222 protein-coding genes and 1 pseudogene (2 of these 223 cut by a window edge) are annotated in these 223,916 nt (G+C 60.7%); 109 read left to right on the forward strand and 114 right to left on the reverse strand.

The window, feature by feature from the left end:
- From barA to galE, 7 genes are all read left to right on the forward strand, one after another.
- Nucleotides 1–1,328, forward strand: partial view of a two-component sensor histidine kinase BarA gene (gene barA / locus LA321_RS02695; protein WP_042071253.1) — the end only. Its footprint begins 1,381 nt before the window's first position; 1,328 of the gene's 2,709 nt are visible here — the last part of the coding sequence; the start codon falls outside the window, past its left edge; its stop codon occupies nucleotides 1,326–1,328.
- Nucleotides 1,329–1,415: 87 nt separating this feature from the next.
- Nucleotides 1,416–1,895, forward strand: a complete 480-nt coding sequence (locus LA321_RS02700; protein WP_042071251.1) for a YehS family protein — start codon at nucleotides 1,416–1,418, stop codon at nucleotides 1,893–1,895.
- A 16-nt stretch (nucleotides 1,896–1,911) separates the two neighbouring features.
- Nucleotides 1,912–2,778, forward strand: a complete 867-nt coding sequence (locus LA321_RS02705) for an N-acetylmuramoyl-L-alanine amidase (protein ID WP_082043399.1) — start codon at nucleotides 1,912–1,914, stop codon at nucleotides 2,776–2,778.
- Between the two features lie 123 nt (nucleotides 2,779–2,901).
- Complete coding sequence (locus LA321_RS02710; protein ID WP_042071248.1) at nucleotides 2,902–3,369, forward strand: Dps family protein; 468 nt, start codon at nucleotides 2,902–2,904, stop codon at nucleotides 3,367–3,369.
- 207 nt (nucleotides 3,370–3,576) lie between these two features.
- Nucleotides 3,577–5,226, forward strand: coding sequence for a hydroxylamine reductase (gene hcp / locus LA321_RS02715; protein ID WP_042071246.1), 1,650 nt, complete (start codon nucleotides 3,577–3,579; stop codon nucleotides 5,224–5,226).
- 88 nt (nucleotides 5,227–5,314) lie between these two features.
- Nucleotides 5,315–6,310, forward strand: coding sequence for a hybrid-cluster NAD(P)-dependent oxidoreductase (locus LA321_RS02720; protein ID WP_042071244.1), 996 nt, complete (start codon nucleotides 5,315–5,317; stop codon nucleotides 6,308–6,310).
- An 83-nt stretch (nucleotides 6,311–6,393) separates the two neighbouring features.
- Nucleotides 6,394–7,407, forward strand: a complete 1,014-nt coding sequence (gene galE / locus LA321_RS02725; RefSeq protein WP_042071241.1) for a UDP-glucose 4-epimerase GalE — start codon at nucleotides 6,394–6,396, stop codon at nucleotides 7,405–7,407.
- 67 nt (nucleotides 7,408–7,474) lie between these two features.
- On the opposite strand, the gene LA321_RS02730 is transcribed toward galE, so the two are convergent.
- Nucleotides 7,475–8,176 carry a phosphatase PAP2 family protein gene (locus tag LA321_RS02730; RefSeq protein WP_042071239.1) on the reverse strand — a complete coding sequence of 234 codons (702 nt, stop codon included), beginning with the start codon at nucleotides 8,174–8,176 and terminating at the stop codon, nucleotides 7,475–7,477.
- A gap of 200 nt (nucleotides 8,177–8,376) precedes the next feature.
- On the opposite strand from LA321_RS02730, the gene mpl reads away from it, so the two are divergent.
- Together mpl and LA321_RS02740 are read left to right on the forward strand one after the other, a co-directional pair.
- On the forward strand, nucleotides 8,377–9,759 hold the full coding sequence (mpl, locus tag LA321_RS02735; RefSeq protein ID WP_042071237.1) for a UDP-N-acetylmuramate:L-alanyl-gamma-D-glutamyl-meso-diaminopimelate ligase: 1,383 nt from the start codon (nucleotides 8,377–8,379) through the stop codon (nucleotides 9,757–9,759).
- Nucleotides 9,756–10,367, forward strand: coding sequence for a flavin prenyltransferase UbiX (locus LA321_RS02740; protein ID WP_042071235.1), 612 nt, complete (start codon nucleotides 9,756–9,758; stop codon nucleotides 10,365–10,367). The genes mpl and LA321_RS02740 overlap by 4 nt, the downstream gene beginning before the upstream one ends.
- Before the next feature lie 73 nt (nucleotides 10,368–10,440).
- On the opposite strand, the gene LA321_RS02745 is transcribed toward LA321_RS02740, so the two are convergent.
- Nucleotides 10,441–11,055 (reverse strand): TetR/AcrR family transcriptional regulator, encoded by a 615-nt coding sequence (locus LA321_RS02745; protein WP_026456182.1) that lies wholly within the window; start codon nucleotides 11,053–11,055, stop codon nucleotides 10,441–10,443.
- A gap of 201 nt (nucleotides 11,056–11,256) precedes the next feature.
- On the opposite strand from LA321_RS02745, the gene hpt reads away from it, so the two are divergent.
- From hpt to LA321_RS02770, 5 genes are all read left to right on the forward strand, one after another.
- On the forward strand, nucleotides 11,257–11,787 hold the full coding sequence (gene hpt / locus LA321_RS02750) for a hypoxanthine phosphoribosyltransferase (RefSeq protein ID WP_026456183.1): 531 nt from the start codon (nucleotides 11,257–11,259) through the stop codon (nucleotides 11,785–11,787).
- 113 nt (nucleotides 11,788–11,900) lie between these two features.
- Nucleotides 11,901–12,818, forward strand: coding sequence for an ABC transporter ATP-binding protein (locus tag LA321_RS02755; protein ID WP_042071356.1), 918 nt, complete (start codon nucleotides 11,901–11,903; stop codon nucleotides 12,816–12,818).
- Nucleotides 12,815–13,588, forward strand: a complete 774-nt coding sequence (locus tag LA321_RS02760) for an ABC transporter permease (RefSeq protein ID WP_026457884.1) — start codon at nucleotides 12,815–12,817, stop codon at nucleotides 13,586–13,588. The genes LA321_RS02755 and LA321_RS02760 overlap by 4 nt, the downstream gene beginning before the upstream one ends.
- 178 nt (nucleotides 13,589–13,766) lie before the next feature.
- Nucleotides 13,767–14,186, forward strand: a complete 420-nt coding sequence (locus tag LA321_RS02765; RefSeq protein WP_042071233.1) for a MauE/DoxX family redox-associated membrane protein — start codon at nucleotides 13,767–13,769, stop codon at nucleotides 14,184–14,186.
- Between the two features lie 4 nt (nucleotides 14,187–14,190).
- A complete protein-coding gene (locus LA321_RS02770; RefSeq protein WP_042071231.1) occupies nucleotides 14,191–14,718 on the forward strand; it encodes a rhodanese-like domain-containing protein in 528 nt (175 codons plus the stop codon).
- Nucleotides 14,719–14,792: 74 nt separating this feature from the next.
- On the opposite strand, the gene panC is transcribed toward LA321_RS02770, so the two are convergent.
- From panC to thpR, 8 genes are all read right to left on the reverse strand, one after another.
- Nucleotides 14,793–15,647: a pantoate--beta-alanine ligase gene (panC, locus tag LA321_RS02775; protein ID WP_042071353.1), complete on the reverse strand. Its 855-nt coding sequence runs from the start codon at nucleotides 15,645–15,647 to the stop codon at nucleotides 14,793–14,795.
- Between the two features lie 103 nt (nucleotides 15,648–15,750).
- Nucleotides 15,751–16,545: a 3-methyl-2-oxobutanoate hydroxymethyltransferase gene (gene panB, locus LA321_RS02780; RefSeq protein ID WP_042071229.1), complete on the reverse strand. Its 795-nt coding sequence runs from the start codon at nucleotides 16,543–16,545 to the stop codon at nucleotides 15,751–15,753.
- Nucleotides 16,542–17,051, reverse strand: coding sequence for a 2-amino-4-hydroxy-6-hydroxymethyldihydropteridine diphosphokinase (gene folK, locus LA321_RS02785; protein WP_042071351.1), 510 nt, complete (start codon nucleotides 17,049–17,051; stop codon nucleotides 16,542–16,544). Before folK ends, panB begins: the two co-directional genes overlap by 4 nt.
- An 11-nt stretch (nucleotides 17,052–17,062) precedes the next feature.
- Nucleotides 17,063–18,541, reverse strand: coding sequence for a polynucleotide adenylyltransferase PcnB (pcnB, locus tag LA321_RS02790; RefSeq protein ID WP_042071226.1), 1,479 nt, complete (start codon nucleotides 18,539–18,541; stop codon nucleotides 17,063–17,065).
- An 81-nt stretch (nucleotides 18,542–18,622) separates the two neighbouring features.
- Nucleotides 18,623–19,543 carry a tRNA glutamyl-Q(34) synthetase GluQRS gene (gene gluQRS, locus LA321_RS02795; protein WP_042071224.1) on the reverse strand — a complete coding sequence of 307 codons (921 nt, stop codon included), beginning with the start codon at nucleotides 19,541–19,543 and terminating at the stop codon, nucleotides 18,623–18,625.
- Nucleotides 19,544–19,652: 109 nt separating this feature from the next.
- A complete protein-coding gene (gene dksA, locus LA321_RS02800; RefSeq protein WP_005335644.1) occupies nucleotides 19,653–20,102 on the reverse strand; it encodes an RNA polymerase-binding protein DksA in 450 nt (149 codons plus the stop codon).
- Between the two features lie 119 nt (nucleotides 20,103–20,221).
- The gene (gene sfsA, locus LA321_RS02805; protein WP_042071223.1) at nucleotides 20,222–20,965 is read right to left on the reverse strand and encodes a DNA/RNA nuclease SfsA; all 744 of its coding nucleotides are present in this window, start codon (nucleotides 20,963–20,965) and stop codon (nucleotides 20,222–20,224) included.
- Between the two features lie 4 nt (nucleotides 20,966–20,969).
- Nucleotides 20,970–21,503, reverse strand: a complete 534-nt coding sequence (gene thpR / locus LA321_RS02810) for an RNA 2',3'-cyclic phosphodiesterase (protein WP_042071220.1) — start codon at nucleotides 21,501–21,503, stop codon at nucleotides 20,970–20,972.
- Between the two features lie 178 nt (nucleotides 21,504–21,681).
- Here thpR and hrpB point away from each other — a divergent pair, with 178 nt between their 5' ends.
- The 4 genes from hrpB (at nucleotide 21,682) to ppa (ending at nucleotide 27,813) form a co-directional block, all read left to right on the forward strand.
- Nucleotides 21,682–24,135 carry an ATP-dependent helicase HrpB gene (gene hrpB, locus LA321_RS02815; protein ID WP_042071218.1) on the forward strand — a complete coding sequence of 818 codons (2,454 nt, stop codon included), beginning with the start codon at nucleotides 21,682–21,684 and terminating at the stop codon, nucleotides 24,133–24,135.
- A gap of 156 nt (nucleotides 24,136–24,291) precedes the next feature.
- A complete protein-coding gene (mrcB, locus tag LA321_RS02820) occupies nucleotides 24,292–26,613 on the forward strand; it encodes a penicillin-binding protein 1B (protein ID WP_042071216.1) in 2,322 nt (773 codons plus the stop codon).
- A gap of 63 nt (nucleotides 26,614–26,676) precedes the next feature.
- The gene (gene gloA2 / locus LA321_RS02825; protein WP_042071213.1) at nucleotides 26,677–27,078 is read left to right on the forward strand and encodes an SMU1112c/YaeR family gloxylase I-like metalloprotein; all 402 of its coding nucleotides are present in this window, start codon (nucleotides 26,677–26,679) and stop codon (nucleotides 27,076–27,078) included.
- A 204-nt stretch (nucleotides 27,079–27,282) separates the two neighbouring features.
- Nucleotides 27,283–27,813 (forward strand): inorganic diphosphatase, encoded by a 531-nt coding sequence (gene ppa / locus LA321_RS02830; RefSeq protein WP_042071210.1) that lies wholly within the window; start codon nucleotides 27,283–27,285, stop codon nucleotides 27,811–27,813.
- Nucleotides 27,814–27,838: 25 nt separating this feature from the next.
- On the opposite strand, the gene LA321_RS02835 is transcribed toward ppa, so the two are convergent.
- On the reverse strand, nucleotides 27,839–28,186 hold the full coding sequence (locus LA321_RS02835; RefSeq protein WP_042071208.1) for a hypothetical protein: 348 nt from the start codon (nucleotides 28,184–28,186) through the stop codon (nucleotides 27,839–27,841).
- 139 nt (nucleotides 28,187–28,325) lie between these two features.
- Between LA321_RS02835 and LA321_RS02840 the strand changes: the two genes are divergently transcribed.
- From LA321_RS02840 to LA321_RS02885, 10 genes are all read left to right on the forward strand, one after another.
- On the forward strand, nucleotides 28,326–29,207 hold the full coding sequence (locus LA321_RS02840) for a hypothetical protein (protein WP_042071206.1): 882 nt from the start codon (nucleotides 28,326–28,328) through the stop codon (nucleotides 29,205–29,207).
- A gap of 220 nt (nucleotides 29,208–29,427) precedes the next feature.
- Nucleotides 29,428–29,970: a YtfJ family protein gene (locus LA321_RS02845; protein ID WP_042071204.1), complete on the forward strand. Its 543-nt coding sequence runs from the start codon at nucleotides 29,428–29,430 to the stop codon at nucleotides 29,968–29,970.
- A gap of 44 nt (nucleotides 29,971–30,014) precedes the next feature.
- Nucleotides 30,015–30,311, forward strand: a complete 297-nt coding sequence (locus tag LA321_RS02850) for a DUF2607 family protein (protein ID WP_082043398.1) — start codon at nucleotides 30,015–30,017, stop codon at nucleotides 30,309–30,311.
- 27 nt (nucleotides 30,312–30,338) lie between these two features.
- The gene (locus LA321_RS02855) at nucleotides 30,339–30,923 is read left to right on the forward strand and encodes a DUF2796 domain-containing protein (protein ID WP_042071199.1); all 585 of its coding nucleotides are present in this window, start codon (nucleotides 30,339–30,341) and stop codon (nucleotides 30,921–30,923) included.
- Nucleotides 30,924–30,927: 4 nt separating this feature from the next.
- Nucleotides 30,928–31,617, forward strand: a complete 690-nt coding sequence (locus LA321_RS02860; RefSeq protein WP_042071196.1) for an ABC transporter ATP-binding protein — start codon at nucleotides 30,928–30,930, stop codon at nucleotides 31,615–31,617.
- A complete protein-coding gene (locus tag LA321_RS02865; protein ID WP_042071192.1) occupies nucleotides 31,611–32,858 on the forward strand; it encodes an ABC transporter permease in 1,248 nt (415 codons plus the stop codon). The genes LA321_RS02860 and LA321_RS02865 overlap by 7 nt, the downstream gene beginning before the upstream one ends.
- 35 nt (nucleotides 32,859–32,893) lie before the next feature.
- Complete coding sequence (locus LA321_RS02870; protein WP_042071190.1) at nucleotides 32,894–33,364, forward strand: DUF3299 domain-containing protein; 471 nt, start codon at nucleotides 32,894–32,896, stop codon at nucleotides 33,362–33,364.
- A 103-nt stretch (nucleotides 33,365–33,467) separates the two neighbouring features.
- Nucleotides 33,468–34,328, forward strand: a complete 861-nt coding sequence (locus tag LA321_RS02875; RefSeq protein ID WP_042071188.1) for a TIGR03899 family protein — start codon at nucleotides 33,468–33,470, stop codon at nucleotides 34,326–34,328.
- Nucleotides 34,329–34,571: 243 nt separating this feature from the next.
- Entirely contained in the window at nucleotides 34,572–36,209 is a 1,638-nt protein-coding gene (locus LA321_RS02880) for a methyl-accepting chemotaxis protein (protein ID WP_042071187.1), read from the forward strand.
- A 561-nt stretch (nucleotides 36,210–36,770) separates the two neighbouring features.
- Nucleotides 36,771–37,616 carry a hypothetical protein gene (locus tag LA321_RS02885; RefSeq protein WP_156141019.1) on the forward strand — a complete coding sequence of 282 codons (846 nt, stop codon included), beginning with the start codon at nucleotides 36,771–36,773 and terminating at the stop codon, nucleotides 37,614–37,616.
- A gap of 444 nt (nucleotides 37,617–38,060) precedes the next feature.
- On the opposite strand, the gene cysC is transcribed toward LA321_RS02885, so the two are convergent.
- The 5 genes from cysC to cysG all read right to left on the reverse strand — a co-directional run bounded on the left by cysC (nucleotide 38,061) and on the right by cysG (nucleotide 44,428).
- The gene (cysC, locus tag LA321_RS02890) at nucleotides 38,061–38,651 is read right to left on the reverse strand and encodes an adenylyl-sulfate kinase (protein ID WP_042071183.1); all 591 of its coding nucleotides are present in this window, start codon (nucleotides 38,649–38,651) and stop codon (nucleotides 38,061–38,063) included.
- 148 nt (nucleotides 38,652–38,799) lie between these two features.
- A complete protein-coding gene (locus tag LA321_RS02895) occupies nucleotides 38,800–40,524 on the reverse strand; it encodes an SLC13 family permease (RefSeq protein ID WP_042071181.1) in 1,725 nt (574 codons plus the stop codon).
- Nucleotides 40,525–40,528: 4 nt separating this feature from the next.
- Nucleotides 40,529–41,956: a sulfate adenylyltransferase subunit CysN gene (cysN, locus tag LA321_RS02900; protein ID WP_042071179.1), complete on the reverse strand. Its 1,428-nt coding sequence runs from the start codon at nucleotides 41,954–41,956 to the stop codon at nucleotides 40,529–40,531.
- 24 nt (nucleotides 41,957–41,980) lie between these two features.
- On the reverse strand, nucleotides 41,981–42,889 hold the full coding sequence (cysD, locus tag LA321_RS02905; protein ID WP_017781532.1) for a sulfate adenylyltransferase subunit CysD: 909 nt from the start codon (nucleotides 42,887–42,889) through the stop codon (nucleotides 41,981–41,983).
- Nucleotides 42,890–42,994: 105 nt separating this feature from the next.
- A complete protein-coding gene (gene cysG, locus LA321_RS02910; protein ID WP_042071178.1) occupies nucleotides 42,995–44,428 on the reverse strand; it encodes a siroheme synthase CysG in 1,434 nt (477 codons plus the stop codon).
- A gap of 256 nt (nucleotides 44,429–44,684) precedes the next feature.
- On the opposite strand from cysG, the gene LA321_RS02915 reads away from it, so the two are divergent.
- From LA321_RS02915 to nadA, 3 genes are all read left to right on the forward strand, one after another.
- Entirely contained in the window at nucleotides 44,685–45,608 is a 924-nt protein-coding gene (locus LA321_RS02915; RefSeq protein ID WP_042071176.1) for an SPFH domain-containing protein, read from the forward strand.
- Complete coding sequence (locus LA321_RS02920; protein WP_042071174.1) at nucleotides 45,605–46,060, forward strand: NfeD family protein; 456 nt, start codon at nucleotides 45,605–45,607, stop codon at nucleotides 46,058–46,060. Before LA321_RS02915 ends, LA321_RS02920 begins: the two co-directional genes overlap by 4 nt.
- A 214-nt stretch (nucleotides 46,061–46,274) precedes the next feature.
- Nucleotides 46,275–47,348, forward strand: coding sequence for a quinolinate synthase NadA (gene nadA / locus LA321_RS02925; RefSeq protein WP_042026966.1), 1,074 nt, complete (start codon nucleotides 46,275–46,277; stop codon nucleotides 47,346–47,348).
- A 69-nt stretch (nucleotides 47,349–47,417) separates the two neighbouring features.
- Here nadA and LA321_RS02930 read toward each other — a convergent pair whose 3' ends face one another.
- Both LA321_RS02930 and gap read right to left on the reverse strand, forming a co-directional pair.
- Nucleotides 47,418–48,284, reverse strand: a complete 867-nt coding sequence (locus LA321_RS02930; RefSeq protein WP_042071171.1) for a D-hexose-6-phosphate mutarotase — start codon at nucleotides 48,282–48,284, stop codon at nucleotides 47,418–47,420.
- 85 nt (nucleotides 48,285–48,369) lie between these two features.
- Nucleotides 48,370–49,365, reverse strand: coding sequence for a type I glyceraldehyde-3-phosphate dehydrogenase (gene gap / locus LA321_RS02935; protein ID WP_026457038.1), 996 nt, complete (start codon nucleotides 49,363–49,365; stop codon nucleotides 48,370–48,372).
- Between the two features lie 345 nt (nucleotides 49,366–49,710).
- On the opposite strand from gap, the gene malQ reads away from it, so the two are divergent.
- The 4 genes from malQ to msrB all read left to right on the forward strand — a co-directional run bounded on the left by malQ (nucleotide 49,711) and on the right by msrB (nucleotide 56,771).
- Nucleotides 49,711–51,900, forward strand: coding sequence for a 4-alpha-glucanotransferase (gene malQ, locus LA321_RS02940; protein WP_042071169.1), 2,190 nt, complete (start codon nucleotides 49,711–49,713; stop codon nucleotides 51,898–51,900).
- Nucleotides 51,901–51,982: 82 nt separating this feature from the next.
- Entirely contained in the window at nucleotides 51,983–54,160 is a 2,178-nt protein-coding gene (glgB, locus tag LA321_RS02945; protein ID WP_042071167.1) for a 1,4-alpha-glucan branching protein GlgB, read from the forward strand.
- Nucleotides 54,160–56,316, forward strand: a complete 2,157-nt coding sequence (gene glgX / locus LA321_RS02950; RefSeq protein ID WP_042071165.1) for a glycogen debranching protein GlgX — start codon at nucleotides 54,160–54,162, stop codon at nucleotides 56,314–56,316. The genes glgB and glgX overlap by 1 nt, the downstream gene beginning before the upstream one ends.
- Before the next feature lie 68 nt (nucleotides 56,317–56,384).
- A complete protein-coding gene (msrB, locus tag LA321_RS02955; protein ID WP_042026974.1) occupies nucleotides 56,385–56,771 on the forward strand; it encodes a peptide-methionine (R)-S-oxide reductase MsrB in 387 nt (128 codons plus the stop codon).
- A gap of 80 nt (nucleotides 56,772–56,851) precedes the next feature.
- On the opposite strand, the gene chrA is transcribed toward msrB, so the two are convergent.
- Both chrA and LA321_RS02965 read right to left on the reverse strand, forming a co-directional pair.
- Complete coding sequence (gene chrA / locus LA321_RS02960) at nucleotides 56,852–57,994, reverse strand: chromate efflux transporter (RefSeq protein ID WP_042071163.1); 1,143 nt, start codon at nucleotides 57,992–57,994, stop codon at nucleotides 56,852–56,854.
- A 125-nt stretch (nucleotides 57,995–58,119) separates the two neighbouring features.
- A complete protein-coding gene (locus LA321_RS02965) occupies nucleotides 58,120–58,563 on the reverse strand; it encodes a nucleotide triphosphate diphosphatase NUDT15 (protein WP_042071162.1) in 444 nt (147 codons plus the stop codon).
- Between the two features lie 311 nt (nucleotides 58,564–58,874).
- Between LA321_RS02965 and LA321_RS02970 the strand changes: the two genes are divergently transcribed.
- Nucleotides 58,875–59,192, forward strand: a complete 318-nt coding sequence (locus tag LA321_RS02970) for a hypothetical protein (protein WP_042026978.1) — start codon at nucleotides 58,875–58,877, stop codon at nucleotides 59,190–59,192.
- A gap of 119 nt (nucleotides 59,193–59,311) precedes the next feature.
- Here LA321_RS02970 and purD read toward each other — a convergent pair whose 3' ends face one another.
- Together purD and purH are read right to left on the reverse strand one after the other, a co-directional pair.
- Nucleotides 59,312–60,601, reverse strand: coding sequence for a phosphoribosylamine--glycine ligase (gene purD, locus LA321_RS02975; RefSeq protein ID WP_042071160.1), 1,290 nt, complete (start codon nucleotides 60,599–60,601; stop codon nucleotides 59,312–59,314).
- A 110-nt stretch (nucleotides 60,602–60,711) separates the two neighbouring features.
- Nucleotides 60,712–62,304, reverse strand: a complete 1,593-nt coding sequence (gene purH / locus LA321_RS02980; RefSeq protein ID WP_042071157.1) for a bifunctional phosphoribosylaminoimidazolecarboxamide formyltransferase/IMP cyclohydrolase — start codon at nucleotides 62,302–62,304, stop codon at nucleotides 60,712–60,714.
- A 421-nt stretch (nucleotides 62,305–62,725) separates the two neighbouring features.
- Between purH and zntR the strand changes: the two genes are divergently transcribed.
- On the forward strand, nucleotides 62,726–63,157 hold the full coding sequence (zntR, locus tag LA321_RS02985) for a Zn(2+)-responsive transcriptional regulator (protein ID WP_042071155.1): 432 nt from the start codon (nucleotides 62,726–62,728) through the stop codon (nucleotides 63,155–63,157).
- A 148-nt stretch (nucleotides 63,158–63,305) separates the two neighbouring features.
- Nucleotides 63,306–63,566 carry an alternative ribosome-rescue factor A gene (locus LA321_RS20215; RefSeq protein ID WP_042071153.1) on the forward strand — a complete coding sequence of 87 codons (261 nt, stop codon included), beginning with the start codon at nucleotides 63,306–63,308 and terminating at the stop codon, nucleotides 63,564–63,566.
- Between the two features lie 114 nt (nucleotides 63,567–63,680).
- Here LA321_RS20215 and hemW read toward each other — a convergent pair whose 3' ends face one another.
- Nucleotides 63,681–64,826, reverse strand: coding sequence for a radical SAM family heme chaperone HemW (gene hemW / locus LA321_RS02995; RefSeq protein WP_042071151.1), 1,146 nt, complete (start codon nucleotides 64,824–64,826; stop codon nucleotides 63,681–63,683).
- Between the two features lie 92 nt (nucleotides 64,827–64,918).
- Nucleotides 64,919–65,515, reverse strand: a complete 597-nt coding sequence (rdgB, locus tag LA321_RS03000) for an RdgB/HAM1 family non-canonical purine NTP pyrophosphatase (RefSeq protein WP_042071149.1) — start codon at nucleotides 65,513–65,515, stop codon at nucleotides 64,919–64,921.
- Nucleotides 65,516–65,751: 236 nt separating this feature from the next.
- On the opposite strand from rdgB, the gene LA321_RS03005 reads away from it, so the two are divergent.
- The 3 genes from LA321_RS03005 to LA321_RS03015 all read left to right on the forward strand — a co-directional run bounded on the left by LA321_RS03005 (nucleotide 65,752) and on the right by LA321_RS03015 (nucleotide 68,636).
- Nucleotides 65,752–66,915 carry a multidrug effflux MFS transporter gene (locus tag LA321_RS03005; RefSeq protein ID WP_042071147.1) on the forward strand — a complete coding sequence of 388 codons (1,164 nt, stop codon included), beginning with the start codon at nucleotides 65,752–65,754 and terminating at the stop codon, nucleotides 66,913–66,915.
- A gap of 113 nt (nucleotides 66,916–67,028) precedes the next feature.
- On the forward strand, nucleotides 67,029–68,078 hold the full coding sequence (locus LA321_RS03010; protein ID WP_042071145.1) for an oxidoreductase: 1,050 nt from the start codon (nucleotides 67,029–67,031) through the stop codon (nucleotides 68,076–68,078).
- A gap of 309 nt (nucleotides 68,079–68,387) precedes the next feature.
- A complete protein-coding gene (locus LA321_RS03015; RefSeq protein WP_042071349.1) occupies nucleotides 68,388–68,636 on the forward strand; it encodes a hypothetical protein in 249 nt (82 codons plus the stop codon).
- Between the two features lie 61 nt (nucleotides 68,637–68,697).
- Here LA321_RS03015 and rimJ read toward each other — a convergent pair whose 3' ends face one another.
- The 3 genes from rimJ to LA321_RS03030 all read right to left on the reverse strand — a co-directional run bounded on the left by rimJ (nucleotide 68,698) and on the right by LA321_RS03030 (nucleotide 70,793).
- Nucleotides 68,698–69,249 (reverse strand): ribosomal protein S5-alanine N-acetyltransferase, encoded by a 552-nt coding sequence (rimJ, locus tag LA321_RS03020; protein ID WP_042071142.1) that lies wholly within the window; start codon nucleotides 69,247–69,249, stop codon nucleotides 68,698–68,700.
- Nucleotides 69,249–69,803 (reverse strand): GNAT family N-acetyltransferase, encoded by a 555-nt coding sequence (locus tag LA321_RS03025; protein ID WP_042026991.1) that lies wholly within the window; start codon nucleotides 69,801–69,803, stop codon nucleotides 69,249–69,251. The genes rimJ and LA321_RS03025 overlap by 1 nt, the downstream gene beginning before the upstream one ends.
- Nucleotides 69,804–69,896: 93 nt before the next feature.
- Nucleotides 69,897–70,793, reverse strand: a complete 897-nt coding sequence (locus LA321_RS03030; RefSeq protein WP_042026993.1) for a LysR family transcriptional regulator — start codon at nucleotides 70,791–70,793, stop codon at nucleotides 69,897–69,899.
- A 93-nt stretch (nucleotides 70,794–70,886) separates the two neighbouring features.
- Between LA321_RS03030 and mdtH the strand changes: the two genes are divergently transcribed.
- Together mdtH and LA321_RS03040 are read left to right on the forward strand one after the other, a co-directional pair.
- Nucleotides 70,887–72,083: a multidrug efflux MFS transporter MdtH gene (gene mdtH / locus LA321_RS03035; RefSeq protein WP_042026994.1), complete on the forward strand. Its 1,197-nt coding sequence runs from the start codon at nucleotides 70,887–70,889 to the stop codon at nucleotides 72,081–72,083.
- An 89-nt stretch (nucleotides 72,084–72,172) separates the two neighbouring features.
- Nucleotides 72,173–73,081: a bifunctional helix-turn-helix transcriptional regulator/GNAT family N-acetyltransferase gene (locus LA321_RS03040; protein ID WP_042071140.1), complete on the forward strand. Its 909-nt coding sequence runs from the start codon at nucleotides 72,173–72,175 to the stop codon at nucleotides 73,079–73,081.
- 61 nt (nucleotides 73,082–73,142) lie between these two features.
- On the opposite strand, the gene LA321_RS03045 is transcribed toward LA321_RS03040, so the two are convergent.
- From LA321_RS03045 to LA321_RS03060, 4 genes are all read right to left on the reverse strand, one after another.
- Complete coding sequence (locus LA321_RS03045) at nucleotides 73,143–74,093, reverse strand: bile acid:sodium symporter family protein (RefSeq protein ID WP_042071138.1); 951 nt, start codon at nucleotides 74,091–74,093, stop codon at nucleotides 73,143–73,145.
- Nucleotides 74,094–74,190: 97 nt separating this feature from the next.
- Entirely contained in the window at nucleotides 74,191–74,529 is a 339-nt protein-coding gene (locus LA321_RS03050) for a nuclear transport factor 2 family protein (protein WP_042071137.1), read from the reverse strand.
- A 166-nt stretch (nucleotides 74,530–74,695) separates the two neighbouring features.
- Entirely contained in the window at nucleotides 74,696–76,285 is a 1,590-nt protein-coding gene (gene prfC, locus LA321_RS03055; RefSeq protein WP_156141015.1) for a peptide chain release factor 3, read from the reverse strand.
- Nucleotides 76,286–76,539: 254 nt separating this feature from the next.
- Nucleotides 76,540–78,408, reverse strand: a complete 1,869-nt coding sequence (locus LA321_RS03060; protein WP_042071133.1) for a GGDEF domain-containing protein — start codon at nucleotides 78,406–78,408, stop codon at nucleotides 76,540–76,542.
- A gap of 199 nt (nucleotides 78,409–78,607) precedes the next feature.
- Between LA321_RS03060 and LA321_RS03065 the strand changes: the two genes are divergently transcribed.
- Nucleotides 78,608–79,612: a sensor domain-containing diguanylate cyclase gene (locus tag LA321_RS03065; protein ID WP_042071131.1), complete on the forward strand. Its 1,005-nt coding sequence runs from the start codon at nucleotides 78,608–78,610 to the stop codon at nucleotides 79,610–79,612.
- A 12-nt stretch (nucleotides 79,613–79,624) separates the two neighbouring features.
- Here the strand turns inward: LA321_RS03065 and viaA are convergent, their stop codons facing one another.
- On the reverse strand, nucleotides 79,625–81,079 hold the full coding sequence (gene viaA, locus LA321_RS03070) for an ATPase RavA stimulator ViaA (RefSeq protein ID WP_042071130.1): 1,455 nt from the start codon (nucleotides 81,077–81,079) through the stop codon (nucleotides 79,625–79,627).
- Nucleotides 81,080–81,088: 9 nt separating this feature from the next.
- Nucleotides 81,089–82,708: an ATPase RavA domain-containing protein gene (locus tag LA321_RS03075; protein WP_042071128.1), complete on the reverse strand. Its 1,620-nt coding sequence runs from the start codon at nucleotides 82,706–82,708 to the stop codon at nucleotides 81,089–81,091.
- Between the two features lie 78 nt (nucleotides 82,709–82,786).
- On the opposite strand from LA321_RS03075, the gene LA321_RS03080 reads away from it, so the two are divergent.
- From LA321_RS03080 to rimI, 3 genes are all read left to right on the forward strand, one after another.
- Nucleotides 82,787–82,939, forward strand: coding sequence for a hypothetical protein (locus LA321_RS03080; protein WP_156141013.1), 153 nt, complete (start codon nucleotides 82,787–82,789; stop codon nucleotides 82,937–82,939).
- 8 nt (nucleotides 82,940–82,947) lie between these two features.
- On the forward strand, nucleotides 82,948–83,352 hold the full coding sequence (locus LA321_RS03085; protein ID WP_042071124.1) for a DNA polymerase III subunit psi: 405 nt from the start codon (nucleotides 82,948–82,950) through the stop codon (nucleotides 83,350–83,352).
- Between the two features lie 130 nt (nucleotides 83,353–83,482).
- Nucleotides 83,483–83,932, forward strand: coding sequence for a ribosomal protein S18-alanine N-acetyltransferase (rimI, locus tag LA321_RS03090; RefSeq protein ID WP_042071122.1), 450 nt, complete (start codon nucleotides 83,483–83,485; stop codon nucleotides 83,930–83,932).
- Nucleotides 83,933–83,961: 29 nt separating this feature from the next.
- Here the strand turns inward: rimI and LA321_RS03095 are convergent, their stop codons facing one another.
- Nucleotides 83,962–84,504 (reverse strand): thioredoxin family protein, encoded by a 543-nt coding sequence (locus LA321_RS03095; protein WP_042071119.1) that lies wholly within the window; start codon nucleotides 84,502–84,504, stop codon nucleotides 83,962–83,964.
- Nucleotides 84,505–84,690: 186 nt separating this feature from the next.
- Here LA321_RS03095 and LA321_RS03100 point away from each other — a divergent pair, with 186 nt between their 5' ends.
- On the forward strand, nucleotides 84,691–86,481 hold the full coding sequence (locus tag LA321_RS03100) for an AMP-dependent synthetase/ligase (RefSeq protein ID WP_026456905.1): 1,791 nt from the start codon (nucleotides 84,691–84,693) through the stop codon (nucleotides 86,479–86,481).
- Nucleotides 86,482–86,635: 154 nt separating this feature from the next.
- Nucleotides 86,636–87,358 (forward strand): lipopolysaccharide kinase InaA family protein, encoded by a 723-nt coding sequence (locus LA321_RS03105; RefSeq protein WP_042071117.1) that lies wholly within the window; start codon nucleotides 86,636–86,638, stop codon nucleotides 87,356–87,358.
- A 46-nt stretch (nucleotides 87,359–87,404) separates the two neighbouring features.
- Here the strand turns inward: LA321_RS03105 and gshA are convergent, their stop codons facing one another.
- Genes gshA through LA321_RS03125 form a run of 4 tightly spaced genes read right to left on the reverse strand, consistent with a single transcriptional unit; the run spans nucleotide 87,405 to nucleotide 93,313 of the window.
- Nucleotides 87,405–89,003 (reverse strand): glutamate--cysteine ligase, encoded by a 1,599-nt coding sequence (gene gshA, locus LA321_RS03110; RefSeq protein WP_042071115.1) that lies wholly within the window; start codon nucleotides 89,001–89,003, stop codon nucleotides 87,405–87,407.
- Between the two features lie 59 nt (nucleotides 89,004–89,062).
- Nucleotides 89,063–91,876 (reverse strand): M16 family metallopeptidase, encoded by a 2,814-nt coding sequence (locus LA321_RS03115; protein ID WP_042071114.1) that lies wholly within the window; start codon nucleotides 91,874–91,876, stop codon nucleotides 89,063–89,065.
- A 25-nt stretch (nucleotides 91,877–91,901) separates the two neighbouring features.
- Nucleotides 91,902–92,339 carry a YqaA family protein gene (locus LA321_RS03120; RefSeq protein ID WP_042025822.1) on the reverse strand — a complete coding sequence of 146 codons (438 nt, stop codon included), beginning with the start codon at nucleotides 92,337–92,339 and terminating at the stop codon, nucleotides 91,902–91,904.
- Nucleotides 92,336–93,313 carry an NADP-dependent oxidoreductase gene (locus LA321_RS03125; RefSeq protein WP_042071112.1) on the reverse strand — a complete coding sequence of 326 codons (978 nt, stop codon included), beginning with the start codon at nucleotides 93,311–93,313 and terminating at the stop codon, nucleotides 92,336–92,338. Before LA321_RS03125 ends, LA321_RS03120 begins: the two co-directional genes overlap by 4 nt.
- A 56-nt stretch (nucleotides 93,314–93,369) precedes the next feature.
- Here LA321_RS03125 and LA321_RS03130 point away from each other — a divergent pair, with 56 nt between their 5' ends.
- Entirely contained in the window at nucleotides 93,370–93,537 is a 168-nt protein-coding gene (locus tag LA321_RS03130; RefSeq protein WP_167335326.1) for a hypothetical protein, read from the forward strand.
- Between the two features lie 32 nt (nucleotides 93,538–93,569).
- Complete coding sequence (gene fos, locus LA321_RS03135) at nucleotides 93,570–93,971, forward strand: fosfomycin resistance glutathione transferase (protein ID WP_042025825.1); 402 nt, start codon at nucleotides 93,570–93,572, stop codon at nucleotides 93,969–93,971.
- Nucleotides 93,972–93,978: 7 nt separating this feature from the next.
- On the opposite strand, the gene LA321_RS03140 is transcribed toward fos, so the two are convergent.
- The gene (locus LA321_RS03140; RefSeq protein WP_042025826.1) at nucleotides 93,979–94,983 is read right to left on the reverse strand and encodes a hypothetical protein; all 1,005 of its coding nucleotides are present in this window, start codon (nucleotides 94,981–94,983) and stop codon (nucleotides 93,979–93,981) included.
- 257 nt (nucleotides 94,984–95,240) lie between these two features.
- Here LA321_RS03140 and LA321_RS03145 point away from each other — a divergent pair, with 257 nt between their 5' ends.
- Both LA321_RS03145 and LA321_RS03150 read left to right on the forward strand, forming a co-directional pair.
- On the forward strand, nucleotides 95,241–95,537 hold the full coding sequence (locus LA321_RS03145; protein ID WP_082037476.1) for a hypothetical protein: 297 nt from the start codon (nucleotides 95,241–95,243) through the stop codon (nucleotides 95,535–95,537).
- Nucleotides 95,538–95,570: 33 nt separating this feature from the next.
- Nucleotides 95,571–95,891 (forward strand): hypothetical protein, encoded by a 321-nt coding sequence (locus LA321_RS03150; RefSeq protein WP_082037480.1) that lies wholly within the window; start codon nucleotides 95,571–95,573, stop codon nucleotides 95,889–95,891.
- A 53-nt stretch (nucleotides 95,892–95,944) separates the two neighbouring features.
- On the opposite strand, the gene LA321_RS03155 is transcribed toward LA321_RS03150, so the two are convergent.
- The 4 genes from LA321_RS03155 to rpsF all read right to left on the reverse strand — a co-directional run bounded on the left by LA321_RS03155 (nucleotide 95,945) and on the right by rpsF (nucleotide 97,935).
- Nucleotides 95,945–96,688 (reverse strand): ferredoxin--NADP reductase, encoded by a 744-nt coding sequence (locus LA321_RS03155; protein WP_042025827.1) that lies wholly within the window; start codon nucleotides 96,686–96,688, stop codon nucleotides 95,945–95,947.
- Nucleotides 96,689–96,788: 100 nt separating this feature from the next.
- A complete protein-coding gene (rplI, locus tag LA321_RS03160; protein ID WP_026456575.1) occupies nucleotides 96,789–97,235 on the reverse strand; it encodes a 50S ribosomal protein L9 in 447 nt (148 codons plus the stop codon).
- Nucleotides 97,236–97,287: 52 nt separating this feature from the next.
- On the reverse strand, nucleotides 97,288–97,518 hold the full coding sequence (gene rpsR / locus LA321_RS03165; RefSeq protein WP_005308890.1) for a 30S ribosomal protein S18: 231 nt from the start codon (nucleotides 97,516–97,518) through the stop codon (nucleotides 97,288–97,290).
- Nucleotides 97,519–97,548: 30 nt separating this feature from the next.
- On the reverse strand, nucleotides 97,549–97,935 hold the full coding sequence (rpsF, locus tag LA321_RS03170) for a 30S ribosomal protein S6 (RefSeq protein WP_042071110.1): 387 nt from the start codon (nucleotides 97,933–97,935) through the stop codon (nucleotides 97,549–97,551).
- Nucleotides 97,936–98,172: 237 nt separating this feature from the next.
- Here rpsF and LA321_RS03175 point away from each other — a divergent pair, with 237 nt between their 5' ends.
- A complete protein-coding gene (locus LA321_RS03175) occupies nucleotides 98,173–99,396 on the forward strand; it encodes an Nramp family divalent metal transporter (RefSeq protein ID WP_042025828.1) in 1,224 nt (407 codons plus the stop codon).
- A gap of 112 nt (nucleotides 99,397–99,508) precedes the next feature.
- Nucleotides 99,509–100,360, forward strand: a complete 852-nt coding sequence (locus LA321_RS03180; protein WP_042071108.1) for an alanyl-tRNA editing protein — start codon at nucleotides 99,509–99,511, stop codon at nucleotides 100,358–100,360.
- Nucleotides 100,361–100,459: 99 nt separating this feature from the next.
- Here LA321_RS03180 and hupA read toward each other — a convergent pair whose 3' ends face one another.
- The gene (gene hupA, locus LA321_RS03185) at nucleotides 100,460–100,732 is read right to left on the reverse strand and encodes a nucleoid-associated protein HU-alpha (RefSeq protein ID WP_005340484.1); all 273 of its coding nucleotides are present in this window, start codon (nucleotides 100,730–100,732) and stop codon (nucleotides 100,460–100,462) included.
- 328 nt (nucleotides 100,733–101,060) lie between these two features.
- Between hupA and LA321_RS03190 the strand changes: the two genes are divergently transcribed.
- Both LA321_RS03190 and LA321_RS03195 read left to right on the forward strand, forming a co-directional pair.
- A complete protein-coding gene (locus LA321_RS03190) occupies nucleotides 101,061–101,543 on the forward strand; it encodes an Rsd/AlgQ family anti-sigma factor (RefSeq protein WP_042071106.1) in 483 nt (160 codons plus the stop codon).
- Nucleotides 101,544–101,641: 98 nt separating this feature from the next.
- On the forward strand, nucleotides 101,642–102,022 hold the full coding sequence (locus LA321_RS03195) for a PilZ domain-containing protein (protein WP_026458689.1): 381 nt from the start codon (nucleotides 101,642–101,644) through the stop codon (nucleotides 102,020–102,022).
- 65 nt (nucleotides 102,023–102,087) lie between these two features.
- Here the strand turns inward: LA321_RS03195 and radA are convergent, their stop codons facing one another.
- Nucleotides 102,088–103,455 (reverse strand): DNA repair protein RadA, encoded by a 1,368-nt coding sequence (gene radA / locus LA321_RS03200; RefSeq protein ID WP_042025830.1) that lies wholly within the window; start codon nucleotides 103,453–103,455, stop codon nucleotides 102,088–102,090.
- Nucleotides 103,456–103,555: 100 nt separating this feature from the next.
- Here radA and LA321_RS03205 point away from each other — a divergent pair, with 100 nt between their 5' ends.
- A complete protein-coding gene (locus LA321_RS03205; RefSeq protein ID WP_042071104.1) occupies nucleotides 103,556–105,934 on the forward strand; it encodes a PilZ domain-containing protein in 2,379 nt (792 codons plus the stop codon).
- Between the two features lie 103 nt (nucleotides 105,935–106,037).
- Here LA321_RS03205 and LA321_RS03210 read toward each other — a convergent pair whose 3' ends face one another.
- Nucleotides 106,038–106,943, reverse strand: a complete 906-nt coding sequence (locus LA321_RS03210; RefSeq protein ID WP_042071102.1) for an alpha/beta fold hydrolase — start codon at nucleotides 106,941–106,943, stop codon at nucleotides 106,038–106,040.
- Between the two features lie 61 nt (nucleotides 106,944–107,004).
- Nucleotides 107,005–108,012 carry a phosphoserine phosphatase SerB gene (gene serB, locus LA321_RS03215; RefSeq protein WP_042071100.1) on the reverse strand — a complete coding sequence of 336 codons (1,008 nt, stop codon included), beginning with the start codon at nucleotides 108,010–108,012 and terminating at the stop codon, nucleotides 107,005–107,007.
- A gap of 118 nt (nucleotides 108,013–108,130) precedes the next feature.
- Between serB and LA321_RS03220 the strand changes: the two genes are divergently transcribed.
- Together LA321_RS03220 and LA321_RS03225 are read left to right on the forward strand one after the other, a co-directional pair.
- Nucleotides 108,131–108,751, forward strand: coding sequence for an AhpA/YtjB family protein (locus LA321_RS03220; protein ID WP_042071098.1), 621 nt, complete (start codon nucleotides 108,131–108,133; stop codon nucleotides 108,749–108,751).
- Nucleotides 108,752–108,806: 55 nt separating this feature from the next.
- Entirely contained in the window at nucleotides 108,807–111,053 is a 2,247-nt protein-coding gene (locus tag LA321_RS03225; protein WP_042071095.1) for a sensor domain-containing diguanylate cyclase, read from the forward strand.
- A 60-nt stretch (nucleotides 111,054–111,113) separates the two neighbouring features.
- Here the strand turns inward: LA321_RS03225 and deoD are convergent, their stop codons facing one another.
- The 7 genes from deoD to LA321_RS03260 all read right to left on the reverse strand — a co-directional run bounded on the left by deoD (nucleotide 111,114) and on the right by LA321_RS03260 (nucleotide 118,299).
- Nucleotides 111,114–111,830, reverse strand: coding sequence for a purine-nucleoside phosphorylase (deoD, locus tag LA321_RS03230; protein ID WP_005340471.1), 717 nt, complete (start codon nucleotides 111,828–111,830; stop codon nucleotides 111,114–111,116).
- Between the two features lie 78 nt (nucleotides 111,831–111,908).
- On the reverse strand, nucleotides 111,909–113,117 hold the full coding sequence (locus LA321_RS03235; RefSeq protein WP_042071093.1) for a phosphopentomutase: 1,209 nt from the start codon (nucleotides 113,115–113,117) through the stop codon (nucleotides 111,909–111,911).
- Between the two features lie 14 nt (nucleotides 113,118–113,131).
- Nucleotides 113,132–114,463 (reverse strand): thymidine phosphorylase, encoded by a 1,332-nt coding sequence (gene deoA / locus LA321_RS03240; RefSeq protein WP_026458151.1) that lies wholly within the window; start codon nucleotides 114,461–114,463, stop codon nucleotides 113,132–113,134.
- A 106-nt stretch (nucleotides 114,464–114,569) separates the two neighbouring features.
- Nucleotides 114,570–115,343, reverse strand: a complete 774-nt coding sequence (deoC, locus tag LA321_RS03245; RefSeq protein ID WP_042071091.1) for a deoxyribose-phosphate aldolase — start codon at nucleotides 115,341–115,343, stop codon at nucleotides 114,570–114,572.
- Between the two features lie 390 nt (nucleotides 115,344–115,733).
- Complete coding sequence (locus tag LA321_RS03250; protein ID WP_005340467.1) at nucleotides 115,734–115,904, reverse strand: XapX domain-containing protein; 171 nt, start codon at nucleotides 115,902–115,904, stop codon at nucleotides 115,734–115,736.
- Nucleotides 115,905–116,028: 124 nt separating this feature from the next.
- Nucleotides 116,029–117,303 carry a NupC/NupG family nucleoside CNT transporter gene (locus tag LA321_RS03255; protein ID WP_042025839.1) on the reverse strand — a complete coding sequence of 425 codons (1,275 nt, stop codon included), beginning with the start codon at nucleotides 117,301–117,303 and terminating at the stop codon, nucleotides 116,029–116,031.
- Between the two features lie 216 nt (nucleotides 117,304–117,519).
- On the reverse strand, nucleotides 117,520–118,299 hold the full coding sequence (locus LA321_RS03260) for a TatD family hydrolase (protein WP_042071089.1): 780 nt from the start codon (nucleotides 118,297–118,299) through the stop codon (nucleotides 117,520–117,522).
- Between the two features lie 43 nt (nucleotides 118,300–118,342).
- Between LA321_RS03260 and LA321_RS03265 the strand changes: the two genes are divergently transcribed.
- Nucleotides 118,343–118,975, forward strand: a complete 633-nt coding sequence (locus tag LA321_RS03265) for a prepilin-type N-terminal cleavage/methylation domain-containing protein (protein ID WP_026455769.1) — start codon at nucleotides 118,343–118,345, stop codon at nucleotides 118,973–118,975.
- A gap of 307 nt (nucleotides 118,976–119,282) precedes the next feature.
- Here LA321_RS03265 and luxS read toward each other — a convergent pair whose 3' ends face one another.
- From luxS to LA321_RS03305, 8 genes are all read right to left on the reverse strand, one after another.
- Nucleotides 119,283–119,792 carry an S-ribosylhomocysteine lyase gene (gene luxS / locus LA321_RS03270; protein WP_042071087.1) on the reverse strand — a complete coding sequence of 170 codons (510 nt, stop codon included), beginning with the start codon at nucleotides 119,790–119,792 and terminating at the stop codon, nucleotides 119,283–119,285.
- Between the two features lie 18 nt (nucleotides 119,793–119,810).
- On the reverse strand, nucleotides 119,811–120,404 hold the full coding sequence (locus LA321_RS03275; RefSeq protein WP_042071346.1) for a transglycosylase SLT domain-containing protein: 594 nt from the start codon (nucleotides 120,402–120,404) through the stop codon (nucleotides 119,811–119,813).
- A gap of 5 nt (nucleotides 120,405–120,409) precedes the next feature.
- Nucleotides 120,410–120,748 carry a nitrogen regulatory protein P-II gene (gene glnB, locus LA321_RS03280; RefSeq protein ID WP_026455772.1) on the reverse strand — a complete coding sequence of 113 codons (339 nt, stop codon included), beginning with the start codon at nucleotides 120,746–120,748 and terminating at the stop codon, nucleotides 120,410–120,412.
- Nucleotides 120,749–120,757: 9 nt separating this feature from the next.
- Nucleotides 120,758–122,380 (reverse strand): NAD+ synthase, encoded by a 1,623-nt coding sequence (locus LA321_RS03285; RefSeq protein WP_042071086.1) that lies wholly within the window; start codon nucleotides 122,378–122,380, stop codon nucleotides 120,758–120,760.
- A gap of 73 nt (nucleotides 122,381–122,453) precedes the next feature.
- Complete coding sequence (locus tag LA321_RS03290) at nucleotides 122,454–124,562, reverse strand: type IV pilus modification PilV family protein (RefSeq protein WP_042071084.1); 2,109 nt, start codon at nucleotides 124,560–124,562, stop codon at nucleotides 122,454–122,456.
- 8 nt (nucleotides 124,563–124,570) lie between these two features.
- Nucleotides 124,571–125,677, reverse strand: a complete 1,107-nt coding sequence (locus tag LA321_RS03295) for a PilX N-terminal domain-containing pilus assembly protein (protein WP_042071082.1) — start codon at nucleotides 125,675–125,677, stop codon at nucleotides 124,571–124,573.
- Nucleotides 125,678–125,681: 4 nt separating this feature from the next.
- The gene (locus tag LA321_RS03300) at nucleotides 125,682–126,269 is read right to left on the reverse strand and encodes a PilW family protein (RefSeq protein ID WP_026455775.1); all 588 of its coding nucleotides are present in this window, start codon (nucleotides 126,267–126,269) and stop codon (nucleotides 125,682–125,684) included.
- 20 nt (nucleotides 126,270–126,289) lie between these two features.
- On the reverse strand, nucleotides 126,290–126,823 hold the full coding sequence (locus LA321_RS03305) for a GspH/FimT family pseudopilin (RefSeq protein ID WP_026455776.1): 534 nt from the start codon (nucleotides 126,821–126,823) through the stop codon (nucleotides 126,290–126,292).
- A 95-nt stretch (nucleotides 126,824–126,918) separates the two neighbouring features.
- Between LA321_RS03305 and LA321_RS03310 the strand changes: the two genes are divergently transcribed.
- A complete protein-coding gene (locus LA321_RS03310; protein ID WP_026455777.1) occupies nucleotides 126,919–127,308 on the forward strand; it encodes a type IV pilin protein in 390 nt (129 codons plus the stop codon).
- A gap of 3 nt (nucleotides 127,309–127,311) precedes the next feature.
- Here the strand turns inward: LA321_RS03310 and tppA are convergent, their stop codons facing one another.
- The 12 genes from tppA to murJ all read right to left on the reverse strand — a co-directional run bounded on the left by tppA (nucleotide 127,312) and on the right by murJ (nucleotide 141,184).
- Nucleotides 127,312–127,713 (reverse strand): type IVa pilus pseudopilin TppA, encoded by a 402-nt coding sequence (gene tppA, locus LA321_RS03315; protein WP_042071079.1) that lies wholly within the window; start codon nucleotides 127,711–127,713, stop codon nucleotides 127,312–127,314.
- A gap of 8 nt (nucleotides 127,714–127,721) precedes the next feature.
- Entirely contained in the window at nucleotides 127,722–131,048 is a 3,327-nt protein-coding gene (locus tag LA321_RS03320; RefSeq protein ID WP_042071077.1) for a pilus assembly protein, read from the reverse strand.
- Nucleotides 131,049–131,058: 10 nt separating this feature from the next.
- Nucleotides 131,059–131,535, reverse strand: coding sequence for a pilus assembly PilX family protein (locus LA321_RS03325; protein ID WP_156141007.1), 477 nt, complete (start codon nucleotides 131,533–131,535; stop codon nucleotides 131,059–131,061).
- Between the two features lie 11 nt (nucleotides 131,536–131,546).
- The gene (locus LA321_RS03330) at nucleotides 131,547–132,656 is read right to left on the reverse strand and encodes a PilW family protein (RefSeq protein WP_042071075.1); all 1,110 of its coding nucleotides are present in this window, start codon (nucleotides 132,654–132,656) and stop codon (nucleotides 131,547–131,549) included.
- A complete protein-coding gene (gene pilV / locus LA321_RS03335; RefSeq protein WP_042071073.1) occupies nucleotides 132,653–133,066 on the reverse strand; it encodes a type IV pilus modification protein PilV in 414 nt (137 codons plus the stop codon). The genes LA321_RS03330 and pilV overlap by 4 nt, the downstream gene beginning before the upstream one ends.
- Complete coding sequence (gene tppE, locus LA321_RS03340) at nucleotides 133,063–133,566, reverse strand: type IVa pilus pseudopilin TppE (RefSeq protein WP_042071071.1); 504 nt, start codon at nucleotides 133,564–133,566, stop codon at nucleotides 133,063–133,065. Before tppE ends, pilV begins: the two co-directional genes overlap by 4 nt.
- A gap of 256 nt (nucleotides 133,567–133,822) precedes the next feature.
- A complete protein-coding gene (ispH, locus tag LA321_RS03345) occupies nucleotides 133,823–134,758 on the reverse strand; it encodes a 4-hydroxy-3-methylbut-2-enyl diphosphate reductase (RefSeq protein ID WP_042025852.1) in 936 nt (311 codons plus the stop codon).
- Complete coding sequence (gene fkpB / locus LA321_RS03350; RefSeq protein ID WP_042071069.1) at nucleotides 134,758–135,210, reverse strand: FKBP-type peptidyl-prolyl cis-trans isomerase; 453 nt, start codon at nucleotides 135,208–135,210, stop codon at nucleotides 134,758–134,760. Before fkpB ends, ispH begins: the two co-directional genes overlap by 1 nt.
- Nucleotides 135,207–135,722: a signal peptidase II gene (lspA, locus tag LA321_RS03355; protein WP_042071067.1), complete on the reverse strand. Its 516-nt coding sequence runs from the start codon at nucleotides 135,720–135,722 to the stop codon at nucleotides 135,207–135,209. Before lspA ends, fkpB begins: the two co-directional genes overlap by 4 nt.
- Entirely contained in the window at nucleotides 135,722–138,583 is a 2,862-nt protein-coding gene (gene ileS, locus LA321_RS03360) for an isoleucine--tRNA ligase (RefSeq protein ID WP_042071065.1), read from the reverse strand. Before ileS ends, lspA begins: the two co-directional genes overlap by 1 nt.
- Nucleotides 138,583–139,557 (reverse strand): bifunctional riboflavin kinase/FAD synthetase, encoded by a 975-nt coding sequence (gene ribF, locus LA321_RS03365; protein ID WP_042071064.1) that lies wholly within the window; start codon nucleotides 139,555–139,557, stop codon nucleotides 138,583–138,585. Before ribF ends, ileS begins: the two co-directional genes overlap by 1 nt.
- Before the next feature lie 61 nt (nucleotides 139,558–139,618).
- Nucleotides 139,619–141,184, reverse strand: a complete 1,566-nt coding sequence (murJ, locus tag LA321_RS03370) for a murein biosynthesis integral membrane protein MurJ (RefSeq protein ID WP_042071062.1) — start codon at nucleotides 141,182–141,184, stop codon at nucleotides 139,619–139,621.
- Nucleotides 141,185–141,375: 191 nt separating this feature from the next.
- Here murJ and rpsT point away from each other — a divergent pair, with 191 nt between their 5' ends.
- Nucleotides 141,376–141,639: a 30S ribosomal protein S20 gene (gene rpsT / locus LA321_RS03375; RefSeq protein WP_042025858.1), complete on the forward strand. Its 264-nt coding sequence runs from the start codon at nucleotides 141,376–141,378 to the stop codon at nucleotides 141,637–141,639.
- A 49-nt stretch (nucleotides 141,640–141,688) separates the two neighbouring features.
- Here rpsT and LA321_RS03380 read toward each other — a convergent pair whose 3' ends face one another.
- The 5 genes from LA321_RS03380 to LA321_RS03400 all read right to left on the reverse strand — a co-directional run bounded on the left by LA321_RS03380 (nucleotide 141,689) and on the right by LA321_RS03400 (nucleotide 145,599).
- The gene (locus LA321_RS03380) at nucleotides 141,689–141,991 is read right to left on the reverse strand and encodes an ArsR/SmtB family transcription factor (protein ID WP_026457879.1); all 303 of its coding nucleotides are present in this window, start codon (nucleotides 141,989–141,991) and stop codon (nucleotides 141,689–141,691) included.
- Between the two features lie 48 nt (nucleotides 141,992–142,039).
- Nucleotides 142,040–142,972: a transcriptional activator NhaR gene (gene nhaR, locus LA321_RS03385; RefSeq protein WP_042025859.1), complete on the reverse strand. Its 933-nt coding sequence runs from the start codon at nucleotides 142,970–142,972 to the stop codon at nucleotides 142,040–142,042.
- Entirely contained in the window at nucleotides 142,959–143,363 is a 405-nt protein-coding gene (locus LA321_RS03390; RefSeq protein ID WP_042025860.1) for a hypothetical protein, read from the reverse strand. Before LA321_RS03390 ends, nhaR begins: the two co-directional genes overlap by 14 nt.
- Nucleotides 143,360–144,550, reverse strand: a complete 1,191-nt coding sequence (nhaA, locus tag LA321_RS03395; RefSeq protein ID WP_026456084.1) for a Na+/H+ antiporter NhaA — start codon at nucleotides 144,548–144,550, stop codon at nucleotides 143,360–143,362. The genes LA321_RS03390 and nhaA overlap by 4 nt, the downstream gene beginning before the upstream one ends.
- A gap of 467 nt (nucleotides 144,551–145,017) precedes the next feature.
- Nucleotides 145,018–145,599, reverse strand: a complete 582-nt coding sequence (locus LA321_RS03400; RefSeq protein ID WP_042071060.1) for a YjaG family protein — start codon at nucleotides 145,597–145,599, stop codon at nucleotides 145,018–145,020.
- Between the two features lie 163 nt (nucleotides 145,600–145,762).
- Here LA321_RS03400 and LA321_RS03405 point away from each other — a divergent pair, with 163 nt between their 5' ends.
- Nucleotides 145,763–146,707 (forward strand): D-2-hydroxyacid dehydrogenase, encoded by a 945-nt coding sequence (locus LA321_RS03405; protein WP_042071058.1) that lies wholly within the window; start codon nucleotides 145,763–145,765, stop codon nucleotides 146,705–146,707.
- A gap of 75 nt (nucleotides 146,708–146,782) precedes the next feature.
- Here LA321_RS03405 and mepM read toward each other — a convergent pair whose 3' ends face one another.
- On the reverse strand, nucleotides 146,783–148,120 hold the full coding sequence (mepM, locus tag LA321_RS03410; RefSeq protein ID WP_026456082.1) for a murein DD-endopeptidase MepM: 1,338 nt from the start codon (nucleotides 148,118–148,120) through the stop codon (nucleotides 146,783–146,785).
- Between the two features lie 260 nt (nucleotides 148,121–148,380).
- On the opposite strand from mepM, the gene LA321_RS03415 reads away from it, so the two are divergent.
- Nucleotides 148,381–149,679, forward strand: a complete 1,299-nt coding sequence (locus LA321_RS03415) for a LapD/MoxY N-terminal periplasmic domain-containing protein (RefSeq protein WP_042071056.1) — start codon at nucleotides 148,381–148,383, stop codon at nucleotides 149,677–149,679.
- Nucleotides 149,676–150,605 carry a TAXI family TRAP transporter solute-binding subunit gene (locus LA321_RS03420; RefSeq protein WP_042071054.1) on the forward strand — a complete coding sequence of 310 codons (930 nt, stop codon included), beginning with the start codon at nucleotides 149,676–149,678 and terminating at the stop codon, nucleotides 150,603–150,605. Before LA321_RS03415 ends, LA321_RS03420 begins: the two co-directional genes overlap by 4 nt.
- Here the strand turns inward: LA321_RS03420 and LA321_RS03425 are convergent.
- Nucleotides 150,600–151,274 carry a transglutaminase-like cysteine peptidase gene (locus LA321_RS03425; protein ID WP_042071052.1) on the reverse strand — a complete coding sequence of 225 codons (675 nt, stop codon included), beginning with the start codon at nucleotides 151,272–151,274 and terminating at the stop codon, nucleotides 150,600–150,602. The genes LA321_RS03420 and LA321_RS03425 overlap by 6 nt on opposite strands.
- A 73-nt stretch (nucleotides 151,275–151,347) precedes the next feature.
- On the reverse strand, nucleotides 151,348–152,262 hold the full coding sequence (gene znuA / locus LA321_RS03430; protein ID WP_042071050.1) for a zinc ABC transporter substrate-binding protein ZnuA: 915 nt from the start codon (nucleotides 152,260–152,262) through the stop codon (nucleotides 151,348–151,350).
- Between the two features lie 95 nt (nucleotides 152,263–152,357).
- Here znuA and znuC point away from each other — a divergent pair, with 95 nt between their 5' ends.
- Nucleotides 152,358–153,122, forward strand: a complete 765-nt coding sequence (gene znuC / locus LA321_RS03435; protein ID WP_026456078.1) for a zinc ABC transporter ATP-binding protein ZnuC — start codon at nucleotides 152,358–152,360, stop codon at nucleotides 153,120–153,122.
- Between the two features lie 21 nt (nucleotides 153,123–153,143).
- Nucleotides 153,144–153,923, forward strand: coding sequence for a zinc ABC transporter permease subunit ZnuB (gene znuB / locus LA321_RS03440; protein ID WP_042071048.1), 780 nt, complete (start codon nucleotides 153,144–153,146; stop codon nucleotides 153,921–153,923).
- Here the strand turns inward: znuB and LA321_RS03445 are convergent.
- Entirely contained in the window at nucleotides 153,910–154,827 is a 918-nt protein-coding gene (locus LA321_RS03445; protein WP_042071046.1) for a LysR substrate-binding domain-containing protein, read from the reverse strand. The two genes, znuB and LA321_RS03445, sit on opposite strands and share 14 nt — an antisense overlap.
- Nucleotides 154,828–154,918: 91 nt before the next feature.
- On the opposite strand from LA321_RS03445, the gene LA321_RS03450 reads away from it, so the two are divergent.
- Nucleotides 154,919–155,776, forward strand: a complete 858-nt coding sequence (locus tag LA321_RS03450; protein WP_042071044.1) for a DMT family transporter — start codon at nucleotides 154,919–154,921, stop codon at nucleotides 155,774–155,776.
- A gap of 13 nt (nucleotides 155,777–155,789) precedes the next feature.
- Here LA321_RS03450 and LA321_RS03455 read toward each other — a convergent pair whose 3' ends face one another.
- On the reverse strand, nucleotides 155,790–156,371 hold the full coding sequence (locus LA321_RS03455; RefSeq protein ID WP_042071042.1) for a uracil-DNA glycosylase family protein: 582 nt from the start codon (nucleotides 156,369–156,371) through the stop codon (nucleotides 155,790–155,792).
- Between the two features lie 98 nt (nucleotides 156,372–156,469).
- Here LA321_RS03455 and rarD point away from each other — a divergent pair, with 98 nt between their 5' ends.
- Nucleotides 156,470–157,357 carry an EamA family transporter RarD gene (rarD, locus tag LA321_RS03460; RefSeq protein ID WP_042025872.1) on the forward strand — a complete coding sequence of 296 codons (888 nt, stop codon included), beginning with the start codon at nucleotides 156,470–156,472 and terminating at the stop codon, nucleotides 157,355–157,357.
- On the opposite strand, the gene LA321_RS03465 is transcribed toward rarD, so the two are convergent.
- Entirely contained in the window at nucleotides 157,339–158,073 is a 735-nt protein-coding gene (locus LA321_RS03465) for a substrate-binding periplasmic protein (RefSeq protein ID WP_042071040.1), read from the reverse strand. The two genes, rarD and LA321_RS03465, sit on opposite strands and share 19 nt — an antisense overlap.
- Nucleotides 158,074–158,117: 44 nt before the next feature.
- On the opposite strand from LA321_RS03465, the gene LA321_RS03470 reads away from it, so the two are divergent.
- Complete coding sequence (locus tag LA321_RS03470) at nucleotides 158,118–158,453, forward strand: GIY-YIG nuclease family protein (protein ID WP_042071038.1); 336 nt, start codon at nucleotides 158,118–158,120, stop codon at nucleotides 158,451–158,453.
- Nucleotides 158,454–158,528: 75 nt separating this feature from the next.
- On the opposite strand, the gene pspG is transcribed toward LA321_RS03470, so the two are convergent.
- The 4 genes from pspG to LA321_RS03490 all read right to left on the reverse strand — a co-directional run bounded on the left by pspG (nucleotide 158,529) and on the right by LA321_RS03490 (nucleotide 160,601).
- Nucleotides 158,529–158,747 (reverse strand): envelope stress response protein PspG, encoded by a 219-nt coding sequence (gene pspG, locus LA321_RS03475; protein ID WP_042025875.1) that lies wholly within the window; start codon nucleotides 158,745–158,747, stop codon nucleotides 158,529–158,531.
- 45 nt (nucleotides 158,748–158,792) lie between these two features.
- Nucleotides 158,793–158,999, reverse strand: coding sequence for a PspC domain-containing protein (locus tag LA321_RS03480; protein ID WP_026457503.1), 207 nt, complete (start codon nucleotides 158,997–158,999; stop codon nucleotides 158,793–158,795).
- A 2-nt stretch (nucleotides 159,000–159,001) separates the two neighbouring features.
- The gene (gene pspA, locus LA321_RS03485) at nucleotides 159,002–159,664 is read right to left on the reverse strand and encodes a phage shock protein PspA (protein WP_042025876.1); all 663 of its coding nucleotides are present in this window, start codon (nucleotides 159,662–159,664) and stop codon (nucleotides 159,002–159,004) included.
- A 208-nt stretch (nucleotides 159,665–159,872) separates the two neighbouring features.
- Nucleotides 159,873–160,601 carry a 1-acylglycerol-3-phosphate O-acyltransferase gene (locus LA321_RS03490; protein ID WP_042025877.1) on the reverse strand — a complete coding sequence of 243 codons (729 nt, stop codon included), beginning with the start codon at nucleotides 160,599–160,601 and terminating at the stop codon, nucleotides 159,873–159,875.
- 164 nt (nucleotides 160,602–160,765) lie between these two features.
- Here LA321_RS03490 and LA321_RS03495 point away from each other — a divergent pair, with 164 nt between their 5' ends.
- The 9 genes from LA321_RS03495 to LA321_RS03535 all read left to right on the forward strand — a co-directional run bounded on the left by LA321_RS03495 (nucleotide 160,766) and on the right by LA321_RS03535 (nucleotide 168,125).
- Entirely contained in the window at nucleotides 160,766–161,140 is a 375-nt protein-coding gene (locus LA321_RS03495; RefSeq protein WP_042025943.1) for a hypothetical protein, read from the forward strand.
- A 51-nt stretch (nucleotides 161,141–161,191) separates the two neighbouring features.
- On the forward strand, nucleotides 161,192–163,246 hold the full coding sequence (locus LA321_RS03500) for a protein-disulfide reductase DsbD family protein (protein WP_042071036.1): 2,055 nt from the start codon (nucleotides 161,192–161,194) through the stop codon (nucleotides 163,244–163,246).
- A gap of 10 nt (nucleotides 163,247–163,256) precedes the next feature.
- A complete protein-coding gene (locus LA321_RS03505) occupies nucleotides 163,257–164,003 on the forward strand; it encodes a DsbA family protein (protein WP_042071034.1) in 747 nt (248 codons plus the stop codon).
- A gap of 3 nt (nucleotides 164,004–164,006) precedes the next feature.
- Nucleotides 164,007–164,528, forward strand: coding sequence for a protein disulfide oxidoreductase (locus LA321_RS03510; protein WP_042071032.1), 522 nt, complete (start codon nucleotides 164,007–164,009; stop codon nucleotides 164,526–164,528).
- A gap of 299 nt (nucleotides 164,529–164,827) precedes the next feature.
- The gene (gene atcJ, locus LA321_RS03515; protein ID WP_026458058.1) at nucleotides 164,828–165,112 is read left to right on the forward strand and encodes a cold adaptation protein ActJcold adaptation protein ActJ; all 285 of its coding nucleotides are present in this window, start codon (nucleotides 164,828–164,830) and stop codon (nucleotides 165,110–165,112) included.
- Nucleotides 165,113–165,118: 6 nt separating this feature from the next.
- Nucleotides 165,119–165,649, forward strand: a complete 531-nt coding sequence (gene atcA, locus LA321_RS03520; protein WP_042071030.1) for a cold adaptation protein AtcA — start codon at nucleotides 165,119–165,121, stop codon at nucleotides 165,647–165,649.
- A 12-nt stretch (nucleotides 165,650–165,661) separates the two neighbouring features.
- The gene (gene atcB / locus LA321_RS03525) at nucleotides 165,662–166,429 is read left to right on the forward strand and encodes a cold adaptation protein AtcB (protein ID WP_042025944.1); all 768 of its coding nucleotides are present in this window, start codon (nucleotides 165,662–165,664) and stop codon (nucleotides 166,427–166,429) included.
- 11 nt (nucleotides 166,430–166,440) lie between these two features.
- Nucleotides 166,441–167,343: a cold adaptation protein AtcC gene (gene atcC / locus LA321_RS03530; RefSeq protein WP_201941698.1), complete on the forward strand. Its 903-nt coding sequence runs from the start codon at nucleotides 166,441–166,443 to the stop codon at nucleotides 167,341–167,343.
- 341 nt (nucleotides 167,344–167,684) lie between these two features.
- On the forward strand, nucleotides 167,685–168,125 hold the full coding sequence (locus tag LA321_RS03535) for a hypothetical protein (protein ID WP_209418319.1): 441 nt from the start codon (nucleotides 167,685–167,687) through the stop codon (nucleotides 168,123–168,125).
- Between the two features lie 199 nt (nucleotides 168,126–168,324).
- On the opposite strand, the gene LA321_RS03540 is transcribed toward LA321_RS03535, so the two are convergent.
- The 3 genes from LA321_RS03540 to tnaC form a co-directional block, all read right to left on the reverse strand.
- A complete protein-coding gene (locus LA321_RS03540) occupies nucleotides 168,325–169,539 on the reverse strand; it encodes an aromatic amino acid transporter (RefSeq protein WP_042072636.1) in 1,215 nt (404 codons plus the stop codon).
- An 82-nt stretch (nucleotides 169,540–169,621) separates the two neighbouring features.
- The gene (tnaA, locus tag LA321_RS03545) at nucleotides 169,622–171,079 is read right to left on the reverse strand and encodes a tryptophanase (protein ID WP_042072637.1); all 1,458 of its coding nucleotides are present in this window, start codon (nucleotides 171,077–171,079) and stop codon (nucleotides 169,622–169,624) included.
- Between the two features lie 179 nt (nucleotides 171,080–171,258).
- A complete protein-coding gene (gene tnaC, locus LA321_RS20280) occupies nucleotides 171,259–171,378 on the reverse strand; it encodes a tryptophanase leader peptide (RefSeq protein ID WP_082037478.1) in 120 nt (39 codons plus the stop codon).
- A gap of 701 nt (nucleotides 171,379–172,079) precedes the next feature.
- Between tnaC and LA321_RS03555 the strand changes: the two genes are divergently transcribed.
- Complete coding sequence (locus tag LA321_RS03555; RefSeq protein ID WP_042025886.1) at nucleotides 172,080–172,331, forward strand: hypothetical protein; 252 nt, start codon at nucleotides 172,080–172,082, stop codon at nucleotides 172,329–172,331.
- 140 nt (nucleotides 172,332–172,471) lie between these two features.
- Here LA321_RS03555 and LA321_RS03560 read toward each other — a convergent pair whose 3' ends face one another.
- A complete protein-coding gene (locus tag LA321_RS03560) occupies nucleotides 172,472–172,684 on the reverse strand; it encodes a hypothetical protein (protein WP_026457462.1) in 213 nt (70 codons plus the stop codon).
- Between the two features lie 64 nt (nucleotides 172,685–172,748).
- Nucleotides 172,749–173,072, reverse strand: a complete 324-nt coding sequence (locus LA321_RS03565; protein WP_042072638.1) for a hypothetical protein — start codon at nucleotides 173,070–173,072, stop codon at nucleotides 172,749–172,751.
- 395 nt (nucleotides 173,073–173,467) lie between these two features.
- Here LA321_RS03565 and LA321_RS03570 point away from each other — a divergent pair, with 395 nt between their 5' ends.
- Nucleotides 173,468–174,586 (forward strand): HNH endonuclease, encoded by a 1,119-nt coding sequence (locus tag LA321_RS03570; protein ID WP_082043444.1) that lies wholly within the window; start codon nucleotides 173,468–173,470, stop codon nucleotides 174,584–174,586.
- 97 nt (nucleotides 174,587–174,683) lie between these two features.
- Here LA321_RS03570 and parC read toward each other — a convergent pair whose 3' ends face one another.
- The 7 genes and pseudogenes from parC to nudF form a co-directional block, all read right to left on the reverse strand.
- Nucleotides 174,684–176,975 (reverse strand): DNA topoisomerase IV subunit A, encoded by a 2,292-nt coding sequence (gene parC / locus LA321_RS03575; protein WP_042072640.1) that lies wholly within the window; start codon nucleotides 176,973–176,975, stop codon nucleotides 174,684–174,686.
- Between the two features lie 63 nt (nucleotides 176,976–177,038).
- A complete protein-coding gene (locus tag LA321_RS03580; RefSeq protein WP_042072641.1) occupies nucleotides 177,039–177,350 on the reverse strand; it encodes an antibiotic biosynthesis monooxygenase family protein in 312 nt (103 codons plus the stop codon).
- 20 nt (nucleotides 177,351–177,370) lie between these two features.
- Nucleotides 177,371–179,257, reverse strand: coding sequence for a DNA topoisomerase IV subunit B (gene parE, locus LA321_RS03585; protein WP_042072642.1), 1,887 nt, complete (start codon nucleotides 179,255–179,257; stop codon nucleotides 177,371–177,373).
- 114 nt (nucleotides 179,258–179,371) lie between these two features.
- A pseudogene (locus LA321_RS03590) lies at nucleotides 179,372–179,485 on the reverse strand (GFA family protein); the annotation flags it as partial.
- Nucleotides 179,486–179,521: 36 nt separating this feature from the next.
- Nucleotides 179,522–180,145 carry an NUDIX hydrolase gene (locus LA321_RS03595; protein ID WP_042072643.1) on the reverse strand — a complete coding sequence of 208 codons (624 nt, stop codon included), beginning with the start codon at nucleotides 180,143–180,145 and terminating at the stop codon, nucleotides 179,522–179,524.
- A gap of 2 nt (nucleotides 180,146–180,147) precedes the next feature.
- A complete protein-coding gene (locus LA321_RS03600; RefSeq protein WP_042072644.1) occupies nucleotides 180,148–180,735 on the reverse strand; it encodes a YqiA/YcfP family alpha/beta fold hydrolase in 588 nt (195 codons plus the stop codon).
- Nucleotides 180,736–180,745: 10 nt separating this feature from the next.
- Entirely contained in the window at nucleotides 180,746–181,669 is a 924-nt protein-coding gene (nudF, locus tag LA321_RS20255; protein WP_167335338.1) for an ADP-ribose diphosphatase, read from the reverse strand.
- Nucleotides 181,670–181,978: 309 nt separating this feature from the next.
- On the opposite strand from nudF, the gene tolC reads away from it, so the two are divergent.
- A complete protein-coding gene (tolC, locus tag LA321_RS03615) occupies nucleotides 181,979–183,301 on the forward strand; it encodes an outer membrane channel protein TolC (RefSeq protein WP_026456748.1) in 1,323 nt (440 codons plus the stop codon).
- Nucleotides 183,302–183,401: 100 nt separating this feature from the next.
- Here tolC and hldE read toward each other — a convergent pair whose 3' ends face one another.
- The gene (gene hldE / locus LA321_RS03620) at nucleotides 183,402–184,829 is read right to left on the reverse strand and encodes a bifunctional D-glycero-beta-D-manno-heptose-7-phosphate kinase/D-glycero-beta-D-manno-heptose 1-phosphate adenylyltransferase HldE (RefSeq protein ID WP_042072646.1); all 1,428 of its coding nucleotides are present in this window, start codon (nucleotides 184,827–184,829) and stop codon (nucleotides 183,402–183,404) included.
- A 204-nt stretch (nucleotides 184,830–185,033) separates the two neighbouring features.
- Between hldE and lpxL the strand changes: the two genes are divergently transcribed.
- From lpxL to LA321_RS03655, 7 genes are all read left to right on the forward strand, one after another.
- Complete coding sequence (gene lpxL, locus LA321_RS03625) at nucleotides 185,034–185,957, forward strand: LpxL/LpxP family Kdo(2)-lipid IV(A) lauroyl/palmitoleoyl acyltransferase (protein ID WP_042072647.1); 924 nt, start codon at nucleotides 185,034–185,036, stop codon at nucleotides 185,955–185,957.
- A gap of 642 nt (nucleotides 185,958–186,599) precedes the next feature.
- Nucleotides 186,600–188,528 carry a PTS mannitol transporter subunit IICBA gene (locus LA321_RS03630; protein ID WP_042072648.1) on the forward strand — a complete coding sequence of 643 codons (1,929 nt, stop codon included), beginning with the start codon at nucleotides 186,600–186,602 and terminating at the stop codon, nucleotides 188,526–188,528.
- Between the two features lie 37 nt (nucleotides 188,529–188,565).
- The gene (locus LA321_RS03635; RefSeq protein ID WP_042025898.1) at nucleotides 188,566–189,714 is read left to right on the forward strand and encodes a mannitol-1-phosphate 5-dehydrogenase; all 1,149 of its coding nucleotides are present in this window, start codon (nucleotides 188,566–188,568) and stop codon (nucleotides 189,712–189,714) included.
- A gap of 116 nt (nucleotides 189,715–189,830) precedes the next feature.
- A complete protein-coding gene (locus tag LA321_RS03640) occupies nucleotides 189,831–190,352 on the forward strand; it encodes an MltR family transcriptional regulator (protein WP_042072650.1) in 522 nt (173 codons plus the stop codon).
- Between the two features lie 171 nt (nucleotides 190,353–190,523).
- Nucleotides 190,524–192,311 (forward strand): cation:proton antiporter, encoded by a 1,788-nt coding sequence (locus LA321_RS03645; RefSeq protein WP_042072651.1) that lies wholly within the window; start codon nucleotides 190,524–190,526, stop codon nucleotides 192,309–192,311.
- Entirely contained in the window at nucleotides 192,308–192,886 is a 579-nt protein-coding gene (locus LA321_RS03650) for a DNA-J related domain-containing protein (RefSeq protein WP_042072653.1), read from the forward strand. The genes LA321_RS03645 and LA321_RS03650 overlap by 4 nt, the downstream gene beginning before the upstream one ends.
- Before the next feature lie 65 nt (nucleotides 192,887–192,951).
- Complete coding sequence (locus LA321_RS03655; protein ID WP_042025902.1) at nucleotides 192,952–193,200, forward strand: hypothetical protein; 249 nt, start codon at nucleotides 192,952–192,954, stop codon at nucleotides 193,198–193,200.
- Nucleotides 193,201–193,240: 40 nt separating this feature from the next.
- Here LA321_RS03655 and LA321_RS03660 read toward each other — a convergent pair whose 3' ends face one another.
- Nucleotides 193,241–193,759: a mechanosensitive ion channel domain-containing protein gene (locus LA321_RS03660; protein WP_026457682.1), complete on the reverse strand. Its 519-nt coding sequence runs from the start codon at nucleotides 193,757–193,759 to the stop codon at nucleotides 193,241–193,243.
- A gap of 9 nt (nucleotides 193,760–193,768) precedes the next feature.
- Nucleotides 193,769–194,734: a zinc transporter ZntB gene (gene zntB / locus LA321_RS03665; RefSeq protein WP_042072654.1), complete on the reverse strand. Its 966-nt coding sequence runs from the start codon at nucleotides 194,732–194,734 to the stop codon at nucleotides 193,769–193,771.
- Nucleotides 194,735–194,852: 118 nt separating this feature from the next.
- Between zntB and LA321_RS03670 the strand changes: the two genes are divergently transcribed.
- From LA321_RS03670 to LA321_RS03685, 4 genes are all read left to right on the forward strand, one after another.
- Entirely contained in the window at nucleotides 194,853–195,305 is a 453-nt protein-coding gene (locus LA321_RS03670) for a YaiI/YqxD family protein (RefSeq protein ID WP_026458268.1), read from the forward strand.
- Between the two features lie 120 nt (nucleotides 195,306–195,425).
- Nucleotides 195,426–195,695 (forward strand): PepSY domain-containing protein, encoded by a 270-nt coding sequence (locus LA321_RS03675; protein WP_042072658.1) that lies wholly within the window; start codon nucleotides 195,426–195,428, stop codon nucleotides 195,693–195,695.
- A gap of 46 nt (nucleotides 195,696–195,741) precedes the next feature.
- Nucleotides 195,742–196,302, forward strand: coding sequence for a cytochrome b/b6 domain-containing protein (locus tag LA321_RS03680; RefSeq protein WP_042072661.1), 561 nt, complete (start codon nucleotides 195,742–195,744; stop codon nucleotides 196,300–196,302).
- 88 nt (nucleotides 196,303–196,390) lie between these two features.
- Nucleotides 196,391–196,891, forward strand: a complete 501-nt coding sequence (locus LA321_RS03685) for a metal-dependent hydrolase (RefSeq protein ID WP_042072662.1) — start codon at nucleotides 196,391–196,393, stop codon at nucleotides 196,889–196,891.
- Nucleotides 196,892–196,944: 53 nt separating this feature from the next.
- Here the strand turns inward: LA321_RS03685 and LA321_RS03690 are convergent, their stop codons facing one another.
- Complete coding sequence (locus tag LA321_RS03690) at nucleotides 196,945–198,150, reverse strand: NupC/NupG family nucleoside CNT transporter (protein WP_042072663.1); 1,206 nt, start codon at nucleotides 198,148–198,150, stop codon at nucleotides 196,945–196,947.
- A 507-nt stretch (nucleotides 198,151–198,657) separates the two neighbouring features.
- Here LA321_RS03690 and dbpA point away from each other — a divergent pair.
- Together dbpA and LA321_RS03700 are read left to right on the forward strand one after the other, a co-directional pair.
- On the forward strand, nucleotides 198,658–200,037 hold the full coding sequence (gene dbpA / locus LA321_RS03695; protein WP_042072664.1) for an ATP-dependent RNA helicase DbpA: 1,380 nt from the start codon (nucleotides 198,658–198,660) through the stop codon (nucleotides 200,035–200,037).
- Nucleotides 200,038–200,111: 74 nt separating this feature from the next.
- Complete coding sequence (locus tag LA321_RS03700) at nucleotides 200,112–200,402, forward strand: YkgJ family cysteine cluster protein (protein ID WP_042072665.1); 291 nt, start codon at nucleotides 200,112–200,114, stop codon at nucleotides 200,400–200,402.
- On the opposite strand, the gene LA321_RS03705 is transcribed toward LA321_RS03700, so the two are convergent.
- Entirely contained in the window at nucleotides 200,399–200,791 is a 393-nt protein-coding gene (locus LA321_RS03705; RefSeq protein WP_042072667.1) for a hypothetical protein, read from the reverse strand. The genes LA321_RS03700 and LA321_RS03705 overlap by 4 nt on opposite strands.
- 288 nt (nucleotides 200,792–201,079) lie before the next feature.
- Here LA321_RS03705 and LA321_RS03710 point away from each other — a divergent pair, with 288 nt between their 5' ends.
- Nucleotides 201,080–202,477, forward strand: coding sequence for a PepSY-associated TM helix domain-containing protein (locus LA321_RS03710; protein WP_042072668.1), 1,398 nt, complete (start codon nucleotides 201,080–201,082; stop codon nucleotides 202,475–202,477).
- 80 nt (nucleotides 202,478–202,557) lie between these two features.
- On the opposite strand, the gene LA321_RS03715 is transcribed toward LA321_RS03710, so the two are convergent.
- Complete coding sequence (locus LA321_RS03715; protein ID WP_042072669.1) at nucleotides 202,558–202,776, reverse strand: DUF6500 family protein; 219 nt, start codon at nucleotides 202,774–202,776, stop codon at nucleotides 202,558–202,560.
- Nucleotides 202,777–202,881: 105 nt separating this feature from the next.
- The gene (locus tag LA321_RS03720) at nucleotides 202,882–203,787 is read right to left on the reverse strand and encodes a 1,4-dihydroxy-2-naphthoate polyprenyltransferase (RefSeq protein WP_042072708.1); all 906 of its coding nucleotides are present in this window, start codon (nucleotides 203,785–203,787) and stop codon (nucleotides 202,882–202,884) included.
- Nucleotides 203,788–203,995: 208 nt separating this feature from the next.
- Here LA321_RS03720 and LA321_RS03725 point away from each other — a divergent pair, with 208 nt between their 5' ends.
- From LA321_RS03725 to LA321_RS03760, 8 genes are all read left to right on the forward strand, one after another.
- The gene (locus tag LA321_RS03725; RefSeq protein ID WP_042072670.1) at nucleotides 203,996–205,315 is read left to right on the forward strand and encodes an isochorismate synthase; all 1,320 of its coding nucleotides are present in this window, start codon (nucleotides 203,996–203,998) and stop codon (nucleotides 205,313–205,315) included.
- Nucleotides 205,316–205,349: 34 nt separating this feature from the next.
- Complete coding sequence (menD, locus tag LA321_RS03730; protein ID WP_042025913.1) at nucleotides 205,350–207,095, forward strand: 2-succinyl-5-enolpyruvyl-6-hydroxy-3-cyclohexene-1-carboxylic-acid synthase; 1,746 nt, start codon at nucleotides 205,350–205,352, stop codon at nucleotides 207,093–207,095.
- Complete coding sequence (gene menH / locus LA321_RS03735) at nucleotides 207,055–207,858, forward strand: 2-succinyl-6-hydroxy-2,4-cyclohexadiene-1-carboxylate synthase (RefSeq protein ID WP_042072672.1); 804 nt, start codon at nucleotides 207,055–207,057, stop codon at nucleotides 207,856–207,858. The genes menD and menH overlap by 41 nt, the downstream gene beginning before the upstream one ends.
- A gap of 87 nt (nucleotides 207,859–207,945) precedes the next feature.
- Complete coding sequence (menB, locus tag LA321_RS03740) at nucleotides 207,946–208,806, forward strand: 1,4-dihydroxy-2-naphthoyl-CoA synthase (RefSeq protein WP_042072673.1); 861 nt, start codon at nucleotides 207,946–207,948, stop codon at nucleotides 208,804–208,806.
- Nucleotides 208,806–209,735, forward strand: a complete 930-nt coding sequence (menC, locus tag LA321_RS03745; protein ID WP_042072674.1) for an o-succinylbenzoate synthase — start codon at nucleotides 208,806–208,808, stop codon at nucleotides 209,733–209,735. The genes menB and menC overlap by 1 nt, the downstream gene beginning before the upstream one ends.
- A 13-nt stretch (nucleotides 209,736–209,748) precedes the next feature.
- Nucleotides 209,749–211,143 (forward strand): AMP-binding protein, encoded by a 1,395-nt coding sequence (locus tag LA321_RS03750; RefSeq protein ID WP_042072676.1) that lies wholly within the window; start codon nucleotides 209,749–209,751, stop codon nucleotides 211,141–211,143.
- 216 nt (nucleotides 211,144–211,359) lie between these two features.
- Nucleotides 211,360–214,110, forward strand: coding sequence for a collagenase (locus LA321_RS03755; protein ID WP_042072677.1), 2,751 nt, complete (start codon nucleotides 211,360–211,362; stop codon nucleotides 214,108–214,110).
- A 171-nt stretch (nucleotides 214,111–214,281) separates the two neighbouring features.
- On the forward strand, nucleotides 214,282–215,136 hold the full coding sequence (locus tag LA321_RS03760) for a SanA/YdcF family protein (protein ID WP_082043445.1): 855 nt from the start codon (nucleotides 214,282–214,284) through the stop codon (nucleotides 215,134–215,136).
- 59 nt (nucleotides 215,137–215,195) lie between these two features.
- Here the strand turns inward: LA321_RS03760 and LA321_RS03765 are convergent, their stop codons facing one another.
- Nucleotides 215,196–217,244, reverse strand: a complete 2,049-nt coding sequence (locus LA321_RS03765; protein ID WP_042072680.1) for a tRNA(Met) cytidine acetyltransferase TmcA — start codon at nucleotides 217,242–217,244, stop codon at nucleotides 215,196–215,198.
- Complete coding sequence (locus tag LA321_RS03770; RefSeq protein WP_042072681.1) at nucleotides 217,241–217,555, reverse strand: HlyU family transcriptional regulator; 315 nt, start codon at nucleotides 217,553–217,555, stop codon at nucleotides 217,241–217,243. The genes LA321_RS03765 and LA321_RS03770 overlap by 4 nt, the downstream gene beginning before the upstream one ends.
- A gap of 137 nt (nucleotides 217,556–217,692) precedes the next feature.
- Here LA321_RS03770 and LA321_RS03775 point away from each other — a divergent pair, with 137 nt between their 5' ends.
- From LA321_RS03775 to LA321_RS03785, 3 genes are all read left to right on the forward strand, one after another.
- Nucleotides 217,693–217,899 (forward strand): bacterioferritin-associated ferredoxin, encoded by a 207-nt coding sequence (locus LA321_RS03775; RefSeq protein ID WP_026456376.1) that lies wholly within the window; start codon nucleotides 217,693–217,695, stop codon nucleotides 217,897–217,899.
- 132 nt (nucleotides 217,900–218,031) lie between these two features.
- A complete protein-coding gene (bfr, locus tag LA321_RS03780) occupies nucleotides 218,032–218,508 on the forward strand; it encodes a bacterioferritin (RefSeq protein WP_042025922.1) in 477 nt (158 codons plus the stop codon).
- Between the two features lie 166 nt (nucleotides 218,509–218,674).
- A complete protein-coding gene (locus LA321_RS03785) occupies nucleotides 218,675–219,133 on the forward strand; it encodes a methylglyoxal synthase (RefSeq protein WP_026456374.1) in 459 nt (152 codons plus the stop codon).
- Nucleotides 219,134–219,201: 68 nt separating this feature from the next.
- On the opposite strand, the gene LA321_RS03790 is transcribed toward LA321_RS03785, so the two are convergent.
- Nucleotides 219,202–220,353 carry an iron-containing alcohol dehydrogenase gene (locus LA321_RS03790; protein WP_042072684.1) on the reverse strand — a complete coding sequence of 384 codons (1,152 nt, stop codon included), beginning with the start codon at nucleotides 220,351–220,353 and terminating at the stop codon, nucleotides 219,202–219,204.
- Between the two features lie 141 nt (nucleotides 220,354–220,494).
- Nucleotides 220,495–220,947, reverse strand: a complete 453-nt coding sequence (locus LA321_RS03795; protein WP_042072685.1) for a hypothetical protein — start codon at nucleotides 220,945–220,947, stop codon at nucleotides 220,495–220,497.
- A gap of 451 nt (nucleotides 220,948–221,398) precedes the next feature.
- Here LA321_RS03795 and LA321_RS03800 point away from each other — a divergent pair, with 451 nt between their 5' ends.
- Nucleotides 221,399–222,871, forward strand: a complete 1,473-nt coding sequence (locus LA321_RS03800) for a C69 family dipeptidase (protein WP_042072712.1) — start codon at nucleotides 221,399–221,401, stop codon at nucleotides 222,869–222,871.
- A gap of 65 nt (nucleotides 222,872–222,936) precedes the next feature.
- Here the strand turns inward: LA321_RS03800 and LA321_RS03805 are convergent, their stop codons facing one another.
- Together LA321_RS03805 and LA321_RS03810 are read right to left on the reverse strand one after the other, a co-directional pair.
- A complete protein-coding gene (locus tag LA321_RS03805; protein WP_042072687.1) occupies nucleotides 222,937–223,683 on the reverse strand; it encodes an SDR family oxidoreductase in 747 nt (248 codons plus the stop codon).
- A gap of 42 nt (nucleotides 223,684–223,725) precedes the next feature.
- Nucleotides 223,726–223,916, reverse strand: partial view of a DUF3624 domain-containing protein gene (locus tag LA321_RS03810; RefSeq protein ID WP_042072689.1) — the 3' portion only. 55 nt of this gene lie beyond the right edge of the window; 191 of the gene's 246 nt are visible here — the last part of the coding sequence; its start codon lies off the right edge, out of view; the stop codon is at nucleotides 223,726–223,728.

Here is a 223,916-nt window from a genome sequence, read left to right on the forward strand (position 1 = left end):
AGCTGTTCCAGGCCTTCAACCAGGCCGACTCCTCCATCTCCCGCCGTTATGGCGGCACCGGCCTCGGTCTCGTCATCACCCAGAAGCTGGTGCAGCAGATGGGCGGCCAGATCCGGTTCGAATCGGAACTCGGCAAAGGCTCGGTCTTCTCGTTCAGCCTGGATGTGGAGGTCTCCCCCCTGCCCCAGGCCGACTCTCTGCCGCTGGATCGCATCCGCGGCAAACGACTCTGGCTGCTGGAGCCGGATCCCTTTGCCCAGGCCTCCCTGCGCGCCCTGCTGGCCGAATGGCAGCTGGATGTCCAGCTGCTGGCACATGACGCCCCCTGGCCCGAGATGAGCAGCCAGGAGATGGTGATCATCGGCAGCAGCACCCTGCACACGCCGCAGCAGGTGCTTACTCGCCTCGATGCCCTCGATGGGCGCCAGAACACCATAGTGCTGCTCAGCAGCCACGATCCGGCACTCTATGAGGCGATGCAAGCCCACGGAGCCCAGCACTGTCTCTCCAAACCGGTCAACCATCGCAAGCTGCTGCACGCCCTGCTCACCCCGGAGGCGAACCACCAGCTATTGCCGGCCCAGCCCAGTCCGCGTCAGTTGCAGCCGATCAAGGTGCTGGCGGTGGATGACAATGCCGCCAACCTCAAACTGATCGCCGCCATGCTCAAGGAGATGGTGAGCCAGGTGGTGGTGTGCAAGAACGGCAAGGAGGCGGTCAAACAGGCCCAGAGCCAGCCGTTTGACATCATCTTCATGGATATCCAGATGCCGATCATGGACGGCATCAGCGCAACCCAGGCGATCCGCAGCCAGTCCCTCAATACCACCACGCCGATCGTCGCGGTCACCGCCCATGCCATTCCAGGCGAGCGGGAGCGCCTGATCCGCCAGGGGATGGATGACTATCTGGCCAAGCCCATCGACGAGAGCATGCTGGCCCAGCTCATCGCCGACTTTGCCCATCGCCGCCACCAGAACTACGGTGATCAGCAGATAGACTGGTCGCTGGCGGTGCGTCAGGCCGCCGGCAAGGAGGCGCTGGCCAGGGAGATGCTGACCATGCTGCTGGCCAGCTTCGACGAGGTTGAACCTGTGCTGGAATCTGCCCTGAACGGTGCCACCGAAGATAGCGAGGTGCTGGCCCAGATCCACCGCCTCAACGGTGGTTGTGCCTACTCCGGAGTGCCCGGTCTGCAGCGATTGCTCTCACAACTCGAACAACAGCTGCGCGACGGCGTGCCGGTCAGCGAACTGGAACCCGAGCTGCTGGAGTTGCAGGATGCGCTGGCGTTGGTGCGCCAGGAGGCCCCCCGCTATCTGGCGTGAGCCCCAGGGTTTTGGCTGTAGAGCCCCGCTTTTTCTGACGCGGGGCACGCCAGATGGTACAGTTGCGCCGTTTTCACAGGAGTCAGCATGACCAATAACGATATTCTGCGCCGCCTGCGCTACGCCCTCAGCATCAGCAACGATCAGATGGTCGACATGTTTGCCAAGGGCAACCTGACCGTCACCCACGCCCAGTTGCACGGCTGGCTGTTGAAAGAAGCCGAAGAGGGAGAAGTGCAGGATCCGGCCTTTGCCGCCTGCCCCGATTCGGCCCTGAGCCAGTTCCTCGACGGTTTCATCACCACTCGCCGCGGCGTGCGGGAAGATGCGCCGCCCCAGGAGATCCCGAACCGGATCAACAACAACCTGATCCTGCGCAAGCTGCGCATCGGCCTCAACTTCAAAGAGGAAGACATGCTTGGCACCCTCAAGCTGGCCAACTTCAACCTCTCCAAGTCCGAGCTGAGCGCCCTGTTCCGTGCCAAGGATCACAAGCACTACCAGGATTGCGGGGATCAGATCCTGCGCAACTTCCTCATCGGTCTGACCGCCAAGTATCGCGGCTAGGACCAGGATCTTTCCCATGCCGGTGCGCCTCTCCTCCCTCCCGTCCTGCTTGTGGACACCCGGGAGATGGCGCCCGCTTCTGCTACTCCCGCTTCTCCTGCTGGGCAGCTGCACTCCAACCGACTACCAGCTATCCACCCGTTACCAGAGCGCCAGCCAGAACGAGCGCATTGCTTTTCTGATCCTGCACTACACGGACGAGGACGATGACAACTCTCTGCGCCTGCTGACCGAACCCGAGCACAAGGTGAGCGCCCACTATCTGGTCCCCCGCGACAGCGATGAGACACCGCTGCCCGTTTACCAGCTGGTGCCGGACAGCCAGCGCGCCTGGCATGCGGGGCTCAGCCGCTGGCGGCAATATGCCGGGCTCAATGCCAGCTCCCTCGGCATCGAGATCGTCAACCTGGGCTATCCCCGGGAAGAGGAGTCCCTGCCCCCCCATGAGCGGCGCTGGCAACTTTTCACCCAAACCCAGATCGCCGCCGTCGGCGCCCTGACCCGGGATCTTGTTGAACGCTACCAGATCCCGCCGACCCAGGTACTGGCTCACAGCGACGTAGCCCCGGAGCGCAAGCAGGATCCCGGTCCCCGCTTTCCCTGGCGCCAGCTCTATCTGGAATACGGGGTGGGAGCCTGGCCCGATGAAGAGCGGGTCACCGAGCTGCTTGCCGCCCCCTTGCCGCACTGGAACATCGCCACCTGGCAGCAACAACTGGCCCGTTACGGTTATGGCCTCCCAATCACCGGAGAGTGGGAGGCCCAGAGCCGGGCCGTCATGCGCGCCTTTCAACTCCACTTTCGCCCGGCCCGAGTCGATAGCGAACCCGATCCCGAGAGCCAGGCCATCCTGATGGCCCTGCTGGAAAAGTACGGCAACTAACCCCGCCTGCCATTCGATAGCCATTCGCTATCAATCAGTTAGACACTAGCGATTATCCCTCCACTTTGTATGGCGGTACTCTGACCCCGTTCCGAAATACGTTTCCAAATCTGGAGGTGAAAGATGAAAAGCCCGATTGGTCTTGATAGCGTTCAATCACAAGCCCTGGCTGCAGAACTGAACAAGTTGCTGGCCAGCTACCAGATCCTTTACATGAATGTCCGTGGTTTCCACTGGAATATCCGCGGCAACCAGTTCTTCGAACTGCACCTGAAGTTCGAAGAGATCTACAACGACCTGCTGCTGAAGGTCGATGCTCTGGCCGAACGCATCCTCACCCTGGATGGCGTGCCCATGCACAGCTTCAGCGACTATCTGAAGGTGTCGGCCATTGCCGAGCAAAAAGACATGCACGACGGCCGCGCCTGTGTCGAATCCCTGCTGGAGAGCTTCCGCGAATTGCTGATCGCCCAGCGCCGCATTCTGGGACAGGCCGCTGACGCCGGTGACGAGGGTACAGCCACCATCCTCTCTGACTATGTGCAGCAGCAGGAAAAACTGGTCTGGATGTTGCGCGCCTACCTGGCCTGATCCGTTTTGTAACCCGTTGAGTTGTGAATCCTGAATAGTCTCTCCTATTTATCCCCCCGCTTGCCGCCCCCCGATGGGCGGCTTTTTTGTTTTTGATCTGCATCAATGAAAACTGAATTGGCAAATTGAATGCCTATTAAGTTTTTTCCGAGAGGCATAGAATCGGCACAAAACAGACAACTGAAATGTCCAATTAGGAGAGACATGATGTTTTGTGTGCAATGTGAACAGACAATTCGTACCCCCGCCGGCAACGGTTGCGCCTATGCCCAGGGCATGTGCGGCAAGACTGCCGAGACCTCGGATCTGCAGGATGTACTGATCTATGCGCTGCAGGGGCTGAGCGCCTGGGCGCTGGCCGCCCGCGAGCACGGCATCATCGACAGCGAGATCGATGCCTTCGTACCCAAGGCCTTCTTCGCCACCCTCACCAACGTCAACTTCGACTCCGCCCGTATCGTTGGCTACGTCAACCAGACCCTGGACTATCGCCACCAGCTGGCCAACCGTCTGGCCGAACGCGCGGTGCAGGTTGCCGGACTGCCTGCCGCAGCCAGCTTCGAGCCGGGTGCCGAGCTGCTGGAACAGCTGGCCCATGCGCCGCAAACCGCGGTCAACCGTGGCAAGAGCGAAGTGAACGAAGACATCATGGGGCTGCGCCTGCTCTGCCTCTACGGCCTCAAGGGTGCAGCGGCCTACATGGAGCACGCCCGGGTGCTGGATCAGCAAGACAGCGAGGTGGCAGCCGAATTCCACCGCATCATGAGCTGGCTCAGCACGGATCCCAGCGATCTGGATCCCCTGTTCAAGTGCGCCATGGATATCGGCCTGCTCAACTTCAAAATCATGGAGATGCTGGACCGCGGCGAAACGACGGCATTTGGTCATCCGGAGCCGACCCGGGTGCGCGTCACTCCGGTGCCGGGCAAGTGCATTCTGGTCTCCGGCCATGACATGGTGGATCTCAAGCTCATTCTGGAGCAGACCAAGGACACCGGCATCAATGTCTACACCCATGGCGAGATGCTGCCAGCGTTGGCTTACCCCTTCTTCAAGCAGTACCCGCACCTGGTGGGCAACTACGGCTCCGCCTGGCAGAACCAGCAAAAAGAGTTCGCCAACTTCCCGGGCGCCGTGGTGATGACCTCCAACTGCATCATTGACCCGAATGTGGGCAACTATGCGGATCGCATCTTCACCCGCTCCATCGTCGGCTGGCCGGGGGTGACCCATCTGGAAGGGGAGGATTTCTCCGCCGTTATCGCGAAGGCGCAGGCGCTGGATGGCTTCAAGCATGAAGAGCTTGAGCACTTCATCACCATCGGTTTTGCCCGCAACGCCCTGATGCAGGCGGCCCCGGCCGTCATCGACAAGGTCAAGGCAGGGGAAATCAGCCACTTCTTCCTGGTGGGCGGTTGCGATGGCGATCGCGCCGAGCGCGCCTACTACACCGAGTTTGCCAAGGCGGTGCCGCAAGACAGCCTGTTGCTCACCCTGGGCTGCGGCAAGTACAAGTTCAACAAGCTCGACTTCGGCGACATCGGCGGCATTCCGCGTCTGCTGGACGTGGGTCAGTGCAACGATGCCTACTCCGCCATCCAGCTCGCCCTGGCGCTGGCCGATGCCTTCGAGTGTGGCGTCAACGATCTGCCGCTGACCCTGGTACTCTCCTGGTTCGAGCAGAAAGCCATCGTCATCCTGCTCACTCTGCTGGCACTCGGCGTGAAGGACATCCGCACCGGCCCGACAGCTCCGGCCTTCCTCACCCCGGCCCTGCTCAAGGTGCTGGAGGAGCAGTTCGGTCTCAAGGGCACCACCAGTGCCGAAGCGGATCTGGCCGAGATCCTGGCGGCCTGACAACCCGTCATGTTGTAAGCGTTTGGCGAGCCGCCCGGCTCGCCTTTTTTGCTCATGCCTTTTACCAATAGCACCGAGGAGCCTTGCGATGACCTCCACCTCTCTCATCCTCACCTGTACCGCCCGCCACGCGGATACCCATGATGTGGTCAGCTGGCAGTTCGTGCCCCTCGAAGGCACTCTGCCCCCCGTGCTGGCCGGCCAGTGCGTGACCCTGCACACCCTCATCGACGGCCAGCCCCACTGCCGTGCCTACACCCTATCATCCAGCCCGCAGGATCCTATCTGGCAAGTCACCATCAAGGACGTTGGACTGGTCTCCCACCATCTGCACCAGACGCTGCAAGTGGGGGACGAGATCCGGGTCGACGGCCCGTTCGGCGATTTCAACCTGAGCGCGCTGCCTTGCGAGCGGCCGCTGCTTTTGAGCGCCGGCTCTGGCATCACCCCCATGTGGGCCATGTTGCGGGATGAACTCGCAAAACGGGCGGACGCCGATATCCGCTTTATTCACAGTGCCCGTTCACCGGAAGATGTCATCTTCGGTCGTGAACTGAACGCCCTGGCCGAGGCTCACGAAGGCCTGCGTCATGCGCTGGTGCTGGAACAGGCCCCGGCCGATCACCCCTGGGCAGGGCGCCTCACCCCCACCATGCTCAAAGAGCTGGCGCCGGACTTGCTCGGCCGCCACGTCTACCTGTGCGGGCCAACCCCCTATATGGAGGCGGTCAGCACCATGCTGGCGGAGCTCGGGCTGCCCGCCGAGCAACTGCATCAGGAGTCTTTCGGATTGCCGCCCGCCGAGCCTGCCCCCGCCACCAGCGACCACTTCTGGCTGACCCTGAAAAAGAGTGGCAAGAAGGTGAAGATACTGCCGGGTCAGACCCTGCTCGCCGCGCTGGAAGGGGCGGGTGAAACCATGATGGCCGCCTGCCGCGCCGGCGTGTGCGGGGCTTGTCGCTGCACCACCACGGGGGAGATAGAACGCCAGAGCATCATGACCCTGAGCCCCCAGGATCTCGAAAGCGGGGTCGCCCTGGCCTGCTCCTGTACCGCCAGAGGGGATGTCAGCGTCGATTATTGATGGAGTCATTGGTACCTCATGCTTTTCCCGCTGAGGCTGGGCGGGTAAACTCCCCCCAGTTTCATCAGAACACGGGATAGACAATGACAATTCTGGTCACAGGGGGCGCCGGCTATATCGGCTCCCACACCCTAGTCGAGCTGCTTAGCGCTGGGCAGCAGGTCGTGGTGCTCGACAACCTCTCCAACTCTTCCCCCGAGTCCCTCAAGCGGGTCGAACGGATCACCGGCAAGACGGTCACTTTCGTCGAGGGGGATATCCTCGACCGAACCTGCCTGCAGCGCCTGTTCGCCGACTACGAGATCGAGTCAGTGATCCACTTCGCCGGCCTCAAGGCGGTGGGGGAATCGAGCCAGATCCCCCTCATCTACTATCAAAACAACGTGACCGGCACCCTGGTGCTGTGCGAGGAGATGGCCAGGGCGGGAGTATTCCGCCTGGTGTTCAGCTCGTCGGCTACCGTCTATGGCGACCCGGCGTCTGTGCCGCTGCGGGAAGATTTCCCCACCAGCGCCACCAACCCCTATGGCCGCTCCAAGCTGATGGTGGAGGAGATACTGCGCGATCTCGCCAAGTCCGATCCCCGCTGGGCCATCGTGCTGCTGCGCTACTTCAACCCGGTCGGCGCTCACGAGAGCGGCCTCATCGGTGAAGATCCCAACGGCATCCCCAACAACCTGCTGCCCTATATCAGCCAGGTGGGTGTCGGCAAGCTCAAGGAGCTGGGGGTGTTTGGCAACGACTATCCCACCCCGGATGGCACAGGGGTGCGCGACTACATCCATGTGGTGGATCTTGCCATCGGCCACCTCAAGGCACTGGCACGCATCGCCAGCGACACCGGCGTCTTCACCTATAACCTGGGCACCGGCCAGGGGTATTCGGTGCTGGAGATGGTCAAGGCGTTCGAGGCAGCCAGCGGCCGCACTATTCCCTACCAGATCAAACCGCGCCGCCCGGGCGACATCGCCGAATGCTGGGCCGAGCCGCACAAGGCGCGCGAGGAGCTGGGCTGGCAGGCCGAGCGGGGGCTGGAGCAGATGATGATCGATACCTGGCGCTGGCAAAGCAACAACCCGAACGGCTACCAGGCCTGATGGCATTCAAGCCCGGATAAAAAAACGCCCCGACATCTGTGTCGGGGCATTTTTTTGCCTGGTGCCATCAGCAGGCTTGGCTGCGCAGCAGCGGCAGGCGCGCCATATAAGGAACCATTCGCGCAATCAGGCGATCCGAAAGCGGCGTCAGCAGCAGCCAGGGCAGACAGAGGGTAGCCAGCCCCAGAGCGCCGACATAGACATCGGTAAACCAGTGGGCCCCGGAGAAGATCCGTGGCGCAGAGAAGAGCGGCACCATCAACACGGCGCAGACCCCCGCCCAGCGGGGCAGGTAGCGCAAGGCAAAGCCAGCGAAGATCATCAGGAAGAGGGCGTGATCCCCCGGGAAGCTGTCACCGGAAGAGTCCTTGGTTGGAATGGCACTGATGTGGGTGACGCGCAGCGCATCGCTGACCGTCAGGGTCGGACTGGGGCGCGCTACCGGCAACTGGTGGCCGATCTGGTTGACGACCAGCGCGGTGAGCAGCATCAGGATCCCCATCGCCACCAGCTGGCGACGCCCTTCCAGATCGCGAGAGACAAAACAACGCGTCAGGATCAGTCCCATGCAGGCCAGCACCACCAGATCGAACAGCCGGTTGTTGATGATCGCCACCAGATCGGCCCAGCGTGCCGATTCCCCCAGCCAGCCATTCACCCCATGGAAAATCGCGAGATCCCAGCCGTCCCAGGGACCGTGTGCGGGCAAGGTGGCCCAACTGATGGCCACCAGACCACCGACCAGATAACAAAGCAGGAACTTGCCCATGAAGAGTCTCCTTCGGAAAAGGGCGATATCCTAGATCTGTTATCGCCATCACAAAACCCGGGAATTGTAAGAAAGTACGTCATGAAAGCAAGTCTCAAATAAAGCCACATGACTTATTCCGGTCCGGCCACCCCTTGGGTCTGCCAAATTGCTGCCATCTTGCTAGAATGCGCACTCCCTTTAATGGAAAAGGAAGCGGTATGCACATTCACATCCTCGGGATCTGCGGCACCTTCATGGGTGGTCTGGCGGTGTTGGCAAAACAGCTGGGTTACCGGGTGACCGGCTCCGATGCCAACGTCTATCCCCCCATGAGCACCCAGCTCGAGCAGCAGGGCATCGAGCTGACCGAAGGTTATGATCCCTCCCAGCTCGATCCGGCACCGGATCTGGTGGTGATCGGCAACGCCATGAGCCGTGGCAACCCCTGCGTGGAGTATGTGCTGGATCGCAATCTGCCCTATATCTCCGGCCCCCAGTGGCTGCTGGAGCATGTGCTGAAAGATCGCTGGGTACTGGCGGTAGCGGGTACCCATGGCAAGACCACCACCGCCAGCATGCTGGCCTGGGTATTGGAGTACGCCAAGCTCGAACCCGGTTTTCTCATCGGCGGCGTACCGGGCAACTTCCCGGTGTCGGCCCGCCTGGGTTCTGCGCCCTTCTTCGTTATCGAAGCGGACGAGTACGACTGCGCCTTCTTCGACAAACGCTCCAAGTTCGTTCACTACCATCCACGCACCCTGGTGATGAACAACCTGGAGTTCGATCATGCGGACATCTTCCCGGATCTCGCCGCCATCCAGCGCCAGTTCCACCACCTGATGCGTACCGTGCCTAGCAACGGCCGGGTACTGTTCCCGCAGGCAGATGACAACCTCACCGCCGTGCGCAAGATGGGCTGCTGGAGCGAAGTGGAGCTGATGGGTCAGGACGATGCCAAGTGGAAGGCGGTCAAGCTGGCCGACGACGGCTCCGCCTTCGAGGTGTGGCTGGATGGCGAGAAGCAGGGCGAGGTGCACTGGGAATGCATCGGCGAGCACAACGTCAACAACGGCCTGATGGCCATCGCCGCCGCCCGCCATGCCGGTGTCATGGTGGAGCACGGCATCGCGGCCCTGTGCCAGTTCAAATCCCCCAAGCGGCGGATGGAGCTCAAGGGTGAAGTGGCGGGCATCAGCGTCTACGACGACTTCGCCCATCACCCCACCGCTATCGAGACCACCCTCGGCGGCCTTCGCGCCAGGGTTGATCACATCGGAGGCCAGGCCCGCATCCTGGCCGTGCTGGAGCCGCGCTCCAACACCATGAAGCTGGGAGTGCACAAGGAGGAGCTGGCTGGCTGCTTCGACGGTGCCGACGAGGTGTTCTTCTTCCAGCCTCCCAACATCGGCTGGGATCTGGGTGAGGTGACCGCCCACATGACCCGCCCGGCCAAGGTATTCAACGATCTGGAGACCCTGGTCAATCGGCTGGTGGCCGAGTGCCGCGACGGCGACCATATTCTGATCATGAGCAACGGCGGCTTCGGCGGCATCCATGACAAGCTGCTTGCCCGCCTCAAGGACTACCACGGTCAACTATGAACAAAGCGATCACCCTGGCGCTGACCGGCGCCTCCGGTGCCCCCTACGCCCTGCGCCTGCTCCAGAGTCTGGTGCAGGCGGACTATCGGGTCTACCTGCTCGCCTCCTCGGCAGCCCGGGTGGTGCTCAAGACCGAGCAGCAACAGGATTGGCCAGGCTCGCCCAGAGAGCTCTCCGCCTACCTCTGCCGCCAGTATGGTGCCAAGGAGGGGCAGATCGTCGCCTACGGCAAGGAGGAGTGGTTCTCGCCGGTGGCCTCCGGCTCGGCGGCGCCCAAGCAGATGGTGGTTTGCCCCTGCTCCATGGGCACAGTCTCCGCCATTGCCAACGGCGCCTCCGACAACCTGCTGGAGCGGGCGGCGGATGTGGTGATCAAGGAGCGCGGCCAGCTCATCCTGGTGCCTCGCGAGAGCCCCTTCTCCGCCATCCATCTAGAGAACATGCTCAAGCTCGCCCGTCTTGGCGTGACCATCATGCCGGCGGCGCCCGGCTTCTATCACGAGCCGAAAAGCATCGAGGATCTGGTGGACTTCATGGTGGCGCGGATCCTTGACCATCTGGGCATAGAGCACGAGCTGACCCGTCGCTGGGGTTATGGCCAAGCCTGATCCATCAGGAGAAAAGTACGGCATAAAAAAACGGCGCCACTCATCGAGTGGCGCCGTTTTTGTCAAAACCGTATCAGCTGGCCTGGATAGGGGCAGTCACGTACTTGAACAGGAAGTCCGTCACCTCTTCACGGGCGGGGCGCTGGGGCTGGTTGATCATCTGCATCATCACGTAGCCACAACCACTCAGGGAGCGGGCCAGATCCTGCGCCGACAGCACGCTGGTGATCTCCCCTGCATCCATGGCGGACTGCAGCTCGCTGGCGATCAGGTCGAGACACTGATCGAGCAGACGGGTATAGCGGGGCCATACCTCTTCCCGTACCGATGAACTCCACTCCAGCCAGATGCTGGCGTAATCCGGCTTATCAAAGGCGGCATCGACACACAGGGTCACATGGCGTTTGATCTTGTCCAGGATTGCGTCATTGCCCGAGTATGCCTGTGACAGCATCTGGGTCATGAAGCGTTCGATCTCGGCCAGCACCTCATCAACCAACTCCTCGCGGGTGTTGAAATAGTTGAATACGGTAGCAACCGATACCTTGGCTTCTTCGGCAATTTCGGCGTGGCCAGCACGACCGATGCCTCGGCGGGAGAATACTTCAATGGCACATTCCATCAATTGAGTTCGACGGGCTTCCGGCGACAGCCGGGTACGACGTCTTATTTCTGCGCGTGGTTCCATAGTTTTTATCATCTAATAGTTATTGATTATGGTGTTTATAGTATTTTAACTGATCATGCCTGAGTGCCTGCTAACTCTATCAATTAAAATAAGCTGATAAAAGCACCATCTATCGCTAGCGCCTCCCGAAACGAGTGGTAGAATCATCGGTTTTGACGTTAATGAACGGCCAAATTCCCCTTGGCCATATTGGAGTAAGTGATGAAACACACTGTCGAGGTGATGATCTCCGAGGCCGAAGTCGCCGCCCGGATCGCCAAATTGGGTGAAGAGATCACCGCCCGTTATCAGGGCTCTGATGAAGTGGTGATGATCGGCCTGCTGCGCGGCTCCTGCGTATTCCTGGCAGACCTCAGCCGTCAGTGCCAACTGCCCATCACCCTGGATTTTATGACCGCCTCCAGCTATGGCTCCGGTATGCACAGCACCCGTGACGTGCGCATCCTCAAAGATCTGGATGACGACATCAAGGGCAAGGATGTGGTGATTGTGGAAGACATCATCGACACCGGTTACACCCTCAACAAGGTGCGGGAGATCCTCTCCCTGCGCGAGCCAAAATCCCTGGCCATCTGCACCCTGCTGGACAAGCCGTCCCGCCGCGAAGTGCAGGTACCGGTTGACTGGATTGGCTTCGCCATCCCGGATGAATTCGTGGTGGGCTGTGGCATCGACTACGCCCAGAAGTACCGCAATCTGCCTTTCATCGGCAAAGTGGTACCCCAGGAGTAAGCCAGGCTCAGTCATATCTGGATGAAGTGGCCCCGCGCCGCTTCATCATCTGCACAGGCGGCCTCGGCCGCCTTTTCTGTATCGAGATGGCATCTGTCATCACAGAGGTTGCAATGAACGCACTGGAAATAAGCGGCCTGAAAAAGACCTATCAGGGGGGCGTCGAAGCCCTGAAAGGCATTGATCTCACTGTCCAGCAGGGAGATTTCTTTGCCCTGCTCGGGCCCAACGGCGCGGGTAAGTCCACCACCATAGGGGTCATCAGCTCGCTGGTGAACAAGACCCAGGGCAAGGTGAAGGTGTTCGGCTACGACATCGACACCGAACTGGAGCAGGCCAAGGCCCAGCTCGGCCTGGTTCCCCAGGAGTTCAACTTCAGCCAGTTCGAGAAGGTGATCCAGATTGTCACCCATCAGGCCGGCTTCTATGGCGTGCCCAAAGCCGAGGCCAAGATCCGCGCCGAGAAGTATCTGCGCCAGCTCGATCTGTGGGACAAGCGCGACATGCCGGCCCGTACCCTCTCCGGTGGCATGAAGCGCCGGCTGATGATCGCTCGCGCCCTGATGCACGAGCCCAAGCTGCTGATCCTGGACGAACCGACCGCCGGGGTGGATATCGAGATCCGCCGCTCCATGTGGACCTTCCTCAAGGAGCTCAACGCGCAGGGCGTCACCATCATACTCACCACCCACTACCTGGAAGAGGCGGAGATGCTGTGCCGCAACATCGGCATCATCGACAAGGGTCGCCTCATCGAGCACACCAGCATGAAGAAGCTGCTGGCCAAACTGGGCCGCGAGACCTTCATGCTGGATCTGGCGCCGGGCTCCGCCGTGCCGAACCTGCCCGAGTTCAATGGCCGGATGCAGGACGAGCGCACCCTGGAAGTGGATCTGGACAAGAGCCAGTCTCTCAACAGCCTGTTCGAGCAGCTGTCGAGCCAGCAAGTGCAGGTGCTGAGCATGCGCAACAAGGCCAACCGGCTGGAAGAGCTGTTCGTCAGCCTGGTCGAAGAGGGGAGAAAAGCATGAATCTGACCACCTATTACATCGCCTTCAAGAGCATTCTGGCCAAGGAGATCAGCCGCTTCACCCGGATCTGGATCCAGACCCTGGTGCCGCCCGCCATCACCATGAGCCTCTACTTCGTCATCTTCGGCAACCTCATCGGTTCACGCATCGGTGACATGGGGGGCTTTAGCTACATGGAGTTCATCGTGCCCGGCCTCATCATGATGTCGGTCATCACCAACTCCTACTCCAACGTCGCCTCCTCCTTCTTCAGCGCCAAGTTCCAGCGCAACGTGGAGGAGCTGCTGGTGGCCCCTGTGCCCAACTACGTCATCATCGCCGGCTATGTAGGCGGTGGCGTGGCGCGCGGCCTCTGTGTCGGCCTCATCGTCACCCTGGTGTCGCTGTTCTTCGTGCCGCTGCAGATCCATCACCTGTTCAGCGTCTGCATCACGGTACTGCTGACCTCGATCCTGTTTTCCCTCGGCGGGCTCATCAACGCCGTGTTTGCCAAGACTTTCGACGACATCAGCATCATCCCCACCTTCGTGCTGACGCCGCTCACCTATCTGGGCGGAGTCTTCTACTCCATCACCCTGCTGCCGCCCTTCTGGCAGGGCGTCTCCCAGGTGAACCCCATCATCTACATGGTGAACGCGTTCCGTTACGGCTTCCTCGGTATCTCCGACGTGCCCCTCGGCACCGCCTATCTCATCATCATCGGCTTTATCGTGGCGCTCTACGGTCTGGCCTGGTGGCTCATCTCCCGCGGTACCGGGCTGCGCCACTGAGTGGCAGGTTCGCACCGTTCAAGGGGCGCCCGTATGGGCGCCCTTTTTATTGCGCTCACTCAGGGTAATTGCGGCACCGTCCGGCAAAAACGGAAATTGATCGCCCGGATATCGTCAAACTCATTGCGGCTCAATCGGGAATTGTTACAATTCCAGCCTCTCTATAAAGAGGTACCCTATGCCTGCCTATGTGCGCATGCTGGCCAACCTGGCCCTGGGGGGATTCTTCATCGCCTCGGCGGGTTTCAAGCTTGCGTCCCCTGCCTTGTTCGTCGAACAGATCGCGGCCTTCGGGTTGATCTGGTCGCCGCTCATTCTGCCCGCCGCCTGGGGCCTGATCGCCCTGGAGCTGTGCGCCGGGCTCGCGGTGGTAGCCAATCGCCGCTGGGGACTCTGGCTGGTGATCGCCCTGCTTGCCCTGTTTATCCCCGTGCTGGGTTACGGCATCGCCATCGGGCTCGATATCTCTTGCGGCTGTCTTGGCAAGGCGGATCTCAGTTCGCTGCCGGAAGCCATCCTGCGGGATCTGCTGCTGCTGACGCTTGCGGGCGCCCTGTTGCGTACCTCCCGCCCCGTTTTTCCTGCTATCAAGGAGTAGTCACATGATGACATTGCGATCCCGTACCCTGCTGGCTTCCGTCATTGCCGCCAGCTTCGCCCTCGCCGGCTGCGGCGACAACCAGTTCGAGCAGGAGGTCAAGCTGGAGCAAACCGCGGTACAGCTCTCCCAGGAGGCCCAGCAAGGAGGCTACCAGCTGCTGACCGTGGCCGAGCTGAAGACCCGGATGGATAAGGGTGAAGAGCTGGTGATCATCGATACCATGCCCTATGAAGACTCCTTCAAGAAGGAGCACATCCCGGGTGCCAAGAACTTCGTCTTCGTGAAGGAAGCCAAGTCCGGCGACGACTGGAGCGAAATCGTGGAAGGCAACGGCACTCCCGAACAGTTCCAGGCCCTGCTGGGTGAAGACAAATCCCGCCCCGTGGTGATCTACTGCGGCTTTGTCAAATGTGGCCGCAGCCACAACGCGGCAGCCTGGGCGGTGACCCAGGGCTATCAGCAAGTCTACCGGGTACCCGGCGGTATCTTCGCCTGGAAAGGGGCCGGCTACCCCGTCTCCGCCGAATAAGCTCCTCGCCCCCGAATGAAAGAAGCCCGCTGTTGCGGGCTTCTTTATATATCCGGTTTGCTCAAGTCAGGGGATCAGGATTTGACGGTGACGACGCGGTTGTCGATGAGGCGGGCCTTGCCGAGATAGGCCGCCATCAGGATCACCAGCTGGCGGCTCTGATCGGTGGCGGACTCCAGAGTGTCGGCATCGACGATATCGATGGCATCGGTGCGAAAACCGGCGTTGTCGAGTCGCTGGCTGGCCTGGGCCACCAGGGAGGGCAGATAGCTATCTCCCGCCTCGATCTGCTCGGCAATCCAGTTCATGGTGCGCGCCAGCTCGGGGGCGATGGCGCGCTCGGCGGCGGTCAGATAACCGTTGCGCGAAGAGAGCGCCAGCCCGTCTTCGGCCCGCACCGTGGGCACGCCGACAATCTCGATGGGCATCGCCATGTCGGCCACCATCTTGCGAATGAGCGCCAGCTGCTGGTAATCCTTCTGGCCGAAGCAGGCCACGTCCGGCTGTACCAGGTTGAACAGCTTGGTGACCACAGTGCTGACGCCGCGGAAGTGGCCCGGGCGCAGCGCCCCTTCCAGCAGGCTGGAGAGACCCGGCACCTCGACGAAGGTCTGGCTCGCCAGCCCCTGCGGGTACATGATCTCCGGGGTCGGCGTGAATACCATGTCGACACCGGCGGCCTCCAGGGCGGCGCAGTCCTGCTCCAGGGTGCGCGGGTAGTTGGCAAGATCCTCGGCCTTGTCGAACTGCATCGGGTTGACGAAGATGCTGACCACCACCTTCTCGGCGTGGCCGTGCGCCTCCTTCACCAGGGTCAGATGGCCCTGGTGCAGGTTGCCCATGGTGGGCACGAATGCAATGGCACGCCCTTCACGACGCCATTGGCTAATCTGTTCACGCAAAACGACGGGATTGTTTACGACCAACATCAGCAGTTCACCTTCCAAATCAAAAGAGAGACGGGTTACATCAGCCAAAGAGAGATGGCGAAGCGGGGGCACAGGCCCCCGCTCATGGCAATACGACATCCGGTCAGTTGAAGCAGTGCTCCGGACCGGGAAAGCTCCCCTCGCTCACCTGCTGCACATAGAGGCGGACGGCGGCACGCACATCCCCGGTTTCGGCCAGGAAGTTCTTGGTGAACTTGGGCACATAGCCGGAGGTGATGCCAAAGGCGTCGTGCATCACCAGGATCTGGCCGTCGGTAGCCGGACCTGCACCGATGCCGATCACCGGGATGCGCAGCGCCTTGGTGATGCGCTCGGCAAGCGCAGTGGGCACACACTCGAGCACCAGCAGCTGGATGCCGGCCGCCTGCAACTCGAGGGCCTGACGGTAGATCTCCTGGGCCTGGAACTCGTCACGCCCCTGTACCTTGAAGCCACCAAATACATGGACGGATTGCGGGGTAAGGCCCAGGTGGCCGCACACCGGCACCCCGTTACGGGTCAGGTGGCGAATGGTGTCACACAACCAGTCACCCCCTTCCATCTTCACCATGCGGGCACCGGCTGCCATCAGACGGGCGGCGTTCTGGTAGGTCTGCTCCGGGGTGGCATAGCTCATGAACGGCATGTCGGCCACCACCAGTGCCTGGCTGGCACCACGGGCGACACAGCGGGTGTGATAGACCATCTCGTCCATGTTGACCGCCAGGGTATCCTGCCCCCCTTGCAGCACCATGCCCAGTGAATCACCGATGAGCAGGACATGTGCCCCCTCATCATCAAACAGCTTGGCGAAGGTGGCATCATAGGCGGTAATGGCGGTGAACTTCTGACCATCCTGCTTCATCTTCAGCAGGCTGGCGGTGGTGATCTTGCTCATAAAGGCTCCTGTTCGTCTGCGCCGGAGGCAATGATGGCGAGACCATTGCGCGGGCAGCGGGCAACCAGTTGGGCGAGCGGGGTGCCGCAGGGCAGCACCAGAGCGGGCGCGATCTCGGCCAGGGGCAAGAGCACGAACTCTCGCTCCTGCATGCCGTAATGGGGAACGATGAGGCGCTCGTGATTGATCACCCGATCGCCGTAGAGCAGCAGATCGAGATCCAGGGTTCTTGGCCCCCAGCGCTCATCTTTGCGCACACGTCCTTGTTCCAGCTCGATTTTTTGTAGTTGGTCCAGCAGTGCCAGCGGCGCCAGCCGGGTAGTGAGCCGGGCCACGGCATTGACATAGTCCGGCTGATCAGCCGGCCCCATGGGGCGGCTGCTGTAAAACGACGAGGCCTGCTGCAACTCAGTCTCCGGCAATGCCGCCATAGCCGAGATGGCGCGGCGAGCCTGGCCGAGCGGGTCAGCCAGGTTGGAGCCGATGGCGATGAAGACCTCGCTCATCATGGCCGTGGTCACTCGGCGGCGGCTTTCGGCTTGCGACGGCGGGGACGACGGCGGTTGCGGCTGTTGCTGCTGCGTTTCTCACCATCACCGCCACGGGCTGCACCGCTCTGACCGCGCTCACCGCTTGCCGGGCGGCGGGTCGCTTCCCGCTGCAATTGCGGGCGCACGTCCGGATTGGAGGCCACATAGCGCTCCCACCAGCTGGAGAGCTCGCCGAGGCCGCGCTCGACCCGGTTGCGCAGCAACAGGAAGTCAAACGCCGCACGGAACTTGGGGTGCTCCATGGTGCGCTCGGGGTGACGGCCCTGACGGCGGGTCAGCCTCTGCTGCAGCGCCCAGATGTCGCGCACGTCCGTGGTGAAACGACGGGGCACGGCGATGATCCGCACCTGGGTGTCCAGCACCTCGTTGACCGCCAGCATGAAGGCGTCATACCAGGGCAGGCCGCTCTCGTTCTCCAGCACCCGACCACGGGCCTCGACACAGCCCCACAGCAGGGTGGCATACAGGAAGGCGGGTGTAACCCGCTTCTCTTCACGCACACGGGTATCGGTATCGATCAGCGCCTGCTCGATGAACTGCTCGTAAGGGGAGTTGCCGTGCGGGGTAAAGAGCGCGGCCACCTGAGGGAACAGTTGCTGGAACAGGCCGTACTCGCGCAGCAGCTTGTAGGTCGCCAACGCATCGCCGGCCAGGAACAGCTTGAGGGTCTCCTCGAACAGACGCGCGGCCGGAATATCCTGCAGCAGCGGCGCCAGCTCCCTGATGGGGGCAGCGGTGCGCGGGCTGATGGTCATGTCCAGCTTGGCGGCAAAGCGCACGGCGCGCAGCATCCGCACCGGATCTTCGCGGTAGCGGGTCTCGGGATCGCCGATCAGTTCCAGCTTGCGCTCCGCCAGATCTTCCAGCCCACCCTCGAAATCGTGCAAGGTGAAATCCTTGACGCTGTAGTAGAGAGCGTTGACGGTGAAGTCGCGGCGCTCGGCATCCTCTTCGATGGTGCCGTAGACGTTGTCGCGCAGCAGCATGCCTTCATCAGATTGGGCCGACACATGTTTGCTGGTATTGACCTGATGGTGGTGACCCCGGAAGGTGGCCACTTCGATCACGTCACGACCAAAGACGATGTGGGCCAGGCGGAAGCGACGGCCAATCAGGCGGCAGTTGCTGAACAGTGCCTTGATCTGCTCCGGCGTCGCATTGGTGGCGATGTCGAAATCCTTTGGCGTCTTCCCGAGCAGCAGATCCCGGACTCCGCCGCCGACCAGGTAGGCGTCATAGCCTCCCTTGTTCAGGCGATAGAGCACCTTGAGTGCATTTTCGCTGATCTCTTTGCGCGAAATCGGGTGCTGATCACGGCTCAAGGTACGACGTTGACCGGCGACACGGGCCGGAATGGGGGACTCCACCGACTGCTCGCCGTCTTCCTTGCCGAGCACCTTGCGGCAAAAGTTTGCGATCTGGGAAAAAATGGTACACCTCTTCATGACTTCTAAATTGACGGGAGGCCAAAAAATAGCGGCCTATCATAGCTCAGCACTTATCAAATGAAAAACCGAATGGCCCGCTCAGCCAGCCTCCAGCGGGATCTTCTGGCAGGAGGGGACGCGTGCGAGCCGCCAGTTGGCCACGGCCCAGCGGATCATCTCCGCCACCGGACTCGCCATCAGCTCGGGCGGCGGGCACTGGCCGAGAAAGTGCAGGGCCCGCCACAGGGCCGGACGCACCTCATCTTGAGCCAGTGCCGGGGCATGGTTCTGCTTGGAGAGCTTGTTGCCATCCGCCAGCACCGCCAGCGGCAGATGCACCCAGTCGGGCACGGTGGCCCCCAGGGTCTGGTAGAGGGCAATCTGGCGCACCGTGGGCTCCAGCAGATCGGCGCCGCGCACTATCTCGGTGATGCCGCAGTCCATGTCATCCACCACCACCGCCAGGTTGTAGGCATAAAGCCCATCCCGGCGCCGGACGATGAAATCCTCCTCCGCCAGAGCTGCAGGCACCTCTATGTGTCCCTGCAACCCATCCTCGAAGCGATAGACGGGGTGACGCTGGCGCAGGCGGGCAGCGACGCCCTGCGCGCCCCCTGTCACCGAGAGGCCCAGCTCGCGGCAGTGGCCGTTGTAAAAACCGCCGCTGGCCATGATCTCGCGCCGGGTACAGCGGCACCAGTAGAGATCGCCGGCCCGATAGAGCTGGTCGATGATCTCGTCATAGCGGGCATGGCGCCGGCTCTGGTACATCACTTCCCCATCCCACTCGAGGCCATACGCTTCAAGGGTCTGAAGGATAAGGTCGGCAGCCCCCGCCATCTCTCTCGGCGGATCTATGTCTTCGATGCGCACCAGCCAGCGCCCGCCCCGGGCCCTGGCCTGCAAAAAGCTGCCGAGGGCCGCAATCAGGGAGCCAAAATGGAGCGGCCCCGACGGAGAGGGGGCGAAGCGGCCGACATAGGGGCGCGTTTGGGATGACAAAGGGGTATTCACTGGCATGGCGATTCGGGTAAACAACTCATTGAGGCTGCATTCTGGATGGCGCCACCCAAAAGCTCAATAAAAAAGGGAGCCTGCAAGCTCCCTTTCATCGTTCAGACAGACACCATCAACCGGCCATCTGCTTTTCCTTGATCTCGGCCAGCGTCTTGCAGTCGACACAGAGGTCGGCGGTCGGACGGGCTTCCAGACGACGGATGCCGATCTCGATGCCGCAGTGCTCGCAGTAACCGAAATCATCGTCTTCAAGCAGCTGCAAGGTCTTCTCGATCTTCTTGATCAGCTTGCGTTCACGATCGCGAGTACGCAATTCGAGAGCGAACTCTTCCTCTTGCGCGGCACGATCCACGGGATCCGGGAAGTTGGCAGCCTCGTCCTTCATATGATCAACGGTGCGGTCAACTTCCTGCATCAGTTGGTTGCGCCAGGCACCCAGGATCTTGCGAAAATGCGCCTTCTGTTGGTCATTCATGTACTCCTCACCCGGTTTTTCCTGGTAAGGGGCGACACCCGCAATGGCCAGGGGGCCCAGAGATTTCCTGTTTTCGCCTGTTGGCATGCCCTGTCTCCTAATTCAGCACGCTACCCGTGCCATCCATAAATTGAGGGCGACATCTATAGCAGAAGGGTAACGGGTAAGCAAACGAGCCGTACCAATTATGTTACCCACTCCAATATTTATGAACTCCCCTCGGGTAGCAGGTGGCTGGCTTCAAACGGGATAAATCCTTGAGCCACCATGCCTTGCACCCCAACATGGGGCCGATAGCATAAAATTTCAACCCCTGCCGCAATTGACTGCTCAATTAGCAGACTATAGTGCGGATCTATATGGGTTGCAGGCCTCATTCTGGTTATTCCCGAGTGCAAAACCATAAAGAGCAGCACGGCCCTGTGCCCCGCCGCCTTCATGGCCATCAATTCACGCAAGTGCTTGGCGCCGCGGGCGGTCACCGCATCGGGGAAGAACCCCATGCCAGCCTCTTCCCGCTCGTCCAGCAGGGTCACCGACTTCACTTCAATGTAACAACTGGGCCTTTCATCATCTTCCAGCAACAGATCGATGCGGCTGTTCTCCTCGCCATATTTCACCTCGGTGCGCAGGCGGGCATAGCCGGCCAGCGGCGCGATGGCGCCCTGTTCGATGAGCTCGCGGGCGATCTGGTTGGCACGGGCCGTGTTGACGCAGATGAAGTGTCCCGCCGGGCTCTCGGCAATTTCCCAGCTGTGGGGCAACTTGCGCTTGGGGTTGTCGGAAGTGGAGTACCAGACCCGGGTGCCCGGCTCGGCGCAGCCGGTCATGGCGCCGGTGTTGGCACAGTGGATGGTGATCTGCTCGCCGTTATCCAGCACCACATCGGTGAGGAAACGCTTGTAGCGGGCGACCAGCTGGCCCGATTGCAGAGGCGGTTCAAATATCATGGGGTCATCCTCTCTCTTCTTCTTTAACCCGGGCGCGCAGCGGCCAGCAAGCGAGCGGCTCGTAACGCACGCCATCCGGGGTGGAAACCGACTGGTAGAGGCAGAAGCGATCGGCCTGCAGCACGAAATCCGGTGCCGGCAGGGTGGACGGCGCCTCGCTCGCCTTGCGCGACAGGGTGACATGGGGCCGATAACCCTGCTCGCCATTGCCAAGGCGCAGCTTCTCGCCGTGACGGCGCAGTGCCCGGGCCAGCACGTTGAGATCGTTGGGCCACTCTTTAGGGCCGATCCAGGCCGCCCTGGCCCGGCCAAACCAACCGGTCTCGTTCAGGTGAATGGCAAGCGGCGGACAGTGCTGGCGATCCACGGCGGCGATGAGGCGACGGGTGGTCACCTCGTCCGCCTCCCCCAGAAACGCCAGAGTCAGGTGAAGGTTCTCCCCGGGAACCGGTTGGCCTGGCCAGGGCAGCCGGTCACGCCAGGCGATGAGTTCGGAAGCCAGTCCCTCGACGGGCAGGGCAAAGAAGAGTTTGGCCATTGCGCGGATAGATGCCTTTTTCTCGTTCATGGAGGGGCCATTCTATGGCAGCGGGGCGGCGCCTGTCTCGGCGTCCGGCCGAGCTATGTCCGCCCCGGCCACAGGCGCTCACGGTAGTGGACGGGGTTGTGGCAGAATAGGCGCCGTTTTGAAGGTGCCACAGAAGGTTTTCATCGCTTTGTCCCAGCTTCCCATCGAGTCGGTGCTGCCCGCACTGTTTGCCGCCATCGACCAGCATGCCTCCGTGATCCTGCAGGCGCCCCCGGGCGCGGGCAAATCGACCCTGCTGCCGCTGGAGCTGGTACGCCAGCACCGGCTGCCAGGTCGCATCATCATGCTGGAGCCCAGACGCCTTGCGGCGCGCAACATCGCCAGCTTTCTCGCCCGCCAGCTCGGCGAGAAGGTGGGTGAGCGCATCGGCCTGCGGGTGCGTGGCGAGAGCCGCACCAGTGCCGCCACCCGGCTCGAAATCGTGACCGAGGGGGTACTGACCCGGATGCTGCAGCAAGATCCCGAGCTCAGTGGCGTCTCCCTGGTCATCTTCGACGAGTTTCACGAGCGCAGCCTCCATGCCGATACCGCCCTGGCGTTTGCCATCGAGAGCCAGCAGGGGCTGCGGGATGATCTCAAACTGCTGGTGATGTCCGCCACCCTGGATGGCATGGCCCTTGAGGCCCTGCTGCCGGATGCCCCCGTCATTCGCTCCGAGGGGCGCGGCTTTCCCATCGACTACCACTACCGCCCCGCCAATCGCCAGCAGTGGCTGGAACCCCAGGTGGGCGCCGTGGTGCTGGAGGCGCTGGCGGCTCACGATGGTAGCCTGCTGGTGTTCCTGCCCGGACAGGGTGAAATCGAGCGACTGGCGCAATGGCTGGCAGAACGCCTGCCGGAAGCGGTGCTGCTCGCCCCCCTCTACGGTCGCCTCGACATGGCGGCGCAGCAGGCGGCCATCGCACCGGCACCGGCGGGTCGCCGCAAGCTGGTGCTCACCACCAATGTGGCTGAGACCTCCCTCACCATCGAGGGGATCTCGGTGGTCATCGACAGCGGGCTGGAGCGACGGGCCTCGTTCGATCTGAAAAGCGGCATCACCCGGCTGGAGACCCGGCCGATCGCCAGGGCCTCCGCCACCCAGCGGGCCGGCCGGGCCGGGCGTCTTGGCCCGGGCGTCTGCTACCGGCTCTGGAGCAGCGAGGTGCAGGAGCGGCTCGCCGAGCAGAGTCCGCCCGACATCCTCACCCAGGAGCTGACCGGTCTGTTGCTGGATGCCGCCCAGTGGGGCGCCAAGGTTGACGATCTGCCGCTGCTGGACAAGCCCCCGGCGGCCGCCGTGGCCAGCGCCCAACGGCTGCTGGTATCACTCGGCGCCATGAAGGCGGAAGGCGAGCAGCAACTCACCCCGGCCGGCCGCGCCATGGCCGCCTTCGGTACGCACCCGCGCCTCGCCCGCATGTTGCTGCGGGCCCGCGAGCTGGAGCGCGAGGGTCTGACAGGGATTGTCGCCGATGCCGCTTTCCTGGTGGCGCTGCTGGAAGAGGATCTGCGAGGATCGGAGCGCCTCTCCGTGCTGTTCCATCGCCGTCAGGGGGCCCTGCGACAAGGCGCTGCTCGCTGGTTCGAGCGGCTTGGCGCGAGGCCCTCACAGGCGCAAGGCCAGTGGTTGGGGCTGCTCTGCGCCCTCGCCTGGCCGGATCGCATCGGCAAGCTGCGCAGCGCCAGTCGTTATCAACTCAGTGGTGGGGTGAGCTGCGATCTGGTAGAAGGTCATCCATGCCAGGGGCAAGGGGCACTCATCGCCATCGAGATGGGGCAGAACGAGCGCGGCAGCCGCATTTTCATCGCCGAACCCGTCGAGCTGGAGGAGTTGGTGCGCCAGTTGCCGGAACTGGTGAGCGAGCGCCAGTGGTTTGACTGGGACGAGCGGGAAGAGCGGGTGCGGGCCGAACGCCAGCAGGTGATCGGCGAACTGGTGCTTAGCCAGCGGCCGCTCACCGAGCTCTCCGATGAGCAGAAGGGGCGCTGCCTGCTGCAGGGGATCCGGCGCAAGGGGCTGCACGTGCTGCCCTGGGACGAGGGGAGCGAAGGGCTGCTGGCTCGTCTGCGCTGCGCCCGCGACTGGCTGCAGGATGAAGCCTGGCCCGCCATGGACGAGGAGAGTCTGCTGGCGACCCTTGAGCAGTGGCTGCTGCCGGCGGTAAGCGGCATGACCCGGCTGGAGCAGCTCAAAAAGCTCAACCTGACCGAGATCCTGCGCCAGTCCCTGCCCTGGCCGCTGCCCAGACGGCTGGACGAGGCGCTGCCAAGCCACTTCAGGGCGCCGACCGGCAGCCGGGTGCGGATCCGCTATCAACCGGGTCAGGCCCCAGTGATCCCGGTGCGCATTCAGGAGATGTTCGGTCAAGCGGCCACCCCCTGCGTGGCCGATGGCCGGGTGCCCCTGGTGGTGGAGCTGCTCTCCCCCGCCCAGCGACCGCTGCAGATCACCGCCGATCTCGCCGCCTTCTGGGCCGGCTCCTACGAGCAGGTGAAAAAAGAGATGAAGGGACGCTACCCCCGCCACTACTGGCCGGACAATCCGCTGGAAGCGATGCCGACCAGGGTCACCAAGAAAAAGATGGGGCTGCAGGAGTAGCCCGCGAATGTCGGCCTGATGACAGGCCACGCGCCGGGGCAGTCAGTGTTACCCCGGCGAGCAGGATCAGTTCATGGCAGGGAGCATGCCCGCTTGGCCACAGAGGCCGGCGAGGCATGACCCCGCAATGGCGACATAACAAGTAAAAGAGGATTCATGGCAACCCAACGACGCAAACGCACGCCCAAGAAGGCGGCGGCTCCCAAGCGCACCATCTGGCGCAAGCTGTTCTGGCTTGGCTTCAAGCTCTCCCTGGTGGGGGCCGCCTTTATGGTGGTCTTCGGTATCTATCTCGATACCAAGGTGCGCGAGCGGTTTGACGGCGAGAAGTGGCAGCTGCCGGTAATGGTCTACAGCCGACCGCTGGAGCTCTACCCGGGGCAGCGCCTGTCGCGGGATCAGATGGTGCGCGAGCTCAACATGCTGAGCTACAAGCGGGTGCGTCAGCCCCATACCCCGGGCGAGTACACCATCAACGGCAATCGCATCGAGCTGGTGCGTCGCCCGTTCGAGTTTTATGACGGCGCCGACGGCGCCCGCGGCCTGCGCCTCTCCTTCAACGGCCCCCGTCTGGAGCAGATCCAGTCGCTGGAGAACCAGCGCCAGCTCGGCTACGCCCAGATGGACCCGGTGCTGCTCGATCGCCTCAACACCGAGGATCGGGAGGATCGCCTGCTGGTACGCCTCTCCGAGGTGCCTGACAGTCTGCTGGTGACCCTGCTCACCACGGAAGATCGAGAGTTCTACCAGCATGGCGGCGTCTCGCCGGTGGCCATCATGCGCGCCATGTTTGCCAACCTGGTCGCGGGTCGCACCGTGCAGGGGGGCAGTACCCTGACCCAGCAGCTGGCCAAGAACTTCTTCCTGACCCGCGAGCGCAGCCTGTGGCGCAAGCTGCAGGAAGCCTACATGGCAGTGCTGATCGACTATCGCTACAGCAAGGACGAGATCCTGGAGTCCTACCTCAACGAGGTCTATCTGGGGCAGAACTTCTCGCAAGGGGTCTACGGCTTCGGGCTCGCCTCCTACTTCTACTTCGGCATTCCGGTCAACGAGCTGGATATCGATCAGGTCGCCCTGCTGGTGGGCCTGGTGAAGGGCCCCTCCTATTACGATCCCTGGCGTTTCCCGGAGCGGGCCAAGGCGCGCCGCGACCTGGTGCTGAAGCTGCTGATGGATCACGGCAGCCTGACCCAGGCCGAGTATGAACTGGCCAGCAAGCAGCCCCTTGGTATCATCGCCCGGGGCCAGATGAGCTATGGCCGCACCCCGGCCTTCATGGGCCTGCTCAAGCGGGAGATCCAGAGCCGCTTCGGCTCAGATCTGCTCAAGCAGTCCGGCCTCAAGATCTTCACCAGTCTGGATCCCATCGCCCAGCACGCCGCCGAGCGGGCGGTCGAATCGGGCCTGGCCCAGATCGAGAAACAGCGGGGCAAGAAGAAGCTGGAGGCGGCCATGGTGGTCTCCGACTGGCATAAAGGCGAGGTAGTCGCACTGGTGGGTGGCCGGGATCCCCGCTACGCCGGCTTCAACCGGGCGCTGGATGCCCGCCGTCAGATAGGCTCTCTGGTCAAGCCGGCGGTCTACCTGACCGGTCTCTCCAACGGACTGACCCTGGCGACCCCGCTCAAGGATCAGCCGATCCGCATTCGCGGCCAGGATGGCCAGCTGTGGACACCGCAGAACTACGATCGCAAGTTCCGCCAAAGCGTGCCGCTGATGGATGCGCTGGCCAGCTCCCTCAACGTGCCGACCGTCAATCTCGGTCTGCAGGTGGGACTGGAGAAAGTGGTGGATACCCTGCACAAGATGGGAGTCGAGCAGGAGATCCAGCCCTATCCGTCCCTGGTGCTGGGGGCAGTCGCCCTGTCACCGCTGGAGGTGAACCAGATGTACCTGCCCATCGCCAACCGCGGGCTGACCCAGCCGCTGTCGGCCATCCGCGCCGTGGTGAAGGGGGATGGCACCCTGATTTATCGCCATGACGAGGGGGCCAAGCAGGTGACGGATCCCCAGGCAAGCTGGCTGACCCTGTTTGCCATGACCAAGACGGTGAGCCAGGGTACGGCACGGGCCCTCAGCGCCCGGTTCCCCGGTGCCACCATGGCGGGCAAGACAGGTACCACCAACGAGCTGCGCGACTCCTGGTTTGCCGGGCTGGACAACAACGAGCTGGTGAGCGTCTGGGTCGGTCGCGACGACAACACTCCGGCGGGACTGACCGGCTCCAGCGGTGCCCTGCAGCTGTTCAGTGGCTATATGAGCCAGCGCGGCGTCAACAGCCTGGGGCTGAAGACGCCGGAAGGGGTAAGCTGGGCCAACTTCTCCCGCGCCAACGGCGCCCATGTTGCCAGTAACTGCCCGGGCAGCCTGCAGGTGCCGGCCAAGACCGCCACTCTGGGCACCCCGATCAGCTGTGCCAGCAGCCCCTCACCGCGCAGCACGCTGGACGAGTGGTTCGGTGGTTTCTTCAACTAACAGGACGAGACGGGCAGCCCAGGCTGCCCGTTGACTATTTATTACTGCAGACAGGGAGTCATCATGACCTTGCCACTGTTTGAGGCCATCCACCATGTGGCCATCATCGCCAGCGATTACGAGCGTTCGCGCCACTTCTATCACCAGGTGCTGGGGTTGCCCATCATCTGCGAAACCCTGCGCGAAGCCCGCCAATCCTGGAAGCTGGATCTGGCCCTGCCGGATGGCAGCCAGCTGGAGCTGTTCAGTTTCCCTAATCCCCCCGCTCGCCCTTCTCAACCTGAAGCGTGCGGCCTGCGCCATCTCGCTTTTCGGGTCGGCGATATCGATCGGGTCATTGCCCATCTGCAGCGCCACGGCATCGAGGTGGAGGCAGTGCGGGTAGACGAGCTGACCGGCAAGCACTTTACCTTCTTCGCCGATCCCGATGGGTTGCCACTGGAGCTTTACGAGTCAGGTCGCTGAATGCCAGAGGTGGTCGCAACCTCTGCAAACCCACGGCAGGCGAGGGAAAACTCGCCACTTTGTTGTATCAAGGGGGTATCAAAGCCGCATGGCGAACGAGTCCATCAATGGCATGCGGCCAATGACCGTTGAAAGATGGTCATTTAACATCACATCGCTATAATATCCGCCTGCAAACCTGATACTAACAATCAAGGAATTATCATGAGCCTGAACCTGGTACCGGCTGGCAAGAGCCTGCCCGACGATATCTACGTCATCATCGAAATCCCGCAGAATGCCGACCCGATCAAATACGAAGTCGACAAGGACAGCGGCGCAATTTTCGTGGATCGCTTCATGTCTACCCCCATGTTCTATCCGTGCAACTACGGCTATGTGAACGCGACCCTCTCCCTGGATGGTGACCCCGTCGACGTACTGGTTCCGACCCCCTACCCGCTGCTGGCCGGCTCCGTCATCCGCTGCCGCCCAGTTGGTGTACTGAAGATGACCGACGAATCTGGCGAAGATGCCAAGATCGTTGCCGTGCCGCACTCCAAGCTGACCAAGCAGTACGACCACATCCAGGATGTGAACGATCTGCCGGAGCTGCTGCGCGCCCAGATCCAGCACTTCTTCGAGCGCTACAAAGAGCTGGAAGCAGGCAAGTGGGTCAAGGTAGAAGGCTGGGGCGACAAGGCCGAAGCCGAAGCCGAGATCAAAACCTCTGCCGAACGTTACGCTGCCAAGTAAGCGTACCGGTCGATAAAAAGGCGCCTTATGGCGCCTTTTTTATGGATGGTGACGATGGCTGGCCGGACATTTCTCCGCCAGGATTCCCCTGAATATATATTTCCCGCCCATCTTGCTGGTAGGGGCGATAGTAGTTTCCCCCGCAGCGATACCCTCCTCCCTGCTGACTCATCAGCTCACAATTGACCGGCAATACTTCCAGCCACTTGATGGCCTGCTGGAAGCGCAGCCACTCCTGCCACTCATGCTCGCGCGCCAGCTGATCCCGCAGGGCAAAGGCATCTATTTTCTCTCCACCCTTGCTGACGATCACCGGCCCGGCCAGCGCCGGCAGGCTCAGCAAGCCAAATAGCCATACCATCAAAAGCTTCATATCCCCTCCAGAGCGACTTAATTTCACAATTAAATTTAAAGGCGCATCAATCTGTTATCCCGATCACAAAACGAAACATCCTCAAACCGCCGCCGGCTCACCTAGTTGTTAATTATCGTTCCCGGCAGGAAGCATCACCATGAAGCCGCTACTCGGTCTGCTGTTAAGCCTGAGCCTCTGCACCTGCGCCATCGAGGCCAGCGAGATCAACCTGAGCTGGCAGTGGCAATCGAGCGATGGCCAGTTCAAACACTTCCAGCTGACCACGGACGATCGGGTGATGGCCGCCAGTCGCCACGATATGAACCTGCTCGACGCCTCCCTCACCAACCCGCTGGAGACCCTCTATGCCTATATAAGCCCACGCCTCTACAACAGCATCAACCTTATCAACCAGAACAGCCCGGAGACCGCCACCAAGTTTCGCAATCTGGAACAGGCCTTCACGGTCCACGACGACAGCGTGGAGTCGCTGCTGTTCTGGCAAGCCTACCAGCAGTATCAGGACGATGCGTTTTACCAGATGCGGGTGATCCCTTGCGTACATCCGGCCAACCGCAAGCTCCCTTGCGTGCGCCCCGATTACTCCCAGCTCTTTTATCACTACAAGAGCGATCTCAAGCCGCTGGCACGGCAGTTCGCCGCCAAGGATCTGGCCACCAGCATCAATCTGCTGCAGGAGTGGCTTAACGCCATCCCGACCCGCCCGGAACAGATGGATCACTTCTCACCGCCGCTGCAGGCCCTGCAGGAGAACAAGGCGGACAGCGACGAGAAGGCGCTGCTGATGGCGAGCCTCTTGGCCGAACTGGCACCGCAATACGTGCTCAGCATCATCTACCCGAATATCAGCATCGGCAGCGTCTCCCCCGCCTGGCTGGCCATCACCGCAGACAGCGGCGTGCCCGGCGATATTGTGGTGATCAACAATCAACGCCACGTCTTGCTGACCGGCTCCCCCCTGCTGGCCCAGCAGATGACCATGGCCAGGATCCCCCTCATCAGCGAGTCCCTCTACTGACCCTGACACCTCAGACCAGCCGCCAATTCATTGATTTTTATTGCTGCCATGCCATTCTTGCCGCCCTTGCCAGCCAGTCTCCTGACTGGCGGGGCGTCTGGCTATCCATGTCACGATCTGATTTAACACTTTTTAAACAGATCCGATCAGTTTAGGATGAAACTCGCCCATTCCCTCAACCAGCAACTCGTTATAACATAACAAATGGAGTGTCATCCGGATGAAACATCTCGTACTTACTCTGGCGCTGCTGCCCTGCCTGGCCTTTGCCCACAACATCAAGGAAGCGAGCCAGGTGCCGCTGGTCAATATCAGTGACAAGGGCGAGCTGGTACTCAATGGCAAGGAGATTGGCTACCAGCCGTGGCAGAGCAAGACGCTCAGCGGCAAGGTCTTCATGATCCAGCATATCGCTGGCCGCTCCAGCGCCAAGGAGCTCAACGCCCCCATGATCGAGGCGATCAAGGCTGCCAAGCTGCCTCACGACAAGTACCAGACCGTCACCATCATCAACAGCAATGATGCCATCTGGGGCACTTCGGGCTTTGTGAAGAGCAGTGCCGAAGACAGCAAGAAAGAGTTCCCCTGGTCCGCCATCGTGCTGGATGCCAAGGGCATGGCACGCAACGCATGGGATCTGGCGCCGGAAAGTTCAGCCATCATCCTGGTAAATAAAGATGGCAAGGTGCTGTTTGCCAAAGATGGCCAGCTCGATGCCAACAACATCTCAACCGTGATGGGGCTCATCCAGTCCCATCTCTGATATCAGAGAGAAGGGCGCTGATAGCGCCCTTCCCATAAGGGTCTATGGGTCGTTTCAAGCGAATAATCTGGGTCTTGCTGCTGGGCTGGTTGTGGTTGCAACCCGCCCTGGCCCAGCACCCCCTTGACGCCTCCCTGCCCGGACACGATCACCACTGCCTGATCTGCGCCCTCCATCTGGATGGCAATCAGGCTATCCCTCCTTCGATTCAACTCCTTCCCCCCACCGCCACCTGGTGGCAGCCTGTCGACATCATACCGACGGTACCCCCTCGCCAGGTCGCCCACGCCTATACCATCCGTGCTCCGCCCCGCACTGCTTTCCTGTTCCCATCCATCTGAATTATTTGTTTTTTAAAAGGATTCACAATGAAAGCAGTTACCCTGTTGCTGGCCGCAGCGGCCTTTGGTGCACACGCACATCACGACGAACACGACGGCCATGGCCACGGTGCCCACGAGCACGGTCACGGCCACCTCAATCTGGTGCTCGACGGCAACCAGCTGATGCTGGAATTTCAGGCCCCGGCCGCCGATCTGGTGGGCTTCGAGCACGCGGCAAAGAACGATGAAGAGAAGGCGCAATACGCCAGGGCGGTGGATCGCCTCAAACAGCCGGACACCCTGTTTCGCTTCGCACCGGCGGCGGGCTGCAAACTGACCCAGCAGGAGCTCAATGCTGCCAATAAAGCACACGACCATGACCATGACCATGACCATGACCATCAAGAGTCTGACGGCGGCCACGATGATCACCAGCACGATGAGGCTGGCCACGCCGATATAGGCGCCATGTATACCTATACCTGCGCGCTGCCGGACAAGCTCGTCGAGCTGGAGGCCACTCTGTTCAGCGTCTATCCAAGCCTGGAGAAGCTGAGCGTGCAGGGTATTTTGCCCACAGGCCAGACCGCTGCCGAGCTGACCCCCTCCGCCAACCAACTGAGCTGGTAACGTCATGAAAAACGCCGTGGTTGAGATCCGCGATCTGGCCTTTGCCTGGCCGGGTCATGAGGCTGTACTCGATCTGCCCGCCCTCACCATCACAGAGGGTGAGCGGGTGTTTATCAAGGGCCCCTCGGGCTCCGGCAAGTCGACCCTGCTCGGGTTGCTTGCCGGGATCCAGACCGCCAACCACGGCACCCTGGAGGTGCTGGGCCAACCGCTGGCCCGGCTCTCCGGCCGTGCCCGTGACCGGTTCCGGGCGACCAATCTGGGTTACATCTTCCAGCAGTTCAACCTGCTGCCGTTTTTATCAGTTCTCGACAACGTCACCGCCGCCCTCACTTTCTCCCCCGAGAAGCGGGCGCGCCTGCGTGGCAGTGCCGGCGCTGAGGCCCGGCGACTGTTGACGGAACTGCAGCTGCCCCAAGAGGCGTTGCACAGGCCCGTCCATGCCCTCAGCATCGGCCAGCAGCAGCGGGTGGCCGCCGCCCGTGCGCTGATCGGCTCACCACCGCTGGTGATCGCCGATGAGCCCACCTCGGCCCTCGACACCGACAACCGGGCCGCCTTTATCAGGCTCTTGTTCGAGGAGTGCGACAAGCAGGGCTCGACCCTCATCTTCGTCAGTCATGACCCCAATCTGGAGCCCCTCTTCCCCCGGGTGGAAAACCTGCAACAGCTGAACAGGAGGGCCACATGCTGAAACTCGCCCTGCAAAGTCTCTGGGCCCGTCGCCTCACTGCCGGCCTCACCCTGCTGGCGGTGGCCATCAGCGTCACCCTGCTGCTCGGGGTGGAACGGGTGCGCAGCCAGGCGCGCGAGAGCTTCGCCAACACGGTATCGGGAACCGATCTCATCGTCGGCGCCCGCTCCGGCCAGGTGAATCTGCTGCTCTATTCTGTGTTTCGCATCGGCAATCCCACCAACAACGTGGGCTGGGATGCCTATCAGGCCATCAAAACCAGACCCGGCATCGCCTGGACCATTCCCCTCTCCCTCGGTGACTCCCACAAGGGTTTTCGGGTGCTCGGCACCAATGGCGACTACTTCACCCACCTCAAATACGGCCGACAACAGTCGCTGCAGATGAAGGAGGGGCGCCCGTTCGGCACGCCATTCGAAGCGGTGCTCGGCGCCCAGGTCGCCGAGAAACTAGGCTACCGGCTTGGACAATCCATCGTCATCGCCCACGGTGCCGGCAATACCTCGTTCAGCCAACACGACAACCTGCCGTTCAAGGTGGTGGGCATTCTGGCACCGACCGGCACGCCCATCGACCGCACCATCCACGTGCCGCTGGCCGGCATCGAGGCGATCCATCTGGGCTGGGACACTGGCCGTCACAGCAAAAATGTGACCGCCGAGCAGGCGCTGGCCCAGGATCTGACCCCCAAGACCATCACTGCCTTCATGGTGGGCCTCAGCAACCGGATACTGGCGTTCCAGCTGCAGCGCAGCGTCAACACCTACCGGGGCGAGCCGCTGATGGCGATCCTGCCGGGCGCCGCCCTGCAGGAGCTGTGGAGCCTGATGAGCGTGGCCGAAACGGCACTCTCGGTGATCGCCGGTTTCGTGGTGGTGGCGGGCCTTATCGGCATGCTGACCACCTTGCTGGCCGGACTCAACGAGCGGCGCCGCGAGCTCGCCATTCTAAGATCCCTCGGCGCCGGACCGGCCCACCTGTTCCTGCTGCTGACGCTGGAGGCAATGGCCCTCACCACAGCGGGCATCGCCCTCGGGGTCGCCACCCTCTATGCCGGACAGGCCCTTGCCACCCCCTGGCTGCTCGGTCACTATGGCCTGCAATTGAGCCTGGGACTGCCGAGCGCCTACGAGTGGCAACTGCTGGGGCTGGTGTGGCTGGCCGGCATGGTGATAGGCCTCTTGCCTGCTGCCCGCGCTTACCGCTACAGCCTGAGCGATGGCATGAGCATCCGCGTCTAGCAATGACGCCGTGAACAACAAGAGAAGGACACACGATGAAGTGGAAAATCGCGGCGCTGCTGGCCAGCCTGCTGGTGCTGCCGGCCCTGGCCGCCGACTACAAGACCATCGACTGGGATGTGCTGATCCCGGAAGGGGAGAAACTGCTGCCACCGCCCCAGGTCAATCACGAAGACCCCATGTCGGTGCCACAGCCGGTCGGGGGCGTGAACAAGAAACTGGACAGCCAAGATGTGCGCATTCCGGGCTTCGTGGTGCCGCTGGAAGGGGATGCCAAAACCATCACCGCCTTCCTGCTGGTGCCCTATTTCGGCGCCTGCATCCATGTGCCGCCGCCCCCTACCAACCAGGTGATCTATGTGAACTACCCCAAGGGGGCACCGGTGGATGACCTGTGGGACGCCATCTGGGTGAAGGGCAAGATGCACACCGTCAGCTCCAGCCACGAGATGGCCACCGCCTCCTACTCGATGGATGCGGTCGAGGTGAGCGTTTACGAAGAGTAAGAGTCAGATCTCAAAAAAAGCGGCCTCTGTGGAGGCCGCTTTGTTATCTTGCTCCCCGGCTTGGAGTAACATTCCCCCCTGAACCTGTGCTAATGGAGTCAGCATGGCCGATCTGCCCCCACCCAAGAAAGAGAGTTCCATCCTGAGCAGCCAGGAGCAGACCCTGCGCCTGGCCCGCAGCCGTGGCATCGACGGTATGCTCACCCGCAACACCGACAGCACCTTCGAGCAGCGTGCCACCTTTCGCCAGCTGGCGGATCAGGCCGCCCGCCAGCGCAACCTGGAAGCCATCATGGTGATGGCCTCCCGCCACTGCGCAGAGACCGCCGCCGGCGGCGAGATGGACAGTGACTGGCTGACCCGCTTCCTGCAACTGGCGGAAGACATCAGCATGGTGCCCATGCAGCAGCTGTGGGGCCGCATCTTCGCCATCGAGGTCGCCACACCGGGGCGCTTCTCCATCCGCGCCCTGACCACCCTGAAAGAGATGACCCAGCGCGAGGCCCAGCTGTTCCAGCGACTCTGCTCCCTCTCATGCCACTATCTGGGCAGCGACGAGCAGCGCCTGCTGCTGGGGCTGCACAAGGGGGGCAGCCTGCTCAGTCGTGCCAAGGTGACCCGCCTCGGCCTTGGCAAATACCGGCTACCCTACAACGCCCTGCTGCAGCTGTTCGAACTCGGCCTGCTGCACCGCGGCGAACTGGAATCCGGCCCCCTGCCCGCTGACGGGGTGGAGCTGGAGTTTGGCAACCAGCGCTGGCACCTGCACCACAAACAGGCCAACCTCACCCTGCTCTACTACCGCCTGACCCCGGTCGGCAACGAGCTGGCCCAATTGCTGCAAGAGCCGCCGCTGGAAGAGTATCTGCAGGACCTCAAAACTGTGCTGGCGCAGGGGATGCAGATCGAAGTTCAGCCACTCGTCAATGACTCCCCCTCTGCCGAACCCGATACTCACCCCTGATCCTCTGGCGGGGCGGCACACGCCCTGCCACTTGCGGCTCCCGACCGGGCCGACATGGCTCACATGCGCAATAGACCCCGGGCTACATTTTCCGGCGCCCTTGCGGATGATAAATACGAGAGCCTCGTATGGAATTAGTCCGTTAATAAGATACAAATCAATTGCATTTTTTTGGTGGCACCTGCATGGCAATGAGTCTTGATGTAGATCAAAATTCAACCACTACTGCTCGGGAGCCAAGCCATGCGAGTCAATCAACCGATTACCCAACGCGAACGCCTCTACCCGGATCACCAGAACCTCATCTCCACCACGGATCTGGAAAGCCGCATCACCTACGCCAATGAGGAGTTCTGCGATATTGCGGGCTTCACGCCGGACGAGCTGATTGGGCAACATCACAATATGGTTCGCCACCCCGATATGCCCAAACAGGCCTTCGCCGATCTTTGGCGCCACATCAAAGAGGGTAAATGCTGGATGGGGCCGGTAAAAAACCGCTGCAAGAATGGCGATCATTACTGGGTCAGCGCCTTCGTCACCCCCATCAAGGATGCCAGTGGTCGGGTGGTCGAATATCAGTCGGTACGCACCGCGCCAAGCGAAGATCTCAAGCAGCGAGCCGAACGTATCTATGCCGATCTGCGCAATGACAAGCTGCCGCTGGCACTCAAGCTGCCGACCTTCTCCCACACTCTGACCATCAACCTCTGCCTGCTGGTGAGCCTGATTGCCATGCTGAGTCTGGAATACAACCGCGAGATGAGTTGGCATCTGGCACTGGCAGCTCTCCCGCTGGCACTGGCCGCCATCGTTATCAATTGTCTCTCCCGTCGCCTGGGCAAGCTCAACAAAATGGCCCGCAGCCGCTTCGACAATCCTCTGATGCAGCTGCTCTACACCAACAAGGTGGACAACGTCGCCGCCATCGAACTTTCCATGATAATGAATCAGGCCGAGTTCAATGCCGTACTGGCGCGTACCGAACAGACCTGCAGCATCATTCTGCAGGCTGCCGAGGGCGATCTGCGCAACGCCGAGTCCATCACCAACAACCTGCAGCAACAGCAGGGTGAAACCAATCTGGTGGCCACCGCCGTCAACGAGATGTCGGAGTCAATCCGCGAGGTCTCTCACAGCTCCAGCGAATCCTCCTGTCTGCTGGACGAGACTGCCGACCTGTTCAAGGACGGCAATCGCAGCGTGACCGAAACGGTGACTGCCGTGGCCGGTATGAACAGCGAACTGATGACCTCCAAGAGCGTGATCAATGCCCTGGTCGGCCACTGCCGGGATATCGACGGCATCCTCGACGTGATCAACAACATCGCCAACCAGACCAACCTGCTGGCTCTCAATGCCGCCATCGAGGCCGCCCGGGCCGGCGAGGCAGGCCGCGGGTTCTCGGTCGTCGCCGACGAGATCCGCGCACTGGCCATCAAGACCCAATCCTCCACCAGTGAAATCCAGAAGATGATCACCGAGCTGCAAACCAGTGCCGCCAATGCCGAGCATGCGATGGAGAAAGGCTGCCAACTGTCGGAGAGCTGCCAGCAGAAAGCGTCGGCCACCGGCACCATACTGCAGCAGATCAACAGCATGCTGCAGCAGGTCTCCTCCGGCAGCGGCCAGATTGCCCAGGCGGTGCAGGAGCAATTTCACGTCACGGAAGAGATCAACCGCAATGTGCTCAGCATCAAGACCCTGGCCGATGACTCCAGCGTCGGCAGCCAGCATGCCGTGCACGGCATCACCCGGCTGGTGAGCCAGTTAAACGATCTCGACCGGCTGGTGCGCCAGTTCCAGAAAGCCCCCCCGGCCACCCAGCGTCGCCACGAAATGCCGCTTGCAGACGCCGTGCCGGTACGCCAAGCCAGATAGCCCCCACGAGCAATCGCCGCAGAAAAACCATATGGGCCCGCAGGCCCATATGGTTTTTTAACGCCAGCAAGCAACCGACAAACTGATTGGCGACGCTCCCGATTTCACCTCCCGACTTCGCCCCTCTCTCTGATGCGAACTCGGTGTTGAGATGCCCCAGCCCCACCCGCTATTGATTAATTTATTGATCTTGCTCAGAAAGCGAGTGTTTCCCACTTTCCCCCATAGCCCCGTTCGGTAACATAGCCACTTGGCAACCTCTTGTTAGAGTCAGCCATGAGCCAAGCCAGAGCCATATCGCAGGTAAAAATCAGCTGGCTGAAATACTGGCCGGTAGCCTTATCGATGCTTTCCATGGCACTTTTAGATAGTGGTAATGGTTGCTCCAAGAGATGAAGTACAGCGAACATATTCAGCTCCAAAGATGGCTAGCCACACATTAATTTAAAATTTGCATTTCCATATCTGTGATCAGGTTGAATGAAGTTATACGGAAAGCAGAACTAACGGGTGAGTACCACCTTCTATCTACTGTCAAAATAAAAATGAGGAATACATACTGTGGAAGATGACTTGCTCAATAAAATAGCGGATGACTTACACAAATCTGGATTTAGTTCCGAAATGCGTGTCTTGAAAACTTTTTCGGATAAAGGCTGGGAAACCTCTGGCATAGCGAGTTATTTTGATAAAGATGATGAAAAAACAAGAGAGTCAGATTTACTTGCTTACCACTATATTGGGCAAGATGTTGGTGAATCAATTGATGCTAGCTCATACTTTCAAATTGTTGGAGAGGTGAAAAAATCCAACAAGCCTTGGGTAATATTCAAAGAAACGCCAGAAGACTCATGGGAATTAGAAGAGGGATTTTCAGGCCTAGTGTTTCATGATGGGATTCACCGTGGTAAAAAACGAGTGTCTTCATATTCAAAATTCCTCAGGAAAAGTGGCATTGGCTATCAATCTGGCTGGGTTGGGAGAGGAATACACGAGTCGTTTAAGAACCCAGACCAACCTTCTAGATGGTATCCAGCCCTGATTGGGGTAGCAAAGGCTGGGGAGCATGAATTAGAAGCTAACTCGTGGGATAAAAATAAAGAGAGAGATAAACCACACCCTCCATATATGTTTTTTGTAAAACCTATAGTGGTAATTGATGGGCCATTGGTCGCGGCATGCCTAGACGACAATGCAAATATTTCAGTTGAACATATACCATATGCCACAGTGAAATTTGAATTCAAAACAAAATCATATAACAGAAAACACTACATGATTGATGTCATACAAATAAACCACCTAGAACAATATATAGATTTCTGTAAATCAAGGCATGAAATTTTGTTTGAGAAAATGCTTGAATCTGCAGGGTTTATCCTAGCCAATAGACCAGATCATTTGTAATGAGTGCGGAGACAGATCGTAGCCCGTAGGTTCGAATAGCGCAGCGTATTCTGGCAATCGCGAATAATCCCACCGCGATATAAGCGAGGATCGGAATATCCTCTTGTGGGGTTACTATCGACCGCTTTGGAATGGCTCAAGGCTCGCAGGTGCCACTATAAGCTGGATTTATGGGTTTTCCGATAATGACCCAACTTTTGCTTATAGTGGCTGCCGCCAGCCCATCAGCGCCTGTGGTGGCCAGCTTAAGGGCCGCCGGGCGCTTGTTATAGGTTCTTCCGATCCAGTGACTTTCAGGCAAGGCGAGCAAAGATGGCTCTTTGCCCTTGCGACCCGTGCCTGCACTCTATTTGCTGCTGGCGGCTTGCGACTTGCTGCCCGGGTGATGACCCGGTTGCCGGAATAACGATCCGGCTTCCTGTGTAAGACGGCGCCACTCACCAGCTACAGGTAGTTTCCCTGCCGCAGGGCGGTCAGCAGTTCATCCACCAGGGCATCCACCGGCTTGCCGGCGTTTAACAGATGAATTTCCGGCTGCTCGGGGGCCTCGTAGGTGGAGTCGATACCGGTAAAATTGCGGATCTCCCCCGCTCGCGCCTTTTTGTAAAGCCCCTTGGGGTCGCGCTCTTCACAGACGGCCAGCGGTGCATCGACAAATACCTCGACGAACTCCCCTTCACCCATGAGATTGCGCACCAGCTCCCGCTCGGCACGGAACGGCGAGATAAAGGCGGTGAGCACGATAAGGCCCGCATCCACCATCAGTTTTGCCACTTCGCCGACCCGGCGGATATTCTCCTGCCGGGCGGCGTCATCGAAGCCGAGATCGCCACAGAGGCCGTGACGCACATTGTCCCCATCCAGCAGATAGGTATGCTTGCCCTCTGCGGCCAGCGCCTGCTCCAGTGCCCCCGCCAAGGTGGATTTGCCCGCCCCCGACAGTCCGGTAAACCAGATCACCAGGGGCTTCTGCCCTTTCAATTCGGCCCTACGCTCTTTGCCCACGGCATGGTCGTGCCACACGATATTGCTCATTCACACTCCTTGCTTGGCGCTCGCGCCTCAATGCTGAAACGGTCTGGCTCCCTGGAGCTCAGCCTCTGGCCACTCGCCACTGACGGGGGCCATGGTCGTCGTGTATCTATATTCCCTGCAAGGCGCCCATGCCCCCAGTTGCGCCGCCTTAAAACGGAAACAACAGGGGCACCATGACGATCACCCCGATGCTGTAGGCCAGCGAGACCGGCAGGGCCAGCTTGAGGTAGTCCGGCATCTTGTAGTTGCCCGCCGCATAGACCATCAGATTGGTCTGGTAGCCATAGGGCAGGATAAAGCTGGAACTCGCCCCGAACAGCACCGCCAAAATAAACGGCATGGTGGAGACATCCATGCTGAGCGCCAGCTGATAACCCATGGGGAAGGCCAGGGCGGCGGCGGCGTTGTTGCTCATCAGCTCGGTCAGCACCAGGGTAAACACATAGATGCCGATAAAGGCGATGATGGGGCTGGCGCCGTTGAACTCCCCCATCAGCCAGTTGGCAATCAGCTTGGCCAGACCGCTCTTCTCCAACTGATCGGCGATGGCCAGCGCCCCGCCCACCACCAGCCAGATATCGAGCGGGAAACGGCGGCGGATCTCGTCCAGGGTCAGGATGCGTGAAAACAGCAGCACTACCAGCATCATCAGCAACCCCTTGAACAGCGGCACCAGATCGAACACCGACAACGCCAGCACCCCGAGAAACCCCAGCACCACGGCGGCGCTGCGCGTGGCATCGAGCCGGGTGGAGGCCTCCAGCCCGCTCACCACCACGAACTCGCGGGAGAGGGACTTGTTGCCCGCAAACTTGGGGCCGGGGGCCAGCAGCAGGGTGTCCCCTGCGTGCAGTTCAATCTGGCCGAGGCCGCCGGTGAGCTGGGTTTCACCCCGGCGCACCGCCAGTACCACCGCATCGAAGTGGGTGCGAAACTCGGCGTCCTTGATGGTCTGGCCCACCAGCCGCGAGCTGTGGCTGACGATCACCTCCACCAGGTGCTGGCCGTTGAGGCAGTGCTGGCCGTAGAGATCCAGCCCCTTGAGCTCCTGCAACACGCCGACGCTCTCCACGTCGCCGCAAAACAGCAGCATGTCTCCCTCGTGCAGCTCGTGTTCCGGCTGCACCGGGCAGATCACCTGGTTGCCACGAATGATCTCGGCAAGATAGAGGCTTTTGAGGCTGCGCAGGCCGTTCTCCTTGACGCTGCGCCCGGCCATGGGGGAGCCGGGGCCCACCTTGGCCTCGAGAAAATAGCCGGACTCGCGGCTCATCTCGGTGTCCTGCTCCGGCAGATGGCGGGCAAACAGCAGCACGGCGATAAGGCCGGTCAGCAGAGTCCCCGCCCCCACCATAAAGAAGTCGAACATGCCAAGCGGGGGAACCCCCATCTTGACCAGAAAGCTGTTGACGATCAGGTTGGTGGAGGTACCGATAAGGGTCAGCACACCGCCAAAGGTCGCCGCGAAGCACATGGGCAGCAACAGCCGTGAAGGGGCATGATTGGGGTTACGCTTGACCGCCCCCAGCATGGAGGCCACCACGGCGGTGTTGTTGACGAAGGCCGACAGGAAGGCGGTGGAGAACCACACTTTCACCAACACCTTGTTGAACGAGCCGGTGCCCACCAGGTTGGCGAACCAGCTCATGATCCGGGTCTTCTCCACCGCCAGCGATACCAGTAGCAGCAGTACCAGGGTCAACAGGGCGCTGTTGGTGTAGCCCGCCACCACGGCGTTGATGTCCGCCAGCCCGCTCAGATAGGTGATGAGCACGGCGCCCGAGAAGAGCAGCGCCGGCCGGAGTTTGCCCTGGATCAGCAGGGCGACGAGGGCAGCCAGCAGACCCAGCACCAGGGATTGTTGCCAGGTCATGGGCTTACTCCTTGCCGGAATCGTTGCTGATGGTCAGCGCCTGCCAGTGGGGGAAGTGCTTGCGCACCAGAGCGTTGAGCTCGACTTCGAACTCGCTGTATTGCCCTGCCACCGCCTTGGCCGCCAGCCCTTCCACTATCATGCCGGCGCCGACGGTGACGTTGGTCAGCCGGTCGATCAGGATAAAGCTGCCGGTGTCGCGGATCTCCTGGTAGGGATCGAATGTCACCGGGTCGGTCAGGCTGAATTCACACAGGCCGATCTCGTTGAGCTTGAGCTCGGAGGCCGGCAGCTCGTCGAGCTTGTTGATCTCGATACGGTGGCGGATGGCCTCCACCTGGCCACGGCTCTTCTTGGTCGCCAGCTTGACGTCATAGACCCGGCCCGGCTGCAGGGACTCTTCCCCCATCCAGACGATGTGGGCCAGCACGTTCTGGGTCACCTGGGGCTTTTTCGCCGCATCTACCAGCAGGTCGCCCCGGCTGATGTCGATCTCGTCCGCGAAGGTGACCGTGATGGCCTGACCCGGCAGGGCGTACTCCAGATCCCCGTCGAAGGTGACGATACGAGTCACAGTGCTCTCTTTGCCGGACGGCAGCACGGCCAGCTTGTCGCCCACCCGCAGGATGCCGGAGGCCAGGGTGCCTGCGAAGCCGCGAAAATCGAGGTTGGGGCGGTTCACGTACTGCACCGGCAGACGCACCGGGTGACGCTCCAGCTCGCGCTCCACTTCCGCGCTCTCCAGCAAGGAGAGCAGGGTCTCGCCCTGATACCAGGCCAGCTTGTCGCTTGGGTTCACCACGTTGTCACCATCCAGCGCCGAGACCGGCACGATATGGATGGTGTCGACGCTGAGCTTCTTGGCGAATTCGCGATATTCGGCGCTGATGCGCTCGAACACCTCCTGGCTGAACTCCACCAGATCCATCTTGTTGACCGCCACCACGAACTGCTTGATGCCAAGGAGGCTCGCGATAAAGCTGTGACGGCGGGTCTGATCCAGCACCCCCTTGCGGGCATCGATCAATATGATGGCGAGATCGCAGGTGGAGGCGCCGGTGGCCATGTTGCGGGTGTACTGCTCGTGGCCTGGGGTATCCGAGATGATAAATTTGCGCTTGGCGGTGGAGAAATAGCGGTAGGCTACGTCGATGGTGATGCCCTGTTCGCGCTCCGCCTGCAGGCCGTCCACCAACAGCGCCAGGTCCAGCTTCTCGCCGGTGGTGCCTAGCTTCTGGCTGTCGGACTCCAGCGCTTTGAGCTGATCTTCATAGATCTGCTGGGAGTCGTGCAGCAGGCGGCCGATAAGGGTGCTCTTGCCGTCGTCCACGCTGCCGCAGGTGAGAAAGCGCAGCAGGCTCTTGTGTTGCTGGGCGTGCAGGTAGGCTTCAATGCCCTGTTCGCTGATGGCGGTCTGAATATGGTTGTTCATGTTGCGATTCCTTAGAACATTTTTTTAGAAATAGCCCTGACGCTTCTTCTGCTCCATGGAGCCGGCCTGATCGTGGTCGATGAGCCGCCCTTGCCGCTCGCTCGAGGTGGTGATCAACATCTCTTCGATGATCTCCGGCAGGGTGGTGGCATTGGATTCGATGGCCCCGGTCAGTGGGTAGCAGCCGAGGGTACGAAAGCGCACCAGCTCCTGTTTCACTTCATCTTCCGGACCGATGGGCATGCGCTCGTCATCCACCATGATCTTGATGCCATTGCGCTCCACCACAGGGCGATGAGCGGCGAAGTAGAGCGGCACTATGTCGATGTTCTCGAGGTAGATGTATTGCCAGATATCCAGCTCGGTCCAGTTGGAGAGCGGGAAGACCCGGATGCTCTCACCCTTGTTGACCTGGCTGTTGTAGACGCGCCACAGCTCCGGGCGCTGGTTCTTGGGATCCCAGCGGTGGGACTTGTCGCGGAAGGAGTAGACCCGCTCCTTGGCACGGGACTTCTCCTCGTCGCGGCGGGCCCCACCGAAGGCGGCATCGAAGCCGTATTTGTTGAGCGCCTGCTTGAGCCCCTCGGTCTTCATGATGTCGGTGTGCTTGCCGCTGCCGTGCACGAAGGGGTTGATGCCCATGGCGAGGCCGTCCGGGTTCTTGTGAACGATCAGATCCAGCCCGTACTTCCTGGCGGTCTCGTCGCGAAACTTGATCATCTCCTTGAACTTCCAGTCGGTGTCGACATGCAGCAAGGGGAACGGGATCTTGCCCGGATAGAAGGCCTTGCGGGCCAGGTGCAGCATGACGGAGGAGTCCTTGCCGATGGAGTACATCATCACCGGGTTTTCAAATTCGGCAGCCACCTCGCGGATGATGTGGATGCTCTCGGCTTCCAGCTGCTGCAAGTGGGTCAGTCTTTCACGGTCCATGTCTGGGTCCTCGGTTCATTGCTAACGCGCCTGGTCAGGGCGCGGTGTTGGTTCAATTCGCGGCCGCAGTGGCGGCAGCGTCAATTCGCTTCTCTATGCCGGCGTTCAGGCCAGCTTTACCAGCTTGAGATCGCAGCCATCGAGATCGCTGCGCCCCGTGTTCTGTTCATATCCCTCGCCAAACCAGGCCAGCCGTTCACGCAGGGCGACCACCTCGCCGATGACGATGAGCGACGGGCTCACCGCCTGAGCGGCCAGCTCGGCCAGATCCGCCAAGGTGCCGGTCAGCACGCGCTGCCGCGCCGTGGTGCCGCGCTCGATGATGGCGATGGGGGTGGCGCTGCTGCGGCCATGGCTCACCAGCTGCTGCTGGATATGCTCGGAGCGCATCAGCCCCATGTAGATGACCAGGGTCTGGCTGGTGGCGGCGAGCTGCTGCCAGTCGGGCTCCTTGCCCTCCTTCTGGCAGTGGCCCGTGATAAAGACGGCGCTCTGGGCATGGTCGCGGTGAGTGAGCGGAATGCCCGCATAGGCGGTGGCACCGGCGGCGGCCGTGATGCCGGGCACCACGGAGAAGGGAATGCCTTCCTCTGCCAGCACTTCCAGCTCCTCGCCGCCACGGCCGAACATGAAGGGATCCCCCCCCTTGAGCCGCACCACCCGGTTGCCCGCCTTGGCATATTCCACCAGCAGGCGATTGGTCTCTTCCTGGGGCACGCTGTGAGCGCCCGCCTTCTTGCCGACCGATACCAGGGTGGCATCGCGGCGCACCAGATCGAGGATCTCGGCGGAGACCAGCTGGTCGTAGAGCACCACTTCAGCCTGCTGAATTTGTTGCAGCGCCTTGAGGGTCAGCAGGCCCGGATCGCCGGGGCCCGCCCCCACCAGCACCACTTCCCCCACCTCGGTCTGGGCCTTGTCCAGACCCTCGTTCAGCCAGCTCTCGGCCCCTTGCCAATCTTCCTTCTCAATCAGACCGGCCAGGGTGTTGGAGGCAAAGGCGCGCTCCCAGAAGCGGCGACGGTCGGAAATGGAAGAGAGCACCCGCTTGGCCCGGTCGCGTACCCGGCCGGAGAGCTCGGCCAGGCCGCCGAGGTGGCGGGGTAGCAGACTCTCAAGCCGCTCGCGCAGCAGACGCACCAGCACAGGCGCCTTGCCGCCGCTGGAGACGGCCACCATGATGGGGCTGCGATCGATGATGGAGGGGAAGATAAAACTGGATCGCTTGGGGTCGTCCACCACGTTGACGAACAGACCGAGCTGGTTGGCGCTCTGATAGACCAGGGCATTGACCTCGAGATCGTCGGTCGCCGCCACGGCCAGCAGTTGGCCCGCCAGATGATCCGGGCGGAAACGCTCGGTCAGATGGGTGAAGCGACTGGCAAATTCGTCGAATGCGGGTTCAAGTTCAGGAGAGACCAGGGTCAGCCTAGCACCGGCCGCCAGCAGCAGGCGCGCCTTGCGCAGGGCAACCTCGCCCCCGCCCACCAGCAATACCGGGCGACCGTCCAATTTGGCAAACATCGGCAAATAATCCATCTTGCATCTCTCCATACCTGATGAGCGCACTCTATCGGGATGGGTAAGCGCGATAAAATAATAAAGAACGTTCATTTATATCTTTTGGGAATATGCTTTGCCGCAGGATGGCAAATCAGGGGGAGTGCGATGCCCTTGAATAGAGGGTGCAGAAAAGAAGATTGCGGGTAGCGAAATGCCCGGCATGCAGCGGGTGACTGGTGCTTTCACCGTGCGGGGTATAGTCTATCGAGACACATTGAAACGGAGTCAAATGATGAATGAATCATTGATTGTGCTGGGAATTTTCATATTCCTGGTGATCGCCACCCTGAGCGCCGGGATCAAGATAGTGCCGCAGGGTTACAACTGGACCGTGGAGCGCTTCGGCCGCTATACCCGTACCCTCACCCCCGGTCTCAACCTGCTGATCCCCTACATAGATCGCATCGGCCACAAGATCATCATGATGGAGCAGGTACTGGACATCCCGGCACAGGAGGTGATCTCCCGCGACAACGCCAACGTCACCATAGACGCCATAAGCTTCGTGCAGGTGGTGGATGCCCGCAAGGCAGGCTATGAAGTGAACGATCTGACCAGCGCCATCCGCAACCTCACCATGACCAATATGCGTACCGTGCTGGGCGCCATGGAGCTGGACGAGATGCTCTCCCAGCGCGACACCATCAACGAGAAGTTGCTGCGCACCATGGATGCCGCCACAGCCCCCTGGGGGATCAAGGTGACCCGCATCGAGATCAAGGATGTGCGTCCGCCGCTGGCGCTGGTAGAAGCGATGAACGCCCAGATGAAGGCCGAGCGCCAGAAACGGGCCGAAGTACTGGAAGCCGAAGGGGTTCGTCAGTCCAAAATACTCAAGGCCGAAGGGGAGAAGCAATCCCAGATCCTCAAGGCCGAGGGTGAACGCCAGGCCGCCTTCCTCGCCGCCGAGGCGCGGGAACGGGCAGCAGAAGCAGAAGCCAAGGCAACCCATATGGTGTCAAAAGCCATCGCCGAAGGGGATCTGCAGGCCATCAACTACTTCGTGGCCCAGAAGTACACCGAGGCGCTGGCCCGCATCGGTGAAGGCCCCAACAGCAAGGTGGTAATGATGCCGCTGGAGGCGGGCAGCCTGATAGGCTCGGTGGCCGGCATGGCCGAGCTGTTCAACAAAGATGGCAAGGGCGGCAAACCATGACAGCCCTGTTTGAGGGGCTGACTTACTGGCACTGGATGGGGCTCGGCTTCGTGCTGCTGGCCATCGAGGTGCTGGGATCGGTGGGCTTTCTGCTCTGGACCGGCATCGCCGCGCTGGAAGTGGGCCTGTTGCTGCTGGTGTGGCCCTTCGGCTGGCAGGCTCAGCTGCTGCTGTTTGCGGTGCAATCCCTGCTCACCACCTGGGCCTGGTGGCGCTGGCAGCACCAGCGGGATCGCTCCGGCCAAGATGCCGCCGCCCCTATCAACGAGCGGATGCAGAGCTATCTGGGACGCGAGCTGACCCTGCTGGACGACGTCACCCAGGGCATGAGCCGGGTCCATCTGGACGACACCGTCTGGACAGTGCGCTGCAACCAGTCACTCCCGGCGGGCAGCAGGGTCAGAGTGACGGGGCATGACTCCCATATCCTGCTGGTTGAGCCCCTCCCCTGAGGGCCTTCGATGACTGACACCAAGCCCGCCATCGCGCGGGCTTTTTGTTGGTCAATATCCATGGCGGCCCTTCATCAGTAACAGACGGCTCCCCCACCCGATGAAATAACAGAGGGATATGTCGAGCTCCGCACAAGGACCGATTTGTTGATGGGTTTGTGCCCAGCTTCTGGTTATAATTTTTGCCTTTCCAAGCGTTGATGGAACAGTCGCAATGAGCAATGCACTGAGCAGTATCCCGCCGGTAGTCGAGATGGACTACCCGTTTCCGGCCAAACCGGTTCCCCTGAGCGCCGAGCAGAAGACGACCCTGATCGCAGACATCAAGGCACTGCTCAAGGAGCGTCAGGCCGTGCTGGTCGCCCACTACTACACGGATCCCGAGATTCAGGCGCTGGCCGAAGCCACCGGTGGTTTCGTCGGGGATTCCCTCGAGATGGCCCGCTTTGGCCGGGATCACGCCGCCCAGACCCTGATCGTGGCAGGCGTGCGCTTCATGGGGGAGACCTCCAAGATCCTGAGCCCCCACAAGCGAGTGCTGATGCCGACTCTGGAGGCCGAGTGCTCCCTCGATCTGGGCTGCCCCATCGAGCAATTCTCCGCCTTCTGCGATGCCCATCCCGACCATACCGTGGTGGTCTACGCCAACACCTCGGCGGCGGTCAAGGCGCGGGCTGACTGGGTGGTGACCTCCAGCATAGCGCTGGAGATCGTCGAACACCTCGACAGCCAGGGCAAGAAGATCATCTGGGGCCCGGATCGCCACCTGGGCGCCTACATCGAAAAGAAGACCGGCGCCGAGATGCTGCGCTGGCAGGGGCACTGCATCGTCCACGACGAGTTCAAGGCCCGCGCCCTGCGCGATCTGAAAGCGCAGAATCCGGATGCCGCCGTGCTGGTGCACCCCGAATCCCCCGCCTCTGTCATCGAACTGGCCGATGCGGTGGGCTCCACCAGCCAGCTGATCAAGGCAGCCAGGGAGCTGCCCCAGCAGAAGCTCATCGTGGCGACCGATCGGGGCATCTTTTACAAGATGCAGCAGGCCTGTCCGGAGAAAGAGATGGTGGAAGCGCCCACCGGTGGTGATGGCGCCACCTGCCGCAGCTGCGCCCACTGCCCCTGGATGGCGATGAACGGCCTGGTGGCCATCAAGTCCACCCTCACCGATGGTGCCGAGCGCCACGAGATCCATGTGGACGAAGCCTTGCGACTCAAGGCCCTGATCCCCCTCGATCGCATGCTGGACTTTGCCGCCGAACTCAAGCTCAAGACGCAGGGCAATGCCTGATTGCTCCTGATGACGAGATACAAAGAGGGCTCCCGCGGGAGCCCTCTTGTTATATGACTTGCCAGGCGATCAGATGATCACGGTGGAGAGGCTGTGCTCCTCGTCGGGGGCGACGGTGACGCCCGCCTCGCCTGCGATGGCCGCCTCGACGCACAGCATGGTGCGATAACCGTCGTCACTCATGTCGGCCATGGCGGTGGCCCCTTCCTGCCAGGGGGTCCAGATCACCACACTGTCATGGTTGCCACTCACCACACGGATCTCGCGCTCACCATCCTGGATGCTGACCAGCGCCTCGGGCTGCCAATAGACGCGATCCAGCGGACCGCTCAGGGTCAAGGCCCCCTGCTGCTTGCCATCCTGACCGGTCAGCTTGTCGGCATAGGGTTCGCCCAGACCGCTAACGCTGACGGCTTCCGGCTGGCTGATCGCCAAGTAGGTGTGCAGGGCACCACTGTAGACGAGAGGCTCACTGCCAGTGTTGCGGGTGGTCAGCACCAGGGAGAGCTCCTTGCCTACCAGCACGTCCAGCTCCAGCTCGAAGGCGTGATCCCACTGGGTGCGGGTCGCCTCGCTGTCGCGCAGGGAGAGATGCACCAGGGTACCGTCGGCGTGATCGGAGACGCCATCCAGCGTCCAGAGGCTGGTGCGGGCAAAGCCGTGGGAGGGTTTGCCGCTGCCGACGCGGGCCGGCGCCGGGCCGAACCAGGGCCAGCAGAGGGGAATGCCGCCACGGATTGGCTTGCTGCCATCCAGCACGGCTTTGTCACTCAACCAGATGGAGGCGGGTTCGCCATGGCGCTGATAACTCAGCACATGGGCGCCGAACAGGCTGATCTCGGCCCTGGCGCTGTCATTGCTGATGGTGAGAACCGGCAGACCGGCCGCATTGTTGGCGAGCTGGCAATTGGCGGTCAGGGGGCGAATGGATTGCATGTGGACTCCTGTCATCATGGGAACCGAAAAACAAAAAGGCGGCCAGTGGCCGCCTTTTTCAAGCTACGCGATTGCGCATCCCAAATTACTTGGAGATGTGAGCGATCAGGTCCAGAACCTTGCTGGAGTAGCCCATTTCGTTGTCGTACCAGGATACAACTTTAACGAATTTGTCGGTCAGCTGGATACCAGCCTTGGCGTCGAATACGGAGGTCTGACGCTCACCCAGGAAGTCGGTAGAAACCACTTCGTCTTCGGTGTAGCCCAGAACGCCCTTCATGGCGCCTTCGGAAGCAGCTTTCATCGCTTCGCAGATTTCTGCGTAGGTGGCAGCTTTCTTCAGGTTAACGGTCAGGTCAACAACGGATACGTCCGGAGTCGGAACACGGAAAGCCATACCGGTCAGCAGGCCTTTCAGTTCCGGGATAACTACGCCAACAGCCTTGGCAGCACCGGTAGAGGACGGGATGATGTTCTGAGCCGCGCCGCGGCCACCGCGCCAGTCTTTGGCAGACGGACCATCAACGGTCTTCTGGGTAGCAGTGGTAGCGTGAACAGTGGTCATCAGGCCAGACTCGATACCGAAGGTATCGTTCAGTACTTTGGCGATCGGAGCCAGGCAGTTGGTGGTGCAGGAAGCGTTGGAAACGATGTCCTGGCCAGCGTAGGTAGCGTGGTTAACGCCCATGACGAACATCGGGGTAGCGTCTTTGGACGGACCAGTCAGAACAACTTTCTTGGCACCGGCAGCGATGTGCTTGCGAGCGGTCTCGTCGGTCAGGAACAGACCGGTAGCTTCGGCAACAACGTCAACACCGATTTCGTTCCAACGCAGGTTGGCCGGGTCACGCTCAGCGGTAACACGTACGGTTTTGCCGTTAACAACCAGGTTGCCGTCTTTAACTTCAACGGTACCGTTGAAACGACCGTGGGTGGAGTCGTACTTCAGCATGTAAGCCATGTAGTCAACGTCGATCAGGTCGTTGATACCAACAACTTCGATGTCGTTGCGCTCGCAAGCCAGACGGAATACGAAACGACCGATACGGCCAAAACCGTTAATACCTACTTTGATAGTCATATTTAGTTACCTAACTGTTCAGTAGTCAAAGAAAATTCCGCTTGTAAATTTACTAGAACTCTACGGTGAGTCAACCAACATTCGGTCCGAAATTGCGCTATATCATGAAAAACTGTGAAATTTATTTTCTGTTTATGTAACTGATTACCGTACTTTGACAAAAAAACATCCTGTTTGCCCCCTTCGCAATTATCAACAATAGTGCCTACTCGGTCACACAACCATAACGACAGATATGTAAAAATGAACGCGGTTTAGCATGGCCAAAGAGCCACTGTTCAAGTACCACCCATAAAAATTAATCAAAATAGTATAGATAGAATCCACAGCGGGAATTCTCAAACTATGACCACCCTGATCGAACAGCTGGCTGCCGCAAAAGGCATCGCCAGCGAGTATGTCGATGCCTGGGGCCAACCGGCCCAGGTGTCTGAAGAGAGCAAGGCCGCCATGCTGGGCGCCATGGGCTATCGCGTCGATGACGAAGCCGCCCTGACCGAGCAGCTGGAGCAGGAGCACCGCCAGCACTGGCTGCGCGCGCTGGATCCCGTGATGGTGGTTCGCACCGGCGAGCCGGTTACCCTCGACGTCCGCCTCCCCATCGAATTCGTCAATGACGCCCTCACCTGGCAGCTCCAACAGGAGCAGGGTGCCGTGCTGTCCGGTCAGTTCACCCCCATAGAGGGCGAGCTGGTCGGCGTCGCTGAATTCGAGGAGATGGAGTGCCAGGCCTATCGCGTCACCCTGGCGATAACCCCGGAGCAGGGTTACCACCAGCTGGTACTGCTGGAAGAGGGCAATGACGAACCGCTCGCCACCATGCGTCTCATCGTCGCGCCCAAGGCTTGCTACAAGCAGCCCCCCATTGCCAATGGCCGCAAGGTATGGGGCCCGAGCGTTCAGCTCTACTGCCTGCGCAGCCGCCATAACTGGGGTATCGGTGATTTCAGCGATCTGGGCCAGCTGGTCGAGAAAGCGGCCGCCTGGGGGGCCCACTTCGTCGGCCTCAACCCCATCCATGCCCTCTATCCGGCCAATCCGGAGAGCGCCAGCCCCTATAGCCCTTCATCCCGTCGCTGGCTCAACGTCGCCTATATCGACGTGGCAGCCGTCCCCGAATTCCAGGGGAACACAGGCCTCAAAGCGGAAGTGGCAAGCCCCGCCTTCCAGCAGCGCCTGACCGAGCTGCGCGCCAAAGAGAACGTCGACTACACAGGCGTCATCGAAACCAAGATCGCCATGCTGCGCCAAGTGTTTGACCAGGCCAAACTCAGCGCCGAACGTCAGGCTGCATTCGACAGCTTTGTCGCCGCCGGTGGCGACAGCCTGCAACAACAGGCCACCTTCGATGCCCTGCAGGCTCACTTCTACGCCAAGGGCGAAAACGCCTGGGGCTGGCCGGTGTGGCCCGAGGCCTTCCGTGACTACCACAACCCGGCGGTCGCCGCCTGGGCCTCGGAACACCAGCAGGATGTGGCCTTCTACCTGTATCTGCAATTCCTCGCCGACGAGCAACTGGCCCAGGCCGATGCCCGCGCCAAGGCCGCCGGCATGGTGATGGGGATCTACCGGGATTTGGCGGTGGGTGTCTCCGAAGGCTCTACCGAGATCTGGGCCAACCAGGATCTCTACTGCCCGAAAGCTTCGGTCGGTGCGCCGCCCGATATTCTGGGTCCCCTCGGTCAAAACTGGGGCTTGCCCCCCATGAATCCGAACCAGCTGTTCGAAGCCGCCTATCAGCCGATGGTGGATCTGTTTCGTGCCAACATGCGCTCCTGCGGCGCCCTGCGCATCGACCATGTGATGACCTTGCTGCGCCTGTGGTGGGTACCGCCAGGAGAGTCCGCCGCCAAGGGCGCCTACATCTACTACCCGGTCAACGACCTGCTCGGCATCCTGGCCCTCGAATCCCACCGCAATCAATGCCTGCTGATCGGCGAGGATCTCGGCACTGTGCCGGAGGGGATCGACGTGACCCTGAAGGAGAACGGCGTCCACTCCTACAAGGTGTTCTTCTTCGAGCGCTCCAAGGAGGACGGTGGCTTCATCTCCCCGGCCCACTACGCCGAGCAGGCGATGTCGGCCCTGACCACCCACGACATGCCGACCCTCAAGGGCTTCTGGCATTGCGACGATCTGGCGCTGGGACGCGAGCTCGGATTGTATCCGGATGAAGACGTTCTCAAGACCCTGTATGCTGATCGCCACCAGGCCAAACAGCGGATCCTCGACAGCCTGCACGCCCACAACGTCATCTCTGACAACATCAGTCGTGACGTCAACTGGGTTGGCATGAATACCGAGCTCAACCATGGCCTGCAGATCCACATGTCCCGCGGCAGCTGCGCCCTGTTCAGCACCCAGCTGGAAGACTGGCTGGAGATGGACAAGCCGGTCAACGTGCCGGGCACCAGTTACGAATACCCCAACTGGCGCCGCAAGCTCTCCGCCGACCTGGAGGATATTTTTGCCAATGAGGCGCTCAAGGCGCTGGCCGGCCAGATGAGCCGTGCCCGTGATGAGGCCAGTCGTTGAGCCGCTGTCGCGCACAGCTGACTCACCTCAATCCGCTCCGGCGCTGGCCGGAGCGGATGATCTGTCATGAAAGGAAATCTCGATGCTCGTTGAACGTTTGGTTGCTGCCCGCTGTTCCGATCCCTTCTCTCATTTAGGCCTGCAGGCCAATCCGGATGGGCCCGGCCTCAAACTGACCGCCTGGTTGCCTGATGCCACCGAAGTTCGCGTCAGGGACCTCAAATCGGGCAAAGTTGTTGCCACCCTGGCGTCCTCCGATGACACAGGTCTTTTTGAAACTGTTTTCACCCGCCGCAAGAATCCCTTCCCCTACCAGCTGATCGTCAGCTACCCGAATGCCACCACCGACGTCATAGACCCCTACCAGTTCCAGGACGCAGCCTGGGAAGGGCTCGCCGAACTGACCTATCAGCCGGAAAACCTCTACCACACCCTGGGCGCCCAGTTGCGCACCGTGGAGCATCTCGGCCAACGGGTGGAAGGGGTTCGTTTTGCGGTCTATGCGCCGAGCGCCACCTCGGTGAGCCTCATCGGCGACTTCAACTTCTGGGATGGCCGCCGCCATCCGATGCAGCGCAGTCTGTGCGGCCACTGGGTGCTGTTCGTGCCGGGTCTCAAGGCCGGGGAGCGCTACAAGTTCGAACTCAAAGACCCCATGGGCAACCGCCAGCCCCACAAGAGCGATCCGGTGGGCTTCTATTGCGAGCAGTACCCGTCGTTCGCCTCCGTGGTCTATGACCACGATCAGTACCAGTGGCAGGATGCGGACTGGGTGGCGAGCCAGCGCAACGACAAGCGCGAGCAGCCCATCTCCATCTACGAACTGCACATCGGCTCCTGGAAGCGCCACTCCAACGGCGATAGCCTGAGCTGGCGCGAACTGGCGGTGGAGCTGGTCGACTATGTGCGGGAGATGGAGTACACCCACATCGAGTTGCTGCCGGTCTCCGAACACCCGTTCAGCGGCTCCTGGGGCTATCAGCCGGTAGGTATGTTCTCCCCCACCAGCCGCTACGGCAGCGCAGACGACTTCAAGTTCTTCGTCGACAGTTGCCACCAGGCCGGGATCGGCGTCATCCTCGACTGGGTGCCGGCCCACTTCCCCTCCGATGCCCATGGCCTGGCCCGCTTCGACGGCACGCCGCTGTACGAGTACGAGGATCCGCGCCGTGGCTGGCATCCGGACTGGAACTCCTACATCTACGACTTCGGCCGCGATACGGTGCGCCAGTTCCTGGTGGCCAGCGCTCTTTACTGGCTCGACAAGTTCCACGTCGACGGCCTGCGGGTGGACGCGGTCGCCTCCATGCTCTATCTGGACTACTCCCGCAACGCCGGCGAGTGGGTGCCGAACGTCGATGGCGGCAACTACAACTACGAGGCGATCAGCCTCTTGAAGTGGACCAACGAGGAGGTGTACGGCAAGTATCCTCACGCCATGACCATCGCCGAGGAGTCCACCGCCTTTGCCGGGGTTTCACGCCCCACCTTCCTGGGCGGCCTGGGCTTTGGCTTCAAGTGGAATATGGGCTGGATGCACGACACCCTCACCTACATGCAAAAAGAGCCTATTCACCGCCGTTATCACCACAACGACATGACTTTCTCCATGGTGTACCACTATGACGAGAACTTCATTCTGTCGCTCTCTCACGACGAGGTAGTGCACGGCAAACACTCATTGCTCTACAAGATGCCGGGGGATGAGTGGCAACAGGCGGCAAACCTGCGCGCCTACATGGGTTTCATGTATGCCCACCCGGGCAAGAAGCTCAACTTCATGGGCACCGAGATCGCCCAGAGCAACGAGTGGAACCACGATGCCCAGTTGCCCTGGCACCTGCTGCAATACCCCAAGCATGCCGGCCAGCAGCGGCTGATCCACGACCTCAACCACCTCTATCGCCACGAACCGGCCCTCTATCAGGCCGATTACGAGCAGACAGGCTTTCGCTGGCTCGATCACAACGATGCCGACAACAGCATCTTTGCCTGGCTGCGAGCGGACAAGGAGGGCGAGCAGGCCATCATGGTCGCGGCCAACTTCACCCCGGTTCCCCGCACCGACTATCGCCTCGGCGTACCGGCGGCGGGCCACTACCGGGTGGTGCTCAACACCGACAGCGAGTATTACTGGGGCAGCAACTATGATGTGGGTCTGGTGTTCGCCGCCGAGCCAACCCCCTGGCAGGGAATGGCGCACAGCATAGTGCTGGATCTGCCGCCTTTGGCGACCTTGTTTATCAAACAGGAGTCCTGATGCTTGTGATGGAAAAAGGGTCGGGCCACCCCCTGGGGGCCCGTCTTGATGAAACAGGTTGCCACTTCTGCGTCTGGGCCCCCCAGTCGGACAGGGTGGAACTCTGCCTGTTCGACGACAACGAGCAGGAACAGGCACGGCTCGAACTGCCTGGCCGACGCGGCCAGTACCGATTCGGCTATGTGCGCGGCGTAAAAGCCGGCCAGCGTTATGGTTATCGGGCGCATGGCACGCCCCAAGAGGGGATGCTGTTCGATCCGGACAAGCTGCTGATCGACCCCTATGCCCGGGCCCTCAGCCGCCCCCTCTACTGGGATGATGCCCTTTATCAGGGAGACAGTGCGGCCATGATGGCCAAGTCGGTGGTGGTGGATGACGCCTTCGACTGGCAGGAGATCGGCAAGCCTGCCATCGAACCGGCCCGTACCATCCTCTACGAGGCCCACGTCAAGGGCTTTACCCGCCAGCATCCGGGGATCCCCAAAACACTGCAGGGTACCTATCTTGGCATCAGCCACCCGCTGATGATCGAACACATGAAGTCCCTCGGCATCACCTCGGTGCAGCTGATGCCGGTGGCGGCCTTCATGTCCGAACCCAGGCTCGAGCAACTGGGGCTCAGCAACTACTGGGGCTACAACCCCGTCGCCTTCTTCGCCCCCGAACCGCGCTACAGCGCGCATACGGGCGAGGCGGTGACCGAGTTCAAGACCATGGTGCGCGAGCTGCACAAGGCCGGGCTCGAGGTGATCCTGGACGTGGTCTACAACCACACCGCCGAATCGGGCTTCGATGGTCCCATGTTGTCGTTCAAGGGATTCGACAATGCGGGCTACTACGCCTTCGAGGCGGGTCCGCACGGCCCCGACTACAGCCGTCACGCCAACGTGACCGGCTGTGGCAACAGCGTCAATCTGGATCATCCCAACACCCTGCGTCTGGTGCTCGACGCCCTGCGCTACTGGGTTACCGAGATGCAGGTAGATGGCTTTCGTTTCGATCTGGCGGTGACACTGGCGCGAGAGGCGGGCGAGTTCGATCCCATGGGCGCCTTCTTCAAGGCATTGATGGCAGACCCTGTGCTGTCACAGGTCAAGCTTGTCGCCGAACCCTGGGACATAGGCCCGTTCGGTTATCGCCTCGGCCAATTCCCGAGCCAATGGCTGGAGATCAACGACCGCTACCGCGACACGGTGCGCGCCTTCTGGCGTGGCGACGCTGGCAAGATGGGGGACTTTGCCACCCGGCTGGTGGGCTCGCGGGATCTCTTCCCGAAGAACTGGCGCGCGCCCCACTCCAGCGTCAACTACCTCTGCTACCACGACGGCTTCACCCTGGAGGATCTGGTCTCCTACAACCAGCGCCACAACCAGGCCAACGGCGAGGACAACCGGGATGGCCACGGCAACAACCTCTCCAACAACTACGGTGTGGAGGGGCCAACCCTGGATCCGCGGGTCAACAACCTGCGCCAACAGCAGAAGCGCAACATGATCGCCACCCTGCTGCTCTCCCAGGGCACGCCGCACTTCCTGGCCGGTGACGAGATGGGGCGCAGCCAGCTTGGCAACAACAACGCCTATTGCCAGGACAACCAGATAAGCTGGGTCAACTGGCAGTGGCGACCGGAGGACGAACGGCTGTTTGCCTTCACTCAGCAGATGATGGCATTGCGGGCAGAGTCCGAGGTCTTCTCCAATCTGCAGTTGAGCGACGACAGCTGGAACGGTGCCCCCGCCAGCTGCCACCAGGTCAACTGGTATCACCCGGATGGTCATCAGCTCACCGATCAGGACTGGCACGCCCCCATGGGCCAGGCCTTTGCCATGGACATCGGCATGATCACCTGCCCCGGGGAGCGCTGGTACGTGCTGTTCAACGCCAGCGATTACGATATCCAGTTCCGCCTCCCCCCGCCCGGCGAGGGGATGGAGTGGATCCAGACCATAGACACGGCCACCAACGACGGTCTGCCGTTCCTGCCTGACGACATCAAACGCCAGGTGGCGGTCAGCCGGGCCCACTCCCTCAAGCTGCTGGAGCGGATCGTGCGGGATGAGCAGGCAGAAGAAGCCTTGCCCCATGAGGAGGCGCATCTTCCCGCCACCGTGGTGGCGCCGCCTGCCAACCCGATCACAGATGCGGGCAAACCATAACAGGCATGCTGGAGTCAGCTTTACGGAGCCGCTATGCTGGGCACCGTTATCAGTGGCGAGGAGTCGGAATGAGCAGTAACAACCCCGAACAGTGGCGCGACAAGCTGAGCGCCGAGCAGTTTCACGTCTGCTGGGAGAAAGGCACTGAGCGCCCCTACAGCGGCGCCCTGCTGCACAACCGCAAGAGTGGTGACTACCTGTGCGTTTGCTGCAAAAGCGTGCTGTTTCACTCGGATGCCAAGTTCGACTCCGGCTGCGGCTGGCCTTCGTTCGACCGGGCCATCGAAGGGACTGTGACCTACACCGAAGACAACAGCCACGGCATGAAGCGGGTGGAGATCACCTGCAGCCAGTGCGGCTCCCATCTGGGCCACGTCTTCCCGGACGGCCCGACCGAGACCGGCCAGCGCTACTGCGTCAACAGCCTGAGCCTGGACTTCGATCCCGAAGCCTGAGCAAGTTATCCCGAGCAATAGAAAACGGCGCCCCTGACATCAGGGGCGCCGTTTTTACTGGGCTCTAGTCATGCCTGCCATCAGACCAGCAGCAGGGCTGCCCCCACCAGCAGGCCGGCCATGGCCAGAATGGGCAGCTTCACGACCCTCAACAGATAGAAAGCAATGGCGGCCAGCGCCAGATCCGTTGGCGCCAAAACGGCACTCTGCCACACCGGTTGATAGAGGGCGGCCAGCAGCAACCCCACCACGGCGGCATTGATCCCCGTCACCGCCCCCGCCAGCCTGGGGTTGGCCAGCCAACTCTGCCAGCAGGGCCCCATGGCCCACAGCAGCAGAAATCCCGGCAGGAAGATGGTCAGGGTCGCCAGCAGGGCTCCCGCAAACGGCGCTGCAGGCAACAGCTGGGCCCCCAGGTAGGTGGCGAGGGTAAACATGGGGCCCGGTACCAGCTGGGCCAGGCTGTAGCCGGTCAGAAACTGCTGCTGGTTGAGGGTATGCCCCACGCTCTCCTGCAGCAGGGGCAACACCACGTGACCGCCACCAAACACCAGGCTGCCTGCCTGATAGAAATCGGCGGCCAGACGGCTGGCGGGATCCGTTGCCAGCAGTGGCAGACCGAGGAACAGCAGGGCAAACAGCAACAAGGTCGGCCAGTGCGGCTGGCGCCGCTCGCCAGCCTGCGGCGCCGCCACCATTGCTCCCTCCCCCTGACGTGCGCAGAGCAGGGCCGCGCCCGCCAGCATGACCAGCTGGGTCAAGAGGCCGGGTTGCCACCAGAGGGCGGCGGCGGTCACCACCATGATCCCCTGTTGCAGTACCGTCTTGCAGAACTGGCGACTCATGGTGAGCACGGCATCGGCCACCACCACCAACGCCAACAGCTTGAGTCCGTGCAGGGCGGCCTCCAGCCAGAGGTTGTCAGTGAGCAGGCCCACGCCGATGGCGGCGGCCAGCAGCAACGCAAAGGAGGGGAGCGTAAAGCCGATGAAGGCGGCCAGGGCGCCCGCCAGACCCGCACGGTGGCGACCGATGGCAAAGCCAAGCTGGCTGGAGGCGGGTCCCGGCAGCAGCTGGCACAGGGCCAGTAACTGGGCGAACTCGGCCTGGGTCAGCCAGCGCAGCCGCTCGACGAAGGTGCGCTGAAAATAGCCGATATGGGCGGCCGGCCCACCGAAACTGACGCAACCCAGCCACAGAAACTGAATAAACACCTGCCCCACGCCACCACTCCTGTCTTGTTATAAAAGGCACTGGCGGGATGATATGACAAAGGGATGAACCTGTTATGACTATTCGGGTGATCCCGCTGGCAAATCGCAGTGAACGGTCAGCCGGCTGGCGATGGTTATGATGTCTCCTGGCCTGGCTGTGGCAGATAGCAACGACCGGCCAGCCAGCAAGCGATGGATTGGCGACTGGCATCGAAATGAGGCTCGGTCAGCGTGCGAGGATCGCACCAGACCCAACCCTCGCACTTTTCCGGCTCCAGCAACTGCGGCTCGCCTGCCACCTCGGCCAGCAAGGTGACCGATATGTAATGCAGCCCGCTCTCGCGCCAGGTCTCCAGATTGTTAGTGACAGCGATAACTCTGGGGTCGCTGATGACAAAGCCTGTCTCTTCGGCCACCTCGCGGATGGCCGCCGACTCGAAGCTCTCTCCCAGCTCCAGATGGCCGCCCGCAATGGACCAGTAAGGGGCGTGGCTCCCCTTGCGTTTGCCGAGCAGCACCTGGCCCTGGCTGTTGGTCAGGATGACGCCGACACCGACGCGGGGATAGGGAGTGGCCATACGAGAAGCTCCTTGCGATACGACAACTAGAACGGAGGCCCACCTTAGGCCCTATGATACCGGGGAGCAAGTGCCAAGCGACCCTAGCGATGCCGCTTGGCGCGCCATTGCCACGGGGTTGAATAACCCGACAATGGTGCGAATGGTAGCGAAAGCCGCCAGCGAGTGTGAACCATTCATCATAAAATGACAAAATCTGCCCACAGAATGGTTTTTTTCGCGATCTCGCCTGCACTTTGCCAACCTGTTCATGGTGCGCTCAGTTTTCTCTTCCCATACTGGCCCTGCAGTTCCAAAAGAGGAGAGACAAGATGCAGTCATCATTGGTCGGGCTCTCCATTCTGTGGGGGCTAGCCAGCTTTGGTGTTCAGGGGGATTTCATCGAGAGCCGTGATTCCGTTGCGCCATCCTGGCAAACCGAGTCCAGAGTGGAGATGGAAGGTTATCTGATCGAATCGCTGGGGGATGATCGCTGGCTGTTCGACAACGGCAGCGAGAGCCTGCTGGTCTCCCTGCCCGAAGGGCAGTGGGTGCAAAGTGGTGAGCGGCTGCGCCTGAGTGGCGAACCGCAACAGGAGCCGTCAGGCTGGCTGCTGCAGGTAGAGGACATCAGCCAGGTCAGCGTCTGACCGCCGGCGAGCGCAACCGCTATTGCTTGCTCGCACTCACCATCACCAGAGTCTCAATAAAATCAAGGCGCCAATGGCGCCTTGATCTCTTTATGCCGTAACTCTGGCCACGGGCGGGATTACTCCTCTTGCTCCCGTGCGATGGCACGCCAGCCGATATCCTTGCGGTAGAAAACCCCATCCCACTTGATGCGGGCCGCCAGCTGGTAGGCACGTTTCTGCGCCTCGGCGACCGTGTGGCCGAGGGCGGTTGCACACAGCACGCGGCCACCCTGGGTCAGGCTGGTATCCCCTTCCAGCCGGGTCCCGGCGTGGAACACCTTCTCGCCCGCAACCTCATCCACCGGCAAACCGCTGATGGGGTGGTTGCTGCTGTAGTTGCCGGGATAACCGCCCGCCGCCAGTACCACACCGATGGCGGCGCGGGGATCGTAGAGCGCCTCTTTCTGATCCAGCTTGCCCTCGCAGGCCGCCAGGCAGAGCTCCACCAGGTCGGACTGCATCCGCAGCATGATGGGCTGGGTCTCGGGATCGCCGAAGCGGCAGTTGAACTCGATCACCTTGGGATTGCCCTGGCCATCGATCATCAGGCCAGCATAGAGGAACCCTGTGTAGACGTTGCCTTCGGCCGCCATGCCGCGCACGGTCGGCATGATCACCTGTTCCATCACGCGCCGGTGCACCTCGGGGGTGACCACGGGGGCCGGGGAGTAAGCCCCCATGCCGCCAGTGTTGGGGCCGGTATCGCCATCACCGACCCGCTTGTGATCCTGGCTGGTGGCCATGGGCAGCACGTGCTCGCCATCGACCATGACGATGAAACTCGCTTCCTCTCCGTCCAGGAACTCCTCGATCACCACCCGGGCGCCGGCATCGCCAAACGCGTTGCCGGAGAGCATGTCCCGCACCGCCTCTTCGGCTTCGCTCAGTGTCATGGCGACGATCACCCCCTTGCCAGCCGCCAGGCCGTCGGCCTTGATGACGATGGGCGCGCCCTTCTCGCGCAGGTAGGCCAGCGCCGGCTCCACCTCGGTGAAGTTCTGGTAATCTGCGGTCGGGATGGCGTGACGGGCCAGGAAATCCTTGGTGAAGGCCTTGGAGCCTTCCAGCTGGGCGGCGGCGGCGGTCGGGCCGAAGATGGGCTGACCGGCGGCACGGAAGGCATCGACCACCCCTTTCACCAGCGGAGCCTCGGGGCCGACTATGGTCAGGCCGATCTGCTTCGCCTTGGCAAACGCCAGCAGTCCTTCGATGTCGGTCGCCTCGATGGCCACGTTCTCGATCCCCGGCTCCAGCTGGGTGCCCGCATTGCCCGGGGCCACGAAGACGTGGCTCACCAGGGGAGAGTGTTTTGCCTTCCAGGCCAGCGCATGTTCACGGCCACCGTTACCAATGATCAGTACTTTCATCGTTTCGCTCGCTTCTATTTGTGGTCACCGCCCCGGCTTGCGCCGCGACCGGTGAAAATAGTCAGTTGAAAAGAGACAACAAAAGGGCCGCCTGCGGCGGCCCTGACCCATCAATGACGGAAATGACGCATGTTGGTGAACACCATGCACATGCCGTGTTCATCGGCGGCGTCGATCACCTCCTGGTCACGCATCGAGCCACCCGGCTGGATGACGCAGGAGATACCGGCCTGGGCCGCCGCATCGATACCGTCGCGGAACGGAAAGAAGGCATCGGAGGCCATGACGGAGCCCGCCACGGTCAACCCTTCATCCGCCGCCTTGATGCCGGCGATCTTGGCCGAGTAGACGCGGCTCATCTGGCCGGCGCCGACGCCGATGGTCTGGCCATCTTTGGCGTAGACGATGGCGTTGGATTTGACGAACTTGGCCACCTTCCAGCAGAACAGCAGATCCTTGAGTTCCGCCTCGGTCGGCTGGCGCTTGCTGACCACGGTCAGATCACCCAGGGTCACCATGCCGAGATCGCGCTCCTGCACCAGCAGGCCGCCGTTGACCCGCTTCATGTCGAAACCGGCCGCCGGTGCGGTCCACTGGCCACACTCGAGCAGACGCACGTTCTGCTTGGCGGCGACGGCATCGCGCGCCTCCTGGCTCACGGTCGGGGCGATGATCACCTCGACAAACTGACGCTCGACGATGGCTTTGGCGGTGGCGCCATCAAGTGGCCGGTTGAAGGCGATGATGCCGCCAAACGCCGAAGTGGGATCGGTCTGCCAGGCGCGCTCATAGGCGGCCAGCAGGTCGTCGCCGATGGCCACACCGCACGGGTTGGCGTGCTTGACGATGACGCAGGCCGGCTCGCTGAACTCTTTCACGCACTCGAGCGCTGCGTCGGTGTCGGCGATGTTGTTGTAGGAGAGGGCCTTGCCCTGCAGCTGGACTGCGCTGGAGACAGAGCCCGGCGCCGCGTGCTCTTCGGCATAGAAGGCGGCGGCCTGGTGGCCGTTCTCGCCGTAGCGCATGTCCTGCTTCTTGATGAACTGGCTGTTGAAGGTGCGTGGGAAGCGGGACTCCTCGTCACCCTCCTTGTTATCGCCGTAAGAGGGCACCATGCTGCCGAAGTAGTTGGCGATCATGCCGTCGTAGGCGGCGGTGTGCTCGAAGGCGGCAATGGCCAGATCAAAGCGGGTGGCAAGGGTCAGGCTGTTGCCGTTGCCATCCATCTCGCGAATGACGCGGTCGTAGTCGGCAGCCTTGACCACGATGGCGACATCCTTGTGGTTCTTGGCGGCGGAGCGGACCATGGTCGGGCCGCCGATGTCGATGTTCTCGACGGCATCTTCCAGGGTGCAACCAGGCTTGGCGACGGTCGCCGCGAAGGGGTAGAGGTTGACGACGACCATGTCGATGGGGGAGATAGCATGCTGGGCCATGATGGCGTCATCCTGATCCCGACGGCCGAGAATGCCGCCATGAACCTTGGGATGCAGGGTCTTGACCCGGCCATCCATCATCTCGGGGAAACCCGTATAGTCAGAGACCTCGGTCACCGGCAGACCCGCGTCGCTCAGCAGTTTGGCGGTACCGCCAGTGGAGAGCAGGGCAACACCACGCTCGTTGAGTGCCTTGGCAAATTCCACGATGCCAGTCTTGTCAGACACACTCAGCAATGCACGGCGAATGGGTCGAGCTTGTTCCATCACACTATCGTCCTCAACATAACGGGGACCGTTCCATGGGAGGCGAGGCTCAACACAGAGAGTCCCCTAATAAATGGAAGTGGGGGATTTCGCAAACCACTCTTATCCAGGGACCCGTCCCTGGCCAAAGTGTTTTAAGAAATGCCCGCTTGGCGCGACGCTCTCTTATGGGCGCGTATTCTACACAAAAAATGTGACGCGTGGGGGATTTTTTAAAACAACAAAGCCTTGTGTGGCGCGGCATTAAACGTTTTCCTGTTGATTTTTGCAAAACGTTTTCACTTTCAGGGTTTTACCGAAAAAATGCCCTTCATCTGACTTTTATCTGTCCCTTTCACGCCCTTGGCTGGCAATCGACGGGCAAAGGGGCGATAGTGGAGGCGATTTTTTACTGAGCGGCATATCCAACGGGGAACAAGCCATGTATCGGATTGGGGAACTGGCCAAGGCGTGCGGGGTAAAGGCAGATACCCTGCGCTTTTACGAGAAGAACGGACTCATCTCGCCGGGCATTCGCAACGAGTCCGGCTATCGCCTCTACGGCGAGCAGGACAAGCGGCGACTGGAGTTCATCATCCGCGCCAAGTCGGTGGGCTTCTCCCTGGCCGACATCGGCGAACTGCTGGCCCTCGACACCAACAAGGCCAAGGTCACCTGCCAGGAGGTAAAGGCGGTGGCCGATACCAAGCTCGAACAGGTGGAGCAGAAGATCGTCGAGCTGACCCGTTTTCGCGACAACCTGCGGGAGCTCTCCAACATCTGCTGCGGTGGCCCGCGCTCGGCGGAACACTGCGCCATCCTGGAGACTCTGGAGTCGGGCGCTCCGACCCATCATGAGCACCACCACGAGTAAACCTGCCTGCCGACTGATTGCGACGGCGGCGATTTGGTGACAGAATCGCCGCGTTTTTGAGCAGTGTGCCCCAAGGGGTTGCCAGGCGGCTCGCCGCCACAACGATACACCGCCCAGCACATCACCCATCCAGAGACGAGGAGCCACCATGGCCAAGAGAAGGATTGCACAATTCCCCCACACCTCACGGGAGAATCCCCTCCCCGAGGAAACAGCAGTTCAGGGAACCGGCTACGCCCATCGGCGTGGCGAGATAAAGGAGAACCACCTGCAGGCCCTGCTCACGGATCCGCTGTTTCGCAGCCGGGTCGAGCAAAACAGGAAGGGCAAGGGCAGCTATCAGCGCAAGGCCAAGCACGCCAGGCGGTGGGAGCCCGGCCAACAGCAGATGGTGCACGTCTGCTGCTGAGCGGGTTTCTATCGACCATAAACAATCAGGGCGCCAATGGCGCCCTGATTGCTTTGCTGAAAAAAGCCGAGCCGCAGGCGCTTATTGCCTCATGGCCAGCTCGCCATCCTGGGCTTACTCATCCATAAAGAGTTCCAGCAGCACATTCAGATAGCGATGGCCGAGGGCGGTGAGCTGCCAGCTGTCGCCGAGATCCTCGATAAGCTCCTTGCTTCGGGCGATGTCCAGTACCGTCTCCACCCGCTCCAGCGGCAGACCGGTATAGGCTTCGAACTCCGCCTTGGGAGCCGGTTCAAACAAACGAAACCGGTTCATGAAGTACTCGAGCGGCAGATCGTCCTCGGTGACCTGCCACTGCTCGTCCAGATAGGGACGGGCAAGATCCAGATAGCCTTTCGGGTGCTTCACCTTGGCGGTGCGCAGGATCTGGCCACTGGCGAGATCCGTTACCTTGCCGTGGGCGCCGCAGCCAATCCCCAGATAGTCACCAAAGCGCCAGTAGTTGAGGTTGTGGCGACACTGATAACCCTCCTTGGCGTAGGCCGAGATCTCGTACTGGCGATAACCCCTGGCGGTGAGCATGGCGTGGCCCTGCTCGTAGATGTCCCACAAGGTGTCATCTTCCGGCAGCCGGGGTGGCTTGGAGGCGAACGCCGTGTTCGGCTCTATGGTGAGCTGGTACCAGGAGAGGTGCGGCGGCGCACAATCGATGGCCTGCTGCAGATCGTAGAGGGCGTCCTCCAGGCTCTGATCCGGCAGGCCGTGCATCAGATCCAGATTAAAGGTGGGAAGCTTGATGGCGTGGGCCAATGCGGCAGCCTTGCGCGCCTCTTCCGGGCCGTGAATGCGCCCGAGCCGGGTCAGTTTCTCCTGCTGGAAGCTCTGCACCCCGATGGAGATACGGTTGATGCCCGCCAGCTGGAAGCCGGCGAACTTGTCCGCCTCTACCGTGCCCGGGTTGGCCTCCATGGTGATCTCGCAGTCCGCCGTCAACGGGATGCGGGCACGCACCCCGTCCAGCAGCGCCTGCATCGCCGCCACCGTCAGCAGGCTGGGAGTCCCGCCACCGATAAAAATGGAGGAGAGGGGGCGCCCCTGGGCCCACTTCAGATCCTGCTCCAGATCCTCCAGCAGGGCGGCCACGTACTCGAGGTGAGGCAGTTCTCCCTTCTGGGCGTGGGAGTTGAAGTCGCAATAGGGGCACTTCTGGACGCACCAGGGCACATGGATATAGAGGGAGAGAGGCGGCAGTTGCAGCATGGGGATTCCACTAATCAAAAATAAAAACGGGGGCTGACGGCCCCCATTGTAGATGAAATGCTTGCCGGAGTATCCCGGCGCCGTGCCCGGGCTCAGTGCGCCGCGGCCAGGGCCTCTTTCAGCTTGGCCAGCGCCTGGCCACGATGGCTGAGCTGGTTCTTCAGATCACCTGGCATCTGGGCGGCGGTGCAGTCGTGATCCGGTACGAAGAAGACGGGGTCATAACCAAAGCCGTGCTGACCACGCGGCTCGTCGATGATCATCCCCTCCCAGCTCGCCTGGCAGATGATGGGAGTGGGATCGTCAGCGTGGCGCATATAGACCAGCACACACCAGAAGCGGGCGCTCTTGAGATATTCAGGCGCCCCCTTGAGCTCACCCAGCAGCTTGTCGATATTCTCCTTGTCGCTGGCGTTGTCGCCGGCGAAACGGGCGGAGTAGACACCTGGGCGGCCGTGCAGCAGATCCACTTCCAGGCCGGAGTCATCGGCCACGGCGGGCAGTCCGGTGATGCGGGCGGCGTGGCGGGCCTTGATGATGGCGTTTTCGACGAAGGTGGTGCCGGTCTCATCGGCATCGGACACTGCAAACTCGCTCTGCGGGATCACCTGGATCTTCATATCGGCCAGCATGGCGGCCAATTCCTTCACCTTTTTCTGATTCCCTGTTGCCAGGACAAGCTTGTTCATCGCACACCTCCGCAAAAATAATCTGCGCATTCTATGCGTCGCAGCCGTTTAGTAAAAGCGCCAATTGTCACTAATCCCGCCCCATCCAAGGCCCGTCACAAGGCCCTGTTTGCTACCGGAAAAATACATGTTTCCATACAGGAATAACCGAAGTGATTAAATACCATTTCTATTCATTACTGTGACTCAGTAGACTCGCGCACCAACCGATTTCTCCTGTCTTCATGAGGTGGCTGATGCCCTTGATCCTTCTGCTCGTACTTCTGGTACTGTTCGGCCCGCTGGCCATCGACATCTACCTGCCCGCCATTCCGCAGATGGCGGAAAAGCTGGGCGCAGAAGTGACCCTGATGCAGGGCACCATCACCTGGTTCCTGTTCAGCATGGGTCTGGGCCAGCTGCTGGTGGGACCGCTGGCCGACCGTTACGGCCGCAAGCCCATCGCCCTGGGCGGGGTACTGCTCTACGGCCTGAGCGCACTGGGCGCAGGCTTCGCCGCCAGCCTCGGGGAGCTGATGCTGGCTCGGGTGCTGCAAGGCTTTGGCGCCTGTGCCACCTCGGTCGCGGCCTTCTCGGTGGTACGTGACAGCTATGGCCCGAAAAAGAGCGGCCAGATGATCTCCTACCTCAATGGCGCCATCTGCTTCATTCCGGCGCTGGCCCCCCTGTTTGGGGGCTGGCTCACCGCCAAGGCGGGCTGGTCTGCCAACTTCTGGTTCATGGCCGGATATGCATTGATGGTCGGCGGCTGGTTGCTGTGGCGCATGCCGGAGACCCGCCCGGAGGATACCCGCAGCGAGGGAGCTCTCATCAGCTGGGATCGCTACAGCCCTGTGCTGCGCTCCCCCACCTTCCTGTTCAACGCGGCGCAATGCATGCTGGCGATGGCGGTGATCCTCGCCTATGTCACCGCCGCACCGGTGCAGCTGATGGTGAAACTGGGACTGGACATGAACGGCTTCAGCTACTGGTTTACCGCCAACGCGGCGGTGAACATCCTGGCCTGTTTCTTGGCCCCCCGCTGCGTTGCCAAGATGGGACCGAGACGCACCCTGCGCATCGGCCTGCTGGTCCTGCTGGTGGCGGCCATCACCCTGACCCTGACCATGCACATTGACCATCCGCTGGGCATGATGGGCCCCGTGTTCCTCTCCAGCATCGCCTTTGCCATGATCCTGGGCTCGGCCGCCGGCATGGCGCTGGCCCCCTTCGGTCAGTGCGCCGGTACCGCCGCCGCCCTGCTCGGCCTGTTCCAGATGAGCGGAGCTGGCGCCCTGGTCGGCCTCACCGGCGCCCTGATGCAGGATCCCCTGGATCAGCTGGCACTGCACATGTGGCTGCTGTTGCCACCACTGGTGGTGTTGATGACCCGCCAGGGACGGCGCTTGTGTTTGCAATAAATCCTGTGCTCTGATGAGCACATCCGGGGGCCGCTGGCCCCCTCCTCTTTTTGTGACCCGTCGCCCGCCGGCACAGGCGCCCGACCCCGACTCATGTCAGCGGAGAAACACCCATGAGCCAGACTCTCAACGCCGCCCTGGTGGGCTATGGCTTTGCAGGCAAGACCTTTCACGCCCCCTTTCTCGGCACCACTCCGGGCCTTCGCCTCAGTTGGGTGGTAAGCCGCGATGCTGCCAAGGTACGGGCCGATCTGCCCGATTGCCGGGTCGGTTCGCTGGAGGAGGTGCTGAGCGACAACACGGTTGATCTGGTGGTGATCGCCACCCCCAACGATACCCATGCTCCCCTCGCCCGCCAGGCACTGCTGGCCGGCAAGCACGTGGTGATCGACAAGCCGTTCGCCCTGGATCTGGCCGAGGCCAAGGCGCTGGTCGAACTGGCGGAAAAGCAGCAGCGGCTGCTCAGCATCTTCCACAACCGGCGCTGGGACGGGGATTTCCTCACGGTGCGCCGCCTGCTGGCAGAGGGGACCCTGGGGCAGATCGCCCAGTTTGAATCGCACTTCGATCGCTATCGCCCCGAGGTGCGCCAGCGCTGGCGCGAGGCGGGCGGTCCGGGTTCCGGGCTCTGGTTCGATCTCGGCCCCCATGTGCTGGATCAGGCGCTGCAGCTGTTCGGTCTGCCCGACTGGCTGCAGGCCGATCTGGCCGGGCAACGCCCGGGGTCCCTGAGCGATGACTACTTCCACGTGGTGCTGGGTTACGGCGAGATGCGGGTGGTGCTGCACGGCAGCTGCCTGGTGTCGGCCACCATGCCCCGCTTCATCATTCACGGCAGTGCGGGCTCGTTTATCAAGTTCGGCATGGATGTGCAGGAAGAGCAACTCAAGCTCGGCAAGCGCCCTCCGGCGGCCGACTGGGGCGTGGACAGCGAGCCAGGCCAGCTCAGCCGGATCCTGGATGGCCAACTGCAACAGGAGCTGGTCGCTGGTGAGGCCGGCGACTACGGTGCCTACTACCGCGGAGTCTGCGCCGCCATCCTGGGCGAAGGGGCAAATCCGGTGCCCGCCGGAGAGGCCCTGACGGTCATGGCGCTGCTGGATCTGGTACGCGAGAGCCATAGCTCGGGAAAACGCCTTGCTTGTCAGAAGCTGTCTGACTGACCACGCCGACAGCAAAGATTCAAACAAAACCTCAAAACCGTTTAGATACCAGGCAGACAAGATAAAATGGTGATTAGTTGTGCTACATCACCATTTTTTGGACATTTTTAGTTGAATTTAGCTAAATGAGCAGTTCTTTTTATCTATGGTACGAAAAAATGTCATTGTGATATCCGTTTTCATCTGCAACCGTTGGGGCTATATTGCGTCCGCCTCTTGGCTCCCGGCCAATGATTGGAAAACCGGGTGAAAGGACGCACTTTGATGGTTGTCACAACCATCTCTCCATCTTTTGTTGAGGGTATACACATGAATAAAGTACTGGTAGCCGGTATCCTGGGTCTGATGTTGACCGCTTGCGGTCAGAAAGAAGAGAAGGCTGCCGCACCTGCTGCCACTCCGGCCGCCGAAGTCGCTGAAACCGTAGAACAAGCGGCCAGCGAAGCCACTTCTACCGTCGAAAAAGCCGCCTCCGAAGCGACTGCAACCGTTGAGAAAGCTGCTGACGACGTAGCCACCAAGGTTGAAGCTGCCGTGAGCGATGCCAAGGCCAACTAAGCCAGCACCTCATTCGAAGACGGGCCCTAAGGAAACTTCGGGCCCGTTTTTTATGGGCCGTTTACGGCGCCGGATTGATCAAAGAGGTGAGGATATGATCCTCCCAGCGGCCATTGATCATCAGATACTCCCTGGCATACCCCTCCCGCTCGAAGCCGAGCCGCTCCAGCAGGGCGCCGCTGCGATGATTGGCCGGCATGTAGCAGGCCATGATGCGGTGCAGACCATGTTCGCGAAACAGGTAATCGATGGCGACGGGCAGCACCTCCTGCATCAGCCCCTGCCCCTGGTGCTGCTGATCGACGGCATAACCCAGGTGGCACGCCTTGAAGATCCCCATCAATATGTTGCTGAAGTTGCAGGTGGCGATCACCCGCTCCCCCGCCGGATCCAGGGCCGCCAGATTGACTCCGGTGCCGTTGAAGAACTGGCCATAGCTCTCTTGCAACCTGGCGTGCCAGTAAGGGAGGGTATAAAAGCGCTCATCCCGCAGTGGCTCCCAGGGAGTGAGGTGGGCGCGATTGCGCCGATAGAAGTCGAGAATCATGGGGGCCTGATCCGGTGACAGCACCGTCAGGTGGGCTCGGGCCGTCTTGAGATGTGGCAGCACCATCAGGATTCCCTCAACCTCAACCACTCATCACGTAGCAAACTGTAGTGGACGTGATCCACCACCCGGCCGGCCAGCCGTTCGGCGCGCCGGGTGATCCCCTCCTGCTGCATCCCTAGCCGCTCGCAGACGGCCCGGCTTGGCTCGTTGTCAGTAGCGGCGCTGATCTCCACCTTCTCCATGCCCATCTCCTCGAAAGCATGATGGATAAGGGCCTGACAGGCCCGGGTGATGATGCCGTTGCCCTGCCAGCGCTCCGCCAGCCAGTAGCCGATGGCCACCTTGCCAAGATCCGCGTCTATCTGGTTGTAGCCGATCACCCCGACCACCTCCCCCTGATACTCGATGGCGGTAGTCAGCCCCTCGCCGCGGGCAAACTTCTCGATGGCGTGGCGAATGAAGGTGGCACTGTCGGCGGGGCGCAGGATCAGGGGCGGCCAGGGCAGCCACTGGGAGAGGTATTCCCGGTTGTCGCGGCAGAGGGCAAACAGCTCGCTCGCCATGTCGGGCTGCAAAAAGAGCAGCGCAAGCTCATCGTCCAACTGCCATGAGAACATGGGATTCTCCTTTGAAATCAGTCATCAAATGACAAAACAGCACCAATGTAGCCAATTGCTTCCAGAGGAGCCAACCCTTTTGCAGGGAGTCGCTCACCTTTCACCGCGCCACCGTTTGGCCAGGGCACGAGCTGTCGCCAGCACCGCCTCCTTGGCCGGATTGGGCCGTTTGCCACCGCGCCAGGCCATCATCACGTCCCAGTGCTCCTGAGGCAGATTGCAGACATCCAGTTTGACCAGTCGCCCGACCTCCAGATCCCGCGCGATGGCCAGCTCCGGCATCAGGGTGATAAAGCCGTGTTCCAGCGCAAGATCCCGGGCCGCACTCGCGGGCTGTACCCCGTGCAAGGGACTGGCGGCACGGCGCAGCCGCCGCAATTGCTGAATAAAAACGTCACAACCTGGCCCCCACACCTGGGGGGCAAGCCGCTGATCGGCGATGTCTTGCAAAGTCAAACCGTGGCACCCCGCCAGCGGGTGCATAGGCGAGGCGATGGCGATGATGGGGGAACAGCAGAGCAGCTCCATCTGCAGTCCCGCCACGGGCGGGCACTTGAGCACGAAGCCGATGTCGGTCACCCCGGTCAGCAGCTCCTGCATGATGACGCCGGAGTGATCCGTGGTGCAGCGGATCTCGAACGCCTCGTCCACCAGCTCCATCAGGAGCGAGCCAAACACCACCGAAGTCAGGGAAGGCAGGCTGGAGAGACGGATGCAGGGCAGCGCCGGTGCCCCCTGCAGCGCCAGCCGCCCTTCGCTCAGGGTTGTCAGGGCCGAACGGGCCGCTGGCAGGAACTCCTCGCAGGCGCGAGTCGGGGTCACACCGCGGCGATGACGCTGGAACAGCGGCGCCCCCAGAGTCAGTTCCAGATGGGCAATACGCTGGCTCACCAGAGGTTGCGACCAACCGCGGATAGCCGCCGCCTGACTGAAACTGCCGAGCTCCGCCACATCCAGCAGCAGCTGCAAATCGTCCAGATCCATAGACATAAAAAATCCTGATATGAAATATAGGTAGTTGTCGTCTACCACTATATCTGATGCCCCTCCAGAATGGAGTCATCAATCAATAGAGAGGGCATTATGGTCGAGCGGGCAAGGCATTGGGGGCGCTGGTTTCTGGCGCTGGATACGACACTGGTTATCCTGGGTTTCTTTGTGGTGATGCCGATGATCAGCCTGCGCTTCGTGGATCAACTCGGCTGGGCGGCGGGGTTGGTGGGGCTGGCCCTGGGGCTGCGTCAGCTGACCCAGCAGGGGCTGGGAATTTTCGGCGGCTCCCTGGCCGATCGCTTCGGTGCCCGTCCCCTCATCGTCACCGGCATGTTGCTGCGCGCCGTCGGCTTCGCCACCCTGGCCTGGGCCGAGAGCGGCGCCATGCTGATCTTTTCCTGCTTCCTCTCCGGTCTCGGTGGCTGCCTGTTTGATCCGCCGCGGGCCGCCCTGGTGATCAAGTTCACCCGCCCCGGCGAGCGGGGCCGCTTCATCTCCCTGTTGATGATGCTGGAGAGCGCCGGCGCCGTGACCGGGGCCCTGCTCGGCAGCTGGTTGCTGCGCTTTGACTTCACCTATGTCTGCCTGCTGGGCGCAGGCCTGTTCACCCTGGCGGCCCTGTGCAACTGGCTGCTGTTGCCCCCTTACCGCCTCTCCCTCAAGCCAACTCCGATGCGGCAAGGACTGGGGCAGGTGCTGGCGGATCGCGCCTTCTGCCGGCTGGTGCTGATCCTGAGCGGCTACTACATGCTGTGGGTGCAGGTGATGCTGATCTTCCCCATCCTGGTCAAGCAGCTCTCCGGCAGCACCACGGCGGTCGGCTGGATGTACAGCCTGGAGACCGCCCTGTCGCTGGCGCTGCTCTACCCCATCGCCCGTTTCAGCGAGCGGCGCTACAAGCTGGAAAATCGCCTGATGGCCGGCATCCTGCTGATGACAATAGGGATAGGGCTGGTCGCCTTCGTCAACACCCTGTCGGGGCTCTTCGTGCTGCTGGCCTGCTTCTATCTGGGGATAATCATCTGCGAGCCGGCGCGGGAGACCCTGATGACCCGGCTGGCCAACCCCAACGCACGCGGCAGCTACATGGGTTTCAGCAGACTCGGACTCGCCCTGGGGGGCATGACAGGCTACGTGGGGGGAGGCTCCCTCTATGACTATGCCCTGCAGCAGGGGCAACCCGCCCTCCCCTGGCTGGTACTGGGCACGATCGGTGTGGTCACCATGCTGCTGCTGGCTCACTGCTTCGCCCGCCGCCCGGAGCTGAGAAGCCGGGCGGCAGCCTGAACCATTTTCAGGGAAATGAAAAATAAAGTTGCGCACAACAACCAAATCGCTAAATTGGTTGTTGTGCACAACAAAAAGGAAACCCTGATATGGATCCCCGCCCCCTGCGCGCCCTCTCTCGCGAGCTGGTCCGCGAACTCGGCATGCTCTCCCAGCAATGCGGCGAGCTGGCCCTCACCCCCATCGAAGCCCACCTGCTGATCGAACTGGAGAGCGGCCCCGCCACCAACCAGCAGCTGGCGGAGAAACTGCGCATCGACAAGTCCAACGCCAGCCGTCCGCTGGCGCGCCTCGCCGAACGGGAGCTCATCAGCTGGCATCCCCATCCCTCCGATGGCCGCAGCAAGGAGGCTCGCCTCACCATCACCGGTCAAAACCAGCTGCTGGCGCTGCATCGGGAGATGGACTGCGCCATGGAAGAGACCTTGGCCCAGTTGACTCAGGAAGAACGCGAGCTGCTGTGGGAAGGCCTGCGCCTCTATCGCAGCGCCCTCTCCCGTGCCCGCCGCCAGCAGGGCTACCACATTCGTCCCATCCGGGCGTTCGACAATCCCCATATCGCTGCGGTGATCCGCGCCGTCTCCGCCGAATACGGCCTCACCGCCGACAAGGGCTATGGAGTCGCCGACCCGAACCTGGATCAGCTCCATGAGACTTATCAGGACAGGGGTAGCCGCTACTGGGTGATTGAAGGGCCTGATGGCACCATTCTGGGTGGCGGCGGCATAGCTAGGCTGACGGGAGAAGAGGAGACCTGCGAGCTGCAGAAGATGTACTTCATGCCCGCCCTGCGCGGGCTGGGACTGGGGCGACGGCTGGTGCTGCAGGCGCTGGAGGAGGCACGAACCCTCGGCTACCGGCGCTGTTACCTTGAGACCACAGAGGTACTGCGGGAAGCCACCAGCCTCTACGAGTCACTGGGTTTTGAACACCTGCCCGGCCCGCTCGGTTGCACCGGCCACGATGCCTGCGAGATCTGCATGGTGCTCACCCTGTAACCACGCCGGAAAGCCGGCAGGACCCCGCGAGCAGGGTCCTGCCATCGAAAACCTGTTTTGATTAACCCTCTCTTGCCGCCTCTCCCGTTATCGTGCTGGTCTGGTTCAGTGGCCGTCTGGCCCAGAAACCGGCGAGCAGAGAACCGGAGAGGTTGTGCCAAACCGAAAACAGGGTTCCCGCCATGGCTGAAGCCGGCGTGAAGAACTTCATGGCGAGCGCAGTGGCCAGCCCCGAGTTCTGCAGCCCCACCTCGAAGGCGACGGTACGGCAGATACGCTCATCAAAGCCGAGCAGCCGGCTGACCCAGTAGCCCGCCGTGATGCCGATACCGTTATGCAGGATCACCGCCAGCGCCACTATGGGGCCTATGCTGGCGAACTGACCCGCATTGAGCGCCACGACGGTTGCGATGATCAACACGATGGCCGCCATGGAGACCAGGGGGAGTACTGGCTCGATGCGCGCGGTCAGGGAGTGCAGGAAGACATTGACGACCACCCCGAGCACCACGGGGATCAGCACTATCTTGACCAGGCTCAGCAGCATGTCCAGCACCGGCACGTCGACGCTCTTCCCAGCCAGCAACTGCACCAGCAGAGGCGTGATGATGACGCCCAGCAGCGTGGAGAGCGCCGTCATGGTGATCGAGAGTGCCACATCGCCCTTGGCGAGATAACACATCACATTGGAAGAGGTGCCGCCGGCCACGCTGCCCACCAGCACCATGCCCACCGTCAGCTCGGCATCGAAACCCAGCAGCAGACTGATCAGCAGGGCAGCCAGTGGCATTACGCTGAATTGCAGCACCAGTCCCAGTCCGATGGCCTTCTTGTTGCGCACCACGTCGAGGAAGTTCCGGGGTTTGAGGGTCAACCCCATGGCCAGCATGATGATGGTCAGCAGCGGCACTATCTGCGCCTTGAGATCGGTGAACAGACCCGGCTGCCAGTAGGCCAGCAAGGAGAAGAGCAAGGCCCAGAGCGGGAAGAAGTTGGTGATGCGTCCAAGCATGTCGATATCCTTATTCTGAAGCTAACGCAGGCAAACAAGCCCGCAGGGTTTTCTTTTATATCAGCTTTGTCATCGGGTGGAGCCTCGATTGTGCTCGTCAGCCGGGGAAATAGAACCAGGCGGTGCTGATAAGGCCTTCCTCTACCTCGAAGACCGCCACACTCTCCAGCGGTTCGGGAGAGAGACCGTGGATCCGCTCATGATCAAACACCTTGTTGCCGAGCACCGTCCTCGACAACAGTTCGGCCTTCAGCAGCGGGTTGTTGAAGCGATGCTCTGCATAGAAGGTTCTCAGCGCCTCCTTGCCAACGGTGGAAGGCGATTCTGCCGGCATGCGATAGGCTTTGAACTGCTCGGAAAAGCAAGCCTGGAAGGCCTCGATATCATGGGCATTGTAGGCTTCCAGCTGTGCCTGGACGGGCAGCGAGGCGGACATAGCACTCTCCAATAAATTTAATTTATTCATTTATATTGGTTTTTTACTCAATCGTCGATAACAGACAAATTCCCTTCCCCACGGTTCCCCGTAAAAGCCGATAAAAAAAGACCCCGCCGAAGCGGGGTCTCTTGTCTCGTCAGCCATGCAGGCTTGCGAAGCGGTATCAGTGCTCGCGAGTCTGGCGGAACAGGACGTCCGGGTGACGCTCCTGAGCCAGGCGCAGGTTGACCATGGTCGGCGCGATATAGGTGAGGTTGTCACCGCCATCGAGGGCCAGGTTGATCTCGTTCTTGCGCTTGAACTCCTCGAACTTCTTGGCATCTGTCCCTTCCACCCAGCGGGCGGTGGAGACGTTGACCGCCTCGTACAGGGCCTCGACGTTGTACTCGCTCTTGAGGCGCGACACCACCACGTCGAACTGCAGCACACCGACCGCACCGACGATGAGATCGTTGCTCTGTAGCGGACGGAACACCTGCACCGCCCCCTCTTCGGAGAGCTGTACCAGCCCCTTGAGCAGCTGCTTCTGCTTGAGGGGGTCGCGCAGGCGGATGCGGCGGAACAGTTCCGGCGCGAAGTTCGGGATGCCGGTGAACTTGAGATCCTCACCCTGGGTGAAGGTGTCACCGATCTGGATGGTGCCGTGGTTGTGCAGGCCGATGATGTCACCCGCGAAGGCGTCTTCCGCTTGCTCGCGATCGCCAGCCATGAAGGTCACGGCGTCGGAGATGTTCACATCCTTGCCCAGACGTACGTGGCGCATCTTCATGCCCTTGGAGTAGGTGCCGGAGACGATGCGCATAAAGGCGATACGGTCGCGGTGTTTCGGGTCCATGTTCGCCTGGATCTTGAACACGAAGCCGGAGAACTTCTCCTCGGTGGCAGCCACTTCGCGGCTCTCGGCCTTGCGCGGCATGGGAGCCGGCGCCCAGTCGGTCAGGCCGTCCAGCATATGGTCAACACCAAAGTTGCCGAGTGCGGTACCGAAGAAGACCGGTGTCATCTCGCCGGCGATGAAGGCGTCGTGATCGAACTCGGGAGAGGCACCCTGCACCAGCTCCAGCTCATCACGCAACTGCTGAGCCAGATCTTCACCGATGGCGGCGTCCAGATCCGGGTTGTTCAGCCCCTTGATCACTCGCTTCTCCTGGATGGTGTGGCCCTGACCGCTTTGATAGAGGTAGGTCTCATCCTTGTAGAGGTGATAGACACCCTTGAAGGATTTGCCGCAGCTAATGGGCCAGGTGATGGGGGCGCACATGATGTTGAGCTCGCGCTCCACTTCGTCCATCACTTCCATGGGATCGCGCACTTCGCGGTCCAGCTTGTTCATGAAGGTGAGGATGGGGGTATCGCGCAGTCGGGTCACTTCCATCAACTTGCGGGTCCGGTCTTCAACACCCTTGGCGGCGTCGATGACCATCAGGCAGCAGTCGACCGCCGTCAGAGTACGGTAGGTATCTTCGGAGAAGTCCTCGTGACCCGGGGTATCGAGCAGGTTGACCAGGCAGTCGGCATAGGGGAACTGCATCACAGAGGTGGTGATGGAGATACCGCGCTGCTTCTCCATCTCCATCCAGTCGGATTTGGCGTGCTGGCCCGAGCCACGGCCCTTGACGGTACCGGCGCGCTGAATGGCCTGTCCGAACAGCAGGACTTTTTCGGTGATGGTGGTTTTACCCGCATCCGGGTGCGAGATAATCGCAAAAGTGCGTCTCTTGGAGACTTCACTCAGAAATTCAGCTGACATAATTCAACGTTCTTCTATTGGGCGGCGGCCTTGGCCACCGTGGGAATAAATCCGGGATGCCGCATTCGACTCACGGCACATCTGTATGCAGCGCATGCCACGCCGGCAGGCATCAGGCCAGCCAGGTGGAAAAAGGGGGGAAAGCGTTGCATTACATGGGTCGTCTCGCCTGAGTCAAAGCAAAATTGCGCGGCATTATACCCGCGCGAGCGAAAAATACCCAGCCTGGCATGGTGGAGAAATCCGCAAGTTACACGTCAAGCCTCTTGAGCCAGCACCACCCGGTTGCGCCCGGTCTGCTTGGCCTGGTACATGGCCTCGTCGGCCCGCCGGATCAGGGCACTCAGGGTGTCATCGAAGGAGCCATACTGGGCGCAACCTATGCTGACATGGACAAAACGCCCCTCCGGCATCCCGTCTATACACAGCCGGGAGACCCGCTGGCGGATCCGCTCTGCCACCTCGGCGGCCTCCTCGAGTCTGGTGTCGGGCAGCAGCACCAGAAACTCCTCGCCGCCGTTGCGTCCCACCTCGTCCTGCACCCGCAGATGCTCACCGAGGCAACGAGCCACCGCCTTGAGTACCATGTCCCCCATGTGGTGACCCAGCTGATCATTGACCTGCTTGAAGTGATCGATATCCAGCAACAAGACGCTCAGGGAAGGACCACCACTTTTTGCCTGATCGAAACAGGCCTGACCCCGCGCCATGATCTGGCGACGATTGTGGAGACCGGTCAGCTCGTCCGTCATGGCCAGCCGCCTCATCTTGCGGCTGCGGTTGAAGAGGTAGAGCACCAGCATGCCCATCACCACCAGCAGCAGAGCCACCACGGCGAATTGCCACTGGCGGCGCTCCTGCAGTTGCTTGAGCTTGGCTTCCTGCAACAGCTGTTTGGTCTTGAGGGTCTGGTTTTCCAGCTCCTTGCGAGCCAGATCGAACTCGAAGCGCATCTGCAAGGAGCGCTGCTCCCTGAGCACCAGCTCGGTGGCATGCCTGGTCTGCACATACTCCTTGAGGCTGGCCAGCGCATCACCGACCCGGCCCTGGCGCTCGAAGATGCGCGAGCGCAGACCATAGACACGGATCAGAAAACGCTGGTTATTCTCCCTGGCGAAAACGGTCTCCGCCCGCGCCAGATAGTCGAGGGCCCTGGTTTGCTCTCCCGAGGTATCCAGCACCATGGCCATCACCAGTTGCCAGTGCGCCAGGGTCACGCTGTCGCTCCCCTCGCGATCGTGCAGCAGCACTTCGGCCTGTTTCAGCTTGGCTTTGGCCTCGCTCACCTTGTTCTGGTTGAGCAGCATGGTGGCCACCTCGATCTGGCTCCAGGCCAGCAGTCCCTCCTGACGCTGGGACTGATAGTAGCGCTCGGCCTCCTGCATCAGGGGCAGGGCCCGGTCGAACTCGTCCATTTCGGCGTAAAGCAGCGCCTGCTGGGCATGGATATCCACCAGCTGTTCCCGGGCCCCCAGCTGGCGATAGTCCTGCTCCAGTTCCTTGAAATAGTCGTCGGCTCGCTCATAGAGCCCCATGCGCCGATAGGAGTTGGCAATCAGGGTCAATACTTCCCGCCCCTTGTCCTCCATGCCCAGATCTTCATAGCGCTGGTATGCTTCGATAAGCTCCTTCAGCCCCTCGGCCAGCTTGCCCTGATAGGAGTAGAGTTCGCCACGATAGCTGAGGACATCGGCCTCTTGCATCCGATCCCCAAGCTCCCGCGCCAACCCCTGTGCCAGCCCAAAATCGGCCAGCGCCAGCTTCATGTTGCCCAGCATCTGCTGGTGAAAGCCGCGACAGACAAGCAGTCCGGTTTCGGTGAGCCGATCCTTGCGCGCCCTGGCGATGGCCAGCTCCTTGTCGGCAAAAGCCACCACGGCGCGATACTCGCTGTCCCGCTCGGCCGGCATTGCCCGACACTGCAGCCGGGCAATCCGTCCCTGCACGTCGGGGGAATAGGCATCGCGATTGGCCGCCAGGGCGGCGACCCGCAATCGGTAGATGCGATCGGGTAGGCCCCCCTCTTCCAGCGCTTGCAACTCTTTAGATAATTGCGGCTCGCCAAGGGGGCCTCGTGCCGCCCATGCAGGAGAGCAAGCCAGACACACCCACAGGATCAAGGTCATGCAACGCTTCATGCCGGATCAGGTTCCCCATTCGATAGCACTGATACTCTGATAACTCATCATATCGTTCCTTGTCCGACCTGGCAGCAAACCTTATGCCAAATCCGGTTTTTAGCCCTCCTCACAATGACGAAATCCGGCGCTTTACAGGAGCAGACCCAGCATCGACTATATGTTCTTTTTGCAGGGATGTGGCGGGATGACATACGAGGAGTTGCAGGCTGCCTATGCCAGGCTGCAGCTGGAAAACGAGCGGCTAAAGCGCATCGCCGACGATGCCCGCGAAAAACTGGACGCCGCCATGGATGGTACCGGCCTGTGCATCTGGCAAAACCACATCCCCACCGGCAAGCTCATCATCTTCAACCGCCGCTGGGGCGCCATGCTGGGATTTCAGCCCAAGGAGCTGTCTGCCCATTTCGACGTCTGGCGCGAGCATCTGCACCCGGAAGACAGGGAGCGGGTGCTGCAGGCCTTCTTCGACCATCTGAGCGGCAAGAGCCCCTTTTATCAGGTGATGCACCGGATGATCGCCAAGGATGGCAAGACCACCTGGGTGCTGGATCGGGGCCGCGTGGTGGAACGGGATGAACAGGGCAACCCCATCCGGGTGATGGGCACCCACATCGACATCACCCATGAGAAGGAGTACGAGCAGCAGCTGGCCCGGCTCGCCCATCGGGATCCCCTCACCGGCCTTGCCAACCGCACCGCCTTGCAGCGCAAGTTCAACCAGGGTTTCAAATCCATCTGCTTCATCGATCTCGATGACTTCAAACAGGTCAATGACAACCTGGGCCACCGGGCCGGCGACGAGCTGCTGGTCGCTCTGACCCAGCGCCTCAGGCAGTGCTGTCCGGAAGAGAGCGAACTGGGGCGCATCGGCGGCGACGAGTTTGTGCTGCTGCTCCCCTGGGAGAGCGAGGATCCCCGCACCCACGAGCTGGCCCAACTCTGCATCGAACTCATCTCGACCCCCTTCCCCCTCGCCAACGGCGACGGGAATGTGGGTCTGAGCATGGGAATTGCGGCCATCCGGCCCCAGGATGACTTCGGCGCCGCCCTGGCCCGGGCCGATCAGGCCATGTACCGGGTCAAGCGCAGCGGCAAACGGGGCTTTCACATCTCCCGTCCGAGCGGTCAGCCACTGCTGGATCAGGAACAGGTCAACGAACGTGCCTTGAGCCACACTCCGGCTCACTGACAGCGGGATCCCTCAGTGCTGCTGCCAGCGGCGCAGCAGGCGGCCACGCAGGCCGCAATCCAGCAACCAGCTGTTGTCGAATACCCGCAGCAGCGCCTGCTTGGCGTGGCGGGACATGGCGACGGCGTGAAAGCGGGTCTCGCGATGGCGATAGCGATTCATCTGATCGAGCAGGGGATGGGGCAGACTCTGGGCGATGAAGTCGGAGATCACCAGCACATCCGCCTTGGCAAAGGCGGGCTCGTCGAGTTTGAGCAACGCCTTCTCGAGACAGGGCACCAGATCGGTACCGCCGTGAAAACTCATGGAGAGGAAGCGCTCCGCCTTGTCCAGCCCAGTGTCAGCGGTGATCTCCAGGGTCGCCACCTCGGTAGAGAAGAGCATCAGATAGCAGCCGCGCTTCTCATCCATCGCCACCTTGAGCAGCGCCAGAAACAGCGCCTTGGCACACTCCTCCGGATAACCGCCCATGGAGCCCGACGTATCGACGCAGACGATGAAGGGCCCCCGCTGCTGCAACTGGTGTCCACCCTGTTCCGAGGTGCGCAGCATGATGCGCTGGCGTGGCAGGGTACCCCGTGACTGGTAGCTGAGCAGGCGCCGCTCCAGATAGCGGCGATAGAACTCCAGCTCCAGCTCCGGCAGCCCCAGCATCACCGCCTCGCTCGGCAGCAGTCGCATCAGGTCGCTGGCCTGATGGATCCCCACCAAATCGTCGGGCACATCGTCGCTAGGGGCAGGTTCGAGCTCCAGCATCTGCACCGGCGGCACCGGCTGCTCCTGCGCCTGCCGATCCCGTTCGCTGCGGCCAAGCTGGGCGGCTATCTCAGCCAGCAGGGGTTCCCGCTGCAACATGCGGGCATACTGCTTGACCAGCACCAGGCTGCGCTTGTGCCAGCTGCCCTGGGCCAGATCCCACAGACCACCGGCCGAGATCTGGTGGGGATCGAGGGCATCGGCCAGGGTGCGGCTCGCCAGCAGCTGATCCTCGATCTCCTGGCGCTGCTTCTCCCGCTCCGCCTCGGCGATCTGCTGCTGCAGTTGCAGCAAACTGCCCACCAGGCTGGCACGCCACTTCTCGACAAACAGCTGGCGCAGGCTCTCGGTCGGATGAGCCACCAGCTGGCGCACCAGGCTGCGGGCTTCGCCGGCGAACGGGCTGTACTGCTCGAGCGCCTCCAGCAGCGTCGGCAAGCGGCCGATAAGCTCAGTCATCGGTAGCTGGCGATGCGCCTGATAGAGCAGGTACTCCTGCTCCAGCGCCACCGGCACCGGCTTGTGGCGGATCTCCTCGCCAAGCTGTTCGCCCCAGCTCTGCAGGCGCTTTTTCAACAGCTTGCCCTGTAGCGGCGAGCGCTTGATGAACTCGGAGATCTTGGGTGAGGCCGCCAGCAGCAGCGCCACCTCCCCCGCCAGCTCCCCTTCCCCCATCAGGAGCCCCAGATCCAGCATGCCAATTTCCAGCATGGGAACTCCTTAGTCGTCCAGCCTGGGCAACCGCTCGCGCCAGTGCGCCAGCTCGCCGGAGAGTTGCTCGAGATCCCGGTTCAGCACGAAGAAGCTGTCCTCCACCTGCTGCAGCCAGCGCTGGCCGATGAAGAGGTGCTGCTGATGGCGCTCAAACAGGCTGCGCTGCTGCTTGAGCGACTGCACCACCTTGGCCACCTCGGCCTGCAACTCGTCCAGCTCCTGCAACCAGGGTTCCAGCACCACCTCGGGGATGGCATTGCGCTCCATCAGTACCAGCGGGATCTGCTGACGCTGGATATCCAGCACGTGAAGCCGCAGCTCGTCATCCAGCACCAGCTCAAAATGGCCCTCTTTCGGGTTGCCATACTGATAGCCCGCCAGAGCTTCACCGGTCGGGTGCCAGTGGGAAAGCAGGGTGCGATCGAACACCAGAGTCTCGGTCAGACGCTCGGGATCGCCACCATCCAGCGGCGCCGGGGTGAGCAGGTGGAAGTGCACCGCCTTGCCGAAGGGTCTGGCGTTGGCCAGGGGGATCTCGATCCCGCGCGCGCGGCGGCCAAACCACTGCTTGCGCTGGCGCGCCTTGCAGCAGAGACGCTGGGCGACCCGCTGCTTCAGCAGCTTGAACCTGTCCCGCAGGGCCAGCAACTGACGGGTCATGGCCAGCTGCTGATAGCCGTAGAGGCGGGAAAACTCGGTCATCATTTCCAGCAGGGCGGTGCGGGACTCCTCGTCGTGCCACAGGCAATCCTTGAACAGCAGCAGATCGAGGGGTGCCACCTCGTCGCGGCCGTTGAAGAAGGCGCTCGCCTTGATGAGCCTGACGGCCTTCTTCCAGCGCCGATCCGACACGTAGCAGCGATGGGCCAGCTGGCTGTCGAGCTGCTGGCGCAGCTGATAGATGAGCTCGAAACAGGCTTCCGGAAGGCGCACCTGCTCGATCTGGCTCTGCCACTGATGGTACTCCTCCCCCTGGATCTGCAAGGCGGTCGGCAGGTTCTGATGGGCGTGGGCGTGGCCGTCGCTGGCCAGCATCGCCTGAAAGTTGGCCTTCTCCTGCACCCTGTCCATCCAGATCCGCACCAGCATACGGTCGTAGAGGGCCTCCAGCCCGCTGTCGGGTGCCGGCAGCTCGTTGGAGGCGGTCACCAGCAGCCGCATCGGGATGGGGTACTGGCCATCGCCGTTGCGAAACTGCCGCTCGTTGATGGCGGTGAGCAGGGTGTTGAGGATGGCGGGGCCCGCCTTCCAGATCTCGTCGAGGAACACCACCTCGGCCTCCGGCAGGTAGCCGCTGGTCAGGCGCAGGTACTTGCCATCCTCCTTCAGGGCCTGGATGGAGAGAGGGCCGAACACCTCTTCCGGCGTGCTGAAGCGGGTCATCAGGTATTCAAAGTGGCGGGCCTCGTGAAAGGCCAGCTTGAGCCGGCGGGCGATCAGGCTCTTGGCGATGCCGGGGGGCCCCAGCAGAAACACGCTCTCGCCGCTGAGAGCAGCCAGCAGACCTAGCCGCAGGGCATCCTGGCGTTCATAGAGCCCCTCGCCGAGCGCGGTCAGCAGACGGGGCAGGCGTTCATGGATGGGCATGGACCGCACGGCGGCGTGGGCTTGAGCTGAAAGCGACATAGAGACAATTCCGAAGCTGAGATAATGATGGCGCCAAGGGGTGATATCCGTTTGTTCGCCCTTGGATTTTGTCTTGTTATGATGTTTATTCTGGCCCTGGTTGCTGCAAAATACCCCGTTCTGGCAGGAAAAAACCGCGCGGGCCAAGGCTGGACGCTGCAAAGGGTGCAGCAAAACCCGTTCGAGTGTACCCTGCCCGGCACGATTTTCCCCAACGCAGATCAAGAGTGAGTCGCCCCATGCAAGATCCCGTACGTCAGAGCATGTTGGCCCGCATGGGCATTCAAGGCTGGCAGTTGCGCCGCCCGACCTTGCTGGGTGGCGCCCCTGAACCAACCAAGCCGCAGCCTGCCAGCGGCGAACAGACCCAAGGGGCTGTCATGCCAGACGGCAAGCTCTGGCTGCTGGCCCCGCAGCTGCCCGCTCAGACTCTGCTGGCCGATATCTGCCAGCTGCTCGGCATTACGCCGGAGGAGGTGTCACTGCTTGGGGAGATGCCCGCCGGCGAGCCGCCCCTGCTCTGGTTGACCGAGGGCGATCCCCGCTGGCCCGACGCCCTGATCTGCCCGCTCGCGCCCAACGGGACGCAGAAGCGGGCGCTGTGGCAACAGCTGCGTCAACGACTGGCCGCGACGGCGGCATAAGAGGGCATCTTGTCGCAAGCCGGCCCGGTGATGCCGCTCTTTTTACCTGATTTTACAAAGGCGGCACGCCACCTGGTTCGGCGGATGCCAGTGCGGCTTGTCGCCATTTTTCCCTAGTTTCGGAGTTTCCATGGCTGAGTTTCGTCCCCTGCTCGAGAGCGATTTCGAGCTTGTCTATCCCATTGAGCAGGCCGCCCACAAGGAGCCCTGGAGTCAGGCCAACCTGCTCTCCTGCTTTGGCCCCCGTTATCTCAACGGCCTGATGCTGGTGGATGGCCGTCCGGTCGGTTTCTACATCTCGGATCTGGTGGCCGGCGACAGCTCGCTGATGAACATCTGCGTGCACCCTGATTTTCAGGGCAAGGGGCTGGGCCGGGCGCTGCTGAAGGAGTATCTGGCTCGCAGCAAGGCGAAGGGGGCCGAGGCCTGGTTTCTTGAGGTGCGCGCCAGCAATCTGGCCGCCATCGGCCTCTACGAGAGCGCCGGCTTTGCGGAATATTGCCGCCGGGCCGACTACTACGGCACCGGCAGCGAGCGGGAAGATGCGATCCTGATGTCGCGCCTGTTCGACTTCGGCTGACATCAGGGCTTTTGTGCCCTGCCCCGACATCACTCCAGCGGGGCATTGTCCAGGGCGGGATCCTGCAGCGCCAGGGTGGTCTCGAGCACGGCTTCGAAGGCTGCCGCCGAGAGCGGCATATAGAAGCCCCGCTGCCAGGTCTTGCCCGGCATCCAGATCTGGTTGATATCCACCACCAGCTTGATGGGCTTCAAGGGTTCACCCGGTCGCTGTACGTAGATGCCGGGCGGCGTCGCCACCCTGGGGAAGCGGCGCAGGATCTGCTCGCTGCCATCCCCGCTCCCCGGATTGAGCCTCACCTTCACCAGTCGCGAAAGGGGGCCCACCATCTCGTCGCTCTGCCAGAAGCGCTGATCCAGCGCCTTGCAGCGGCGACACTTCGGGGTTTCCAGTACATAGAGCAGCGGCTGGCCGGATGACAGCGCCTGACGCTGCGCGCTCTGATAGCCCTCATCCCCCTGATACCAGGCGCTGGCAGCTTGATCCGCCTCACTGCCCGAGAAGAACCAGGCGACGCCCCCCGCCACCATGAGCACCCCGGCGGCCAATCCCCCTTTAAGCCATAAATTCATATTGTTACCTCCCCTGTACACACTTTTTTTATATCGGCTGCCCTGTGCAGAGATAGAGCTATTTGCACTCTTTGTGATCCAGAACAAACAGCGAACACTTGTAAGCCGTAATGGTCGAGTTTAAACTCTAGCCCGATTTTTAGTGCCCTCGCGGGCGTACAACTGTAATTAAAGGATGTTTGATTGATGCCGAAGCTTCATCTGGTTCGACTGATGCGTGAGCGCATTGCCCAGCTTGGCAACAAGGCCGCCCTGCGGGTTCAGCAGGATGGTCAATGGCGTGCCATCGGCTGGCGCACCCTGGGCCAGGCCATGGACTACTGCGCCCAGGCGCTGATCCGCGCCGGCCACCAGCCCACCGAAATGGTCGGCATCTATGCCCGCAACATGCCGGAGTGGACCCAGGCCGATCTCGGCATCCTCGCCGCCCGCGGCGTCAGCGTGCCCATCTATCCCACCAGTACGCTCGATCAGCTGCGCTACATAGTACGCGATGCCAACATCGGCCTGCTGTTCGTCGGTGAGCAGCCCCAGTTTGATCAGGCGCTGACCCTGCTGCAAGCCGGCGAGATCCGCCAGATCGTCGCCCTCGATGGCACAGTCGATCTGCGTGGCTGCCCGCAGGCCAGCCACTTCCAGACTTTCCTGGTTTCCGGCAACCATCAGGCCAGCGAACAGGCGCTGCGGGAGCGCGAAAGCCAGTACCGGATGGACGACCTGCTGACCCTGATCTACACCTCGGGCACCACGGGCGAGCCCAAGGGGGTCATGCTCGATTTTGCCAACATCGCCGCCTGCTTCGAGATGCACAACAGCCGCCTCGATCTGAACGAGCAGGATGTATCCCTGTGCATGCTGCCGCTCAGCCACGTGTTCGAGCGAGCCTGGACCTATTACGTGCTCTATTGCGGTGCCGAAAACGTCTACATCCGCGACCCGCAGAAGGTGATGGATGTCATCGGCGAGGTGAAGCCGACCGTGATGTGCGCCGTGCCGCGCCTCTACGAGAAGGCTTACGCCATGATCCAGGCCAAAGTCGCCCAGGCGCCGCGCCTGCGCCGCGCCCTGTTTGGCTGGGCCACCCGGGTCGGCAAGCAGATGGTTGCCACCCGTCAGCAGGGCAAGTCCGCTTCTCCCTGGCTCTACGCCCAGCTGGCCCTGGCCGAACGCCTGGTATTTCGCAAGCTGCGCGCCCGCTTCGGCGGTCGTACCCGCTTCCTGCCGGTAGCCGGCGCCCGCCTGGCCGATGACGTGAACCTCTTCTTCCAAGCTATGGGGCTCAACCTCAAGTACGGCTACGGCATGACCGAAACCACCGCCACTGTCTGCTGCTACGAGGATAGCCAATTCAAGCTGGGATCCATCGGCACCGCCCTGAACGGCATCGAAGTGAAACTCGGCGAGAACAACGAGCTGCTGGTGCGCTCCCCGACCGTGATGCGCGGCTACTACAACAAACCCGAGGCCACTGCCGAGGTGATGACCGAGGATGGCTTCCTGCGCACCGGCGATGCCGGCGAGCTCGACGGCGAGGGCAACATCTACTTCACCGAACGGCTGAAGGAGCTGATGAAGACCTCCAACGGCAAGTACGTGGCCCCCCAGCTGGTAGAAGGGACCCTCGGCAAGGATCGCTTCATCGAGCAGATCGCCATCGTCGCCGATGCCCGCCACTTCGTCTCGGCGCTGATCGTGCCCTGCTTCGAGTCACTGGAGGAGTACGCCCGCTCCATCAACCTGCAGTACCAGTGCAAAACCGAGCTGCTGCGCCACTCCAAGGTGGTGACCTTCTTCGAGGAGCGGATCCACGAGCTGCAAAAAGAGCTGGCCAAGTTCGAGCAGGTGAAGAAGTTCACCCTGCTACCGAGCGCCTTCTCCATGGAGCTGGGGGAGCTGACCCCGACCATGAAACTGCGCCGCAAGATCATCGAGGCCAAGTATCAGGACGAGATCGAGGCAATGTACAACCACGTCTGATCCCGCCGCTTCGCACCAACAAAGAGCCGCCCCTCCCCGGGGCGGCTTTTTTGTTGTTCATTCAGCTCCGGTCAGCAACAGGGTCGCACACTGGTACAGATAATCATCATCCCCTCGGGGATGGTACCTATCGTCCCGATCAACGCCCAATCCCATGACGCTGACCACACTCGACTTGCACGGCAAGAAACACTATTACCTGCTGCTCCATGACCAGCTCGAACTGGATCACTGGTCACTGCTGCAGACCGAGCAGACCCGCCGTCTGGAGCGCATCGCCAGCAGCCAGTTCTGGCTCCATCCCGCCAGCAACAGCCTGTGCAAGATAGTGCCAGACAAGTACCCGCGCTGGACCCTCGGCTGGTGGTGCCGGGATCAGCTCAGCAAGCGGTTGATCGGTCATATCGACGCCCTGCGCGAGTGGCAGAGCAATCGCCGCCTGCGCAAGGCCGGGCTCCAGGTTGTCCCCTGCAAGGCCGCCGGTATCGCCCTCAACCCGCTCAACCCCCACGCCTCCTTCCTGGCGGTGCACTACCTGGCGGAACACAGCTCCGGCGAACACTACTTCAAACAGGCAGACGAGAGCGATCGCCTGGCCCTGCTGCACCGGCTCGCCCAGGATATCTATCACCTGGCAAAGCACGGCTACTATCACCGGGATCTTCATCTGGGCAACCTGATGCTCTCCCCTTCCGGCAACATCGTCTGGATCGATACCCATGTGCGCCGCCTGCCCAGCAATCTGGAGCGGCTGCGCCAGACGGTGATCGCCTCCCTCGAGCCCGGCAAGCTGTTCGGGCAGTTCTACCGGGATTATCTGCTGACCCAGCTGCGCCGTCTGGCTGGCCTGCCTCAACCAGAATCCATGAAGCCTTAACCCATAAAAAAAGCCGCTCATCGAGCGGCTTCTGGTGTGCCTGATATCAGGCGGCAGTCGTGCTGGCTCCGAAGTAGTCGGCCAGGAAGTCGTCAAACGACTGGCTGTCGCTGCGCTCCCGTTCCCGCTGCTTGATCAGGGAGTCCTTCGCCTCGCCGACGAAATAGGCCTCATCCCAGTATTGCAGCTCGGCCGCCAGCAGCTGCTCCCGGTAACGGGTCGCCAGCTTGTCGCCAAAACAGCCGTTGTCCTCGCCGCTTGCCAGCAGATCTTTGAGGATGCGGGCCGAGTAGGTCAGCTCGGGGTCGAGCAGCTTTTCGCGGTGCTCGGCCAGCGTCTTGCGGTAATGGTGACGGCCGCAGCAGCGATCCAGCAGCTCGGCCACCTGGGCAAGCTCGTCAAACAGCTTGAGACCGAACTCCTTGAGACCGATGGGGTTGCCCTGCTCGTCCTCCAGCATCAAGCCGGGGCGACGCCCCTCCAGCACCACCTTGTTCTGGTTGCGGCGATTGCGGGCGATCTCCTCCTCGACGAGCACGGGAGACGGACGCAACAGGCACCAGACCAGGAACAGATCGAAGAAGCGGATCTGATCGGCCTCGATCCCCAGCGGGGTGAAGGGGTTGACGTCCACGGTGCGCAGCTCGATGTACTCGATGCCGCGCTGCTCCAGCGCGTCGGACGGTTTCTCGCCGCTACGCGGGGTGCGCTTGGGACGGATCGGGGCATACAGCTCGTTCTCCAGCTGCAGCACGTTGTCGTTGAGCTGGCGGTACTCGCCGTCCACCTTGACCCCGATCTTGGCAAAGTCCGGATCATGGGTGTTGATGGCTCGGCGCAGGCTGCTCACATAGGCGGGCAGGCTGTCGTGGCTGATCTTGAGCCCGGCCTGGGCACTGTTGGTATAGCCGAGATCGGAGAGGCGCAGGGCGGTGGCGTAGGGCAGGTAGAGGGTGCCCTTGCCGGTCTTCTGGAACGGCAGCGCGCTCTTGCGCCCCTTGAGGAAGGATTCGCAGATGGCCGGAGATGCCCCAAACAGATAGGGTACCAGCCAGCCGAAACGGTAGACGTTGCGAATAAGCCCCATGTACTTGTCGGAGATGAAGCGCTGGCTGCAACAACCGGCGCACTCCAGCTCCTGCCACTCACACCAGAAGCTGTCCGGCATGGAGAAGTTGAAGTGGACCCCGGCGATCACCTGCATCAGGCTGCCGTAACGGTTCTTGAGCCCCTGACGGTAGAGGGTCTTCATCCGCCCGATATTGGAGCTGCCGTACTGGGCCAGCCGGATGCTCTCCTCGCCACCCACGAAGCAGGGCATGGAGAGAGGCCAAATCCGCTCGTCACCCAGGTGCTGCATCACATGGTGATGAATATCGCCGAGCTGCTCCATCAGGCTGTCGATGGAGTCGGTGGCCGGGGTGATGAACTCCAGCAGGCTCTCGGAGTAGTCGGTGGTGATATTGGGGTGAGTCAGGGCCGACCCCAGCGCCCGCGGATGATCACTCTGGGCAAGCCGGCCTTCCGGCGTGATGCGCAAACATTCACGCTCGAGCCCGCGCCGGATCCCCTTGAGGGCAGTCAGGCGTTCCGGCGCTCCCAGCGCCCCCAGCAACTCGGTGAGCGACAAGCTTGTTGTAGTCATATTCTCGGCTCATGTGAGGCCGCCCCGTCCGGGGCGGCTCTATTGATATGAAGTGCCAGTTACGGCAATTGCAGCGGATAGATGGGAAGATGAAGCTCCTTCAGGGGTTTTTCAAGCTTTTGCTTGTCTCCCACCACCACGATCACCATGTCGGCCGGGTCGAGCCAGCGGGCCGCACTGGCCTTGAGCGTCTCGGGCGACACCGTCTTGATCAGCTTGCTCTGGGCCTGCACATAGTCCGGCTTCAGGTCATACATGATCATCTGCAACAGGAAACCTGCCTTCTGGCCGAGGGTCTCGTAGGAGAGGGCATCCTGCTGGGAGACGGCGCTGCGCATGTAGGCGAGTTCGACCGGTGTCGGCCCGCTCGCCCGGTAGTTGTCCATCTCCTTGAGGAACTGGCGGATGGCATCCACGGTTGCATCGGCCCGCACGTTGGCGCCGGTGGCGAAGGTGCCCACCTCCCGGTTGGCGGAGAAGCCCGAGCTGGCCCCATAGGTATAGCCCTTGTCTTCCCGCAGGTTGAGGTTGATGCGGCTGTTGAAGTTGCCACCCAGGTTGAAGTTCATCAGGTTGGCGGTGAAGTAATCACCCGTGGTGTCGAACGGCAAGGCGCGACGGCCGATGCGGATCACCGACTGGGGCGCCCCCGGCTTGTCCACCAGATAGATGCCGGGCTTGGCCTGCTCGCCCTTGAGCTTGAGACTGCCCAGAGTCGGGGCTGTCCCCTTCCATTCGGTCAGGAAGCCGAGTTGCTCCTCGATCTGCTGGCGACCCGCATCACCGGCCACTACCACCTTGGCATTGGTCGGGTTGTAGTAGGTCTGGTAGAAGCGCTTCACGTCCGCCAGGGTCAGCTTGGCCACGTCGCCGATCACACCGTCGGTGGGCTGGCCGAGGCGGTTCTCCTTGCCGTAGACCAGTTCGCGGAACGCCTGGCCCGCCAGCCATTCTGGCTGCTGCTCGCTCTGCTGCATCCCCTGCAGCAGCTGCGCCTTGACCCGCTCGAAGTCAGCCTCGCGCATGCCGGGGCGCTCGTACACCTCGCGCACCAGCGCCATGGTCTGGGGCAACTTGTCCGCCAGCGAACTGATGGTGATCAGAGTGTTGTACTGGGCACTGGAGACATTGATGCTGGAGCCAAGCTTTTGCAACTCGTCGCTGAGCTGGGCTTCGGTCAGGCGTACCGACCCCTGCCCCATCATGGCGGCAGTCAGATTGGCAAGTCCGAGCTGCCCCTGCTCTTCGGCGCGGATGCCGCCCGGCAGGGCGATCATGATTGAGACGGCGGGGATCTCGTCGCTCTCGGTGCCGATGATCTCGATGTTCTTGTCCAGCTTGCCGCGCCAGATAGCCGGCACCTTGACGCTCACCGCATCCGCCGCCTTGGGCTGGACGCTGCGATCGAAGCTGTCTTTCACCGGCCGCTCGGCCAGCGCCTTGTCATGCTTGCTGTAATCCGGCAGCTCGCGCTTGGCGGGGGTGAAGTTGGGGGTGGCCGCCTGCCAATCCGTCTTGCCCTTGGGCACCACGCTCAGCACCACCGCAGGTTTGTTCGCGATGAATTTGTCGTAGGCCGCCTTGACTTGCTCGGGCATCACCTTGCCGATGGCATCCAGGGTCTTGAAGACATAGTTGGGATCCTGGGCGAAGACCTGGCCCATGGCGAGCTGGCTCACCTTGCCGGAGACGCTGTCCAGCCCCCAGATGGCAGAAGCGCGGTACTTGTTGATCGCCTTCTCCAGATCGTCGGACTTGAGGCCGCGCTCGGCAAACTCGCCGATCACCTTGTCCACCTCCCCCTTGAGGGTCTTGAGGCTGCCATCCACCGCCGGGTTGGGATAGGCGTAGACGGTCAGGGTACAGGCCAGCTCTTCGCAGTAGTGGGAGGCCCCCGCATCGACCGCCTTGCCGGTTTTCACCAATGACTGGTAGAGCATGGAGCTGGCAGAGCCGCCGAGCACGTCGGCGAACATGTCGAGCGCCGGCTCCTGGGGATCGCCAAGAGCAATCGTCGGGTAGCTGATGTAGAGCAGCGGCAGGTGAACCTTGTCCTCGAGCGTCACATAGCGGGTCTCGGGCAGGGTCACCGGCTTGGGGGTTGGCTCCGCCACCTCGGGGCCGCGCGGGATGGGGCCGAAGTACTTCTCAATCCAGGCGAGCGCCTGCTTGGTATCAAAGTCGCCGCCCAGGGTCAGGGTGGCGTTGTTCGGACCATACCAGCGCAGGAAGAACTGCTTGAGGTCGTTCACGTCGACCCGGTCGAGATCCTCCACATAGCCGATGGGCTGCCAGGAGTAGGGATGGGTGCGCGGATAGAGTGCCTCACCTACCTTCTCCCCCACCAGACCATAGGGCTGGTTGTCGACGCGCTGGGCCCGCTCGTTCTTGACGGTGGCGCGCTGGATCTCGAACTTCTTCTGGCTCACCGCATCGAGCAGGAAGCCCATGCGATCCGCTTCCAGCCAGAGCACCTTCTCCAGCTGGTTAGCCGGCACTGTCTCGTAGTAGTTGGTGCGATCCCGGTTGGTGGTGCCGTTCATGTCGCCACCAGCCTCGTTGATGATCCGCATGTGCTCCTGATCACCGACGTTTTTCGAGCCCTGGAACATCATGTGTTCGAAGAAGTGGGCGAAGCCGGACTTGCCGACCGTCTCTCGCGACGAACCCACGTGGTAGGTGACGTCGAGGTGCACCAGGGGATCGGATTTGTCGGGAGCCAGGATCACGGTCAGGCCGTTGTCGAGCTTGTACATCTGGTAGGGGATGGCGAGCTTGCCCTCCTCCTTGACCTGTTCCGACACCAGGGTGGGCGCTGCCAGCACCGGCAGAGTGAAGCCCAGCAGCATGCTTAATGGAATGAGTTTGTTCACGGTTACCTCGTGAGTGACAAAAGGGCTAGAAGATCTGCCTGGCCAGCAGAAAAATCAGGGTATAACGCAGCAACTTGCCGAGCCCGATGAGAACGAGAGAGCGCCAGAAAGAGAGACGCAGCCAGCCAGCCAACAGACAGAGTCCATCACCGACCACAGGCGTCCAGGCCAGCAGCAGGCACCAGTGGCCATGTTGTTTGAGCCAACCCAGGGCTTTTTGTTCCCCACGGCCTTGAAAATCTTCCGGTTTTTTCTTGAAGGTGGCGAGCCAGCCGAGCCACCAGGTGGTCATGGAGCCCAGGGTATTGCCGAGCGTCGCCCACCCGAGCAGGCTGGCCATGCTCCACTGCCCCTTGGCGGCCATGGCCCCCAGCAGCACTTCCGAGCCACCTGGCAGCAGAGTGGCCGAGGTGAAGGCGCTCAAAAAGAGCCACCCCAGCCCCATCTCCATCAGATCGTTCATGCAGGGTAGTCGTCGGCGGCGGGCATGCGCAATACCAGCTTGCCGCGCACGTGTCCGCCCTCGATGGTTCTGTGGGCCAGCGCCCCTTCGGCCAGGGGGAACTCACCGGCGACAGTGATCTTCACCTCGCCCTGACGCAGCAACAGCAGCATCTGGGCCAGCTGTTTCTGGTCGGGATGGACCAGCATGCCGAGTACCTCAACTCCGGCCTCGGCCCCCGCATCCTTGATCTGCTGGGCCGTGATGGTCGGCACCGTCACCAGACGCCCGCCCGGCTTGACGCAGGCCAGGGCCGCCTTGCCGCTCTCGCCCCCCACCAGATCCAGCACCAGATCGACCTGGCCGCCCGCGGCCACTATTTGTTCGGCCCAGTCGGCATCGTGATAATCCACCAGCGTATTGGCACCCAAACCGTGCAGGAAGCTGTGGTTGTCGCCGCTGGCCGTGGCCACCACCTCGGCGCCATAAGCGGCGGCAAACTGTACCGCCAGGTGGCCCACACCGCCTGCACCGGCCAGGATCAGCACTCGCTGCCCCGCCTTGAGAGCGCCGTGCTCGAACAATCCCTGCCAGGCGGTGAGCCCTGCCAGCGGTAGTGCCGCCCCCTGTTTGAGGCTGACGCCATTGAGCCTGACCAGCTCCCCTTCACCAGCCACCACGGATTCTGCATAGCCCCCCGCCTGCAGCGGAAAGCCCACCATGCCGCACACCCGATCCCCTTCGACCAGCGAACTGACACCAGGGCCGACCTTCTCGACCACGCCGGCAACGTCATAGCCCGGCGTCCAGGGCAGCTTGTCCTTGTTCTGGGCCGCCGCCCAGCCAAGTCCGGCGCGTGTCTTGGCATCGATGGGGTTGACCCCCGCAAAGCAGATGCGCACCCGCACTTCCCCTTCTGCCGGCACCTTGTCGAGAGAAGGGTTGAGCCTGAGTACCGAGGGGTCACCGAATGCGGTAATCTGTAGTTGCGTCATTGCACAATCCATCCTGTTGATTGATCAAGGGTCAACAGAATAACAGCGAGGACACCATGGCTCGAATGTTTCTTATTCCCCTGTTGCTGGCGCTGGGCTGGTGGGCGTTTCTGCTCTACTTTCGCATCCCGCTCAAGCAGGGGGCCAAGGGGTTTTACTGGATCATTGGTCTGGGTGGCGGGCTGGCGGCATTTCTTGCCCTGATGATGGTGCTGACGCACTAGGGGCAAGAACGAACAAGGGAGCTGGAGGAATAATGCTGACTGGTCTGAACCATCTGACCCTGACAACAGGAGATCTCGACAAGAGCCTTGCCTTCTATGTCGAAATCCTGGGTTTCAAACCGCGTGTCCGCTGGACAAGAGGTGCCTATTTAACACTGGGCGAACTGTGGCTTTGCCTTTCCTGCGACCACCCGCACCCGGCAAGGGACTACACCCATGTTGCCTTCAGCATCGCCTCTGAACACTTTTCGGCGTTTTGTGCCCGCCTGCGCCAGACGGGCATAGATGAATGGAAAACCAATCGCAGCGAAGGTGAATCCTTCTACTTGAAAGACCCTGACGGCCATCAACTTGAAATCCACGTTGGCAACCTTGAGAGCCGACTTTCCTCTCTCAGGGAGAGCCCCTATGAGGGATTGGTCTGGTACGACTGAACAGGATTCAGCTGTTTTCAGTACGCAGATGATAGTGGCGATTGCTCCCCTGCCCCAGCACCCCTTGTGACAAGAGATGATGGAATACCCTGTCCACCTCCTCCAGCGACAATGACAGCGCCTGGGCCACCGAGCGCTTGCTGCACTTGAGCTCGCCGCTCTCCAGGGCACCACGTACCCGCTCCACTACGGCCGGAGCCGGCTCGGGCTGAGCCACCACCTCGGGCTGGACAGGCGCCGGCACTTGCACAGCCTGCTGGGCCTCCCGGCGCTCCTGATCCTGCTGGCGCTGCCACTGGCGGCGGAAGCGGTTTTCCTCGCCAATCAGACTGACAAAGAAAGCGCCAAATACATCCAGCAGGATGGAGAGGAAGCAGACTAGCAGGAACTGCACCTGGCTGATGCTCATCCCCATACCATCTGCCAGGCTGCTCATCAGGCCCAGCATGGAGGACTGCTCATTGACTGGCTTGGCATCGCGCTGCTGGCGCAATTCGTCCTGTTGCAGGCGCAGGCGAGTATTGTCACGCTGCAGGGCGGTCACGCCGCTGGAGATGCGTGCCAGCTCGATATATTTGCGGGCCGCCTCCTCGTTGAGCTTGATTTGCCGCTCTATGCTGGCGATCTGCTCGTCAAAACGGGCGATAACCCGTTCATGGTGAGCCTGCTGGTTGAGGATGGTGTTGGTGGCACTGTTGATGCCGCCGATACTGCCACCGATGGAGATGGCCGCCAATACGCTGTAGAACAGCAGCGACCAGAGGGCACCGCCGAGATCCCGGCGCGCCTTGCGCTCACCATACTCATACCAGACATAGAACTTGCCCAGTTCGAAGATGATCGCCAGGCCGCCAAACAGCCACTTCATCAGCGGGTTGTCATCAATGGAGAGAAACAGCAGCAGGGAGAAGACGATGGAAGCCAGAATGGCCAGCCCGGTAAAACTGTATACCGTGGTCAGTGCGAACCATCCCTTGGGGTAGCGTTGGGCGGAAGAAGGCTGTGTTGTCATGATGAAGAGGTGGTGCTGTGGAGAAAAGGTGGCTGCCGATTATAGTCAGCGGACTCGCCGAGAGAAGGGCAATCATGCGAATTGCACGAGATCAGTGATCAGCTGCCCAGAGTGCGACCAAAACGGACAAATCGACAGCAAAAAGTCGGTACACTTTCTTACCACACTGAATAGTATGATGAGATTGGGTGCGGTTCCGCCCGGGTTCAGCCCGGCTGGAATAGACTGACCCGCAATGACAATTAACCGAGGCCATCATGAACAGAACGACTACCTTGTTACTGTCCCTTTTTCTCGTTACCGGTGCAGCACAGGCCGTATCACAGTACGAGGACGGGGGTGGTTCAGCGTTCTCCGTCGATGAGCTAACCTTCAATCTGGACTGGGATGACCAGCAGTTTGGCTGGTCACAAGCCGATTGCCTCGATCTGGGGGTGGGCGATACAGCCCCTTCCGAATGCCGGAGAGTCAGAATCGATCTCGATGATGAAGAGCACCGCAATCATCCACCCAGCACCAACCAGATGCCAACCACCTCGGGCAACGGCCAGTAACAACGGAGAATTCTCGTTATGACTCATAAAACCATGTTCAACAAAGGTGCCCTGCTGCTCTCCCTGCTGCTGGCTAATGGGGTCGCCTTTGCCGCCCCTCCCCACTCCAAGGACGGCGATGGCATCCGGATTTCCACCGACAATGTGAAGCTGAACGTCGACTGGGATGACAAGGAGTACGACTGGTGGCAGAACAACTGCCTGGATCTCGGCATCGGCGACAGCCGCATCAAGCTCAACTGCGACAAGATGGATGGCAAGTACCGGGATCACTACAACCGCAGCATTCACAGCGGCAACAACCCGGGTCAGGGGCACGACAAGTTCAAAGACAAAGGCAACAAGAAGCACTGACCTGTGTATCGCATCTATGAAACAGGGGCCCAAGGCCCCTGTTTTCATGTTGCCTACCAGTAGTTTTCCGCACTGATGTTGCCTGGCGCGCGCCGCAGGTTCTTGGCAAGCCCCAATCCCAGCAGGGTCTGTTGGGTCTCCTTCACCATCGCGGGATTCCCGCAGATCAGCACCTGACTGAACTCGGGTGAAAAATCGAGACCAACCCGTGCTTGCAGCTGACCATCACTAATGGCGGTAGGGATCCGCCCGGCCATCGCCCCCGACCACTCTTCCCGGCTGACGAAAGGCACATAACGAAAACGCGCCCCGTAACGCTCGCCAAAACTGGCGATAAGCGGCTGATAGCTCAGCTCTTCCCCTTTCCTCACCCCGTGCACCAACACCAGACTCTCGAAACGGGAGAATGCTTCCCCATCCGCCAGCATGGAGAGAAAGGGTCCGATGGCGGTCCCGGTGGAGAGCAACCAGAGATCGCGGCCAGCAGGCACTTCATCCAGAGTCAGGAAACCGGTGGCCTGAGACTGCACTAGCAAATTATCGCCTACCTGCAAGGAGCCCAGAGAGGGGGTCAACTCTCCGCTCGGGATCTCGACAAAATAGAATTCATGATAAGGCGAGGAAGGGGGATTGACGAAGGAGTAGGCTCGCTGGATGCGCCTCTCGCCCTGCTCGAGGGCCAGCTTGGTGAATTGCCCTGCCTCGTAGGGGGCAAGCTCTGCCGCCACGCGCAGGGAAAACAGGGTGGGTGTCCATTCGATGCGTTCAATGACGCGCCCTTCAACCCAGGCTGCCATAAGGATCTCCTCCAGAGGAACAGATCTTCACTCTACCCCCGGGCCCCAAAATAAAAAACCCGCGCATTTGCGCGGGTTTTTCTGCAACAGCGAATCGCTATTACAGGGCAACAACCTGAAGCTGTACGGTTGCTTTAACGTCAGCGTGCAGCTGAACGGCAACTTCGTACTCGCCAGTGTTGCGCAGAACGTTGCCCATGCGGACTTCGCTCTTGGCAACGGCTACGCCGGCAGCAGTGATGGCTTCAGCCACGTCACGGGTACCGATGGAACCGAACAGTTTACCTTCGTCACCAGCTTTGGAAGCGATAACAACGGCAGCCAGTTCACCCAGCTTGGCAGCGCGCTCTTCGGCAGCAGCTTTGTTGGCAGCCAGTTTGGCTTCCAGCTCAGCGCGACGAGCACCGAAGGCTTCGATGTTGGCCTTGGTGGCCATAACAGCTTTGCCTTGCGGGATCAGATAGTTACGGGCATAACCAGCTTTCACGGAAACTTGGTCACCCAGACCGCCCAGTTTGGCGATTTTGTCGAGCAGGATAACTTGCATTACCTTTCCTCTATAAATTTCGTTGAGTTAGGCTTAAGCGCCGGACCGATTCTTACTTGTTGTGCAGATCGGTGTACGGCAGCAGAGCCAGGTAACGAGCACGCTTGATGGCGCGTGCCAGCTGACGCTGATACTTGGCGCGGGTACCGGTGATACGGCTCGGTACGATCTTGCCAGATTCAGTGATGTAGTTTTTCAGAGTAACGATATCTTTGTAGTCGATCTCGGTAACGTTCTCGGCGGTGAAGCGGCAGAACTTACGACGACGGAAATAACGTGCCATGGCCTTTATCCTCTAGTCAGTGATCCAGAATTACTCTTCGGAAGCAGCTTCAGTAGCGTCTTCGCGGCGCTCGTCGTCACGACGGGAGAAGCGCTCTTCTTTGGCCTTGGCCATCGGAGAAACTTCGGTCACGGCGTGCTTGGTGCGCATGATCATGTTGCGGATAACGGCATCGTTGAAGCGGAAGCTGGTTTCCAGCTCATCGATAACGGCTTGCTCTGCTTCTACGTTCATCAGAACGTAGTGGGCTTTGTGCAGTTTGTCGATCGGGTAAGCCAGCTGACGACGGCCCCAATCTTCCAGGCGATGAATGGTACCACCGGAGGTGGTGATGGCGCCGGTGTAACGCTCGATCATGCCGGGTACTTGCTCGCTCTGGTCCGGATGAACCATGAAGACGATTTCGTAATGACGCATTTTAGCTCCTTACGGATTAATTCAGCCTCCGCCCAGGTGCAGCCAGACCTCGGAGGCAAGGAACATAAAGGTGTTTAGTCGCTGCTTTTCTAGGGCGGCATATTGTACGAAATCGCGCCCGTCACTGCAACTCACCGCCTCAAATGTTTTTCCCTATTGGTATGATACAAAACATCAATTGATAATGGTTATCATTTAGATCTATTCTTTCTCCATATCCTTATGGAGGGTGATGCCATGCAACCCGCACTGACCACGGCCATTCCGGCCAGCAAATTCAAGCTGACCCTGCTCGGGCCGGCCTTTATCGCCGCCATCGGCTACATAGATCCCGGCAACTTCGCCACCAATATCCAGGCGGGATCCACCTTCGGCTATCAACTGCTGTGGGTGGTAGTGTGGGCCAATCTGATGGCCATGGTGGTGCAGACCCTGTCGGCCAAGCTCGGCATCGTCACCGGCAAGAATCTGGCGGAACACATTCGCGACAAGCTGCCCAAGCCGGCAGTCTGGGCTTACTGGGTGCAGGCTGAGATTATCGCCATGGCCACCGATCTGGCCGAATTCATCGGCGCAGCGGTCGGCTTCAAGCTGCTGCTCGGGGTCACCCTGCTGGAAGGCGCCTGCATCACAGCCGTGCTCACCTGGGGCATCCTGATGCTGCAATCTCGCGGCCAGAAGCCGCTGGAATTCGTGGTCGGCGGTCTGCTGCTGTTCGTGGCGGCCGCTTACATCGTCGAGCTGGTGTTCTCCCGTCCCCATCTGCCGAGCCTGCTGGAAGGCGCTCTCTTCCCCGGGCTGCCCAACGGTGACGCCGTCTATCTGGCAGCCGGCGTACTGGGGGCGACCGTCATGCCCCACGTCATCTATTTGCACTCGGCGTTGACCCAGCACACCCAGGATCGGGGCTCGGTCACCCAGCGGCTGCACACCACCCGGGTCGATGTGGCCATTGCCATGACCATCGCCGGCTTCGTCAATCTGGCGATGATGGCGATGGCGGCCGCCGCATTCCACAGCTCTGGCCACCAACAGGTCGCGGAGCTTGAATCCGCTTACCAGACCCTGACGCCACTATTGGGACAAGCTGCTGCGACCCTGTTTGGTCTGTCACTGGTGGCGTCCGGCATCTCCTCCACCGTGGTCGGAACCCTGGCAGGCCAGGTGGTGATGCAGGGCTTCGTACGCTTTACCATCCCGCTCTGGCTGCGACGCGCCATCACCATGGCCCCCGCCTTCGTGGTGATCGCCATGGGGCTCAACACCACCGAGATCCTGGTACTGAGCCAGGTGATCCTGAGCTTCGGTATCGCACTGGCCCTGATCCCGCTGTTGATGCTGACCGGCGATCGGGCACTGATGGGCGAGCATCGCAACCACCCCGTCACCCAGGCGCTCGGGCGCCTCATTGTGGCTCTGGTGATAGGGCTCAATGCCTATCTGCTGGTCGCCATGATCTAGCGCTCACCATGGAAACACACAGGGGCTCATTAACTGCGGTTAATGAGCCCCTGCTCGCTTTGGCGTATGCTGCCACCTTCCCCCCTATTCATTTCACAACGGGAGCCTTTCCATGGAACATACCCGAACCAGCTTCATGCTGGACCATCTCTGTGAGCAGGCCAAAGTACTCTATTGCCAAAATGGCGAGACCAGCCTGTTGGTCACCGATCTCACTCCATTTCACCCCCAGAGCCATCTCTGGCCCGATCAACCGGGTGATGTGGGCACAGCCCATTGGGAGGGCGGCGAAGCTGCTGTGGGCCCGTGTCGCATGGGCGCCATCAGCCCGGAGGGTAAGTTGTTCGTGGATCAGGACATCCCGGTCAAACGGGGCACCGAGGGGTGGGCCTTCGTGGTAGTACATCCGCTGGCGGGTTGCCACACCCTGGCTGCTGGTACCCTGGTCGAACTGCGGGTGGATGGCGATGCCCGCTATGCCCTGAGTCTGGGCCACAGCGGCTGTCATCTGGCGGCACTGGCCCTCAACCGGGCACTTATCCCGTACTGGCGAAAAGAGGTGAGTGAGCGGGACGCTCTGGATCAGCCCGATTTCGACCGCCTCGCCATGCAGGCGTCACGGGTCGAGCCCATGGGCTGCCACGATCAATATCGCATCGGCAAGAGCCTGCGCAAGAAGGGAGTCAACGGCGAGACTTTGTTGACTGACCTCGCCCATATTGAAGCCAGTATCAACCAGCAACTGGGCAAGTGGTTGGCCGTTGGTGGCAGAATCCGCCGCAGCCGGGCTGGCGAGGCGATCATCGATTCGCGCTACTGGCACTGCACACTGGATAGGCAAGAGGTCACCATCCCTTGCGGGGGAACCCATGTCGCCGCTCTGGCCGAACTCGGGGAGGTTACCGTGCAGCTGGCACCTTCAGACGAGGGGTTCACCATGATCAGCCGGGTCTGTCCCCCATAAAGTGAGCCGATCCGGCTAGAAGACGCTATTTCACGGGCCAGATAAAAACAATGCCAGTCAGCTTGCTGACTGGCATTGGACAGAATTGGACTTTCGGACTTACTTGACAGCGTCTTTCAGAGCCTTGCCAGCCACAAATGAAGGCACGTTGGCAGCAGCAATCTGGATCTCTTTACCAGTTTGCGGGTTGCGACCGGTACGGCCAGCACGGTGGGTGACCTTGAAGGTGCCAAAACCAACCAGTTGCACAGCGTCACCTTCTTTCAGGCTCTGGGTAATACCATTGATGATCTCTTCCAGAGCCACTTTGGCCTGAGCCTTGCTCAGATCTGCTTTGGCGGCAATTGCATCGACAAGTTGAGCTTTGTTCATAACATTTCCTTTATGATCGGGCATTTAGCGCTGGGTCACTCTATGCAAAAAAAAACGCCCAGGCAAAGGCTTTATCGACCAGGAGACGTTAAACGCTGGGGTTTTCATCAAGATCTGCGGAAATAGTCACATTACACATGCCAAAAAGCGCGGACAGGCCCGAAACCTGCTAGCCCTGCCAACACGGGTCGTCTGATTCTTCACCAATGCACAATATCCGGGCAAGCCTATTGACGGTCGGACATATTTTCCATAGTTATAGGTGAGGTCACGGCTCAAACGGCTTGGGAGTCCCATCAATCGCCCGGCCTTGTCCCATGGAGGGATTATGTTGACGAAACTGGAACAGACCAAACAGGCGCTGGCAGGCAAACATAAGGCAATCGACGACTGGCTGGATGAAAGGCAAGCCTTGCTGGTCGAATACATGAGGCTGGCCGGCCTCACCCCGGCGCGCGCCAAGCAACGCAGCCTGCCCAAACCAGAAGAACTGCAGCACTTCTGTGACAAGTTGGTCGATTACGTCAGTGCAGGTCATTTCGAGATTTATCACCACGTTGTCACCGCCTTCGAACAGGCCAGCGGAGAGACCCTGGAGCTGGCCAAGCGCATCTACCCCCACATCCGCACCAGCACCGAGTTCGCTCTCGAGTTCAACGATAAGTACAGTGAAGCCGACGAAGCGCAGTTGCTGCTGCTGGATGAAGACCTCAATCAGTTGGGCCCGGTGCTTGAGGAGCGCTTCAAGCAGGAGGATCGCCTGGTCAAGGCGCTGCATATAGTGGAATCTTTGAGTGCCCAGCAGGCCTGAGCCCATTTTTGGAGCAAGTTCAAGATACTGGCGGTCAAGGTCGATTACACTCAGAACAGTGACCCAGCGTCTACAGCAATTGCATACAGGAGATGAGCATGTCTGAGCGCCGCCGTTTTGCACGGATCCTCTATTTGACCACGGCTGAACTAACTCAAGGGGAAGAGAAGTGGCAGACTCAGCTGGTCGACGTCTCCTTGCAGGGTGCTCTGCTGATAAGGCCCGATGACTGGGAAGAGCATGACAACAAGGAATACCAGATAAGTTTTGTTCTGAGTGGCAGCGACATCGAGATAAAGATGCAGGTCGAATTGACCCATACTGCCAGCAAGAAGCTGGGTTTCTACTGCCATCACATCGATATCGACAGCGCCACCCACCTCAAACGGATGATTGAACTCAACGTGGGTGATGAAGAACTGCTCCACCGGGAACTGGAGCAACTGCTAAGCGAGCACCTTGAGCACAACCAGCCTTGATGACAGGCCGTTCCGACAATAAAAAAGAGCGCCAAAGCGCTCTTTTTTATTGTGATTCAATATGGTTACAAGGCTTCCAGCGCATCGGCCAGCTTCTTCACCGGCACCACTTCCATCCCCTCGATGGGATGTTTGGGGGCATTGGCGTGGGGCACGATGGCGCGGCGAAAGCCATGTTTGGCTGCCTCCTGCAATCGCTCCTGGCCGGACGGTACCGGACGGATTTCGCCGGATAGCCCCACCTCCCCGAAAACCACCAGATCCTTGGGCAGCGCCTGATCGCGGAAACTGGAAACCATGGCCAGCAGCAGGGCCAGATCCGCACTGGTCTCTTCGACCTTGACGCCCCCCACTACGTTGATGAACACATCCTGATCCGCCATCTGCAAGCCACCGTGGCGATGCAGCACCGCCAGCAGCAGTGCGAGACGGTTGTGATCCATCCCCACCGCCACCCGGCGCGGGTTGGAGAGCTGGGAATAATCCACCAGCGCTTGCAGTTCCACCAGCAGGGGACGGGTGCCCTCCCAGATCACCATGACGATGGAACCTGGGGCCTGTTCTTCACCGCGGCTAAGGAAAATGGCGGAAGGGTTGCTGACTTCCCGCATCCCCTGTCCGGTCATGGCAAACACGCCGAGCTCATTGACCGCCCCGAAGCGATTCTTGTGGGAGCGCAGGGTGCGAAAACGGGAGTCGTGCCCCCCGTCCAGCAGCACGGAACAATCGATACAATGTTCCAGCACCTTGGGGCCCGCCAGGGTGCCATCCTTGGTGACATGGCCCACCATGAAGATGGCCACGTGGTTTTGCTTGGCATAGCGGGTCAACAGGGCGGCTGCTTCCCGCACTTGGGAGACAGAACCCGGCGCCGACTGGACATCTGCCACATGCATCACCTGGATGGAGTCGATGACCATGATCTGGGGCTGTTCCTGCTGGGCGATCAGGCAAATTTGCTCGACGCTGGTTTCCGAGAGCATGCGCAGCTTGTCGGTGGGAAGCCCCAGGCGGTTGGCACGCATGGCCACTTGCTGCAGAGACTCCTCCCCGGTGACATACAGGGTCTTCATGCGCTCCGCCAGGCCGCACATGGTTTGCAGCAGCAGGGTGGACTTGCCCGCCCCCGGATTGCCGCCTATCAAAATGGCCGATCCCGGCACCACACCGCCACCGAGCACGCGGTCCAGCTCCTTGAAACCTGAGGTAAAACGGGGGATTTCAGTGGTGGCTATCTCTGCCAATGTCTGAACCTGGCTGCCGATGGCACCGGCATAGCCGGTGTAACGGGCGCTCTTGCCAGCGGGAGTCATCGAGCCGAGGCGCACCTCGGTGATGGTATTCCACTCCTTGCACTCGCTGCATTGGCCTTGCCAGCGTGTGAAGTCGGCACCACATTCGGAACATACATAAGCAGTTTTATTTTTAGCCATTGATAACTCGGGGACAGGATGAATTCCTGCTTGATATACTTGTTTGCGACCCACAGATCAAACCCAGAATCGGAAAAATGGATTTCCGTGGCAGGAACACATGGATTCAGCGCATCAGCAACATCTGATTGAACAACTCATCCCCTTGCTGCGGGAGAAGGATTTCGAAGAGATCTTCAACCGCCTGACCCAGGAGGAAAACAGCAACAGCCGTTTTCTGATCAAAATGGAGCTCAAACGCAAATGCTCCCCCTGCCGCAGGATCATCGACATGCGCGACGAGCTGGAGGACGAGTGCCAAGTGCACGAGTTTGAGGGGATCACCCACTTCATGCCCGCCGAGGCGGCAGGCTTGTTCCAGTCCCAGTGCTATCTCTATCGCGACATCTATACCCTGGGTGTCTATGAAGCCATGCAGCAGTGGCTGCGGCAACACCATGCCCGCTCAGACAGCCAGCTCACCCCTCCCGCAAGCCCTTTCCGGCAATACGATGTCAACACCATCTCCTTTGCCAGTTATTACGGCCGTCGTCAGGAGCGGATGCACTTCAGCTCCCCCCTGCTGATCAAGTTTCAGGATGGTGAAAAGCTGTTTGCCAAGAGTTCGGATCTGTCGCTGGGGGGCATGCGCGTCTCCGTCCCCTATCTGCCCAACTACCTGACCGGAGCCCAGGTGGAGGTTTTCTTCACCGGACTGGAACGGGACAATCCCAACCCCGTCCTGCACCAGCCCGTCAGCTACCAGATCCTCGGCGAGGAGAGCAAGGAGGGGAAGTACTGGCTGCGTCTGGTGCGCACCGGTGAACACTCCGCCTTCGATACCTTCCTTGAGGAGTTCATCGAAGCCAACAAGGCACGGTACCGGGTCAGTGTCGACTATCTGCTCTCCGCCGCCATCATCAAGGGGTATGAGCAGTTCTACCTGCCACGCATGACCGGCATGCCGCTGTTTTTCGGCAAGGGAGACAGCCCGTCTCTGGAAATCGCCCTGCGTACCGAGAACAACCAGCACCTGCTGGAGTACTGGCGAGACGAGAAAAACCGCGACACCTTGGCGAGTCTGTTCTACGCCGAACGGATGAAGCAGCTCTGTCCCCCGTCGGGCTCCACCAGCGAAACCCTGATCTACGCCTTCACCCATACGGTACGCAGCCATATCTACTTCTTCTCGGCGAGCAACGAGGTGCTGCAGCAAAGCGGCCTGAAATCCCTGTTCTTCCAGGTGGGCTCACGGCGGCCCAGCTGGAGGGTCTACAAGTTCACCCTGGAGGCATGCGATCTGGTTGAGGCGGATATCGGTCAACTGCAGGGGCAGGACAACCCGCAACTACAGGACATATTGCTGACCGAGCGGCTCAAACAGATTGGCTACGTCGGCCTGCTGCAGGACATTACCCAGGAGTCCCAGCGCGACGAGTTCCGCCCGCAGGAGACACTCAACGAGAATGCCAACGAGCTGCACTGCTATGCTCACGACCAGAAAGCGGCCCCGTTCGAAATCGAAACCCTGCACTATGTCCAGCTTCGCAAAGAGTTGCGCTACATCCACAAGACGGCGGTTGCCATCCATCACAAGGGCAAATCCTGGCTGGGCTGGACCCGGGACATCTCGACCCACGGCCTGCAGATAGAGCTGGAAGAGGCCTTCGACGGCGAAAAGAATGATGTGGTGACCATAGCGCTGCCCCGTCTGCAGGAGCTCTCCAAGAGCATGGATCTGCAGCGTCTCTCCTACCGTCTGGTCAGCCTCAACACGACCCGCACCGTGCTGCATCTGTGTATCGAAGGTGACTCGGATCGCCACACCGGCCGCCAGTTCTTCAGCCTGCTGATAGAGAGCAACCAGAACAAGCTCAAGGCAGCGCAGGAGCAGCGGCGTTACCGGGGGCTGGCACGGGCGCTTCGCAACATCTATACCCATCACCTGTTCAACTCGCCGGTCTATATCAACAAGCTGAAAGGCGCCCCCAAACCGGCATCAATCGGCAAATCGCTGCAACCACGCAGCCTTCACCAGCTGCTTGAGGCCTGTGCTGAATTGCCGGACCAGGACAACCTCTATCCTCTGTTTCAGGGGGGGCTGCTCAAGGAGTTGCTGATGAACCCGCTGCGGGCCATAGAGCGGGAAGACAAACCGAAGGAAGATGAGGTCTACATCGCCTGCGAGCAGACCAATACCGGCCTCCCGGTGTTTGACAGCCGGCTGGCCAGCAGTTTTGCCAGCGCGCAGGAGAAGCGCGCCTTCATCGAGCTGGCGCTAAAGAGAGGGGAGTTCTATTCGGTACTGGTCGGTATCTCCCGTACCGGACGCCCCGATACCAACTTCATCGCCAACGAGCTCGACTACATCGCCAAGTTCGCCATCCACAAGGCGCGCAAGCTGGAAGAGGAGTTGTGGAGCGTGGTCGGCGTTGGCGAGCTGACCGATACCACCCGGGCCACGCTGTTCCGCCTTGGCATTGCGTCCCCCAGCCACTAAACGCTCATACAGGCGAGCCAGTTAACTCCGGACATCGCTCAGGCAAATCGGCAAGCAACCAATGGCGGGCACAAGCCCGCCATTGTTTCATTCCCGGCCTTCATCAAGCCGCCTGCGGGTCCTGCAACCACGCCAGGATCTGGGGGAAGTGATCCTCCTGAGCCTGTGGCGACGTCAGCATGTTGATATGGTCATAGTCGAGGCGATTGCCATTGTCCCGCCCCAGCCGAGTGTGGCGCGCCGCCAACCCCATCTCGTCACTGAAGCGGCGCACATCGGTGGGATGTCCCAGCACCTTGTCGGCCTTGGCCGAAATCATCCAGAGCGGTGGCCAGTTCACCCGGGCCGCCGCCTCGTCATAGGCAAAGCCATCGTGGGGATCCAGCCAGGGGCCGCATTTGACCCAAGGAATGGTCTCCTGCAGGTAGCGCAGCGGCTCGTCATCGGCACCTATCTTCAGATTGCGCGCCGCCAGAAAACCGCGGCGCCTGGCCAACCAGGGGGCCAACCGGTTCCAGATCAGATCCACTTTCAGCCAGCGCTCCGGATTTTGTACCGAGACGCCCCGCTTGGTGCCGAAAAACAGCAGACTGGCCACCTGCCGGGCCAATTCGGGAAAACGGACCAGGGTCGAAGCCATGATGACGCCGCCCCAGGAGTGCGCGACCCAGTGCACCTTGAAGCCTGAATGGCGCTCGGCCACCCAGCGGTGCAACGCGGGCAAATCCTCGGTGATCAGTTCATGCTGGCCATGGCCGGCCTGCTCGGCGATGGCCGGCGTACTCAGGCCACGCCCTCGCAGATCGGCCACATAGACCTGATAGCCGTGACGGGCCAGGAAACAGGCCAGTCCCTTGCCCGATTCGGTGTAGAAGATCCGGCCATTCTCGATGGCGCCGTGCATCATCAGGATCGGCTCGCCATGCACGGCGATGCCCGGCTGGATATGGCGAACATGCAGTTGATGTTCGCCACAGGGAATAAACAGAGATTGTTGCATCAGCTCCATGTGACTGTTACGTCCTCCATGACGTAGGGAGCGGTGTACCACCGCCCTGACATAAGGGGTATCAGAGACTCCAGCGACGATCGCAACAGGCCAACGCGCCCAGCAGACAGACCACTCCTTCCAGATCGTGATGATTGAGGGTCGCGGCAGCCTCGGCCCGCACCAACGGCTTGGCGTGAATGGCAATACCCAGCCCGGCAACCCCCATCATCTTGAGATCGTTGGCGCCATCGCCGATGGCCACTGTTTGGGATGCGGGCACACCAAACTCCTGCGCCAGCTGCTGCAACACCTCCGCCTTGACGCCGGCATCCACAATACGACCGCTGACCTGGCCGGTCAGCCGTTCCCCTTCCACCGCCAGCTCGTTGGCGAAGATGGCATCCAGCTCCAACGCCCGTTGCAGCTCGCCGGCAAAACGGGTGAATCCGCCCGAGGCGATCGCCACCTTCCACCCAGCCCTCTTCAGGGTATCCACCATCAGTTGCAGCCCCGGCATCCAGGGCATGTCGGCAGCCACCTCGTCTAGAATGGCGACGGGAGCACCTGCCAGCAGGGCAACCCGGTTGCGCAGGCTGTCGGCAAACTCCAGCTTGCCCTGCATGGCGGCGGCCGTCACGGCAGCTACCTGTTCCCCGACACCGGCCAGCCGGGCGATCTCATCAATGCATTCGATGCGAATGGCGGTAGAGTCCATGTCCATCACCAGCAAGCCGGGTTCGCTCAGGGTCGGCAATGCTGGCAGATGACAGAGATCGATGTCCCACTCTTCCTGTTTGAACTGCCTCACCAACTCCTGGCTGAAACGTGCCGTGCCAAGCAGCATGAGCGGCACACCCGCCACTTCGGTCGGCGGATAGAGGCTGGCCTCCATCCCATGAGCCGCCAGCAAGGTTGCTACCCTGGCCAGATGAGCGGGGCCCAGTCCCTTACCAAACAGCACCAGCCAGGCGGCCGACAAGGGCGCGCTCGCAGGCTGCAAGGTCTCGCCTTCCAGCTGCCAGCAGGAAGAGTGAGACAACAGCGCAGGCCAATCGGACAACAATGGGGGGAGCTGGGACAACAACATAGAGGGACGCCTTCCTTGGTGATCTGGGGGTTAATAGTGCCGGCCCAGAGTAGCGTATTGCTTTTTGTACAGGCAAGCGCCAAGATCCCGCCACTCCTAGTCATCATGAGGCCTCGGCTTGCAGCGTCATCTTCCCATCAAACGTGTTCTCAGTCTGGGCGCCGGTATTTTGCTCGGATGCTGGGTGCTGGGCGTGCTCATCCATATGCAGGGCGAAAGCCAGGCTGCCCTGCACAGCGAAGCACGCAACCGTGCCCAGGCATTGGTGGCCTATGCGGCTCGCGACATGAAACGCTGGCTCAAGGAAGATAAAACCGGCGAGCTGGAGCGGCTGGCCCGGGATCTGGCGGCCGAGCCGGAGATCCTCGATGTCACTCTGTACGATGCCCGCGGCATTCCCCTCGCCCAGTCGGAACAGGCCATGCCACTGGAGAGCCTGCTGCCCATCGGCAGTGACAACAAGTCGGTGCCGGAACAGGGCAAGGGACGCACCCAATACGTGCAGGAGATCCTGGATGGTGATCAAACCCTCGGATACCTGCGCATCACCCTGGAAGAGCAGCAGTTACTGGCGGACAAGGACATCCGGCTCAAAGTAACGCAGGAGAAACAGCGGCTGATGCTGCTGGTGGCCCTGCTGGCAGGCCTGCTCCTCTCCTACGGGGTGCGTCGCAACTATATGCGGGTTCGCAAGCACAAGAAGAAGAGCAAACCGGTCGATCCACCGCAAGGTGAGTAGACCCTATTGGTAACCTTGTATATAACCATGGCAATACCAACAGCAGGAGCGCTGCATGATTGCCCCCCCTCTGCCACTGGATGAGAAGAGTCGACTGGAGCGACTGCGCATCCTTGGCCTGCTCGACCGGGAACCCATCGATCAACTGGATCGCTTGACCCGCCTCATCACCCGACACTTCTCGCTGCCGATTGCCATGGTCTCCCTGACCGATGTGGATCGGCAGTGGTTCCTCTCCAAAAGCGGAGTGGAGATGTGCGAGATCAGCCGGGAACACTCCTTCTGCGGCCACGCCATCCTGCGTCCCGACATCATGCAGGTGCCCGATGCCAGGCGTGACCCGCGCTTCGCCGACAATCCGCTGGTGACAGAAGCGCCTCACGTGGTCTTCTATGCCGGCCGTCCGCTGCAGGCCCTCGACGGCGTGGTGCTCGGCACCCTCTGCCTGGTCGATCAGCCCCCCCGCCAACTCGACCAGGCCCAATGTCAGGATCTGGACGACTTCGGCCGCCTAGTGGAGAACACCCTGCACGATCTGGAGCGACGCCATCAGGTACGCAGTCTGAACCAGATACTGGAAGACAAGGAACACCTCTTCACTCTCACCTTCAACCAGTCATCGGTCGGCATGGCCCTCTCCTCCCTTGAGGGACAGTGGTTGCGGGCCAACCCGGGGCTGGAGAGACTGCTTGGCTACAGCGAACAAGCGATGCTCGGGCTCACCTGGCATGACATGACTCATCCCGAAGATCTGGTCCGGGAGCTCCCCCTGTTTGAAGCGCTGATCGCGGGGCGGCGCCAGGACTATCGGCTGGAGAAGCGGATGATCCGCGCCGATGGCTCCCTGTGCTGGGTACAACTCAGCGTCGCCCTGTGCGAGAGCCGTACCGTGGCCCCCCATATGATCGCCGTGTTCGCCGATCTCAGCGAACGCAAGCAGGCCGAAGCCGAGCTGCTCACCCTGCAGCAAGGGCTGGAGCAGCAGGTGCGCGAACGTACTCACGAACTGTCGGAAACAGTGGTGCAGTTGCATCGGGAAATGAACGAACGCAGTGCCGTACAGCAAAGCCTGTGGCGAGAGCAGCGGCGCCTGCAGCATATGCTGGAGCACACCAGCAATGCCTTTCTCGAACTCGACGAGACACTCACCATCACCGGCTGGAACCCTGCCTCCACCACCCTGCTTGGCTGGCAAGCCGAAGAGATGCTGGGCCAGCCCCTGGCTCGCCTGCTTGAAGAGAATCATCCCCTGTTCACCCAGCTGCCGCTTTCCGGCGATCAGCCGCGGCGTCTGGAGTGCGACATCCATACCCGGGACGGGCGGCGTCTCCCGGTCGAGGTGATTGCCGAGCGTTACCGCTTCGATGACAAGGTTCGCCTGGCCCTTTTTCTACACGACATCACGGCCCGTCGCCGGGTGCAGGCCGAAATCGAGCGTGGCCGGGCCCGGCTGCGCGCCATCACCGACAGCCTGCCTGTCACCATCAGCATGGTGGCACCGAACGGTCGCTATCTGTTCGCCAATCAGGCTTACTGTCGCTACTTCGGGCTGGCCTCCGAGCAGCTGTTTGGCACGAGCCTGCGAGACAGCATGGGTGAAACCAGCTACCAGCGTGCCCAAGCCTATCTCGAGCGCGCCCAGGCCGGCGAGCAACTCAGCTTCGAGTCCCGCTTTACGCTGCCCATCGGAGAGCGAGATCTGCGCATCACCATGATCCCGAGTCGCAGCGATGAACAGGGCGTCTATATCCTCGGCACCGACATCACCGAGTACAAGGCATTGCAGGCTCAGCTTGAGCACGAGGCGGCCCACGATCCCCTCACCGGGCTGCCGAACCGGCGTGCCTTCACCCTGCGCCTGGCCCGCGAACTGGAGCGAGTACATTACAGTGCGGAGTCGCTCGGTCTGCTGTTTCTCGACCTGGACGGTTTCAAGCAGATCAATGATCGGCTGGGCCATCACGTCGGCGATGCCCTGCTGCAACGCTTCGCCAGCGTGCTGACATCGGAAGTCCGCCCCGGCGACATGGTGGCTCGTCTTGCCGGCGACGAGTTCACCGTCGTACTGCCCGCCCTGCACCATCCCGAACAGGAGCTGCCCGCCCTGTGCGATCGCTTGCTGGCCGCCATGGCCGTGCCCGCCGATGTCGCGGGCCATCAGCTCTCCCTTGCCGGCAGCATAGGCGGGGCACTCTGCCGCTCGGGTCGGCACTCCCGGATCGATGATCTGCTGAACCGGGCCGATGCCGCCATGTACCGGGCCAAACAGGCCGGCAAGGGACGCTTCGTACTCGACCTCTAACCCCTGCTTCAGAAATGCAAAAAGGCGGCCCGAAGGCCGCCTTTTTCATACGCGAAGGAATTACTTGTCGCCCAGCAGGACGGAATCCAGCGCGATTTCGATCATGTCGTTGAAGGTCAGCTGACGCTCTTCGGAAGTGGTCTGCTCACCGGTACGGATATGGTCGGAGACGGTGCAGATGGTCAGTGCCTTGGCGCCATACTCTGCTGCCACGCCGTAGATACCGGCGGCTTCCATCTCGACACCCAGGATGCCGTATTTTTCCATGACGTCGAACATGGAGGGGTCCGGGGTGTAGAACAGGTCGGCGGAGAAGATGTTGCCTACGCGCACGGCCACGCCCTTGTTCTTGGCGGCCTGTACGGCATTGGCCACCAGGTCGAAGTCGGCGATGGCGGCGAAGTCGTGATCCTTGAAGCGCAGACGGTTCACCTTGGAATCGGTACAGGCACCCATACCGATCACCACGTCACGCAGTTTCACGTCTTCACGTACGGCACCGCAGGAGCCCACGCGGATCAGGGTTTTCACACCGTAGTCGGTGATCAGCTCTTTTGCGTAGATGGAGCAGGAGGGGATACCCATGCCGTGACCCATGACGGAGATACGACGGCCCTTGTAGGTACCGGTGAACCCGAACATGTTGCGCACGTCGCAGATCTGCTCGACGTTCTCCAGGAACGTTTCGGCGATGTACTTGGCACGCAGGGGGTCGCCCGGCATCAGTACGGTATCTGCAAACGCACCATCTTTCGCATTGATATGAGGAGTTGCCATTCTCTTGATTCCTTCACACTGGGTTGAGTTTTATTGTCTTTATTGGTTTGCCCGCCGCCGAGGCGGCGGGCGGGTAACTTACAGGAAGCTGGTACCGTATGCCAGCTTGGGCAGACCATGGTAGGCCGCGATGCTCTGGCCAATGTCGGCGAAAGTGTCGCGACGGCCGACGCTGCCAGCCTTGACCGGCTTGCCGTAGAACAGCACCGGAATGTATTCACGGGTGTGGTCAGTGCCACTCCAGGTCGGGTCGCAACCGTGGTCGGCGGTCAGCACCACCACGTCACCATCCTGCATCAGCTCGAACAGCTCCGGCAGACGGGAGTCGAAATACTCCAGTGCATCGGCGTAGCCCTTCACGTCACGGCGGTGACCATAGGAAGAGTCGAAGTCGACGAAGTTGGTGAAGACGATGGTGTTGTCACCGGCGGCCTTCACCTCTTCCAGGGTGCGATCCCACAGCTCGGTCAGGCCGGTGCCCTTCACCTGCTTGGTGATGCCCTGCTGAGCATAGATGTCGGCGATCTTGCCGATGGAAACCACCTGGCCACCCGCTTCTTTCATGTAATCCAGCACGGTCGGCGCCGGCGGCAGTACCGAGTAGTCGTGACGGTTGCCGGTACGCTTGAAGTCACCCTTGCCACTGCCCACGAACGGACGGGCGATGACACGGCCGATATTGTAGGGCTCCAGCAGCTCGCGCACGATGTGGCACAGCTCATAGAGCTTCTCGAGGCCGTAGGTCTCTTCGTGGCAGGCAATCTGGAACACGGAGTCGGCAGAGGTGTAGAGGATCGGCTTGCCGGTGCGCATGTGCTCTTCGCCCAAGTCGTCCAGCACCTGGGTGCCGGAGGCGTGGCAGTTGCCCAAATACCCGGGCAGACCGGCCTTCTCGACAATGGCGTCCAGCAGCTCCTGCGGGAAGCTATTCTGGTGATCCTTGAAGTAGCCCCACTCGAACAGAACGGGCACACCGGCGATCTCCCAGTGACCGGACGGGGTGTCCTTGCCGGAGGAGAGTTCCTGGGCGAAACCGTAGGCACCGACCACCTCGATGTCCTTGTTCAGACCCGCCGGGAAGGTGCCGGAAGCGAGTTCACCCGCGTGGCCCAGACCCAGCTTGTTGAGGTTCGGCAGGTTGAGCGGGCCACGGCCCTCAATCTCGCCGGAGGCACAGGCTTTGGCGATATGGCCAAGGGTGTTGGCGCCCACATCTCCGAACTTGTCGGCATCGGCGGCAGCGCCAATACCGAAAGAGTCCATCATCAGAATAAAGGTACGTTTCATGGGACTTCCCCTTGTTACAAATCAGCCAGACCGATGCGACGGTAGACCTCGGGCAACGCCTCTGGTCGGGTGTCACCGATCTTGACGGCTGCCTGCACCATGCCGGCAGCCTGAGCGAATTGCTCTTCAGTTTGAGCGTGGATCAGGGCGAGCGGCTTGTCTGCATCGACGCTCTGACCCAGGCGAATAAAGTCGGTCAGACCGACCGCGTAATCGAGTTTGTCGCCGGCTGCGCGGCGACCGCCGCCCATGGCGACCACAGCCAGGCCCAGTTCACGGGTGTCCATGGCGGTGACGAAACCGGCGTTGGCCGCGTAAACCGGGCGCACGATGGCAGCCTTGGGCAGGTAAGCGTCATAACGCTCCATGAAGTCGGACGGACCACCCAGACCGGTCACCATGCGGCCGAAGATCTCGGCCGCCTTGCCGTTGTCCAGCACTGCCTGCAGCTTGGCACGGGCATCGACATCATTGCTGGCAAGCCCGGCAGAGATCAACATCTCGGTACACAGGGCCATGGTTACTTCGTGGATGCGCGGGTTGCGGTATTCACCGGTCAGGTAGCGCACCGCCTCGCGAACTTCCACCGCGTTGCCAGCGCTGGAGGCCAGCACCTGGTTCATGTCGGTCAGCAAGGCAGAAGTGCGGCAACCGGCCCCATTGGCCACGGCGACGATGCTCTTCGCCAGCTCTTCGGATGCCTCAAAAGTCGGCATGAAGGCGCCAGAGCCCACCTTGACGTCCATCACCAGCGCTTCCAGCCCGGAGGCGAGCTTCTTGGAGAGGATGGAGCCGGTGATCATGGCGATGGATTCGACGGTGGCTGTGATATCACGCACCGCATAGATACGCTTGTCGGCAGGAGCCAGATCGCCGGTCTGGCCGATGATGGCGACACCCGCCTCTTTCACCACCTTCAGGAAACGGTCGTTGTCGACTGAAGTCTGGTAGCCCGGGATGGCATCCAGCTTGTCCAGGGTACCGCCGGTGTGGCCCAGACCACGGCCAGAGATCATAGGTACGAAACCGCCGCAGGCGGCGACCATGGGGCCAAGCATCAGGGAGACGACATCTCCCACACCACCGGTGGAGTGCTTGTCGACGATGGGGCCGCCCAAGTTCAGATGATCCCAGGTCAGCACCATGCCAGAGTCGCGCATGGCGCAGGTCAGGGCAACCCGCTCATCCATGGTCATATCCTGGAAATAGACTGCCATCGCCAGTGCCGCGATCTGGCCCTCGCCGATGGTATTGTTGGTAATGCCCTGAACGAAGAATTGAATCTCTTGGGTACTGAGCGCTTCGCCGTTGCGCTTCTTGCGAATAATTTCTTGAGGCAAAAACATCTTTCATTCCCTCCGCCATGACTGGCGTTACAAAAGCCGGACGCCCTGCCACAGGCCATGTGGCCGGGCATAACAGGGCGAGCCGGGCTCGCCCTCTCGGGTCAACTTAGTAACCGCTGGTGTTGGCCGGCTTTTCGCCGTGACCCAGGGTCGCCAGCAGGCTGGCCAGCAGGCTGGAGGCACCGAAGCGGAAGGTACGGGCGGATACCCAGTCCTTGCCCAGGATCTCTTCGGCCATGGCGAGGTACTGACCCGCAACAGCCGCGTCTTTTACGCCACCGGCAGGCTTGAAGCCCACTTTCGGGTTCTTGGCCTTGATCACTTCCATCATGATGCGCGCCGCTTCCGGGGTCGCATTGACCGGCACCTTGCCGGTGGAGGTCTTGATGAAGTCGGCACCGGCATCGATACAGATCTCGGAAGCGCGACGGATCAACGCCTCCTCCTTCAACTCGCCGGTCTCGATGATCACTTTCAGCAGCACATCGGCGCCACAGGCATCCTTACAGGCTTTGACCAGATCGAAACCAATCTGTTCATTACCCGCCATGAAGGCGCGGTACGGGAACACCACGTCCACTTCGTCGGCACCGTAAGCGACGGCGGCGCGGGTTTCGGCCACGGCGATCTCGATGTCGTCGTTGCCATGGGGGAAGTTGGTCACGGTCGCAATGCGCACGTCGGCAGCGCCGATGTCACGCAGGGTCTTGCGAGCGATGGGAATGAAACGGGGATAGATACAGACGGCGGCGGTCAGACCAGCCGGAGACTTGGCCTTGTGACACAGGTCGATCACTTTCCGATCGGTGTCATCGTCGTTCAGGGTGGTCAGGTCCATCAGGTTCAGGGCGCGCTGGGCGGCCAGTTTCAGATCAGTCATTCTGTTCTCCAAAGTCTCTAAGTAGTCCGGATCCCGGGGCAAAGGCCTGCTTGTTGCAACGCAACCGGCAAGACTCGACTCCCAAGGATACGGGAATGGAATTACAGCGCGTATGCAGAGGCATAGCTGGCTGCAAATAAGGCAAGAGCCCTGTCACTTTCTTACAAAAGTGCGGACTTGGTTCCATGAAGACTTGAGAAAGGCCGACAACATCTGACCCGACTTCCCAATCAATTCCATTTGACCGCCAACACCCGATTTCATCGGGCATTAGTCAATGCCAGCACCCTGCTGGCAATGCCTATTTCAGCCGAGATACCCCGTGTTTGCAAGCCGGATTTGCCATTTTCAGAGGTATCTCACATCTGGCAAATCCGGGTAGAAAACGCCTTACGAGAAGAAACGGGTGAGGATCCAGGAGTAGGCCAAGCCACCCAGATAGACCCCCACGATCCCCATCACCCCGGACAAGACCGGCGGCGCGGGGATGGGCAATTTGAGGAAAGAAAACAACAAGCCAACGATAAAGCCGGCCACCATCGCCAGTAGCACTTCATTCATAAAACCTCCGATTTGACTCATTTTATTATTAGTTTAGATAGGAAAACGGTTGTCACCGCCCCATACACAAACGCCACGGCAGATGCCGTGGCGTTTGTGTTTATACCTGTCTGGTCAGGCGATATTACATGCCGGACAGCGCCAGGAAGAAGCCTGCAATAGTGGCAGACATCAGGTTGGACAGAGAGCCGGCCAGTACGGCTTTCAGACCAAATCGTGCAATGGTGCCGCGGCGGTTCGGTGCCATGGACCCCAGACCACCCAGCAGGATGGCAACAGAGGAGAGGTTGGCAAAGCCGCACAGAGCGAAGGAGATGATGGCCTTGGTGTGATCGGACATGGCAGCACCATTGATCAGCAGCTCATCTTTCAGGTACGGAGCAAAGTTCAGGTACGCCACGAATTCGTTCACCACCAGCTTCTGGCCGATGAAGGAACCGGCAACCACGGCTTCGTTCCAGGGCACACCGATCAGGAAGGCCAGCGGGGAGAAGATCCAGCCCAGAATAAGCTCCAGAGAGAGCTCAGGCATGCCAAACCAGCCACCCACACCAGAGAAGATACCGTTGATCATGGCGATCAAGCCGATGAACGCCAGCAGCATGGCACCTACGTTCAGGGCCAGTTGCATACCGGCAGAGGCACCGGCAGCGGCAGCGTCGATCACGTTGGCCGGCTTGTCATCCAGCTCGGCATCGGCGGCGCTTTCATCGTAGTTCGGGGTCTCGGTCTCGGGCACCAGCAGTTTGGCGAACAGCAGACCACCCGGAGCCGCCATGAAGGATGCGGCAATCAGGTACTCCATCTTGACGCCCATGGAGGCGTAACCGGCCAGTACGGAGCCGGCTACGGAAGCCAGACCACCACACATGACGGCAAACAGCTCGGAGTCGGTCATCTTGGAGATGTAAGGACGAACTACCAGCGGGGCTTCAGTCTGACCCACGAAGATGTTGGCAGTAGCAGAGAGGGATTCGGTGCGGGAGGTACCCAGCACTTTCTGCAGGCCACCGCCCAGCAGCTTGATCACCACCTGCATGATGCCCAGATAATAGAGCACTGCGATCAGGGAAGAGAAGAAGATGATGACCGGCAGAACACGGAAAGCAAACACGAAGCCACCGCCGCCGAATACTTCAAACATCTTGTTGCTGACCAGACCACCGAACAGGAAGTCGATGCCGTTCTGGCCATAGCTGATCACACTGGATACGGCGTCGGATACGCCCACCAGAATATCGCGACCTACCGGTACATAGAGCACGAAAGCGCCCAGACCGGCTTGAATTGCGAACGCACCCAGTACGGTACGTACGTTAATTGCCTTGCGATTGCTGGAGAACAGCACCGCGATAAGGACGAGCGTTGCCATCCCCACCAGACCCATGATTAAGCTCATTATTATCTTCCTCTAGTAGCACCTATCTTGTTAGCAACTTGTAACCTCAAGCCGCTAATCAAGGGGAGCGCATTATACTAATTAAAGGCCTTTAAAATAGAATCCTGGTCACATTTTATCAGTGTCAAAATGATCGATTGTCACAAAAGTAGACAGCAAACGATTTTTACGCTCATTTTTTTTTCTGCTGCCCAAAAGCCTTGTTGCATATATGTTTCAGCATTGACGCTCAGGATGGAAAAGTTCAAGGGTAGATCCATGCAACACCCTTGCAACATCCACCATGCCTTCCTCTCTTATTGAAGCCAGAGTAGTCACTATTTTTACTAATGACGCAGGGGTATTGCGCTGCCCCTGCTCCCCTTGCAACGGCATGTCGGGCGAATCGGTTTCCAGCAACAGAGATGAGAGCGGCATATCACGAAATGCCTCACGGGTCTTGTTGGACCGCTCATAACTGATCACCCCACCGACCCCCAAGCGAAATCCCATCTGCCAGAAAGTGTCGGCTTGCTGCCGGGAGCCGCTGAACGCATGAATCACCCCCCCCCTGGTTGGTTTGAAACGGCGCAATAGTTTGGCAACCGTGTCATTGGCCCGTACCGAGTGCACGATCAATGGCAGCTCATATTCACAAGCCAGCCTGATTTGCGCCTCAAATAGCTCCAACTGCCCTTCCTGGGGAACATGGGAACGCAGATCCAGCCCGCACTCGCCTATCGCCACCAGCCCGGCCGGGCGACGAGCCACCAACATTCGCAGCCGTTCCATCACCCCTTCCTGCTGTGCGCCGGCATACCAGGGGTGAATGCCCAAGCCATAGAAAATATCGGCATGCTGGCCTGCCAAAGCCATTACCCGCTCCCAGTTATCCTCAGCGATGGCAGGGATGATATACTCCCGGATCCCAAGCTGTCGGCAATGTGCCAGTAACACCTCCCTGTCCTTGTCGAAGACGGGAAAGTCGAGATGGCAATGACTGTCAATCAGCTGCATATCACTACACCTATTTGCGGTATTTAATGGGTCATTCAACACAATGAAACACAGACACCATGGTTTTACCCTGATTGAACTGGTACTGGTCATCATAGTGCTGGGTATTCTGGCAGTCATCGCCCTGCCCCGTTTTATCAATATCAAGGATGATGCGTTAAGAAGCAGTGTCGCGGCGACGGCAGGCAGTTTTGCCAGCGCGGTGCAGCTGGCCCATGCAGGATGGGCTGTTGCCACCAAGGGAGAGGCTGTCGCACTTTACAATTTGGGGAGCCATGGGGAGGGCAAGTCGGACATCAATCGCTACGGATGGCCGTCAGGTTCCGAAGAGGATTACAACCAACCCGCCAATACCCCCTATCAGCCCGGTTCAGGAAACCATATCTCGGTCAGCAATCAATCGGATTGCCGTTTGCTGTTTACCGACCTCCTTGATGGCGACCAGACGGTAGCTTCTACCAACCAACCTGATGAGATCAAAAAGCAGGCGGACTATCTTTCGGACATGGTTGGCCCGGGACATCCTGATGAGGAGGAGGGTGATGAGATGCATTACAACTGCCGCTATATCCTGCGCGACTCGATGGGCCGCTTCCAGACTGGTTCAGATTATGAAAACGGCCTCGGCTTTGAGTACAACAGCGTTACCGGTGCCGTGACCCGCAATTTTGACTAGAGGAAGAAGAGGTCTTTTCCGACTGATCTTTTGATGACTCCTCATCGTAACGCACCGGCGTGCAGCAGCGCCGGTTTTGCGGTGTGAGCCCCCACTCTTCGCACCATGCGTCGTAACGGGCCAACCAACGCAGCAAGACTCCTTTCATGCTCATAGCATCCCTCTTTTCTTGTTCAGTCGAACACCATGCTACCAGAGAACACTCGCTGAACAAGCTGCCTGTCTGCCTGCATCAGTACCAATAAAAAAGCCGGGCAGCAGTGCTGACCGGCTTCTCTGGATTGATTTTACGAGGCATATGCCTGGCTTAGAGGCTCTTGAGCTTCTCTTCGGGCAGGGCCAGCTCGTCGTTGTGGTTGACCCCGATCCCCCGTTCCAGCACGTGACGGGCAATGGCGTGCGCCTCTTCCAGAGAGTGCATGCTGAAGGTACCGCACTGGTATTCGTTAAGCTCGGGGATCTGCTTCTGATCCTGCACGGTCAGCACGTCGCTCATGGCCGCTTGCCAAGCCACACCCACCCGCGCCTCGTCCGGCGCACCAATCAGGCTCATGTAGAAACCGGTACGACAGCCCATGGGGGAGATGTCGATGATCTCGACCCCATTACCGTTCAGGTGATCCCGCATGAAACCGGCAAACAGGTGCTCAAGGGTATGGATGCCTCGCTCGGAGAGGATCTCCTGGTTGGGCACACAGAAACGCAGATCGAACACGGTAATGGTGTCCTTGTTCGGGGTCTGCATGGTCTTGGCCACGCGTACCGCAGGGGCTTCCATACGGGTGTGGTCAACGGTAAAACTGTCCAATAACGGCATTTCTGACTCCTGATTGGGTTACCAGAACCAGCCCCCGGTGGAGAGCTGATCCTTGCACTGTCGATACTGGGCGCCGTAGCGTTGGGCTCGGGCCTCTACCTTGCGGGAGGTTTTCATCAACCAGCCCTTGCTTCGGTAGCTGCCACGCCGGTAGCCACCCCACCCTTCGTGATAGTTGAGATACTGGCCATACGCATCCCACTTGGAGGTGCCGTTCAGCCGCTGGGCCTTGTGAGTGTACCAGCCCATAAAATCGATGGCGTCGGCAAAATCGTCCCGATCACTCCAGCTGTTGCCGGTTTCCCGCTGGTAATCGGCCCAGGTTTCATCTTTCACCTGAGCGTAGCCATAGGCGGAACTGGCCCGCCCGGTCGGGATGAAGAGGAAATACTCCATGGGCGGCTGGGCGTCATGTACGAAGGAGGACTCCTGATACATCATGGCCATGACCACCTGGATCGGGGTTCCCCACTTCTCGTTCATCTTGAGGGCCGCCTCATGCCAGTCAGGCTTCTCGCGAAAGATCTGGCACAGGTTTTCCGGCTGGGCCGGCTGCCGGCTACTACAGGCGGTCAGGCCAGCCAACAGGCCTGCCACCACAACGAGGCGCATCCACATCAGATGGCGTCTTCGTTCTCTTCGCCAGTACGGATACGAATGACCCGCTCCACGTCACAGACGAAGATCTTGCCGTCACCAATCTTGCCGGTGCGGGCTGTGTTCTGGATCGCTTCCAGGCAGGCATCGAGATCCTCATCCTGCACCACCAGTTCCAGCTTCACTTTCGGCAGAAAGTCCACCATGTATTCGGCACCGCGATAAAGCTCGGTGTGCCCCTTCTGGCGGCCAAAACCCTTGACTTCGGATACCGTCATGCCGTTGATGCCGATCTCGGCCAGAGCCTCGCGCACATCGTCCAGCTTGAACGGTTTTATGATGGCTTCAATCTTCTTCATGGTGACTCCTTACCAGTTCTGTTTGCCAAACCCGGATGTGATTGGGTAACGACGATCCTTACCAAAATTGCGGGCCGTGATGCGGGGACCGACCGCAGCCTGACGGCGCTTGTATTCGTTGAGATCCACCAGACGGATCACCTTGCGCACCACCGCCTCTTCGAACCCTTCGGCCACCATGTCGGCGACCGAGGCATCCTCTTCGACGTAGCGCTTGAGGATGGCATCCAGGATGTCATAGGGAGGCAGGCTGTCCTGATCCACCTGATCCGGCGCCAATTCTGCCGAAGGGGGACGGTCGATAACCCGCTGCGGGATCACATAATCGACCGAATTGCGGTATTCGCACAATTTGAAGACCAGGGTCTTGGGTACGTCTTTGAGCACGTCGAAACCGCCGGCCATGTCGCCATACAGGGTGGCATAACCCACCGCCATCTCGCTCTTGTTACCGGTGGTGAGCACAATGCGACGACGCTTGTTGGAGAGCGCCATCAAGAGCACGCCGCGGCAGCGAGCCTGCAGGTTCTCTTCGGTGGTATCGCGAGCCGTGCCTTCAAACAGGGGGGCCAGCTGACCCATAAACCCTTCGAACATGGGCTCGATGGAGATGATGTTGAATTCAACACCCATCCGCTCGGCCTGCTCCTTGGCATCTTCCACGCTCATCTGGGCGGTATAGCGAAATGGCATCATCACCGCCTGCACCTTGTCGGCACCGATGGCATCGGCCGCAATCGCCAGAGTCAGGGCAGAGTCGATACCGCCGGAAAGCCCCAGTACGGCGCCCTGAAAGCCGTTCTTGGTAACGTAATCGCGTACCGCCAGCACCAGCGCCTGATAGGTTTCGGCCAAAGGCTCCAGCGGCGCAGCCGGTTCCCGCTCTTTCACCGGCTCACCATCGGCAAAGCGTACCAACGCCAGCTCTTCGTCAAACGGCGCCAGCCTGTGAGTCAGCTCGCCATGGCTATTGAAGACTTTTGAGCAGCCGTCGAAGATCAGCTCATCCTGGCCACACACCTGATTGAGGTAAACCAGCGGTACGCCGGTCTGATCGCAGCGCTCCGCCATCAACTCGCGGCGGATCCAGGGTTTCTCCTGATCGTAGGGTGAGGCGTTGATGGTGAGCAGCAGCTCGGCTCCCGCCGCCCTGGCGGCCAGCGCCGGACCTGGTTGCCAGAGGTCTTCGCAGATAAGCAGACCCAGTTGATGACCTCGGAATGGTGCCACGCACGTCTCTGTACCTGCAGTGAAGTAACGCTTCTCGTCAAACACCCCGTAGTTGGGCAGATCCCGCTTGAAGTAGCGTGCCACCAGCTTGCCCTGCTCGTAGAGGGAGGCTGCGTTGTAGAGTGCCTCTCCTTCCCGCCAGGGGTGCCCCACCAGAATGGCGCAGTTGCCTGCCCAGGTAGCAAGACGGGCCAGCGCGGCATCAACCCGGAGCATGAGATCACTGCGCAGCAGCAGATCTTCCGGCGGATAGCCGGTCAATGCGAGCTCGGAGCAGACCAGCAGATCGGCCTCTTGCCGATCTGCCTCGGCGGCCGCAGCCAGTACCTTGTCACAGTTTTCTTCGATGGCGCCTACCGTCAGATTCAACTGGGCAAGCATCAGAGAGAGGGCTTTTGCCATGGCGATGCATCTTAAAATCAAAAATGATGGGGAATGATAAAGAAAAGGCGCTGGCTGTGCCAGCGCCCGAGGTTCAGGGAGTACAAGTCAGGTTTGCAGCATTGGTCACACCATTGTCCACCAACAGGGCACAGGGGCCCGTGATCACCTGGCCACTGGCAGGCGGCGTCATGGCGATACTGAGGGAGGCCGGCTTCAACAAGTAGGTTTTATTGCCCTGAGCGCTATAGGATAAATTCACAACCAGATTACTGTTTTGTGCGGCAGAACAAACGTATGTAGCGGGCTGGTTGTTGGTTTTTGGCACATCGATACGACAGGTGGCTCCCGTGGTTGTCGTAGTGACTGTCAGCCCGCTGAACGTGTTGGCCTTACAGGACTCTGGAGCGGAATTTTGCCCATTGCCCTGTTCAAGACACTCGATTCGTCCCGATACGGTCAGGGTCGGCACCGTCTGGGAGCTGGTATCGATCGCCACCGGCATGGTGGCACTCTTGGCCTCGCTCTGATCCACCGGAGAGATGAGCGAAGCGGTGATCCCCGAGTTCCCCTGATAGGCGGTTACCTTGATCGAGGCGCTCTGTAACACGTTGGACGCATCCTTGGTGCTCTTCTTGGCCGACAAATAACCACGGCTGTAACTGCCAAAGTAGTAGTTGCTGAGATCAACCACCGTCTTGACCGTCTCGTTGGTCACTCCCACGTAATCAGAGGTACTGCCGGTGAGCTGGCCATTCAGGGGCACCAGGCTCCACTCCGCCAGCATGGTCAGGTTGATGTCCTGAAACGGGATCCGGGCCAACAAATCCTGTGATGTCAGATCAAGCTTCGCGAGATTGTCTGGTGAGAGCACATCCACATAGATACCGCGGGCAATCAGCTGGGCCGTCCCCGTGTTCATGGTGATCTTGGTGCTGGAGTCTCCTCCCGCAGCCGCGTTGGTAGGCAGCCAGTCGGCAAATTCAATGATCGAGGGGGGCGTTGCCGTGGGGTTCGCAGTCCAGTTGAGGGTGTTCTTCTGCCAGGTAACATAAGTGGTAACAACGTACTTGATGTAGTTCTGATAGCTGGTCTGGTTCTCAGCCTTGGCGAGGAAGTCGGCGCTGGTCACTATGACTTTGATCAGGTTCCAGTCCGGCAGGGGACGATAGTAGCCATCGAGCCGGACAAAGCGGCAAGCATCGACATAATTCCCGCTATTGACCGATGAAGGAGAACCGTTGTAGCGCTGCCGGCTGGTATGAAGCGGCGAGTAAAACTGGTCAAAACTGCTGCCACTGCCATCGAAGTGATCCTTGCAACAGCTGGTACAGAGGGCCGGTTGATCCTTGACGCTGCTGTTGAGTACCCCTGTCTGCTTGATCACCTGGGAGCCCGCATTCCAATAAAGCAAATTGCTGCTGGTCAGGGTGGCCTGGCCGGGCAGGTAAGCGTTTATGCTCGAGCCATAGCTGCAGGAACAGGAGACCGAGGCCAGATCCTGCAGCACCTGTTGGGTGTTGCCACCATTGTCGGGCTTGTAGGTGACCGTCTCGAACTGCACCAGCTTGCCAACCGCACCATCCTTGGAGGTCACGGTCGGCAGCGGCTTGCTGGTCTCCTGCTTGCGGCCTTCCTGATCGATCTGGATCGAGATGACATCAGGCGCAACTCCGGGGGTATAGACCACGTGGGGCGGCTCGCGACTGGTATCCAGCCCGCCGTTGAACTGATTCTGAGTCAGCGATTCCGCCGGCGACACGGCCCCGGAGAGTAGCAAGGAATGAGTCTGCCCGACGCTGTCGCTCCAGCTGACGGTCACATTGACTACCTTTCGGCCAGGATAGGAGTACAAATAACCCGCCGGGATCGCGGTCTGCCAGGCAGAGCCATTCCAGTACTGGTTGCTGACGGCCCAACTCAGGGCATAAGTCCCTCCTCCATCGGCAGGAGTGGCCGAACTGGTGCCCGCCGTTATGTTGTTGTAGGCCGTGAGCGGCGAAACCGCACTCACCACCCCGTTGAAGGTGCGAAACGCATCGAGTTGTGACTCGGCCAGCCGCATGGCCACCTCGTAGCGACGACTATCTTGGGAGGTATTGAGCAATGAGCGAGACATGGCCACCAGACCTGCCACACCCACCCCAAGCAGAACCAGGGTGATCAAAATCTCCAACAGCCCAAATCCCTTGTGCGGTTTCATAGATGCTCCTACCAGTCCCGCCAGCTACCAGGCACCAGATTGATGCTCTGAAACGCCGCCCCATTTTCGATATTACTCAACACCGCCTGATCATACTTGGCATCGAAGGTCCCATTGGCCGTCTTGCCCAGCTGATAGTTGGCTACTACAGCGCCGTTGACGATTGCCCCCCCCTTCAGGCTGACGTCGGTGGTGGCTGTGGCGGGCGTGGCTGAGTAGGCGAACACCAGTCCGTACAGGGTCGCATTCCCGTTCACCATCAGGTTGCCGTTGCGTATGATAAGCACGACCGGCGCAGCGATCGAACCGATCGACCCACCCGGTTTGCAATCACCATCGACGATGATGAGACCGCGCGAGGCGGTCGACAGTGAATCGCAATTGGTCAGCAGTTGCACCGCCCGAGACTCCAGATTGGCCCAGCCGGCAGCATCATCATTCTCGTTGAACAGATACCAGACCAGATCCGTGGGGAAGTCGGTATCGTTGTCCTTGATGTCCGATTGTTTGTCGCCCTTCTGGCTGATGTTGGCGCTGCAGCCTCCGCTGTAGTCCCCCTGATGACAGGTCTGACCGGAGCCATTTGTCAGATCTACATTACCGTTGGTCCAGATGGAGAGCGGCACTCCCGGTCCCCCTCCGTTAGGATTGGCCACCACGGTAAAGTTGCCGGATACGGCCATGCCACCAGCTACCGTCAGGGGGGCGGCCGGGGTGCCGGCCAATACGCTTATCTTGATAGCCTTCACTTCAACCTCGGCATTGGCCGTCGCATCAACCAGGGTCGCCTGGGTGCGTATTTTCACCGGTGTTACACTCGCCCCTCCCACGATCACAGCCGGTTCATCCAGCGCAAAGAGGGTGTAATTGCCAGCCGATACGGTGACGGAAACACCGCTGCTAGGGGTACGCCAGGTGGCATCCTGCGCAAGCCGCCCGACCCCGTCCGACACCCCCAGCTCGGCCAGCGCCAGCGCCTGGCGATACTGCACCTCGTTGAGGCTGACACGACGATCCGCCACCATCAACTTGCCCACCAGCAACGAGATGCCAAGCAGGATCACGATAAGCAGCAGAGTAATGGTGAAGGTGGTAAAGCCAAGATGACGTTTCATGGCATCAATACCCGTCGTTGCGCAGCTTGATATCGCGCTGCAGGGTGAGTTTGAGTGCGGAGTTCGCCTTGTACTGACCCGAGATGGCCATGCGCACCGTCCTCGCGCCGGCCGAGGCGCTACTGCCAAACAGCGAGAAGGTCAGATCGGTTACCTCAATGGTGTTGTCGGTGCTGAGCAGGTTGCCAGTGCTGCAACTGGTGCCAAGTTGCACCCCTTTGTCAGCGCTGTCATAGCTGTAAATAAAGGTTTCATCAGAGCCAAGAGACCCGTTGTTATCATCATCATATTTCAGTCTGATGCAGCGATAAATCTTGGAACCACTGACGGTCTCATTCATCAGATCGCTGCTCGTATCGAAATAAAACGGGGACCTGGCTCCCGATGCAGCCCCGAGAAATGCGGTAGCCCCCTGATCGTAACCGGTTCGCTGCACATCACGGGCTATCATGTCAGTGATGCTCTGCAGCTCCTGATTGAGGCGACTCACCTGCATGGATGTTTGATTGGCCTTGAGGATGGTGGCAAACAAAGATGTCACTGCGGCGACCAGAAACAGACCCGCGACCATGGCCACCATCAGCTCCACCACGTTGAATCCCCTTGGTGCTTTCAACATGCAGGCACTCCACTGACATTGCTGACACCACAGGTGCGCACACGCCCGACATTATTGGTCTTGACCTGCATGGAGTAGGTACCGGACGAAATGGCAATATTCCCCGCCGCCAAGGTGGCCCTTCTGGGCGAGATACTTAGAGGCCTGACATTGGTCACCGATTCACTGTAACTGGCCACCAGGCTGATACCGGGGTATTCGCTGGCATCGGCCCCCTTGCGTCCCTCAATGCTTGAGCAGGAATCGCTGCAGCTGCTGCAGCTACCATCAATATGGATTCGATAACACCAGTTACTGGTGCCGCTGTTGAAGATAATAAACTGCAAGGTGCGATTACGTTTGATCGCTTCTGACTTGAGCAGCATCACATCCGTGTATACAGCCTGGGTGGCTGCTTTGACCATTTGTTCCTGGCGCAAAGACTGATAGCTGGGGATCGCCACGGTCAGGAGCAACGCGACCAGCGCCAGGGCAATCATCAATTCAATCATGGTAAAACCGGCGGAGCGGCACTCTGCGCATTCCATTGGCTAAAGACTCCTTTCTTTTCGCACATGCCAGTAGAGTGTGGTGTCAGTACTATCCTATAGTATCTATCTGTTTAACGAACCCTGCCGCCCCCATGAGAATCAAACAATCAGGTATTACCCTGCTGGAATTGATGGTGGTAGTCGCCATCGTCGCCATCATTGCCGCTGTCGCCTACCCCAGTTTTACAGATGGTCTGCGTAAATCCCGTCGGGCTGAAGCCGTCAAGGGATTGCTGACCATGCAGCTCAAACAGGAAGAGTTCCGCATCTCCAATGCCAGCTACAGCAGTGCCGTAGCCAATGTGGGCAACCCGACCAGCGATTACTACACCTTCACCATTTCAGGCGCCACTGCCACCGCCTACACCCTGGTTGCGACCAGCAAGGGAGCCCAGGTCGGCGACAAGTCCGGCAGCACCAGCTGCGACAGCCTGACCATCAACAAGGCCGATATCAAGACCCCGACCGAGTGCTGGAAATAAGTTCTACCAGCATTCGGCCGTTGTCATGGTGGCACGCGATACCCCCTGCTGTCCGCTCTGATCGAGAGTCAACAATCCACAGGGGTCGCCATTCATCACACCGGTCGGAATAGCCGTCAGGGTATAACGGGCCCCGCTGGCATTGAGCGCCAGATTGTAATAAGCCGCACCACCATCCCTGGGCAGGGTGGCCAAGCCGGCAGAGGCCAGGTTGCCAGTGTCGTAATTGCCATTGGCGGTAAACTCCCGCTCCAGATATTGCGCGGCCTCCAGCAAAGTCGCTTTGGCTTCGGCCCGCTTGGCGGACGCCATGTAGTTGTTGTAACTGGGATATGCGATCGCAGCCAGAATGGCGACTACGACCACCACTATCATCAACTCAATCAGGGTAAATCCTCGTTCCATTCCAGCCTCTACTCCAGTTGCAACCAGGACTGACGACCACCCAGATCGCCCGCCCCCTCTTCCAGCGTGACCGAGATGTTGCCGCTGGAGCCGCTGATGTATTTACGCTCCATATCGGCATCCTCCACTACGCTCGGCGTCGTGGTGAGCTCGTCAAATTGCTTTCCACTGACCGGCACCTTGATGTCATTGCCAGCCTCATCCTTGATCCCGACATAGTCATCATCGTTGACGGCACCGTCGCCATTGACGTCGAATACCGAGTAGGTGAGACGGGCGCCCGAAACGGGATCCAGCTCCATCAGCCAGGAGCGGCCACCAAAATCGCAGGCATCCGCCGACGGTATCAAGGTGTTGAAGATGAGCCGCTTGTGCCGGTACAGCATCTCGGAAACTGCCCGCTCCCCGACCCCCTTGCTCAGCCCGGGTGATTTCAACACCAGATACCAGCCCTTCTGGCTGGTGTAATTGACATCCCTGCTGGAGACCACCCGCACATTGAACTTGATGGTGGTGCCATTGGCCACGAATTCATGGGTAATGCTCTGCTGCAACAACTGGCTGCGGCTCACCTCGCTCCCAGTGTCCCAAATGCCGTAGACGGCCTCCAATCTTGGATTGGTGGGCAATGACTTGTCATCATTGGTGAAATAGCTGCCCGTGCCCATCAGCACCATGATCCCTCCCCTGGGATGGCGGATCGCCAGCGGCCGCATGGTGATGGACTGGCGCGTGCTGGTCGAGCAGGCGCCATCGCAAGCCTGAAACAGCGGCTTGGGTTTGTTGCCGGCCTTGAACGCGATTCCCCATTGGGCGCTGTTGTTGTCACTCAGGTCGAATTTCCAGAGATTGCCCTGCAAATCGCCAGCATAGACATAGTCGACCACCCGATCGCCATCCTCATCCACAGGCAATGGCGAAGAGAGGCCATTGGGCTCGCTGGCCGATCCTACCTGGGTGTCAATCTCCTTGATGACGGCGCCGGTCGCCAAATCCAGCACAAACAGCCGCGCCGTCTGGCTGCTACTGTTGTACCCGTTGGCCACCAGGGCGACCCACTTGTTGTCGGCCTTGACCCGCACCAGCGTCGGGGCGGCCAACGCGATCCCCATCTCGGAATGGGTGAACTCCCACAGCATTTTGTCAGCGGTGAAGTTGTTCGGTGCGGTCACATCGATGGCAAATACCGCCTTGCCCCCCGCCCCGGTAGAGCCCAGCAAGAGGGTCTTCCAGCGACTCCCCAGATAGGCATCCCCGACCCTGGGCGTCCCGTCCACATAGTAGCGGTGGTTGTAATCCGGCCTGGTCAGCTGGGGCAGTTCCCCCAGCAGGCTGGCCGGGATATAGGCAAGTTGCTCGACACCGTCGGCCACCCGAAAGCCGTGCAGCATGCCGTCATTGGCACCGACATAGAGCATGGGCGGGCGACGGGCGATCGCCGTCGAGCTGAGGAACGCCTGATAGCTCTCCCGCTCGGTCTGGGTCAGGCCAGTCGCGCTGCTGTAGCCGTAATCGCGCTTGCCCACATAGACGGGATCCGAGTTGATGATGTCACCGAGCAGATCGCTGCGATTGCGAAATACCCCGCCATTGCGCTGCTCGCCACCGCGCTCACCGCGCAGATAGGCGACCCGGCTTTCTCCCAGATTGTCACCGGCAATATTGAGCAGGGTGCGGTTGGTATTGTTAAGCGCCTCCCAGGTGAAGGCGATGCCGGCCCCGCCTTGCCGGGTGAAGATGCTGCGTGCCGAAGGCTCCGGTATCTGGGTGGCGGCATCCCAGGCGATATTCCCCAGAGAGCCATCACTGTTAAGCGGGATCGAGACCAGTTGTCCCGACCAGTCACCGCTGTTGTAACGGGCCTGGTAGATATGGGTGTTGCTGTCGAGACGGGTGGCGTTGGCCGTTACCGAACTGGCAGAGCTGTTGCGGGCGGCAATCTGTGCCAAAGTACTGCTCAGGGCCTCGGCGAAGGTATCCGGATCCGCCGCGCTGAAGAAACTCCCCTTGCTGTTGACGGCCGCATGCCACAAATCGTCGATCTTGAACTCATCGGAATCATAAGGATTCGGCCAGCTGCCCGGGATACCGTTGGCAGGATTGAGCGAACCGTTGACCCCAAGCCCTACGGTAAAGTTGACCAGATGCTGCCAGTTGGCAGGGTCTGCCGTGCTGGTCGGCACCTTGTTGGCCAGGTCGCGACGCAGATCCGTTTTCCAGTATTTGTAGGCCACGTCCGCCAGGGTGTTCTTGATGCCATCCTGGTCCTGATCGCCGACCGAGGGCGAATCACCGTTCCAGTAGCCATCCGTCATCAGAATGTTGTAGCTCTGGCGGCAGGTCAGATGAGGAAGTGTGCTGCCGGCACGGGCAGACCAGGGGCCGTTATTGTCACTGCGGGAAAAATACTCCCCTACCTCTTTCAGGCTGGTGCGCAGCGGTGTCCCCTTCGCCGGAATGTCGCGGCCATACAGCTCATCGAAAAAAGCGGTTCGATCAGTACCTGAAAAAGGGGTGACACCGCGGATCACGCTGCCGCTGGCATTGATGGTGGCAAAGCCGACCCGAATGGCCTCCCCCTGGCTGGCGAAGGCTCTTCCTACTCCGGCCCGGGCCGCCAGGATCCGCGAACGATAATAAGTGTACCAGTTGGCAAAGTTCTGAATTTCCTCGTCATAGGTACAAACGGGCGCATTTTTGCAGTCACTGCGATTGGGGCGACCGTCATAGATGGTGGCCACCGCTTTGTTTATCACCACCCGGGTATAGTTCTTGGCGTTGAATACATTGCCACTTCCCTTGTAGTCAAAATAGACAGCCGGCCAGAAACTCTCGTCTTGGTTGTAATAATAAGGAGAAAACTCGGTGTAATAGATGGCCCACCATGCTCGATTGGTTTGAGTCAGGTCACGGCAACCGGCCGCCGTCTTCATAGGGTTGTGAGGGGCACAGGTCACTTTGGCATTGGCCATCAAGGAGCCATCCGCATTGGCCCAGGGACGATAGGTCAGCTGCGGGTTGTAATAGAGCTTGTTGTTATGGCTGGAGCGCACGTAGGCATTGCGGGCATTGTCGCTGGCAAAGGTGATCGTATAGTTGTCGTAATCATCACTTCCGTAGACCTGGCTGGCACGTGGATAGACATAGCGTGCATCGTTCTCGATCAAGGACTCGGGCATGATCTCGAAATGCATCGAACCCGAATCATCCAGAGTAAACATGATATTGGGATCGGCCCGGGTGCCGAGATAGAGGGGAACCTGGGCAATATCAAGCGCCGCCTGCGCCGAAGCGCAGCAGAGCATCACCGAGAGTCCAAAACCGAGTTTGCCCATACACCGCCTCCTAGCGACTATAGGTCGATTGCAACAGCACCCGGCTCTCGTCCGAGAGACCAAATCCCCTTGCCGTGATGCGATAGAGGCGACGCTCGCTGATGGGCTCATCGACCGCCAGATTCTCGCTGCCCCCCTGGGCATAGGGCAGCCGTTCGATAAAGTATTCAGGGGCTCGCCCTGCCAGACCGCTGTTGGCATAGGTGCGCCAGGATGTGGAGGGTGATGCGGGATCCACCGCAGTATCGACAAATTCATACAGGCCCGAGCTGTTGTCATAAGGACCCGAGTTGCCAGCCTCGATATAGCGTTCGGCGGCGCGCAGGCCCGCTTCTGCCGCCTGCAGCGCTTGCAGCGCCTCCTTCTGGTTGCCAGCCATCTTCTCCTGCAGCTGCGCGCCCCGCATGCCGGCCATGCCCAGCAGGCTCACCATGACCAGAAAAATCAGGCTGATCACCAGCGCCATCCCCTGTTGTCGATGCATCATGACTGGGCTCCTCAAGGTAACCGGTTACGCAGCGCGACCGTGGTCTCGGCTACCCAGTACCAGTTGCGATCGGTCGCCTGAAAGGTGGCGCCGGCAAAGCTCAGGGCTTGCGGGGCCGACACCACATTGCCCTGATTGCTGCGCATCAGAAGCTGCACCCCAATCCCCAGGACGTTGTCCCAGTTTGGATTGCTGGCGGCGCTCACATAGCGATCCGTCGCCCGATCCCGGTTCTGATCCTCCCCGAACGTGAGCTGCATATTGGCCACCCCTTCGATAAGGGGCATACCGATGGCAACTCCGCTCTTGCGATAGAGGGCGTAGGGGCTGTTGGCCGAAGGGCGAGCAATATAGTAGAGGCGGGTTTCCACCCGGTTCAGTACCGATCCTAACCCGAAGCGCTCCTCGGCCGGACTGCTTGTCCCGCCCCAGGAGCTGGTTGCATTACCAGGTACAAGATTGCCGTTATTGTTGTTCTCGGCATGAACAATGTTGACCTCACGCCCTCCACCGACTCCCTGCACACGTGTGATCTGGAATATTCTGGCCTTCTGGCAATCGGAGACCATAACGATGTCTCCCTCGCACAGATCGCTGTAACCCTGCTTGCCGGTGCCGCAATAATCCACCTTGCTGGAGAGGTGCTGGACAAACAGCTGGGCGGCGTTGTTATGGTTATCACGACTGAGCGGCACCCCAACCCCAGCCGGCCCTTGAACCAGCAGCACGTCGCTACCCGGCATGGGCCTGGGTTCGGCTCCCGTGAACAGGGCAGAAAGAGGGGCTGGCAAGGTGGCCGTCACATTGTCATAGCCACGCAAAAAGGTAGTGAAGTTGTAGGGCAGTGCCGCGTTGTTGTTGAGGGTATTGGTGATATTGACCCCCTGTTTGCTGAGGCACCCCTGATAGCCCACCATCCGCAGCTCTTTTTGCAGCAGATTGATGGCAAACCGGCTGTCTTCCTGTACCCGGGCAATCGCCTCGCCAGTGAGATAGGTTTTGTGATTGCCAAGAAATACCTGAATGATGACCCCCACAGTCACCAGGGAGAGCACCAGGGCGATCATCACCTCGACCAGGCCGATCCCGCGCTGGCGTAGGGGCAAAGCGACCCTGCTCATAGATCCGTCCTAAGGGTCATGCTGCGCGACGCAGGATCGGTGGCCAGCCGGCTGCTATCCCACTGAATGGTGATGGTGGCCCTTCCGGCGCTGACCGCCACGGCACCATCGCCACCCGGCAGCTCGCTCAATACCCGCTTCCAGTGCAGCAAGTCCTGTACCGCCATGGAACTGCCCGAGACCGTCTGGCCCAGATCGATATTGTATTGCCCGATCAGGGCCGCGCTGCGATTGGCCCGCATCATGTCGTTGATCATGTAGGCGTACTGGGTCGCTTCGGTGCGCGTCAGGGCAGACTGATTGCTCTTGAGAGCCTGCAGCTGCAGGGTCGCCATGCCCAGAATGCCGATGGAGAGCACCAGCACCGAGATCATGATTTCAAGCAGTGACAAGCCCTGTTGTCGTGTCATGGGCAACGTACCTCAGCAATGGAAGGGCGACCTGCCGCAGTGATAGTGATATCGCGGGCCGCCTCGTTGCGACACCCTTCCGGGCGCAGGGCAAACACCTGCGATGCCTGTGAGCGGCCATCGAGAAAACCGTCGCCACTGAAGCGCAACAGAGAGGTATTGCTGCTCAGGGTACCTGTCTCCATATCGGGGAAACCCCGCAGCAACTCGCCGTTATCGAGCCTGCCGTTGCCATTGCCATCGACCCAGATCTGCCAACCGGCCTCCCAGTGATGCTGGGTCAGATTCTCGGCCGAGGCGGAGAGGGTCACCGCCGCATTGCGGCGAATGGCTTCGGAACGGGCAAGGTTGATAGCTGCCACAAAGTTGTTGGCCTGGGTATTGAGCGTCATGCTGCGCAGCAGAGAGTTGAAGGAGGGCACTCCCAGCGTCAGCAAGAGAGAGACGAGCGCTATGGTAACCATCAGCTCGACAAGGCTAAAACCTGAACGCAAAAACATCCTGTTTCGCTCTGATTTGTTCCGGGGATGCAGACACAGCTCCATGTGTGTTCAGCCAGAGTAGGGGCTTGCAGGCAGTCTATGCCGGACACCTTGGGTTTCAATCCTGTCTATTCAAAATTTCGAGCTACATCATCAATTTTCGCTGCGATCTGGTCGCGAACGTGCACAAAGGACTCGTTGGAACCAAAAACAAAAAGCCACCTCGAAAAGGTGGCTTTGGCAATACATGGTCATCCGGCGAGGATGAGACGCGTCAGATGATGCGCAGCTCGGGCGGTACCTCGAACACCACATTCTCTTCGCGACCCGGATGTTCGGCCACCATCTTGCCCCCCAGCTCGCGCAGGCGGGCGATGACGCTCTGCACCAGCACCTCGGGTGCCGAAGCTCCGGCAGTCACACCGATCGCCTTCACACCGTCCAGCCAGGCGGCATCGATCATGGAAGCATCATCGATGAGATAAGCCTTGGTGCCCACCTTCTCGGCCAGCTCGCGCAGCCGGTTGGAATTGGAGGAGTTGCGGGAGCCCACCACCAGCATGGCATCTACCAGCTCCGCCATCTCCCGTACCGCGTCCTGACGGTTTTGGGTGGCGTAGCAGATATCGTCCTTGCGCGGCCCCTGGATCTTGGGGAAGTGCTGGCGCAGGGCATCAATCACCTCGGCGGTCTCGTCCATGCTGAGGGTGGTCTGGGTGACGAAGCAGAGATCATCCGGGTTCTTCACCTGGAGTTTGGCTACGTCATCCGGTGTCTCCACCAGATACATGCCCCCCTCGCGGTTCTCGTACTGTCCCATGGTGCCGATCACCTCGGGGTGGCCGGCGTGACCGATGAGCACTGCTTCGGAGCCCTTGCGGCTGGCGCGATGGACCTCCATGTGCACCTTGGTCACCAGTGGGCAGGTAGCGTCGAACACCTTGAGGGCGCGGGACTTGGCCATCTCGCGCACCGTCTTGGCGACACCGTGGGCGGAGAAGATAACGATGCTGTCATCGGGTACCTCATCCAGCTCCTCGACGAACACGGCTCCGGCATCCTTGAGCTTGTTCACCACATAGCGGTTGTGCACCACCTCATGGCGGACATAGATGGGGGCACCGAACTTCTCCAGTGCACTCTCGACGATGCTGATGGCGCGGTCGACACCGGCGCAAAAGCCGCGGGGATTGGCCAGCAAGATATCCATCAGAGCACCTTCTCCTCGTCGTCAACGCCCAGGATCTCCACCTCGAAGGTGACCGTATGACCGGCCAGCGGGTGGTTGAAATCGACCGTCACCGACATCCCTTCCACCGCCCGAATGATGCCGGGCAGCTCGCTACCGTTGGGCTGGTCGAACAGGATGATGGTGCCGACTTTCGGCTCCGCATCGGTACCAAACTTGGCTCTGTCCAGATGGTAGATGTTGTCAGGGTTGGAGAGACCAAAGGCCTGTTCAGGGGCCAGGGTAAAGCTCTTGCTCTCCCCTTCGCCCAGGCCGAGCAGACACTGCTCGAAGCTCGAAGTCAGGCTGCCATCCCCCATCCGCAGACGGGCCGGCTTGCCGTGCAGTGCCGTGCTGTCGGCAACCGAACCATCTTCCAGCTTGATGGCGAAATGAAACAGCACGCTGCTGTCAGCACCAATCTGTCGGCTCATGCCGCCCCCTTTTTCTCGCCTTGCTCACCCTTGGATGAGCGAAAGCCGTCCAGCACTATCATGGCGGCGCCGATGAAAATGAAGGTATCGGCCAGATTGAAGGCCGGCCAGTGGGCCCGGCCCCAGTAGAAGTCGAGGAAATCGACCACATGGCCCAGCACCAGCCGGTCGAACACATTGCCGAGCGCCCCGCCGATGATGAGGCTGTAGGCGATACCGCTCCAGCGCTCGGTCACCGACTGCTTGCGCAGCCAGTGGATCAGCAGACCGCAGATGGCAAAGGCCAGCACGGCGAAGAACCAGCGCTGCCAGCCCCCCTGATCGGCCAGAAAACTGAACGCTGCGCCCTTGTTGTAGACGTGGACCAGATTGAAGAAGGGGGTGATCTCCACCCCCGGGTAGCCAAATGGCAGCAACTTGACCACGGCGAGCTTGCTCGCCTGGTCCAGTATGAAGGCCAGCATCGCCAGCCACAGCCAACGCAGGCCGCTTTTATGGTGAGTCATGTTCATCAGGCAAATTGACGAGTTTCGCCGTCACCCTCGACGTTGGTGACACAGCGGCCACAGATCTCTTCGTGACCAGCGATGGTACCCACGTCTTCCACATGGTGCCAGCAGCGGTCGCACTTGGCGGCGGCAGACTGGGCCACGCTCAGCCACAGGTCATCACGCTCGGTCGCTACAGTCCCTTCCGGAGCCGCATCGGCCACGACCACCTTGGCCTTGGAGGTGAGCAGCACGAAGCGCAGCTCGTCGGCCAGGGTGTTGAGGCGGGCAGCCAGCTCCGGCTTGGCGAACAGGGTCACTTCGGCCTGCAGGGAGCCACCGATACGCTTCTCGCCACGGGCGGCTTCCAGCGCCTTGTTCACTTCACCACGCACAGTGAGGATCTCGGCCCAGAACTCGTCGCTCAGCACTTCACCCGCTTCCAGCCCAAACAAGCCGTCGTACCACTCTTCGGTGAACACGAACTCGCCACGCTCGCCCGGCAGCAGTGCCCAGATCTCGTCGGCGGTGAAGCTCATGATGGGTGCCATCCAGCGCACCATGGCCTCGGCGATGTGATAGAGAGCAGTCTGGCAGGAGCGGCGGGCCAGGCTGTCTGCCTTGGCGGTGTACTGACGGTCCTTGATGACATCCAGATAGAAGGAGCCCATCTCGATGGAGCAGAACTGCATCAGCTTCTGGGTCACGCCATGGAAGTTGTACTCGTCGAATGCCGCCACGATCTCGGCCTGTACCGCCTTGGCACGGCCCACGGCCCAGCGATCCACTACGACCATGTCGGCAGGCGCGACCATGTCGGTCGCCGGGTTGAAGCCGTTCAGGTTGGCCAGCAGGAAGCGGGCAGTGTTGCGGATGCGACGATAGGCGTCGGCGGAACGCTTGAGGATCTCGTCGGAGACGGTCATCTCGCCGGTGTAGTCGGTGCTGGCAACCCACAGACGCAGGATGTCGGCACCCAGCTTGTTCATCACGTCCTGAGGGCTCACCACGTTGCCGATGGACTTGGACATCTTGCGGCCCTGACCGTCCACGGTGAAGCCGTGGGTCAGCACCTGGTTGTAGGGGGCCTTATCCTTCATCGCCACGCCGATCATCAGGGAGGACATGAACCAGCCGCGGTGCTGGTCAGAGCCTTCCAGATACATGTCGGCTGGTTTGCCGTTGAACTCGGGACGAGCGTCGACCACGGAGGCGTGGGTAGAGCCGGAGTCGAACCAGACGTCCAGGGTGTCGGGCACCTTGTCGTACAGATCGGCATCGGCGCCGAGCAGCTCGGCCTTGTCCAGATCCCACCAGGCCTGAATGCCGGATTGCTCGACCCGCTTGGCCACTTCATGCATCAGGCGCACGGATTCCGGGTGCAGCTCCTGAGTCTCTTTGTGGACGAACAGGGAGATGGGCACACCCCAGGTGCGCTGACGGGAGATACACCAGTCCGGACGACCTTCCACCATGGCCTGGATGCGGTTCTTGCCCCATGCCGGGACCCAGCCGCTCTGGCCGTGCTGAGCGATGCCATCCTTCTCGATGCGATCGATCTCTTCCAGGGCGCGCTTGCGCAGGCCGTTTTGATCCATGCTGATGAACCACTGCGGGGTGGCACGGAAGATGATCGGAGTCTTATGGCGCCAGCAGTGCGGGTAGGAGTGGTTGAACACCTTGTGATGCAGCAGGGCGCCGCGCTCGGTCAGCACCTCGACCACGGCCGCATTGGCCTTGAATACGTGCTGGCCGGCAAACAGTTCGGTATCCGGCAGGTAGACGCCGTTGCTGCCCACCGGGTTAGCCACTTCCAGACCGTATTTCTGGCCAACCACGAAGTCTTCCTGACCATGGCCCGGAGCTGTGTGAACGGCGCCGGTACCGGCGTCCAGGGTGACGTGATCACCCAGCACCACAGGCACGTCGAAGCTGTAGAAGGGGTGGTTGAAGCGCAGCAGCTCGAGGGCCGCCCCCTTGGCGTAACCCAGGTTGTGGTAGTGCTCGATGCCGGCGCGGTCCATCACATCCTTGACCAGCTCGGCAGCCAGGATCAGGCGCTCGGGGTTGTCCCCTTCGACCTGCACCAGGGCATAGTCGAGGTCGGCATGCATGGCGATGGCGCGGTTGGCCGGCAGGGTCCACGGGGTGGTGGTCCAGATCACCGCAGAGAGGGTGCCCTTGCCGGTGTGCCCTTCGGCACAATCAAACTTGGCCGCAACGGCTGCTTCATCGACGGCCTTGAAGCGCACGTCAATGGAGGGGGAGTTCTTGTCGTAGTACTCCACTTCGGCTTCAGCCAGGGCAGAGCCACAATCGGTACACCAGTGCACCGGCTTGGAGCCCTTGTGCAGGTGGCCGTTCTCGACGATCTTGGCCATGGAGCGGATGATGTTGGCTTCAGTGCCAAAATCCATGGTCAGATAGGGGTGTTCCCAGTCACCCAGCACACCCAGGCGGATGAAGTCGGCCTTCTGGGCCTCGATCTGGGTCTTGGCATACTTGCGGCACTCGGCGCGGAACTCGGCGGCGGAAACCTTCTCGCCCGGCTTGCCGACCATGCCTTCCACTTTCAGTTCGATGGGCAGACCGTGGCAGTCCCAACCCGGGACATAGGGGGAATCGAAGCCGGACAGGCCCTTGGACTTGATGATGATGTCTTTGAGGATCTTGTTGACCGAGTGACCGATGTGAATGTTGCCGTTCGCATAGGGGGGGCCATCGTGCAGAATGAAAGAAGGCTTGCCCGCTTTGGCGCGGCGAATAGCGCCGTAGAGATCCTGATCGTACCAACGCTTGAGCATGTTGGGTTCGCGCTTGGCCAGATCGCCACGCATCGGAAACTCGGTTTCCGGAAGATTCAGGGTGTGTTTATAGTCGCTCATCAGTCCTGGGTTCCCTTCTTTTCTAAAAGAGTGCTGGGTAAATGAAATTGTGGCAGCCCGAACCAGGCTCGGGCCACCAGGGCATCTCGTTCGATTTGCTCTTTCAAGGCAGAGAAAGAGGCAAACTTCTGCTCTTCGCGCAGCTTGTGGCGAAGCAGCACCTTGACCTGTTGACCATATAGATCACCAGAAAAATCAAATAGATGTACTTCCAATCTAGCTTGTGTACCGCTCAAGGTAGGCCGTACACCCACATTGGCGACACCGGGGAAGGTCTTGCCGGAACATAACACTTCCACCGCGAACACGCCACCGACCGGGATAACCTGGCGCTTGAGGGCCAGATTGGCGGTAGGAAAACCTATGGTGCGCCCCAGCTTGTCGCCGTGGGCCACTCTGCCGCTGATGGTATAGGGGCGGCCAAGCATCAGCTCCACCTCGGCCATCCGGCCAGCCTTGAGGGCTTCGCGCACCAGGGTGCTGCTCACCCGTTGGCGGGACAGCTGGAAACTTTGGGTGCTGATCACTTCGAAACCGAAGCGGCGGCCCGCCTCTTCCAGCAGGTGAAAATCCCCTTCCCGCCCCTTGCCGAAGCGAAAGTCATCGCCGACCACCAGGTAACGCACGCCGAGTTTCTCGACCAGCAGTTGCTCGATGAAGGTAGACGCCGCCTGTCCGGCAAAACGGTGGCTGAAGCGCACGCAGAGCAGGCGATCGATCTGCAGCCCCTTGAGCGCTTCATACTTTTCCCGCAACCGGCTGAGTCGGGCCGGGGCCGCAGCGCCAGCAAACAGCTCCAGCGGCTGGGGCTCAAACAGCATGACGCAGGCGGGCAATCCCAGATGGGCCGCTTTCTCCTTGAGACGTGCCAGTACCGCATGGTGACCCTGATGAACCCCATCAAAGTTGCCAATGGTCAATACACATCCCCGGTGACGGGGCTTGAGATTATGAATGCCGCGAATAAGCTCCATCGGTGCCTTGTACGTTGCTGTTATGAAAATCGCCGGATTATATATCAGGCAGCAATCAGGATCAGCCCTCATGCCCCGATTTCAGGTGTCTTGGCCGAATTCCCAGCGCCAACAGCGCCACCGCATAGATGGCAGCCCCCAGGGAGAGCAACATGGCCAGTTCCAGGGTGGCCTTGCCCATGCCCCAGGCGCCCCACTGTGCCAGATCCGGCGACAGATAAGCCAGCACGCCCCCCATCAGCAAGGTCGCCACCAGCAATTTGAGACAGAACACTCCGGTCTGGCGGGATGGACGGTAGACGCTCTGTTGATACAGTCCCTTGAACAGCAAGGCTGCGTTCAGGGTGCCGGAGCAAGCGGTGGCCAGCGCCAACCCCACATAACCCAGGGGATAAATAAAGATGAGGTTGCACACCATGTTGGCCACCATGGCCATGATGCCGATGCGCACTGGGGTCTTGGTGTCCTGGCGGGCGTAGTAACCCGGCGCCAGCACCTTGATCAACATCAGCGACAGCAGGCCTGTGGTGGAAGCCAGCAGGCTCGCGCTGGACATGCTCACCTCGTGCAGCCCGAACTCGCCGCGCATGAACAGTACCCGCAGTATGGGTTCACGCATCACCGCAATCCCCACCATGGCGGGCAAGCCAAGCAGCACCACCATCCGCACCCCCCAATCTATGGTGCGGGAGAAATCGGCCGGGTCGGTATCCACATGTTTCTTCGACAAGGCTGGCAAGATCACTGTGCTGATAGCCACTGCAAACAGGCCGAGGGGGAATTCCAGCAGGCGATCAGAATAGTAGAGGTAGCTGATGGCACCGGTGGCCAGAAAAGAGGCCAGCATGGTGTTGATCAGCAGGTTGATCTGGCTGACCGAGACGCCGAATAACGCCGGGATCATCAGGGTGCGGATCTTCACCACACCGGGGTGATGCCATCCCCACTTGGGCCAGACCAGCATGTTGATTTGCCGTAAAAATGGGAACTGGAACAAAAATTGAACCAAGCCGCCCAAAAATACCCCTATTGCCAGCGAGAGCTCGGGCTTCTCCATCATGGGCGCTATCCACCAGGCGGCCGCAATCATGGTGATGTTGAGAAATACCGGGGTAAATGACGAGACGGCAAAACGGCCGAAGGTATTGAGAATGGCCCCCGCCATGGCGGTAAAGGTGATGAACCAGAGATAGGGGAAGGTTATCTTGAGCATCAGACTGGCCAGCTCGAACTTCTCGGCGGCAGGTCCGCCGTGCAACCAGTCCCAGAACCAGCCCCAGCCAAAGATGGCGGTCAGTACGCCCGATCCCACCACGCCGAGCAGGGTCACCACGGTAACTATCCCTCCCAGGGTGCCTGCTACGGCGGCCAGCAACTCGCGCACCTCCCGCTCGTCACCGTTCTTTCTGTACTCCGTCATCACGGGGACAAACGCCTGGTTGAAAGCCCCTTCGGCGAACAGGCGGCGCAGAAAATTGGGAATGCGATTGGCGAAGAAGAAGACGTCGGCAGCCACCCCGGCACCGAGCAGATTCGCGATGACCACATCGCGGATCAGCCCCATCACACGGGATGCCAACGTCATTCCGGACACTATCATGCCGGATTTGATCAATTTCTTACTCAAGACGGGGCCTCTGGAACTGTCAGAATGAAAAGAATGCTGCTAGAATCGGCCGACAGTTTAACCGTCTCCCATCTGACACACCACCGGGGGGCGGTGTTTATTTGCACAAATCATTTGACAATATGTGGTTGGGAAGGCATATTTCTGGGCCTTTTCAATACACTCGCTAAGACAGTTTTAGGAGTTTTACCTTGGCTAACATCAAATCTGCTAAGAAGCGCGCGATTCAGGCAGAAAAACGCCGTCAGCACAACGCCAGCCGTCGTTCCATGACCCGTACCTACCTGAAAAAAGTAATTGCTGCCATCGCCTCTGGCGATAAAGCTGCTGCTGTTGCTGCTTTCGCTGTTGCTCAGCCGATCATGGATCGCATGGCGACCAAAGGCCTGATCCACAAGAACAAAGCTGCTCGTCACAAGAGCCGCCTGTCTGCCCAGATCAAAGCTATGGCTTAATCAGCTCACGCTGACCAAAGCTGAAAAAACCGGCCATTGTGCCGGTTTTTTATTTCTCTTCGCTGCAGTAGAGTCGATGCAGCAAACTGATCACCTCGCGCACCTCATGGCTGCGCAACGAATAGAAGACCGTCTGGGCCTCTTTTCTGGTCGTGACCAATTCATCCCGCCGCAACAAAGCCAGGTGCTGTGACAGGGCAGACTGACTCAGCCCCAACCGCTCGTTAAGTTCCCCGACCGACAGCTCTCGCTCCAGTAGCTGGCACAGAATAAACAGCCTGCGTTCATTGGCCAGCGCCTTGAGAAGCGCCACCGCCTGACCGGCCTTGGCTTCCATCTCTTCCAGTTGCATCACATTTCTCCTCTGCCAGTCGGCGATGATACGTGGTGACGAGCCATTTTAAAACGACAGGGTGGCAGGCTGGATTGCCGAGAAGTTCTCCTGCCCGGCAAACAGGGAGGTGAAATCACTCTCGCATACCCGTTTGACTGCGGGGTGCTGGATCATCCGCTCGGCGAAGATGACGTAGTACTCCTCCGTCAAATCCTGGGTTTCCCCCAGCAACATCACCTCTTCCCCCTCCAGGATCTCCTCCCGGTAGATGGTGGGAGCCATGAAGATACCCTGATTGAAGAAACCAAATGCCTTCATCAGGGCCGCATCGTCAAACTCACCCAGGATGCTCGGCGATACCCCCTGCTGTTCGAACCACTGGGTCAGTTGACGCCCCATGGCGGTACGGCGTCCGGGAATAAGCAGCTTGCGCTCCTCCAGACATGCAGGGAAGGGTTTCTCGGGCAACGGCGCCTTGCAGAAGAAGCTGACACCACAACCCCCGAGCCGCTTGGAGAGCAGCCCCGCATGCTGGCTGGAATCCACCGGGCAGTCGGAAAGGATCATGTCGAGCTTGTGCTCACTGAGCTGCTCCAGCAGTAGTTCGTGGGTCGATTCGAAACAGCGCAGATGAATAGAGCCATCGTTGGGGATGACAGATAGCAGCACCCGGCTGGCGAGGCGCTTGGAGAGGGCGTCGGCGATACCGACGTCAAACAGGATCTGGCTCTCCTTGCGATAGTTGACGATATCCAGCATCTCGTAGGAGAGGCTGAACATCTTGTCGGCATAGCGAAAAACCAGTTGGCCAAGTTCGGTCGCTTCGAGGGAACGTCCCTTGCGCTTGAGCAGTTTGCCACCCAGGCGCTGCTCCAGCAGCTTGATCTGGCCGGTCACGGTTTGTGGTGTCAAAAAAAGGGCTTCCGCTGCCTGGGTAACGGAGCCCTTCTTTTGAGTCATCCAGAAATAGTAGAGGTGGTTGTAGTTAAGGTGTGACATCCGATGGGGTTACCGCTTTTCGCGGGCTCCGATAGCAGCTGAGTTCAACCGCCAGAATGTCATACATGTCGCTGACCGAGTCAACCTTGTTCAAGGTAAACTGTTCCATCAAGCTGGCCTTGAGGCGATCTTTATCCGGCTGGCGATCACCACAATAACGCTTGTTGGTGTGCTTGAGCCGCTCCCCCGCCCGGCTGCTCAAGGCCCGCTCATAGAAGGTTTCTCCGAAACGAGCCTTGGCCTGCTTGTCACCGAGCAGCAGGGCGCTGTCCACTACTCCGTTCAGGTAGGTAGAGCAACTGGCCGAAGCCGCGTCCCGCTTGCACTCTTCCAGACCATCAGCCCAGACAAGGGGGCTGGCCAGCAACAGTAACAACCATGGTGTTTTCATAATCCCTCCGCATTTTGATCTCCCTCCCCCTTGGGAAGAGACAACCGCAGTGCCAGATAGCCAACCAGCGCTGCCATGGTGGAACCCGCCAGGATCCCGAGACGGGAGTAACTGCCATAATCCATCCCGCCATGCTCGAAGGCCAGCGATGCGATAAACATCGACATGGTAAAACCGATACCACAGAGAATGCTGACCGCAAAAATCTGCTTGAAATTGACTCCATTCGGCAACTGGGCGATCCCCAGCTTGACCGACAACCAGCTGATGGTAAACACCCCGAGCGGCTTGCCGACAAACAACCCCAGCATGATCCCCATGGGCACCGGGCTCATCAGGGAGGAGAGACCAATCCCCTCCAGCGAGACCCCGGCGTTGGCAAAGGCAAACAGCGGCAGGATCAGGAAGGCGGACCAGGGGTGCAGCGCATGCTCCAGATGCTTGAGCGGCGACGCATAACGCTTGCCATTGAGCGGGATCATGAAGCCCACCACCACACCAGCCAGAGTCGCATGAACACCGGACTTGAGCACGGCCACCCAAAGTACCAGACCCACCACCATGTAGAGGCTGATCCTGTCCTCGCCACGGCGGTTCATCCAGAACAGGATCAGGGTCGCCATGATGCCTACCGCCAGCGCTGCCAACGACAGCTGTTGGGTATAGAAGAGCGCAATGATGATGATGACCCCCAGGTCATCCATGATCGCCAGCGCCAGCAGGAACACTTTCAGGCTCACCGGCACTCGCTTGCCCAGCAGCGCCATCACGCCAAGGGCAAATGCAATATCGGTAGCGGCAGGGATCGCCCAGCCTGCACGGGCTACTTCGTCCGAATAGTTGAAGAAGGCATAGATGAGGGCCGGAGCCAGCATGCCGCCTACGGCCGCAATGGCCGGGAAGGTCGCCTGCACACGGGACGAGAGCGCACCTTCCAGCATTTCGCGTTTGACTTCCAGACCAACCAGCAGGAAGAAAATCGCCATCAGGCCATCGTTGATCCAGAGCAGCAGCGGCTTGTTGATGTCAAGGGCGGAGATACGTACCTGTACCTGGGTATCGAGGAATGCCTGATACCCACCAGCCAATCCTGTGTTAGCCAATACCATTGCCAGCAATGCCGCCATGATCAGAATAATCCCGGAGGCAGCCTCCAGTTTCAGAAACTTCTTGATTACGTCACTCATGGTTAAAAAGTCCACAGTATTGCTTTTGTTTGAGTCTATAACGCGTAACAACTGATGGAAAATCGTTTCTTGTTGCTCAATACAACGGAAATACCGAAACGAAAAACGAAGGCGCACAATTTCCATGCGCCTTTTCCATCCCCATTCACTACCGATAACCTAGTCATTAAAATGAATTTCCAGTTATTTTCATGAATAAACTCCACTCTGGTTGGTACTGCTCCATCCAGGTTGTCACAGGCTTGCTCAAAGGCCCCATGAGCCGTCGTCGGAGTAGTTGAGTCATGTTCATCCTGGTGCGTTGGAAATCTTCGCAAGCAACAACATATGACGCGCCAGTCACCCCTCCCCCTGACTTAAGGCTATACCCTGAGGCGGTAAATAAAAACTCGATAAAAAAAGCCAGTCAGGAGAATGACTGGCTTTTTGATTGAGTGACGAAGGTGTCACCTCGAACTAAAGAGAGATTACTCTTCCAGGCTGATGCCTATGTTGGAAACCCCCCCCTGGGAGGCAAACTTCTTGATGGCAAGGATGCGATCACTGTCGCGCTCGTGAGCAACCCGCTTGAGTAGTTCAACCTGAAACTCCAGCTCGGCCTCCATGTATTCGTGCTCGTAGAGCTCCTCTTCGGTCAGCTCGCGCTCTTCCAGCATATCAATAAAGCCGGCCACGGTACCAACCGAGGCATGGCTGGCGTCATTGGCCTCTTCCCCCACCCGGCAAATGACAGAGTTGTAGGCACACCCCAGCGCCACACAGGCATCCAGCGCCGGGTAGGCACCGTAAGATTCAAACTTGCGGGGATCCGGAATGTGCGACTCGAAATCTTCGAGGATTGCCCCCAGATTGACCCGGGATCCCTTGACGGTGAGGTAGTTCCACATCTGGTCCAGCGCATGCCGGAAAGAAGCGGCATTGCCAAAACCGGAGGCCTGGCTGAACAGGGCATAGTTGGGGTACATGCGCTCTGCCAGCGCCAGGGTGTAGACGGTCTGCTGCCAAGGCTGTAGCTCGGCCAGTCGCTTATAAAACTTGTCACCAAACACTGGAGTCGGATCCTTTGCAAAATGTGGGGCAGATTGTAGCCCACACAGGACGTGGCGAAAACGAAAATGCGCCCTGGTCGGCTATGTTGCAACATCAACTCGGGTAAGATGAGGGCAAGGGCGACATCTCGTTGCGCCGCGAATTCTGATAAGGAACAAGAGTATGAGCCAACGCACCCTTCTTTTGCTCAGCCAGGATAATGCTCACTACGAACGTCTGCTCAAGGCCGCCAACCTCCCTCACCTGCGCATTCTGCGGGCAGACAATCAGGCCGATGCGGAAAAACTGATCGGCGAAGCCCATATCCTGATGGCGGAACCGGCCCGCGCCAAACCCCTGATCACCAAAGCCCGCAAGCTGACCTGGTTGCAATCCACTTATGCGGGGGTCGACGTCTTGCTGGAGGCGGGTAGCCGTCGAGATTACCAGCTCACCAATGTACGCGACATCTTCGGACCGCTGATGAGCGAATATGTGTTCGGCCATCTGCTCAGCCTGATGCGTCAACTGCCGCTCTACCGGGAGCAACAGAAGCAACGCCTGTGGCAGAGCCACCCCTATCAGGGTCTCAAGGGGCGCACCATGCTGATCCTGGGTACCGGCAGCATTGGCCAGCATATCGCCCATACCGGCAGACACTTTGGGATGAAGGTGCTCGGCATCAGCCGATCCGGGCGGGAACGAGCCGGATTTGAGCAGGTCTATCAGCTCCCAGCCCTGAACAAGCTGCTGGCCCAGGCCGATGTCATCGTCAGCGTGCTGCCTGCCACGCGGGAAACTCGCCACCTCTTCAATGCGGCCCGTTTCGAACACTGCAAGCCGGGAGCCATTTTGTTCAATGTGGGGCGTGGCAGCGCGGTCCAATCCGATGATCTGCTTGCCGCCCTGCGTACCGGCAAGCTGGCCATGGCGGTACTGGATGTGTTCGAGCAGGAACCTCTGCCGGCTGACAGCCCGCTTTGGGGGCAACCCAATCTGATCGTGACCCCGCACAACGGCGCCTACAGTTTCCCGGAAGATGTGGCCCAGATCTTCGTGCGCAACTATATCCGCTTCATCGACGGTCAACCGCTGGAGGGTAAGATCGATTTCGACAAGGGGTACTGATCCGGCCCCACCTCCCAATGAAAAAGGCCCCGCCTGTGTGGCGGGGCCTTTTTATTACGTCAGCAAGAGACGATATCAACTCGCCTCCAGCTCCTTGCGATAACTCTTCACCTGGGCCAGGAACTGACGACGTTCCTTGCCACTGAGCGCTTCGGCCATCGGCAACTTGGCTGTCATGGCATTGACCGGACGGTTGTTGATGCGCAGCTCGTAGTGCAGATGGGCACCGGTAGAGCGGCCGGTATTGCCCGACAGGCCAATCTTGTCGCCCATCTTCACCCGTTGGCCCGGCTTGACCAGCAGCTTGCTCAGGTGCAGATAGCGGGTCGCCAGGGTTCGTCCATGTTTGATGACGATATAGGTGCCCGCCAACGGGTGACTGGTCGCCTTCTGGACGACGCCATCACCGGTTGCCAACACTGGCGTCCCTATCGGCAAAGCAAAGTCGGTGCCTTCATGGGGACGGATAGCCCCCGTCACAGGGTGTTTGCGCGCCGGGTTGAAGTTGGAACTGATCCGGTAACGGCTGTGGGTGGGATAACGGCGGAAACCGCGCTCCAGACTGTTGCCCTCACCATCGTAATAGTTGCCATCTCCGGCAAGCCAGGCCGATACCGTCTTGCCCTGACTGGTCACTTCGACTCCCAGCAGCTGGCTGTTGCCCGTGCCCTTGCCTTCAACCGTCTCCTGACGCACCAGCACCTTGAATTTGTCGCCCTTTTTCAAGTCCTTGGCAAAGTTGAGCCGCCATTGAAACAGGTTTGCGATCTTCTGGATGTGGTTGGCCGGAATGCCAGCATTACGGGCACTGACATAGAAGCTGCCGTTGATCACCCCGTTGTAACGCTGCGGCTGCCACTCCACCTTTTCGTTGAGCATGGAGGAGGTGTAGGCATCATCGCTGCGCGACATTACCAGTGTTTGCTTGATATTCAGACGGATCTTGAGTTGCTGCAGTATGTTGTCCTGATCGATCAGCAGCTCGATATTTTGCCCGGGTTTGAGACGAGCCAGATAGTTCTTGTTGTCAGCATCCAGCACCTTGTAAAGGGTGGTGGTAGAGAGTCCCAGATTGTTAAAGATCGCCGTCAGATTCTCGCCACTGCGGACCTGATAATCCTGCCATTGTGGGGTGGTATCGACCGGGATGTCATCTTCGGGTGTGCTCGGCTCAACCAGCTCGTGATCCGGGATTTCGTTGAAGTCGGTGTTGTTTTCGTTGGTTGCCGTACCGGCAGTATCAATTGGCAACTCAAGGCGCAATGGCCGTTCCAGGATATCGCCTGGTGCCGGGAGCAATGCGACGGCTGAAAGGGTCATGGCCGTCAACATTACCATGGCATAAAAGTGTTTGCGGGGAACCGGTGGTTCCCAGTTGGCAGCCTGCGCGACCAAGGGACGGAGACGTTTCATCCGCTATCCTGTGTTTAGATCTAAATAGTGTGAGTTGCGATGTCAGTTGTGACAAAACCGTATAAAACTGATTTTTGGACAAATAAAGATACAAAAAGTTCATCGCAATCTGCATGAACCTCACATTTTATGCATAACCTTCCCTTATGGGCAGAAATGATCGCCTTTTTTAACGATTTTTTCTTATTTTTAAGAACTGGGTCAGACTCGATTCGGAACAAGGCACATAAATGTTGCAATAACTTTTCCATGGAGTGGATATGTCGCTAGCAAAATTGTTAAACAGAATTATTTTCGTTCTGTTTCTAATCGGTGCCGTTCTGCTGCTTCTGCTTGAGATCACGACCGTCCGCCAATCCATCATCGACCAGATGTCGGCCAATCTGGAGACGGCGATTACCGCCCTGGGTCTGGTACTGCAGGGCACCCTGCTCAACGATGACAAGGTACTGGCCGAAACCATCGTCAATGCCATGTTCGATGGCGGTTTTGTCAGCGCTGTGACCCTGGTTGATCCCGATGGCCAGATACTGCTCAACAAGGTATTTCAATCCTCCCAGCAGAATGTGCCGTCCTGGCTCCCTTCGGTCATTGACATGCCACCTGTCAGGAGCGAACAAGAGCTGACCGATGGTTGGCGCATACTGGGCACACTGACGCTGGAAGGACACAGTGGTTATGCCTATCAGCATCTGTGGAATGCCATCAGCCGCACCGGCTTTGCCTTGCTGGCAGGGCTGCTGGTTTTTACCCTGGCGATCTCCTGGGCCTGCAAGCGACTGCTGCAACCACTGACAGAGATCAACCTGCAACTTGGCCGGCTTCGCAAGCATCAGTACAACAACACCTTGTCCACCCCCTGGCTGCACGATCTCAGAGAAGTGACATCCTCCATCAATCAACTGATCTCGGAACGAAAACGGGATCTGCTGCAACAACGCCTCAAGATCACCCAACTGGGTAAACAGCTTCCTATGACACCTCACGTTCCGTTGCATGGAATGGTTTCACAAGCTAGAGGAGGCTATCTGCAAACATTTTTCTCAACCCAGGGAGAGATCCCCCTCTATCAACGATTCCTGCCTGAGCAAACAGTGTCAGCCGACAGTGAGCTCTCAGTTATCGAAGCGGCCCTGGCGCCATGGCTACAACAAAACGTCGAGGGCATCTCTTTGCCGCTTTCCCTGCTCAACCACCCACAATGGCCGGAAATAGCCCCCTTGCTGACCCAGGGCCGTGGCAAGACACTGGATTGGCGCTGGGATCTCCCCGCCTTTCCGAATCAAGGGCAGTCCCTCCTGCTCTCACTGCAAGAGCAGGGGGTTGAACTCGCTTTCAGCGCCATTCCTCTCAATGCGGACACCCTCAATCAACTCGATCCTCTCAATCCCGTGTTTATCTGCTGCCAGATAACGGAGGCTCCTCTTTACTGGCATCTGGTCTCGCAAACTATGCATGCAGCCGGTTACACCCTGTTGGCCGAGGCGGGCGAGCTGGCTGAAGTAGACAAGTTGCGCAGTTGGGGGATCGACGGATATGCCAGGGAGGTTCAATCATGAGAAGGATAAGCCTGTTATTGGCCCTGCTTTGGCAACCGGCTGCCACGGCAGCCTCCGTCACCATTGGCACCGGGGGTGAACAGGGGATATACCATCAAATCATGGGGGAATTTTGTCGCCTGGCTCCGCAGTTGAACTGCCAGTTGCAAGCCACCTCCGGCTCACTGGAGAACTTGCAGCGCCTGAAGAGCAGCGACGTCTCTTACGCCATGGTGCAGTCAGACTGGCTCTACCAGGCCAGCCAGGGCGCAGGCCCTTTCACCGGCAAGCCACAACCCGAGTTGCGAGCCTTGTTCGCCACTCATGCTGAGCCTTTTACCATAGTGATCCGCGCCGATGGTGATATCACCAAACTGGAGCAGCTCAAACTTGCCCCCATCGACATGGGATTGAAAAACTCCGGTACCCGCCAAACCGCTCTGGCGCTGTTCAACCTGCTGGGAATAAAAGAGCAGGATCTCGACCTCAAGAGCATGGCGAACCTGCCCGAGTCCCTGTGCAGCAAACAGATAGATGCCTTCGCCGTCGTCATGGGCCATCCGAACCGCCATGTACTCAATGCCGCCAAACGCTGCGCCATTAGTTTCTTGCCGGTAGATGGAGAGCTCAGGGAACAACTGATCAAAGACGTCAAATACTACCAGCGCAGTCAAATACCAGCCCGCATCTATCCGGGCAATCTCAAGGCGACCCCGACCTTCGCCATCGCCGCCACTCTGGTTACCAATGCCACTATGCCGGAAGAAGCTGTTTACCAGCTGACCAAGGCCATGGTGGACCAGCAAACCAAGTTCAATGAACAGACCTATGGCTATGCCAATATGTTTTATCGGGCCCGCAACAAGACGGGCCCTGTGCTGAGCATTGAACAACACCCCGGTGCGGCGCGTTATTTTGCCGAGTTGAAAGCGGCCGGGAAACTATAACTGACGACGTGGCGTGCGCAGATGTTCGCTGGAAAAGCGAGTCTTCATGGCAGTCCACTGCGCCAGCCTGTCTGCGCTCCCCGCCAGGGTTCCCTCTCTACGGGACTTCATGATCCAGATGCTTTTGGCATCGAAGCTGTAGACGGGAATAAGATCGGTGCGCTTGCTGCCTGGCAGGATCCGGCTGTTGATATTGTCGAGCACTAGCGGGTCTGATTTGGGGGTCGGAAAATAAAGCGTCACCATGTGAAACTGGTTGTATCTCACCGCCTTGACGTAGGCCAACCGCAACTTCCCCTCCGCTACCCCCAGCTCCATGAGTGTGTAGTATTTGGAAATGCTGTAGTCCTCGCAGTCTCCACCGCGGGCGCCGATAAATTCCAGCGGATTGGCCCAGTAATCCTCCATCCCCCACAGCTTGGGATCATCGCTGTAGGTCAGATTGTTGAAGTAATTGTTCACCAGCTCGAGCTTTTGCTGATCCGTGGTGCCAGCCCGCGGCGCAAGCAGGCGGGAGAATGCCTCGGCCCGCTGGATCGCCCTGCCGCCATACACTTCCTGCAATTTGGCCTGCAATTCGGGGCTGGCGATATAGTCGGAGAGACGAGAGGCCTGCACGCTGTTCCCCAAAAGGACCAACGCACAGGCAGGGATGAGCCACCATTTCATACCGGACACTCCATGCCAGATGCTGGAGGTCAGTATAGTCGGCGGGCCAAGCGCTATCGCGACAAGGACAGGCTTAACGGCACTGGGCGAAGGCATCTGCCAATTGCTGCATGAACTGGGGATAGCCATCCGGACCGAGCGGCACCTGCTCGCCCACTTCGTCCAGCAGCAATACCCTGGCCCCGGTATTGCGGGCCACCGACTCTATAACGGCGGGGGAAAACTGCGGTTCGGCATAGATGCAACTGGCCTGCTTCTCTTCCAGTGCCTTGCGGATTTCCACCAGCGTTCTGGCTCCCGGGCGGCGTTCCGGACTCACTGTGAAGTGACCCTTCGAACTCATGCCGTAGTGGCGCTCCCAGTAGCCATAGGCTTCATGGAACACGAAATATCCCTTCTGGTTCACCGCCTTCATCTGTTCGGCAATGATCTTGTCCTTGGCATCGACCTTGGCATCAAAGGCGGCGAGATTGGCCTCATAACGAGACTTGTTGGCCGGATCCTGCTTGCCAAGCTCGACGGCGATGGCGCGAGCGATGACCTTGGCCTGGGTCGGTCCCAGCCAGAGGTGGGGATCGATGCCCTCGTGGTGATGTCCCTCGTGGCCATCGTGGTCATGACCTTCATGTTCTTCATCTGCGTGCTCTTCATGCCCCTCCTGCCTGGCGTAGTCAAACAGCGGCATGCCCTCGACCTGGGTCAGGGTCAACACATGAGGATGGTTGGCCAGTGGTTTGGCCATGAAGCCTTCCAGTTCAGGGCCGACCCACACCACCAGATCGGCGTCATTAATGCTGCGAATATCGGAAGGACGCAGGGAGAAATCATGGGGAGACGCGCCGGTGGGTAGCAGAACCTTGGGCTCGCTCACGCCGTCAGTGATGGCGGCGGCGATAAAACCGAGGGGCTTGATGGTAGTCAGTACCTCAAGGGCACGAACGGGCAAACTCACTGCCAGCAGGGCAGTGATCAGGGCAAGAATTCGCATTGGGGGTCTCGTCAGCAGGTGTCAGTGTGATAATATAACAAACCAATTTTTTTGTTATATTATAACTCTCACTGGCTGTAAACCCCGGAGTTGTCATGACCCAACTGGTGGAGCTGAAAGAGGTCAGTCTGTCGTTCGATGGACGCTCTGTGCTCGACAAGGTCTCCTTTACCCTCAATAAAGGCAAAATTACCACCCTGGTCGGCCCCAACGGGGCAGGCAAAAGCACCCTCAGCAAACTGGTGCTGGGCCTGCTCACCCCGGATTCCGGCGAGATCAACCGTAGCCGTGATTTACGGGTCGGTTATGTCCCCCAGCGCCTCTATCTCGATCCCACCCTGCCGCTGACGGTTCGCCGCTTCCTGCAACTGGGCAAAAACAGTCGCCTCTCCATTGAGGAGGCACTGGGCCGAGTCGGCGCCCAGGAGTTGCTGGACAACCGAATGCAGAAACTCTCAGGCGGCGAGATGCAGCGGGTGCTGCTGGCCCGCGCCCTGCTGGTCAAACCCGAGCTGCTGGTACTGGACGAACCGGTACAGGGGGTCGACATCAACGGCCAGATCGAGCTCTATGCCCTCATCGGTCAGCTGGCCGCCGAGCTCAACTGCGCCGTGCTGATGGTCTCCCACGACCTGCACCTGGTGATGGCCAGCACCCACGAGGTGATCTGCCTCAATCGCCACGTCTGCTGCCATGGCGAGCCGGAGAGCGTGGCGCGCCACCCCGAATTTGCCCGTCTGTTCGGGCGGCCCGAGCAGGAGGTACTGGCGGTCTACACCCACCATCACCACTGCGACGGCGAACACCATCATCATGAACCGCAGGCTCCCGTCATTCGCCTGCCCTCTCGCAACAAATAGCGCAAGCAATAGGACCTTCAAGTGGACAGCTTTCTGTTATATGCCCTCGCGGCAGGTCTCGGCATCGCCCTGCTGGCCGGCCCCCTCGGCAGCTTCGTGGTATGGCGCAAGATGGCCTATTTCGGCGACACCCTCTCCCACGCCTGCCTGTTCGGCATCGCGCTGGGTATCCTGCTGCAGGTGGATCTCACCCTGGCGGTGGTGGTCTGCTGCCTCGCCATGGCCATGCTGCTGGTGATCATGAGCCGCAACCAGCAGGTGGCCACCGACACCCTGCTCGGCATCCTGGCCCACAGCGCACTGTCGCTGGGTCTGGTTACCTTGAGCTTTATGGACAACGTGCGGGTCGATCTGATGGCCTACCTGTTCGGTGACCTGCTCTCGGTGCAGCCGATGGACCTGATCTGGATCTATGGTGGCGGCGCCCTGGTGCTGCTCACCCTGTGGCGATTGTGGGATCCCCTGCTCTCCATGACCATCTCGGAGGAGCTGGCGCGGGTTGAAGGGATCCGGGTCGATGTGCTGCGCTGCGTGCTGATGTTGCTGATTGGCCTGGTGATCGCCGTGGCGATGAAGTTTGTCGGGGCGCTCATCATCACCTCGCTCTTGATCATTCCCGCTGCCACCGCTCGCCGCTTCAGCCAGACGCCGGAGCAGATGGCCAGCTTTGCCGCACTGATCGGCTGCCTGGCGGTACTGGGCGGCCTCACCCTCTCCTGGTATCAGGACACCCCGGCCGGTCCATCGGTCGTCGTCTGCGCCACCAGCCTCTTTATCCTGAGCCAGTTCAAACGCGCCTGAGCGGCTCCGTCTCCCCGGGGCGCAGGCTGGCCTGCGCCTCCTGCCAGAGCCACTGGCGCAGCCGGTTGATGGCGGGCTCATGGGCCCGCGAGCGCTTGCAGACAAAGTAGAAGTTGTCCCCGGTCTCGAGGGCATGCAGCGGCAAGCGCACCAGACGGGGATCCTCCGGCTGCAGCATGTAATCGTTGATGAGCGCCACCCCCTGATCCCAGTTGGCCGCCTCCAGCGCCAGCAGGATATGGCTGAAGTGGTGCATTCTTGCCTCGGGCGCAATCATCAGCCCGCCCGCCTCCGCCCAGCGTCGCCAATCCTCCCCCTTCTCCCTGTAAATCGCTTGGATGGAGAGCAACGGCAGCTGCCACAGGGCTGCCGGCCACTCCCCCTCCACCTGCTGCCACAGGCGCCGGCTGCACACCGGCATCAACCGCTCCCGATAGAGCAGATCGTGGACATAGCCACGCCCCTCGGGGGAGACGGTGATGAAGCAATCCGCCACCCGATCAGAAAGCTCGGGATCTTCTGCCACCATCTCCAGGCTCAGATCCAGTTCGGGGTAGAGTTGGCGCAGACCGGCCAGGCGCGGGATCAGCCACTTCACCGCAAACGAGCTGTAGACCGCGAGGCGCAGCCGCATCTCGCCGCCACCACGCAGTTGCTCGCTGCACTGGGCAATCTGGGCCAGGCCCGCAGCAATGCCCTCGAAATAGACCTCCCCTTGCGGCGTCAATGACAGCGCTCGCCCCTGACGCAGCAGCAGCCGCTCCCCCAGAAAATCCTCCAGCAAGCGGATCTGGTGGCTGACCGCGCTCTGGCTGACGTTGAGCTCAAGGGCGGCGCGGGAGAAGCTCAACAAACGGGCAACCGCCTCAAAATATTGGACGGCGCGCAGGGGGGGCAATTTCATTATCCAAAAATCTCATAGATGGTTATTTTTTATCATTTTACTGGATAACTGCGCCCGAGCTACCCTTCTCTACTCTGAAACGGGAGGCGGTATGAATGCAGTCGGGATCGGCATCCTCTATCTGGTGCTGGGCAACATGGTGGCGGTTTTTTCTGATGCGCTGGTCAAGGTGCTGGAACCGAGCCAGCCCGTCTTTCAGTTTGTCTTTTTCCGCCAGCTCTCTGCCGCCATCCTGCTGGCCCCCTGGCTGCTCTGGTCGTGGCGTCGCCACCCGCCGGTGGCGCTCAAGTGGCATCTGCTGCGTGCCCACATCTGGGCGGTCGGCGTCTGCCTGATGGTGATCGCCCTCACCCGCTTGCCACTCGCCACCGCCAACGCCCTCTTCTACGCTGCGCCCCTGATGATGGTGCCGCTGGCGGTATGGCTGGCGGGGGAGGCCATCTCGCGCCAGAAGGTGTTGACGGCCTTTATCGGCTTCGTCGGGGTGCTCATCGTGCTGCGCCCGACCGAGGTGAACTGGGCTGCACTCGCGGCACTCGGGGTGGCGCTCTCCATGGCGGTCAACAATTTGCTGATCAAGCGGATCCCGCTCAAGCAGCCCATCGCCCAGACCCTGTTCTTCACCAATGTGCTGAGCATGCCCTTCATCCTGGCGCTGGCCTTCTGGGAAGGGGGAGAGTGGCAGTGGCAGATGTGGTGGCCAGCCTTCGGCTCGTCGGCACTCATCATGGTCTATGCCGGATTGTGCGTGATGGCCTATCGCAAGGCGGAGGCGAGCAAGATCGCCTCGGCGGAATATACGGGCCTGTTGATGGCTGTCGCCATCGGGGTGTGGCTGTTTGACGAGCAGCCCGGCCTGCCGCTGCTGCTGGGCTGTCTGTGCATCATATTGCCGCTGGTGGCCATGGCCCGTGGCAAGCCAAAACCGCTGGCCGAACCTGCGGTCTGAACAAAACCGAGGGTCACACCAGCAGTGGAGCGACCCTCTTCCTCAGGTGCGGGAGCACATCCTGCTCGAACCAGGGATTTTTCCTGAGCCAGAAGGTGTTACGCGGTGAAGGGTGCGGTAACGGCAGCCAGCCGGGCCCGTACTCTGCCCAGCTGCGCACTGTTTCGGCCAGCGACCCCTTGCCCGACTCGCGCAGATAATAGTTTTGCGCGTACTGGCCGATGAGCAGGGTCAGCTCGATATTGGGCAGCAACATCAGCACCTTGTCGTGCCAGGTCGGGGCACACTCGGGCCGAGGCGGCAGATCCCCCGACTTGCCCTTGCCGGGGTAGCAGAGGCCCATCGGCATGATGGCGATGCGGGATTCATCGTAGAAGGTGGCCTTGTCCACTCCGAGCCAGTGACGCAGCCGGTCGCCGGACGCGTCGTCCCAGGGGATGCCGCTGGCATGAACCCGGGTACCGGGCGCCTGGCCGATGATCAGCAGACGAGCACTCCCGGCCCCCCGGATCACCGGGCGCGGCCCTAGCGGCAGATGGGCTTCGCACAGACGGCAGGCCCTGATTTGCTCAAACAGGATATCGATACGTTGCATGGGGCTCATAGTAACAGCTTTTCCCGGTTTCCCTCTTGTGAAAGCCAAACGAGACACATATCATCTCAACGCGCGTTTAATTTAATAAACAGGTGATCATGAAAAACTGGCTAGGTACAGGCACGGCCGCCCTCTCCTTCATTCTGTGGGGCATGCTGCCGCTCTATTATCAGTTCATGCCCGAGGTCAACATGTGGGAGCTCATCTCTCACCGGGTGCTCTGGTCCGTGGTGCTGCTGGGTGCCCTGTTCGTGCTGATCGGTCACAAGGTTCCCTGGGCCAGCCTGCGCGGCGAGCCACGCCAGCTTGGCCTCATCCTGCTGGCGGGCCCCGTCATGTCCATCAGCTGGTGCATGTTCACCTGGTGCCTGACCACCGGCCAGGTGCTGGCAACCAGCCTCGCCTTCTTCATGACACCGCTGTTCAATATCGTGTTCGCCGTGCTCTTCCTCAAAGAGAGGCTCACCCCGCAGAAGCACCTGGCGGTCGCCCTGGCGCTGGCGGGGCTCGCCTACATGCTGTTTTGCTACGGCCAGTTGCCCTGGTTCTCCCTCATCATGGGTGCCAACTTCGCCCTCTATGGCCTCATCAAGAAGAAGATCCACTACGACACCGGCACCTGCCTCTACCTTGAAGCGCTGGTGCAGCTGCCCGTCGCCCTGTTGCTGATCGGCCTGCTGGCGTGGCAGGGCGAGGGAATGTTCGTCAATGGCGATCTGACCGACAAGCTGCTGCTGATCGGCAGTGCTCCCGCTACCCTGCTGCCGGTGGGATTGTTCTGCTACGCCGTCGCCAGAACCCGGATGAGCACGGTGGGATTGTTGCAATATATCGAGCCGAGCCTCGCCTTCCTGATCGCCATCTACTGGTTTGGCGAGACGCCGGATCCGGTGAAATCGGTGGGATTTGCCTTCGTCTGGGCCGGCCTGCTGGTCAGCCTGCTGCCGCTGCATCGCCTCAGACGACCTCAGGGGGCGGTGCGGTAGGACTCCAGAACCTGGTGCCAGCGGGGATCCCTGTCCATCTGCTCGGCGATGTCGTTCAATCTGGTATGCAGATCGCGGCGAGACTTGGGCAGCAATATGTGGCGGGAATAGGTGGACTGGGCAAAGGGAGAGACGAACAGCTTGCCCTCGAACGCAGCATCCCGGGTGAAGAAGGCCAGCGCCGAGCCCGGGACCAGGGTCACATCGATACGGCCCCGTACCAGCATGCTGAAATTGCTCTTCACCTTCTTGGAATCATGGCGAATGACCTCTCCCCTCGCCACGGCCTCATCAATACCCTGGTAGCGATACCCCTCGACGCCCCCGAACACCAGCCCCTTGAGTGAATCCGGCCCGTGATAGATGACCGGCTTGTTCACGCTGGAGATGAGTTCGTTGGTATCGCGCATGATGGGCAGGGTCCAGAGGTAGCGTTCGCGCATGGGATCACCCATCCAGGCCGGATTGACCCAGGCAACCAGGCTGTCGAAGCCGGGATCCGACATCTCCAGCGCCAGTCTGGCACGATTGACCGGCCAGAGCTCTATTCTGGGTTCACCCCCCAGCTTTTCATTGAGATACTTGACCAGCTCCCGACTCATCCCCGCATCAGGCCCGGTGTTGAAAGGGGGATGCTGATGGTAATCGTAGAGACGGAGCGTCTCTCCCATCGCGGGTGTCGCCAGTAGGAACCACAACCAGAGCCAGAATCGCATTGCACCTCCCAAGGTTAGCCTTGAGTTTGGCACAGAGAACACGAATGAAAAAATCCGCGGCACAGCCCGCCTTATCTTCTTCCCCACCCACCGACTGGTTCGTCTATATGGTGCGCACGGCCACAGGCGCCCTTTACACCGGGATCAGCACGGATCCGGGTCGCCGCCTGCGCCAACACCAAAGTGGCAAGGGATCCCGTGCCCTGCGTGGCAAGGGGCCGCTTGTCCTGGCATGGCAACAACAAGTAGCAGACAAGGGCACGGCCCTGCGCATCGAATACCGTCTCAAGCAGCAGCCCAAAGCGGTCAAGGAGCGGCTGGTGCAGGAGCCCGCCTTCTGGCCAACCTGGTATCAGGAGTGGCAGTCCCGACACGTTTGAGCGCAAACATAAAAAAGGCCACTCTATTGAGTGGCCAACAAAGGGAGTTCGGGAAGCATTAACAACACATGACAACTAGAGGTAGGTGTTGGTGCGGCGCTTGCGGTTGCTGATGAGCCAGCAGACCACCAGTACCAGCAGCAGCCAGGGCGCCAGCTTGATGATGAGAGCAAGCATGCCGCCCAGGGCTCCCAGCAGCACGAACAAACCGCTGACCAGCAACATGGCAATCAGGGTAAAGCCGGTCAGCGCCATGATCACCAACACCACCAGCAATACGAAAAATTCCAGCATATCTTGCTCCTTACAGAGGATGGGGCCGACTCTCTGACCCTGCGGTCAATCCAGCCAGCGTTTCAATTCATAACGGGGTGGCATCACCAGCACTGCCAGCAGATAGGCGGCCAGAGTCACCGGCGGCAGCAGGATCAGGGCGATCAGGGCCACGATTCGCACCGTGACACGGGAGACCCCCAGCCGATTGGCAATCCCGGCGCACACCCCGGTCAGCTTGCGATGTACCAGATCCTTGGGCCAGGGGCGCATGATCACACCTCCGCCTTCTGGCCTTTCAGGCGAGCCAGCTCACGCTCTATCTCGTCATTGAGCTCCAGCTCGCGGAACTGGGCCTCAAGCGAAGGATTCTGGCCCAGGGTCGCCGCTTCAAGCTGGGCTTCCAGCTGATCGATCCGCCCCTGAAAACCGTCGAAACGGGCCATCAGCTCGTGCATCCGCTGGTTGTCGACCTGGGCGCGGGCCCGCAGGCGACTGTGGGCAGTTTGCTCGCGCAGGGTCAGCATATTCTGCTTCTCGCGGGCCTCGGTCAGCTTGGCCGCCAACCGTTCGCTGTCGGCGGTCAGCTGGGCCAGCACCTCGGCCACTCGGGCCTTGTCCTGCTCCAGTTGCTCACAACGCTTGACCTCGGCCAGCTTCTCGGTGAGGGCGGCACGAGCCAGATCCTCACGCCCCTTCTGCAGGGCAAGCTCGGCCTTGGCCGACCACTCCTGGATCTGGTGCTGCAATGTCTGCTGGTGCCGCTCCAGCTGTTTCTGTTCGGCGATGATGCGGGCGGCCTGGGTACGCATCTCGACCTGGACCTGCTCCATCTCCTCGATCATCAGGCGCAACATCTTTTCCGGCTCTTCGCTCTTGTCGAGCAGGCTGTGCAGGTTGGCATTGATCACGTCGGTCAGGCGGCTGAATACGCTCATGGTCTGGCTCCTTGTTGATGGGATGGTTAGCTCTTCCCAAAGCATTACAAGTGCCGTGCCAAGATGTTTTTATGTTTCTTTACAATGAGATGGGAATTAATGACACTGAATAACCGGCAATGAGTTAGCGAATATCACCAACAAAATGGTGAAATTCACCAATAAAAAAGGGAGCCTGCGGCTCCCCCTCATTTTGCGCGACGAGGCGTCATGCGGCCTTGTGGTGGCCGAGCCTGCTGTCCAGTTCGGCCAGCTTCTCCTCCATCCGGCTGCGGCAGACCTCGGACAGCTCGCGGATGCCGGCGGCGCCGTGCTCCTTGCTGCATACCGGAGCCATCACCTCCAGCAGCACCTCGCCGTTGTCCCAGCGGTTGAGGTCGATCTGGCCAAAATAGCTGGAGCAGACGATGGGCACCACGGGTACCTCGGCCTGCACGGCAGTATGGAAGGCGCCAGCCTTGAACGGCAGCAGGCCACGCCCCTGGGAGCGGGTCCCCTCCGGGAACATCCAGATGGAGGTGCCGCGCGCCTTGATGCGATCCACCACCTGGCCAATGGTGCCAATGGCGCGAGAACGATTGGATCTGTCGATCAGTACGTTGCCGGAGAGCCAGAAGATGAGGCCGAAGAAGGGCAGCCACAGCAGACTCTTCTTGCCCACCGCCACCACGCCGGGTTGCACGGCGCCGGTCACGGTGAAGATGTCGTAGTTGCTCTGGTGGTTGCAGACATAGACCGCCGGCCCCACCGACTTGACCGCCTCATCCACCGTCACCTTGACCCGGATCCCGATCAGCGGGCACACCGCGTGATACATGCGGGCAAAGACATAGACGTTGTTGGGGTGACGCGGACGGGCCAGACAGAGCAGCAGACCGAACAGGAACCAGAAGACGAGCAGCAGACCAAGCAGCAGCACACGGGCAAGTTTGAGCATCGAACACCTCGAATTTGAACTCGGCGCAGTATACTGATCCCCCTTTTAGCGAACAAGCGTTCGCCAGACAGAACTGACCAGGCTCACCGCCACGGCCGGGCCCCCGGCTTGCCCCGCTTGCCATTGCTCGCTAGGATGTGGCCATCTTGATGGACGGGGCGAGCATGATTCACCAACAACGCGTGGCGAAACACCTACTGCTGCTGGTCTGCCTGCTGGTGCTCAATTGTGCGGCCCAGCCGCTGGCCCGGCTGGCCCTGCTCGATCAGGCCATCGGCTGCCAGATCCAGCTCACCCAGGTAACGGGCGACGAGCAGGCCGAGGCCAGCCCCAGTCCGCAACCCACCAGTTGCCAGCTCAATGGCAAATGGCTGAGTGCCACCACCCTGCTCTGCATCGAACAGATCTTCTTTGCCGTCGCACTGCTGATCGCCCTGCTGGCGCCGCTCTGGCGCTACACGCCACCCTTGCCGCCCCCCAGGGCCATCTCGCCGCCGGAGCGGCGTCTGCACCTCACCCTCTGCGTCTGGCGGGAATGAGCCCGGCTGCGTTCTTCGTCAGTCATCACTCATTTTTGCGAGACCAAACAGATGTCAAATCTCTTCAAGGCAACCCTGCTGCTGGGTTGCTTGCTGTGGCAATCCATAGGATTGGCCAGCGACACGGGCTGGCTCACCAGCCCCCAGAACGATCACGCCAGGGTGCGGTTGCAGGCCGACCGCAGCGCACCGGAGAAGGCCCGCATCCTGCTCGATGTCGAACTCGAGTCAGGCTGGAAAACCTATTGGCACAGCCCGGGTGAAGGGGGGATTGCACCCCGGATCCTGTGGGACGAGCCGGTCGAGGCATTCCAGTGGCGCTGGCCCGCGCCGCGCCATTTCGAGGTGGCCGGACTCAGCACCCAGGGTTACGAAAAGAGCGTAAGCTTCCCGCTCAGTCTGAACTATCCCGCTGACAAGCCGCTCAAGGGGACCCTGCGCCTCTCGACCTGCAGCAATGTCTGCATCCTCACCGACTACCCCTTCACCCTCGCAGCAGGAGGCGAGGCACCGACCGGCTTTGATTTTGCCTATGCGAAGGCGGCGAGCAATCTGCCCCAGCCGCTACCCGCCGATATCCGGATCAGCCTGGGTTATCAGCAAAACCAGCTGCAACTGATGGCCGAGCGGCCCGCCGGCTGGCAGACACCGGCGCTCTTTATCGATGCCCTTGAAGGGGCGGAATTCGGCAAGCCCGAGCTCGAGGTGACAAAGACCACCCTGATCGCCCGGGTTCCGGTCAGCGATGGTTGGCAGGGGGATGCGCCTGACCTGCGCGGCAAGGCGCTCGGGGTACTGCTCACCAGCGGGGAGCAGGCCTGGCAGGGCCAGGCCCCCATCGGCGAGCCCCTCAGCCTGCCCGAGTCGAGCCAACCCCTGCTCTGGTTGCTGGGGGCAGCGCTGCTTGGCGGCCTCATCCTCAACCTGATGCCCTGCGTGCTGCCGGTGCTGGCCCTCAAACTGGGTTCCGTGCTGCAACATCAGGAGCGAAAACGGCGCGAGGTACGCAAGCAGTTCCTCGCCGCCAGCGCCGGGATCATCGCCTCCTTCTGGGTGCTGGCGGCCATGAGCAGCCTGCTGCGCGCCCCAAGTTTCGGAATGAGTGGGGCGGTTGGCTGGGGCATCCAGTTCCAGAGCCCGACGTTCATCGGCTTTATGGTGCTGGTGACCCTGCTGTTTTGCGCCAATCTGCTGGGGTTGTTCGAGATCCGTCTGCCCAGCTCCCTCACCACCCGGCTCGCCACCCGCGGTGGCCAGGGTCTGGGTGGCCACTTCCTGCAAGGGAGCTTTGCCACCCTGCTGGCCACCCCCTGCTCGGCCCCCTTCCTCGGCACCGCGGTGGCGTTTGCGCTGGCGGCGCCACTCGGCCAGCTCTGGCTCGTCTTCACGGCACTCGGTATTGGCATGAGCCTGCCCTGGCTGCTGGTGGCTGCCGTGCCGCGCATCGCGCTCTGGCTGCCCAAACCCGGCCGCTGGATGAGCCATCTGCGCCTCCTGCTCGGGCTGATGATGCTGGGCTCCAGCCTCTGGCTCGCCAGCCTGCTCGGCAATCATCTGGGCAGCACGACCACCGGCTGGCTGATGGTGGTCATGGTGCTGGTGCTGCTGGTAGGTATCATCTGGCGTTACGGCATCCGGGGCTTCACGCTGGCCCTCTCCCTCTCGGCCCTCATCGGCGGTGCCCTGCTGCTGGGAGGCGCGTTCACCGTTCAGGGCAGCAACAGCGTCGATCGGGTAGTCTGGCAGCCTCTCTCGGAGCAAGCCATCACTGCGGCGCTGGCCCAGAAGAAACGGGTCTTCGTCGATGTCACCGCCGACTGGTGCGTGACCTGCAAGGCCAACAAATACAATGTGTTGCTGCGCGATGAGGTACAAACCGCCCTCTCGGCCCCTGATGTGGTGGCTCTGCGCGGTGATTGGAGCAGACCCGACGACGCCATAGCCGCCTTCCTGCGCAAGCGCGGCGCCGCCGCCGTCCCTTTCAACCAGATTTACGGCCCCGGCCTGCCACAGGGAGAGACCCTCTCGCCCCTGCTCGACCAGGACGACCTGCTTACCCTGTTGAGCCAGGCGGGCCTCATCCGCCCCGGCATAACCCGATTCTAAGGAGAACCCCATGAAACCGACTCTTAGCGCTCTCGCCCTGTTTACCGCCCTCTCTGCCGGTATGCTGACGGCGCCAACCCTGCACGCCGCTCCCTTTACCCCGGAGCAGGAGGCGCGCATCAAGGAGCTCATTCGCGAAACCCTGGTGGCCAACCCGAAGATCCTCGACGAGGCGGCCGAATCCTGGGAGAAACAGAACGCCGCGGCCCAGGCGGCCCAGCTCGGCGATTTCATCAAGGGCAACAAGGATGTGCTGTTCAACAGCACCACCAGCCCGCGCCTTGGCGCCAAGAATCCCAAGCTGACCCTGGTGCTGTTCACCGACTACAACTGCCCCTACTGCAAGCAGTTCGATCCCCGTCTCACCAAGCTACTCAAGGCCTATCCCAACGATCTGGGGCTGGTGATCAAGTTGCTGCCATTCAAGGGGCAGAGCTCCGCCAAGGCGGCCCAGTACAGCCTGACCCTGTGGCAACAGGATCCGGCCCGCTTCCTCACCCTGCACGACAAGCTGATGAGCAAGCAGGGCATGCTGACCGAGGCGGACATCAACAAGGCGCTGGCCGCCACCGGCAATACGGCGCTCAAGCCCGATGCCAAGGCCACCGAGGAGCTGCGCAATAGCTTGCGCATCGGCACCATCCTGGGGGTGCAAGGCACCCCGGCAACCCTGATCGGCAACCAGCTGGTACCGGGGGCCATCCCCTATGAGGAGCTGGAGCAGCTGGTGAAAGACGAGCTGGTCAAGCTGGGGTAAATCATGGCGACCACACCCACCCGGCCCCGCTGGCAACGCTGGGGCAAGGAGGCGCTCTGGCTGCTGCTGATGGCGCTGGTTATCTCCACCCTGCTGGATCTGTGGCGCAGCCCCACCCTGCCTGAGGGAGCCATGAGCGCCCCCATTACCCTGCAGGATGGCACCACCACGGATCTGGCAACACTGAGCCGGGGCAAGCCGCTGTTGGTCTATTACTGGGCCAGCTGGTGCGGGGTATGCCGTTTCACCACGCCAACCGTGGAGACCCTGTGGCAGGAGGGTGAGAACGTGCTGACGGTGGTGCTGCGCTCCGGCAGCGACGCCCAACTGCGTGAAGGGATGGCGAAGAAGGGGCTCACCTTTCCCATCCACAATGACGAATCGGGAGCGCTCGCCGCCCGCTGGCAGGTGGGGGTGACCCCCACCTTCCTCATCGTCAAGGATGGGGAGCTGGTAAGCAGCACCACGGGCTGGAGTTCGGGGCTCGGGCTGACGCTGCGTCTGTGGTGGGCGAGCCTTCACTAACCCGGCACCACGCCAATTGCAAATGCCCGGCCATGCCGGGCATTTTTTCAACCGCCGTCACAGATAGCACCTCTCGCCATTGCCAGAATGGTAACAATCGGCACTTACGCTGTGTCTGACGCCATTCGTCCGCCTGCCAAGGAGTCCGGTGATGCAACTTGCTCGCCATATCATCGCCAATGCGTGGCGGTGCGGATCCGTTTCCGTTAAAATGACGGGTTTTTGCCGTGCCTGGTTTGCCAAGTCCGACCAGGCACCCGCAGTGTGAATTCCAAGATGCCAGCGATGCAGGATCTGCCATGAACAACTACTTTCGGGTGCTGGGCGTCAAGTCCAACGCCAGTGAAAACGACATCAAGAAAGCCTATCGACGGCTGTCGAACCAGTACCACCCCGACAAGCTGATCGGGGCCACTGACGACGAGAAAGAGCAGGCTGCCATCAAGCTGCACCAGATAAAGCAGGCCTATGAGGTGCTGTCCGATCCAAAGCAGCGGGCCGCTTTTATCAAGGATTTCAACAACGTCATCGTGACCGATCCCGCTTCTGCCATGCAGGAGATGTGGGACCAATTCTACCCCTGAGGCATCATGCAAAAAAAATGGGATCAGGCACGACTCAAGGCCCTCTTGAGCGATGCCAGTGAAAATATCGAATCCTACCGGGATCAGGACGACCCCAAGGCGCTGGAACAGTTCACCGGCAAGATGAAGGCCCTGCTGTTGGCCGACATGAGCATGCTGGAGTTTATGCCCGAATACCTGCCACTCGCCCTCTATGGCCGGGTGCAGTTTCCGCCCAAGGCCAAACCGCAGTGGACCCGCTGGCTCACCAGTGGCGAGCAGCCCTCCTGGGACGAGTTCAAAGTGTCGGTGGCGTTCAGCAACGCCGAGCTGCCGCTGGTCAAGGCGGTGCGCGCCCAGAGCGAAGATCAGCTGATGGAAGCCTGCGCCGTGCTGTTCCAGCTCGACAATCCGCTGCCGCGCGGCAGCCGCCGTGCCGATGACGACTATGAGCTGCGCGACGACGAGGATGAAGACGGGGAAGATGCCGACGCCGACTACAATGGCGATGAACACGACGACGGCGATCAGGATATGTACGACGAAGTACGTTTCTAATTGGGGCAACGCATGAACAACAGTCTGATAGAAATTACCGCCATCGAGATCAAAGAGCTGGCCGTGGTCGAGCCGAAGCAGGCCAGCGAGAAATTCGAGCTGATCGCCAAGACCATGTCTGACGACCAATTGGCGGAAGTCATTGAAAATATTGATATCGTTACCCTGACCCAGATCAACGGCCAGCACGACATCTCCTTCCCCTCCATCATCTCCGAGCTGATGACCCCGGAGCGGATCCGCGACATCGTCTGCCAGCAGCCCCTCTACTGGGAAGAGGCGATCAAGAACAACGCCGACGAGCTGCAGCAGCACACCTTCGACTTCCTCAACTACCTGATCCGCACCCAGGAGAGCGAAGCCAAGCAGCGCGAGATCCTGGAATGCGTGGCCGAAGATCCGGCCGGTCTCTTCTACCTCGCCATCCCCTTCATCGAGTTCTATCGCGGCGATCGCTACGAGGACGACGAGGGCTATCGCGACGTGCTGCACGCCGAAGAGGAAGATCTCGAAGAGTCCCTGCGCTACAGCGAGCGCCAGCAGAGCGAGGATGTGCACGACTACGCCCTGGATGACCCGAGAAGTCTGCTGATGCTGATCCGCGAGCTGGCCCCCGAGGTGGAGAAATCCATCAAGGCGTTGTTGCGCAATGAGCACTCCACCTGGGATGGCATCATCAACAAGTTTGCCGCCGAGCTGGTGATGCAGGCCAAAGAGAAGAACAAGGTCGAGGAAGACGAGTACGGCGACGTCGACGACATGTTCAGCTTTCTGGATTAAGGAGCCCATTCATGCAGTTAGTCATTCGCGATGCCAACCAGGGCCCCTTTCTCACCCAGGTGCTGCGCTTTGGCCGCGACAACGAGCGTTTGAGCCAACAGCAACTGGCCGCCATCAAGGGCAAGGCGGTGCTGATGAGCCTCAAATTCGCCGACAAGTACTACAACAAGTACAAGATGCACCTGCTGGAACAGGCCGCCCACGACGTCATCGGCGTGGTAAGCCTGGGATTGCAGGAACTGTCCCAGCGGGATCCGGCCAAGGCGCTGGCCCTGTTGCAGGCGCCGGAGGGGCCCATCAAGCCGTTCCAGAAAGGCTGGTCGATGCTTATCACCGTCAGCCCCAGGCAGACCGGCAACAGCCTCTACGGTGATGTGGATGCCCGCCTGCTGGACAAGATCTCCAGCCCCCCCGATGTGGAGGAGTGGCAGGGGTGGCAGGAGTACGAGAAGGCGCTGGCCGAGCACAACAAGAACCGATTGATGGGGCTTATCGACCAGCACTTCTTCGCCTGCGAGAGCGACCACCCCACCATGGAGGACAAGCTGGCCGAGGCCCTGCTCTACCGCATCCTCTGCGGCAAGGGCAGCGGCGCCGCCCCGCTCAAGGTGAAGCAGGATCTCAAACGCCGACTGGCGCGGGAGATTGAACTCGATGAGGCCTGGTTCGACACCGACCATCTCGCCGCCCAGCTCGCCCTGATGCTGAGTGAGCTGCCCGCCGACATGGCCGCGGCCCTGCGCCAGGAGCTGAGCCCGGGCTTTGTGCCGAACCTCCTCCATACCCTGGGGTTTGTGCGTCAGTACCAGCAGCTGCAAAAAGAGAACGCCTCGCCGGAGAAGCTCGACAGCTTCGAGATGCGCGCCGGCATCAAGCACCCGCTGCTCGGTTGGCCCCTCTATCACGACTTCTGATGGCCAGCCTGCCAACAGGCGGCTCTCTTTTTAATCCAACGCCCGGCTTGCCGGGCGTTGTGCTATCCGGCAACCAGCACAATATTTCCCCCCGAGATCAAAAACAGGCCAAGAGATCAGCACACATCAAACGACTGGTATTTTTCATCACAGCACGGGAATAAATAAACACCGGGGTCAAGATGTAATGAAACACCGGGAGAAGCCGCAGGAAGGAGGATATCGGTCACAAAAGGGAGCCATTTGATTTTGGTATGCTCTCGATTAATATGCCCGTGATTGATACTCACAGTTCAGTGCATTAATCCAAAACCGATCCACTATTATCCATGAGACACATCATGAAAATGAAATACTTGGCGATCATCGCAGCTCTTTTCCTGTCGCACACCGCCAATGCCGGCCCCTATGGGGATGATCTTGCGAAATGCCTTGTAGAATCAACAACAAAAGATGACAGAACGTCTCTCGTCAAGTGGATGTTCGCTTCGGCATCGGCACATCCGGCCGTCAAATCCATCAGTAACGTATCACAAAAAGAACTGGATGATTCCAATGCCACGCTGGGCAAACTCTTTACCAAATTATTGACCAGTTCATGCCGGGATCAGGCAACCAAAGCACTGACTTATGAAGGAACCAATACCATCAGTACCAGCTTCCAGTTATTGGGACAGGTCGCCGCCAGCGAATTGTTTTCCGCTCCTGAAGTGCAGAAGGCCATGTCTGGTATTAAGAAAGGAATCGATAAGGCAGAGTTTGAAAAGTTGATGAAAAAATAATTTGGCCAGAAGGGAGTGCGGGGGAAATATCGTCATCTCCCGGATGAAATTAAATTGGCCATGATTTATTGATCCGTTGGCTGGGTAACAGATCTCATGTTGCCGCTTAACGAATCCATCTTGCCTGTTACCTCCCCTCTCTCCTTATAACAACGCCCGGCTTGCCGGGCGTTGTGCTATCCGATTTCTGCCTGCGCTACTACCCGGTGAAGATGGGCAGCAGGTTTGCCATATTGAGCAGATGGAACAGCGCGATCAGGATGCCAAACAGGATCACCCCCATCACCATGCCCTGGCCGCCCGGTGCCACGAAACCCTGATCTCCCCCTTCGGCCTTGCGCGCCTTCATCACCAGCAGGGCCGGGACTATGCAGGTCCAGACGGTGGCGGCTGCTCCGGCGTAACCGATGGCGATGATAAAGCCGAATGGAAACAGGAGTGACATCAGGAGCGGCGGCAAAAAGGTCACCGCCCACGACTTGGCGCGGCCGCGGCGACTGTTGTCGAACTTGAACAGATCTGCCAGGTAATCAAATACCCCGAGCCCCACCCCGATAAAGGAGGAGAGAATCGCCGCCATGGAGAAGGCGTGCACCGCATGGTCGACCCTGCGGGAGTCGATCACCGATCCCAGCGCATTGAGCAGCGCGTCCACCTCGCCCCCTTGAGCGATGACGGGGCCAAACTGCTGGCGCGGCAGGTTGCCGAAGATGCTCACCAACCAGAGGATGTAGAAACCGAGGGCGATCAGGGTGCCTCCCAGAATGGCCCTCTTGGCCTTGTGTTCGCTCCCGTAATAGGCGCGCATCGAGGCCACCGAGTGGTGATAACCGAACGAAGTCAGCGCCACCGGCAGCAGGGCCAGGGCGTAGGGCGCATACCCCATCTCCTGGTGCATGGAGTCAAACAGCTGATCCACATTGACTCGCATCGCCAGCCCGGAGACCCCGAATACGAAGCTCAGCAGCATGAAGGCTATCAGCACCACCGAGATCCGGTCCACCGCCCGGGTCGAGTGCCACACCAGGCTGGAGAAGAGCAGCACAAACAGCACGGAGGCGATCTTGCTGTCGATGCCAAGCAGCCCATGCAGGATCAGCCCGGACGAGGTGATGTAGGCGTAGAGCAATATCCCGCCGACAAAATAGACCGCCAGGTTGTTGAACATGTTGACCCTGGATCCCAGCAGATCCCGGGTCACCGTATTGAAGGAGACGGTCAGCTCGTAGCCCTTGAATGCCTCCAGCAGCATCCAGCCCGATACCGTCATCACTATCATGGTCAGGGTGATGACCAGGGTGGACCAGCTGGCCCAGGCCCCCGCCCCGGCGCTGGGCAGCCCCAGCATCCCTGCCCCGACACAGACGCTCGCTATGATACAAGCGCCCCCCACTATGGATGGATTTTTGGCCATCGTATTCCCCCCTGTCTTGTTCCCTGAATGCAGATTCAAAAAAGGCACAGAATCTTCTGTGCCTTGCTTTGCTTATTGGTTGTTATGCTTCGGCCAGCTGTCTGGCCGTCGTCGCCGTATTTGGCGCCACCTCTTCAAGCCGGGCGGTGAAGTGACGCAGCACCGGCGGCTCATAGGTGAAGGTCAGCCCCTTGATATTGGCGGCGTTCTTTTTGACCTCCTGGAAAGCCTCAATAATGAAGTCCATGTGGGTCTGTGTGTAGGTGGCGCGCGGTATGGTCAGGCGCAGCAGCTCGGCCGGGCAGGCCATCTGCTTGCCGGTGGCCGGGTCACGACCCTGCAGCAGGGAGCCTATCTCGACCGCACGAATGCCGGCGACCTTGTAGAGCTCGCAGGCCAGGGCGTGGGCCGGGAACTGATCCGCCGGGATGTGGGGCAGCAGCTTGCCCGCATCGACGAAAGCCGCGTGACCCCCTGCCTGCTGGCAGACCACGCCGATCGCCTCCAGCCCGTCCACCAGGTACTGCACCTGCTGGATGCGGTAGGCCAGCCAGTCCTGGCGCATGCCGTCGCGCAGGCCGACCGCCAGCCGCTCCATGGCGCCCCCTTCCAGACCGCCATAGGTGGGGAAGCCCTCCTGCACCACGCACAGAGTGCGGCACTCGTTGTAGACATCCAGCATCGACTCGTCCTTGAAGCAGAGCAGGCCGCCCATCTGCACCATGGCGTCCTTCTTGGCGGACATGGCGAGGCCGTCGGCATACTTGTAGGCCTCACGAGTGATCTGCTCGATGCTCCAGTCGGCGTAGCCGGGCTCGCGCTGCTGGATGAAATAGGCGTTCTCGGCGAAACGGGCGGAGTCCATGATCACCGGGATCTCGTATTGACGGGCGATGGCATAAACCGCCTTGAGGTTGGCAATGGAGACCGGCTGGCCCCCGGCCGAGTTGCAGGTGATGGTGCTGACGATATAGGGCACGTTGGCCGGACCCGCTTCCAGGATTGCCGCCTCCAGCTTGTCGAGATCGAAATTACCCTTGAAATCGGCGGTGACGCTGGTGTCGAACGCTTCCTTGGTATAGACGTTCTTTGCTACGCAGCAGTTGATCTGGGTATGGCCCTGGGTGGTGTCGAAGAAGTAGTTGGAGAGCGCCACCATCTTGCTGCGATCCAGCCCCTTCTCCTGCTCACGCTTCTTGATGAGAACCGGAATATAGATCTGCTCGGCGCCGCGCCCCTGGTGAGTCGGGATGGTCAGCTCGTAGCCGAAGATCTCCTGCACTGCCTTGCGCAGGGCGTGGAAGCTGCGGCTGCCGCTGTAGGCTTCGTCGCCGCGCATCATGGCCGCCTGCATGTCCTGGGTGATGGCGCCGGTGCCGCTGTCAGTCAGCAGATCGATAAAGACGTCTTCGCTGTCGAGCAGGAAGGGGTTCATACCGGCCTGCTTGATGGCGGCCTCGCGGTAGTCACGAGTAGTGCGTTTTACCGGCTCAATGACACGAATGCGAAACGGCTCGGGCAGGTGTTTGAAATGTTCCATGGTAAACCTCGGCATTATTTGGCGAACAGGATCGCCATCCGGCGCAAATTAAAGGATGCGCAGGAAAATAGATAAATAGAGACCCGGTTTGGCTACATATGGCGACAAACCAGATTTCAGAAACAGAATGTCAGCACAGGAAGATGCGCAGAAGGGGCCGCCGGCCCACAACGGAAGGCTTATTTGATTGGGAAGAAGAAGGCTATCTTGCGATCAAGATTGAACCATTTGCAGGAAGTGAATGTGCGATTCATGGTGCCCACCCAGTTGAAAATAAAATGTCGATATGACCAGCTCATTATGAACAGAAGGCATCCGGGTTCAATACGCCAGATAAGTAAACTGGGATCTTGATAACATTTTATACAACTCTTTTTGTAACGGGAGTGACGCTCGCCCCGTCACGGCATAGAGCCAAGCGCAGCCAAATAAAGTGTAAACATAATAACATCAAGCGTAACGCTTTGTATTTATTGATATTTGGCAACTTATTCAATACAAAAAAATATAATAAATCATCCGCCTACCGGGTGATTTCACCAACGGATGGCCATCAGTCCATGTTAAATTTTGTTGCACTTGCAATCAGCTTGGTTCCCCCTCCTCCCCTTATCAAGGACCATCATATGCCCCTGTTCCTGGCCGCAAGATGACCAACTGATGGCCAACCTTTTATATCCCTCTGTATTCAAGAGATTAAGGTCAGGGGTCGTCACTCAATATAGAAAAGAGAAAACCAGAAATACGCTACCCGTTGGAATGAGATGAGAGGTTATTAATCAATTGATAATTTAACAGACAGATTAAATCGACTCGTTACGTTCACTATCATCGGCATTTCGTGATAAACAGCCTCCCCAACAAAAGCTCTGGATATATCCAGTCATCTTGTCTACCCCCTTTGCGCAATTGTGCCGCCAGGCTCAGCGTTTATAATTCCCGCCTGATATGAAGTGGGGTATTTGACAAGATGAGCAGAAAACCGGACCGCATTACCGCGATGCAGCAGATCATTGATGCCGTCAAACAGGAGTTCCCCCTCTATCAGGCCGACACTTTCAAATGCGGCCCCGACAACACCTGCATCGGCTGCCCGAAGAAGCTGATGGAATTGGTCGATACCGAGCTCTGCTACTGGCAATACCAGATCAATCGCGGCATCCCGCCCACCTTTGACGAGCTATCCAGCTTTGGCAAGATGTGTCGCAATATCCGGCGGGCACTGGTGCGCAACGGCCGGATCCCCGCCTGACCATTTCACTGCGTCATATACCTCTGATACGACTGGCGGAGTGAAGCCAACGCTCCCGCGATCTGAGCCGACACGCCCAAATTGAAGAAGGAGCCTTATCGACTCCTTCTTGTTATCTAAGGTGGCGCAACCTGGCCTGCTCAGGTCAGGTAGTAGCGCCACATCCGCACCGGCTCCGAGTAACCGACCCGGATGCAAAACGGCGAGAGGTCCTGATTGGCCTGCTCCAGCGTGAGGGTCTGCTGGGCATCCTCCTCGCACCACTGCACAAAATCGTCGCTGTTGAAGCTGTAGTGATCCCCGTGAAAGATCCCGTGAGCCTCGATAAGCCCGATGGCTTTTTCTGTTTCCATGATTGGCCTCCTGGCACTGGGGTGTCCCCTTCCAGTTTAGGTCTCGGGCAGGAAGTTGGCAGGGTCAGGGAATGATGGTCCACATGGCGCTATCCATCCCGGTCTCGCGAAAATCGATGATCACGGGATACTCGGTGCCGCAGCCCGTCACAGTCCAACGCTCCTGCCAGTAGCGACTACCCGGCTCCCCCTTGGGCAGTTGCAGCACGGCGGGCACAAAACGCTCCGGCGCCTCGCAACCCTTGGTTGCCACCCAACCCGCAACACCGACCATGGCATCCCGGATCAGTTGCTGGTTGGCCATGGTCCCCTCCTGCACGGGTTCACGGGTCTCCGCATGCAGCGGCAACAACCAGGCAGCACACAACAAAAACAGGGCAACTCTCATCCTCTCACCTTCCTTGCATCAATAACGCCAAAATTTGATTCGATTGGCACTTAACTATCATGCCCTGAAAGACGCCCGAACAGAACCCGCTATATATGACGACGGCAAGAATCGGAATCGCTTTGCTAATATCCCTCTTCCCTGGCAACAAAAGCCATATCGAGCCGCAGCGTAATCGGCCGCACCGCAATCTCGGTGGCTATGGACATAGAGAGCAGCTGGAATTTCTGCAGGATGCCGGCAACTGGTTTTTGCGATCGTCTGATTACGCTGCGCTAATCAGACCTACGGACCTTCGCAGAACAGACCAACGATACAACAACATGAAAGAACAAATAGTTTGTGATAGCTTATTGCTTTAAAGTAATTTAAATAGCGTTGAAACAAGGAGTTATATGCCTACTTGCTACATATGCGACACTCTATTAAAAGAGGACAATGTCACAGAAGAACATATTATTATAAATGCCTGTGGTGGTAGGTTAAAATCAAAAAAATTAATATGCAGAGGATGTAATTCCAGCTTAGGTGATTCATTCGATGCAGAGCTTGCTGAGCAGTTGTCATTTTTCTCCAATGCCTTTAATGTAAAACGGCATAGAAATCCAGCGCCAACGATTACAGTAAAACAGACAAGCACAGGGATGATTTATGATATCCTCCCCGGTGGATATCCGACTTTAAAAACTCCAGTGAGAAATATTACAAAAGATGATAGTTCGGTAACATTAGAGATAAAAGCAAAAGATGAAAAGCAATTAAAACAAGTGCTCTCAGGTTTAAAAAGAAAATATCCACAAATAAATTTAGATAAATGCATGGCTGATGCTATGTGGCAAACGACATACTTAGATGACTCAGTCAGAGTTTCAACAAGTATTGGTGGCGATGGTGTATTTAGAGCTGTATGTAAAGCTGCTATTAATTACTACATTTTTTCTGGTGGAGATAAAAACTTCATTACTCATCTTGTCCCATATATCAAAGGTGAGGAGCACTTAAATTGTGTATTCAATTATCCATCTAAGCTTATTGAACCAGTACTGAAGGAGGAGTCAGTATCTCATATCATTCATCTTCAAGGATGCTCTAGAGAAAAAATCCTTTATTGTTATATTGAGTATTTCAATGCTCTTTGCTTTGTCATTATTCTAAACACAGAGTATACAGGTGATGACATATCGCATACTTACTATTATGATGTAACCAGTGAAAAAACTGAAGAAGTAGAAATACCATGGTTGTTTGACAAAGAGCTCTTTGGGAACGGTGGTTATTTATTGACCGACGATAATGTCGAGAAAATAAAGTATCGATTTTTTCGCACTGCGTTTATATCAAAAAAGATACAACAAGATAAACATATAGATAGTCTGGTTGAAACTGGCATAAAAGACATTTGCTCAAAATACCCTGATGGCACAATACTAACTTCAGATATAATTAATGAAATATCTTATTCAGTTGCACAAAAACTCACCCCCTACTATATCAGATTCATTCGAAAAAACTAATCCAATCTCTGTGGCCAACTAATAAAGCTCATTAATTCGGTTTTTTCATTTTTATATTTAATAACAAGGGCGCTTTCGCGCCCTTCATTATTAATAATTACCCTTCCTGATTTTCCCCGGCAACCGGCTCGGCGCCGGCGACGGGTTCAATCTCTATTCTATCTACTCGCTGCAAACCGCGGGGCAGCTTGGCGCCACGGCGGCCGCGCTCACCGCGGTAGTAGTCGAGATCGGAGGGTTTCAGGGTCAGCTTGCGCTTGCCGGCAAACAGGGTCACCGACTGGCCTTGCGGGATAACGGCGGCCATCACCACAAACTCCTCCCGCGCCTTGACACGGGCAGACGGGATGCTGATCAGCTTGTTGCCCTTGCCCTTGCCGAGCACCGGCAGGGTATTGAGCGGGAACAGCAGCATGCGCCCCTCGTTGGAGATGGCCATGCAGAGATCCGTGTCCGGCGCCCCTATCCTCTGGGGCGCCATGACGATGCCCCCTTCCGGTACGGTGAGCAGCGCCTTGCCGTTCTTGTTCTTGCCAATGAGGTCGTCGTATTTGCAGACGAAGCCGTAACCGGCGTCGGAACAGATGAGGTAGGGCTCGCCTTCGTTCCCCATCACCAGATGACGCACCTCTTCGCCAGCCCCCAGCGCAAAGCGGCCGGTGAGCGGCTCGCCCTGACTGCGGGCGGATGGCAGGGTGTGGGCCTCCAGCGAATAGGTACGTCCCAGGGTGGAGAGAAACACCGCCTGCTGGTTACTGCGACCGCAGGCGTGGGTGAGGTAGCTATCCCCCGCCTTGTAGGAGAGCCCCTCGGCATCCACGTCGTGGCCCTTGGCCGCGCGCACCCATCCCTTGTCAGAGAGGATCACGGTGACCGGCTCGCTCGGGGTGAGCTCCTTCTCGGTCAGGGCCACGGCGGTGGCGCGCTCCACCAGCGGAGTGCGGCGATCGTCGCCGTACTTCTCGGCATCCGCCAGCAGCTCTTTCTTGAGCAGGGTGTTGAGGCGACGCTCGGAACCCAGGATCTGTTCCAGCTTGTCGCGCTCTTCGGCCAGTTCGTTTTGTTCGGCGCGCAGCTTGAATTCTTCGAGCTTGGCCAGGTGGCGCAGTTTCAGCTCGAGGATCGCCTCGGCCTGGGTCTCGCTGATGTTGAAGCGCTCCATCATCACCCGGCCCGGCTCCTCCTCGGTGCGGATGATCTCGATCACCTCGTCGATGTTGAGGTAGGCGATCAGCAAGCCTTCGAGGATATGCAGGCGAGCCAGCACCTTGTCGAGGCGATACTGCAGGCGACGGCGCACCGTCTCACGGCGGAAGCTCAGCCACTCGGTGAGGATGGTCTTGAGGTCTTTCACCTGGGGCCGGTTGTCCAGCCCCAGGATGTTGAGGTTGACCCGGTAGTTCTTCTCCAGATCCGTGGTGGCAAACAGGTGGGCCATCAGCCCCTCCACGTCCACCCGGTTGGAGCGCGGCACGATCACCAGACGGGTCGGGTTCTCATGGTCCGACTCATCCCGAAGGTCGGTGACCATGGGCAGCTTTTTGGCCACCATCTGGGCGGCGATCTGCTCCATGATCTTGGCGCCGGAGGCCTGATGGGGCAGCGCCGTGATGACGATGTCACCATCTTCCTCGCTCCACACCGCCCGCTGCTTGATGGAGCCCTTGCCGGTCTCGTAGATTTTGCGGATGTCGTCCCGCGGCGTGATGATCTCGGCGTTGGTCGGGTAATCCGGCCCCTGGATGTGCGCCATCAAGGCATCCAGCCCGGCAGTGGGGTTGTCCAGGAGCTCGACGCAGGCGTGGGCCACTTCGCGGGCGTTGTGGGGCGGGATGTCGGTCGCCATGCCCACCGCGATGCCGGTCACCCCGTTGAGCAGGATGTGCGGCAGGCGAGCTGGCAGCACCACGGGTTCTTTCATGGTGCCGTCGAAGTTCGGCGTCCACTCCACCGTGCCCTGCCCGAGCTCGGAGAGCAGCAGCTCAGAGAAGCGCGACAGGCGCGCCTCGGTATAACGCATGGCGGCGAAGGATTTGGGATCGTCCGGCGCCCCCCAGTTGCCCTGACCATCCACCAGCGGGTAGCGGTAGGAGAAAGGCTGGGCCATCAGCACCATGGCTTCGTAACAGGCGCTGTCGCCGTGGGGATGGTACTTACCGAGTACGTCACCCACGGTACGGGCCGACTTCTTGTGCTTGGAGAGGGCGGAGAGCCCCAGCTCGCTCATGGCATAGATGATGCGCCGCTGCACGGGCTTGAGGCCGTCGCCGATATGGGGCAGGGCCCTGTCCATGATGACGTACATGGAGTAGTTCAGGTAAGCCTGCTCGGTAAAGGCGCGCATGGGCTGGCGCTCTACCCCGTCCAGACTGAGCTCTAGATCACTCATGTGGTGCTTCTCTTGGTTATTTGGGTCGCGGCCGTGGCCGCCAAAATCGTGGGCAAGGGCGCGTTACAGACCGTAATCGCGCTCCACCCTTGCAATGCGTGTCTTGAAGGTGCGATACCACTGCTCGCGACCGAGGCGCTGGGCCTCCTGGTGCTCGAGCTCGCTCTTCCAGTGGCGGATCGACTCGAGATCGCGCCAGTAGGAGACAGTGATGCCCACTCCGTCACGGGCCGACTCCACGCCGAGAAAACCAGGCTGGGTGCGGGCCAGTGCCAGCATGCGTTCGGCCGTGGCGGCGTAGCCCTCGTCCACGTCGGTGCGCTCCGAGGTGAAGATCACCGCGTAGTAAGGGGGTTCCGGGGTATTGGCTATCATCTGTGCTCCTTGTCCGGCTCTCACACTTCGGCGAGGTTGCCCTTCTCTTCCAGCCATTCGCGACGATCACCGGCGCGCTTCTTGGCCAGCAGCATGTCCATCAACTGCAGCGTCTCTTCCCCTTCGTCCATGGTGAGCTGCACCAGGCGACGGGTGTTGGGATCCATGGTGGTTTCCCGCAGTTGCTTGGGGTTCATCTCGCCCAGGCCCTTGAATCGGGTCACCATCACCTTGCCCTTCTTCTTCTCGGCCTCGACCCGCTGCAGCACGCCGTTCTTCTCGTCCTCGTCGAGGGCGTAGAACACCTCCTTGCCGATATCGATACGATACAGGGGCGGCATGGCCACATAGACGTGGCCCTGCTCCACCAGGGCGCGGAAGTGCTTCACAAAGAGGGCGCAGAGCAGGGTGGCGATGTGCAGACCGTCGGAGTCCGCATCCGCCAGGATGCACACCTTGCCATAGCGCAGGCCACTGAGATCGTTGGAGTCGGGATCGAGCCCGATGGCCACCGAAATATCGTGCACCTCCTGCGAGGCAAGCACCTGACCGGCCTCCACCTCCCAGGTGTTCAGGATCTTGCCGCGCAGGGGCATGATGGCCTGGAACTCGCGATCCCGCGCCTGCTTGGCGCTGCCGCCCGCGGAGTCACCCTCCACCAGGAACAGCTCCCCCTGCATGGGGTCGGCGCAGCCGCAATCGGTGAGCTTGCCGGGCAGCGCCGGGCCCTGGGTGATCTTCTTGCGCACCACCGTCTTGGCTGCGCGCATCCGGCGCTGGGCGCTGGAGATGCAGAGCTCGGCCAGCTGTTCGGCCAGCTCGGTGTTGCTGTTCAAGTAAAGGCTGAAGGCATCCTTCACCACACCGGAGACAAACGCCGAGCTCTGGCGCGACGACAGCCGCTCCTTGGTCTGACCGGCAAACTGCGGATCCTGCATCTTGATGGAGAGGATGTAGGCGCAGCGATCCCAGATATCTTCCGGGGTCAGCTTGACCCCGCGCGGCAACAGGTTGCGGAACTCGCAAAACTCGCGCATGGCGTCGAGCAGGCCCTGACGCAGGCCGTTGACGTGGGTACCACCCTGGGCGGTGGGGATCAGGTTCACATAGGATTCGGCGAGGCATTCCCCCCCTTCCGGCAGCCAGCACAGGGCCCAGTCCACCGCCGACTGATCGGTGCTGAAGGTGCCGACGAAGGGCTGCTCCGGCAGGCAGGTGAACTGCTTGACCGCGTCGATCAAGTAATCCTTGAGGCCGTCTTCGTAGCACCACTCAAGCTTGATGCCGGTGTTCTTGTCGAGGAACTTGATGGTGAGGCCAGGGCAGAGCACCGCCTTGGCCTTGAGCAGGTGTTCGAGCTTGGAGACCGAGAACCTGGGGGAGTCGAAATAGCTCGCCTGCGGCCAGAAACGCACCCGGGTGCCGGTGTTGCGACGCCCGCAAGTGCCTGTGATGGTCAGCTCCTGCACCTTGTCGCCACGCTCGAAGGCGATGTCATAGACCTGGCCGTCGCGGCGCACCGTCACCTCGACCCGATCGGACAGCGCGTTCACTACCGAGATCCCCACCCCGTGCAGACCGCCGGAGAACTGGTAGTTCTTGTTGGAGAACTTGCCCCCCGCGTGCAGCTTGCAGAGGATCAGCTCCACCCCGCACACTCCTTCCTCCGGGTGGATGTCGACCGGCATGCCGCGGCCATCGTCGATCACCTCGAGGGACTGATCCTCGTGGAGGATCACCTCCAGATTGCGGGCATGCCCCGCCAGCGCCTCGTCGACGCTGTTGTCGATGACCTCCTGGCCGAGGTGATTGGGCCGGGTGGTGTCGGTATACATGCCGGGGCGACGACGCACCGGTTCAAGGCCATTGAGGACCTCAATGGCATCCGCATTGTATTGAGTAGACATGGAGGGCCTTGCGAATTGACGTTTGGAGGGAATCTTAACTGCTAGGCGGGATCAGGACAAACGCCCCGCACAGAAAGCTTGATCTGAATAGGCGCGCGGCCCGCTTTTGACTCATCGGCGGGGCATCACCATGCCGTCCGGCAAGCTGAGTTCCAGCACTATGGCCCCACAATGACAGCTGGCCTTGTGCTTAGCCTGAATGGGGGGATTGCCGATACGCTTGATCATCTTGCCTCCTTGCAGACGGGTTCACGTTCTCGGATGTCAATCAAACAGGGTATCGCTCCGCCCCTCTTGCACATGCCGGTGCAGGGTATGCAGCTGGGATTCCACCACCCGGTGGCGGGAGAGTGGGGGCAGTGCCTCGATGGGGAAATAAGCCGCCCCCCGGGTTTCATCGGTTTCGGTGAGCAGCTGGCCGCCGGTCACCTCGCACAGGAAGAAAGCCTTGTGAGCGTGGGGCAGCTGGGGCGGATGGGGGTGTTTGAGCTTGTCGAACAGGGCCAGCAGTTGCACCGCCCGGCACTCGAGGCCGGTCTCTTCCACCACTTCCCGCACCACGGCAGCTGCCGGCGAGTCGCCGATATCGCACCAGCCACCCGGCAGGGTCCAGCCGCCGTCGCTGCGCTCCTGCACCAGCAGGATCCGTCTTGCCTCATCCACGATGAAAGCACGCACATCCAGCTTGGGGGTGGGATAGCCAGTGTCGAGGGCGATCCAGTCGCCGATGGCCTCGGGGGCCAGCTCGCTCTGGCTGGCGATAAGGGCTGCCGTGGCCGCTCTCAGCGCCTCGAAGCGGCCGATATCGAAAGGGTCTTTGGAGTAGGTGAGCCCCGCCTGCGCCGTGGCCAGTACCTGTTCCAGAAAGGCGGCCAGCGGCGGTGGCATGATCAGAGCCCGAGGAAGCGGACGATTTGGGCGGGGTAGCGCTCGAACGCCACGAAGGCGTGGTTGCCGCCGCACTCCAGCGACAGACGAGCGAAGCGGTACTCCTCCAGTGCCTTGCGATAGTCCAGCACCTCATCTTCCTGCTGTTGCAGCACCCAGAGCCGCCCGGGGGCGGTCACCGGCACCGCCAGCGCTCTCAGTTCGTCCATGTGCGCCGGCAACAGCTCGTAGCGCTCGTTGGTATAAGGATTGGTTTGGGGGCCAAGATAGTCGCAGAGCAGCTCATGGGGACGCACCGCCGGATTGATCAGGGCCGCGCGGCAACCATACAACTCACTGACTCTGGTCGCCATAAAGCCGCCTAGAGAGCTGCCCACGGCGCCGAGCCGCAGCGCAGCGCCATGGCGAGCCACAAGATCCGCGATGGTCTGCTCGATGGCCGCCCAGGCCGCCGCCGGAGTATTGGGCTGGGCCGGGATCACCACCTCGATATCGGGCCTGTGTTCTGCCACCCAGGCCGCCATCTGTTGCGCCTTGGCGGAACCCGGCGAGGAGTTGAAACCGTGCAGGTAGAGGAGGACGGGTTTCATGCTGTGCTCCTCAGTAACCGGTGGCATTGGGGTCGGGCACAAACTGGCCGACCGGCAGACGCCACACCTGGCTGGCGATGCGGCCATCCGGGTAGAGGGTGAGGTAGCGCCAGCCCGGGCCGGACTCGTCCAACGCGAAACCATCGGAGAGCGGCTTGAACTGGATGCAGGTGGAGGGGCTGGAAATCAGCCGTACCCCGCGATGCACCTCGTCAAACTCCTGATGAACGTGGCCAAACAGTATGGTCTTCTGCTGCGGGTGACGGGCAAGTACGGCAAACAGGTCGTCGGCGTTCTTGAGGTTGTGCTGATCCAGCCAGGCGCAGCCCACCGGCACCGCCTGATGGTGCAGGGCGATGACGGAGGCGGCGTTGTCGATGCGCCCCTCCTTGAGCCAGGCATAGGCCTGCTCGCGGCTCACCACGTGCACCCGGATATCTTCCCCCTCTTCCGCCAGACCGTGCAGTCCCTCGGCCTTGCTGGCATCCACCTCGCCCACATAGACCTCGATCCGCTCCGTGCTGCCACCCGGACTCACCAGATAGCTGATGGCGTGCTCGCAGCGACCCACTTCGATGCCGGCCTCTTCCACCGCTTCGCGACGTACCACGGCCTCGGCAGTCTCCCCTTCATCTATGATGCCGGCCACCAGCTCCAGCAGCCAGGGGGTGCGACTGGTTTCCATGGCGCCGATGCGGAACTGCTCCACCAGCACAATCTGGTCGCGTACCGGATCATAAGGGAGCAGCGCGGCGGCGTGGCCCCGCTCGAACAGCTCGCGGACTATGGGTTGATTCCAGCCACCAGCAAATAACCTGTGCTGCAAACGATAAACGTTCACCTTGAAGAAGCCGTTATAACCCGATGATTTTGAAATTATTTTTACGTCTTCGGCGGCATAATGCCGATCCTGCGGCAGGGGATGCTGTGACATACGAGGCTCCCGTCAGCTTGACTTGAATCTGTTTGACCATAAAATCCGAGGAACATGAATGAACATTCATTCACTCTCTGCACCAAGGTCAATGAGGGGTGGATTTTAGCAGCCACAGACCATTTGGCTAGGCACAGGGGGGAGAAAATAGCGTTCGGTTCTTGACGTTCCCGTCACTGGACCGGAGACTCTTGGCATTAAATTTTGCTAACTAGTAGAGTGATTAAGCTGCAATCAAGCTTGGTCGGTGACAATATTTGCCCTCTTCCAGCAACCATTTTGGGTTACTACATAAGGTTAAAACGATCTATGAAAAGAACACTCTTGTCCGTCATGGTGTTGCTGGGCGTCAGTGCCGGTGCCCATGCCGAGAACCTGCTCGACATCTACCAACAGGCCCAGCTCAAAGACCCGCAGTTGCTGCAATCCAAGGCAGTACGCGACCAAGCCTTCGAGAAGATCAATGAATCCCGCGCAGCCCTGTTGCCCCAGATCAATCTGGGCGCCGGTCTGAACTACCTGCAGAACAAGAACGATACCCAGACCGGTACCACCGCCAGCGGCTCCCTCTCTCTGGATCAGTCCATCTATCGTCGCAGCAACTGGGTCAACCTGGATCTGACCGAGAAGAGTGCCACCCAGTCTGACGTCGCCTACAACCTTGAAATCCAGAATCTGATGCTGCGTACCGCCCAGGCCTATTTCAACGTGCTCAAGGCGATGGATACCCTGGAATTCGTGCGTGCCAACAAGGTGGCCGTAGAGCGTCAGCTGGAGCAAACCCAGCAGCGTTTCGAGGTGGGTCTGACCGCCATCACCGACGTGCATGAAGCCGAAGCCTCCCGTGACCAGGCGCTGGCGGACGAGATCAGCGCCGAGAACGAGCTGGACAACAGCTACGAGACTCTGCGCGAACTGACCGGTATCGACCATCGTTCGCTGGATGTGCTCAACACCGAACGCTTCAGCCCGCAGAAGACCGCTTTCGGCTCCGACAAGTGGCTGGAGCTGGCGCTGGACAAGAACCTGCAACTGCACAGTGCCCGCATCGCGAAAGACATCGCCAAGGAACAGATCGATCTGGCCAAGACCGGCCACGAACCGACTCTGGATCTGGGTGCCGGTCTCTCCGCCAGCAATACCGACTACAAGGATGAAGTGATCAACCCCGAGAGCAATGGCAACCAGGCCAATGTCGGGCTGACCTTCAAGCTGCCCATCTACAGCGGCGGCGCCACCAGCTCCCAGGTTAAACAGGCACAGTTCAACTATGTGGCCGCAAGCGAGCTGCTGGAGAAGAACTTCCGCTCGGTGCAGAGCACTGTGCGCTCTTCCTACAACAACGTAAACGCCAGCATCGGCTCGGTACGTGCCTACAGCCAGTCCGTCATCTCCGCCGACAGCGCCCTGAAGGCGACCGAAGCCGGTTATGAGGTCGGTACCCGTACCATCGTCGACGTGCTGGACTCCACCCGCAAGCTGTACGACGCCAAGCAGAAACTTTCTGCCGCCCGTTACAACTACATCCTCAACATCCTGAGCCTGAAACAGGCGGCCGGCATCCTGGAAGAGCAGGATCTGGTGGAAGTGAACCAGGGACTGATGCCCGCCAGCGCCAAACCCAAGGCCTGATAGCATGACCCGGATATGAAAAAGGCGACCACAAGGTCGCCTTTTTGCTGCCCGTTGCCAGGTCAGGAAGCCGGGCCAGCCTTAGCGGGCCCGCTCGACCTTAACCGCGTTCGCGGATGGTCTTGATGATGTCGGTAGTGGAGCAGCCGTCTTCGAAGTTGAGAACACGCACTTCGCCACCGTTGGCAGTCACCTCGGCGTAACCGGCGATCTCTTCCGGCTTGTAGTCGCCACCCTTGACCAGCAGGTCTGGCAGGATTTCGGCGATCAGACGCTGCGGCGTGTCTTCACCAAACGGCACCACCCAGTCCACGGCACCCAGCGCAGCCAGCACCGCCATGCGACGCTCGGTGGGGTTGACCGGACGACCCGGCCCCTTGAGGCGGCGTACCGACTCGTCGGTGTTGACCGCCACGATCAGGCGATCCCCCAGCTTGCCGGCATTGGCCAGATAGGAAACGTGACCGGCATGCAGGATGTCGAAGCAGCCATTGGTCATCACCACCTTCTCACCGCGCAGGCGGGCGGCGCGCACGGCCACCTTCAGTTGGGCCTCGGACATGACGCCGAAGCCGGTCTCCTGCTCGGTGTAGAGCGCGTTGGCCAGCTCCACCGGGCTGACGGTGGAGGTACCCAGTTTGCCGACCACGATGCCGGCAGCCGTGTTGGCCAGGGCACAGGCTTCATCCAGGCTCTTGCCTGCCGCCAGTGAGGTAGCCAGGGTGGAGATCACGGTATCGCCGGCACCGGTGACGTCATAGACCTCGTGAGCCTGGGCCGGCAGATGCAGCTCGGACTGCCCTTCGCGGATCAGGGTCATGCCGTTTTCGGAGCGAGTCACCAGCAGGGCATCCAGCTCGAAACGCTTGACCAGTTCCAGGCCTTTGGCGACCAGCTCGTCTTCGCTCTTTACCTTGCCTACCACGGCCTCGAACTCGGACATGTTGGGGGTCAGCAGGGTGGCGCCACGATACTTCTCGAAGTCGGTTCCCTTGGGGTCGACCAACACCGGGATACCGGCGGCGCGGGCACGCTTGATCATGCCGGGCACGTCGTTGAGGGCACCCTTGCCGTAGTCGGAGAGGATCATCACGTCGGAGTTCGGCAGCGCCTGCTCTACCTTGCCCATCAGCAGGGACGCATCGACCGCATGAAAGCCCTCCTCGAAGTCGAGGCGCAGCAACTGCTGGTTGCGCGACAGCACCCGCAGCTTGGTAATGGTCGGATAGTCGGCCAGACGCACGAAGTCACAGGCGACCTTGACGCCGGCCATCTGGCCAGCCAGGGCATCGGCCGCCTCATCCTGACCGGTCAGGCCCAGCAGCACAGCCTGGGCACCCAGCGCGGCGGAGTTGAGGGCCACGTTGGCAGCGCCGCCCGGGCGCTCCTCGATGTGCTCAACCTTGACCACGGGCACCGGTGCCTCGGGCGAGATCCGGCCGGTGGGGCCATGCCAATAGCGGTCAAGCATGACATCGCCAACGACCAGAATGCGGGCTTTTTCAAACTCGGGCAGGGTGATCTTCATCTGTATAGACTCTCAAAACCTGAAAAATCAGCCGCCGATTTTATCACACTCTTTTAGCCGGTGTAGAAAAAGCCGAACGCGGTTGCCAACCCTTGTCACGTAAAGCGGACGCAACGACCCCTCTGACCAGCGCACGGCCATTCGCCCACTCGCCCCCTTTTCGGATAGAATCTCCCGATTGTGTTTGCGAACAAGAGATTAGCCATGGCACACGACAACGCTCCCCGCCTTGAGCCCCGCCTGTTTCATCCCCGTTACTGGGCCAGCTGGTTCGGCCTCTCCCTGCTTTGGCTGCTGACCCTGCTGCCGTGGCGCAGCCAGATGTGGCTGGGGCGCCACCTCGGTCGTCTCGCCGCCAAGGTGCTCAAATCGCGGGTCAGGATTGCCCGCCGCAATCTGGAGCTGGCGATGCCCGAACTGACCAAGGATCAGCGGGAGAAGCTGCTCATGCAGAATTTCGAGAGCGTCGGCTGCGCCATCTTCGAAGTGGGCATCGCCTGGTTCTGGCCGGACTGGCGGATGCGCAATCTGATGAAGGTAGAAGGGGAAGAGCACGTCATCGCCGCCGTGGAACAGGGACAGGGCATGCTGCTGCTCTCCTGTCATTTCCTGACTCTGGAGCTCAATGCCCGCTGCTTTGGCCTGGTACGTCCCGGGGTCGGCGTCTATCGCCCCAACACCAACCCGGTGCTGGAATATGCCCAGTACCATGGCCGCTGTGCCTCCAACAAATACCTGGTGGATCGCACCGACGTGAAGGGGATGATCAAGGCGCTGCGCAACGGCGATGCGCTCTGGTACGCGCCGGATCACGACTACGGCAGCCATGCCAGCGTGTTTGTGCCCTACTTCGCGGTCGAACAGGCCGCCACCATCACGGGCACCGCCACCCTGGCGCGGGTGAAGAACACCGTCACCCTGCCCTGCTACAACATCCGCACCAAAGAGGGCTACACCCTGCACATAGGGGCACCGCTGGCCGATTATCCCACTGGCGATGACCTGGCCGATGCCGCCCGCGCCAACAGGGAGATAGAAGCCGCCGTTCGGCAGGCGCCGGAGCAATACATGTGGCTGCACCGCCGCTTCAAGACCCGCCCCTCCCCCGAGGACGCCGGCTTCTACTAACGCCCCCTGTGATAAAAAGACCATAAAAAAACCGCCTGCTGGCGGTTTTTTTATGGTCCTTCCACGAACCTCGATGCCCTCTCTCATCACCCTCATCAAATGACCTTTGGCAAGAGAAAACGACGCTCACATAAATCCCCCTTTCCCCTCTGCAAGTAACACCTGATGGTAAACGAACGAGACCTAGTTACTTAGGGCAAAAACTGAAAGTGGGCTACAAATTTATTGATTCATTGATAATCAGGATCTGATCGCCAGAAATCGATTGCTACCACCCCGAATAGTCGCACTCGCCAGCAAGCCTCATTTGAATGCAAAAATTAAACTTGTGACGCAGATCACTGATTGCAATATCTTGCGCAAACGATAAGTAGTGATAGCGATCACAAAAAATGGGAGTAAAAAACAGGAAATGTCGAAATGTAGCCGAATTACATGAATTTAATGTGACCGGCGTCACTATGGATTGAGGTATCACCCCGGAGTATGTGAGATATAGATCACAAGACACCCCGTTTTCAGCCTAATTTGATCGCAAGCTGGTAGATTGAAGTTGCTTAGACGACTAGGGATGGGGGTTCGGCAAAACCCGTCATCCCGACTACTACTTTCAATCAAACAGGCTTAAAACGGGGTGCCGTCATGTTATCACCGGATACCAAAGTCAAGATACAGAATTTTGGACGCTTCCTGTCCAATATGGTCATGCCCAACATAGGCGCCTTCATCGCCTGGGGGTTCATTACCGCCCTCTTCATCCCCACTGGCTGGCTGCCGAGCGAAACCTTGGCCAAGCTGGTCGGTCCCATGATCACCTACCTGCTGCCGCTGCTGATTGGCTACACCGGCGGCAAGCTGATGGGTGGTGAGCGGGGCGGCGTGGTGGGCGCCATCACCACCATGGGGGTCATCGTCGGTACCGACATCCCCATGTTCATGGGTGCCATGATGGTTGGCCCCCTCGGCGGCTGGGCCATCAAGCGCTTCGACAAGGCGATGGACGGACGCGTCAAGAGCGGTTTCGAGATGCTGGTCAACAACTTCTCCGCCGGTCTCATCGGCATGTTGCTGGCCATCCTCGCCTTCTTCGTGATCGGTCCCTTCGTCAAGGTGCTCTCCGGCATGCTGGCGGGCGGTGTCGGCTTCCTGGTTGACAACAACCTGCTGCCCCTCACCTCCATCTTCGTCGAACCGGCCAAGATCCTGTTCCTCAACAACGCCATCAACCACGGCATCTTCTCGCCGCTGGGGATCCAGCAGGCCACCGAGCAGGGTCGCTCCATCTTCTTCCTGATCGAAGCGAATCCGGGCCCGGGCATGGGCGTGCTGCTGGCCTACATGGTGTTCGGTCGCGGCGCCGCCAAGCAATCTGCCGCCGGCGCCTCCATCATCCACTTCTTCGGTGGCATCCACGAGATCTACTTCCCGTACGTACTGATGAATCCGCGCCTCATTCTGGCCGTCATCGCCGGTGGCATGACAGGGGTCTTCACCCTGACCCTGTTCAACGCGGGTCTGGTCTCCCCGGCGTCTCCGGGCTCCATCTTCGCCGTGCTGCTGATGACACCCAAGGCTTCCCTGGTGGGCGTGCTGCTCTCCATCGCCGCCGCTACTACCGTCTCCTTCCTGGTCGCCGCCGTCTTTGTCCGTGCCCAGCAGCCGGAAGCCGACGAGGCCGATGCGCTGGATGAAGCCACTCGCAAGATGAAAGCCATGAAAGGCGGCAAACCGGAAAGCGCCCCCGCCAAGAAGAGCAATGGCGAACTGATGGCGGTACGCAATATCGTGGTTGCCTGCGATGCGGGCATGGGCTCCAGCGCCATGGGTGCCGGCATGCTGCGCAAGCGGGTGCAGGCCGCCGGTCTCGACATCAGCGTGACCAACCGCGCCATCGATCAGCTCGATGATCAGGTGGACTGGGTCATCACCCACAAGGATTTGACCGAGCGGGCCCGCCGCCATGCGCCGAATGCTCACCACATCTCGCTCACCAACTTCCTCGACAACGCGCTCTATCAGGAGCTGGTACAAAGCCTGACCCAGGCCCGCGCCGCCAACGACGACGTGGCCAACCCCAAGCTGCTGGTGGCTGCCAACGATGACAACTATGAGCAGCAGGAGCCGGAAGTCTTCACCCTGAGCCTGCAGGACGTGCATCTGGGCCTCAAGGCCGACAACAAGGAAGAGGCCATCCTGGCGGCCGGCAAGCTGCTGGCGGAGCGGGGCTATGTGGCACCGGACTACGTCAACGCGATGCTGGAGCGCGAGCAGCTGGTCTCCACCTATCTCGGCGAGTCCATCGCCGTGCCCCACGGCACCATCGCCGCCAAGGAGCACGTCAAGCGTACCGGCATCGTCATCTGCCAGTATCCGGCCGGCGTTCCGTTTGGCGAGGCGGCAGACGAAGTGGCACGCCTGGTGATCGGCATCGCCGCCCGCAACGACGAACACATTCAGGTGATAACCCGCCTGACCAATGCACTGGATGAACCCGGTCTCATCGACCAGTTGGCCAGCACCACGGATCCCCAGGCTTTCCTGGATCTGCTGGGTGCCGAACAGGCCGCCTAATCATCCTTCATCGTCTTTGGTTATAGAGGTTAACATCATGAAAACTTTACATTTTGGTGCAGGCAATATCGGTCGTGGCTTCATCGGCAAACTGCTGGCGGATGCCAGCCACCAGGTCACCTTCGCCGACGTCAACGAGACCCTGATCGACCAGCTCAACCACCGTCAGGAGTACAGGGTCCACGTGGTAGGGGCAGACCAGAAGCTGGACGTGGTGCGCAACGTAGCCGCCGTCAGCTCCGCCGGTCATGAGGTGATCGCCCGTCTCATCACCGCCGATCTGGTGACCACGGCGGTCGGCCCCAACATTCTGGACAAGATTGCCAGCACCCTGGCCAAGGGGCTACAGGCACGCTTCGATGCCGGTAACCTGACTCCGCTCAACATCATCGCCTGCGAGAACATGGTGCGCGGTACCAGCCACCTCAAGCAGGAGGTACTCAAGTACCTGCCGGTCGCGTATCATGCCACCCTCGAATCCTGCGTCGGTTTCGTCGACTCGGCGGTGGATCGCATAGTCCCGCCCACGGCCGCGGCCAACGACGATCCACTGGAGGTAACGGTGGAGAGCTTCAGCGAGTGGATCGTCGACCAGACCCAGTTCAAGGGCGAGCTGCCCCAGGTAGCAGGCATGGAGCCCACCGACAATCTGATGGCCTTCGTCGAGCGCAAGCTGTTCACCCTCAACACCGGCCACATCGTCACCGCCTACCTCGGCAAACTCAGGGGCTATCGCACCGTGCGCGAGGCGATCGAGGATCCGGTGATCCGCAGCAAGGTGCGCCGCGCCATGGAGGAGAGCGGTGCCGTGCTGGTGAAACGCTACGGCTTCGACCCGCGTCTGCACGCCGCCTATATCGAAAAGATCCTGGCCCGTTTTGCCAACCCCTATCTGGTGGACGAGATCGACCGGGTTGGCCGTCAGCCGCTGCGCAAGCTGGCGGCAGGGGACAGGCTGGTGAAGCCACTGCTCGGCACCCTGGAGTACGGCCTGCCCAATGATCACCTGCAGGAAGGGATCGCCGCGGCGCTGCACTATCGCAACGCCGATGATCCCCAGGCGGTGGAATTGCAGACCCTGCTGGCGGATCTGGGCCCGGCCAGGGCACTGGCCCGGGTGACCGGGCTGGAGGCCGACAGTGAGATAGTGGGCACCATCGTTGCCCGTTACGAGAGCATGAAGTGATCGGAGGGGCGCTCGCTGTGATCACAAGCCATTGAAGGATCGGCCAATACGCCCCATATGACAGCAACCGGGAGAGAGGCCTTCTCTCTCCCAAGTCAGCAGGACCCAATGAAGTTATGACCACACACCAGGAAGATGAAGTACTGGAACGACTAAACGAGCAGGATGGCCCCAGAGGCTTCTTTCTCGAAGCCGTCACCATCCTGGAAGAAGCGGTCGACTCCCTGATGCGACAAGCCTTTCGTCAGGAGGAGTACGCCGTCAAATACGCCATCGAACCCTTGCTCAACCAGAGCGGCCCCCTCGGTCAGTTGGAGGTACGGCTCAAGCTCATCTTCGCCCTCGGCCTCATCTCCCTCGAACGTTATCAAGATCTTGAAGCCTATCTGAAGTTCCGCGATTTTCTGGTGCGCGACCCCAAGGACTACCGATTCTGCGACAAACCGGTTCGTGATCTGCTCGAGCGCCTGCACGGCATCAACTCCGGCAGCATGCTCTCCCAGGAGCCCCCCGCCGACGAAGCGGATTGGCCCTTCTACCAGATGCAACTCAACCGACTCGATCAGATGGTGCGCTCCGCACTGGTGCTGGCGATCGCAGACTGCGTCAACGATCTCCACAAGGAGAGCCCCATTTAATCAGGCCCTGCGGCCCGAGTCAGGCGACAAGGAGTCGCCCTCCCTTTTTCCAGCACCTTCCATTGCCGTTTTCTCCCTGCCATCGTCGCTGTTCCTCACTCTACGGGGTGTCAATCCGACCATGAACCCCACTACACTAGCTCCAGGTCCATCTCCTGAATCGAGGTCTTCATGATCGCTCTCTCCCTGGCTGGCATCGCTCTGGTCTCCGTGCTGGCCCAATGGCTTGCCTGGTCGCTGCGGGTGCCTGCCATCCTGTTTTTGCTGCTGACCGGCCTCACGCTGGGGCCGGTCAGCGGCCTGCTCGACCCGGATGCCCTGCTCGGGGATCTGCTATTCCCGCTGGTATCGCTGTCGGTCGCCATCATCTTGTTCGAGGGGGCGTTGACCCTGCACCTGAAGGAGCTCAAGGGGATCGGCAAGGTGGTACGCAACCTCTGCTCCACCGGCATGCTGGTGAGCTTCGCCGTCATCGGCAGCGCCGGTTACTTCCTGCTGGGACTGGACTGGCGGGTCGCCATGGTGCTCGGCGCCGTGCTGGTGGTGACGGGGCCGACCGTGATCGCCCCCATGCTCAACGTGATCCGCCCCACCCGGGAGGTGGACCGCATCCTGCGTTGGGAGGGGATCGTCATTGACCCTATTGGCGCCCTGTTTGCGGTGCTGGTGTTCGAGGCGGTGCGCCTCGGCAGCCAGGGGGATCTGGTCAGCCACACCCTGCTGGCCCTGGCCAAGACGGTGGGCATAGGCACCCTGACCGGCGTGGCGGCAGGCTGGTTCACCACCCTGCTCATGCGCAAGGACTGGCTGCCGGTCACCTTGCACAAGTTCGGTGTGCTGGCGCTGGTGCTGATCACCTTCACCTTCTCCGACTGGCTCAGCCACGAATCCGGCCTGCTGGCGGTGACCGTGTTCGGCATCTGGCTCGCCAATCAGGAGGGGCTGGATCTGGAAGAAGTGCTGGCCTTCAAGGAGGACCTCGCCGTCATCCTCATCTCCAGCCTGTTCATCCTGCTGGCGGCCCGCCTCGATCTGGCCCAGCTCTGGCAGCTCGGCCCCATGGTGCTGGCGCTGCTGTGCGTGGTGCAATTCATCGCCCGCCCGCTCTGCATCCTGGTCTCGACCTGGGGCTCGGATCTCTCCTGGCGCGCGCGGGCTCTACTCGGCTGGATAGCACCGCGCGGCATAGTGGCGGCGGCGGTCAGCGCCTCCTTTGCCATCAGCCTGCATGAAGCCGGTATCCCGGATGCGGACAAGCTGGTGCCCCTGGTGTTTGCGGTGATCATCTCCACCGTGGTGCTGCAGAGCCTCACCTCGGCACCGCTGGCGGAGCTGCTCCAGATGCGCCAGAGCGCCCCCAACACCCTGCTCATCATAGGTGCCAACTCGGTGGCGCGGGCCATCGGCAAGGCGCTGGCGGATCAGGGGGTGCCGGTTCAGCTCTGCGACCCGGCCTGGGAGTTCTGCCGCCAGGCGCGCATGAGCAACCTGCCCTGCTACTTCGGCAATCCCCAGTCGGAACATGCCGAGCTGCATCTGCCCCTCACCAGCATCAGCAACGTGCTGGCCCTCTCCCCCAACCGCCACAACAACGCCCTCGGGGTACTGCATTTTGCCCACCTCTACGGGGAGGAGAGGGTCTACTCCCTGCGCTCCAGCGAACAGCACGGCAAGGCGAACCGGGAGAGCGCCACCTTCCGCGCCCGCCAGAACCTGTTCGGGCCCGAGGTGACCTACGCCCGCCTGAGCAGCCTGCTGAGCCGCGGCGGCCAGATCAAGGGGACCCGCCTGAGCGAGGCGTTCGACTGGGCGCAATATCAGGAGGCCAACCCGGGCGCCATCCCGCTATTCGTGCTGGATGCCAAGGGGGCGCCCCAGATAGTGACGGGACCGGTCAGTCCGGATGCCGGTGAGTTGCTGATCGCCCTGCAACCGCCAAAAGAGGCCGTCTTGCCGTGAGCACCGGCACGCCTCCAGGCAACCCGCTGCTCGCTCCCCTGCTGGCACTGTTGCAACAGGCGAGCGGCAGCTACAAGGTGCACGAGTTGCTGGCCGAACTGCGCCGGCAGGGGGCCATCCCCACCCTGGCCGAGGATGAGCAACTGCAGCTGTTTCGGGTCAACTTCCTCATCATGAACGCCCTCTACCAGCTGCAGGAGGAGCTTTATGAGGAGGGATGGTGGCTGGTGATCAGCACCCTGGATATCCGGCTGGAGGCTCGTGCTGGCAAGTCGACGGATGAAAAGGCAATGGCGCACAACCACTCTCTTCGCGACTACTACTGCGACTGGCAGGTGTTCTGGCAGACCGACCGGGAGGAGGTAGAGGCACTGCTCAACCGCTTCTGGCAGGGCTTGGATGGCGAGGAGAACCGGCGGGAAGCGCTGGCCCTGTTCGGGCTTGCGGCCGATGCGACCCGGGAGACCATCCGCCAGCGCTGGCGGGTACTGGCACTGCGTCATCACCCGGATCGGGGCGGGGATGCAGAGGCCTTCATGCGCATCCGCTGGGCCTGGGAGTGCCTGCGAGGGTGAGCCCTTTGCGGCTCTTTGGTGCCGGACATAAACTGAAGAGGGATATTCCTCCACAGGAGCGCATCATGACCGTCAGTGAACTTCGCAAGCTCTATCAGCAACAGACCCTGCAAGAGGCCGAGATCCTGCACGACATTGCCATTCCCGGCTGGATCATCGAGTTTCGCGGCAAGGATGGCTCTCTGTTCGAGCTGACTGACACCCTGGGTTGCCCCATCAGCTTCGGCACGGTCGAACAGGCCCGCGAGCATGTCCACCTGGTGGCGGACTGCCCGGTGCAGGTAGAACACCTCTACCGCTTCTTCGAGCGCTGAGCGCCCCCAACCAGAAAAAGGCTCCCAAAGGAGCCTTTTTTCATTCCGGTTGCAGCGGTTCCGGCTCCTTGCCCTCCAGTCGCCTGACCGGTTTTTGCAGGATCAGGTTGGCGGGATAGGTGACCAGATCGCCGTTGTCATCGCGCACCCGCACATAGAAGAGACCTATCTCGGTGATGACGCCGGTGACGGAATCATCCTTGTCGAGGATGCGGATCCGGTCGCCAATCCGGTAGGGGAAAGCGAAGAAGATGGTGATGCTGGCGGTGATATTGGAGAGGATCGACCATTGGGCCACCATGGCCACCCCCAGCACGGCGAAGAAGGAGGAGGCCAGTACCACCAGCCGGGAGAAGTCGAGCCCCCACACGCCGGCCAGGATCAGCAAGGTGGCGCACCCTTGCAGGAAGTGGAACACATGGGCCACGTAGATGACCCGGTTCTCGCTTACCTGCTTGGTCTGGGCCAGCGCCAGCAGACTCTTGCGAATGATCCGCCGCAGCAGGGCATGGGCCAGCAACAGCAGCAGGGTGAGGCCGATGGATTGCCACATGGTCAGGTTCATGGCTCACCACCAGCGTTTGTGCTTGAGCCAGACCGCCAGCCCGACGGCCAGCGCGGTCAGGGAACCGCAGAAAATCCAGAAGGCGGTCGGGCTGTCAGCCCCCGGGATCCCCCCCAGGTTGATGCCGAACAGGCCGGTCAGAAAGCTCGCGGGCAAAAACAGCAGCGCCATCACCGACATCTGGTAGGCGCGACGGTTGGTCGCCTCCGCCATCAGGTTGTTGATCTCGTCCGCCAGCACAGCGGTACGCGCCACCCCGGCATCCAGATCGTCAAGCCAGCGCCGCAACCGATCGGCGATGTCGAGCAGGCGGCGCCTGTCGTCCTCGTCCAGCCAGCTGATCTTCTCGTTGGCCAGGCGCGCCACCAGATCCCGCTGGGGCGAGAGGTAGCGGCGGATCATGATGAGCTGCTTGCGGATCAGCGCCAACCGGCCGTTGGCGGGCAGATCCCGGGTCAACACCTGCTCCTCCAGATCGAGGATCTGGTCGTGCAGCTCCTCGACAAACTCCCCTGCCCGGTCGGTCAGGGCATCACACACCTCCACCAGCCAGTCGGCCGGGGTGTCGGCGCCGCCCCCCAGCTTGAGCTGGTTGAACACATCCTGCTCCGACAGCAGCGGCCGACGGCGACTGCTGATGATGAGATCCGGGGTGATGAAGATGCGCAGGGCCACCATCTCCTCGGGCCTGTGATCCTTGTTGTGATTGATGCCGCGCAGGATCAGCAGCACCGTCTCCCCCATCCGCACCAGCTTGGGGCGGTTGCTCTGGCCGAGCAGGGATTCGCGCGCCGCATCGCTCAGCAGCGGGGTCTGCAACAGCCAGCGTGCCGCCTCCGGATTGCCGTAATCCAGATGCAGCCAGCCGGGTTCCTCCGCCGGCACCTCGCTGCCCGCCGCAAGCGGGGTCATGCCCCCCTTGCCATCCAGGGTCAGGGCATAAATCACATCACTGGGCACCCGATCCATCTCTTCTCCTCACTGATTCAATCGCTGGGGCCCAGCTTACACCAAAGGCTGCCCCGACTCAGCCCGCCCCTGTGATACCATGCCCGCTCGCGTTTTTTTGACCACAGGAAACCACGCCATGCCGATCTGGGTTGATGCCGATGCCTGCCCCATTCCCATCAAGGAGATCCTCTACCGCGCCGCTCACCGCGCCCAGGTGGTGACCACCCTGGTAGCCAATCAGGGGCTGCGGGTGCCTCCCTCACCCTTTATCAAGACCCAGCAGGTGGAGAAGGGATTCGACGTGGCGGATCATGTCATCGCCCAGCAAGTCCAACCCGGCGATCTGGTGATAACGGGGGACATCCCCCTCGCCTCCTGGGTGATCGAAGCCGGCGGCGAGGCGCTCAATCCCCGCGGCGAGATCTACACCCGCGAGACCATCAAGGCGCGGCTCGGCATGCGCAACTTCATGGAGGAGCTGCGCTCGGCCGGGGTCCAGACCGGCGGCCCGGCCCCCCTCAACGCCGCCGACAAGCAGCGTTTCGCCAACGCCCTCGACAAGTGGCTGATCCGCGGCAAGCTGGGGTGACCCTGGCACTCTACCCCGCTGCCTGCAAAAAAGCCCTCCGCCCGTTTCGCGCTTAATTCTTTCTTAAGCCTCACGAACTAGCCTTGTGGATGTTTGACTGACATCCACAAGGAGCCCGTGATGAAATTCTCCCCCCTGTTGTTGCTGATCCCCCTGTTCAGTGCCACCGCCCTGGCCGAACCCCAATGTACCCAGACCGACAAGGCCAGCTGGCTGAGCGAGGCCGATGCCCAGCAGCAGATCAAGGCGATGGGTTACGAGATCAAGAAGTTCAAGGTCACCGACACCAACTGCTACGAGATCTACGGTTGGGACAAGGAGAAGCGCAGGGTCGAGATCTACTTCGACCCGACCGATCTCAAGAAGGTGAAAGAAGAGATCGACAACTGACGTCCCGACGGGCCACCCCTCGCGACCCTCTCTATGGAGCCTTGCCATGACCAACTGGACTGAAACCCGGGTCTGGGACCCCGTCATCCGGGTATTTCACTGGCTGACGGTCACCCTCTGTCTGCTCAACTTCTTCGTGCTGGAAGAGGGCAGCCGGAACCACAGATATGTCGGCTATACCCTGGGTGCCCTGCTGCTGATCCGGCTGTTGTGGGGGCTGTTCGGCTCCTACTATGCCCGCTTCGGCCAGTGGTGGCCCACCCCGGCCAGGGTGCGCGCCTATCTGCGCCAGCTGCTGCAGGGACGCCATCCCTATTACCTCGGGCACAACCCGGTCGGCGCCCTGATGATCTGGCTGCTGTTGCTGTCGCTGCTCGGCACTATCGTCACCGGCTGGCTCACTACCTGGGATGCTTTCTGGGGCGAGGATTGGCTGGAGGAGCTGCACGGCGTCATCGCCAACACCCTGATGGCGGCGGTGGGCGTCCATGCTGCCGTGGTGATCCTGACCGATCGCCTCACCCGCAGCGATCTGCTGCGGGCCATGGTGCTCGGCAAAAAACGGGTGCCCCTTCACGTCCAGGTGGAAGATCCGCGCAACGAGTGACCGGGCCGGCCTGCCGGCCCCGGTTTTTTGCTGCAATCCCCGGGGACACTGGTAAGATGCGCCGCCGTTTCTCCACACCGTGACAACCATGACCGCCCAAGGGCACCTGCTGTTTTCCGTTACCTGCACCCTGCTCGCCCACAAATTCCAGCTCACCCCGGCCCTGGCCGATGCCAGCTTGTGGCACGCCATTCCCGCGGCACTGGCCAGCGCCCTGCTGCCGGATCTCGATCACCCCAAATCTGTGCTGGGACAGCGGCTGCCCTGGATCTCGAAGCCGCTATCCCGGCTGTTCGGTCATCGCGGCTTCACCCACAGCCTGCTGGCGGTGGCTGTGGCCATCTGGGGGCTGAACCAGAGCCTTCCCCCCGATACCCTGCCGGTCGGTGTCAAGGATTCCCTGATCGTCGGCTATCTCAGCCATCTGCTGGGGGACTGGCTCACCCCGGCCGGTATTCCGCTGCTGTGGCCCGGCAAGCGGCGCTACCGGTTGCCGGGCTGGCCCCTTAAAAGTGGCGGCGCCCTCGAGACCGGTTTTTGCACCCTCACCCTGCTGGTGGCGGGTTGGTGGTGCGGCTGGCGCCTATGAAAAAGCCCCCGGCCGAAAAGCCGGGGGCCTGACAATCGCAAGGCAGCGAATGATCAGATCATGATGCCTGCGATCACGGCGGAGAGCAGGCTCACCAGGGTGGAGCCGTAGACCAGCTTGAGGCCGAAGCGGGAGACCATGTTGCCCTTCTCTTCGTTGAGCGCTTTCACCGCACCGGCGATGATGCCGATGGAGCTGAAGTTGGCGAACGAGACCATGAAGATGGAGAGGATGCCGACGGTGCGTGGCGAGAGATCAGCGGCGGTCTTGCCCAGATCCATCATGGCCACAAACTCGTTGGTCACCAGCTTGGTCGCCATGATGGAGCCCGCCTGCAGCGCTTCACTGCCCGGGATGCCCAGGATCCAGGCGATGGGATAGAAAATGTAGCCCATGACGTGCTGGAAGTTGACGCCAAACGCCATCTCGAACAGGTAGTTGATGAGGGCGATCAGGGCGATGAAGCCCACCAGCATGGCCCCGACGATGACCGCCACGGTGAAACCGGCCATGATGTACTCCCCCAGCATCTCGAAGAAGTTCTCCTTCTTCGGGGTGTGGTGCTCGTCCCCCTCGGCCAGCGCCTTGGCGTCGGTCACCGTATTGTCCGGTTCGTAGGGGTTGATGAGGGACAACACCACGAAGGTGCTGAACATGTTGAGCACCAGAGCGGCCACCACGTAACGCGGTTCGATCAGCTGCATGTAGGCGCCGACGATGGACATGGAGACGGTGGACATGGCGGTCGCCGCCAGGGTGTACATCTGCTTCTCGTTGAGGTGCGGCAGTATCTTCTTGAGCGCGATGAAGTTTTCAGACTGGCCAACAATCATGGCGCTGATGGCGTTGAAGGATTCCAGCTTGCCCATGCCGTTGATTTTGGCCAGCACGGTACCTATACCACGAATGACCAGCGGCAGCAGACGGATGTACTGCAGGATGCCGATCAGCACGGAGATGAAAACGATGGGCATCAGCACCATCAGGAAGAAGGAGAAAGCCCCCTCGTTGACCAGGCCACCAAACACGAAGTCGGTTCCCTGTTTGGCAAACTCCATCAGCTTGGTGAAGCCGGCAGCAAAGCCTCCCACCACTGCCAGACCCACTTCCGAGTTCAGCATGAACCAGGCCAGCGCCAGCTCGACCACCAGCAGCTGGATGATGTAGCGCACCTTGATCTGTTTCCAGTTGTGGCGGTTGGCCAGCAGCGAAAGCGCAAGGACCATCACGAGTCCGAGCATGAAGTGAAGATATTCCATACCTGTAGCACCTGGGTGAATTGTAATTTTCGACCGGCGCCATCATAGAGATTCGTATATTTAAAAATCAGAGAATCATCACACTCCCACTCAATAATCGGGAGCTTGCCATGGTAAAAACGTTTTTAAATTAATCTTGAAAAATCCGTTTTTAACGCTCTAAATAAAAAAACATCAAAATTGAGTAAATTCAATACGATAAACTATTAACCAGATAACATTGATTGAGCTTTGATATTTTTAACCCTGTTTAAACAGGAGCCGAAACATTCCTTTATTTAAACAAGACATCAGCAAAACGTTTATCTTATATAACCAAACACCTTTTATTTAATTTCTTCGCAGCTGCCGTTGGCTTGCCATCAAACTCTGGCAGATAAACCAATGACACCGCCAACAGCCCCTCGATCAACCGTTCAAATTTCCGCCACATCGGACGTCACATTCTGGTATGATGCGCCCCCTTGCGCGCCGCGCACCCCGTTTTCCGTGAAATAGAGTCCTTTTGTGAACAACAGCGAATTTAGCAGCCTGAACCTCCCCTCCGCCCTGCAAGAGAACCTCGCCAGCCTGGGTTATCTGCAGATGACCCCGATCCAGGCCCAGAGCCTGCCTCTGGTGCTCGATGGCAAAGACTTGATCGCCAAGGCAAAAACCGGCAGCGGCAAGACCGCCGCCTTCGGTCTCGGCCTGCTGGCCAGCCTCGACGTCAACCGGCTTGAGGTGCAGGCACTGGTGCTCTGCCCGACCCGCGAGCTGGCGGATCAGGTGGCCACCGAGATCCGTCGCCTGGCCCGCACCCTGCCCAACGTCAAGCTGGTGACCTTGTGCGGCGGCACACCGACCGCACCGCAGTCAGCCACCCTGGGCTTTGGCGCCCACATCGCCGTCGGCACCCCGGGCCGGGTGCTCAAGCATCTGGAGCAGGGCACCCTCGATCTGGATTGCCTCAAGACGCTGGTGCTGGACGAGGCGGATCGCATGCTGGACATGGGCTTTGGCGAAGACATCAACCGGGTCATCAGTTATGCGCCGCGGGATCGCCAGACCCTGCTCTTCTCCGCCACCTATCCGGAGGGGATCGCCCAGATGAGCCGCGGCGTGCAGCGCAACCCGGTCGAGGTGAGCGTGGAGTCCCTGCATCAGGAGAGTGCCATCGAACAGAAGCTCTATGAAGTGCCGGCCGGCCAGCGTCTCGACGCCCTCACCTGGCTACTGAGCCACTATCAACCGGCCTCCTGCGTGGTGTTCTGCAACACCAAGCGCGCCTGTAACGATGTGGCCGACCACCTGGCCGCCAAGGGCTTCTCGGCGCTGGCGCTGAACGGCGATCTGGAGCAGCGCGAGCGGGATCAGGTGCTGGTCCGCTTTGCCAACGGCAGCGCCACCATACTGGTGGCCACCGACGTGGCGGCCCGTGGCCTCGACATCAAGGAGCTGGGTGCCGTCATCAACTATGAGCTCACCTATGACCCCGAGGTGCATGTGCACCGTATCGGCCGCACCGGCCGCGCCGGTCAGCAGGGTCTGGCCCTGAGCCTCTATCAGCCGAACGAAGCGCAGCGCGTCAACCTCATCGAGGAGTACCAGCAGGCACCGCTGCTACAAGGCGATCTCGATGCCATCGGCCGCACTATCAAGCCGCTTGCGCCCCAGATGGTGACGCTCTCCATCGACGCGGGTCGCAAGACCAAGGTGCGGGCCGGGGATATCCTGGGCGCCCTGACCGGCGAGGGTGGTATTGCCGGGGCAGATGTGGGCAAGATCCAGATCGCCGAGCAGTACTCCTACGTCGCGGTCAAGCAGAGCGTGGCCAAGGCGGCGCTCAAGCGGCTGCAGGAAGGCAAGATCAAGGGACGCAGCTACCGCGCCCGCAAACTGGGCTAAGCCCGACGAGCACAGGCGCCGGCATGGCGCCTGTTTCATTTTCACCAAGGTCGCAAGACGACAAGATAGAGACCATGACCCGGACAACTGAGCCACAGATAAGCTGCCAGAACTGCGAAGCCTGCTGCTGCCGCCTGGAAGTAATGCTGCTGACCGACACAGGGGTGCCGGATCGCTACATCGAAGAGCGGGAGGGCGAAGTGCCCGTGATGCAGCGGCTGGACGATGGCTGGTGCGCGGCGCTCGATCGCAATACCATGATGTGCCGCATCTACGATGTGCGCCCCCTGATCTGCCGGGAATTCGAAATGGGCGAACCCGACTGCATCGACGAACGGGACAAGTGGTTTATCAGACTCGATTAGGAGGGTGAGCGGGCCAGCTGCGCCTCGAGCCAGGTGATGGCCGCCTGCTCGCACTCGCAGTAATGCACCGCCTTGAAGGGCACTCCGGCGAAGACCTGATCGGCCAGATAACGCTTGAAGCCTCCCGACAACACCACCGCCAGATACTGGCAACCGCTGCCGGCGCACCAGTCAAACTGGCGATGAAAGCGGTGAAGCACTTCGGGGCCAGCCGCCTCGAACTCGGTGATAACCTCGACTATGCCCCAGGGGCCGCCTTGCAGTTCCGCCAGCGCATCGCGGAAGCGGGCCTCGTAGGCCATGGCGCCCGCCAGATTGAAGGCACCACTCGGGCGGCAGATCAGCATCTGCCCCCTGCGTTCCATTGCAAACTTGCCGTGCGGCTGCATTCCGTTCCTCCCTGACCGGCGCCACTCCAGTGGCTGTTGCTATAAGATAATGATTTACATAAAAAAATCTACAGCATCGAAAACACCATCCGGTTCCCATACTGCCGCTGACCCCATGGCACCCCCTTGCTTCCACTCATTATGATCTTTATCAACAATCTCTTTTCATTTCATCCAAGGGTCCGACCAGAGATGTGGCATTGCCGTTAACAAAACGTTGCTGTTATCATCCGCGGCCATAAAACACTCCACCAGCAGGAATGTTGGTCATCGACACAAGGACACGAGATGAAAAACAGGGATGCCCATTACTACCAACGGATCTGGCGCTGGCACTTTTATGCCGGCCTGTTTGTCGCCCCCTTCCTGATCCTGCTCTCCCTGACCGGCATCATCTATCTGTTCAAGCCCCAGCTCGACAACCTGATGTACCCCGAGCTGATGAAGGTGACCCCGACGGCCCAGACCCTGAGCGCCGATGAGCTGCTGACCAGGGCGATGGCTGCCATGCCGGATGCCAGCCTGCGCAAATACCTGCCACCGGCCAGCCCGGATGCCAGCGCCCAGCTCATCGTCATGCAACAGGGCCAGGAGCTGACCCTGTTCATGGATCCCGCCAGCGGCAACCTGCTCGGCACCATGGACAACAAGTGGAACCTGCAGGCGGTGGCGCGCGCCCTGCACGCCGATCTGTTGCTCGGCACCACGGGGGATCGGCTGATCGAGCTGGCCGCCGGCTGGGGACTGGTGCTGCTCATCAGCGGCCTCTACCTCTGGTGGCCGCGCAAGGGACCGGGCATGGGCGGCATCCTCTGGCCCAGAATGCACCAGCGTGGCCGCCTCTGGTGGCGTGACCTGCACGCCGTGGTCGGCTTCTGGGGTGCCGGCTTCCTGCTGCTGTTGCTGCTGAGCGGCATGACCTGGACCGGTTTCTGGGGCGATCAGTTTGCCAATGTGTGGAACCGCTTCCCCGCCGCCATGTGGAACCAGGTGCCCAAATCGGCCCCCCTTGCCCGCAGCCTCAACCAGGCTCATGAGCAGACAGTGCCCTGGGCGGTGGAAAATACCCCCATGCCGGATTCCCGGATGGTGGAAGAGGGCCATGATCACGGAGCCATGAACCATGGCAGCACCCACGACGGCGTGGTGATGGCCAGCCGGCGCATCCCGCTGCAACAGGTGGTGGAGATTGCCCGCGAGCGCGGGGTCAGCCCGGGTTACAACATCACGCCGCCGGCGGGGGATCGTGGTGTCTTCACCATCGCCCTGTTTGCCGACGACCCGCGCAACGATGCCACCCTGCACATCGATCAATACAGCGGCAAGGTGCTGGCCGACGTGCGCTGGCAGGATTACGGCCCGGTGGCCAAGACGGTGGAGACTGGCGTCATGCTGCACATGGGCAAGCTCTATGGCTGGCCTCACCAGCTCGCCATGCTGCTCATCTGCCTGATGGTGCTGGCCAGCGCGGTGAGCGGCCTGTGGATCTGGTGGTGCCGTCGCCCGCAGGGCCGCCTGGCCGCCCCGCCGCTGCCCGCCAGCCTCCCCCCCATGCGTGGCGCCATCGCCCTGCTGATCCTGCTCGGCATCTGCTTCCCGCTGGTAGGCGCCTCCATGGTCGCCATCTGGCTGCTGGACAGCCTGATCTTCTCCCGCCGCGCACCAAAACTGGCGGAGATAGGCTAGGCCCCACTCTCACGACCAAATGACAACGCCATTCAATAGCAAGGACTCCCGATGGGGAGCCCTTGCTGCTTCAATTCGGCCTATTTCATAGCCTCGACCAGCCGGAGGATCTTGCTGGCCTTTTCGAAGTGATCGAGCCTGTGGGTCTGGATCCACCAGGTCGCCGCCTCCATCAACAACTCGGGATCCTCATTCTTGTTGGCGAAGAAGGCATAGAAGGAGAGCCCGACCGCCTCCCCCTTTTGCGCAATTTTCTGGTGGCAGACCTGGATGATTTTCTCTCTGAGTGAGTCGCGCATGGCGGCTTTCCCTGCTTGGTGGGTGGCATGCAAGGCAGCATACCCCAGCCAGCAAAAAGGGCCCCCGTCCGGGAGCCCTTTTTCATTGCCAAAACGGGTCGCGACTCAGGAGAGCGCCAGCCCGATGGAGAGCAACAGGCTGTAGAGGAAGGCGCTGATGGCGGTCTTCTTGAGGGCGCCTGTCAGCACCTCGCCATCGAAACTCTCTCGCAGTGTCCTGGCCGCATCGGTCAGTGGCTTCATGGCCGGCAGGAAGATCCAGGGCCAGAAGCTGGCCGGCTGGGTCAGGATGAAGAGTACGGTCGCCAGCACGGCAGATCCCAGCAGCACCCAGTGATAGGCGATGGCGCGATTGCGACCGAGGCGCACTGCCAGGGTGATCTTGCCGCTGGCGGCATCGGTTTCGATGTCGCGCACGTTGTTGATGTTGAGCACGGCGGTGGCCAGCAGGCCACAGGCGGCCGCGGGCAACAGCAGATCCCACTGCAGGGTCTTGGTAAAGAGGTAGTAGGAGCCGAGCACCCCCAGCAGGCCGAAGAACAGGAACACCGAGATATCGCCAAAGCCGCGATAACCGTAAGGAGTCTTGCCCACCGTGTAGGTCACCGCCGCGACGATGGCCGCCCCGCCCAGCACCACAAACGCCAGGATCTGCAGCCACTGGCCGCCGAAGGCGCAGCCCAGCAGCAACAGGCCGCTCGCCACCGCCGCCAGCGCGGTCAGCGCCATCGCCACGCACATCTGCTTGCGGGTGATGAGGCCGGATACCACGGCCCGCTGGGGACCGATCCGCTCGCCATTGTCGGCACCGGAGACCGCATCGCCGTAGTCGTTGGCCAGATTGGAGAGGATCTGCAGCAGGATGGCGGTCAGCAGGGAGAGCGCCATGATGGTGCCGTCGAAGGCGCCGCGGCTGGCGGCCAGCCCAGAACCCAGGAGAATGGACGAGCAGGCGAGCGGCAATGTTCGCAAACGAGCCGCCAGCAACCATGTTGATAAGGTATTTGTCATATTGTGATGGCCAAACAATCGGATATTGATCGTGTTAAGGGTTATCGAACCGGATTTGGGTATACTGGGCCCCGGAAGTGAAGCTCCCTCGGGCGATTTACATGGACGAATGGGCAGATAATATATAGGAAATCATCGCCCTTTGGCATAAACCTACGGCATCCTGCTACGGGATCGGTCGTTACTACCCGGTTCAGACACTACATCCATGTTGGCTCAGACCCATATCAAGCAACAACTGGACGCCCTGCGTCACAACAACGTCAGCGGCTTCGTACGACTGCGCGTAGGGATCGAGGTTCGATCCTTCCTGGGCTGGCTCGCGGCGCAGACTCTCTACCCCCGCATCTATTGGCACGCCCGTGGCCAGGATCGCCCCGAGTATGTTGCCCTGGGTGCCATCCACGAACTGACCGAGCCCGATGCCATCCGCCAGGTCTGCACCAACACCAGCCAGTATCATGACGACAGCCCCCGCTACTATGGCGGCGTGGCGTTCGATCCGGCCCAGCCGGGCTGGCAAGGGTTTGGCGCCTGTCGCTTCGTGCTGCCCCGCATCGAGCTGGTGCGCCGCGGCGAGTGTGTCAGCCTCTGCCTCAACCTCTGGCTGACCAAAGAGAACCTCGAGTCCGAGCTGGCCGCCGCCGAAGCCGCCCTCGACGCCCTGCAGCCGGAAGCGCCCCTGGCCCAGCTGCAAAAGCAGCGCTGGCAGCGTCAGGATTGCCCTGAGCCGGCCCAGTGGCAACGCCTGGTGGAGCAAGTCACCTCCCCCGCATTTCAGGCCCACACCCCCAAGGTGGTGCTCTCCCGCGAGAGCGTGCTGACCAGCCACCATGGCGGCGAGGATGTCTGCCCCTGGGTCATGCTCAACCAGTGGATCGGCCATGCCCAGGACTGCTTCCACTTCGGCTTCCAGTTTTCCCCCGAGCAGGCCTTTATCGCCTGCTCCCCCGAGCGCCTTTACCGCCGCGAGGATCGCCACCTCTTTAGCGAGGCGCTGGCAGGCACCATCCGCCGTTCTGGCGACGAGGCGACCGATGCCGCCCTGGCCGCCGAGCTGCTGGCCGACAGCAAGAACCGGCTGGAGAATCGGCTGGTGCATGCCGACATCCTGAGCCGCCTGGCCCAGCTGGCCCACGACGCCACCCTGACCGAGCCGCGCATCCTGAAGCTGCGCCTGCTGCAACATCTCAAATGCGACATCGAGGCCGAGCTCAAGCCCGGCGTCTGCGACTGGCAGTTGCTCGAAGCCCTGCACCCGACCCCTGCTGTGGGCGGCGCCCCGCGCGAAGCGGCGCTGGCCTTCATCCGCGAAAACGAACCCTACGAGCGCGGCTGGTATGCCGGGGCCTGCGGCATGCTGAGCCGGGAGACTTCGGAGTTTGCCGTCGCCATTCGCAGTGCCCGCATCCAGCCTGGCAGCGTCACCCTGTTTGCCGGCGCCGGCATAGTGGCGGGTTCCGAGCCCGCCGCCGAGTGGGCCGAGCTCGACAACAAGATCGCCAATGTGCTCTCCCTGCTGGGATAGCCGTTCATCCTCTTTCCAACCCGCGAGAGCGCTTATGTCCGCCAGTGAAGTGTTTGCGAGCACCGTCTTTCCCACTCAGCACGCCACCTTCAACCATGTCTGGTCCTCCCTGCTACTGGAGGAGCTTTATCGCCTCGGGGTGCGCGATATCGCGCTGGCCCCGGGTTCGCGCAGCGCCCCGCTCACCATGGCCGCCGCCGCCCACTCCGGGTTTCGCCGCCATCTGCATTTCGACGAGCGGGGTCTGGGCTTCATGGCGCTGGGGTTGGCCAAGGGCAGCAACCGCCCGGTAGCGGTGATCATGACGTCGGGCACCGCGGTCGCCAACCTCTGGCCCGCGGTGGCCGAGGCCCAGCTCACCGGCGTGCCGCTCATCATTCTCTCCGCCGACCGCCCCCACGAGCTCATCGACAACGGCGCCAACCAGGCCATCGACCAGCAGGGGATCTTCGGCCACTACCCCGTTTTTCAGCAGAGCCTGCCAAGCCCCACCCCCACCATCCCCGCCGCCTTCGTGCTGAGCTCGGTGGATCAGGCTCTGGCACAACAGGCACGCACGCCTGGGGTGGTACACATCAACTGCATGTATCCCGAGCCCCTCTACCCCGGCGACCAGTATCAGGATTTTGCCGCCTATCTGGCCCCCCTCGGCGACTGGCTCACCTCGGTTCGCCCCTGGAGCCCCTGGCAGCTGGGTGAGCAGAGCTGCCTGCCCCAGGCCGGCTGGAGCGAGCTGCAAGGCAAGCGCGGCGTCATCATCGCCGGGCGGATCTCCCACCCCGACCAGGCGCAAGCGGTGGTCGAGCTGGCCGAGCGCCTCGGTTGGCCCCTGTTGGCGGATATCCAGAGCCAGATCCGCTTCGATGCTCGCAACCTCATCCACATGGATTTGGCGCTCAACGATCCCGGCTTCGTCGCCGAACTGGGGCGCGCCGAGGTATTGCTGCAATTTGGCGCCCGCCTGGTCTCCAAGCGCCTCGGTCAGTTTATCAAGCGCCATCCCTGGCAGGATTACTGGCTGGTGGATCCGCAGCCGGCCCGGCTCGACCCCGACTACCGGCTGCGCAACCGCCTGCTCTGCAGCGCCAGCGCCTTCGTGGCGGCTCATCCGGTCGCAGCCACGGCGACTCCCTGGCACCGGCTGGACGCCCTGCAACAGAAGGCGAGTCGGCAGATCGCCGCCGCCTGCGAACGCTTCTCCGAATTGGGGGTGTGCCATCGCCTCAACCGGCTGATCTGCGGTCAGCTGTTTGTCGGCAACAGCATGCCGGCCCGGCTGATGGATATGCTGGGCACCCCGGGCCAGGGGCCGAGCCGGGTGATGACCAACCGCGGCGCCTCCGGCATCGATGGCCTCATTGCCACCGCCTACGGCTTCGCGCAATCGGTCGAACAGGGCAGCGCCGAGCCCACCACCCTGCTACTCGGGGATCTCAGCGCCCTGCACGATCTCAACAGCCTGGCCCTGCTTGGCAAGGCCAGCCGACCGCTGGTGGTGATCCTGCTCAACAACGACGGCGGCAGCATCTTTCGCATGCTGCCGGTGCCCACCGAAGGGGAGCTGCTGGAGAGCTACTATCGGCTGCCCCATGGCCTGTGCTTCGAGCATGCCGCCGCCATGTTCGGCCTCGCCTATCGTGCGCCGGACAGCCTGGCCGAGTTCGAGCAGGCCTATACCGAGGCGCTCGGTGCCGGCGTCACCCTGATCGAGATCCGGGTGCCGAGCGAACAGGTGGCCGATGATCTCAAGGCGCTGGGGGCCGCCATCCGTGGCGCCTGAACAGCCCCAACGGCCGCACACCCTGGTGCTGCTGCACGGCCTGCTGGGGGATGGCGCTGACTGGCAGCCGGTGATCGACCGCCTGCCCGCCATCCGCTGCGTGGCCCTCGACCTGCCGGGCCACGGCTGCAACCACGCTGTGCGGGTGAACGGCTTTGACGAGGCCCATCGCTGGCTCTGTGACGAGCTGGCCTCCCACGATATCGAGCTCTATCTGCTGGCGGGCTATTCCCTCGGCGGGCGCCTCGCCCTCTATCACGCCAGCCGCTCCCCGAATGGTTTGCAGGCCCTGCTGCTGGAGAACTGCCATCCCGGTCTGCCTGCTGCCGAGCGGGCCGCCCGCATCGCCCATGACGAGGGGTGGGCGATGCGCTTCGAGCGCGAGCCGCTTGCCGAGGTGTTGGCGGACTGGTACCGGCAGGGGGTCTTTGCCGATCTGGACGAAACGGCCCGAGCCCGCCAGATCGCCCGTCGCCTCGGCAACCGGGGTGGCGCCATCGCCACCATGCTGCGCGCCACCTCGCTGGGGCAACAGCCCGATCTCGCCCCCTGGCTGGCAAAGGCCGAATTGCCGGTCACCTATGTGAGCGGCAAGCGGGATCAGAAATTCCACCACCTGGCTTGCCAGCTGGCGAGTCAGCATCGCAAAATCAACCACTTGGTACTGGATGGCGGCCACAACCTGCACGCCAGCCAGCCCGAGATCTTTGCCCGGTTCCTTGCGAAGTGGGTCAACCAACCAGAAGAGAAGAGTCATGATTGAAGCAATGACGGAAGCGGGACGGTACGCACCTGTCCAGCAGGCCGTGATTGCTCCATTTTCGCTCGAACAGACTAGAAGGAAAAAACCATGATTGAGGCAATGACGGAAGCTGAACTGTACGCACCTGTCGAGTGGCGCGATTGCTCCGCCGGTTACGAGGACATCCTCTATCACAAGTCCGGCGATGGCATTGCCAAGATCACCATCAACCGCCCCCAGGTACGCAACGCCTTCCGCCCTCGCACCGTGAAAGAGATGCTGCAGGCGCTGGCCGATGCCCGCTATGACGATCAGGTCGGCACCATCATCCTGACCGGCTTCGGCGAGAAGGCCTTCTGCGCCGGTGGCGACCAGAAGATCCGGGGCGACTACGGCGGCTACCGCGACGACGAGGGGACTCATCACCTCAACGTGCTCGACTTCCAGCGCGACATCCGCACCTGCCCGAAACCCGTGGTGGCCATGGTGGCCGGCTACGCCGTCGGCGGCGGCCATGTGCTGCACATGATGTGTGATCTGACCATCGCCGCGGACAACGCCATGTTCGGCCAGACCGGTCCGAAAGTGGGCTCCTTCGACGGCGGCTGGGGTGCCTCCTACATGGCGCGCATCGTCGGCCAGAAGAAGGCCCGCGAGATCTGGTTCCTGTGCCGTCTGTATGACGCCAAGCAGGCCCTCGATATGGGATTGGTCAATACCGTGGTGCCGGTCGCCGACCTGGAGCGTGAAACCGTGCGCTGGTGCCGCGAGATGCTGCAACACAGCCCGATGGCCCTGCGCTGCCTGAAAGCCGCGCTGAACGCCGACTGCGATGGTCAGGCGGGCTTGCAGGAGCTGGCAGGCAATGCCACCATGCTGTTCTACATGACCGAAGAGGGTCAGGAAGGGCGCAATGCCTTCAACGAAAAGCGCCGCCCCGACTTCTCCAAATACAAGCGGAACCCCTGATGACACTCGCCCTCTATCGCTACCGACTGCCTTTTACCCAGCCCCTGACCTTTCACGGCAAGGTGGAGGTGGCGCGCGAGGGCTTGCTGGTCCGTGTTGGCGACGGCTGGGGGGAGATAGCCCCCCTGCCCGGTTTCTCCAAAGAGACCCTGGCCGAGGCGCACGCCGAGGCCATCGCCTGTCTGGAACAACTGGCCGCGGGGCAACCCATAGCCCCGCGCCTGCCTTCGGTGCAATTTGGCTTTGACTGTGCCCGCCGGGTCTGGCCCGCACAGACGGCCCCCCTACCCGAACCCTATCCCCTTATTCAGGGCTCCCCCCAGGAGTTGCTGAAACACTGGAAAGAGTGGCTCCATCGCACTCCCAACAAGGCCAAGCTCAAGGTGGCCCGCTATCCCATGCGGGACGAGCTGGCGCTGATCCGGCTGCTGTGCGACCGCATTCCGACCCTCAAGCTGGTGCTGGATGCCAACCAGGGCTGGACCCGCGAGGAGGCCTGGACCTTCTGCGGCCATCTGGACCCGAACCGGATCGAGTATCTGGAAGACCCCTGCGCCGATTTCGCCGACATCGCCTTCGTGGCCAGCCGCACCGGCATGCCGGTAGCGCTGGACGAGCTGCTGGCCCAAGGCAAGCCATGGGAGCCCATCCCGCAGCTGCGCGCCCTGGTGCTCAAGCCCATGCTGCTCGGCTCGCTGGAACGCTGCCAGGCGCTGATCAACCGCGCCCGCGAGCTGCGGCTCAAGGTGATCATCTCCTCCTGTTTCGAATCCGGCCTAGGCCTGAACCAGCTGTTCCACCTCGCCGGAGAGTGGGCCCCGGAGCAGGCCCCCGGGCTGGATACCCGTCGCTGGATGGCGGCGGATCTGTTAAACGAAGCCGGGGAGCCGGACACCGGCGCCCTGGAGACCCTGTTTTACCGTGACTGATTTCCCCGCCCCAATGCAGGAGACTTGCCCGGTTCGCCACTGGGCAAGGCTCGCCCCCCATCGCATCGCCATCCACACCGATACCCCGCTGAGCTACCGGACGCTCGATCTGCGCCTCAACAGCCTGTGCGACCAGCTCGCCCGGGCCGGCCTCACCCGCGGGGATCATCTGGCCGCCGTGGTGCGCGGCGCGCTGGAGGATGTGCTGCTGGCCTGGGCCTGCGTGCGCAGCGGTATCGTGTTCTGTCCGCTCAACCCCGCCTTTCCGCTCACCCGACAAGCCGAACTGGCCGGCCGCCTCGACGCCCGGGCCTTCTGGTCGGCGGGCGACATGCCGAGCGGTGACTGGCAGGCGCTGCGGCTCGATTTCAGCCGCGAGCTGGCAGCAGGTGATGACGAGTGGCCGCTGGTACCAGAGCAGCTCAACAACATGATCCTCACCTCGGGCTCCAGCGGTACACCGAAGGCCGTGGTGCATCGGCTGGCCAACCATCTGGCCTCGGCACGGGGCTCCGCAGCCCTCATTCCCCTCGACGAAGCCTGCGGCTGGCTGCTCTCCCTGCCGCTGTTTCATGTCGGCGGTTACGCCATTCTGTTTCGGGTCTTTCTGGCGGGAGCCGCCCTGGTGCTGGACGATCGCAGCCGCCCCCTCGAGGCGCGGCTCGAGCGCCAGCCCATCACCCACCTGTCCCTGGTGCCGACCCAGCTCTGGCGCCTGCTAGCCCGGGGCTTCGATCCTGCACGCACCCGATTGCGCGAGCTGCTGCTCGGCGGTGCCGCCATCCCGCTGCCGCTGGTCGAGCGCCTCGCTGCCATGGGGCTCACCCCCAAGGTGAGCTACGGCCTCTCCGAGATGGGCAGCCAGGTCTGTACCGCCCTGCCCACCCGGGCGGGGATGGTGGGCCGCCCGCTACCGGGGCGGGAGTTGTGCATCAAGGGACTGGAGATCTGCGTGCGCGGCGCCACCCTGTTTGCCGGTTACTACCGTGATGGCGCGCTGGAGCTGCCCCTCGACGAAGAGGGGTGGTTTCACACCCGCGACAAGGGGCACCTCACCCCGAACGGCGAGCTGGTGGTGGAGGGGCGGCTCGACAACCTCTTCATCTCGGGCGGGGAGAACATCCAGCCCGAAACCATAGAGCAGCGGCTGGTGGATCACCCCGCCATCGCCCAGGCGCTGGTGGTGCCGGTGCCGAACGATGAGTGGGGGCAGCGCCCCGCCGCCTTTATCGACTGGCACGGATACCCCGTTCCCCATGCCGAACTGGTCGCCTGGATCAGGGCCTCCCTGCCCGGCTTTATGGTGCCGGATCACTGGCTGCCCTGGCCCGATCTCGGCGGCAACCTGAAGCCCTCCCGTCAGCATCTGGCCCACACGGCCCGGAACCACGCGAGAAACAAGACATGAAATGTGACATTCATCACATTTCATGTTTTTACTCATCGCTCAAAAAAGCCGCATGTGAGTCTTTACTTTCAATCAAGCCCCGTCCGAGTCACAAACTGGCGTCTGATATAAATTTTATCTATTTTTCAGTGTGTTAATTTACAGTTGATATCCTTTTGGGGCCTAGTAGATTGCCCTCCCTTCACCACGTAGACAATAAAAAACGAAGGGATAACAATGACTCGTTCAGGCTCAAGGTGGTGGCTGCTGGCCACCCCGCTGCTTGTTGCCGCCCAGGCACAGGCCGACTACTCCCCCGCCGACTGGCAAGACTACCGGCTGACCGGTGAATCGAACCGCCAGCTCGCCCCCCGCGTCACCGAGGTGACCTATGAACTCAAGGCACGCGACGCAAGTGCCCCCTATCAGCAACTCAGGGTCTATCGTCGCTTCGACTGGCAGGGAAGCGACCTCGCCTCGCTGGCTGAAAATCACTGCAGCGAGCCCAAATTGCGGGTCGAGGCGGGCTGGCAAATCCGCTATCTCAGCTGCGAGCAGCGGGTGCCGGCCGGCAAGGCGGTGCCCGCCACCAGCTACGACTACGGCTATGGCCTCAAGGAGGGGCGCTGGGAACAGCTGGCCGGCACGCCGACCGCCCCCCGCACGGATCGCTTCCCCCTGCCCGAACCCGTCTTGCTGGGTCATACCGAGCAGGAACTGGATCGCTGCGAACTGAACGCCCAAGGGCGCTGCGCCGAGCCCGAGTGGCACTATCAGCCGCAGGAGTGGCAACAGCTGGAAGTGAAAGAAGAGACCCCGAGCGAGCGGGATGGCCGACTGGAGCAGGTGTTCTTCCGCCTGCAGCCCGTCCCCGGCAGCCTGGCGGCCAGCCAGGTCAGCGAGCTGCACGTCTGGCGCAGCTATCGCTGGCAGCTGGAGCAGGCCACCGCCATCCAGCAGGAGTGTGACGAGCCCATGGAGCGGCAGGAGGGGGAGAACACCGTTCGCTACCGCCTCTGCCGCCAGGTCATTCCGGCCGGCAGCGAGGTGATGGTGACCCTGAAAGACACGGGTTATCAGAACCCGGTCAGCGGCCGTGAGTGGCAACCCCTGCCGGAGACCGACGAGTGGCAGGAGAGCCGGGTGATCCAACGACCCATCGTACTGGCCAGCAAGGAGGAGCTACTGGCGTGCCACCGCCCCAACGGCCGTCCCTGCGGCGAGCCGGATCAGCCCGACACGACGCTGCTGGATGCCGACGCGGCGCAGCTGGTCACCGATGTCAGCGGCCAGAACAGTCCCGCCTGGCAGGCCGATTATGGCCACGACGACGCCAAACTGATGGCGGTGGTGCGCGGCATGCGCGCCCTGCTGGCCGCCAACCAGCCGACCCACCCGGCCATGGACAAGCTGCTCTACTATGTGCGCGCCCACAACTACCATGATGGCGTGCGCCGGGAGAGCGATCAGGTGGCCCGGGAACTCGCGGCCGTGATGATGGCACTGCTCGATCACCCCCTGCTGCTCACTGCCGAACCGCAGGATCAGGCCGGTACCGTGCTGGAGGCCTGGAGCGTCGCCGCCCAGGGGCAGCTGGAGCAAAGCGCGTTTCGCCAGAGCGCGGACCCCATGCTGGTCCAGCTCAACCGGGCGCTCGTCTACGCGGCGCAGCATGCCGCCTTGATCAACGGCCACAAGCCCTGGGCTGACGGCATCTTCGAGCTGCTCAACCTGATCGACCAGAGTGCCAACGCCGGCCAGCAGGCCGATTTCAGCGCCACCTTCATGGCACAGGAGCCCTCCCTGCGCCAGAGCCTGCGCCAGCTCGGCATGAGCGAGCTGTCACTCTGGAAGCAACGTGACGGGTCGCGGGATCTGTTTGTCTTCAACAACATCCTCGACGCCCACAGCCGCCTCTACCGGATGATGAGCTACAGCCAACCGGACGAGGCGGCCCGCTATCGCCAACTGCTGGACCGCGATGTCATCGCCATCATGCGCCACCACGGCCTGCTCCCGGGCGGCCCCCACCCGGCCACGCTGCTGGAGGATGTCTCCCTGACCCTCTCCAGCTACTACCTCACCTACACGGATCGCACCAGCGAGGCTTGCATCAGCGGTGACTTCGCCGGCCTCTGCACCCCCATCCGGATGGAGGACATACTGCCGTTCGAACACACCTGCTCACCCACCCTGCGCCTGCGGGCCCAGGATCTGACCCTGGCCCAGGCCGAGGAGATCTGCCGCGAGCTGGGGGCGGAGGAGCAGCAGTTCCACCAGCAGATGGAGACAGGTTCGCAACCGGTGGCCGACGATCACAACGAGACCCTCGAGCTGGTGATCTTCGACTCCTCCGCCGACTGGAACCGCTATGGCGGCGCCCTGTTCGGGGTCTCCACCGACAATGGCGGCATCTATATCGAAGGGGATCCGGCTCGTCCGGGCAACCAGGCCCGCTTCTTCGCCTATGAGGCGGAGTGGAAGCGCCCCGCCTTCCAGGTGTGGAACCTGCGCCACGAATACGTCCACTATCTGGATGCCCGCTTCAACCAGTACGGCAGCTTCGGCCAGTACCCCCTCAACCGCACCACCTGGTGGGCGGAGGGGCTGGCGGAGTACATCGCCCACGGCCAGTGCTTCGCCCGCGGTCTGGACAATGTAGCCGGCCGCCCCGCCGACCGGCAGCCGACCCTGGGGGAGATCCTCCACCTCGATTACGATCAGGGCGGCGACATGGTCTACTCCTGGTCCTATACCGTTCACCGCTTCCTGAACGACACCGGTCGCAACGCCAGTTGGCTGGCCCTGGCGCAGGCCCTGCGCAACCCGGATCGCCAGCAGGCCTTGAGTGACTTCGAGGGGGAGATGGATCAACTGATCGCCAGCGACAGTGCCGCCTATCAGACCTGGCTGAACAGGGAACTGCTGCCCTGGTGGCAGGCCAACAAGGAGTCCGACGCCTGCAAGGGGAATGACTCCGCTCACTGATTCATTTGATGCACAAGGGGACAGCCATGGCTGCCCCCTTTTTTATCCTCTGCCGCTGCGACAAGCCCTGCCCCAGCCAGACAGCCCCTTGCTATCAAGTCTGACGCCCGCCCCCGAGTTGTAATAGAATGCCGAAAACCACTTCAACTTCAGACCCGAATCGCACCGCGCATGAAGAAGTTTGCCAAGATCCTCCTCGCCTCCCTGCTGTTGCTGCTGGCGCTGATTGCCTCGCTGCTGGCCTATGGCGAGTGGATCGTCTCCGACACCCGCCAATACACCTATGACGAGGTGAGCGAGGTGCCATACAACCCGGTAGCCGTGGTGCTGGGCACCTCCAAATACCTTGCAGGTGGCGGCCCCAACCACTACTTCAAGTACCGCATCAAGGCCGCGGCCGAGCTCTACAACAACGCCAAGGTGGATTACATACTGGTCTCCGGCGACAACGCCACCTTGCAATACAACGAACCGCGCCAGATGCGCCGCGCCCTGATCAAGGCGGGCATCCCGGCAGCTGCCATCTACATGGACTTCGCCGGATTCCGCACGCTGGATTCCGTGGTACGGGCCAAGGAGGTGTTCGGCCAGGAGCGCTTCACCGTGGTTTCCCAGGGCTTTCACAATGAGCGAGCCATCTTCATCGCCCACCACTTCGGCATCAACGCCATCGGCTTCAACGCCGAAGATCCCAGCGCCTATCAGGGGATCCGCACCCGGATCCGGGAGGTGTTTGCCAGGGTGATGGGGCTGCTCGACCTCTACGTGCTGGACAAGGGACCCAAGTTTCTCGGCGACCCGGTTCCCATCGGTCTGCCCGTCCCCTGCGAGCCCCTGAGCACCCTGGGTACCCGGCATCCCTGCATCAAGCAGCCCAAACCGGCGGTCACACCACCGGTGAAGCAGCAAGAACCCGAGCCAGCCGTTACGCCAGCGGTGAAACAGCAAGAACCCGAGCCGGCCGTCGAGCCACCGGTAGAGCAGCAAGCGCCGGAGTCTGCGACCAACGCCGCCATGGCCACCTGATATGACAAACGACCCGCCAATTGGCGGGTCGTTTTCGTTGAAGGGGAAGTTGCCAACGGTTACAGCAGACGGGCCAGCAGGGCACGCAGCGCCTTGATAAGCGCAGGCTTGCCCGCCAGTTGCAGCCGGCCGGCCAGACGGGTCCAGTCTGCATATTGCCAGATGGTGGCGATCAGCAGATGGCGCTCGTCGGCCATTAGCGGCGCGAGCCGGTCAATATTGCCCGCCAGCCAGCGCTGCAGGCTGGGCTGACACAGCTCGAACGGCTTGTGATGGTGAGCAAAGCAGGCCAGCTCATCACACACGAACTCGTCCGGCTCACCCGAGACAGGCTCGCTGCCCTGCACACACTGCCACACCAGCTCTGGGTCCAGCCCCTTGAGCTCCCCCGCCAGCAGGGTCGGCAACTGGGCCACGAAACGCCGTCGCCACAGGGCCAGCTCGGGCTCATGCTCCACCTTGAGTGCCTTGAGCAGCAGGGCGGCGTGGCTGCCGCTGGCGGCATCCCGCTGCAACCCGATGCGCAGCACCACCAGCCCTGCCTTGCGCCAGAATGGCAGCAGATCGGCGCTGGCCGAGAAGGCGGAGCCGAGGTAGTCGAGACCCGCCTGGCGGTAGTAAGCCTCCAGTTGGCCAAGCAACAGCGAACCGAGACCATGGCGATGCAGCTCGGGATGGATGGCGATGCGCATCACCCTGGCGTAGCTGCGCTCCCCAGCCGTCTTGCACCCCGCGTGGGCCAGCAGGGACTGGGGCAGCAGATGACCGCGCGGTCGCCGCCGGCCGGCCCAGATCGCCTCCGCCAGCTCGGCTTCTATCTGGCCCTCCCGCGCCACCAGGGCCACCCCGAGCAGGCTCTGCGCCTCTTCCAGCAGGTGGATGTCGAGGCTTGGGCTCTCCAGCAGGGCTCTGAGATCACTTGGCGTGGTCTGGTAGTGGGCCAGCACCAGCAGGCCGAATACCTGGTTGAGCAGCGCGTCGTCCTCCGCCAGTGTCCCCTGTTCGATCATCCGCCAGCGCGGGTGGGTCGGTGGCAAGGGCGCCGCCACCTCGGCGTTGAGGCCGAGCAGGTGAAACACCAGCGGCTCCAGCGGGTCCCTGGCACTCCAGCGGATCGGCGAGGCCAGGTGAACTTCCTGCCAATCCGGCGTCTCCCTGTCCAGCACCCGCTTGAAGCGCAGATGAAAGCCGCGCCCCGTCCCCTCGTAACCGTGCTCCGTGGTGGCGAAGACGATTCGGCTGTGCCGGGCCAGCATGGCCTCCAGCAATGGGGTCGGGATGGCGGCGGCTTCGTCCACCAGCAGCAGATCGGGCTGCAGCCCCTCGTGTACCAGCCGATCCGGCGAGCAATACGCAAGGCCAGCCAGCTTCTCCACCGTGGTGCCAAGCCTTCTGGCCGCATGATCAAACAGGGTGGCAACCGTCCCCTGGGAGGGGGCCGTCACCACTATCTGCAGGTCAGGCTGGCTGCGCAGCAATTCGGCGGCGGCGATCCCCAACAGGCTGCTCTTGCCACGGCCACGGTCGGCGCTCAGCACCAACGGACGGCGACGATGGCCGTGCAGCACCTTGTGGATGGCGGGCAGGGCAAGGGCCTGATCGTCGCTCAAGGGGCGATCGGGCCCCAGCGGCTGCCAGGGCTCGCCATCGTCCCGGGGCAGCAAAGAGAGCGCCGGATCCCCTTCCAGCAACCGCACCAGCCGGGCGATAAAGCCGTGCCCCGCCTGCGCGGCCTCTTCGGGCCGGGCCACCAGCCGCCCCCGATCCGGGTCCGGGTAGCCGGGCCATTGCACCCTCGGCGGAGTCAGCAACAGCAGCAGACCGCCAGCGCGCAGGGTACCTGCCAACGCCCCGAAGGCGTCGGGGTGAAAGCCGCTGAAGGCGTTGAGCACCAGGGTGTCGCACTCCTGCCCGAGTCGCTGCAACGCCTTGGCTGCCGGCAGGGGGTTATGACAGGCAGGCCCCTCCCCGAGCCAAAAGACAGCCTCGCCGAGCAGGGCATCGGCACGGGCGATACAGTCGGTCTGCTCCCCCTCCAGCCAGATCAGCCGCCGCTCACCGGTACGGGCCAGGCATTGTCGCAAGTCTCCCACCTCTGATGGCGTCATGATGCGGTGTTGTCGCCCGGTTTGACCCTGGGCTCGAACATGCGATCCCCCATCTGGTCGATGAAGATGTGGGCCTTCTGCACCATGAAGCGCTCTGCATCTGCCGGGTTGGCAAACAGATCGGAGCGGATGAAGCTGTGGGTCAGCAGGGTGCCGTCCACTTCTTTGGTGATGCGCCCAGCCAACCGGTACTGGCCCCCCTCCGCCATGGGCTCGGGGTAGATAAGATAACCGGCGTATTCGGTGGGCGTGACCTCGGCGGCTTGCGGTGACTGGCTCCCGAACAGGGCGCCGAACAGTTTCTTGAGCATGATGATCCCCCTCTGTGACAGGGCATTGTCCCCAAGGGGTGGATGAGTGGCAAGCGGGGCAACTTATTACCAATGGTTATTTGCATCGCGAACCATTCTCATTTAGATTTCTCTCATTGCAGCATGAGGTAATCACTATGTATGTCTGTTTGTGCCGAGGCATCACAGATACCCAGATCCGCAAGGCGGTACAGGCAGGCAGCGGCGAGTTTCGCCAGCTCAAGCAGGAGCTGGAAGTCGGCGCCCAGTGTGGCAAGTGTGTGCGCATGACCATGGAGATCATCGCCACCGAGCTCGACAAACTGGCCAAGGAGCAACCTCCGCTCTACTACGAAGTTGCCTGATCCGGCCATCTGTCGGCTTTGCCGACTCACCCCTCCCATCAGACGAGCAGGCTCGTCTGACCTTCTTTTGTCACTTTTCTCGACTAAGCTCTAACGATCGAGGCCGCAGGCACGAACCAAGGAGCACTGTCGATGAAAGGAGATCCCAAGATCATTGCCCACCTCAACAAGGTGCTGGCCAATGAGCTGATTGCCATCAACCAATACTTCCTCCACGCCCGCATCTACGATGACTGGGGCCTCAAGGCGCTCGGGCACAAGGAGTATCACGAGTCCATTGATGAGATGAAGCACGCCGACGAACTGGTCAAGCGGATCCTGTTTCTGGAAGGGCTGCCCAACCTGCAGGATCTGGGCAAGCTGCGCATCGGTGAGACGGTGGAGGAGATGCTGCGCTGCGACCTGTCGCTGGAGCTGGACGCCATCCCCGATCTCAGGGTGGCCATCGCCTACGCCGAGTCGGTGCAGGACTACGTCAGCCGCGACCTGTTCCAGGACATACTGGAAGATGAAGAGGAGCATGTGGACTGGCTGGAGACCCAGCTCGATCTCATCGATCGCATCGGCCTGGAGAACTACCAGCAATCCCAGCTGCATCACGACTCCTGAGTGAGCCCCATGCAGGCAATCCGACACCCGCCACGGCGGGTGTCTTCGTTTGCCGGCCCGCAAAACTGTCCGCCAGGATCACAGTTAGCGCGACCGGTACAGCAAGCGCCACGGCTTTCGTTTAGGATACGCCTCTCTTCCCATCACATGATTACGGACATTTTCCATGGAACAGATCGCACGCGAGATGGCCCCTCACAAGCGGGTCGCCCTGGTGGCTCACGACAACATGAAGACCGCCCTGCTGAACTGGGTGATGCGCCGCAAGGAGGAGCTCAAGCTCCACCACCTCTATGCTACCGGCACCACGGGCACCATGCTCGGCAAAAATGCCCAGTTACCCATCACCTGCCTCTTTTCCGGCCCCATGGGCGGTGACCAGCAACTCGGCGCCCTGATCGCCGAGGGCAAGATAGACGTGCTGATCTTCTTCTGGGATCCCCTCAATGCGGTGCCCCACGATCCGGACGTGAAGGCCCTGCTGCGCCTGGCGGCGGTGTGGAACATCCCGGTGGCCACCAACGAGGCGACCGCCGACTTCATCATGGACAGCCCCCACATGCAGCAAAAATTCAGCGTGCAGATCCCCGATTACGCCGGCTATCTCAAGGCCAGAACCGAGTAATCGAATCTCGGGATGCAACAAGGGCCGCATGATGCGGCCCTTGTCGTTGCACTCCTGCCAGAACGGGCTCACAGCGCCCGAACCAGGATCCGCGCCACCACGTCCGTGTCTATGTCCTGCTGTTCCCCCAGGGCGGTGCGCCCTACCCGCTTGAGGTTGGAGCAGATGGCGGGGATGCAGCTCTCGCCGAGATCGTAAGCGGCCAGCCTGGTCGGCAACCCCATCTGCTGGAAGAACTGCTCGGTGCGGATGATCGCCTCCTCGATGCGCAGCGCCTTGTCTTCCCGGGTCGAGTGCCATACCCGCTCGGCAAACTGGGCGAGCTTCTCCTGCTTCTGGGCCGCCCGCTCCCGCAGCAGCGAGGGCAGCACCACCGCCAGACTCTGGCCATGATCCAACCCGTAGAGCGCCGTCAGCTGGTGGCCGATGGCGTGGCTCGCCCAATCCTGCGGCACCCCGCAGCCGATGAGGCCATTGAGCGCCAGACTGGCGGCCCACATCAGGTTGGCGCGTACCTGATAGTTATCCGGCTCCTGCAGCGCCCTGGGGCCGTTATCCACCAGTACCTGCAGCAGGGCCTCCGCCAGCCTGTCCTGCACCTCGCCCCCAACCGGGAAGGTGAGGTACTGCTCGGTGACGTGGACGAAGGCATCCACCACCCCGTTGCCGGTCTGGCGGGCGGGCAGGCTGTAGGTGGTGGCGGGATCGAGCACCGCAAATTGTGGCTGCACCAGTGGGCTTCTGAAGGAGATCTTGGCATCCCCCCGGCTCACCACTGCGGTCGGATTACTCTCGGAGCCGGTGGCCGGCAGGGTCAGTACGCAGCCCAGGGGCAACGCCCTGGCAACGTCCGCCTGATTGGCACAGATATCCCAGGGGTCATCCCCTTCGTAGCAGGCCGCCGCGGCAACAAACTTGGTGCCATCCACCACTGAACCGCCCCCGACCGCCAGCAGAAAGTCGATGCGCTCGCGCTTGACCAGCTCAACCGCCTCCATCAGACGCTCGTATCTGGGATTGGCACTGATGCCGGAGAACTCCTGCCACTCCATGCCGGCCAAAGCCTGGCGGATCTGCTCATAGACGCCGTTTTGCCGAATACTGCCACCCCCGTAGAGCACCAGCAGACGGCTACCCTGCGGGATCAGCGCCGGCAGGCTGGCGATCTGACCTTCACCGAAGCAGATGCGGGTCGGATTGGCATATTGGAAGTTGTACACGGCGGACTCCTCGGCTTGAACGATGCCGGAACATTGTGCGCCTGCAGGGAAGTGAGGTCAAAACGGGTGGCAGTATCTTGCCCGCCGGTGGCCGATGCTGGCCGACGCCGGCAAGGCTGGCGGGCATCCGGCAACACAAACTCAGGCCGTTGTGGCAGTCTCGCTCTTGCTCGTCTTGCCGGTCAGACGATCCATGGCCTCCTTGAGCATCGCCTCCTGCTGCTCCTTGAGCGTCTTGCTCTGCTGCTCCCGCTCCTCGGCGGTCAGGGTCTTGTCGCCGGCGATCGTCTGCAACTGCTCTTCCAGCTCGTTGTACTTCTTGCGATCAAATCCCAGCGCCTTGTCCACCAGCTGTTGCATCACGGCCCCCTTGTCGGAGCTCATGTCCAGCGCGGGAGGCAGCTTGCTGTTCTTCGCCAGGTGCTCATAGGTCAGCACCTGCTGGGCCTGACCGGTGATCCGCTGGGAGGAGAGGCTGACCAGCTCTTCCCAGCCGCTCCCCTGACCACCCGCCCCGGCACTGCTGAGGGTGGCAAGGGCGCGGGAGTTGGAGGCGCTCTGGGCAAGCTGCTGGCTGTAGGGTTTGATATCCATAAAAAGGGCTCCAGTCTGCATGACGGGTGGGCTGATTCGGTGACGTGAGGCGTCAGGCCTCACCATTGTCAATAAAACCAGCAAGTTACAGGCCAACTTGGCAAACGGGCCCACAAGCCTGCCGACATGGGGAATGCACCGGATGGCAGGATCAGCGGCGTCAGAATCATGACTCCTCAGCCCCCTGGTTTTCCCCTCGGGCTCCGCCATCAGGTCACGGCTGCGTCAAAAAGCAGGGATTGGCGGCAAGATCACAAAACAAATGACCACAACGAAATACAATCCTTAGCGCAGAATATGACCTGCAAGCAGTGTTATGGATGAAATGTTTGCATATTGATAAATTTACAGACCTATTCACCGGCACCTGCCTGTGCCGCCTCTGGCCTGCGGCAACAGCTATCCATCCCACCGCCTGACTTTTACCCACCACAATGACTCGGGCAACTCTATGAAAAAACACTCTCTGACCCTGCTCTCCGCCACCCTGTTCACCCTGCTTGGCACCAGTGCCGATGCCTGCACCGGCCTTATCGTCGGCAAGGGCGCCAGCACGGATGGCAGCGTGATGATCGCCAGAAACGAAGACTTCGGCATCAACAACTGGAACAAGTACCTCGCCTTCCACCCCGCCAAGCAGAACGAGGAGAAGGTCTGGCGACTGGGCAACGGGCTGGAAGTACCCATGCCCAAGGCCTTCCTGGCCTACTCCTCGATCCATGACTGGGATGCCGTCACCCTGGATCCCGCTGGCAAGTATTACGAGGAGCGCGGTATCAACGAGTTCAACGTCGCCATCTCGGCCACCACCAGTGCCGAGGTCAACGAACGGGCCAAGAAGGCCGATCCGCTGATCGAGAAGGGGGTCATCGAGGCCATCATCCCCACCCTGATCCTGCCCCAGGCCAGGAGCGCGAAGGAAGGGGTCAAACTGCTCGGCGACTATGTGGAGAAATATGGTGCCGGTGAGGGCAACAGCCTCTATCTGGCGGATGTGAACGAGGCCTGGTTGATGGAGATAGGATCGGGCCACCACTGGATCGCGGTGCGGGTGCCGGATGACAGCTATGCCATGGTGGCCAACGGCCTCCGCATCCACGGCGTCAATCTGGACAGCCCGGATGTGCTGCACTCGCCCAAGCTGCTGGAGTTCGTGCAACAGCACAAGCTGCTGGACAAGGCCGACCCGGCATCGTTCAACTTCGCCAAGGCGTTCGGCGTGGTGGCCGACCCCTACAACGTGGATCGGGAGTGGCTCGGCCAGCAGATGCTGACGGCCTCTCACAAGCAGCCGACCCGCCAGGAGCAGTACCCGCTCTTCATGAAACCCGATGCCCCCATCGCCGTGGCCGATGTGGCCAGGGTGCTGAGTGCCACCTATGAGGGGACGCCGCTGGCCGGCAAGGCGGAGCGGCCGATCCGCATCGATCGTCAGCTCGAATCCCACGTCATCCAGCTGCGCAAGGAGATGCCCAGGGAGTTCCAGGGGTTGATTTGGCAGAGCTATGGCGTGCTCGCGGAATCCGTGATGGTGCCGCTCTACAACACCTTGCAATCCTACCCCCTGCCCTATCGCACCGGCAGCGACACCTATTCCGATGACTCCGCCTACTGGCAGTTCCGCAGCCTGACTGCGCTGGCCGGCACCAATCCGGACAAGTACCTGCCGCTGCTGCGGGGCGTCTGGCAGAAGGAGAGCAGCAAACTCTACAAGGAGGTGGCGCTGCTCGATCAGACGCTGAAACAGGCCTACAGCAAAGACAAGGCCACGGCGGAGGAACTGGCCTCCGACTACTCCTACGGCCAGCTGGAGCAGACTTACCAGATGGCGAAGGATCTGCGCTACAAGCTGATGACGGATCTCACCAAGAGCACGGAGAAGAAGTACTCGGAAGAGGAGTTCAAGAAGATCATGAGCCTGTAAGGGGCGCACCAAAGCAAGGAGGCACCCTCGGGTGCCTCCTTTCATTTGCTCGACGCCACCGTGATTTAGCGACGGCTGATATGGAGCGGACCCGAGGTCTGGGCCACCGGCATGATCTCGATCCGGTTGATGTTGACGTGAGCGGGCTGCTGGCTGACCCAGAGCACGGTATTGGCGATATCCTCCGGCTGGATTGCCTCGACCCCCTGATAGACGGTAGCCGCCTTGGCATCGTCACCGTGAAAGCGCACGTTGGAGAACTCGGTGCCACCGCACAGACCGGGCTCCACATTGGTGACCCGGATAGCGGTGCCCGCCAGATCGGCGCGCAGGTTCAGGCTGAACTGCTTCACGAACGCCTTGGTGGCGCCGTAGACATTGCCACCCGGATAGGGATAGGTGCCGGCGATGGAGCCGATGTTGATCACGTGACCGCGATTGCGCTCGACCATGCCCGGCAGCAGCAGCCTGGTCAGCAGGGTGAGACCGCTGATGTTGGTGGCGATCATCTGCTCCCAGTCTTCAAGATGTGCCTTGTGGGCAGGCTCCAGCCCCAGGGCCAGTCCGGCGTTGTTGACCAGCAGATCCACCTCCTGCCAGGCGGCAGGCAGCCCCTCGATGGCGGCCCGGGTCGCGGTCTTGTCCTGCACGTCGAACACCAGCGGCATAAAGTCTGGCCCCAGTTCGTCCGCCAGTGCCGCCAGGCGCTCACCGCGGCGACCGGTGCCTATCACCCGGTAGCCCGATTGCACCAGCAGGCGGCTGATGGCCGCCCCGAATCCGGACGACGCGCCCGTTACCATTGCTATCATCTGAACCTCCATTGTTATCTGTCTTCTTGAACCCATTCGATGTCATTCTTCATCCAGCTCGCGGCCCGTCCCCTTGCGCCAGAGAAACACCAGCAGGTGCAGCGCAAACAGGCCCGATCCCGCAAGGGCAAAGAGCAGGCTGGTGAGGGCATTGACCGAGCTGTCGGCGCCAAACCACCACCAGGCCAGCCAGCCGGCGAGGCCGATGGCAAAGGTCTGGGCGGCGCACACGG

The sequence above is a fragment of the Aeromonas enteropelogenes genome, from assembly GCF_020097295.1.
Taxonomy (GTDB): domain Bacteria; phylum Pseudomonadota; class Gammaproteobacteria; order Enterobacterales; family Aeromonadaceae; genus Aeromonas; species Aeromonas enteropelogenes.

Excerpts from the sequence above, each read along its gene's own strand:
- LA321_RS02700 (WP_042071251.1), top strand. The coding sequence starts at position 1,416 with ATGACCAATAACGATATTCTGCGCCGCCTGCGCTACGCCCTCAGCATC.
- LA321_RS02705 (WP_082043399.1), top strand. The coding sequence starts at position 1,912 with ATGCCGGTGCGCCTCTCCTCCCTCCCGTCCTGCTTGTGGACACCCGGG.
- LA321_RS02710 (WP_042071248.1), top strand. The coding sequence starts at position 2,902 with ATGAAAAGCCCGATTGGTCTTGATAGCGTTCAATCACAAGCCCTGGCT.
- hcp (WP_042071246.1), top strand. The coding sequence starts at position 3,577 with ATGTTTTGTGTGCAATGTGAACAGACAATTCGTACCCCCGCCGGCAAC.
- LA321_RS02720 (WP_042071244.1), top strand. The coding sequence starts at position 5,315 with ATGACCTCCACCTCTCTCATCCTCACCTGTACCGCCCGCCACGCGGAT.
- galE (WP_042071241.1), top strand. The coding sequence starts at position 6,394 with ATGACAATTCTGGTCACAGGGGGCGCCGGCTATATCGGCTCCCACACC.
- LA321_RS02730 (WP_042071239.1), bottom strand. The coding sequence starts at position 8,176 with ATGGGCAAGTTCCTGCTTTGTTATCTGGTCGGTGGTCTGGTGGCCATC.
- mpl (WP_042071237.1), top strand. The coding sequence starts at position 8,377 with ATGCACATTCACATCCTCGGGATCTGCGGCACCTTCATGGGTGGTCTG.
- LA321_RS02740 (WP_042071235.1), top strand. The coding sequence starts at position 9,756 with ATGAACAAAGCGATCACCCTGGCGCTGACCGGCGCCTCCGGTGCCCCC.
- LA321_RS02745 (WP_026456182.1), bottom strand. The coding sequence starts at position 11,055 with ATGGAACCACGCGCAGAAATAAGACGTCGTACCCGGCTGTCGCCGGAA.
- hpt (WP_026456183.1), top strand. The coding sequence starts at position 11,257 with ATGAAACACACTGTCGAGGTGATGATCTCCGAGGCCGAAGTCGCCGCC.
- LA321_RS02755 (WP_042071356.1), top strand. The coding sequence starts at position 11,901 with ATGAACGCACTGGAAATAAGCGGCCTGAAAAAGACCTATCAGGGGGGC.
- LA321_RS02760 (WP_026457884.1), top strand. The coding sequence starts at position 12,815 with ATGAATCTGACCACCTATTACATCGCCTTCAAGAGCATTCTGGCCAAG.
- LA321_RS02765 (WP_042071233.1), top strand. The coding sequence starts at position 13,767 with ATGCCTGCCTATGTGCGCATGCTGGCCAACCTGGCCCTGGGGGGATTC.
- LA321_RS02770 (WP_042071231.1), top strand. The coding sequence starts at position 14,191 with ATGATGACATTGCGATCCCGTACCCTGCTGGCTTCCGTCATTGCCGCC.
- panC (WP_042071353.1), bottom strand. The coding sequence starts at position 15,647 with ATGTTGGTCGTAAACAATCCCGTCGTTTTGCGTGAACAGATTAGCCAA.
- panB (WP_042071229.1), bottom strand. The coding sequence starts at position 16,545 with ATGAGCAAGATCACCACCGCCAGCCTGCTGAAGATGAAGCAGGATGGT.
- folK (WP_042071351.1), bottom strand. The coding sequence starts at position 17,051 with ATGAGCGAGGTCTTCATCGCCATCGGCTCCAACCTGGCTGACCCGCTC.
- pcnB (WP_042071226.1), bottom strand. The coding sequence starts at position 18,541 with ATGAAGAGGTGTACCATTTTTTCCCAGATCGCAAACTTTTGCCGCAAG.
- gluQRS (WP_042071224.1), bottom strand. The coding sequence starts at position 19,543 with ATGCCAGTGAATACCCCTTTGTCATCCCAAACGCGCCCCTATGTCGGC.
- dksA (WP_005335644.1), bottom strand. The coding sequence starts at position 20,102 with ATGCCAACAGGCGAAAACAGGAAATCTCTGGGCCCCCTGGCCATTGCG.
- sfsA (WP_042071223.1), bottom strand. The coding sequence starts at position 20,965 with ATGATATTTGAACCGCCTCTGCAATCGGGCCAGCTGGTCGCCCGCTAC.
- thpR (WP_042071220.1), bottom strand. The coding sequence starts at position 21,503 with ATGGCCAAACTCTTCTTTGCCCTGCCCGTCGAGGGACTGGCTTCCGAA.
- mrcB (WP_042071216.1), top strand. The coding sequence starts at position 24,292 with ATGGCAACCCAACGACGCAAACGCACGCCCAAGAAGGCGGCGGCTCCC.
- gloA2 (WP_042071213.1), top strand. The coding sequence starts at position 26,677 with ATGACCTTGCCACTGTTTGAGGCCATCCACCATGTGGCCATCATCGCC.
- ppa (WP_042071210.1), top strand. The coding sequence starts at position 27,283 with ATGAGCCTGAACCTGGTACCGGCTGGCAAGAGCCTGCCCGACGATATC.
- LA321_RS02835 (WP_042071208.1), bottom strand. The coding sequence starts at position 28,186 with ATGAAGCTTTTGATGGTATGGCTATTTGGCTTGCTGAGCCTGCCGGCG.
- LA321_RS02840 (WP_042071206.1), top strand. The coding sequence starts at position 28,326 with ATGAAGCCGCTACTCGGTCTGCTGTTAAGCCTGAGCCTCTGCACCTGC.
- LA321_RS02845 (WP_042071204.1), top strand. The coding sequence starts at position 29,428 with ATGAAACATCTCGTACTTACTCTGGCGCTGCTGCCCTGCCTGGCCTTT.
- LA321_RS02850 (WP_082043398.1), top strand. The coding sequence starts at position 30,015 with ATGGGTCGTTTCAAGCGAATAATCTGGGTCTTGCTGCTGGGCTGGTTG.
- LA321_RS02855 (WP_042071199.1), top strand. The coding sequence starts at position 30,339 with ATGAAAGCAGTTACCCTGTTGCTGGCCGCAGCGGCCTTTGGTGCACAC.
- LA321_RS02860 (WP_042071196.1), top strand. The coding sequence starts at position 30,928 with ATGAAAAACGCCGTGGTTGAGATCCGCGATCTGGCCTTTGCCTGGCCG.
- LA321_RS02865 (WP_042071192.1), top strand. The coding sequence starts at position 31,611 with ATGCTGAAACTCGCCCTGCAAAGTCTCTGGGCCCGTCGCCTCACTGCC.
- LA321_RS02870 (WP_042071190.1), top strand. The coding sequence starts at position 32,894 with ATGAAGTGGAAAATCGCGGCGCTGCTGGCCAGCCTGCTGGTGCTGCCG.
- LA321_RS02875 (WP_042071188.1), top strand. The coding sequence starts at position 33,468 with ATGGCCGATCTGCCCCCACCCAAGAAAGAGAGTTCCATCCTGAGCAGC.
- LA321_RS02880 (WP_042071187.1), top strand. The coding sequence starts at position 34,572 with ATGCGAGTCAATCAACCGATTACCCAACGCGAACGCCTCTACCCGGAT.
- cysC (WP_042071183.1), bottom strand. The coding sequence starts at position 38,651 with ATGAGCAATATCGTGTGGCACGACCATGCCGTGGGCAAAGAGCGTAGG.
- LA321_RS02895 (WP_042071181.1), bottom strand. The coding sequence starts at position 40,524 with ATGACCTGGCAACAATCCCTGGTGCTGGGTCTGCTGGCTGCCCTCGTC.
- cysN (WP_042071179.1), bottom strand. The coding sequence starts at position 41,956 with ATGAACAACCATATTCAGACCGCCATCAGCGAACAGGGCATTGAAGCC.
- cysD (WP_017781532.1), bottom strand. The coding sequence starts at position 42,889 with ATGGACCGTGAAAGACTGACCCACTTGCAGCAGCTGGAAGCCGAGAGC.
- cysG (WP_042071178.1), bottom strand. The coding sequence starts at position 44,428 with ATGGATTATTTGCCGATGTTTGCCAAATTGGACGGTCGCCCGGTATTG.
- LA321_RS02915 (WP_042071176.1), top strand. The coding sequence starts at position 44,685 with ATGAATGAATCATTGATTGTGCTGGGAATTTTCATATTCCTGGTGATC.
- LA321_RS02920 (WP_042071174.1), top strand. The coding sequence starts at position 45,605 with ATGACAGCCCTGTTTGAGGGGCTGACTTACTGGCACTGGATGGGGCTC.
- nadA (WP_042026966.1), top strand. The coding sequence starts at position 46,275 with ATGAGCAATGCACTGAGCAGTATCCCGCCGGTAGTCGAGATGGACTAC.
- LA321_RS02930 (WP_042071171.1), bottom strand. The coding sequence starts at position 48,284 with ATGCAATCCATTCGCCCCCTGACCGCCAATTGCCAGCTCGCCAACAAT.
- gap (WP_026457038.1), bottom strand. The coding sequence starts at position 49,365 with ATGACTATCAAAGTAGGTATTAACGGTTTTGGCCGTATCGGTCGTTTC.
- malQ (WP_042071169.1), top strand. The coding sequence starts at position 49,711 with ATGACCACCCTGATCGAACAGCTGGCTGCCGCAAAAGGCATCGCCAGC.
- glgB (WP_042071167.1), top strand. The coding sequence starts at position 51,983 with ATGCTCGTTGAACGTTTGGTTGCTGCCCGCTGTTCCGATCCCTTCTCT.
- glgX (WP_042071165.1), top strand. The coding sequence starts at position 54,160 with ATGCTTGTGATGGAAAAAGGGTCGGGCCACCCCCTGGGGGCCCGTCTT.
- msrB (WP_042026974.1), top strand. The coding sequence starts at position 56,385 with ATGAGCAGTAACAACCCCGAACAGTGGCGCGACAAGCTGAGCGCCGAG.
- LA321_RS02965 (WP_042071162.1), bottom strand. The coding sequence starts at position 58,563 with ATGGCCACTCCCTATCCCCGCGTCGGTGTCGGCGTCATCCTGACCAAC.
- LA321_RS02970 (WP_042026978.1), top strand. The coding sequence starts at position 58,875 with ATGCAGTCATCATTGGTCGGGCTCTCCATTCTGTGGGGGCTAGCCAGC.
- purD (WP_042071160.1), bottom strand. The coding sequence starts at position 60,601 with ATGAAAGTACTGATCATTGGTAACGGTGGCCGTGAACATGCGCTGGCC.
- purH (WP_042071157.1), bottom strand. The coding sequence starts at position 62,304 with ATGGAACAAGCTCGACCCATTCGCCGTGCATTGCTGAGTGTGTCTGAC.
- zntR (WP_042071155.1), top strand. The coding sequence starts at position 62,726 with ATGTATCGGATTGGGGAACTGGCCAAGGCGTGCGGGGTAAAGGCAGAT.
- LA321_RS20215 (WP_042071153.1), top strand. The coding sequence starts at position 63,306 with ATGGCCAAGAGAAGGATTGCACAATTCCCCCACACCTCACGGGAGAAT.
- hemW (WP_042071151.1), bottom strand. The coding sequence starts at position 64,826 with ATGCTGCAACTGCCGCCTCTCTCCCTCTATATCCATGTGCCCTGGTGC.
- rdgB (WP_042071149.1), bottom strand. The coding sequence starts at position 65,515 with ATGAACAAGCTTGTCCTGGCAACAGGGAATCAGAAAAAGGTGAAGGAA.
- LA321_RS03005 (WP_042071147.1), top strand. The coding sequence starts at position 65,752 with ATGCCCTTGATCCTTCTGCTCGTACTTCTGGTACTGTTCGGCCCGCTG.
- LA321_RS03010 (WP_042071145.1), top strand. The coding sequence starts at position 67,029 with ATGAGCCAGACTCTCAACGCCGCCCTGGTGGGCTATGGCTTTGCAGGC.
- LA321_RS03015 (WP_042071349.1), top strand. The coding sequence starts at position 68,388 with ATGAATAAAGTACTGGTAGCCGGTATCCTGGGTCTGATGTTGACCGCT.
- rimJ (WP_042071142.1), bottom strand. The coding sequence starts at position 69,249 with ATGGTGCTGCCACATCTCAAGACGGCCCGAGCCCACCTGACGGTGCTG.
- LA321_RS03025 (WP_042026991.1), bottom strand. The coding sequence starts at position 69,803 with ATGTTCTCATGGCAGTTGGACGATGAGCTTGCGCTGCTCTTTTTGCAG.
- LA321_RS03030 (WP_042026993.1), bottom strand. The coding sequence starts at position 70,793 with ATGTCTATGGATCTGGACGATTTGCAGCTGCTGCTGGATGTGGCGGAG.
- mdtH (WP_042026994.1), top strand. The coding sequence starts at position 70,887 with ATGGTCGAGCGGGCAAGGCATTGGGGGCGCTGGTTTCTGGCGCTGGAT.
- LA321_RS03040 (WP_042071140.1), top strand. The coding sequence starts at position 72,173 with ATGGATCCCCGCCCCCTGCGCGCCCTCTCTCGCGAGCTGGTCCGCGAA.
- LA321_RS03045 (WP_042071138.1), bottom strand. The coding sequence starts at position 74,093 with ATGCTTGGACGCATCACCAACTTCTTCCCGCTCTGGGCCTTGCTCTTC.
- LA321_RS03050 (WP_042071137.1), bottom strand. The coding sequence starts at position 74,529 with ATGTCCGCCTCGCTGCCCGTCCAGGCACAGCTGGAAGCCTACAATGCC.
- LA321_RS03060 (WP_042071133.1), bottom strand. The coding sequence starts at position 78,408 with ATGACCTTGATCCTGTGGGTGTGTCTGGCTTGCTCTCCTGCATGGGCG.
- LA321_RS03065 (WP_042071131.1), top strand. The coding sequence starts at position 78,608 with ATGACATACGAGGAGTTGCAGGCTGCCTATGCCAGGCTGCAGCTGGAA.
- viaA (WP_042071130.1), bottom strand. The coding sequence starts at position 81,079 with ATGCTGGAAATTGGCATGCTGGATCTGGGGCTCCTGATGGGGGAAGGG.
- LA321_RS03075 (WP_042071128.1), bottom strand. The coding sequence starts at position 82,708 with ATGTCGCTTTCAGCTCAAGCCCACGCCGCCGTGCGGTCCATGCCCATC.
- LA321_RS03080 (WP_156141013.1), top strand. The coding sequence starts at position 82,787 with ATGATGTTTATTCTGGCCCTGGTTGCTGCAAAATACCCCGTTCTGGCA.
- LA321_RS03085 (WP_042071124.1), top strand. The coding sequence starts at position 82,948 with ATGCAAGATCCCGTACGTCAGAGCATGTTGGCCCGCATGGGCATTCAA.
- rimI (WP_042071122.1), top strand. The coding sequence starts at position 83,483 with ATGGCTGAGTTTCGTCCCCTGCTCGAGAGCGATTTCGAGCTTGTCTAT.
- LA321_RS03095 (WP_042071119.1), bottom strand. The coding sequence starts at position 84,504 with ATGAATTTATGGCTTAAAGGGGGATTGGCCGCCGGGGTGCTCATGGTG.
- LA321_RS03100 (WP_026456905.1), top strand. The coding sequence starts at position 84,691 with ATGCCGAAGCTTCATCTGGTTCGACTGATGCGTGAGCGCATTGCCCAG.
- LA321_RS03105 (WP_042071117.1), top strand. The coding sequence starts at position 86,636 with ATGACGCTGACCACACTCGACTTGCACGGCAAGAAACACTATTACCTG.
- gshA (WP_042071115.1), bottom strand. The coding sequence starts at position 89,003 with ATGACTACAACAAGCTTGTCGCTCACCGAGTTGCTGGGGGCGCTGGGA.
- LA321_RS03120 (WP_042025822.1), bottom strand. The coding sequence starts at position 92,339 with ATGAACGATCTGATGGAGATGGGGCTGGGGTGGCTCTTTTTGAGCGCC.
- LA321_RS03125 (WP_042071112.1), bottom strand. The coding sequence starts at position 93,313 with ATGACGCAACTACAGATTACCGCATTCGGTGACCCCTCGGTACTCAGG.
- LA321_RS03130 (WP_167335326.1), top strand. The coding sequence starts at position 93,370 with ATGGCTCGAATGTTTCTTATTCCCCTGTTGCTGGCGCTGGGCTGGTGG.
- fos (WP_042025825.1), top strand. The coding sequence starts at position 93,570 with ATGCTGACTGGTCTGAACCATCTGACCCTGACAACAGGAGATCTCGAC.
- LA321_RS03140 (WP_042025826.1), bottom strand. The coding sequence starts at position 94,983 with ATGACAACACAGCCTTCTTCCGCCCAACGCTACCCCAAGGGATGGTTC.
- LA321_RS03145 (WP_082037476.1), top strand. The coding sequence starts at position 95,241 with ATGAACAGAACGACTACCTTGTTACTGTCCCTTTTTCTCGTTACCGGT.
- LA321_RS03150 (WP_082037480.1), top strand. The coding sequence starts at position 95,571 with ATGTTCAACAAAGGTGCCCTGCTGCTCTCCCTGCTGCTGGCTAATGGG.
- LA321_RS03155 (WP_042025827.1), bottom strand. The coding sequence starts at position 96,688 with ATGGCAGCCTGGGTTGAAGGGCGCGTCATTGAACGCATCGAATGGACA.
- rplI (WP_026456575.1), bottom strand. The coding sequence starts at position 97,235 with ATGCAAGTTATCCTGCTCGACAAAATCGCCAAACTGGGCGGTCTGGGT.
- rpsR (WP_005308890.1), bottom strand. The coding sequence starts at position 97,518 with ATGGCACGTTATTTCCGTCGTCGTAAGTTCTGCCGCTTCACCGCCGAG.
- rpsF (WP_042071110.1), bottom strand. The coding sequence starts at position 97,935 with ATGCGTCATTACGAAATCGTCTTCATGGTTCATCCGGACCAGAGCGAG.
- LA321_RS03175 (WP_042025828.1), top strand. The coding sequence starts at position 98,173 with ATGCAACCCGCACTGACCACGGCCATTCCGGCCAGCAAATTCAAGCTG.
- LA321_RS03180 (WP_042071108.1), top strand. The coding sequence starts at position 99,509 with ATGGAACATACCCGAACCAGCTTCATGCTGGACCATCTCTGTGAGCAG.
- hupA (WP_005340484.1), bottom strand. The coding sequence starts at position 100,732 with ATGAACAAAGCTCAACTTGTCGATGCAATTGCCGCCAAAGCAGATCTG.
- LA321_RS03190 (WP_042071106.1), top strand. The coding sequence starts at position 101,061 with ATGTTGACGAAACTGGAACAGACCAAACAGGCGCTGGCAGGCAAACAT.
- LA321_RS03195 (WP_026458689.1), top strand. The coding sequence starts at position 101,642 with ATGTCTGAGCGCCGCCGTTTTGCACGGATCCTCTATTTGACCACGGCT.
- radA (WP_042025830.1), bottom strand. The coding sequence starts at position 103,455 with ATGGCTAAAAATAAAACTGCTTATGTATGTTCCGAATGTGGTGCCGAC.
- LA321_RS03205 (WP_042071104.1), top strand. The coding sequence starts at position 103,556 with ATGGATTCAGCGCATCAGCAACATCTGATTGAACAACTCATCCCCTTG.
- LA321_RS03210 (WP_042071102.1), bottom strand. The coding sequence starts at position 106,943 with ATGGAGCTGATGCAACAATCTCTGTTTATTCCCTGTGGCGAACATCAA.
- serB (WP_042071100.1), bottom strand. The coding sequence starts at position 108,012 with ATGTTGTTGTCCCAGCTCCCCCCATTGTTGTCCGATTGGCCTGCGCTG.
- LA321_RS03225 (WP_042071095.1), top strand. The coding sequence starts at position 108,807 with ATGATTGCCCCCCCTCTGCCACTGGATGAGAAGAGTCGACTGGAGCGA.
- deoD (WP_005340471.1), bottom strand. The coding sequence starts at position 111,830 with ATGGCAACTCCTCATATCAATGCGAAAGATGGTGCGTTTGCAGATACC.
- LA321_RS03235 (WP_042071093.1), bottom strand. The coding sequence starts at position 113,117 with ATGAAACGTACCTTTATTCTGATGATGGACTCTTTCGGTATTGGCGCT.
- deoA (WP_026458151.1), bottom strand. The coding sequence starts at position 114,463 with ATGTTTTTGCCTCAAGAAATTATTCGCAAGAAGCGCAACGGCGAAGCG.
- deoC (WP_042071091.1), bottom strand. The coding sequence starts at position 115,343 with ATGACTGATCTGAAACTGGCCGCCCAGCGCGCCCTGAACCTGATGGAC.
- LA321_RS03250 (WP_005340467.1), bottom strand. The coding sequence starts at position 115,904 with ATGAATGAAGTGCTACTGGCGATGGTGGCCGGCTTTATCGTTGGCTTG.
- LA321_RS03255 (WP_042025839.1), bottom strand. The coding sequence starts at position 117,303 with ATGAGCTTAATCATGGGTCTGGTGGGGATGGCAACGCTCGTCCTTATC.
- LA321_RS03260 (WP_042071089.1), bottom strand. The coding sequence starts at position 118,299 with ATGCAGCTGATTGACAGTCATTGCCATCTCGACTTTCCCGTCTTCGAC.
- LA321_RS03265 (WP_026455769.1), top strand. The coding sequence starts at position 118,343 with ATGAAACACAGACACCATGGTTTTACCCTGATTGAACTGGTACTGGTC.
- luxS (WP_042071087.1), bottom strand. The coding sequence starts at position 119,792 with ATGCCGTTATTGGACAGTTTTACCGTTGACCACACCCGTATGGAAGCC.
- LA321_RS03275 (WP_042071346.1), bottom strand. The coding sequence starts at position 120,404 with ATGCGCCTCGTTGTGGTGGCAGGCCTGTTGGCTGGCCTGACCGCCTGT.
- glnB (WP_026455772.1), bottom strand. The coding sequence starts at position 120,748 with ATGAAGAAGATTGAAGCCATCATAAAACCGTTCAAGCTGGACGATGTG.
- LA321_RS03285 (WP_042071086.1), bottom strand. The coding sequence starts at position 122,380 with ATGGCAAAAGCCCTCTCTCTGATGCTTGCCCAGTTGAATCTGACGGTA.
- LA321_RS03290 (WP_042071084.1), bottom strand. The coding sequence starts at position 124,562 with ATGAAACCGCACAAGGGATTTGGGCTGTTGGAGATTTTGATCACCCTG.
- LA321_RS03295 (WP_042071082.1), bottom strand. The coding sequence starts at position 125,677 with ATGAAACGTCATCTTGGCTTTACCACCTTCACCATTACTCTGCTGCTT.
- LA321_RS03305 (WP_026455776.1), bottom strand. The coding sequence starts at position 126,823 with ATGGAATGCGCAGAGTGCCGCTCCGCCGGTTTTACCATGATTGAATTG.
- LA321_RS03310 (WP_026455777.1), top strand. The coding sequence starts at position 126,919 with ATGAGAATCAAACAATCAGGTATTACCCTGCTGGAATTGATGGTGGTA.
- tppA (WP_042071079.1), bottom strand. The coding sequence starts at position 127,713 with ATGGAACGAGGATTTACCCTGATTGAGTTGATGATAGTGGTGGTCGTA.
- LA321_RS03320 (WP_042071077.1), bottom strand. The coding sequence starts at position 131,048 with ATGGGCAAACTCGGTTTTGGACTCTCGGTGATGCTCTGCTGCGCTTCG.
- LA321_RS03325 (WP_156141007.1), bottom strand. The coding sequence starts at position 131,535 with ATGATGCATCGACAACAGGGGATGGCGCTGGTGATCAGCCTGATTTTT.
- LA321_RS03330 (WP_042071075.1), bottom strand. The coding sequence starts at position 132,656 with ATGAGCAGGGTCGCTTTGCCCCTACGCCAGCGCGGGATCGGCCTGGTC.
- pilV (WP_042071073.1), bottom strand. The coding sequence starts at position 133,066 with ATGACACGACAACAGGGCTTGTCACTGCTTGAAATCATGATCTCGGTG.
- tppE (WP_042071071.1), bottom strand. The coding sequence starts at position 133,566 with ATGTTTTTGCGTTCAGGTTTTAGCCTTGTCGAGCTGATGGTTACCATA.
- ispH (WP_042025852.1), bottom strand. The coding sequence starts at position 134,758 with ATGGATATCTTGCTGGCCAATCCCCGCGGCTTTTGCGCCGGTGTCGAC.
- fkpB (WP_042071069.1), bottom strand. The coding sequence starts at position 135,210 with ATGAGCCGACAGATTGGTGCTGACAGCAGCGTGCTGTTTCATTTCGCC.
- lspA (WP_042071067.1), bottom strand. The coding sequence starts at position 135,722 with ATGAACATGACTCACCATAAAAGCGGCCTGCGTTGGCTGTGGCTGGCG.
- ileS (WP_042071065.1), bottom strand. The coding sequence starts at position 138,583 with ATGAGCGACTATAAACACACCCTGAATCTTCCGGAAACCGAGTTTCCG.
- ribF (WP_042071064.1), bottom strand. The coding sequence starts at position 139,557 with ATGGAGCTTATTCGCGGCATTCATAATCTCAAGCCCCGTCACCGGGGA.
- LA321_RS03380 (WP_026457879.1), bottom strand. The coding sequence starts at position 141,991 with ATGCAACTGGAAGAGATGGAAGCCAAGGCCGGTCAGGCGGTGGCGCTT.
- nhaR (WP_042025859.1), bottom strand. The coding sequence starts at position 142,972 with ATGTCACACCTTAACTACAACCACCTCTACTATTTCTGGATGACTCAA.
- LA321_RS03390 (WP_042025860.1), bottom strand. The coding sequence starts at position 143,363 with ATGAAAACACCATGGTTGTTACTGTTGCTGGCCAGCCCCCTTGTCTGG.
- nhaA (WP_026456084.1), bottom strand. The coding sequence starts at position 144,550 with ATGAGTGACGTAATCAAGAAGTTTCTGAAACTGGAGGCTGCCTCCGGG.
- LA321_RS03405 (WP_042071058.1), top strand. The coding sequence starts at position 145,763 with ATGAGCCAACGCACCCTTCTTTTGCTCAGCCAGGATAATGCTCACTAC.
- mepM (WP_026456082.1), bottom strand. The coding sequence starts at position 148,120 with ATGAAACGTCTCCGTCCCTTGGTCGCGCAGGCTGCCAACTGGGAACCA.
- LA321_RS03415 (WP_042071056.1), top strand. The coding sequence starts at position 148,381 with ATGTCGCTAGCAAAATTGTTAAACAGAATTATTTTCGTTCTGTTTCTA.
- LA321_RS03420 (WP_042071054.1), top strand. The coding sequence starts at position 149,676 with ATGAGAAGGATAAGCCTGTTATTGGCCCTGCTTTGGCAACCGGCTGCC.
- LA321_RS03425 (WP_042071052.1), bottom strand. The coding sequence starts at position 151,274 with ATGAAATGGTGGCTCATCCCTGCCTGTGCGTTGGTCCTTTTGGGGAAC.
- znuA (WP_042071050.1), bottom strand. The coding sequence starts at position 152,262 with ATGCGAATTCTTGCCCTGATCACTGCCCTGCTGGCAGTGAGTTTGCCC.
- znuC (WP_026456078.1), top strand. The coding sequence starts at position 152,358 with ATGACCCAACTGGTGGAGCTGAAAGAGGTCAGTCTGTCGTTCGATGGA.
- LA321_RS03445 (WP_042071046.1), bottom strand. The coding sequence starts at position 154,827 with ATGAAATTGCCCCCCCTGCGCGCCGTCCAATATTTTGAGGCGGTTGCC.
- LA321_RS03450 (WP_042071044.1), top strand. The coding sequence starts at position 154,919 with ATGAATGCAGTCGGGATCGGCATCCTCTATCTGGTGCTGGGCAACATG.
- LA321_RS03455 (WP_042071042.1), bottom strand. The coding sequence starts at position 156,371 with ATGCAACGTATCGATATCCTGTTTGAGCAAATCAGGGCCTGCCGTCTG.
- rarD (WP_042025872.1), top strand. The coding sequence starts at position 156,470 with ATGAAAAACTGGCTAGGTACAGGCACGGCCGCCCTCTCCTTCATTCTG.
- LA321_RS03465 (WP_042071040.1), bottom strand. The coding sequence starts at position 158,073 with ATGCGATTCTGGCTCTGGTTGTGGTTCCTACTGGCGACACCCGCGATG.
- LA321_RS03470 (WP_042071038.1), top strand. The coding sequence starts at position 158,118 with ATGAAAAAATCCGCGGCACAGCCCGCCTTATCTTCTTCCCCACCCACC.
- pspG (WP_042025875.1), bottom strand. The coding sequence starts at position 158,747 with ATGCTGGAATTTTTCGTATTGCTGGTGGTGTTGGTGATCATGGCGCTG.
- LA321_RS03480 (WP_026457503.1), bottom strand. The coding sequence starts at position 158,999 with ATGCGCCCCTGGCCCAAGGATCTGGTACATCGCAAGCTGACCGGGGTG.
- pspA (WP_042025876.1), bottom strand. The coding sequence starts at position 159,664 with ATGAGCGTATTCAGCCGCCTGACCGACGTGATCAATGCCAACCTGCAC.
- LA321_RS03490 (WP_042025877.1), bottom strand. The coding sequence starts at position 160,601 with ATGCTCAAACTTGCCCGTGTGCTGCTGCTTGGTCTGCTGCTCGTCTTC.
- LA321_RS03495 (WP_042025943.1), top strand. The coding sequence starts at position 160,766 with ATGATTCACCAACAACGCGTGGCGAAACACCTACTGCTGCTGGTCTGC.
- LA321_RS03500 (WP_042071036.1), top strand. The coding sequence starts at position 161,192 with ATGTCAAATCTCTTCAAGGCAACCCTGCTGCTGGGTTGCTTGCTGTGG.
- LA321_RS03505 (WP_042071034.1), top strand. The coding sequence starts at position 163,257 with ATGAAACCGACTCTTAGCGCTCTCGCCCTGTTTACCGCCCTCTCTGCC.
- LA321_RS03510 (WP_042071032.1), top strand. The coding sequence starts at position 164,007 with ATGGCGACCACACCCACCCGGCCCCGCTGGCAACGCTGGGGCAAGGAG.
- atcJ (WP_026458058.1), top strand. The coding sequence starts at position 164,828 with ATGAACAACTACTTTCGGGTGCTGGGCGTCAAGTCCAACGCCAGTGAA.
- atcA (WP_042071030.1), top strand. The coding sequence starts at position 165,119 with ATGCAAAAAAAATGGGATCAGGCACGACTCAAGGCCCTCTTGAGCGAT.
- atcB (WP_042025944.1), top strand. The coding sequence starts at position 165,662 with ATGAACAACAGTCTGATAGAAATTACCGCCATCGAGATCAAAGAGCTG.
- atcC (WP_201941698.1), top strand. The coding sequence starts at position 166,441 with ATGCAGTTAGTCATTCGCGATGCCAACCAGGGCCCCTTTCTCACCCAG.
- LA321_RS03535 (WP_209418319.1), top strand. The coding sequence starts at position 167,685 with ATGAAAATGAAATACTTGGCGATCATCGCAGCTCTTTTCCTGTCGCAC.
- LA321_RS03540 (WP_042072636.1), bottom strand. The coding sequence starts at position 169,539 with ATGGCCAAAAATCCATCCATAGTGGGGGGCGCTTGTATCATAGCGAGC.
- tnaA (WP_042072637.1), bottom strand. The coding sequence starts at position 171,079 with ATGGAACATTTCAAACACCTGCCCGAGCCGTTTCGCATTCGTGTCATT.
- tnaC (WP_082037478.1), bottom strand. The coding sequence starts at position 171,378 with ATGAGCTGGTCATATCGACATTTTATTTTCAACTGGGTGGGCACCATG.
- LA321_RS03555 (WP_042025886.1), top strand. The coding sequence starts at position 172,080 with ATGCAGCAGATCATTGATGCCGTCAAACAGGAGTTCCCCCTCTATCAG.
- LA321_RS03560 (WP_026457462.1), bottom strand. The coding sequence starts at position 172,684 with ATGGAAACAGAAAAAGCCATCGGGCTTATCGAGGCTCACGGGATCTTT.
- LA321_RS03565 (WP_042072638.1), bottom strand. The coding sequence starts at position 173,072 with ATGAGAGTTGCCCTGTTTTTGTTGTGTGCTGCCTGGTTGTTGCCGCTG.
- LA321_RS03570 (WP_082043444.1), top strand. The coding sequence starts at position 173,468 with ATGCCTACTTGCTACATATGCGACACTCTATTAAAAGAGGACAATGTC.
- parC (WP_042072640.1), bottom strand. The coding sequence starts at position 176,975 with ATGAGTGATCTAGAGCTCAGTCTGGACGGGGTAGAGCGCCAGCCCATG.
- LA321_RS03580 (WP_042072641.1), bottom strand. The coding sequence starts at position 177,350 with ATGATAGCCAATACCCCGGAACCCCCTTACTACGCGGTGATCTTCACC.
- parE (WP_042072642.1), bottom strand. The coding sequence starts at position 179,257 with ATGTCTACTCAATACAATGCGGATGCCATTGAGGTCCTCAATGGCCTT.
- LA321_RS03595 (WP_042072643.1), bottom strand. The coding sequence starts at position 180,145 with ATGCCACCGCCGCTGGCCGCCTTTCTGGAACAGGTACTGGCCACGGCG.
- LA321_RS03600 (WP_042072644.1), bottom strand. The coding sequence starts at position 180,735 with ATGAAACCCGTCCTCCTCTACCTGCACGGTTTCAACTCCTCGCCGGGT.
- nudF (WP_167335338.1), bottom strand. The coding sequence starts at position 181,669 with ATGTCACAGCATCCCCTGCCGCAGGATCGGCATTATGCCGCCGAAGAC.
- tolC (WP_026456748.1), top strand. The coding sequence starts at position 181,979 with ATGAAAAGAACACTCTTGTCCGTCATGGTGTTGCTGGGCGTCAGTGCC.
- hldE (WP_042072646.1), bottom strand. The coding sequence starts at position 184,829 with ATGAAGATCACCCTGCCCGAGTTTGAAAAAGCCCGCATTCTGGTCGTT.
- lpxL (WP_042072647.1), top strand. The coding sequence starts at position 185,034 with ATGGCACACGACAACGCTCCCCGCCTTGAGCCCCGCCTGTTTCATCCC.
- LA321_RS03630 (WP_042072648.1), top strand. The coding sequence starts at position 186,600 with ATGTTATCACCGGATACCAAAGTCAAGATACAGAATTTTGGACGCTTC.
- LA321_RS03635 (WP_042025898.1), top strand. The coding sequence starts at position 188,566 with ATGAAAACTTTACATTTTGGTGCAGGCAATATCGGTCGTGGCTTCATC.
- LA321_RS03640 (WP_042072650.1), top strand. The coding sequence starts at position 189,831 with ATGACCACACACCAGGAAGATGAAGTACTGGAACGACTAAACGAGCAG.
- LA321_RS03645 (WP_042072651.1), top strand. The coding sequence starts at position 190,524 with ATGATCGCTCTCTCCCTGGCTGGCATCGCTCTGGTCTCCGTGCTGGCC.
- LA321_RS03655 (WP_042025902.1), top strand. The coding sequence starts at position 192,952 with ATGACCGTCAGTGAACTTCGCAAGCTCTATCAGCAACAGACCCTGCAA.
- zntB (WP_042072654.1), bottom strand. The coding sequence starts at position 194,734 with ATGGATCGGGTGCCCAGTGATGTGATTTATGCCCTGACCCTGGATGGC.
- LA321_RS03670 (WP_026458268.1), top strand. The coding sequence starts at position 194,853 with ATGCCGATCTGGGTTGATGCCGATGCCTGCCCCATTCCCATCAAGGAG.
- LA321_RS03675 (WP_042072658.1), top strand. The coding sequence starts at position 195,426 with ATGAAATTCTCCCCCCTGTTGTTGCTGATCCCCCTGTTCAGTGCCACC.
- LA321_RS03680 (WP_042072661.1), top strand. The coding sequence starts at position 195,742 with ATGACCAACTGGACTGAAACCCGGGTCTGGGACCCCGTCATCCGGGTA.
- LA321_RS03685 (WP_042072662.1), top strand. The coding sequence starts at position 196,391 with ATGACCGCCCAAGGGCACCTGCTGTTTTCCGTTACCTGCACCCTGCTC.
- LA321_RS03690 (WP_042072663.1), bottom strand. The coding sequence starts at position 198,150 with ATGGAATATCTTCACTTCATGCTCGGACTCGTGATGGTCCTTGCGCTT.
- LA321_RS03700 (WP_042072665.1), top strand. The coding sequence starts at position 200,112 with ATGACCCGGACAACTGAGCCACAGATAAGCTGCCAGAACTGCGAAGCC.
- LA321_RS03705 (WP_042072667.1), bottom strand. The coding sequence starts at position 200,791 with ATGCAGCCGCACGGCAAGTTTGCAATGGAACGCAGGGGGCAGATGCTG.
- LA321_RS03710 (WP_042072668.1), top strand. The coding sequence starts at position 201,080 with ATGAAAAACAGGGATGCCCATTACTACCAACGGATCTGGCGCTGGCAC.
- LA321_RS03715 (WP_042072669.1), bottom strand. The coding sequence starts at position 202,776 with ATGCGCGACTCACTCAGAGAGAAAATCATCCAGGTCTGCCACCAGAAA.
- LA321_RS03720 (WP_042072708.1), bottom strand. The coding sequence starts at position 203,787 with ATGACAAATACCTTATCAACATGGTTGCTGGCGGCTCGTTTGCGAACA.
- LA321_RS03725 (WP_042072670.1), top strand. The coding sequence starts at position 203,996 with ATGTTGGCTCAGACCCATATCAAGCAACAACTGGACGCCCTGCGTCAC.
- menD (WP_042025913.1), top strand. The coding sequence starts at position 205,350 with ATGTCCGCCAGTGAAGTGTTTGCGAGCACCGTCTTTCCCACTCAGCAC.
- menH (WP_042072672.1), top strand. The coding sequence starts at position 207,055 with ATGATCTCAAGGCGCTGGGGGCCGCCATCCGTGGCGCCTGAACAGCCC.
- menB (WP_042072673.1), top strand. The coding sequence starts at position 207,946 with ATGATTGAGGCAATGACGGAAGCTGAACTGTACGCACCTGTCGAGTGG.
- menC (WP_042072674.1), top strand. The coding sequence starts at position 208,806 with ATGACACTCGCCCTCTATCGCTACCGACTGCCTTTTACCCAGCCCCTG.
- LA321_RS03750 (WP_042072676.1), top strand. The coding sequence starts at position 209,749 with ATGCAGGAGACTTGCCCGGTTCGCCACTGGGCAAGGCTCGCCCCCCAT.
- LA321_RS03755 (WP_042072677.1), top strand. The coding sequence starts at position 211,360 with ATGACTCGTTCAGGCTCAAGGTGGTGGCTGCTGGCCACCCCGCTGCTT.
- LA321_RS03760 (WP_082043445.1), top strand. The coding sequence starts at position 214,282 with ATGAAGAAGTTTGCCAAGATCCTCCTCGCCTCCCTGCTGTTGCTGCTG.
- LA321_RS03765 (WP_042072680.1), bottom strand. The coding sequence starts at position 217,244 with ATGACGCCATCAGAGGTGGGAGACTTGCGACAATGCCTGGCCCGTACC.
- LA321_RS03770 (WP_042072681.1), bottom strand. The coding sequence starts at position 217,555 with ATGCTCAAGAAACTGTTCGGCGCCCTGTTCGGGAGCCAGTCACCGCAA.
- LA321_RS03775 (WP_026456376.1), top strand. The coding sequence starts at position 217,693 with ATGTATGTCTGTTTGTGCCGAGGCATCACAGATACCCAGATCCGCAAG.
- bfr (WP_042025922.1), top strand. The coding sequence starts at position 218,032 with ATGAAAGGAGATCCCAAGATCATTGCCCACCTCAACAAGGTGCTGGCC.
- LA321_RS03785 (WP_026456374.1), top strand. The coding sequence starts at position 218,675 with ATGGAACAGATCGCACGCGAGATGGCCCCTCACAAGCGGGTCGCCCTG.
- LA321_RS03795 (WP_042072685.1), bottom strand. The coding sequence starts at position 220,947 with ATGGATATCAAACCCTACAGCCAGCAGCTTGCCCAGAGCGCCTCCAAC.
- LA321_RS03800 (WP_042072712.1), top strand. The coding sequence starts at position 221,399 with ATGAAAAAACACTCTCTGACCCTGCTCTCCGCCACCCTGTTCACCCTG.
- LA321_RS03805 (WP_042072687.1), bottom strand. The coding sequence starts at position 223,683 with ATGATAGCAATGGTAACGGGCGCGTCGTCCGGATTCGGGGCGGCCATC.